This window comes from Pantoea sp. X-Soil-ISGK-355, assembly GCF_059730805.1.
The window spans coordinates 3,386,742-3,617,427 of sequence record NZ_AP035971.1; the positions used below are offsets into that span (position 1 = coordinate 3,386,742).

General features: G+C 55.5%; 202 protein-coding genes, 5 tRNA genes, 1 other RNA gene and 1 riboswitch (2 of these 209 only partly in view). Of the genes, 86 read left to right on the top strand and 122 right to left on the bottom strand.

Annotation, left to right across the window (positions count from 1 at the left end; all coding sequences use genetic code 11):
* From AC6I8J_RS15520 to AC6I8J_RS15545, 6 genes are all read right to left on the bottom strand, one after another.
* On the bottom strand, positions 1–14 hold the 5' end (the start) of the coding sequence (locus tag AC6I8J_RS15520) for a DMT family transporter (RefSeq protein WP_497825544.1). Its footprint begins 949 nt before the window's first position; the window shows 14 of its 963 coding nt (coding positions 1–14); it begins with the start codon at positions 12–14; its stop codon lies beyond the left edge, outside the window.
* Positions 15–21: 7 nt separating this feature from the next.
* Entirely contained in the window at positions 22–1,281 is a 1,260-nt protein-coding gene (locus AC6I8J_RS15525; protein ID WP_497825545.1) for an ATP-grasp domain-containing protein, read from the bottom strand.
* Between the two features lie 68 nt (positions 1,282–1,349).
* Complete coding sequence (locus AC6I8J_RS15530; protein WP_497825546.1) at positions 1,350–1,718, bottom strand: hypothetical protein; 369 nt, start codon at positions 1,716–1,718, stop codon at positions 1,350–1,352.
* Positions 1,719–1,769: 51 nt separating this feature from the next.
* Positions 1,770–2,003, bottom strand: a complete 234-nt coding sequence (locus AC6I8J_RS15535) for a hypothetical protein (RefSeq protein WP_497825547.1) — start codon at positions 2,001–2,003, stop codon at positions 1,770–1,772.
* 27 nt (positions 2,004–2,030) lie between these two features.
* The gene (locus tag AC6I8J_RS15540; protein WP_285087742.1) at positions 2,031–2,843 is read right to left on the bottom strand and encodes a HalD/BesD family halogenase; all 813 of its coding nucleotides are present in this window, start codon (positions 2,841–2,843) and stop codon (positions 2,031–2,033) included.
* A gap of 339 nt (positions 2,844–3,182) precedes the next feature.
* Positions 3,183–3,258, bottom strand: a tRNA-Phe gene (locus tag AC6I8J_RS15545).
* Between the two features lie 222 nt (positions 3,259–3,480).
* Between AC6I8J_RS15545 and AC6I8J_RS15550 the strand changes: the two genes are divergently transcribed.
* On the top strand, positions 3,481–4,800 hold the full coding sequence (locus AC6I8J_RS15550) for a methyl-accepting chemotaxis protein (RefSeq protein WP_440829727.1): 1,320 nt from the start codon (positions 3,481–3,483) through the stop codon (positions 4,798–4,800).
* Between the two features lie 23 nt (positions 4,801–4,823).
* Here AC6I8J_RS15550 and mrdA read toward each other — a convergent pair whose 3' ends face one another.
* The 13 genes from mrdA to AC6I8J_RS15615 all read right to left on the bottom strand — a co-directional run bounded on the left by mrdA (position 4,824) and on the right by AC6I8J_RS15615 (position 18,702).
* Positions 4,824–6,701, bottom strand: a complete 1,878-nt coding sequence (gene mrdA / locus AC6I8J_RS15555; RefSeq protein WP_222924994.1) for a penicillin-binding protein 2 — start codon at positions 6,699–6,701, stop codon at positions 4,824–4,826.
* A 220-nt stretch (positions 6,702–6,921) separates the two neighbouring features.
* The gene (gene deoD / locus AC6I8J_RS15560) at positions 6,922–7,635 is read right to left on the bottom strand and encodes a purine-nucleoside phosphorylase (RefSeq protein ID WP_090965956.1); all 714 of its coding nucleotides are present in this window, start codon (positions 7,633–7,635) and stop codon (positions 6,922–6,924) included.
* Positions 7,636–7,661: 26 nt separating this feature from the next.
* Positions 7,662–8,885: a phosphopentomutase gene (gene deoB / locus AC6I8J_RS15565; protein WP_161732693.1), complete on the bottom strand. Its 1,224-nt coding sequence runs from the start codon at positions 8,883–8,885 to the stop codon at positions 7,662–7,664.
* 95 nt (positions 8,886–8,980) lie between these two features.
* A complete protein-coding gene (deoA, locus tag AC6I8J_RS15570; RefSeq protein WP_161732695.1) occupies positions 8,981–10,309 on the bottom strand; it encodes a thymidine phosphorylase in 1,329 nt (442 codons plus the stop codon).
* 62 nt (positions 10,310–10,371) lie between these two features.
* Positions 10,372–11,151: a deoxyribose-phosphate aldolase gene (deoC, locus tag AC6I8J_RS15575; RefSeq protein WP_161732697.1), complete on the bottom strand. Its 780-nt coding sequence runs from the start codon at positions 11,149–11,151 to the stop codon at positions 10,372–10,374.
* A gap of 234 nt (positions 11,152–11,385) precedes the next feature.
* Complete coding sequence (locus tag AC6I8J_RS15580; protein WP_497825548.1) at positions 11,386–12,183, bottom strand: TatD family hydrolase; 798 nt, start codon at positions 12,181–12,183, stop codon at positions 11,386–11,388.
* A complete protein-coding gene (locus AC6I8J_RS15585) occupies positions 12,180–13,232 on the bottom strand; it encodes a patatin-like phospholipase family protein (protein WP_497825549.1) in 1,053 nt (350 codons plus the stop codon). The genes AC6I8J_RS15580 and AC6I8J_RS15585 overlap by 4 nt, the downstream gene beginning before the upstream one ends.
* 221 nt (positions 13,233–13,453) lie before the next feature.
* Complete coding sequence (locus tag AC6I8J_RS15590) at positions 13,454–13,615, bottom strand: DUF1328 domain-containing protein (protein WP_003848537.1); 162 nt, start codon at positions 13,613–13,615, stop codon at positions 13,454–13,456.
* A 96-nt stretch (positions 13,616–13,711) separates the two neighbouring features.
* Positions 13,712–14,326, bottom strand: coding sequence for a molecular chaperone OsmY (osmY, locus tag AC6I8J_RS15595; RefSeq protein WP_497825550.1), 615 nt, complete (start codon positions 14,324–14,326; stop codon positions 13,712–13,714).
* A 257-nt stretch (positions 14,327–14,583) separates the two neighbouring features.
* Positions 14,584–16,170 carry a peptide chain release factor 3 gene (gene prfC, locus AC6I8J_RS15600; protein ID WP_222925452.1) on the bottom strand — a complete coding sequence of 529 codons (1,587 nt, stop codon included), beginning with the start codon at positions 16,168–16,170 and terminating at the stop codon, positions 14,584–14,586.
* Between the two features lie 292 nt (positions 16,171–16,462).
* The gene (locus AC6I8J_RS15605) at positions 16,463–17,566 is read right to left on the bottom strand and encodes an amidohydrolase (RefSeq protein WP_161732705.1); all 1,104 of its coding nucleotides are present in this window, start codon (positions 17,564–17,566) and stop codon (positions 16,463–16,465) included.
* A 4-nt stretch (positions 17,567–17,570) separates the two neighbouring features.
* Positions 17,571–18,044 carry a YjiG family protein gene (locus AC6I8J_RS15610; RefSeq protein ID WP_161732707.1) on the bottom strand — a complete coding sequence of 158 codons (474 nt, stop codon included), beginning with the start codon at positions 18,042–18,044 and terminating at the stop codon, positions 17,571–17,573.
* On the bottom strand, positions 18,034–18,702 hold the full coding sequence (locus AC6I8J_RS15615; RefSeq protein WP_161732709.1) for a nucleoside recognition domain-containing protein: 669 nt from the start codon (positions 18,700–18,702) through the stop codon (positions 18,034–18,036). The genes AC6I8J_RS15610 and AC6I8J_RS15615 overlap by 11 nt, the downstream gene beginning before the upstream one ends.
* 490 nt (positions 18,703–19,192) lie before the next feature.
* Between AC6I8J_RS15615 and ftnA the strand changes: the two genes are divergently transcribed.
* Positions 19,193–19,699, top strand: coding sequence for a non-heme ferritin (gene ftnA, locus AC6I8J_RS15620; RefSeq protein WP_033733871.1), 507 nt, complete (start codon positions 19,193–19,195; stop codon positions 19,697–19,699).
* Between the two features lie 359 nt (positions 19,700–20,058).
* On the opposite strand, the gene AC6I8J_RS15625 is transcribed toward ftnA, so the two are convergent.
* The gene (locus tag AC6I8J_RS15625) at positions 20,059–22,422 is read right to left on the bottom strand and encodes a glycoside hydrolase family 31 protein (RefSeq protein WP_497825551.1); all 2,364 of its coding nucleotides are present in this window, start codon (positions 22,420–22,422) and stop codon (positions 20,059–20,061) included.
* Positions 22,423–22,432: 10 nt separating this feature from the next.
* Positions 22,433–23,743, bottom strand: coding sequence for an MFS transporter (locus AC6I8J_RS15630; RefSeq protein WP_161732713.1), 1,311 nt, complete (start codon positions 23,741–23,743; stop codon positions 22,433–22,435).
* Between the two features lie 223 nt (positions 23,744–23,966).
* Here AC6I8J_RS15630 and AC6I8J_RS15635 point away from each other — a divergent pair, with 223 nt between their 5' ends.
* Positions 23,967–25,031, top strand: a complete 1,065-nt coding sequence (locus tag AC6I8J_RS15635) for a LacI family DNA-binding transcriptional regulator (RefSeq protein ID WP_222924986.1) — start codon at positions 23,967–23,969, stop codon at positions 25,029–25,031.
* Between the two features lie 11 nt (positions 25,032–25,042).
* On the opposite strand, the gene AC6I8J_RS15640 is transcribed toward AC6I8J_RS15635, so the two are convergent.
* Both AC6I8J_RS15640 and AC6I8J_RS15645 read right to left on the bottom strand, forming a co-directional pair.
* Positions 25,043–27,892, bottom strand: a complete 2,850-nt coding sequence (locus AC6I8J_RS15640; RefSeq protein ID WP_161732717.1) for a bifunctional diguanylate cyclase/phosphodiesterase — start codon at positions 27,890–27,892, stop codon at positions 25,043–25,045.
* A 272-nt stretch (positions 27,893–28,164) separates the two neighbouring features.
* The gene (locus tag AC6I8J_RS15645; RefSeq protein ID WP_497825552.1) at positions 28,165–28,776 is read right to left on the bottom strand and encodes a cupin domain-containing protein; all 612 of its coding nucleotides are present in this window, start codon (positions 28,774–28,776) and stop codon (positions 28,165–28,167) included.
* A gap of 331 nt (positions 28,777–29,107) precedes the next feature.
* Here AC6I8J_RS15645 and AC6I8J_RS15650 point away from each other — a divergent pair, with 331 nt between their 5' ends.
* On the top strand, positions 29,108–29,590 hold the full coding sequence (locus AC6I8J_RS15650; protein ID WP_013359026.1) for a YlaC family protein: 483 nt from the start codon (positions 29,108–29,110) through the stop codon (positions 29,588–29,590).
* Here AC6I8J_RS15650 and AC6I8J_RS15655 read toward each other — a convergent pair.
* From AC6I8J_RS15655 to AC6I8J_RS15665, 3 genes are all read right to left on the bottom strand, one after another.
* Entirely contained in the window at positions 29,587–30,990 is a 1,404-nt protein-coding gene (locus tag AC6I8J_RS15655) for an aminotransferase-like domain-containing protein (protein WP_161732723.1), read from the bottom strand. The genes AC6I8J_RS15650 and AC6I8J_RS15655 overlap by 4 nt on opposite strands.
* 126 nt (positions 30,991–31,116) lie before the next feature.
* Positions 31,117–33,261, bottom strand: coding sequence for a putative bifunctional diguanylate cyclase/phosphodiesterase (locus AC6I8J_RS15660; protein WP_161732725.1), 2,145 nt, complete (start codon positions 33,259–33,261; stop codon positions 31,117–31,119).
* A 144-nt stretch (positions 33,262–33,405) separates the two neighbouring features.
* Positions 33,406–35,487, bottom strand: coding sequence for a putative bifunctional diguanylate cyclase/phosphodiesterase (locus AC6I8J_RS15665; protein ID WP_222924983.1), 2,082 nt, complete (start codon positions 35,485–35,487; stop codon positions 33,406–33,408).
* A gap of 544 nt (positions 35,488–36,031) precedes the next feature.
* Between AC6I8J_RS15665 and AC6I8J_RS15670 the strand changes: the two genes are divergently transcribed.
* From AC6I8J_RS15670 to AC6I8J_RS15690, 5 genes are read left to right on the top strand one after another with little or no spacing between them, the layout of a single operon-like run.
* Positions 36,032–36,601, top strand: a complete 570-nt coding sequence (locus tag AC6I8J_RS15670) for a spore coat protein U domain-containing protein (protein ID WP_161735041.1) — start codon at positions 36,032–36,034, stop codon at positions 36,599–36,601.
* Between the two features lie 22 nt (positions 36,602–36,623).
* A complete protein-coding gene (locus AC6I8J_RS15675; RefSeq protein ID WP_161735038.1) occupies positions 36,624–37,139 on the top strand; it encodes a Csu type fimbrial protein in 516 nt (171 codons plus the stop codon).
* A gap of 25 nt (positions 37,140–37,164) precedes the next feature.
* Positions 37,165–37,863 carry a fimbrial biogenesis chaperone gene (locus tag AC6I8J_RS15680; protein WP_253420052.1) on the top strand — a complete coding sequence of 233 codons (699 nt, stop codon included), beginning with the start codon at positions 37,165–37,167 and terminating at the stop codon, positions 37,861–37,863.
* A 7-nt stretch (positions 37,864–37,870) separates the two neighbouring features.
* Complete coding sequence (locus tag AC6I8J_RS15685; RefSeq protein WP_285087705.1) at positions 37,871–40,318, top strand: fimbria/pilus outer membrane usher protein; 2,448 nt, start codon at positions 37,871–37,873, stop codon at positions 40,316–40,318.
* Positions 40,315–41,292, top strand: a complete 978-nt coding sequence (locus AC6I8J_RS15690) for a Csu type fimbrial protein (protein WP_253420058.1) — start codon at positions 40,315–40,317, stop codon at positions 41,290–41,292. The genes AC6I8J_RS15685 and AC6I8J_RS15690 overlap by 4 nt, the downstream gene beginning before the upstream one ends.
* Here AC6I8J_RS15690 and AC6I8J_RS15695 read toward each other — a convergent pair.
* The 3 genes from AC6I8J_RS15695 to exbB all read right to left on the bottom strand — a co-directional run bounded on the left by AC6I8J_RS15695 (position 41,289) and on the right by exbB (position 43,999).
* Positions 41,289–42,611, bottom strand: a complete 1,323-nt coding sequence (locus AC6I8J_RS15695; protein ID WP_161735020.1) for an MFS transporter — start codon at positions 42,609–42,611, stop codon at positions 41,289–41,291. The two genes, AC6I8J_RS15690 and AC6I8J_RS15695, sit on opposite strands and share 4 nt — an antisense overlap.
* A gap of 236 nt (positions 42,612–42,847) precedes the next feature.
* A complete protein-coding gene (gene exbD, locus AC6I8J_RS15700; RefSeq protein WP_013359036.1) occupies positions 42,848–43,270 on the bottom strand; it encodes a TonB system transport protein ExbD in 423 nt (140 codons plus the stop codon).
* Between the two features lie 6 nt (positions 43,271–43,276).
* Positions 43,277–43,999 carry a tol-pal system-associated acyl-CoA thioesterase gene (exbB, locus tag AC6I8J_RS15705; protein WP_202604995.1) on the bottom strand — a complete coding sequence of 241 codons (723 nt, stop codon included), beginning with the start codon at positions 43,997–43,999 and terminating at the stop codon, positions 43,277–43,279.
* A gap of 349 nt (positions 44,000–44,348) precedes the next feature.
* Between exbB and AC6I8J_RS15710 the strand changes: the two genes are divergently transcribed.
* The 5 genes from AC6I8J_RS15710 to AC6I8J_RS15730 all read left to right on the top strand — a co-directional run bounded on the left by AC6I8J_RS15710 (position 44,349) and on the right by AC6I8J_RS15730 (position 49,614).
* Positions 44,349–45,320, top strand: a complete 972-nt coding sequence (locus AC6I8J_RS15710; protein WP_161735014.1) for a TRAP transporter substrate-binding protein — start codon at positions 44,349–44,351, stop codon at positions 45,318–45,320.
* 49 nt (positions 45,321–45,369) lie between these two features.
* Positions 45,370–45,876: a TRAP transporter small permease gene (locus AC6I8J_RS15715; protein ID WP_161735011.1), complete on the top strand. Its 507-nt coding sequence runs from the start codon at positions 45,370–45,372 to the stop codon at positions 45,874–45,876.
* Between the two features lie 14 nt (positions 45,877–45,890).
* Complete coding sequence (locus tag AC6I8J_RS15720) at positions 45,891–47,177, top strand: TRAP transporter large permease (protein WP_161735008.1); 1,287 nt, start codon at positions 45,891–45,893, stop codon at positions 47,175–47,177.
* A 408-nt stretch (positions 47,178–47,585) separates the two neighbouring features.
* Positions 47,586–48,776: a cystathionine beta-lyase gene (metC, locus tag AC6I8J_RS15725; protein WP_497825553.1), complete on the top strand. Its 1,191-nt coding sequence runs from the start codon at positions 47,586–47,588 to the stop codon at positions 48,774–48,776.
* 175 nt (positions 48,777–48,951) lie between these two features.
* Entirely contained in the window at positions 48,952–49,614 is a 663-nt protein-coding gene (locus tag AC6I8J_RS15730) for a DedA family protein (protein WP_033733897.1), read from the top strand.
* A 30-nt stretch (positions 49,615–49,644) separates the two neighbouring features.
* On the opposite strand, the gene AC6I8J_RS15735 is transcribed toward AC6I8J_RS15730, so the two are convergent.
* Positions 49,645–50,553, bottom strand: a complete 909-nt coding sequence (locus tag AC6I8J_RS15735; protein ID WP_013359043.1) for an AraC family transcriptional regulator — start codon at positions 50,551–50,553, stop codon at positions 49,645–49,647.
* A 203-nt stretch (positions 50,554–50,756) separates the two neighbouring features.
* Here AC6I8J_RS15735 and dkgA point away from each other — a divergent pair, with 203 nt between their 5' ends.
* Entirely contained in the window at positions 50,757–51,581 is an 825-nt protein-coding gene (dkgA, locus tag AC6I8J_RS15740) for a 2,5-didehydrogluconate reductase DkgA (protein WP_161735003.1), read from the top strand.
* 91 nt (positions 51,582–51,672) lie between these two features.
* Here the strand turns inward: dkgA and ftsP are convergent, their stop codons facing one another.
* From ftsP to AC6I8J_RS15760, 4 genes are all read right to left on the bottom strand, one after another.
* The gene (gene ftsP, locus AC6I8J_RS15745) at positions 51,673–53,103 is read right to left on the bottom strand and encodes a cell division protein FtsP (protein ID WP_161734999.1); all 1,431 of its coding nucleotides are present in this window, start codon (positions 53,101–53,103) and stop codon (positions 51,673–51,675) included.
* Positions 53,104–53,245: 142 nt separating this feature from the next.
* Positions 53,246–53,983 carry a 1-acylglycerol-3-phosphate O-acyltransferase gene (locus AC6I8J_RS15750; RefSeq protein ID WP_161734996.1) on the bottom strand — a complete coding sequence of 246 codons (738 nt, stop codon included), beginning with the start codon at positions 53,981–53,983 and terminating at the stop codon, positions 53,246–53,248.
* 45 nt (positions 53,984–54,028) lie between these two features.
* On the bottom strand, positions 54,029–56,302 hold the full coding sequence (parC, locus tag AC6I8J_RS15755; protein ID WP_161734993.1) for a DNA topoisomerase IV subunit A: 2,274 nt from the start codon (positions 56,300–56,302) through the stop codon (positions 54,029–54,031).
* Between the two features lie 192 nt (positions 56,303–56,494).
* Positions 56,495–57,310: a transporter substrate-binding domain-containing protein gene (locus AC6I8J_RS15760; RefSeq protein ID WP_253422070.1), complete on the bottom strand. Its 816-nt coding sequence runs from the start codon at positions 57,308–57,310 to the stop codon at positions 56,495–56,497.
* A 114-nt stretch (positions 57,311–57,424) separates the two neighbouring features.
* On the opposite strand from AC6I8J_RS15760, the gene AC6I8J_RS15765 reads away from it, so the two are divergent.
* Entirely contained in the window at positions 57,425–58,006 is a 582-nt protein-coding gene (locus AC6I8J_RS15765) for an NAD(P)H-dependent oxidoreductase (RefSeq protein ID WP_150014764.1), read from the top strand.
* 48 nt (positions 58,007–58,054) lie between these two features.
* The gene (locus AC6I8J_RS15770) at positions 58,055–58,363 is read left to right on the top strand and encodes a putative quinol monooxygenase (RefSeq protein WP_013359050.1); all 309 of its coding nucleotides are present in this window, start codon (positions 58,055–58,057) and stop codon (positions 58,361–58,363) included.
* Between the two features lie 378 nt (positions 58,364–58,741).
* Here the strand turns inward: AC6I8J_RS15770 and AC6I8J_RS15775 are convergent, their stop codons facing one another.
* The 6 genes from AC6I8J_RS15775 to nudF form a co-directional block, all read right to left on the bottom strand.
* Entirely contained in the window at positions 58,742–59,641 is a 900-nt protein-coding gene (locus tag AC6I8J_RS15775) for a LysR substrate-binding domain-containing protein (RefSeq protein ID WP_161734990.1), read from the bottom strand.
* A gap of 93 nt (positions 59,642–59,734) precedes the next feature.
* Positions 59,735–61,630: a DNA topoisomerase IV subunit B gene (gene parE, locus AC6I8J_RS15780; RefSeq protein ID WP_033733909.1), complete on the bottom strand. Its 1,896-nt coding sequence runs from the start codon at positions 61,628–61,630 to the stop codon at positions 59,735–59,737.
* Between the two features lie 49 nt (positions 61,631–61,679).
* Entirely contained in the window at positions 61,680–62,261 is a 582-nt protein-coding gene (gene yqiA, locus AC6I8J_RS15785; protein WP_497825554.1) for an esterase YqiA, read from the bottom strand.
* A 3-nt stretch (positions 62,262–62,264) separates the two neighbouring features.
* Positions 62,265–63,092, bottom strand: a complete 828-nt coding sequence (cpdA, locus tag AC6I8J_RS15790) for a 3',5'-cyclic-AMP phosphodiesterase (protein WP_013359054.1) — start codon at positions 63,090–63,092, stop codon at positions 62,265–62,267.
* Positions 63,093–63,134: 42 nt separating this feature from the next.
* Complete coding sequence (locus tag AC6I8J_RS15795; protein ID WP_061063379.1) at positions 63,135–63,560, bottom strand: DUF1249 family protein; 426 nt, start codon at positions 63,558–63,560, stop codon at positions 63,135–63,137.
* Positions 63,557–64,192, bottom strand: a complete 636-nt coding sequence (nudF, locus tag AC6I8J_RS15800; protein ID WP_161735044.1) for an ADP-ribose diphosphatase — start codon at positions 64,190–64,192, stop codon at positions 63,557–63,559. The genes AC6I8J_RS15795 and nudF overlap by 4 nt, the downstream gene beginning before the upstream one ends.
* 212 nt (positions 64,193–64,404) lie before the next feature.
* On the opposite strand from nudF, the gene tolC reads away from it, so the two are divergent.
* The 3 genes from tolC (at position 64,405) to AC6I8J_RS15815 (ending at position 67,853) form a co-directional block, all read left to right on the top strand.
* Positions 64,405–65,871, top strand: a complete 1,467-nt coding sequence (tolC, locus tag AC6I8J_RS15805; protein ID WP_222924976.1) for an outer membrane channel protein TolC — start codon at positions 64,405–64,407, stop codon at positions 65,869–65,871.
* 142 nt (positions 65,872–66,013) lie between these two features.
* Positions 66,014–66,685 carry a DUF1190 family protein gene (locus AC6I8J_RS15810; protein ID WP_033733914.1) on the top strand — a complete coding sequence of 224 codons (672 nt, stop codon included), beginning with the start codon at positions 66,014–66,016 and terminating at the stop codon, positions 66,683–66,685.
* A gap of 7 nt (positions 66,686–66,692) precedes the next feature.
* On the top strand, positions 66,693–67,853 hold the full coding sequence (locus tag AC6I8J_RS15815; protein WP_161734981.1) for a glutathionylspermidine synthase family protein: 1,161 nt from the start codon (positions 66,693–66,695) through the stop codon (positions 67,851–67,853).
* 53 nt (positions 67,854–67,906) lie between these two features.
* On the opposite strand, the gene ygiD is transcribed toward AC6I8J_RS15815, so the two are convergent.
* Together ygiD and ribB are read right to left on the bottom strand one after the other, a co-directional pair.
* Positions 67,907–68,692 (bottom strand): 4,5-DOPA-extradiol-dioxygenase, encoded by a 786-nt coding sequence (gene ygiD, locus AC6I8J_RS15820; protein ID WP_497825555.1) that lies wholly within the window; start codon positions 68,690–68,692, stop codon positions 67,907–67,909.
* 235 nt (positions 68,693–68,927) lie between these two features.
* Positions 68,928–69,584: a 3,4-dihydroxy-2-butanone-4-phosphate synthase gene (gene ribB, locus AC6I8J_RS15825; RefSeq protein ID WP_161734976.1), complete on the bottom strand. Its 657-nt coding sequence runs from the start codon at positions 69,582–69,584 to the stop codon at positions 68,928–68,930.
* Positions 69,585–69,694: 110 nt separating this feature from the next.
* Positions 69,695–69,852, bottom strand: a riboswitch (FMN riboswitch).
* Between the two features lie 171 nt (positions 69,853–70,023).
* Here ribB and ubiK point away from each other — a divergent pair.
* On the top strand, positions 70,024–70,419 hold the full coding sequence (ubiK, locus tag AC6I8J_RS15830) for a ubiquinone biosynthesis accessory factor UbiK (protein ID WP_161734973.1): 396 nt from the start codon (positions 70,024–70,026) through the stop codon (positions 70,417–70,419).
* A gap of 38 nt (positions 70,420–70,457) precedes the next feature.
* Here the strand turns inward: ubiK and hldE are convergent, their stop codons facing one another.
* From hldE to AC6I8J_RS15845, 3 genes are all read right to left on the bottom strand, one after another.
* Positions 70,458–71,882 carry a bifunctional D-glycero-beta-D-manno-heptose-7-phosphate kinase/D-glycero-beta-D-manno-heptose 1-phosphate adenylyltransferase HldE gene (hldE, locus tag AC6I8J_RS15835; protein ID WP_161734970.1) on the bottom strand — a complete coding sequence of 475 codons (1,425 nt, stop codon included), beginning with the start codon at positions 71,880–71,882 and terminating at the stop codon, positions 70,458–70,460.
* Between the two features lie 70 nt (positions 71,883–71,952).
* The gene (gene glnE / locus AC6I8J_RS15840) at positions 71,953–74,805 is read right to left on the bottom strand and encodes a bifunctional [glutamate--ammonia ligase]-adenylyl-L-tyrosine phosphorylase/[glutamate--ammonia-ligase] adenylyltransferase (RefSeq protein ID WP_497825556.1); all 2,853 of its coding nucleotides are present in this window, start codon (positions 74,803–74,805) and stop codon (positions 71,953–71,955) included.
* A gap of 33 nt (positions 74,806–74,838) precedes the next feature.
* Positions 74,839–76,149 (bottom strand): CYTH domain-containing protein, encoded by a 1,311-nt coding sequence (locus tag AC6I8J_RS15845; protein ID WP_497825557.1) that lies wholly within the window; start codon positions 76,147–76,149, stop codon positions 74,839–74,841.
* 271 nt (positions 76,150–76,420) lie between these two features.
* Between AC6I8J_RS15845 and AC6I8J_RS15850 the strand changes: the two genes are divergently transcribed.
* Both AC6I8J_RS15850 and AC6I8J_RS15855 read left to right on the top strand, forming a co-directional pair.
* Positions 76,421–77,041: a TIGR04211 family SH3 domain-containing protein gene (locus AC6I8J_RS15850; protein WP_497825558.1), complete on the top strand. Its 621-nt coding sequence runs from the start codon at positions 76,421–76,423 to the stop codon at positions 77,039–77,041.
* Positions 77,042–77,198: 157 nt separating this feature from the next.
* Entirely contained in the window at positions 77,199–78,431 is a 1,233-nt protein-coding gene (locus tag AC6I8J_RS15855) for a multifunctional CCA addition/repair protein (protein ID WP_497825559.1), read from the top strand.
* A gap of 15 nt (positions 78,432–78,446) precedes the next feature.
* Here AC6I8J_RS15855 and bacA read toward each other — a convergent pair whose 3' ends face one another.
* Both bacA and folB read right to left on the bottom strand, forming a co-directional pair.
* Positions 78,447–79,265: an undecaprenyl-diphosphate phosphatase gene (bacA, locus tag AC6I8J_RS15860; protein ID WP_003848438.1), complete on the bottom strand. Its 819-nt coding sequence runs from the start codon at positions 79,263–79,265 to the stop codon at positions 78,447–78,449.
* Positions 79,266–79,456: 191 nt separating this feature from the next.
* Positions 79,457–79,816 (bottom strand): bifunctional dihydroneopterin aldolase/7,8-dihydroneopterin epimerase, encoded by a 360-nt coding sequence (folB, locus tag AC6I8J_RS15865; RefSeq protein WP_013359068.1) that lies wholly within the window; start codon positions 79,814–79,816, stop codon positions 79,457–79,459.
* Between the two features lie 108 nt (positions 79,817–79,924).
* Here folB and plsY point away from each other — a divergent pair, with 108 nt between their 5' ends.
* On the top strand, positions 79,925–80,530 hold the full coding sequence (gene plsY, locus AC6I8J_RS15870) for a glycerol-3-phosphate 1-O-acyltransferase PlsY (RefSeq protein WP_098052336.1): 606 nt from the start codon (positions 79,925–79,927) through the stop codon (positions 80,528–80,530).
* Positions 80,531–80,559: 29 nt separating this feature from the next.
* On the opposite strand, the gene tsaD is transcribed toward plsY, so the two are convergent.
* The gene (gene tsaD / locus AC6I8J_RS15875) at positions 80,560–81,573 is read right to left on the bottom strand and encodes a tRNA (adenosine(37)-N6)-threonylcarbamoyltransferase complex transferase subunit TsaD (protein WP_150014796.1); all 1,014 of its coding nucleotides are present in this window, start codon (positions 81,571–81,573) and stop codon (positions 80,560–80,562) included.
* A gap of 277 nt (positions 81,574–81,850) precedes the next feature.
* On the opposite strand from tsaD, the gene rpsU reads away from it, so the two are divergent.
* From rpsU to rpoD, 3 genes are all read left to right on the top strand, one after another.
* Positions 81,851–82,066 carry a 30S ribosomal protein S21 gene (rpsU, locus tag AC6I8J_RS15880; protein WP_001144069.1) on the top strand — a complete coding sequence of 72 codons (216 nt, stop codon included), beginning with the start codon at positions 81,851–81,853 and terminating at the stop codon, positions 82,064–82,066.
* Between the two features lie 118 nt (positions 82,067–82,184).
* Entirely contained in the window at positions 82,185–83,930 is a 1,746-nt protein-coding gene (dnaG, locus tag AC6I8J_RS15885; protein ID WP_161734958.1) for a DNA primase, read from the top strand.
* A gap of 231 nt (positions 83,931–84,161) precedes the next feature.
* Complete coding sequence (gene rpoD / locus AC6I8J_RS15890) at positions 84,162–86,003, top strand: RNA polymerase sigma factor RpoD (RefSeq protein WP_013359071.1); 1,842 nt, start codon at positions 84,162–84,164, stop codon at positions 86,001–86,003.
* 75 nt (positions 86,004–86,078) lie between these two features.
* On the opposite strand, the gene mug is transcribed toward rpoD, so the two are convergent.
* Both mug and AC6I8J_RS15900 read right to left on the bottom strand, forming a co-directional pair.
* A complete protein-coding gene (gene mug, locus AC6I8J_RS15895) occupies positions 86,079–86,597 on the bottom strand; it encodes a G/U mismatch-specific DNA glycosylase (protein WP_161734955.1) in 519 nt (172 codons plus the stop codon).
* Complete coding sequence (locus AC6I8J_RS15900) at positions 86,594–87,178, bottom strand: TetR/AcrR family transcriptional regulator (RefSeq protein ID WP_497825560.1); 585 nt, start codon at positions 87,176–87,178, stop codon at positions 86,594–86,596. Before AC6I8J_RS15900 ends, mug begins: the two co-directional genes overlap by 4 nt.
* 137 nt (positions 87,179–87,315) lie before the next feature.
* Between AC6I8J_RS15900 and AC6I8J_RS15905 the strand changes: the two genes are divergently transcribed.
* The 3 genes from AC6I8J_RS15905 to AC6I8J_RS15915 all read left to right on the top strand — a co-directional run bounded on the left by AC6I8J_RS15905 (position 87,316) and on the right by AC6I8J_RS15915 (position 89,266).
* Positions 87,316–88,107 carry an SDR family NAD(P)-dependent oxidoreductase gene (locus AC6I8J_RS15905; protein ID WP_222924969.1) on the top strand — a complete coding sequence of 264 codons (792 nt, stop codon included), beginning with the start codon at positions 87,316–87,318 and terminating at the stop codon, positions 88,105–88,107.
* Between the two features lie 202 nt (positions 88,108–88,309).
* Positions 88,310–88,385, top strand: a tRNA-Ile gene (locus tag AC6I8J_RS15910).
* Between the two features lie 608 nt (positions 88,386–88,993).
* A complete protein-coding gene (locus AC6I8J_RS15915; protein ID WP_285087537.1) occupies positions 88,994–89,266 on the top strand; it encodes a hypothetical protein in 273 nt (90 codons plus the stop codon).
* A gap of 118 nt (positions 89,267–89,384) precedes the next feature.
* Here the strand turns inward: AC6I8J_RS15915 and AC6I8J_RS15920 are convergent, their stop codons facing one another.
* Positions 89,385–89,540 (bottom strand): YnfU family zinc-binding protein, encoded by a 156-nt coding sequence (locus AC6I8J_RS15920; RefSeq protein ID WP_216844881.1) that lies wholly within the window; start codon positions 89,538–89,540, stop codon positions 89,385–89,387.
* Positions 89,541–89,848: 308 nt separating this feature from the next.
* Here AC6I8J_RS15920 and AC6I8J_RS15925 point away from each other — a divergent pair, with 308 nt between their 5' ends.
* Entirely contained in the window at positions 89,849–98,434 is an 8,586-nt protein-coding gene (locus tag AC6I8J_RS15925; protein ID WP_497825561.1) for a GH36-type glycosyl hydrolase domain-containing protein, read from the top strand.
* 225 nt (positions 98,435–98,659) lie between these two features.
* Positions 98,660–99,757 carry a D-alanine--D-alanine ligase gene (gene ddlA, locus AC6I8J_RS15930; RefSeq protein WP_222924960.1) on the top strand — a complete coding sequence of 366 codons (1,098 nt, stop codon included), beginning with the start codon at positions 98,660–98,662 and terminating at the stop codon, positions 99,755–99,757.
* Between the two features lie 20 nt (positions 99,758–99,777).
* Here the strand turns inward: ddlA and AC6I8J_RS15935 are convergent, their stop codons facing one another.
* From AC6I8J_RS15935 to AC6I8J_RS15950, 4 genes are all read right to left on the bottom strand, one after another.
* Complete coding sequence (locus AC6I8J_RS15935) at positions 99,778–101,199, bottom strand: GGDEF domain-containing protein (protein ID WP_161735330.1); 1,422 nt, start codon at positions 101,197–101,199, stop codon at positions 99,778–99,780.
* Positions 101,200–101,468: 269 nt separating this feature from the next.
* Entirely contained in the window at positions 101,469–102,944 is a 1,476-nt protein-coding gene (locus tag AC6I8J_RS15940; protein ID WP_161735332.1) for a SulP family inorganic anion transporter, read from the bottom strand.
* On the bottom strand, positions 102,941–103,576 hold the full coding sequence (locus tag AC6I8J_RS15945) for a carbonic anhydrase (protein WP_161735333.1): 636 nt from the start codon (positions 103,574–103,576) through the stop codon (positions 102,941–102,943). The genes AC6I8J_RS15940 and AC6I8J_RS15945 overlap by 4 nt, the downstream gene beginning before the upstream one ends.
* Positions 103,577–104,155: 579 nt before the next feature.
* Positions 104,156–104,965, bottom strand: coding sequence for a 5'-nucleotidase, lipoprotein e(P4) family (locus tag AC6I8J_RS15950; protein ID WP_222925450.1), 810 nt, complete (start codon positions 104,963–104,965; stop codon positions 104,156–104,158).
* Between the two features lie 106 nt (positions 104,966–105,071).
* Between AC6I8J_RS15950 and AC6I8J_RS15955 the strand changes: the two genes are divergently transcribed.
* Together AC6I8J_RS15955 and AC6I8J_RS15960 are read left to right on the top strand one after the other, a co-directional pair.
* Positions 105,072–105,779, top strand: coding sequence for a purine nucleoside phosphorylase YfiH/LACC1 family protein (locus AC6I8J_RS15955; protein WP_497825562.1), 708 nt, complete (start codon positions 105,072–105,074; stop codon positions 105,777–105,779).
* A gap of 193 nt (positions 105,780–105,972) precedes the next feature.
* Positions 105,973–107,991, top strand: a complete 2,019-nt coding sequence (locus AC6I8J_RS15960) for an NADPH-dependent 2,4-dienoyl-CoA reductase (RefSeq protein ID WP_260059323.1) — start codon at positions 105,973–105,975, stop codon at positions 107,989–107,991.
* Here AC6I8J_RS15960 and rlmG read toward each other — a convergent pair whose 3' ends face one another.
* On the bottom strand, positions 107,992–109,110 hold the full coding sequence (gene rlmG, locus AC6I8J_RS15965) for a 23S rRNA (guanine(1835)-N(2))-methyltransferase RlmG (RefSeq protein ID WP_497825563.1): 1,119 nt from the start codon (positions 109,108–109,110) through the stop codon (positions 107,992–107,994).
* A gap of 83 nt (positions 109,111–109,193) precedes the next feature.
* Between rlmG and AC6I8J_RS15970 the strand changes: the two genes are divergently transcribed.
* Positions 109,194–109,697 carry a M48 metallopeptidase family protein gene (locus AC6I8J_RS15970; RefSeq protein WP_161735341.1) on the top strand — a complete coding sequence of 168 codons (504 nt, stop codon included), beginning with the start codon at positions 109,194–109,196 and terminating at the stop codon, positions 109,695–109,697.
* On the opposite strand, the gene AC6I8J_RS15975 is transcribed toward AC6I8J_RS15970, so the two are convergent.
* Positions 109,694–111,382, bottom strand: coding sequence for a chloride channel protein (locus tag AC6I8J_RS15975; RefSeq protein ID WP_161735343.1), 1,689 nt, complete (start codon positions 111,380–111,382; stop codon positions 109,694–109,696). The two genes, AC6I8J_RS15970 and AC6I8J_RS15975, sit on opposite strands and share 4 nt — an antisense overlap.
* Before the next feature lie 146 nt (positions 111,383–111,528).
* Between AC6I8J_RS15975 and AC6I8J_RS15980 the strand changes: the two genes are divergently transcribed.
* From AC6I8J_RS15980 to sstT, 3 genes are all read left to right on the top strand, one after another.
* Positions 111,529–112,515: a Gfo/Idh/MocA family protein gene (locus tag AC6I8J_RS15980; protein ID WP_497825564.1), complete on the top strand. Its 987-nt coding sequence runs from the start codon at positions 111,529–111,531 to the stop codon at positions 112,513–112,515.
* Between the two features lie 255 nt (positions 112,516–112,770).
* On the top strand, positions 112,771–113,739 hold the full coding sequence (locus AC6I8J_RS15985) for a TerC family protein (protein ID WP_161735347.1): 969 nt from the start codon (positions 112,771–112,773) through the stop codon (positions 113,737–113,739).
* Positions 113,740–113,974: 235 nt separating this feature from the next.
* Complete coding sequence (gene sstT / locus AC6I8J_RS15990; protein ID WP_061063447.1) at positions 113,975–115,207, top strand: serine/threonine transporter SstT; 1,233 nt, start codon at positions 113,975–113,977, stop codon at positions 115,205–115,207.
* A 294-nt stretch (positions 115,208–115,501) separates the two neighbouring features.
* Here the strand turns inward: sstT and AC6I8J_RS15995 are convergent, their stop codons facing one another.
* From AC6I8J_RS15995 to uxaC, 3 genes are read right to left on the bottom strand one after another with little or no spacing between them, the layout of a single operon-like run.
* Positions 115,502–116,992, bottom strand: coding sequence for a UxaA family hydrolase (locus AC6I8J_RS15995; RefSeq protein ID WP_497825565.1), 1,491 nt, complete (start codon positions 116,990–116,992; stop codon positions 115,502–115,504).
* A 4-nt stretch (positions 116,993–116,996) separates the two neighbouring features.
* Positions 116,997–118,445: a tagaturonate reductase gene (locus AC6I8J_RS16000; protein WP_161735352.1), complete on the bottom strand. Its 1,449-nt coding sequence runs from the start codon at positions 118,443–118,445 to the stop codon at positions 116,997–116,999.
* 2 nt (positions 118,446–118,447) lie between these two features.
* Complete coding sequence (uxaC, locus tag AC6I8J_RS16005) at positions 118,448–119,863, bottom strand: glucuronate isomerase (protein ID WP_161735354.1); 1,416 nt, start codon at positions 119,861–119,863, stop codon at positions 118,448–118,450.
* A gap of 399 nt (positions 119,864–120,262) precedes the next feature.
* Here uxaC and AC6I8J_RS16010 point away from each other — a divergent pair, with 399 nt between their 5' ends.
* From AC6I8J_RS16010 to AC6I8J_RS16055, 10 genes are all read left to right on the top strand, one after another.
* Positions 120,263–121,567 carry an MFS transporter gene (locus AC6I8J_RS16010; protein WP_497825566.1) on the top strand — a complete coding sequence of 435 codons (1,305 nt, stop codon included), beginning with the start codon at positions 120,263–120,265 and terminating at the stop codon, positions 121,565–121,567.
* 86 nt (positions 121,568–121,653) lie between these two features.
* On the top strand, positions 121,654–122,430 hold the full coding sequence (gene exuR, locus AC6I8J_RS16015; protein ID WP_150013533.1) for a transcriptional regulator ExuR: 777 nt from the start codon (positions 121,654–121,656) through the stop codon (positions 122,428–122,430).
* 323 nt (positions 122,431–122,753) lie between these two features.
* A complete protein-coding gene (locus tag AC6I8J_RS16020) occupies positions 122,754–123,428 on the top strand; it encodes a DedA family protein (RefSeq protein ID WP_098052313.1) in 675 nt (224 codons plus the stop codon).
* On the top strand, positions 123,428–123,775 hold the full coding sequence (gene mzrA, locus AC6I8J_RS16025) for an EnvZ/OmpR regulon moderator MzrA (RefSeq protein ID WP_161735360.1): 348 nt from the start codon (positions 123,428–123,430) through the stop codon (positions 123,773–123,775). The genes AC6I8J_RS16020 and mzrA overlap by 1 nt, the downstream gene beginning before the upstream one ends.
* Positions 123,776–123,965: 190 nt before the next feature.
* The gene (locus AC6I8J_RS16030; protein WP_161735362.1) at positions 123,966–124,340 is read left to right on the top strand and encodes a DUF1090 domain-containing protein; all 375 of its coding nucleotides are present in this window, start codon (positions 123,966–123,968) and stop codon (positions 124,338–124,340) included.
* Between the two features lie 35 nt (positions 124,341–124,375).
* A complete protein-coding gene (locus AC6I8J_RS16035; protein ID WP_089414886.1) occupies positions 124,376–124,681 on the top strand; it encodes an ElaB/YgaM/YqjD family protein in 306 nt (101 codons plus the stop codon).
* 2 nt (positions 124,682–124,683) lie between these two features.
* Positions 124,684–125,079, top strand: coding sequence for a phage holin family protein (locus AC6I8J_RS16040; RefSeq protein ID WP_161735364.1), 396 nt, complete (start codon positions 124,684–124,686; stop codon positions 125,077–125,079).
* Positions 125,079–125,363 (top strand): YqjK-like family protein, encoded by a 285-nt coding sequence (locus tag AC6I8J_RS16045; protein WP_033733988.1) that lies wholly within the window; start codon positions 125,079–125,081, stop codon positions 125,361–125,363. The genes AC6I8J_RS16040 and AC6I8J_RS16045 overlap by 1 nt, the downstream gene beginning before the upstream one ends.
* Before the next feature lie 201 nt (positions 125,364–125,564).
* The gene (locus AC6I8J_RS16050; protein WP_222925449.1) at positions 125,565–125,978 is read left to right on the top strand and encodes a DoxX family protein; all 414 of its coding nucleotides are present in this window, start codon (positions 125,565–125,567) and stop codon (positions 125,976–125,978) included.
* A 76-nt stretch (positions 125,979–126,054) separates the two neighbouring features.
* Positions 126,055–127,029 (top strand): glutathione S-transferase family protein, encoded by a 975-nt coding sequence (locus tag AC6I8J_RS16055; RefSeq protein WP_497825567.1) that lies wholly within the window; start codon positions 126,055–126,057, stop codon positions 127,027–127,029.
* Positions 127,030–127,087: 58 nt separating this feature from the next.
* On the opposite strand, the gene rnpB is transcribed toward AC6I8J_RS16055, so the two are convergent.
* An RNA gene (gene rnpB, locus AC6I8J_RS16060) (RNase P RNA component class A) lies at positions 127,088–127,466 on the bottom strand.
* 33 nt (positions 127,467–127,499) lie between these two features.
* Positions 127,500–128,366 carry a 16S rRNA (cytidine(1402)-2'-O)-methyltransferase gene (rsmI, locus tag AC6I8J_RS16065; RefSeq protein ID WP_497825568.1) on the bottom strand — a complete coding sequence of 289 codons (867 nt, stop codon included), beginning with the start codon at positions 128,364–128,366 and terminating at the stop codon, positions 127,500–127,502.
* Between the two features lie 62 nt (positions 128,367–128,428).
* Here rsmI and AC6I8J_RS16070 point away from each other — a divergent pair, with 62 nt between their 5' ends.
* Genes AC6I8J_RS16070 through dolP form a run of 4 tightly spaced genes read left to right on the top strand, consistent with a single transcriptional unit; the run spans position 128,429 to position 132,016 of the window.
* A complete protein-coding gene (locus AC6I8J_RS16070) occupies positions 128,429–130,474 on the top strand; it encodes a penicillin-binding protein activator (protein WP_497825569.1) in 2,046 nt (681 codons plus the stop codon).
* A complete protein-coding gene (locus tag AC6I8J_RS16075; protein WP_161735370.1) occupies positions 130,432–130,827 on the top strand; it encodes a YraN family protein in 396 nt (131 codons plus the stop codon). Before AC6I8J_RS16070 ends, AC6I8J_RS16075 begins: the two co-directional genes overlap by 43 nt.
* 14 nt (positions 130,828–130,841) lie before the next feature.
* On the top strand, positions 130,842–131,429 hold the full coding sequence (gene diaA, locus AC6I8J_RS16080) for a DnaA initiator-associating protein DiaA (protein WP_003855538.1): 588 nt from the start codon (positions 130,842–130,844) through the stop codon (positions 131,427–131,429).
* 14 nt (positions 131,430–131,443) lie between these two features.
* The gene (dolP, locus tag AC6I8J_RS16085) at positions 131,444–132,016 is read left to right on the top strand and encodes a division/outer membrane stress-associated lipid-binding lipoprotein (RefSeq protein WP_161735372.1); all 573 of its coding nucleotides are present in this window, start codon (positions 131,444–131,446) and stop codon (positions 132,014–132,016) included.
* Positions 132,017–132,068: 52 nt separating this feature from the next.
* On the opposite strand, the gene AC6I8J_RS16090 is transcribed toward dolP, so the two are convergent.
* Positions 132,069–132,773, bottom strand: coding sequence for a pirin family protein (locus AC6I8J_RS16090; protein ID WP_161735374.1), 705 nt, complete (start codon positions 132,771–132,773; stop codon positions 132,069–132,071).
* Positions 132,774–132,902: 129 nt separating this feature from the next.
* Here AC6I8J_RS16090 and AC6I8J_RS16095 point away from each other — a divergent pair, with 129 nt between their 5' ends.
* Positions 132,903–133,802 carry a LysR family transcriptional regulator gene (locus tag AC6I8J_RS16095; protein ID WP_013359142.1) on the top strand — a complete coding sequence of 300 codons (900 nt, stop codon included), beginning with the start codon at positions 132,903–132,905 and terminating at the stop codon, positions 133,800–133,802.
* A 22-nt stretch (positions 133,803–133,824) separates the two neighbouring features.
* Here the strand turns inward: AC6I8J_RS16095 and AC6I8J_RS16100 are convergent, their stop codons facing one another.
* The 11 genes from AC6I8J_RS16100 to pmbA form a co-directional block, all read right to left on the bottom strand.
* Positions 133,825–135,735 carry a BglG family transcription antiterminator gene (locus tag AC6I8J_RS16100; protein ID WP_285087483.1) on the bottom strand — a complete coding sequence of 637 codons (1,911 nt, stop codon included), beginning with the start codon at positions 135,733–135,735 and terminating at the stop codon, positions 133,825–133,827.
* Between the two features lie 107 nt (positions 135,736–135,842).
* Positions 135,843–136,583: a 2-dehydro-3-deoxy-phosphogluconate aldolase gene (gene dagF / locus AC6I8J_RS16105; RefSeq protein ID WP_161735378.1), complete on the bottom strand. Its 741-nt coding sequence runs from the start codon at positions 136,581–136,583 to the stop codon at positions 135,843–135,845.
* A complete protein-coding gene (locus AC6I8J_RS16110) occupies positions 136,580–137,701 on the bottom strand; it encodes a DgaE family pyridoxal phosphate-dependent ammonia lyase (RefSeq protein ID WP_161735379.1) in 1,122 nt (373 codons plus the stop codon). Before AC6I8J_RS16110 ends, dagF begins: the two co-directional genes overlap by 4 nt.
* The gene (locus tag AC6I8J_RS16115; protein WP_497825570.1) at positions 137,685–138,815 is read right to left on the bottom strand and encodes an amidohydrolase/deacetylase family metallohydrolase; all 1,131 of its coding nucleotides are present in this window, start codon (positions 138,813–138,815) and stop codon (positions 137,685–137,687) included. Before AC6I8J_RS16115 ends, AC6I8J_RS16110 begins: the two co-directional genes overlap by 17 nt.
* A 44-nt stretch (positions 138,816–138,859) precedes the next feature.
* Entirely contained in the window at positions 138,860–139,501 is a 642-nt protein-coding gene (locus AC6I8J_RS16120; protein ID WP_010256482.1) for a DUF4310 family protein, read from the bottom strand.
* A gap of 11 nt (positions 139,502–139,512) precedes the next feature.
* Positions 139,513–140,289 carry a DUF4311 domain-containing protein gene (locus tag AC6I8J_RS16125; RefSeq protein WP_161735383.1) on the bottom strand — a complete coding sequence of 259 codons (777 nt, stop codon included), beginning with the start codon at positions 140,287–140,289 and terminating at the stop codon, positions 139,513–139,515.
* 127 nt (positions 140,290–140,416) lie between these two features.
* Positions 140,417–140,716, bottom strand: a complete 300-nt coding sequence (locus AC6I8J_RS16130) for a DUF4312 family protein (protein ID WP_497825571.1) — start codon at positions 140,714–140,716, stop codon at positions 140,417–140,419.
* Between the two features lie 2 nt (positions 140,717–140,718).
* Entirely contained in the window at positions 140,719–141,075 is a 357-nt protein-coding gene (locus AC6I8J_RS16135) for an SFCGS family glycine-rich protein (protein ID WP_010256477.1), read from the bottom strand.
* Between the two features lie 13 nt (positions 141,076–141,088).
* The gene (locus AC6I8J_RS16140; protein WP_285087469.1) at positions 141,089–141,424 is read right to left on the bottom strand and encodes a glycine dehydrogenase; all 336 of its coding nucleotides are present in this window, start codon (positions 141,422–141,424) and stop codon (positions 141,089–141,091) included.
* A 294-nt stretch (positions 141,425–141,718) separates the two neighbouring features.
* A complete protein-coding gene (cybC, locus tag AC6I8J_RS16145; RefSeq protein ID WP_161735395.1) occupies positions 141,719–142,105 on the bottom strand; it encodes a cytochrome b562 in 387 nt (128 codons plus the stop codon).
* Positions 142,106–142,167: 62 nt separating this feature from the next.
* Complete coding sequence (pmbA, locus tag AC6I8J_RS16150; RefSeq protein ID WP_161735387.1) at positions 142,168–143,508, bottom strand: metalloprotease PmbA; 1,341 nt, start codon at positions 143,506–143,508, stop codon at positions 142,168–142,170.
* Between the two features lie 115 nt (positions 143,509–143,623).
* Here pmbA and yjgA point away from each other — a divergent pair, with 115 nt between their 5' ends.
* Complete coding sequence (gene yjgA / locus AC6I8J_RS16155; protein WP_013359154.1) at positions 143,624–144,169, top strand: ribosome biogenesis factor YjgA; 546 nt, start codon at positions 143,624–143,626, stop codon at positions 144,167–144,169.
* A gap of 38 nt (positions 144,170–144,207) precedes the next feature.
* Here the strand turns inward: yjgA and AC6I8J_RS16160 are convergent, their stop codons facing one another.
* Both AC6I8J_RS16160 and mpl read right to left on the bottom strand, forming a co-directional pair.
* Positions 144,208–144,948 (bottom strand): oligogalacturonate-specific porin KdgM family protein, encoded by a 741-nt coding sequence (locus AC6I8J_RS16160; RefSeq protein WP_135907641.1) that lies wholly within the window; start codon positions 144,946–144,948, stop codon positions 144,208–144,210.
* A gap of 583 nt (positions 144,949–145,531) precedes the next feature.
* The gene (gene mpl, locus AC6I8J_RS16165; RefSeq protein ID WP_222924947.1) at positions 145,532–146,884 is read right to left on the bottom strand and encodes a UDP-N-acetylmuramate:L-alanyl-gamma-D-glutamyl-meso-diaminopimelate ligase; all 1,353 of its coding nucleotides are present in this window, start codon (positions 146,882–146,884) and stop codon (positions 145,532–145,534) included.
* A 168-nt stretch (positions 146,885–147,052) separates the two neighbouring features.
* Here mpl and fbp point away from each other — a divergent pair, with 168 nt between their 5' ends.
* On the top strand, positions 147,053–148,060 hold the full coding sequence (gene fbp / locus AC6I8J_RS16170) for a class 1 fructose-bisphosphatase (RefSeq protein WP_010256459.1): 1,008 nt from the start codon (positions 147,053–147,055) through the stop codon (positions 148,058–148,060).
* Positions 148,061–148,127: 67 nt separating this feature from the next.
* Here fbp and AC6I8J_RS16175 read toward each other — a convergent pair whose 3' ends face one another.
* Positions 148,128–148,775: a hypothetical protein gene (locus AC6I8J_RS16175; RefSeq protein WP_497825572.1), complete on the bottom strand. Its 648-nt coding sequence runs from the start codon at positions 148,773–148,775 to the stop codon at positions 148,128–148,130.
* A gap of 156 nt (positions 148,776–148,931) precedes the next feature.
* Positions 148,932–150,491 (bottom strand): methyl-accepting chemotaxis protein, encoded by a 1,560-nt coding sequence (locus AC6I8J_RS16180; RefSeq protein ID WP_497825573.1) that lies wholly within the window; start codon positions 150,489–150,491, stop codon positions 148,932–148,934.
* 169 nt (positions 150,492–150,660) lie between these two features.
* On the opposite strand from AC6I8J_RS16180, the gene AC6I8J_RS16185 reads away from it, so the two are divergent.
* The 3 genes from AC6I8J_RS16185 to ppa all read left to right on the top strand — a co-directional run bounded on the left by AC6I8J_RS16185 (position 150,661) and on the right by ppa (position 152,213).
* Positions 150,661–151,071: a lysozyme inhibitor LprI family protein gene (locus AC6I8J_RS16185; RefSeq protein ID WP_497825574.1), complete on the top strand. Its 411-nt coding sequence runs from the start codon at positions 150,661–150,663 to the stop codon at positions 151,069–151,071.
* A gap of 61 nt (positions 151,072–151,132) precedes the next feature.
* Positions 151,133–151,582, top strand: coding sequence for a DUF441 domain-containing protein (locus AC6I8J_RS16190; RefSeq protein ID WP_253420161.1), 450 nt, complete (start codon positions 151,133–151,135; stop codon positions 151,580–151,582).
* Between the two features lie 100 nt (positions 151,583–151,682).
* Positions 151,683–152,213: an inorganic diphosphatase gene (gene ppa, locus AC6I8J_RS16195; protein ID WP_003855519.1), complete on the top strand. Its 531-nt coding sequence runs from the start codon at positions 151,683–151,685 to the stop codon at positions 152,211–152,213.
* A 59-nt stretch (positions 152,214–152,272) separates the two neighbouring features.
* Here the strand turns inward: ppa and AC6I8J_RS16200 are convergent, their stop codons facing one another.
* The 3 genes from AC6I8J_RS16200 to tamA are packed head-to-tail and all read right to left on the bottom strand — an operon-like array spanning position 152,273 to position 158,108.
* Positions 152,273–152,626: a gamma-glutamylcyclotransferase family protein gene (locus tag AC6I8J_RS16200; RefSeq protein WP_013359161.1), complete on the bottom strand. Its 354-nt coding sequence runs from the start codon at positions 152,624–152,626 to the stop codon at positions 152,273–152,275.
* Positions 152,627–152,628: 2 nt separating this feature from the next.
* Positions 152,629–156,396: an autotransporter assembly complex protein TamB gene (gene tamB, locus AC6I8J_RS16205; RefSeq protein ID WP_480343542.1), complete on the bottom strand. Its 3,768-nt coding sequence runs from the start codon at positions 156,394–156,396 to the stop codon at positions 152,629–152,631.
* A complete protein-coding gene (gene tamA / locus AC6I8J_RS16210; RefSeq protein ID WP_202604986.1) occupies positions 156,393–158,108 on the bottom strand; it encodes an autotransporter assembly complex protein TamA in 1,716 nt (571 codons plus the stop codon). Before tamA ends, tamB begins: the two co-directional genes overlap by 4 nt.
* A 517-nt stretch (positions 158,109–158,625) precedes the next feature.
* On the opposite strand from tamA, the gene paeA reads away from it, so the two are divergent.
* Entirely contained in the window at positions 158,626–159,948 is a 1,323-nt protein-coding gene (gene paeA, locus AC6I8J_RS16215) for a polyamine export protein PaeA (protein ID WP_480343541.1), read from the top strand.
* Between the two features lie 82 nt (positions 159,949–160,030).
* On the opposite strand, the gene AC6I8J_RS16220 is transcribed toward paeA, so the two are convergent.
* Positions 160,031–160,237 (bottom strand): DUF1107 domain-containing protein, encoded by a 207-nt coding sequence (locus tag AC6I8J_RS16220; RefSeq protein WP_003855513.1) that lies wholly within the window; start codon positions 160,235–160,237, stop codon positions 160,031–160,033.
* A gap of 315 nt (positions 160,238–160,552) precedes the next feature.
* Between AC6I8J_RS16220 and AC6I8J_RS16225 the strand changes: the two genes are divergently transcribed.
* Positions 160,553–161,110, top strand: a complete 558-nt coding sequence (locus tag AC6I8J_RS16225; protein WP_161734852.1) for a YtfJ family protein — start codon at positions 160,553–160,555, stop codon at positions 161,108–161,110.
* Positions 161,111–161,176: 66 nt separating this feature from the next.
* On the opposite strand, the gene cysQ is transcribed toward AC6I8J_RS16225, so the two are convergent.
* Positions 161,177–161,920, bottom strand: coding sequence for a 3'(2'),5'-bisphosphate nucleotidase CysQ (gene cysQ / locus AC6I8J_RS16230; RefSeq protein WP_161734855.1), 744 nt, complete (start codon positions 161,918–161,920; stop codon positions 161,177–161,179).
* A gap of 293 nt (positions 161,921–162,213) precedes the next feature.
* On the opposite strand from cysQ, the gene AC6I8J_RS16235 reads away from it, so the two are divergent.
* Entirely contained in the window at positions 162,214–164,157 is a 1,944-nt protein-coding gene (locus tag AC6I8J_RS16235) for a bifunctional 2',3'-cyclic-nucleotide 2'-phosphodiesterase/3'-nucleotidase (protein WP_497825575.1), read from the top strand.
* A gap of 46 nt (positions 164,158–164,203) precedes the next feature.
* Here the strand turns inward: AC6I8J_RS16235 and bamJ are convergent, their stop codons facing one another.
* Positions 164,204–164,824, bottom strand: a complete 621-nt coding sequence (gene bamJ, locus AC6I8J_RS16240; RefSeq protein ID WP_010256433.1) for a BamJ family beta-barrel-assembly machinery protein — start codon at positions 164,822–164,824, stop codon at positions 164,204–164,206.
* Between the two features lie 220 nt (positions 164,825–165,044).
* Here bamJ and AC6I8J_RS16245 point away from each other — a divergent pair, with 220 nt between their 5' ends.
* Positions 165,045–165,722: a LysM-like peptidoglycan-binding domain-containing protein gene (locus AC6I8J_RS16245; protein ID WP_161734861.1), complete on the top strand. Its 678-nt coding sequence runs from the start codon at positions 165,045–165,047 to the stop codon at positions 165,720–165,722.
* Between the two features lie 82 nt (positions 165,723–165,804).
* Here the strand turns inward: AC6I8J_RS16245 and rplI are convergent, their stop codons facing one another.
* The 4 genes from rplI to rpsF are packed head-to-tail and all read right to left on the bottom strand — an operon-like array spanning position 165,805 to position 167,245.
* A complete protein-coding gene (gene rplI / locus AC6I8J_RS16250; RefSeq protein ID WP_161734864.1) occupies positions 165,805–166,254 on the bottom strand; it encodes a 50S ribosomal protein L9 in 450 nt (149 codons plus the stop codon).
* A gap of 39 nt (positions 166,255–166,293) precedes the next feature.
* The gene (gene rpsR, locus AC6I8J_RS16255) at positions 166,294–166,521 is read right to left on the bottom strand and encodes a 30S ribosomal protein S18 (RefSeq protein ID WP_002210155.1); all 228 of its coding nucleotides are present in this window, start codon (positions 166,519–166,521) and stop codon (positions 166,294–166,296) included.
* Positions 166,522–166,525: 4 nt separating this feature from the next.
* Positions 166,526–166,843: a primosomal replication protein N gene (gene priB / locus AC6I8J_RS16260; protein ID WP_013359169.1), complete on the bottom strand. Its 318-nt coding sequence runs from the start codon at positions 166,841–166,843 to the stop codon at positions 166,526–166,528.
* Positions 166,844–166,849: 6 nt separating this feature from the next.
* Complete coding sequence (gene rpsF / locus AC6I8J_RS16265) at positions 166,850–167,245, bottom strand: 30S ribosomal protein S6 (protein WP_003855334.1); 396 nt, start codon at positions 167,243–167,245, stop codon at positions 166,850–166,852.
* A 404-nt stretch (positions 167,246–167,649) separates the two neighbouring features.
* Between rpsF and AC6I8J_RS16270 the strand changes: the two genes are divergently transcribed.
* A complete protein-coding gene (locus tag AC6I8J_RS16270; protein ID WP_013359170.1) occupies positions 167,650–167,856 on the top strand; it encodes a hypothetical protein in 207 nt (68 codons plus the stop codon).
* Positions 167,857–167,905: 49 nt separating this feature from the next.
* On the opposite strand, the gene yjfP is transcribed toward AC6I8J_RS16270, so the two are convergent.
* A complete protein-coding gene (gene yjfP, locus AC6I8J_RS16275) occupies positions 167,906–168,655 on the bottom strand; it encodes an esterase (RefSeq protein ID WP_253420175.1) in 750 nt (249 codons plus the stop codon).
* Between the two features lie 160 nt (positions 168,656–168,815).
* Here yjfP and AC6I8J_RS16280 point away from each other — a divergent pair, with 160 nt between their 5' ends.
* Positions 168,816–170,747, top strand: coding sequence for a methyl-accepting chemotaxis protein (locus AC6I8J_RS16280; protein ID WP_497825576.1), 1,932 nt, complete (start codon positions 168,816–168,818; stop codon positions 170,745–170,747).
* A gap of 56 nt (positions 170,748–170,803) precedes the next feature.
* Positions 170,804–171,130, top strand: a complete 327-nt coding sequence (gene bsmA / locus AC6I8J_RS16285; RefSeq protein WP_033734041.1) for a biofilm peroxide resistance protein BsmA — start codon at positions 170,804–170,806, stop codon at positions 171,128–171,130.
* Here bsmA and AC6I8J_RS16290 read toward each other — a convergent pair.
* The 15 genes from AC6I8J_RS16290 to nnr form a co-directional block, all read right to left on the bottom strand.
* The gene (locus AC6I8J_RS16290) at positions 171,104–172,732 is read right to left on the bottom strand and encodes an isovaleryl-CoA dehydrogenase (protein ID WP_161734877.1); all 1,629 of its coding nucleotides are present in this window, start codon (positions 172,730–172,732) and stop codon (positions 171,104–171,106) included. The two genes, bsmA and AC6I8J_RS16290, sit on opposite strands and share 27 nt — an antisense overlap.
* A 220-nt stretch (positions 172,733–172,952) precedes the next feature.
* Positions 172,953–173,687: a 23S rRNA (guanosine(2251)-2'-O)-methyltransferase RlmB gene (rlmB, locus tag AC6I8J_RS16295; protein ID WP_033734044.1), complete on the bottom strand. Its 735-nt coding sequence runs from the start codon at positions 173,685–173,687 to the stop codon at positions 172,953–172,955.
* A gap of 81 nt (positions 173,688–173,768) precedes the next feature.
* Complete coding sequence (gene rnr / locus AC6I8J_RS16300) at positions 173,769–176,264, bottom strand: ribonuclease R (protein WP_161734883.1); 2,496 nt, start codon at positions 176,262–176,264, stop codon at positions 173,769–173,771.
* 16 nt (positions 176,265–176,280) lie between these two features.
* Positions 176,281–176,724 (bottom strand): nitric oxide-sensing transcriptional repressor NsrR, encoded by a 444-nt coding sequence (gene nsrR, locus AC6I8J_RS16305; RefSeq protein WP_161734886.1) that lies wholly within the window; start codon positions 176,722–176,724, stop codon positions 176,281–176,283.
* A 218-nt stretch (positions 176,725–176,942) separates the two neighbouring features.
* A complete protein-coding gene (locus AC6I8J_RS16310; protein ID WP_031592738.1) occupies positions 176,943–178,241 on the bottom strand; it encodes an adenylosuccinate synthase in 1,299 nt (432 codons plus the stop codon).
* Positions 178,242–178,407: 166 nt separating this feature from the next.
* Positions 178,408–178,608 carry a DUF2065 domain-containing protein gene (locus tag AC6I8J_RS16315; RefSeq protein ID WP_010256126.1) on the bottom strand — a complete coding sequence of 67 codons (201 nt, stop codon included), beginning with the start codon at positions 178,606–178,608 and terminating at the stop codon, positions 178,408–178,410.
* Positions 178,609–178,664: 56 nt separating this feature from the next.
* Entirely contained in the window at positions 178,665–179,669 is a 1,005-nt protein-coding gene (hflC, locus tag AC6I8J_RS16320; protein ID WP_161734908.1) for a protease modulator HflC, read from the bottom strand.
* A gap of 3 nt (positions 179,670–179,672) precedes the next feature.
* Complete coding sequence (hflK, locus tag AC6I8J_RS16325; protein WP_161734911.1) at positions 179,673–180,911, bottom strand: FtsH protease activity modulator HflK; 1,239 nt, start codon at positions 180,909–180,911, stop codon at positions 179,673–179,675.
* A 227-nt stretch (positions 180,912–181,138) separates the two neighbouring features.
* Positions 181,139–182,419: a ribosome rescue GTPase HflX gene (gene hflX, locus AC6I8J_RS16330; RefSeq protein WP_161734914.1), complete on the bottom strand. Its 1,281-nt coding sequence runs from the start codon at positions 182,417–182,419 to the stop codon at positions 181,139–181,141.
* A 72-nt stretch (positions 182,420–182,491) separates the two neighbouring features.
* Complete coding sequence (hfq, locus tag AC6I8J_RS16335) at positions 182,492–182,803, bottom strand: RNA chaperone Hfq (RefSeq protein WP_010256116.1); 312 nt, start codon at positions 182,801–182,803, stop codon at positions 182,492–182,494.
* 103 nt (positions 182,804–182,906) lie between these two features.
* Positions 182,907–183,857, bottom strand: a complete 951-nt coding sequence (gene miaA, locus AC6I8J_RS16340) for a tRNA (adenosine(37)-N6)-dimethylallyltransferase MiaA (RefSeq protein ID WP_161734917.1) — start codon at positions 183,855–183,857, stop codon at positions 182,907–182,909.
* Positions 183,850–185,709, bottom strand: coding sequence for a DNA mismatch repair endonuclease MutL (gene mutL, locus AC6I8J_RS16345; RefSeq protein WP_161734920.1), 1,860 nt, complete (start codon positions 185,707–185,709; stop codon positions 183,850–183,852). Before mutL ends, miaA begins: the two co-directional genes overlap by 8 nt.
* A gap of 46 nt (positions 185,710–185,755) precedes the next feature.
* Positions 185,756–187,426 (bottom strand): N-acetylmuramoyl-L-alanine amidase AmiB, encoded by a 1,671-nt coding sequence (gene amiB, locus AC6I8J_RS16350; protein ID WP_497825577.1) that lies wholly within the window; start codon positions 187,424–187,426, stop codon positions 185,756–185,758.
* The gene (gene tsaE, locus AC6I8J_RS16355; RefSeq protein WP_161734926.1) at positions 187,423–187,899 is read right to left on the bottom strand and encodes a tRNA (adenosine(37)-N6)-threonylcarbamoyltransferase complex ATPase subunit type 1 TsaE; all 477 of its coding nucleotides are present in this window, start codon (positions 187,897–187,899) and stop codon (positions 187,423–187,425) included. Before tsaE ends, amiB begins: the two co-directional genes overlap by 4 nt.
* The gene (gene nnr / locus AC6I8J_RS16360; protein WP_161734929.1) at positions 187,896–189,416 is read right to left on the bottom strand and encodes a bifunctional ADP-dependent NAD(P)H-hydrate dehydratase/NAD(P)H-hydrate epimerase; all 1,521 of its coding nucleotides are present in this window, start codon (positions 189,414–189,416) and stop codon (positions 187,896–187,898) included. The genes tsaE and nnr overlap by 4 nt, the downstream gene beginning before the upstream one ends.
* Here nnr and queG point away from each other — a divergent pair.
* Positions 189,415–190,554: a tRNA epoxyqueuosine(34) reductase QueG gene (gene queG, locus AC6I8J_RS16365; RefSeq protein WP_497825578.1), complete on the top strand. Its 1,140-nt coding sequence runs from the start codon at positions 189,415–189,417 to the stop codon at positions 190,552–190,554. The two genes, nnr and queG, sit on opposite strands and share 2 nt — an antisense overlap.
* A gap of 350 nt (positions 190,555–190,904) precedes the next feature.
* On the opposite strand, the gene AC6I8J_RS16370 is transcribed toward queG, so the two are convergent.
* From AC6I8J_RS16370 to orn, 4 genes are all read right to left on the bottom strand, one after another.
* Positions 190,905–190,980 (bottom strand) — tRNA-Gly (locus AC6I8J_RS16370).
* A 25-nt stretch (positions 190,981–191,005) separates the two neighbouring features.
* Positions 191,006–191,081 (bottom strand) — tRNA-Gly (locus tag AC6I8J_RS16375).
* Between the two features lie 30 nt (positions 191,082–191,111).
* A tRNA-Gly gene (locus AC6I8J_RS16380) sits at positions 191,112–191,187 on the bottom strand.
* Positions 191,188–191,341: 154 nt separating this feature from the next.
* Positions 191,342–191,890: an oligoribonuclease gene (orn, locus tag AC6I8J_RS16385; RefSeq protein ID WP_003855299.1), complete on the bottom strand. Its 549-nt coding sequence runs from the start codon at positions 191,888–191,890 to the stop codon at positions 191,342–191,344.
* A gap of 101 nt (positions 191,891–191,991) precedes the next feature.
* Here orn and rsgA point away from each other — a divergent pair, with 101 nt between their 5' ends.
* The 3 genes from rsgA (at position 191,992) to mscM (ending at position 197,455) form a co-directional block, all read left to right on the top strand.
* Positions 191,992–193,041, top strand: a complete 1,050-nt coding sequence (gene rsgA, locus AC6I8J_RS16390; RefSeq protein WP_161734935.1) for a small ribosomal subunit biogenesis GTPase RsgA — start codon at positions 191,992–191,994, stop codon at positions 193,039–193,041.
* Positions 193,042–193,211: 170 nt separating this feature from the next.
* Complete coding sequence (asd, locus tag AC6I8J_RS16395; RefSeq protein ID WP_161734938.1) at positions 193,212–194,111, top strand: archaetidylserine decarboxylase; 900 nt, start codon at positions 193,212–193,214, stop codon at positions 194,109–194,111.
* A 14-nt stretch (positions 194,112–194,125) separates the two neighbouring features.
* Positions 194,126–197,455, top strand: a complete 3,330-nt coding sequence (mscM, locus tag AC6I8J_RS16400; protein ID WP_161734941.1) for a miniconductance mechanosensitive channel MscM — start codon at positions 194,126–194,128, stop codon at positions 197,453–197,455.
* A 48-nt stretch (positions 197,456–197,503) separates the two neighbouring features.
* Here mscM and mdh read toward each other — a convergent pair whose 3' ends face one another.
* A complete protein-coding gene (gene mdh, locus AC6I8J_RS16405) occupies positions 197,504–198,442 on the bottom strand; it encodes a malate dehydrogenase (RefSeq protein WP_161734944.1) in 939 nt (312 codons plus the stop codon).
* A 440-nt stretch (positions 198,443–198,882) separates the two neighbouring features.
* On the opposite strand from mdh, the gene argR reads away from it, so the two are divergent.
* From argR to yhcN (AC6I8J_RS16425), 4 genes are all read left to right on the top strand, one after another.
* The gene (gene argR, locus AC6I8J_RS16410; RefSeq protein WP_013359192.1) at positions 198,883–199,353 is read left to right on the top strand and encodes a transcriptional regulator ArgR; all 471 of its coding nucleotides are present in this window, start codon (positions 198,883–198,885) and stop codon (positions 199,351–199,353) included.
* Positions 199,354–199,827: 474 nt separating this feature from the next.
* Positions 199,828–200,091, top strand: a complete 264-nt coding sequence (gene yhcN / locus AC6I8J_RS16415; RefSeq protein WP_098052264.1) for a peroxide/acid stress response protein YhcN — start codon at positions 199,828–199,830, stop codon at positions 200,089–200,091.
* An 83-nt stretch (positions 200,092–200,174) separates the two neighbouring features.
* A complete protein-coding gene (locus AC6I8J_RS16420) occupies positions 200,175–200,441 on the top strand; it encodes a YdgH/BhsA/McbA-like domain containing protein (protein WP_161735991.1) in 267 nt (88 codons plus the stop codon).
* Between the two features lie 93 nt (positions 200,442–200,534).
* On the top strand, positions 200,535–200,798 hold the full coding sequence (yhcN, locus tag AC6I8J_RS16425) for a peroxide/acid stress response protein YhcN (protein ID WP_161735990.1): 264 nt from the start codon (positions 200,535–200,537) through the stop codon (positions 200,796–200,798).
* Positions 200,799–200,863: 65 nt separating this feature from the next.
* Here yhcN (AC6I8J_RS16425) and AC6I8J_RS16430 read toward each other — a convergent pair whose 3' ends face one another.
* The 5 genes from AC6I8J_RS16430 to aaeX all read right to left on the bottom strand — a co-directional run bounded on the left by AC6I8J_RS16430 (position 200,864) and on the right by aaeX (position 205,858).
* Entirely contained in the window at positions 200,864–201,133 is a 270-nt protein-coding gene (locus AC6I8J_RS16430; RefSeq protein ID WP_033734738.1) for a barstar family protein, read from the bottom strand.
* Between the two features lie 54 nt (positions 201,134–201,187).
* Positions 201,188–202,639 carry an NAD-dependent succinate-semialdehyde dehydrogenase gene (locus AC6I8J_RS16435; protein ID WP_497825579.1) on the bottom strand — a complete coding sequence of 484 codons (1,452 nt, stop codon included), beginning with the start codon at positions 202,637–202,639 and terminating at the stop codon, positions 201,188–201,190.
* A gap of 113 nt (positions 202,640–202,752) precedes the next feature.
* On the bottom strand, positions 202,753–204,705 hold the full coding sequence (aaeB, locus tag AC6I8J_RS16440) for a p-hydroxybenzoic acid efflux pump subunit AaeB (protein WP_161735988.1): 1,953 nt from the start codon (positions 204,703–204,705) through the stop codon (positions 202,753–202,755).
* A 9-nt stretch (positions 204,706–204,714) separates the two neighbouring features.
* Positions 204,715–205,647 (bottom strand): p-hydroxybenzoic acid efflux pump subunit AaeA, encoded by a 933-nt coding sequence (gene aaeA / locus AC6I8J_RS16445; protein WP_010256061.1) that lies wholly within the window; start codon positions 205,645–205,647, stop codon positions 204,715–204,717.
* Between the two features lie 7 nt (positions 205,648–205,654).
* Positions 205,655–205,858: a p-hydroxybenzoic acid efflux pump operon protein AaeX gene (gene aaeX / locus AC6I8J_RS16450; protein ID WP_003855277.1), complete on the bottom strand. Its 204-nt coding sequence runs from the start codon at positions 205,856–205,858 to the stop codon at positions 205,655–205,657.
* A 232-nt stretch (positions 205,859–206,090) separates the two neighbouring features.
* On the opposite strand from aaeX, the gene aaeR reads away from it, so the two are divergent.
* Positions 206,091–207,008 (top strand): HTH-type transcriptional activator AaeR, encoded by a 918-nt coding sequence (gene aaeR, locus AC6I8J_RS16455; protein ID WP_135907618.1) that lies wholly within the window; start codon positions 206,091–206,093, stop codon positions 207,006–207,008.
* A 33-nt stretch (positions 207,009–207,041) separates the two neighbouring features.
* Here aaeR and tldD read toward each other — a convergent pair whose 3' ends face one another.
* The 8 genes from tldD to csrD all read right to left on the bottom strand — a co-directional run bounded on the left by tldD (position 207,042) and on the right by csrD (position 219,541).
* Positions 207,042–208,487, bottom strand: a complete 1,446-nt coding sequence (gene tldD / locus AC6I8J_RS16460) for a metalloprotease TldD (protein WP_222924936.1) — start codon at positions 208,485–208,487, stop codon at positions 207,042–207,044.
* Positions 208,488–208,551: 64 nt separating this feature from the next.
* Positions 208,552–212,382 carry an AsmA2 domain-containing protein YhdP gene (gene yhdP, locus AC6I8J_RS16465; RefSeq protein WP_497825580.1) on the bottom strand — a complete coding sequence of 1,277 codons (3,831 nt, stop codon included), beginning with the start codon at positions 212,380–212,382 and terminating at the stop codon, positions 208,552–208,554.
* A gap of 131 nt (positions 212,383–212,513) precedes the next feature.
* Positions 212,514–213,983 carry a ribonuclease G gene (rng, locus tag AC6I8J_RS16470; protein ID WP_003855268.1) on the bottom strand — a complete coding sequence of 490 codons (1,470 nt, stop codon included), beginning with the start codon at positions 213,981–213,983 and terminating at the stop codon, positions 212,514–212,516.
* The gene (locus AC6I8J_RS16475) at positions 213,973–214,566 is read right to left on the bottom strand and encodes a Maf family protein (protein ID WP_161735985.1); all 594 of its coding nucleotides are present in this window, start codon (positions 214,564–214,566) and stop codon (positions 213,973–213,975) included. The genes rng and AC6I8J_RS16475 overlap by 11 nt, the downstream gene beginning before the upstream one ends.
* A gap of 8 nt (positions 214,567–214,574) precedes the next feature.
* Entirely contained in the window at positions 214,575–215,063 is a 489-nt protein-coding gene (gene mreD, locus AC6I8J_RS16480) for a rod shape-determining protein MreD (protein WP_013359205.1), read from the bottom strand.
* Positions 215,060–216,088 (bottom strand): rod shape-determining protein MreC, encoded by a 1,029-nt coding sequence (gene mreC, locus AC6I8J_RS16485; protein WP_161735984.1) that lies wholly within the window; start codon positions 216,086–216,088, stop codon positions 215,060–215,062. The genes mreD and mreC overlap by 4 nt, the downstream gene beginning before the upstream one ends.
* 148 nt (positions 216,089–216,236) lie before the next feature.
* Positions 216,237–217,280 carry a rod shape-determining protein MreB gene (gene mreB, locus AC6I8J_RS16490; RefSeq protein WP_003855260.1) on the bottom strand — a complete coding sequence of 348 codons (1,044 nt, stop codon included), beginning with the start codon at positions 217,278–217,280 and terminating at the stop codon, positions 216,237–216,239.
* Between the two features lie 311 nt (positions 217,281–217,591).
* Entirely contained in the window at positions 217,592–219,541 is a 1,950-nt protein-coding gene (csrD, locus tag AC6I8J_RS16495) for an RNase E specificity factor CsrD (protein WP_161735983.1), read from the bottom strand.
* Positions 219,542–219,825: 284 nt separating this feature from the next.
* On the opposite strand from csrD, the gene msrP reads away from it, so the two are divergent.
* The 12 genes from msrP to AC6I8J_RS16555 all read left to right on the top strand — a co-directional run.
* A complete protein-coding gene (msrP, locus tag AC6I8J_RS16500; RefSeq protein WP_253420195.1) occupies positions 219,826–220,830 on the top strand; it encodes a protein-methionine-sulfoxide reductase catalytic subunit MsrP in 1,005 nt (334 codons plus the stop codon).
* Positions 220,831–221,436, top strand: a complete 606-nt coding sequence (msrQ, locus tag AC6I8J_RS16505; RefSeq protein WP_260060207.1) for a protein-methionine-sulfoxide reductase heme-binding subunit MsrQ — start codon at positions 220,831–220,833, stop codon at positions 221,434–221,436.
* Positions 221,437–221,668: 232 nt separating this feature from the next.
* Complete coding sequence (gene aroQ / locus AC6I8J_RS16510; protein ID WP_033734740.1) at positions 221,669–222,121, top strand: type II 3-dehydroquinate dehydratase; 453 nt, start codon at positions 221,669–221,671, stop codon at positions 222,119–222,121.
* 25 nt (positions 222,122–222,146) lie between these two features.
* The gene (gene accB, locus AC6I8J_RS16515; protein WP_013359212.1) at positions 222,147–222,608 is read left to right on the top strand and encodes an acetyl-CoA carboxylase biotin carboxyl carrier protein; all 462 of its coding nucleotides are present in this window, start codon (positions 222,147–222,149) and stop codon (positions 222,606–222,608) included.
* Between the two features lie 11 nt (positions 222,609–222,619).
* On the top strand, positions 222,620–223,969 hold the full coding sequence (gene accC / locus AC6I8J_RS16520; protein WP_013359213.1) for an acetyl-CoA carboxylase biotin carboxylase subunit: 1,350 nt from the start codon (positions 222,620–222,622) through the stop codon (positions 223,967–223,969).
* A gap of 72 nt (positions 223,970–224,041) precedes the next feature.
* Entirely contained in the window at positions 224,042–224,284 is a 243-nt protein-coding gene (locus AC6I8J_RS16525) for a YhdT family protein (RefSeq protein WP_260060208.1), read from the top strand.
* Entirely contained in the window at positions 224,274–225,719 is a 1,446-nt protein-coding gene (panF, locus tag AC6I8J_RS16530; RefSeq protein ID WP_260060209.1) for a sodium/pantothenate symporter, read from the top strand. Before AC6I8J_RS16525 ends, panF begins: the two co-directional genes overlap by 11 nt.
* 16 nt (positions 225,720–225,735) lie before the next feature.
* Positions 225,736–226,617: a 50S ribosomal protein L11 methyltransferase gene (prmA, locus tag AC6I8J_RS16535; RefSeq protein WP_260060210.1), complete on the top strand. Its 882-nt coding sequence runs from the start codon at positions 225,736–225,738 to the stop codon at positions 226,615–226,617.
* Positions 226,618–226,984: 367 nt separating this feature from the next.
* A complete protein-coding gene (gene dusB / locus AC6I8J_RS16540; RefSeq protein WP_031592707.1) occupies positions 226,985–227,950 on the top strand; it encodes a tRNA dihydrouridine synthase DusB in 966 nt (321 codons plus the stop codon).
* 23 nt (positions 227,951–227,973) lie between these two features.
* Complete coding sequence (gene fis, locus AC6I8J_RS16545) at positions 227,974–228,270, top strand: DNA-binding transcriptional regulator Fis (protein WP_003855228.1); 297 nt, start codon at positions 227,974–227,976, stop codon at positions 228,268–228,270.
* A gap of 544 nt (positions 228,271–228,814) precedes the next feature.
* Entirely contained in the window at positions 228,815–229,840 is a 1,026-nt protein-coding gene (locus tag AC6I8J_RS16550) for an amino acid ABC transporter substrate-binding protein (protein ID WP_013359218.1), read from the top strand.
* Positions 229,841–229,908: 68 nt separating this feature from the next.
* Positions 229,909–230,686: the 5' portion of an amino acid ABC transporter permease gene (locus tag AC6I8J_RS16555; protein ID WP_033784127.1), read on the top strand. The gene runs 401 nt beyond the window's last position; 778 of the gene's 1,179 nt are visible here — the first part of the coding sequence; its start codon is at positions 229,909–229,911; its stop codon lies off the right edge, out of view.

Below are 230,686 nucleotides of genomic sequence, written 5' to 3' on the forward strand. Positions count from 1 at the left end.
TTTTTATTATTCATATTATTCTCAGGCTAAATCAAAAAGTTTACCTTTTTTTTCATAAATTCTGATCTTTGCATGATCACTGTCAATTTGCTTTTCATCTTCATGACACAAGTAAATAACACCTGGATTAGTAAAAAGATCCGTCGTCCTGTATATATTCTCGCCTGCATCTGGCGTGTGCATCATGCCGAAATAGGATGGGAGTAACTTAAGCAATTTTTCGCAATTATTAACTTTAACCACACCCTCAAATTCTGAAGCCAGTGTAATACATTGCAGCTGAGTTTTGAGCATATAATTCTTTCCAAGCCTGGCAGAAAAACGTTCAGGTTTCACATAACGTTCGGCAGTAAGTGTGACATGGCTATATCCCAATGCAGACACAACCGCGTTGTGCATGATAGTTCCCTGCATTCGGGCAGCGGTTTCAATAAGCACAGGCCCGGATTCCGTCATCATTACTTCACTATGAGACGGGCCATTGGCGATACCGAGAAGAGTCAGCGCTTTTTCCATATATCTGACAAGCTGATCCTGTACTTCACCCGAGTAAGGCAGAAGAATTTCCCTTTCACAGATCAGCGATGCATTCTCAACTTCCTTTTTGTCATCAGACCATATCTCTGTAATCAGATGCTGTCCATTGATGCTGACCGCATTGACAATATATTGCCTTCCGATAAGGCGTTCCTGCAAAAGAACAGTGCTATTTTTTAAACCTAATTTATTTTTTTTACCATATATTTTATTAAAGGCATTCTGTACTTCATCAACCGTGTTGCAAAAGCGAACACTATCCGCTCCAGCGCTATCCACGGGTTTGACGACGACAGGCCACTTATTCAGCTCACCAGCCCATTTCTTTGCCTGTTCAACAGAGTCGGTTAAAAACTGAGGTATAGAGCTGATTCCCCCTGATTTTAAGGCCTCCTGCATTGCATATTTATTGCGACGCAAAGCACTGGTGTCTATTGAATTCCCGGGGGTACCCACTAACGAAGACAGGAGGTCTGCAATATAAACACCGGTTTCGGTTCCAGGTGTAATATATTCTGGCGACAGTTGCTTAAGTTCTTCGGCTATCCTCAAAAATTCACTGTGAGATTCATCACCCGGCGAAATCAGGAAATCAAAGGTTTCATGTCTGAATGTTTGCTGATATTCCAGTGGAATCTCCGGGGATGATTGAATATGAATGCAAGTCCAGCCATCTTTTTTGAAAACAGGCGCTAACTCAGCACCTGTAGAATACGCATCAACAATACAGATGTATCTTTTCATTTTAATCCTTTACGTGCAACGATAACCAGATTGTCGTCTTTCTCTTTTTTCTTTAAAGAGAAATCACCCTATAACGACACGCTTTCAAAGCCTGCATTTAATAACTCATCTCTGAGCATTTCTTTCTCATAGAGCCTTGTGAGGCAACTCCAGTGCTGGGATTCATTATGATAATCAACCCTAAGCAGTCTCTTATTCCAATCCATATGAAGATATTCCGTAACGCCATTATCTTCCCGGACTAAAACGCCCTCTGCATTAATTCGATTTCTTGCTCTTTCCATATCAGCAAGTTCCATTACAAGAACACCGCCCGGACGTAATAACCCATACCAGTATCTGAAAAGTGACAGGTCTTCTGCCTCAGTGGTGTAGTACCCGAAACTTGTATATATATTAATTAACAGGTCGTAATTTTTACCGGGAATATCTTTCATATCAGCCTGGTAATAACCTGGGCCTGAGGCATCCTTTTTTGCTATTTCAATTTATTCAGAAGATAAATCTATGGCAGTCACTTTATACCCCTGAAGAAATAAAGCATGACTCATTTTTCCTATGCCGCAGCATATATCTAATACAGACGCGTATTCAGATGGAGGGAACAAATTAGCAAATTTTTCTGATGCGAAAGTATAGTCCTGATAGCGACCGAGATTATTGGGCACTTCTGTAAAAAACACAGGAAATCCTGTTTTATCGTTCATGCCAACTGCTGACATTGTACCCTCCATTATTCTTACTATTTTTTATTGAGCTGTATCTTGTGGATAAATCTCTTCCATTGAATCATGTGTCAGCGATGCGTCGTTAAAGTCCAGCTCATTTGCATACGTAAAAACGATAACTGTGCGACGAGATTCCTGTGTTAACGGCGCTATACGATGAAGAGCATCCCTGGCCCTTAGCAGGTAACACTGGCCACGAGCAACATGACGACTAATAACCGGATATTCAGCCAGCGTCTTTTTAATCCACTCTCTTGTATTCTCTTTCTTCCAGGGAATGCGCGGGATAAATTCAACCCGGGCACCTGAAAGCACATCAGGCTCATCAATTACCCATACTAAAGCATACGAATAGTCATCCCAATGCCAGCCATGAGTATCGCCACTTTTATTTTGGGAATTGATGATAAATTCTTCAGGCTCGTAAGGTACGCGATAAATTTCTTCACCGGTAATTCGGGAAAGAAATTTCAGGACACCTGGGCTGTCGAAAAAGGCAGGAATATATTTCCCTTCTTCACGAATAGCATTACGGCCAACACTATCGTATGCCCTTGGTGTGTTACCACTCTGTTTGATAATAACTTCACGACGCAGCGCATTTTTCTCAAGCAGTGAGCGCGCCTCATCTTCCATCTTCTGTTGTAGATCCAGGGGAAGAAGATCCTCAATGACGACCATTAAATCGTCTTCATAGTCGTTTTTAAAATAGTTGATCAGCGACTCTGGTAATCCATTAATGTGCTGAGAAATTTGTGTTTCAATCTGTTCAACAGTTAACTCCCTTATTTTTATAAATACCCTTTTATGCCTTGTCTTAGACGTTTTAAGCATGCCTTAGCAACATTCATAAATCTTGTATCTCATTTCAATAATCGAACAAAAAACGAACAATCAATTAGGTTCTTCCAGGCCGGGCCGTACGAAAAACGGCCCCATAGCGCAGTCGTTCTTTATCTGCTTACGACGAATCTGTTGGCTCGTGAAGTGCAGATTAACGCTGAAATCAGCGCAGAGGCATACATTCGCTGAGTATTGTCTGTAAACGCAAAAACCCCCGCCGAAGCGAGGGTTTCAAATTATGGAGTCACAGGATGTGGCGAGTGAATCGAACCGTCGATAACGGGTTCGCCTCAAAACGCAAAAACCCGCCAGAGGCGGGTTCTTTAAAGATGGTGCCCGAACCCGGAATCGAACCAGGGACACGGGGATTTTCAATCCCCTGCTCTACCGACTGAGCTATTCGGGCAACGGGGCGCATTAAACCAAAGCGGCCCGGCAGCGTCAAACGCTTTTCACCAAAATCACATCGACTGACGGCTTTTCCATCAACTCAAATATCGGGTTTGACCTGATGCAAAAATGTCGTGGCTGACCGGGTAAATTTTAGTCAGCAGAGCGGTAAAGGCTCCATTGTGCCGCGATTTTGCCGATATAGGAGGTGAGACCAACACTAATAATAAGGATCGCCATGTTTTCCACCATTACATCAGGTATCGCTTCACGCCACGGCTGGCAGAAGCGGGCACACTCAGCGGCCACGCTGAGCTCACTCAACGGCTCCATCGCCATGGTTGAGTTCTCCCCCGATGGCACCATTCTCAGCGCCAATGCGCTGTTTCTGGCGCGCATGGGCTACACGCTGACAGAGATTGAAGGCCAGCACCACAGCCTGTTTTGTACGCCGGAACAGCTTCAGTCGCGCAACTATCAGGATTTCTGGCTGCGACTGAACCGGGGTGAAAGTTTCAGCGATAAATTTCTGCGTATGGCGAAAAACAGCCGCCCAATCTGGCTCGAAGCCAACTATGTGCCGGTGCAAAACCGCCATGGCCGGGTAATTAAAATCGTCAAACTGGCCACCGACATTACAGGTCATATCAACGATGCACAGGAGCAGCGCGCCATCACCACCGCCATTGAACGGTCGATGGCGGTGATCGCCTTTAACCTCAAAGGTGAAGTGCTTAAAGCCAACGACAACTTCCTGAAAACCATGGGCTACCGTCGTGAGGAGGTAGAAGGGATCCACCACCGTCACTTCTGTTCACAGGCTGTACGCGACAGCCGCGAATATAGCGAGTTCTGGCAGCAACTGAACCGGGGTGAATTTGTCTCGGGTCAGTTTCCCCGGGTGAATAAACGTGGCGAGACGGTCTGGCTGCGCGCCACCTACAATCCGGTATTTGACGAGCAGGGCCGGCTCTACAAAATCGTCAAATTCGCCACGGATGTGACGGCACAGGTGGAAAAGAATCAGCAGGAGCATGATGCGGCACAGCGGGCTTATCACACCGCGCTGCAAACGGATGAAAGCACAAAGCTGGGTGCCGATGTTATCGCCAGCAGCGTGCAGACTATGAATGCGCTGGCGGGCGAATTGCAGGGGATCTCCGGTGATATTACCGGCCTGAGTGAGTCCTCCGATCGTATCGGCGCAATTGTGGAAGGCATCCGTCGGATCGCCGATCAGACTAACCTGCTGGCGCTGAATGCCGCCATTGAAGCAGCAAGGGCCGGCACCCATGGCCGTAGCTTTGCGGTGGTGGCTAATGAAGTCCGCACGCTGGCAGCCAACATTAACCGCGCCACGACCGACATCGAAAACCGGATTCAGCAAAATCATCTGCTGGCCAGCCGGGCGCTGAAAGGTATTGAGTCGAACCTGAAACGTGCCGATCAGGGCGTACAGCTGGCTCAGGAGGCGGGCGGCGTGATTGCAGAAATCCGTGAAGGCGCAACGGACGTGGTGCGCGCCATCGGCCAGGTGACAAAGACGCTTAAAGTCTGACACTCTGCGGGGGCGCTCGCCCCCTATTTATCAGGTGTGCCCTGCACCGGCGCGTCTGGTACTGGCGGGATAAAGATATGGTCCAGAATATCCCGCATCACGGGCGCAGCCGTTACCCCTTCCCCGCCACCATTCTCCAGAATCAACGCCACAGCCACTTTCGGGTCATCAAACGGCGCAAAAGCGGTATAGAAGATATGGTCACGCAGCCGCACCGGGATCATCTTCGCGTTATAAGTCTGGTTCTGACGCAGGCTGAACACCTGCGACGTCCCGCTTTTCGCGGCGATGCCATAAGGCGCCGTATGGAAATATTTATAACCGGTGCCGTTTGGTGCGTTAGCCATGCCAAACATCGCGTGACGCACCAGCGACCAGTAGGGTGAGTGAGGATCGCCAATCTGTGCCTCGTGCTGCTGTGGATGGTAGTTCTCCACCAGCGTGCCGCGCTGGGTTTTCTCCAGCAGATGCGGTGCGATGACCCGACCGTTATTGATCAGCGCGACCATCGCTTTCACCATCTGAATCGGTGTCGCAATCCAGTAGCCCTGACCAATGCCAACTGAAACCGTATCGCCCTGATACCAGGCCTTTTTGTGCACCTTCAGTTTCCATTCACGGCCTGGCAGCAAACCGTTGTACTCCTCATTGAGGTCGATGCCGGTCGATTTACCATAGCCAAACTGGCTGAGCATGGTGTGAATCCGGTCAATGCCCATCATGAAAGCCACCTGATAAAAGAAGGTGTCGGCCGACTCTTCTATCGCGCGAGTGACATCCAGCATGCCGTGCCCGGTTTTCTTCCAGTCGCGATAGCGCCGGTCCGTCCCCGGCAGCGTCCAGGTCGGCGCACCAAAGAACTGCGACTGTGGCGTAATCACATGAGTCAGCAGCGCCGACATCGCCATATAAGGCTTCACCGTCGAGGCGGGCGGATAGAGTCCCTGCGTGACGCGGTTGATCAGCGGCAGGTCTTTATCCTGCAGCAGCTTTTTGTAAGCCTGATAGCTGATGCCTTTCACAAACGGATTCGGGTCGTAGCTGGGACTGGAGACCATCGCCAGCACGGAGCCGTCGTGCGGATCCTCAATCAGCAGCGCCGCACGCTGCCCTGCCAGCAGGCTCTCCACATACTGTTGCAGATGCAGATCCAGCGTCAGCGTCAGGTTTTTACCCGCGACCGGCGGCACCTCTTTCAGCACTCGCACAATGCGGCCATGGTTATCCACTTCTACTTCCCGATAGCCCGGCTTGCCATGCAGCTGCGCTTCGTAATAGCCCTCAATCCCCTGCTTGCCGATGTTGTGGTCAGCCGCATAGTTTTCGGCGATACCTTCCGCATTCAGTCGTTTGTAGTCGTTATCGTTGATTTTCGAGACATAACCGATCACATGGGCCAGATCGGCTCCATAGGGATATTCACGATCCTGGTAGGTCTCAATGCTGGCACCGGTAAAGCGGAACTGATTGACCGCAAAGCGGGCGACCTGCTCTTCGGTCAGCTCCTCTTTCAGCACGACCGGCTTGTAACGGCTGGTCTGCTTCAGCGCACGGCGGAAAGTGTCAATCTCATCGGGTGTCAGATTTACGATCGGCGTCAGCGCCCGCAGCGTGGCGTCCATATCGTCGATTTTATAAGGCGTTAGCGTGATGGCATACCAGCTGACGTTGCGCACCAGTGGAATACCGTTGCGGTCATAAATCAGCCCGCGCGTCGGGGCAATGGGGATCATCTTGATGTCGTTCTGGTTGGAGCGCGTCTGGTAGTAGGCATGGTCGCGCACCTGTAAGCGGAAAAGGTTTACGCCAAGAAGGGTGAAACAGAGACAGACCAGGGCAAAGGCGATTGCGGCGCGACGGGCAAACAGCTTCTCTTCAGCGTCGAAGTTACGAAAGTTCATCAGGGGACATTATCAGGCGATTAATTATTATCTGTTGTTGCGCACCATGATAAAGCGCGATCGCAGGCGTGCCAGCGCGAAGATGCACAAGCCTCAGCAAAAGTGTGTCATTTGATGTGAATGTTACCGGGAAAGCGAGGCGGGAACTCAGATCCTCCGGTCAGGGAGGATCTGAACAGGCGATTGGCCAGCGGGCGGGAATCGTCACCCGCCGCGTGCATTAATCACCCAGCAGGACAGACTCCAGCGCAATTTTGATCATGTCGTTGAAGGTTGTCTGACGCTCAGCAGCCGTCGTCTGCTCGTGCGTACGGATATGGTCTGATACGGTACAGATGGTCAGCGCTTTTGCACCGAACTCAGCGGCCACACCGTAGATACCTGCAGCTTCCATCTCAACGCCGAGGATGCCATATTTTTCCATTACGTCGAACATCTGCGGATCCGGCGTGTAGAAGAGATCGGCAGAGAAGATGTTACCCACGCGCGCTTCAACACCCAGGTTTTTCGCCGCATCAACCGCGTTACGCACCATGTCGAAGTCAGCAATCGCCGCGAAGTCGTGATCTTTGAAACGCATACGGTTCACTTTGGAATCGGTGCAGGCACCCATACCAATCACGATATCACGCAGTTTTACGTCGGCACGTACGGCACCACAGGAGCCCACACGGATGATTTTTTTCACGCCGAAGTCCGTAATCAGCTCTTTGGTGTAGATGGAGCAGGAAGGGATACCCATTCCGTGACCCATCACAGAGACTTTACGGCCTTTGTAAGTACCGGTGTAGCCCAGCATGCCGCGCACGTTATTCACTTCAACCGCGTTTTCCAGAAAGGTTTCTGCGATGTGTTTTGCGCGCAGCGGATCGCCAGGCATCAGTACAACGTCTGCAAAATCGCCCATTTCAGCATTAATATGTGGAGTTGCCATTGTTTAATCCTTATTAAATTGCTGATTTACAGCATGTTCTTGCCATAGTCCATCTCGGACAGGCCAAAATAGTGTGCAATTGTCTGACCAATATCGGCAAACGTTTCGCGGTATCCGAGTGAACCCGGCTCCACTTTTGGTCCGTAGATCAGAATCGGAATGTGCTCACGCGTGTGCTCCGTGCCTTCCCAGGTCGGATCACAGCCGTGGTCAGCGGTCAGAATCAGGATGTCATCTTCTCCGACCAACTCCATCAGCTCAGGCAGACGACGGTCAAACAGCTCCAGCCCACCCGCATAACCGGCGACATCACGGCGATGTCCCCAGGTGGAGTCGAAATCAACGAAGTTGGTAAAAACAATCGCCTGATCCGGCGCAGTTTTCATCTCCTGAATCGTCGCGTCAAACAGCGCATCCAGACCGGTCGCTTTGACCTTTTTGGTAATGCCCTGCTCAGCATAGATATCGGCGATTTTACCCACGGAGATCACGTGACCGCCCTTCTCATCCACCAGCTTTTTCAGCATGGTGGCGGATGGCGGCTCGACTGCCAGATCGTGACGATTGCCGGTGCGCTCGAACTGACCCGCTTTGTCACCCACAAACGGACGGGCAATAACCCGGCCAATGTTGTAGCCACCTTCAGTCAGCTCTTCACGGGCGATTTCGCACAGCGCATAGAGTCGATCCAGACCAAAGGTCTCTTCGTGACAGGCGATCTGGAACACGGAGTCCGCAGAGGTATAGAAAATCGGCTTGCCGGTTTTCATATGCTCTTCGCCCAGTTGGTCAAGGATCACCGTACCTGAAGAGTGGCAGTTACCGAGATAACCCGGCAGGTCGGCGCGCGCTACCAGCTTGTCCAGCAGTTCCTGCGGGAAGCTGTTCTCTTTGTCGCTGAAGTAGCCCCAGTCAAACAGCACCGGCACACCGGCGATCTCCCAGTGGCCTGACGGCGTATCTTTACCTGACGAAAGCTCACTGGCGTAAGCGTACGCGCCGGTGATTTTTGCCTCAGGATCCAGACCCGCCGGGAAGCGGCCGGTCGACAGCTCGGCGGCTTTACCCAGCCCCAGCGCGGTGAGATTAGGCAGATGCAATGGACCTTTACGTCCCTTGTCTGCTTCACCGTTAAAACAGGCTTCGGCGATATGACCCAGGGTATCTGAACCTGCGTCGCCGAATTTATCGGCATCTTTACTGGAGCCAATTCCAAAGGAATCGAGAACCATAATAAAAGCACGTTTCATGCAAGTCTCCTGCGCATTGGCGCGTGACAAGTCAAAAAAAAGCGATCAGATCAGTATACCCGAATGCATCGTGGCTGGCACCGGTTACTGGTCAGTTAGCTGAGATCGCTCACACGGCGATAGACAACCGGCGTCTCAGCCGGGGCGGAATCCCCGAGCACCAGCGCAGCTTTAACCGCTGCGGCGGCCTGCTGCCATTTGTCTTCGCTGCTGGCGTGAATGACCGCCAGCGGACGTTGTGCATCGGCACGTTCGCCCAGGGTGATCATTTCGCTGAAGCCAACGCTGTAATCGATGCTGTCGCTGGCGCGCTGACGTCCGCCGCCCATCGCCACCACCGCCAGACCCAGCGCACGGGTATCCATGCTGCTGACGATGCCTGGCTGGTCGGCATAGACCGGTTTGCTCAGCATTGGCGCGGGCAGATAAGCGTCGTAGCGTTCAACGAAATCGGCAGGTCCCTGCTGGGCAGCGACCATGCGACCAAACACCTCGGCTGCTTTGCCGTTATCCAGCACTGTCATCAGTTTCTGACGCGCGTCGGTGTCGCTGGCGGCGAGTTTGCCGGAGATCAGCATTTCGCTACAGAGCGCCAGCGTCACGTCCAACAGGCGCGGATTCCGCTGTTCACCGGTCAGGAAGCGGACCGCTTCGCGCACTTCCAGCGCGTTACCGGCTGACGAGGCAAGTACCTGATTCATATCCGTCAGCAGTGCAGTGGTCTGGCAGCCTGCGCCATTGGCGACGCCAACAATCGACTGCGCCAGACTTTCTGATGCTTCATAGGTTGGCATAAATGCGCCGGAACCCACTTTGACATCCATCACCAGTGCATCCAGCCCTTCTGCCAGCTTCTTGGCCAGAATCGAGGCGGTGATTAGCGGAATAGAATCGACGGTGGCGGTGATGTCACGCGTGGCGTAGAAACGCTTATCTGCCGGCGCCAGCGAGCTGGTCTGGCCGATAATCGCCACACCGACCTGCTTGATGATGTCGCGGAAACGGTCATCACTGGGGAAAATATCGAAGCCCGGAATCGCTTCCAGTTTATCCAGCGTACCGCCGGTATGACCCAGGCCACGACCGGAGATCATCGGCACATATCCGCCACAGGCGGCGACCATCGGCCCTAACATCAGCGATGTCACATCACCAACGCCGCCGGTCGAGTGCTTATCCACCACCGGCCCGTTGAGGTTGAGTGATTTCCAGTTAAGTACCGTACCGGAATCACGCATCGCCATCGTCAGCGCAACCCGCTCCGGCAGCGTCATATCATGGAACCAGATGGTCATTGCCAGCGCGGCAATCTGACCTTCCGAGACGGTGTTATCACGCACGCCGTTAATGAAGAAGCGAATCTCCTCTTCAGTCAGCGCCTGGCCGTCACGTTTCTTTCGAATAATTTCTTGTGGCAGGAACAAAGTAGCCCCCTGGTTCAGGGAAATCAGGATGGAGAACAGGCGGTCAGCGACCGCCTGAGGGATCAGTAACCCGCTTTGCTGGTGTCGCTGTCATGACCCAGGGTGTTGAGCAGGCTCGCCAGCAGGCTTGATGCACCAAAGCGGAAATGGCGCGCATCAGCCCAGTCAGCACCCAGCGTCTCTTCTGCCATCTGCAGATAGATCGCGGCATCTTCAGCGGTGCGCACGCCGCCCGCCGGTTTAAAACCAACCTGCTGGCTGACGCCTTTGTCACGGATCACATTCATCATGATCTGCGCCACTTCCGGCGTGGCGTTAACCGGTACTTTACCGGTGGAGGTTTTAATGAAGTCAGCACCTGCATCGATGGCAATCTCAGAAGCCTGACGGATCAGCGCTTCTTCCTTCAGCTCACCGGTTTCGATGATGACTTTCAGCAGCACGTCCGCTTCAGCGCAGGCGGTTTTACAGGCTTTTACCAGATCGAAACCAACCTGGCTGTTACCGGCGATCAGCGCGCGGTACGGGAACACCACATCCACTTCATCCGCACCGTAGGCGATGGCGGCACGGGTTTCTGCCAGTGCAATATCGATGTCGTCATTGCCGTGCGGGAAGTTGGTCACCGTGGCGATGCGGATCTCCGGCGTACCCTGCTCGCGCAGCGTTTTACGCGCAATCGGAATAAAGCGCGGATAGATACAGATGGCGGCGGTGTTGCCTGCCGGGGATTTAGCCTGATGACAGAGAGCGATCACTTTTGCGTCGGTGTCGTCGTCATTCAGGGTGGTTAAATCCATCAGTTTCAGGGCGCGCAGGGCAAGAGGTTTAATATCGGTCATGAGGCTCTCCAAAGGATCGGGGTGCAACCCACCGGCTTGCCGGCGGAATGTTATAATAATAACACTCAGAAGCGGCCTGATATGTGCCAGTAGTCACATAGGGATAAGAAATTGGTGCAATTGCATCACAATCATTGTGACTTAAATCGCAGATAACAGCGTTTGATGGCCATTATACGCTAGCCGGCCCAATGTTACTATTATCACATTTAAGCGCTGATGAGGCAGATCCGGTCAGTTACGCAGCGCCGGGAAAGCAGGATCGAGCCGGAACAGCTGCTGACTGTTGTGCCACAGCGCATCGGCAATCTCTTCGGGTGACTCTTCTCGCAGGCTGCAGAGTACTTCCCACACCTGACGCGCCCGTTCCGGGCGGTTTGGCTGGCCCTGAAAGCCCTGCAGTGGCATATCGGGTGCATCGGTTTCCAGCAGCAGCGAAGAGAGCGGCAGCTGTGCTACGGTCTGACGGGTTTTGCTGGCGCGTTCATAGGTAATGGTCCCGCCAATGCCAATCGCATAACCCAGCTTAATAAAGGCCTGCGCCTGCTGCAGGCTGCCTGCAAAACCGTGCACCACACCACGGCGCGGCAGATCGAGACGACGCAGAATCTGCGCCAGCTTGTCATGGGTGCGCCGCGAATGCAGGATTACCGGCAGCTGATACTGTTTCGCCAGCTTCAGCTGTGCTTCAAGAAAGCGTTGCTGCTTATCAAACTGCGGATTGTCGCGATAGAGATCCAGCCCGATCTCGCCGATCGCCACCAGCTTACGTGGCCGCTGTTGCAGTAAGGTTTCCAGCTGCTCAAGATGCGCCTCAAGGTGATTTTCAATGACGATAGGGTGGAGGCCCAGCGCCGCGTAAAGCGGCGGGTGTTCAGCAGCCAGTGCGCAGACGCGCTCAAACCGGCTGGCATCAATTGCCGGGATGATAATCTTCTCCACGCCCGCTTCCGCGGCGCGCGCCAGGCTGGCGGCAACATCCCCTTCGAAAGGCGGAAAGTCGAAATGACAGTGCGTATCGATAAACGTCATGCCAGCGATCCTTTGTCGTAATCCGCATCATTGTCCGCCAGCGGCGGCGTGATAATCAATCGGGTATCCGGTGCATTGGCGACCGGCGCAGGCGGGGTGACGATGCGCGCTGACATCATCGGTTCAGCATCGCTCAGCCACTGGCCTAGCGTGGCGAGGAAATAGCGACCACAGCGCCGTCCCAGATGATAATCCTGATTCAGCGCGGCTACCCGGCTGCCCAGGGCACTGCTGGCCAGCACGTGCGGCGGAAAAATTTCGATAATGCGCAAATCGTCGGGAGGATTCTCAATAAACTGCTGAATTTCCCGATAGCTCTGCTCATGCTTGTTCAGCACGTTGATCATCGGCTGCAGCGCGCCAGTACTGAGCCAGCGCTCCATGCGTTTAAACCATTTTGGGGTGTAGAACATCTGCGATGGCACTGTGCGGATCACCACAATCGTATCCGCACCGCGACGTGCTGCTTCGCGCACCGGAATCGCATCGCTGATGCCACCATCAAGATAGCTGATCCCTTCCAGATTGACGCCCAGCCGGTAGAAACCGGGAATCGCACTGGAAGCTTTGATCAGATCCAGCCAGTTGTCGGCGGTGGGCGTAAAGTAGCCGGGCGAATAGTCGTCGCTGCGGCAGGCGCACATATAAAACTCGCGACCGCTGGAGAACAGCTGTTCTGCACTGCTCATCGCCAGCGGAAATTCACTGCGGGTGATATCGATCAGCCAGTCGAGGTCGATCAGATTGCCTCCGCGCACAAAACGCAGCGGATCAAAAAAGAGTTTACTGGTGGTATAGCGGGTAATCACGCGACGGGCGTAGCCGGGCTGACCACACACAAAGGCAGAGAGATTTTGTGCACCGGCAGAGGTGCCAAGCATCAGCTGAAAAGGATTGAATCGGGCGCGCTGAAATTCGTCCAGTACCCCTGCGGTGAAAATGCCGCGCTGACCGCCGCCTTCACAGACCAGGGCAATTTTCTGAGCTTTAAAGGGTGTCAGGGCCAGAGGTTCAATGGCGCCGAGTGTGACGGGAATGCGTATACCCACTGTGCGAACCTCAAAAAAGGGTTCCGGGTATGCTGGAGGAGGGATCCGTTAAAGACAGCAGCATTCCGGAGAACCAGTCATCTATTCCTTTAACCGGCAGGCCAGCTGAACTGGCTTGCCATCGCAGCGATGTGAAGGTGTCCCTCTCTTCACGTCAGTCGCTACAGATGACTGGTCTCCGCTCTATGCTTTGCGTTGCATTACGCTGCAGGACTCATCGGCTAAAGCTTTTTACGGCCGGTAAACAGGCTGATGAGGAACAGGATAATACCAACGACGAAGACAACTTTAGCTGCCCATGCTGCTGTGCCCGCTAAACCGCCAAAACCTAACGCTGCAGCGATCAGTGCGATCACCAGAAAAATAATGCCCCAACGAAACATAAGCCTCTCCTTACCCTATTTAAAATCGAACTGCTTATTTAATCCCCGGATGGGTATCTTTTATCCATGCGGTCACCAGAGTGACCGCACGCAAGCTTAAGATTTAACCGTCAGGTCATTCTTAACGCTTTTCACGCCTTCAATGGCTTTCGCGATGCTTTCTGCACGATCTGACTGTGCCTGAGTAGCAACATGCCCTGAAAGCTGAACAACACCGTCGGTGGTCTCAACTTTTACGTTGCGCGACGGAACAATGTCGTCTGCTAATAGCTTAGCTTTAATTTCGCTGGTCGTAGCGGCATCACCGGCATAACCTTTCACTGAAGAGGTTTTGCTGTCTCTGACGTGTAGTTTGTCGCTGACGGATTTAACACCTTCGATTTTCTGCACCACTGCCACAGCCTTTTCAGCCTGATCCTGTGAGGTGACGAAACCGCTTAAGGTCACGACGCCGCTATGCGTTTTTACCGAGATATCCGTGCTTTTAATTGCGTCGTCATCCACCAGTGCCGCTTTGGCTTTAGCGGTGATGCCGCTGTCATCCATATAACCATCGACTTTTTTCATAGAACTATCGATTTTCGAACCCGCGCTGTCGGCTGTCTGTGACGCTTTCTGCGACATAGATTCGTCAGCCAGTGCGCTGCCGCTGATCAGTGCTGAGCCAATCATTGCGGCCATCAGGGTTTTAGCAATCTTAGTCTTGTTCATCGATATCTTCCTTCTATCAGTTAACTCACCCAAAACTGTGGGCGAAACAGAGGCACATATGCCGCTGCGTTACAGGACGTAAGGACAAGAGAAGTCTCTTCCGCCGTCCGATAGAATAATCATAGACGGCATTTTGCGATTTGCCTGGCTAACTGGTTGATCACACGTCAAAACAGAAGAAAAAAGGTTTTTTTAGGAGGAGTCTGGAGCGAGGAAATCAGGGCCATTCCCTGCTGGAATGGCCCGGAAACAGGCGATTAGTGCTCGCGTGTTTTACGGAAACGGACGTCAGGGTAACGTTCCTGGGTAATATTAAGATTCACCATGGTTGGCGCGATATAAGTCAAATTATCACCGCCATCGAGCGCCAGGTTAACTTCGTTTTTACGCTGGAAGTCCTCAAACTTTTTAGCATCGTCACATTCAACCCAGCGCGCCGTTGAGACGTTAATCGCTTCGTAGATCGCTTCGACGTTATATTCGCTTTTCAGACGTGCCACCACCACATCGAACTGCAGTACCCCGACCGCGCCCACGATCAGATCGTTGTTATGCACCGGACGGAACACCTGCACTGCACCCTCTTCCGACAGCTGAACCAGCCCTTTCAGCAGCTGTTTCTGCTTCAGCGGATCGCGCAGACGAATACGACGGAACAGCTCTGGCGCGAAGTTCGGAATACCGGTGAACTTCATGTTTTCACCCTGCGTAAAGGTGTCGCCAATCTGTATGGTGCCGTGGTTATGCAGACCGATGATATCGCCAGGATAAGCTTCTTCAACGTGTGAACGGTCGCCCGCCATAAAGGTCAGGGCATCGGAAATCACCACATCTTTGCCAGTACGTACCTGACGCAGCTTCATCCCTTTTTCATATTTACCGGAGACCACACGCATAAAGGCCACACGGTCGCGATGTTTCGGGTCCATGTTGGCCTGGATCTTAAACACGAAGCCGGTGAACTTCTCTTCTTTCGCTTCTACCGTGCGGGTGTCTGTATCGCGTGGCATCGGACGTGGCGCCCATGCCACCAGGCCATCCAGCATATGGTCTACGCCAAAGTTACCCAGCGCGGTGCCGAAGAAGACCGGCGACAGTTGGCCGTTCAGGAAGGCTTCCTGCTCAAACTCGTGCGATGCACCCTGCACCAGCTCCAGCTCTTCACGCAACTGTGCCGCCAGATCGTCACCGACTGCGGTGTCGAGGTCCGGATTGTTCAGCCCCTTCACGACGCGGACATCCTGAATGGTGTGGCCTTTACCGGTCTGGTAGAGATAGGTCTCATCTTTGTAGAGGTGATAAACCCCTTTGAACAGCTTGCCGCAGCCGATTGGCCAGGTGATCGGTGCGCAGGCAATTTTCAGCTCGCTTTCCACCTCATCCAGCACTTCCATCGGATCACGGATGTCACGGTCAAGTTTGTTCATAAAAGTCAGGATCGGCGTATCGCGCAGGCGGGTAACTTCCATCAGCTTGCGGGTACGATCCTCAACGCCTTTCGCGGCATCGATCACCATCAGACAGCAGTCAACGGCGGTCAGCGTACGGTAGGTATCTTCCGAGAAATCTTCGTGACCTGGGGTATCCAGCAGGTTTACCAGGCTATCGCGGTAAGGAAACTGCATCACCGAGGTGGTAATAGAGATACCACGCTGTTTCTCCATCTCCATCCAGTCCGACTTGGCGTGCTGGTTAGAGCCACGGCCTTTTACGGTACCGGCGGTCTGGATAGCCTGTCCGAACAGCAACACTTTTTCGGTAATGGTGGTTTTACCGGCATCCGGGTGCGAAATGATCGCGAAGGTGCGGCGGCGTGCCACCTCTTCTAAAAAGGGATTAGACATGGAATTCTTCTCAATAGGCAGCGCAACATACTGGCGCTGCTGATAAATCACGGTGGCCGGCAGAACCTTACCGGCGGGTAAACGGTGCCAAAAACGATCTTTCATCGTTGGCGGGTCAGCGCGAAGTTACATTGGCGTGAAGTCCGGTTACCTGGTCAGCTTTAAGGCGGCATAGCATACAATATTTTGCGCGCGCGGCCTACAGGGAAGGGGCAGGATTTCAGGAGCGGAGAATCGGAGAATAGCGGAGGCGGCAACAGCGTCGGGCGGGTCTGCACCCGCCCCCACTCTGTTATCCCAGTACTTTTCTGACGCAGGCTTTGAAGATCTGCACACCAATCTCCAGCGAGCTGAGATCAAAACGCATATCGGGATGATGCAGCCCTGGCGTCAGGTTGGTGCCCAGCCCCCAGAAGCCCGCCTTCACACCCGGACGCTTCACGGGATAGTAGAAAAAGTCCTCGCTGCCTGGCGTGGTGCGGGTCGGCAGTGCGCCCTCTTCACCCAGCACTTCAACGATGGCCGCGCGGATCACCGCCGTCGCGTCATCATCAATCTCGGCAGCCGGCATCTCTTTCAGCACGCGAACCTCGGCGGTGGCTCCCAGTGCCGCGACGCTGTGAGTAATGGCGCGCGTGACCTGCTCTTTCAGCTGCGTCATCGGCCCGTTCTCCTGCGAACGCAGATCCCACACCACGCGGGCTTCATCCGGTACCGAGTTGGTGACACCCGCATCGCACAGGAAGCGGGTCGCTTTGACGCTCCATGTCAGGCCCGGGGACAGATGGAGGGCATTGACGGCCTGAACCGCCTGCGCGGCCGCATCCAGCGCATTGATGCCAAGATGCGGTCGCGCCGCATGGGCGGGCTGGCCTTTGATGGTCGCTTCCAGCGTGCTGCAGGCGGAGTAGAGCACGGCAGGCACTGCCTGGCCGACCACGCACTCCTCCAGCGGACGCAGATGGAAGCCCAGAATCATCTCCACATCATCCAGTGCGCCGCCTTCGATCATTGAGAGCGCACCGGCGCCCAGCTCCTCGGCGGGCTGGAACAGGATCTTCAGCCGGCCACGTTTCACCACGCCCTCCTGCAGCAGAGCCGTCGCCGTCGTCAGCACGACCGAAGAGTGACCGTCGTGACCGCAGGTGTGGCGCGCACACGGCACGCCATCAATGATGTGCCCCAGCGCATCCATATCCGCGCGCAGCGCCAGCACCGGCCCCGGCACCCCGCTGTCGATCTCCGCCACGATGCCGGTGGTGTTATTGATGTTGCGCGTTACCTTCAGGCCCGCTTTCTCCAGCTGATCGGCGATGTAGGCCGAGGTCTTTATCTCCTGAAAGCCCAGCTCCGGAATTTCGTGCAGATAGTGATAATGCTCTAATACCTTAGACACAGCGTTACTCCTGAATAAACAGACGCATAACAGACATCGCGATCAGCGCGTTGATGATGCTCACCAGCATCAGCAGCGGCCAGTATTTTTTGGGCACATCGGCCACACCCAGCAGCCGCCCCATATATTGCAGTTGCGATCCCATCAGGAAAATCGCCGGTGCCAGAATAGTAATATCCGCGCCGGTCAGCAGCCCTTTGGTCAGCAGGCTTACCGCAACGCCAGTGCCCGCCGACGATGAAAGCCAGGCGGTAAGCAGCACGGTAATCGCCTCGCCCGGCAGGCCGAACAGCCCCATCACCGGCGCAAAGGCATGTCCAAGGAACTGCATAATACCGAGCAGGTTCAGCACTTCCGCCAGCACATAGGCCATCACCACATTCGGCATCAGGTTGTGAATGGCGATGTGAAAGCCTTTGCGTGCGCCAGTCACAAACACATCGAACGGATTACTGCAGGTCGCAATTTTATTTTCCATCGGCAAAATCCTTCTTATAAACACTGTTTAACACAGCGCGCGTTATTGCCGCACCGATAAATTTCAGCACGAACATTAATAACAGCGGAATAATAATCGGCAGCGTCATAGAGGCGAACAGCGCTGAACCGATGGCGAAGTAATTATTGATTAATCCCGCACCGGAATATTGCCAGGCACTCATCACCACCAGCTCTTTTTTACCAATCAGTTTCTGATCAGCCATCTCTTTTGTTAATGCCGCGCCCGCGTCGGTGCTTTGCAGGTCAGTGATTAACGCCAGACCGCAACGGCCCGGCAGGCCCATCAGCGGCTTAAGCAGCGGTGTCAGCAAGCGATGTGCCGCGCGAATCGCACCATAGTGGGTAAAGATTTCGAGCACGCCCAGCGCCAGCATTACCGTGGGCGTCAGCGACAGGGCAAACAGGAAGCCCGCTTTAGCACTGAGTCCGCCTGCGCCGACAAAGGTGTTGCTGGCGGGATCTTTCATGGTGCCGAAGCTGCCGCCCAGCGTAGTGAAGTCAAACGCCCCCAGCCATTTAAGGCCCTCGACGTTATAAAACAGCCCTGAGAAAAACAGAATGGCAAAAATTAATGCGATATAACTGCCTCTGGTCGCCGTCATTTTTACCGGATTAACCACACTCTCATCTGACATTACTTTCTCCTGATAACATGGTCTGCCGCCTGTTCCCTGCCGTAGCAAGTTTCAATATATGGAACTCAGTTCTAAGCAGGATTTATGCCAGAGCCGCTAAGAGAGAGATTGTTAACACCTTATTTCCACACGCAGGACATTTAATCCACGCTATACCTCTTATCACGCTCTGAAATTTATTTTTCAGACCACCCGGTGATATTTTCGGGACGGCATCAGATTGCGAATATTTCGTCTGTTACAGCGACTTATTGCACCAGCAAAATAACCATCGCCCGCACTATCATGGTGCTGATTCGCCTGACGTTGTTGCCTGATAGCCGTGATACAGAATGAGAATTGCTCGCATTCAATTTCCGAAATAATTCTATTTAAATCAATCAGATAAATTAGCTTATTTTGCGGAAAAGGCTTCACTTTACTAACATGTATGATGCATAATTCACCGCTTCCACCTGTTTATTTAACATCTTCTTAAAAGGACTCGGCCATGCTGACTGCTGAAATGACTGGGCGTTTAAACGACCAGCTGAACCTGGAATTCTTCTCTGCCAATCTTTATCTGCAAATGAGCGCCTGGTGCAGCGACAAAGGCTTTGAGGGTGCCGCTTCCTTCCTGAAGATGCATTCACGCGAAGAGATGCAGCATATGCAGCGTCTGTTTGATTACCTGAGCGATACCGGCGCGATGCCGGTGCTGGGCACTATCGCTGCGCCACCGGTTTCTTTCACCTCGCTGAATGAAATCCTGCAGCAGGCGCTGGAGCATGAGCAGCTGATCACCAGCAAAATCAATGAGCTGGCTCACGCTGCTATGACGTCACAGGATTACTCTACCTTTAACTTCCTGCAGTGGTATGTTGCCGAGCAGCACGAAGAAGAGAAGCTGTTCAAAACCGTGCTGGATAAACTGGCGCTGGTCAGCAACAGCGGCAACGGTCTGTTCCTGGTCGATAAAGATCTGGGCCGCATGAGCACCGAAAACCACGCAGAATAATATTTTTCGGGCCGCTCAACCGATTAAGACCACTGACAATTCCCTAATCAGTTATCTGGAAGCAATGATAAAGCCAGGATAGCAGGAAATATGGTCAGAGGAGGAAAGCGTCCCGCGCCAGGGACAAAAACGCCCGTAGCCGGAACAACGCAACGCGTTGGTCCGGCTACGGGCGCACCTCAGGGATGAGGTGCGTCATCACGCGGGTAGAGCGCCCGGGGACTGGCTTGAGCGTCTTTCCGATCTGACCGTATTTCCTGTGCAGGCACGGTTTGGCAGCGGACCCGCTTTTGCCAGCTTCCTCGTCGGCCCCTTTCCGGGGCCGAACTTATTTCCGTCTAACGGCCATCACGCCACCGCTATTCCAGCCGGTAACTCGCCGCTTTCTCGCCGTTCACCCACAGCTCACGACGTTCACCCGCAGGCAGTAACAGCGCGATCTCCCGCCAGGCAGGCTGATAGTCGCCGCGTTTTTCCACCGTCAGGTCGATTCGGCTCGCGCTGCTGCACAACGTCCAGCTCAGCCACAACGCATTGCCCTGCTGCCAGCCATGGCTCTCACCATCATCGTCAAACATTTCGCCCTGAGTGGTTACACCTTCCGGTGCGGGCCATAACTGCCACTGCCGCACCCTGTCGCGTCGCGCATCGGTGGTGCTTTCGCATTCGCCCAGCGGGATGATCGCACCGGCTCGCACCAGCAAGGGCAGCCGATCCAGCGGCGCATCCAGCGTAACCGTTTCGCCGCCCGCAAACGCCTTGCCGCTGTGCCAGTCATACCAGCCGCCCTGGTTGCGTGGCAGATAGACTTCACGGCTGCGCGCGCCCTGCTCCACGACGCTGGCGACCAGCAGATCGCGTCCCAGCATGAAGTCATCACACGCCTGATACGTCTGTGGATCCTGCTCATGATCGAGGAAGGTCGGACGCAGCATCGGCTCATCTTCCGCGCTGGCCTGCCACGCGAGGTTATAGAGGTAAGGCATCAGACGATAGCGCAGGCGGATCGCTTCGCGGATCATTGGCGTGACCTCCGGGTACATCCACGGCTCGTTCACGGTGTGATCGTCATTCCACGAATGGATAGTAAAGCGCGGATGCATTACGCCATTCTGAACCCAGCGCACAAATAGTTCGGCATCCGGCTTATCACCCGAGAAGCCACCGACATCGTGTCCGACATTAAACAGCCCGGACAGGCTCATCCCCAGCCCCATGCGGATGTTGTAACGCAGAGTCTGCCAGCTGGTGCGGTTATCGCCGCTCCAGGTCTGCACATAACGCTGCATCCCGGCGCAGCCGGAGCGGGAGATCAGATAAGGACGTTTGTCTGGCGCAAACTGCTGCTGCGCTTCCATCGAGGCGCGCATCATCAGCAGCGGCATCACCGGGCGGATATGCTTGATGGCGATCGGCTGACCAAAACCGTGACAGCGCGCTTCGCCATCCCACACCTCATATTCGTTGTTATCGTTCCAGGTTGAATCAATGCCCTTCTCCAGCAGCTGCTGCGTGACATTTTCCTGCCACCAGCGCACCGCCTGCGGATGGGTGAAATCAAGGTGCGATCCCTCATCATCCCAGAACACCGAACGCTCCGGGCGATCCTGTTCCGAGTCACGAATAAATAGCCCCTGTGACGCCACTTCCTGGTAACGCGGGTGATCCTGCAGCAGACAGGGCTTGATGTTGGCCGCCAGCTTCATTCCGGCACGATGAAAGGCATCACTCAGCGCGTTGGGATTCGGAACTTTGTCGTAGTTCCAGTTGAAGACATAGCGTTTGTTATTGATCGAGGTGTAACCGGAAGAGAGCTGGAACGAGTCGCAGGGAATTTCATGCTCGCGACACAGGCGGATAAAGGATTGCAGCTGCTGCTGTGCGTCCGGCGCGTCGGTGTAGTGCATGGTAGAACCGCTGTAGCCCAGGCTCCACTTTGGCTGAAAAAGCGTGCGACCGGTCAGGCGCACAAAGGCTTTGGTGACATCAAGCAGCGTCGGCCCGAGCATCATGTAGTAATCGAGATCGCCCGCCTCGGCGCGGTAACGGCGATAAGGCAGATGGTAGTTATCCAGCTCATTCCCCAGATCGAGCCAGCTGCTGCTGAGGTTGTCATAAAACAGGCCAAAGCTGACGCCATCGCGCTGCGTCAGGGTTAACGGAATATGTTTATAGAGCGGATCGGTGCTGGCGGCGTTATAGCCCATCGCATCGAGATTACGCATCTCAAACCGCCGGTTAACGCGGTTCAGGTCGCCACTCTTCTCGCCCAGACCATACACCCGATCCTGCGGCTGACGACGCTGATAGTGCTCGACGCCGTCGCCGTGCGCATTGAGCAGATAGGCACCGGTATGACGATCGGCGGTCAGCGGCTGCCAGCTGGCACCATCAAACTGCTCCCAGCTCAGGCAGAGCGGCTGATGCACCGTCACCCGCAACTGTGGTGTGCTGATGCGCAGCTGCTGCGCATCGTGATCCACCTGAAATGCGGGCAGCGTAAAGCCATCCAGCGTCTCGCGGTCACGTCCCTGCCAGGGCACATCATGCTCAGGCGCAATGCTCCAGGTGCGGTTCAGCGCCAGATCACCGTCGCGCTTCAGCAGCACACGCATCAGCTTCTCTTCCAGTACATAAAGTCGCAGGAAATGTCGATCGTCGACCTTGAGTTCAACAAAGTGATCGGCCTGCTGATGCAGCGTCCAGTTCTTCAGGGTTTTCATCGCGATATCCTTATGGGTTAGCAGGGCGCTGGCGGCGTTCGGCGATCAGCATCACCAGGAAAACGGCACCGATCAGGTCAAAGAAGCCCATCGCCACAAACAGCGGATTAAAGCCGATGGTATCGGCGGTCACACCGATAATCAGCGAGAAGATAAAGCTGGCGATCCAGGCGCAGGAGCCGCGCATGCCGTTGACTGTAGCCATCTGGCGGCGATCAAAACGCTCTACTACCAGCGCGCTCAGCATGCAGGAGATCACCTGATGACCGAAGCCGCCGACGGAGATCAGGGCAATAGCCAGCCAGGGATCTTTTACCAGCGTCATCAGCGCCAGTGAGACCATCAGCAGTGCGCCGGTCACCGAACTTGCAACAATGGAATTCACGCGGGTCATGCCAAACCAGCGCACATAGATTCGGGTCAGATAGCCGCTGGCAACGCTGCCGAGGTCGGCGGCCAGAAATGGCAGCCAGGCGAACATCACGATCTGTTTAAGATCCATGCCGCGCTCGTTGGCAAGATAGAGCGGTACCCAGAAGCTCAGCACCGCCCAGGCGGGTTCAGCCAGAAAGGCCGGAATGGCGATGCCGTAGAATTTCTTCTCTTTACCAATCACTTTCAGCGCAGTGAAGAACGGCAGCTTTTCACCGATCGCCTCGTTGTCCTGATTAATAAAAGCGCGTTCATCATCGGAAAGACGGGGATGGCTTTCTGGCGAGTGATAGCCCCACCACCAAAGTCCTACCCACAGCAGGCCCAGGCCGCCGGTCAGCAGAAATGCGCCCTGCCAGCCAAAGGTAATGTGGGCAACGTAGATAATCGGTGGCGCCAGCATCGCACCAATCGAAAAACCGACACCTGCCCAGCCCGCCGCGACCGGACGCTCCTTTTTCGGAAACCAGTCACCGATCGCTTTGGCGTTTGCGGGCGTAGCCGCCGCTTCGGAAGCCCCCATGACAAAACGCAGCAGCGCCAGATGCAGCCAGCTTCCCGCTCCGGCGTGCAGCAGACAGGTTACCGACCAGATCAGCGCGCAGATCAGGAAGCCCATCTTCAGTCCGATTACATCGATCAGCCAGCCGCAAATCGGCTGAAACAGGGTATAGGCGAGCTGAAATGCGGCTACGACCCACGAATACTGTTCGGTGGTCATGTTCAGACTGGTTTTCAGTTCCGGTGCCAGAATGCCGAGGGAATTACGGGTGATGTAGTTGACGGTTACACCCAGCAAAAACATTCCCAGCATCCACCAGCGTAAATTTTTAATCACGCGCACCGTGCGTGACGCACTGATGGGTTTGGTTGTTGATTCGAGGCTCATTGTGCCACTCCTGATTGCCATTGATGACGCACACCGCCTGCTGGCGTACCGCGTGTCCTTTTATCGAACTTAGAAAAGTGCGAAACGTGGGTACAGCCACTTTTTTGCAACAGTTTTCATGGCAGGCTGGATCCCGACAGAAAATGGCACTGAAACGCTTATCTGACGCGATTCAGCAGACTATGAAAAATTTTTCATGAGCAGATTTGAAGGCGATCACAGAATGAAACAAAGGCTGAAAATCGGTGAGATTGCGGCGCTGAGCGGTGTCTCGATCAGTACGGTGTCGCGGGTGCTGGCGGGGAAAGCGAATACCCGACCCGCGACGCGGGACAAAGTGCTGGCCGTGGCGCAGCAGCAGGGCGTGCTGGATAACCTGCACAGCGGTCGCCTGCTGCTGAATAACCTGATGGTCTTCGCCCCGCCGCGCGCCTTTGACGTACGCAGTGACATTTTCTACTACAAGGTGATTCAGGGGATAAGCCAGGCGGTGGAGCCACATGAGGTGCGGCTGCGCTACTGTCCGCTGGAAGAGGTGGAAAGTGATGCCGCGCTGTTTATCGATAAGATGCAGCAGACCGAAGCCGCCCTGCTGATCGGCATTGATGATGAGCATATTCATCAGCTGGCGGCGGAGATGAACAAGCCCTGCGTGCTGATCAACGCCCGCGATCGCCGGATGCGCCTGCCTTCAGTCTCGCCGCATCATCAGCTGATTGGTGAATTCTCCGCGCGCTATCTGTTTGAGCAGGGACACCGCCAGATCCTGTCGCTGCACTGCCTGCGCCGCTATACCATGGAGCAGCGTCTTCAGGGGGTGCGCGACGCCTGGCACGCCATGAATCTGCGCTTCGACAGCCGCCAGCACCTGCTGACCCTGAACAGCTTCAGCAGCAATGAGGCGGCGGAACGGCTGGGTGACTATCTGCGCCATTGCCCTGACGCACTGCGTCCGACGGCGATTCTCGCCAGCGGGGATTACATCGCCGCAGGGGCCGTCACTGCGCTGGAGCAGGCCGGATTACGGGTGCCACAGGATATTTCAGTGATGAGCATGGATGGGTTTAACCTGGCCGCTATCCACGATATTCCGCTGACCTCGGTGCAGGTGCCACGTGATGAGCTGGGCGCAGCGGCAGTGAGAATGCTGCAGGAGATGCGGCTGAATCCCGGCACACCCACCGGCAGCCTGCTGCTGAACGGCAGGCTGGTGGTGCGCGAGTCGGTGCGCCGTATCCGCGATAATCTCAGCCATGCGCCGGTTCAGCAGCATGGCCTTTATGATTAACCCGGCGCGGATTAACCCAGCGTTTTCAGCCGCAGCTCCGACGGCTGAGGTCGTCCGAACAGGAAGCCCTGAAACAGCGTACAGCCCTCATCGCGCAGCTTCGTGAACTGCTCATCGCTCTCCACGCCTTCAGCGGTAATCTGGATATCCAGACTGCGGCTCATGCCGGTAATCGCGCGGATTATCGCCAGCGCCTCGCGGCTGTCGCCCATATCGTTGATAAACGATTTGTCGATTTTGATTTTGTCGAATGGGAAGGAACGCAGATAGCTCAGCGACGAATAGCCGGTGCCGAAATCATCCAGCGCAATCTGTACGCCCAGCGCCTTGAGATTCTGCAGGGTACGGATATTCCCCAGCGAGTCATCCAGCAGCACCGATTCGGTGATCTCGACTTCCAGTCGCGCCGGATCGAGACCCGACTCTTTCAGCGCACCTTCAACCACCGGCACCAGCGAGCTGTTTTTAAACTGCAGCGGTGAGAGGTTGACCGAGACTGACTGCTCCCCTTCCCAGCTCGCCGCTTCACGACAGGCTTCATAGAGCGCAAAGGCTCCCAGCATATGAATCAGGCCGGTCTCTTCCGCAATCGGGATGAAGTCGTTGGGCATAATCAGCCCGCGGATAGGATGATGCCAGCGCATCAGCGCTTCATAGCCAATAATCGTGCGGTGATCGCCATTGGTAATAGGCTGATAGTAGAGCCGCAAATGCCCGCCGCTGATCGCATCGCGCAGATCGTTTTCAATCAGGCGTCGGCTGCGTGCCACATCATCCATCTCCAGCGTAAAGTGCTCATAGCGGTTGCGGCCATTACGTTTGGCTTCATACAGCGCCATATCCGCACAGCGCAACAGCTGCTCCGGGGTATTGGTGATGGTGGTGCTGAGTGCAATACCCACGCTCAGCCCGACCGACAGATTATGACCTTCAACGTTAACCGGCGGACGAATCGCCTCGATCAGACGCTGCGCCACAATGCTCGCCTCCTCACTGTTTGCTACCGAGGGCAGCACGATAGCGAACTCATCGCCACCAATGCGCGCCAGCGTATCCTGATCGCGCAGCGTGTTTCGCAGACGCTTAGCCACGCTGCGCAGCAGCTCATCGCCAATCTGATGGCCCAGCGCATCGTTCACATTTTTGAAGTTATCCAGATCAAGGCACAGCGCGGCGGTCTGGCGCTGCGTCTGGCTCGCAGTGCGCAACGCCTCACTCAGACGCTGGCGGAACAGCATGCGGTTCGGCAGGCTGGTCAGGTTGTCGTGGTGCGCCATATGGTGAATACGGGCATCGGCGGCGCGCTGGTCGGTGACATCTTCCACCAGCAGCATCAGGTAGTTGCGGCGCGCATCCTGGCCATTAATCGCGGTGGCGCGGGTATGCAGAATGCGTTCGCCGCTGGCAGTCATAAGTAACTGCTCACGCTCATGCATGCCCTCACTGCGCAGTGCAACGTCCGCCAGATTGTTAAAATAGTCACTAAGCTCAGGCGACATGCATTCGTGCGGACGCTTGTTGACGATCAGTGCTTTCGACAGGCCAAACAGCTGCTGGGTGCGGTCATTCACCAGCAGGATCTCGCGGGTAATCGCATCTTCAACAATCACGCAGGAGGGAATGTTGGCAATGATGTTGTCCAGAAATTTAGACAAGGCGGTTTTCTGCGTGCTCTGCGCTTCGGCCAGATCACGGGCGCGCAGGATCTGCTGCTCCTGCTCACGGCCTTCCGTGCGGTCGCGGGTGATCTTGGCGAAACCGATCAGCTTACCGTCATCATCATGGATCGCGTCGATAACCACATGCGCCCAGAACGCGCTGCCATCTTTACGGTAGCGCCAGCCCTCATCTTCAAAACGACCGGTTTTCAGCGCGATACCGAGATTAGCTTCCGGTGTCCTGTTCAGCCGCTCCTGAGCACTGTAAAACAGCGAGAAGTGCTGACCGACCACTTCTTCCGCTTTGTAACCTTTGGCGCGCTGTGCGCCGGCATTCCAGTTCACAACCACGCCGTCGGTATCAAGCATATAGATGGCGTAATCCGTTACGCCCTCAACCAGCAGGCGAAAACGCTGCTCCTGCTCGCGCTGCTCGCTGCGGACACGCTGCTGTTCAGTGCAGTCACGGGTGATTTTGGCATAGCCCAGCAGCTTGCCCTGATCGTCACGGATCGTGTCGATCACCACATGTGCCCAGAACGCGCTGCCATCTTTGCGGTAGCGCCAGCCCTCATCTTCAAAACGGCCGGTGCGATAGGCAGTTTGCAGGTTCTGGCTGGGGATATGATTGAGTCGATCCTGTGCGCTGTAGAAACGGGAAAAATGCTGGCCGACAATCTCTTCCGCCACATAGCCTTTGGCCCGTTGTGCGCCGGCGTTCCAGTTCACTACGTTACCGTCCTGATCGAGCATGTAGATGGCGTAATCGGTGACGCCCTCCACCAGCAGGCGGAAACGCATCTCCTGCTCCCGCTCTTTGCGCTGCTGCTCCTGCTGCCGGGTGCAGTCACGGCAGACCGCAGCAAATCCAATCAGCTGAGCGGTCTCGTCGCGGATGGGATAGATGACCACGTGTGCCCAGAAGCTGCTGCCATCTTTACGGCAGCGCCAGCCTTCGTTTTCGTAACGTCCGGTGGTGGCGGCGATATCGAGTTCGCGCTGCGGCTGACCGCGACGGCGATCCTCTTCGTTGTAAAACAGGGCGGCGTGCTGTCCAATAATTTCGTCTGGCCTGTAACCAAGGACGTGCAGACCCCCGCCGTTCCAGCTGGCGACAGTTCCGTCCGGTTTAAGCATGGTGATCGCATAGTCGATCACGCTTTGTACCAGCATGCGATACATGACATCAGAGTTATTATCCATTGTTATTTGCCTGCTGCTCGGGAGCCCGGTAAAGGCTTAGGAATGTTCTTAATCGCGAGCCGGGACTAAAGCGGAAAAGGTCTGCGAAGACAAGCGTATTAAGAAGAATAACTAATCTTATCAGGGGAGTTATCGGCAGCGGCGAGCAAATGTTCAATGGTGTAATGATTGGGATAAGCGCCTGAGCTCAGGCGTTCAGGCAGGTTTTACAGTCAGCAAGGTCAGAGCGCGAGGCTGGCTCGCGCTTAATCATTTCGCGACAGAAACGGCGTTTACAGGTCCATCTGTTGCTGTAAATGCATCGCGGCAATCGGCTGCCAGATTTCGGTTAACGCGCCCTCTTTGCCGGTAAACGGGTCCTGGGTCGGCAACGGCACTTTTTTCACCTGCTCTTGCGCCATCTTCAGCTTCGCGGGTTCGTCGCGCAGCGTCTCAGGCGACATGCCACGCGGATAGGCACCGATCACCATAAAATCGTCGCTGGCACTGACCTGACGATGACCGACACCCGCCGGGATTAGCACCGCATCGCCTGCGCGCAGGGTGACCATCCGGCCACTGTCGCCGCCAAACAGCACTTCCGCCCAGCCTTCCGCAACGCCGAGCAGTTCATGGGTGTTGGGATGGAAGTGGGTATAGGGGAAAATCGGATAGCGCCAGGCGGGTGGCCAGCCGTTTTCGTCGAACGTTTTCTCAAACCACGCTGCGATCTCCTCCTCTTCCGGCACCACGCGCGGCCAGATAATCAGAGGTAACGGGTTATTAGGTACGCCACCCGACGGAATGGCGAGCATCAGATGCTGAGGATTATTAGAGGCCCCGGCCGAAAAAGTACCTGCGGCAAAGGACATCATTAACATCAGACTGGAGGATGAGGCACGCATACAGGTTCTCCGCTTTTTTTATAAGTGTGGCAAACCCGCGGCACAATGCAATGTGCGCCGGACGACACAACTGAGATAATTGACTGATATTGCTGACTAAAGCCAAATGTGTCGCTAACAATAGGGCGAGACCGTGCCTGTACGGCGGCAGATAGCGGTTCTTACTGCGGTAAAGTGTTGCAAAATGTCAGGCGGCCCGGCACGCAGATACGGCAGCCCGATGCCAGTGCAGTCTTTTGATAAACTGTTATACAAAAATCGCACAAATCTGTTTCTGATATGCTTGACTGTTATCTGTTGTAATAGCTAACAGATGACAGTGAGGTAACCAATGGACGCTATTAAACAAATCCTGATTGACGAGATCGCCACGCTTAACCGCGAAGAACGTCGCGACAACCTGCCGCGCTTTAGCCTCTCGTTTCTGAAGAACCATCCCGGCCTCTGGGCAGTTATGTATCTCTGCTACGGCCTGTGCGTGGCGCTGATATTCACCACCGAGATGCTCGGCTGGCCCGCCTTCTGGTTTGCCACCGCATTTGTGCTGGTAATGAGCGTGTTGATGCTGCTCGATATCAACCCGAAATATCGCTTTGAAGATATTGATGCGCTCGATCTGCGTGTCTGCTACAACGGTGAGTGGTATTACGTTCAGCCGGTGCGCGAACAGGCTATCTCACGCATTCTGTCGCTGCCTGAAACACCGGAACGGGTAAAAAGCGGTATCCAGCGTCTGCTGACGCAAAAAGGGGAAGTGGACTTTTATGATGTTTACTACCTGACCTGGGGCCACCAGGAAGCGGCGCGCGTCTAATCCGCCTGCGGTTCCGCCATTAACTGACCCAGCGTCGCTATTGCTGCCTCGGCCCGACTATCCCACGGCCAGGCGGTATTCAGTCTGAAGCAGTGACTGAACTGCTCTCCTGCCGAAAACAACTGCCCCGGTGCAATACTGATCCCCTGAGCCAGCGCCTGCTGGTAGAGCCGGGTAGTGTTGATGCTGTCCGGCAACGTCACCCAGAGAAAATAGCCGCCGCGCGCTTCGCTGACCGTAGCCTGAGGCGGCAGCACCTTCAGCAGTGCCTGACGCACCATCTGCTGTCGCTTCGCCAGTATCTGTCGCAGCCGCTTCAGATGGGTGTCGTAACGCCGCGTGGCAAGAAAATCGGCCAGCGCCAGCTGCATCGGTGCGCTGGTTGAGAGCGTGCTCATCAGCTGCAGGCGCTGAATGCGCTGCGCATGCTGTCCCGCCGCCACCCAGCCGACGCGAAAACCCGCCACCAGCGACTTGGAAAAGGAGCCACAGTGCAACACGTTTCCCTGCCGATCCCAGGCCTTGGCGGGCAGCGGTGCAGCCTCACCCGCCCAGAGTTCAGCATAAACATCATCTTCAATCATCGGCACCTGATAACGTGTCAGCAGCGCCACCAGTTGCTGTTTGCGCTCCGGCGTTAACGTTACGCTCAGCGGATTCTGCAATGTTGTCATCAACCAGCAGGCTTTTACCGGCCAGCGTTGCAGCGCCTCCTCCAGCTGGATGAGATCGATGCCCTGCTTTGCATCGACCGGAATCGCCAGCGCCTTGAGCTTGAGCCGCTCAATCGCCTGTAGCGCGCCATAAAAACTCGGTTGCTCAATCACCACATAGTCGCCCGGCTCGGTCAGGGATTGCAGGCTGAGGTTCAGCGCCTCCAGCGCCCCGCTGGTGATGACAATTTCATCCGGCGACAGGGTGATGCCCTGACGCGCATAGCGCTGCGCCAGCAGCTGTCGCAGCGTGGCGTTGCCGGGCGGCAGATTGTGCAGCGCATCGGTTGGAGTCAGATGATGAGAGACGTTCGCCAGTGAACGCATCAGCTGACGCTGCGGAAAGAGTGCCGGATCGGGGAACGCGGAGCCAAACGGCACGATGGCGGGATCGCGCGTGGCCTGTAGTACATCAAACACAAAGTCGTTGATATCGACCTGCTCGCTGATCGCCACGCTGAGCGGTGCGGGCGCTAAGGCGCGCGGTGCCACATAGTAACCTGACTGTGGACGCGAGACGATCCAGCCCTGACTCTCCAGCAGTTCATAGGCATGCAGCACCGTCATCAGGCTGACACCCTGCTGCGCGACCTGCTGACGCAGCGACGGTAAACGGGTGCCGGGCAGCCAGATGCCGGCCTCGATCTGCTGCTGAATCTCATCCATCAAGCGCTGGTATTTCGCCACGGGTCGCCTCTCCTTGTTTACCGCGAGTAGTCTGACCGCGAGACTTTACCACGCACGGCAGCCAATGACAGGCGGCGCGCATCGCTTATCGTACTGATTACGCTGATTCAGCTCTGATCAGGTGCTTCAGATTACCGCCACCTGCGGCGTCAGTGGCTGATCGGCTTCAGCAATCGGGCTCACGTTTGCCATCGCCTCTTCCGTTTCCGCCACCACAAAGTTAGCCAGATTCGGCACTCGCTCAGGGGGAACCGGCTTGCCCAGCAAATAGCCCTGTAGCGTATTGCAGCCCAGGCTGGTCAGAAAGGCCTGCTGCTCAGCGGTTTCAACACCTTCAGCCACCACTTTCAGCTGCAGCGACTGCGCCAGCGCCACAATCGCCGACACGATGGTGGCATCTTCTTTCTGATGCTGCAGCTCATTAACAAAGGCCCGGTCAATCTTAAGCTCACTGGCCGGCAGGCGTTTCAGATAGAGCAGGCTGGAGTAGCCGGTGCCAAAGTCATCAATTGAAGCTTTCACGCCGAGCTGGGTCAGCTCGGTGAGAATACGCACGCTCTCATCGGGATCGCGCATCGCAGTGGTCTCGGTCACTTCCAGCGTCAGCAGTTCGGCCGGAATCTGATGTTTTGTCAGCGCATCCACCACCGTCTCCACCAGATTCGATTGCTCAAACTGCAGTGCCGACAGGTTCACCGCTACCGACCAGTCCGGATGGCCCTGCAGATGCCACTGGCGCAGCTGACGACAGGCTTCATGGATCACCCAGTTGCCGATGTTGACAATCATGCCGGTCTTTTCCGCCATCGGCAGGAATTTATCGGGCGACAACAGGCCGCGCTTCGGATGTTCCCAGCGCAGTAACGCCTCAAAACCGAGGATCGGGCCGCGCGGCGCACAATATTTTGGCTGATAGAACAGGCGCAGTTCGTCGTTATCCAGCGCATGCCAGAGATCGTTATTCAGCTGAAGCTGGCTCTGCGCCTGGATGTTCATAGAAGGCTGGAAGAAGGTGTAGCCGTTACGGCCATTATTTTTAGTGTGGTACATCGCTGCATCGGCGTTGAACATCAGTTCCCGCTCATCCACGCCATCGCCGGGATAGACGGCGATACCAAGACTCAGTGAGACCACCAGTTCGTAGCGTGAGATATTAAACGGACGCCCTGTTGCTTTAACCAGCTTATCAGCAATGGCCGCGGCATCGTTGGGATCGTCGATCTCCACCAGCAGCACAAACTCATCCCCGCCGAGCCGTGCCAGCGTGTAGTAGCCGGTCATCTGCTGACTCATCCGCTCGGTCACCCCGACCAGCAGACTGTCGCCGATGTGATGTCCGAAGGCGTCGTTAACTGCCTTAAACCCATCGAGATCCATAAACATCAGGGCAAACTGCGCCTGCTCACGGTTCGCTTTATTGATCGCCTGCTCCAGTCGATCTTCCAGCAGGATGCGGTTCGGCAACCGGGTCAGGTTGTCGTGCAGCGCCAGCTGAGCCAGCTCGCGATTCGCATCAGCCAGCGAACTGGCGAGAATCGAGGTACGCGCCTGCATCCGCGCATCCAGCATTGAGACCAGCAGGGTAATGCCCAGGATGGAGATGGTGACTACCGTGACCAGAATCGCCAGCCAGTTGCTGTTAACGCCCTGCCCGACCGGATGGCTGTGGACGGGAAACTCTGCCGCCATCATGCCGGTATAGTGCATGCCTGCAATCGCACAGCCCATGACCACAGAGGCGCCAATACGCAGCAGCGTGACCCGGCTGGTCTGCCCCTCACGCAGGTTAAACGCCAGCCACAGCGCCGCGCCCGAAGCGGCCAGAGCAATCGCCACCGACAGCGCCACCCAGCCCCATTGCCAGACGATACCGGGCGAGAACATCAGCGCCGCCATGCCGGTGTAGTGCATCGCCGCGACACCACTGCCGAGGATCAGCGCGCCGCCCGCCAGACGCGGCAAAGGCATATCCCCATTGCAGACCAGCCACAGTGCAAATATCGACGCGCAGACGGCGATGGCGGCGGAGAAAGCGGTGAGTCCGGCGTTGTAGCTCATGACCATCTCCATGTTCATCGACAGCATGCCAATAAAGTGCATTGCCCAGATGCCAATGCCCATGGAGAAACCACCGCCGAACAGCCAGACCAGCGCCACTTTGCCGGTAGAATGTACGACCCGTCCCGCCATATCTAAAGCGGTAAACGAAGCCAGCATCGCCACAAGAACGGAGACGATGACGATAAAAGTGTCGTATGAGGTCGCTAACATTGTGCATTCCCGCGAAAGCCGTGCTGGTGGTAGGGCAGAGGTTTTTTAAAATGTGTATTAGTTATCGGCATAGACCGGTAGTTAATGAGCCGCGCACCCTGCATCCTTTCCACTCATTGTGAGTGATGAAATCTATCGTCAGCCTCAGCCAGATACCGACACCACTGGCTGTCGCAGTGCAGGAATACTGAACGCCTCAACCCGATCCGGAGGTGTGGGTTTACCCAGCAGATACCCCTGCAATGCATCAAAGCCCAGGCTGGTGAGCAGATGCTGCTGCTCTTCAGTCTCAACCCCTTCAGCCACCATGCGCAGGTTGAGACTCTGCGCCAGTGTCAGCATGGCGCTGACTACGGTCGCATCTTCACTGCCAGGTCGCAGACAGTTGATAAAGCTGCGATCAATCTTGAGTTCACTGGCATCCAGGTCTTTAAGATGTAACAGGTTGGCATAGCCAATGCCAAAGTTATCAATGGCGACGCTGACGCCCGCCTGTTGCAACTCACGAATCCGCTGCTGGCTGAAAGCGGGGTCGCGCATGGCAATCGCTTCGGTAATCTCCAGCATCAGCGCACTGCCTGAAAGCTGGTAACGCGCCAGCGTCTCGTTCAGCGTGCTGAGCAGATCACGCTGATGGAACTGCAATGCCGAGAGGTTCACCGAGACCGTCCACTCGCCGTGGCCCTGGCTGTGCCAGATCCTTAACTGACGGCATGCTTCCCCGATGACCCAGTTTCCCAGCGCTACAATCTGGCCGGTTTTTTCAGCGCGTGGCAGAAACAGCTCAGGCGTCAGCAGACCGCGCTGCGGATGCTGCCAGCGCAGCAGCGCCTCAAACCCCATCAGGCGTGTGCCGCCGGAACGGAATTTGGGCTGATAGAACAGCCGCATCTGCTGGCGATCGATCGCTTCCCATAAATCGTTGGCCAGCTCCAGCTGATGCTGCGTTGCCGCGCTCATAGCAGGTTCAAACAGGCACCAGCCGTTTCGTCCACTGTGTTTGGTGTGGTACATCGCCGCGTCGGCATTAAACAGCAGCTCCTGCCGGTTGCGACCATGCAGTGGAAAGATTGCAATACCTGCACTAAGTGAAACGTGCAGTACATAGCGGTCAAGTTCAAACGGCGTACCGATCACTTTAACCAGTTTTTGCGCCAGCTGCCGGGCCGGGTTGATGTCACACTCCGCCATCAGCACAAACTCATCCCCGCCCAGCCGCACCAGCAGCATAGTGTTACTGAGCTGACTGCGCAGCCGTTCCGCCACCGCCACCAGTAACCGGTCACCGACATGATGCCCCCAGGTGTCATTGACCGCTTTGAAGCCATCCAGATCCATATAAATCACGGCAAAGCGATCTTCATTCAGCAGCGCCTGTTTGATGGCGAGATCAAGCTGCTGCTCCAGCATCACCCGGTTGGGCAGCGCGGTCAGGTTGTCATGCATCGCCAGCTGACGCAGCTCCTGGTTAGCGCGATTGAGCCGGGTTGCCAGCCGCGCGGCACGCATCTGAGCGTCCAGCATCGAACTCAGCAGAGTGATCCCCAGAATAATTAACGTAATCAGCGTGACCCATACCGCCAGTCCCGGATTACTGACGCCATACGGCTGCATTATGCTGCCGTGGCGGAACACCGCCGCCGCCATCCCCACATAGTGCATGCCCGCAATCGCGATCGCCATCACCAGTGAGGCCAGCCCTCGCATCAGCAGCAGATGATGGTCACCCTGCCGCAGATGAAACGCCAGCCACAGCGCCACGCCTGAGGCCGCCAACGCAATCAGCACAGAGAGCGTCACCAGCAGCCTGTTCCACTCAGGTTGGGGATTAATCAGCAGAGCATACATACCGAGATAGTGCATCACTACCACACCCACGCCCAGGATCAGCGTACCGCGCAGCAGCCGCTGACGGGTGAGATGTAAACCGCTCACCGTCTGGCTGAAAGCACATATTGACGCCAGGATCGCCACCAGCAGCGAGAGGATCGTCAGCCGCGTGTCATAGCGCATCGTCATCGGCATCATCATCGCCAGCATCCCGATAAAATGCATTGCCCAGATGCCAATCCCCATTGTCGTGCCGCCCACCAGCAGCCAGAACCGCGCGCTCCAGCCATGGGAGACCGCCACCCGTCCGGCGGTATCCAGCGCTGTAAAAGAGGCAATAAACGCCACGATCAGCGAAACGCAGATCAGAACGCCATTCCAGGTGACAAGCAACATGTGCAACTCCTCACCACCCGCAGAAAAACAGGTGCTGTATAAAGTCAGAAAAGTAATCTTAAAAACACCCAACGGGTGAAAGTTAATAAACTCCGGTATTTCCTGACCCTGAAGACCGGGCAAAAAAGGCCCACGAACGCAGGCCATTAATGACCTGCATCTTATTTCCCGCCTGCTGAGTCTGCGGGTAAATCGTTATTATGTCTGATTGGTACAGGAACATATCACCGAAGCTGAAAGCAGGCCAGAGGCCGAAAAAACAAAGATGTTTGTTTTGCCGCCTCGCTTTTATGCCTTGCTGTAACTGGGTTATCGGCCAGAGAGGCCATTTGATTAACGAAAATTAAACGGCAGCGCTTCGCCTAACGCTTTAACTGATCTATAGTAAGTAAAACTGATATAAATCATAATCCTTAAGTCTAAGATTTTTCTTAAGACTGCGGCGCTGCCCGCCTTATTGTTTTTATTTCCTTACTTTGGGTTGAATCGTTAATAAACACCGGGTGAAAAAGCACTGACTCTCGATAATCCGTAAGGAAATATTATGAAACTCAAGCTTTTTCTGTTTGCCGCTGCAGGATTAACAGTTGCTGTTCCATCATTAACCCAGGCGGCGACGACCTCGGGAACCATCAATGCCACGTTAACGCTAACTACCGGTTGCCTGGTAAATGGTCAGTCAGCCACGGCGGGCGTTAACTTCGGTACCCTGAACTTTGGTAGCAGTGCTGCCACCTTTGATACCCTGAACGCCACCCTGGTCGGTGCAGCCGGTAACGGTATTTTTGTGCGCTGCACCACCGGTCAGGACTACAACGTGGTGGTCACCAGCAGCAATGCTGCGCCAGCCACTATCTATGGCACCGCCTCAACGTCGCCGCGTTATCTGATACTGGGATCGAATAATGCGCAGGGCATCGCCTATACCCTTTACAGTGACGCCTCCTTTACCACGGCGATCGCCAACAATACGCCTATCGCCGCCAGCGGTACCACCGATCCGACGCTGGGGACCAACTACGCCATCTATGGCCGGGTGGTCGGCGGCGGTTTTAACCCCCTGATCCCTGCCGGAACCTATACCGACACGATTAACGTTGCCGTGAACTATTAACTGCTGTCGCAGGTAAATACGGGTGGTTCTCTGGCGATCCTGCCTGACGATCGCATGCGGTCTGCTCCTGCTGACAGGGAGTATCAGCGCCTGGAGTCTGCCTACCAGCACCTTTCAGGTTACCGCGTCGATTGTGGCAGGCTGCGTGATATCCGGTACCAATACCGGCGTCTTTGGCACGCTTAATTTCGGTACGCAGTCTGGCGTGGCGGCGAATACCGTCAACGCCAGCTATCTGCAGAGCACCTCGATTAATCTCGCCTGTACGCCAGGCACCACGCTGAGCATGAGCATTAATCAGGGCAACAATTTCACCACGACCCGTAACCTGAAGCTGCCCAATTTCAGCAATACCGTTCCCTACACGCTCTTTAGCAACGCCAGCCGCACCACGGTGATCCCGGTCAATCAGGCGGTGCCGTTGAGTTATAGCAATGCCAATAACATTACGCTGCCGATCTACGGTCAGCTACAACTGCCCGGCACTGCGCGCGCCGGCGTTTATACCGACACGCTGACCGTCACCCTGAGCTGGTGAGGTGATAGAAAACAAGGATATGATCATGAAGCCACTGCGCGCTCTGTTGCTGCTGCTAAGTTCCACCCTGCTCTCACCGGCCTTCGCCGCGAATTCGGTCATGATCTGGCCCATCGATCCCGCCATTAATCCTGAAGAGAAAGCCAGCGAACTCTGGCTGGAGAATCGCGGTAACAGCACCACCATGATGCAGATCCGCGTCTTCAGCTGGCAGCAGAACAATGGCCAGGAGCAGTATCAGACTCAGCAGCAGGTGGTCGCCAGCCCGCCGATGGTGCGGATGGAACCGGGCCAGAAACAGCTGGTCAGGCTGATTAAACAGACGCCGCCTGCGGCCGGTAAAGAGCTGGCCTATCGGGTGGTGCTGGATGAGATCCCGACCCCGCGTAATCCCGGCGAGAATCAGGCCGGGCTGACCTTCCAGATGCGCTATTCGGTGCCGCTGTTTGTTTATGGCACCGGGCTGAACACAGACAGCGCTCGCCCGGCTCTGCGCTGGCAACAGATTAGCGAGGGCGGCAGGCGCTGGCTCCAGTTAACCAACAGCGGCAGCGGTCACGCCCGGTTGAGCAATGTGGCGATTGGCGGTCGCAAACTGGGCGAAGGATTATACGGGTATGTGCTGGCTGACAGCTATCACCGCTGGCCGCTCTCCTCGCCGGTAAGCGGCGAGCTCACCGCAGAGGTTAACAAGAGCCCGTGGCGCAGCGCCGCCAATAAGTAAGCGCTGAATGAGACCGTTTTCTCTGCATCCCTGCGGGCTGGCCGTGGCCAGCGTGATTTACGCCCTTACGCCGGATCCTGTGCTGGCGGAGACTTACTCATCCCTGCCCCCGCCACCCAGCCTGCAGACCAGCGGCAGCGGTCAGCGTTATATGCTGGAGCTGGTGATTAATCAGCAGGAGAACGGCAATATTGTGCCGGTAGAGCAGCGCGACGGTCATTTCTGGATTCGCAGCGGCGATCTGCAGCGTGCCGGCCTGCCAGCGGATAAGCTGGGCCAGCAGCCGCAGGTCGATGTCAGCAGGCTGCAACCCATCAAAGTGGAGTATGACGCTGCGCGACAGCGTCTGCTGCTGACCGTACCGCCTGAGTGGCTGCCCGGTCAGGTCATTGGCGAGGCGAAGAACGGGCCCCGCTATCCGGGCCGTACCAGCAGCGGCGCGCTGATTAATTATGATCTTTACGCCAGCCGCACGGATAACAGTGGCTCCCGCCTGTCCGCCTGGAACGAACTGCGGCTGTTTGGTGATGCCGGTCATTTCTCCACTAACGGCGTCTGGCAACAGCAGCTGGAAGGCAGTACGACTTATCAGGATGATGGCTATATCCGCTACGACACCTGGTGGAGCAATGAAGATGAGAACACGGCGGTAAGCTGGCGGGTCGGGGATCTGATCACCGATTCGCTGGCCTGGAGCAGCAGTGTGCGGCTCGGCGGCATCCGCGTCGGCCGCGACTTCAGCGTCCGTCCCGATCTGGTAACCTATCCGCTGCCCGCCTTTTCCGGTCAGGCCGCCGTGCCTTCCACCGTCGATCTCTTTATCAACGGCTATCGTTCCAGCCAGGCAAACGTGCAGCCTGGCCCCTGGTCGATGACCAATGTGCCGTTTGTTAACGGCGCGGGTGATGCCGTGATCACCACCACCGATGCGGTTGGTCGCCGCGTCACCACCACCATGCCGTTTTACGTCTCCAGTAACCTGCTGAAATCGGGGCTGTCGGACTACGCCTTCTCTGCCGGGGCAATCCGCGAAAACTACGGCATAAAGAATTTCGATTATGGTGAGGCCGCGGCCAGTGGCTCTTATCGTTACGGTATGACCGACTGGCTGACGCTGGAGAGCCACGCCGAAGGCAGCGAAACGCTGGCAATGGGTGGGCTGGGTGGTCAGCTGCGCGTCGGCAGTTGGGGCGTGGTCAACGGCGCGGTGGCGCAAAGTCAGCTCGATGGGGAGAGCGGCAGGCAATATAGCTGGGGATATCAGTACAACAACCGCTGGTTCAACATCGGCACGCAGCAGACCCAGCGCAGCAGCGACTTCGGCAATCTGGCGCTGGTCGGCAGCCGTGCCGGTAGTCAGGCGGATAGCCGCTACGCACTCTCACGCCGCAGTGCGCAGTACAGCGCCAGCGTCTCGCTGAATCGCTTTGGCAGCGTTGGTGCCGCCTTCATCGACATCACCGACGGTCAGGGCGATCGCACCCGGCTATGGAACCTTTCGTGGAGTAAAAATCTTTGGGGTAACAGCAGTCTGTATGTCTCGGCCAGCCGCGATCAGGAAGAGAAGAGCTGGACCGGTGCCATCTCGCTGGTGATCCCGTTTGGCGAACAGGGCAGCGTTGCCCTCAGCACCGAACGCGATCAGCGTGGCCGCGACAGTCAGCGCGTTTATGCCTCCAGCGCCATGCCCAGCGACGGCGGGTTCGCCTGGGATGCCTCGTGGGCGAATCAGAGCGGAGACAGCGGCGATTATCGTCAGGGCAGTCTGCGCTATCGCAACAACCAGATTGATACCTCAGCGGGCTTCTATGGCGATGATGACAACCTCACGCAATGGGCCGATCTCTCGGGTGCGCTGGTGTTAATGGATAACAGCGTCTTTGCCGCTAACGCCATCAACGACGCCTTTGTGCTGGTGAAAACAAGCTATCCCGACGTGAACGTGCGCTATGAAAATCAGTCGATGGGACGCACCAATCAACAGGGCTATCTGCTGGTGCCCGCCATCAGCAGCTATTACCCGGCCAAATATGATATCGACACCCTCGACCTGCCGGCAGATATGACCACGCCGCGGGTTGAGCAGCGCTTTGCGGTGAAACGCCAGAGCGGCTACCTCCTCAACTTCCCGGTGGAGAAACTGCGCGCCGCCAGCGTAATCCTGGTTGATGCGCAGGGCCAGCCGCTGCCGGTCTCAAGCCTTGTACAGCGGCCTGACCATCCCACCGGATATGTCGGCTGGGATGGTATCGTCTGGATGGAAGATCTTACCGCCAGCAACCCGATCGAAGTGGTGACGCCCGATGGTCGCCGCTGCGAAACCGAACTGCATATCGCCAGCGGTCAGCCGCAGGCGCTGAAAACCTATGGCCCCCTGACCTGCGCGCTGCCGGCTCCAGTTGCAGGTAGCGCCGCCGCGCCTGCTGAACCTTTTACGTCCGGAAACCCACTATGATGAGATCTCTGTTACTGGCTGGTCTGCTGCTGTTACTGCCATCGCTGGGTTACGCAGCCTGTACCCTGCCCGCCTCCACAGCGAGCTTTGGTTCGGTCACCACCTTTGTAGCGAATACCACCGTCAGTTCGGTCACCACCAACGCCAACGTCAACTGTGGCTCCGGCTCGTCGCTGTCGCTGCTAGGCAATAACCAGATAACCTTTCAGCTGACCGGCGCAACCAATAGCAACGGCACGCGTGGTACGCTGAAACGCAGCGGTGATACCGGCAGTGATAATGTGCCGGTGCGGCTCTGCACCGACACGGCCTGCACTACTGAACTGACGATTGGCGGCACGCCGTTTGTCTATGGTTCGCAGACCCTGATCAACCTGGCGGGCTTGCTGGGCAGCCTTAACTTCGCCATCCCGGTCTATCTGCGCACCGTTCCCGGACAGGTGGTCGCCGCCGGAACCTATCAGGTGACGCTGAACATGGCGGTGACCTATCGCATCTGCACCAGCGTCGGGGTGGGCAATCTCTGCTTAAGTGAGCAGACCGGTAGCGGCGTAATTCCGATTAACATCACCGCTATCCTGACCAATGACTGTACGACGATCACCTCGCCCAATATCAGCTTTGGCAGCGCGCCGCTGGTCGGCAGCTTCTCCGCCGTCTCGCAGACCATCAACGTATTGTGCAGCAAAGGCAGTACCTATACCGTCGGGCTGAGCAATGGCAGCTATGCGGCGGGTAGCGTCAGGAATATGGCAAGCGGCGCGAATCGGCTGAGCTATGAAATTTATAAAAGTACCACCAGCAATCGCTGGGGATCGGCAGGCACGGAACGCTGGAGCAGTACCACCTCGACGGCGGTATCCACGGATGGACTGACGCGCGGCTTTAACTACACCGCGCGCATCCTGACCACGCAGAACACGCCCCCTGCCGGTAACTACAGCGACAGCGTGGTGGTCGATTTGTCGTTTTAGAGTGAAGCACTGACCGGCGTAGCGCTGTGACGGGTCTGATACTGCTTCACCATCCGGCCAATCAGCAACGTGCCGATCAACCCACAGACTGCGGCAAAGGTCAGCCAGACGCCCGGCATCGCTTTGTCACCGGTTGCATGGATCAGATAGCTGGAGATGGCAGGCGTGAAACCGCCAAACAGCGCCGTCGCCAGGCTATAGGCCATGGAGAAACCGGCGGCGCGCACCTCAGCAGGCATAATCTCCGCCAGATAGACCACCATCGCACCGTTGTAGCTGGCATAAAGAAACGACAGCCACAGTTCCGCTTCCAGCAGATGAGCGAAGCTGGCCGATCCCACCAGCCAATGCAGTACCGGCCAGGTAGTCACAATCATCAGCAGGGTAAAGATGATCAGCAGCGGGCGACGACCGACGCGATCCGACAGCGCGCCCATCAGCGGTAGCCAGAAGAGGTTTGAAACACCGACGCAGAGGGTGACCAGAAACGCCTGTTTGTCGCTCATCATCAGCACGGTTTTACCAAAGGTCGGGGTAAAGGCAGTGATCATGTAGAACATTACCGTGGTGGTGACCACCATCAGCATGCCCGCCAGCACCAGCGCCCAGTTACTGGCAACTGAGCGCATGATTTCCGTCATGCTCGGGTGATGTTTACGTTTGCTGAACGCTTCGGTCTCCTCCAGCATCCGGCGGATGTAGAACAGGAATGGCACAATCAGACAGCCGACCACAAACGGGATACGCCAGCCCCACTCCGTCACCGCCTCTTTCGCCAGCAGATGATTCAGCATCAGGCCCAGCAGCGCGGCAAAAATAACCGCAATCTGCTGACTGCCCGACTGCCAGCTGACGAAAAAGCCTTTACGACCTTTCGGCGCGACTTCCGCCAGATAGACCGACACGCCACCCAGCTCGACGCCTGCCGAGAAGCCCTGCAACAGGCGTCCCAGCAGGATCAGAATCGGTGCCGCCGCGCCCAGCGTGGCGTAGCCTGGCACCAGCGCAATGGTCAGGGTACCCATCGCCATCAGGCCCAGCGTCAGCAACAAGCCTTTACGACGACCGTGATGGTCGATGTAGGCACCCAGAATGATTGCCCCCAGCGGGCGCATCAGGAAACCGGCACCAAAGGTCATCAGGGTGAGCATCAGGGAAGCAAACGGGTCATCACCGGGAAAGAAAGTTTTGGCAATGGCGGTGGCGTAATAGCCAAACACCATAAAATCGTACATCTCCAGAAAGTTACCACTGGTGACGTTAAAGATGGTTCGGGCCGCACTTTTCGGCGGCTTTTGTAAAGACGGGGTGTGACTCATAACGGCTTCCTGTTGTTTTTTAGCCGTTTTAGCCTGACTAAGGCGAGATTAATGTGACCTGGCTCACCATTGCACTTTACAATTCTGTGTACATGAGTAACAACCAATTAACAATTCAAATCAGGCAGCATAAATGATCCGCCTGGTCGCCGATCTGCCTGATTTTATCTGGCTGAAGCGCCGCCATAAAAAAAGGCGACCTTAACAGTCGCCTTTTCATTGTGCCGGATAACCCGCTATTTCTTCACAGTTTCCATGCCCATCAGACCAATTTTCAGGTAGCCCGCCGTGCGCAGCTTATCCATCACGCTCATCAGCGTTTCATAATCTACCGACTTGTCTGCCTGGAAGAAAATGGTGGTCTCTTTGTTGCCCTGCGTCTGGCTGGTCAGCACGTTAACCAGCGAATCCGGCGTGACCTGATCGTTACCCACGTAAAGCTGCTTATCCGCTTTAATCGACAGATAGACCGGCTTTTCCGGCCGCGGTTGCGGCGCGCTGGTGGACGCGGGCAGATTAACGCGCACATCGACCGTGGCCAGTGGCGCGGCCACCATAAAGATGATCAACAGCACCAGCATGACGTCGATAAACGGCGTCACGTTGATCTCATGCATTTCACCATCGGTTTCCAGATCGTCGTTTAATCGCATGGCCATAACAACTTACCCTAAGCGCAGTTTCTGGGCGGTCGCAGGACGCGGAACTTCTTTGGCAACGGTGCCCAGGTCGATATCACGACTCTGCAGCAGCATCACCTGAGCAGCGACATCCCCCAGCGAGGCTTTGTAGTTGGCGATCATGCGGGCAAAAACGTTATAGATGACGACGGCCGGGATCGCAGCGACCAGGCCAATCGCAGTCGCCAGCAGCGCTTCGGCAATACCCGGTGCCACCACCGCAAGGTTAGTGGTCTGGGTTTTCGCGATGCCGATAAAGCTGTTCATGATGCCCCAGACGGTGCCAAACAGGCCGATAAAGGGTGCGACAGACCCGATAGTCGCCAGGAAGCCATTGCCCCGTCCTGCATGGCGGCTGAAGGTGGCGACACGGCGCTCAAGACGGAAACTGGTGCGATCTTTAATGCCGTTGGTATCTTCCACACCCGCCGACAATTCAAGTTCATTTTGCGCATCGTTCAGCAGCACCACACTGTGGCTGTGCCCGGTAAACGACTGGGCAATGCGGGCGGCGTCATTCAGATTGCGGGCTTCGCCCAGTGCCAGTTGCTCACGCTTAAGGCGACGCTTAGCCGCGCTAAGTTCGGCATATTTGCCGAAGAAGATCGCCCAGGTCACCACTGAGGCCAATAACAGGCCAATCATGACCACCTTTACCACGATATCGGCATGTTGATACATGCCCCAAACGGAGAGGTCCGTTTGCATCAAATCACTGGCTACCACGCTGCTTCTCCAACTTCTGATTCAGGGATGCGAAACAAGCGCAAATAATAGCAAAATGGTGGCGAATTGATAGTAGTTCTCATTAGTATTTACAAAGCTGATCTGCGCTATTGACCTGTTGTTGAGCGGGTTCAGGCACGGCTTGTGAGGATGTTTCGAAAATGTGAAGCTGCATGAAAATTTATTAAAACAACGTTTCAAAATGTGACGGAATTCATTCAATCAGCATTGCTACATTTTACTCAGACGCGTTTTCACTATGCTGGCTCCTCACGGCCCTCTGCAGTTAGCCCAGACTGCAGGCCGTCTTACCTCTGCGGGAGACAATATAATGAGAATGATGAAAACATGCGTAGCCAGTGCCCTGGCGGCGATGATAGCGAGCGCCACCGCCACGGCACAGGTGATTAAAGTGGCTGAAGTACAGCCTGCCGGTTATCCCACCGTGGTCGCCCTGCAACACATGGGCGACAAACTGAAACAGGCCACCGATGGACGGCTGGAGATGAAGCTCTACGCCGGTGGCGTACTGGGCGATGAAGATCAGACGCTGCAACAGGTGCAGCTGGGTGCCATCGATATGATCCGCGTCTCGCTGGCGCCGGTCACCTCGATTGCCCCGGAAACCAGCGTGCTGACCCTGCCCTACGTTTTCCGCGACGTTGATCACATGCACAAAGTGCTGGATGGCGAGATAGGCCGCGAGATCGCCGACAAGTTCGACAACGATCCCAACGCCCGCATGGTGTTCCTGGGCTGGACCGATGCCGGTGAGCGCAACATGATCACTAAGAAGCCGCTGGCGAAGCCGGAGGATCTTAAGGGCATGAAGATCCGGGTGCAGAATAGCGCCATCTCGCTGGCGACGCTGAAAGCGATGGGCGCGAATCCGGTGGCGATGGGCGTCAGTGAAGTGTTCAGTGCGATGCAGACTGGCGTGGTCGATGGCACCGAGAACAACCCACCGACCTTTGTCGCTCATAACTACATGCCGGTTGCGAAGTATTACACCCTCAGCGGCCACTTTATCCAGCCAGAGATGATCCTGTTTTCAAAACGCGCCTGGGATCGCCTGAAACCCGAAGATCAGGCACTGCTGAAAAAGCTCGGCAAAGAAGCACAGGATGAGGAGCGTCAGCTCTGGGCGACCTATACCGAAGAGTCGATCGCCAAAATGAAGGCGGGCGGCGTCACCTTCCAGCAGACTGACCGTGACTATTTCGTCAAAGCGACTCAGCCAGTACGCGATCAGTTTGGCGGCAAATATCAGGATCTGATGACCCGGATTGCTGAGGTGAAATAACCCTTCCCGCGCCACACTGCCGTGTGGCGTGCTTAATCAGGTATCAATTATGTCTGCTTATACGCGTCTGATGGATGGGCTTTATCTGCTCTGCATGCTGGTGGCCGCCGTGGCACTGTTGATCATGGTAACGGTCATCCCGATTGGGATCTTCGCCCGTTACGTGATGAACGGCGCGCTCTCCTGGCCGGAGCCGGTTGCCATTATCTGCATGATTATTTTTACCTTTATCGGCGCGCCGGTGGGTCTGCGCGCCGGAACCCATATCTGTGTATCGATGGTCACTGACCGCCTGTCGCCTGCCCGGCAGCGCCTCATGCTGCGCGTCAGCGATCTGCTGATGATTATCACCTGCCTGGTGATCTTCCAGGCCAGTTACAGCCTGTGCGAAGCGATGTGGGTTCAGACCCTCGCGTCACTTCCAGCGGTGACCTATGGCGAGATGTATCTGCCAATCCCGATTGGCGCGATCTTCACCCTGCTGTTTGTTGTTGAGCGCCTGCTGAGCGGCGATCAGAGCCAGCGGCCGATTGTCACGCTGGGCGGCACCCACTAACGCGGAGCAGAAAAATGGATGCATTGATCTTGATAGGCAGTTTGCTGGTGTTGCTGATGGTGGGCTTTCCGGTCGCCTTTGCGGTGGGACTGAGCGCCTTTATCGGGGCCTGGTGGATCGACCTGCCGCTGGAGGCGGTGGTGATTCAGGTGACCAACGGGATTAACAAATTTTCCCTGCTGACCATTCCGTTCTTTATCCTCGCGGGCGCGATTATGGCCGAGGGCGGCATCGCCCGCCGGCTGGTCAACTTCGCCTATATCTTTGTCGGCTTTATTCGCGGCGGGCTGTCGCTGGTTAATATCGTCGCTTCAACGTTCTTTGGCGCTATCTCCGGTTCGTCGGTGGCGGATACCGCCTCCATTGGTTCGGTAATGATCCCGCAGATGGAGGAGAAAGGCTATCCGCGTGACTTCGCCGCGGCGGTGACCGCCAGCGGTTCGGTACAGGCGGTGCTGACGCCCCCCAGCCACAACTCAGTCATCTACTCGCTGGCGACCGGCGGCATGGTCACCATCTCCTCGCTGTTTGTTGCCGGGATCTTCCCTGGCCTGCTGCTCGGCGGATGCCTGATGGTGATGTGTCTGGGCTTTGCCCATAAACGCGGCTATCCCAAAGGCGAGCGTATTCCGTTTCGTCAGGCGCTGAAGATTTTCTTCGACGCGTTCTGGGGTCTGTTTACGGTCGTTATCATCATGGGGGGGATCCTCTCCGGCATCTTTACCGCCTCGGAATCCGCTGCGATTGCCTGTATCTGGGCCTTCTTTGTCACCATGTTCATCTATCGCGACTTTAAATGGAGCCAGCTGCATATCCTGCTGTTCCGCACCATTAAAACCGTCACCATCGTGATGGTACTGATCGCTTTCGCAGCCGGGTTCGGCGCAGTGATGACCTTTATGCAGCTGCCGACCATTATTACTGAGGCGTTCACCAGCCTCTCCGATAACAAATATGTGATCCTGATGTGCATCAACATCCTGCTGCTGGTCGTAGGCACGCTGATGGATATGGCGCCGCTGATTCTGATCCTGACGCCGGTGCTGCTGCCGGTAGCCACCGCGCTGGGGGTCGATCCGGTTCACTTTGGCATGATCATGCTGACTAATCTGGGCATCGGACTGATTACGCCGCCGGTCGGCACCGTGCTGTTTGTGGCCAGCGCGGTGAGTAAGCAGAAGATTGAGCAGGTCGTCGGGGCGATGCTGCCGTTCTACGGCATGCTGTTCCTGGTGCTGATGCTGATTACTTATATTCCCGCTATTTCACTCTGGTTGCCGCGCCTGATGGGCGTCATGTAAGGCAATGGAAACCGGCTCGCTTGCGGGTCTCAGACTGCTGACAAACTCGAATCAGGGTACAACTGGCAGCGATGGATTAGATCAACAGGCAGGGAACACGGTCAGAGGAGGAAAGCGGCCCGCCGCCCGGAAAAAAACGCCGGAAGCGTTTTTGAACAACGCAACGCGTTGGCCCGGCAACGGGCCGAGCGAGCCAGGGATTGGCGTAAGCGCCTTTCCGGTCTGACCGGGTTTCCTGCACTGGCTCGGTCTCACAGCTAACCGGGCCACACTTAGTCATCAATCTCCGGCCCGCTCGCGGGCCGGTTTTTTTCCTGCGACGCACTCTGATAATCACCATTGAGTCTCAACCCTGCTGGCCGTTTCGTGATAACGTGAGGGCTTAGTCTGAAGCGGTAAAGGCGACTCATGACCACCAGAAAAATTGATACCACGCTCGTCAGTGCGGGACGCAGCAAGCGTTATACCCAGGGCTCGGTGAACAGCGTCATTCAGCGCGCCTCTTCGCTGGTTTTTGATACGGTTGCGGAGAAAAAACGCGCCACCGCAGGTCGGGCAAAAGGCGAACTTTTTTATGGCCGTCGCGGCACCCTGACGCACTTTGCACTGCAGGATGCGATGACCGAGCTGGAAGGCGGCGCAGGCTGTGTGCTCTATCCCTGCGGCGCAGCGGCCGTCGCGAACGCGATTCTGGCATTTGTCGAGGCGGGCGACCACGTACTGATGAGCGGCGCGGTCTATGAACCGACACAGGACTTCTGTACAAAAATTCTCGCTAAGCTGCAGGTTTCCACCGGCTGGTTCGATCACTGCATCGGCAGTGAAATCGGTGAGCGGGTGCAGCCCAACACCCGTGTTGTCTTCCTGGAATCGCCTGCTTCGATAACGATGGAAGTGCAGGATATTCCGGCGATTGTGGCAGCGGTACGCGCTAAAGCGCCCGAGGCGATCATCATGATCGACAACACCTGGGCGGCCGGTATTCTGTTTAACGCGCTGGCGCACGGTATCGACATTTCGATTCAGGCTGGCACCAAATATCTGATTGGTCACAGCGATGCGATGATCGGCACGGCGGTCGCCAATGCGCGCTGTATCGACCAGTTGCGTGAGAACTCTTACCTGATGGGCCAGATGGTGGATGCCGATACCGCCTACATGGCGAGTCGCGGTCTGCGTACGCTGGGTACCCGTCTGCGTCAGCATGAAGAGAGTGCGATTCAGGTGGCAGAGTGGCTGGCGGCGCGCCCGGAAGTGGCACGAGTGAATCACCCGGCACTGGCGCAAAGCAAAGGTCATGCGTTCTGGCAGCGCGATTTTAACGGTAGCAGCGGCCTCTTCTCGTTCATCCTGCAGAAAAAATTAAGCGCGCCCCAACTGGCGGAATATCTCGATCACTTCCATCATTTCAGCATGGCTTACTCCTGGGGCGGTTATGAATCGCTGATCCTGGCGAATCAGCCGGAAGAGCTGGCAGAGATTCGTCCGGCGGGCGGTGTGGATTTCACCGGCACGCTGGTGCGGCTGCATATTGGTCTGGAGCATGTTGATGATCTGCTGGCTGACCTGGAGGCCGGTTTTGCACGCCTGACGCGCTAAGTCAGATAAACAGAAAGTAAACAGAAGATAAACCACGTAGCGGTGGCCCACAGAGTTTGCCGGGCACCGGCTCATTTGTTGTTAAAATTTATCCCGCATCGTTCAGGTTATCAGTGAAATCACTGCGCTGTCTGAACGCAGACGGATTGTTCCTTGTGACGTGATGGAATCGCTAATGGGTGTTTTACACGAGATTGTCCAGGCGCTCTGGCATCAGGATTTTGCCGCGCTGGCAAATCCGGATGTAGTGTGGGTGGTATACGGCGTAATGTTCCTGACGCTGTTTCTGGAAAATGGTCTGTTGCCCGCCTCTTTCCTGCCAGGCGACAGCCTGCTGCTGCTGGCCGGGGCGATGGTGGCCAAAGGGGTGATGGATTTTGTGCCGACAATGGTGATCCTCACGACCGCTGCCAGCCTGGGCTGCTGGCTGAGCTACCTGCAGGGCCGCTGGCTGGGGAATACCCGGCTGGTGAAGAGCTGGCTGATGCATCTGCCGGCACAGTATCACCAGCGCGCCTGGAATATGTTTAACCGTCACGGGCTGATGGCGCTGCTGGTCGGCCGTTTTCTCGCCTTTATCCGCACGATCCTGCCGACTATGGCGGGCATTGCAGGCTTACAGAATGGCCGCTTTCAGCTGTTTAACTGGCTCAGCGGCGTGCTGTGGGTCGGCATTGTCGTTGCCTTTGGCTATGGCATCAGTCAGGTGCCGTTTATCAAGCGTCATGAAGATCAGGTGATGGCGATCCTGATGATACTGCCGATGGTGTTGCTGGTGCTCGGCCTGTCCGGCAGCATTGTGGTGATCTGGAAAAAGCGTCGCCAGAAACGCGCCTGACGCGCATCTGGCTTTCGGATCCGCCGCCACTCAGGCGGACGGATCCGCTACCGTCTGCCTGACACGACTCACCTCTTCCCCCGGCGTCACGCCGAAATAGCGTTTAAACTCCCGCGAAAATTGTGAAGGGCTTTCATAGCCCACCCGCACCGCCGCCGCACTCGCCTTTAGTCCATCGTGCAGCATCAGCAGTCGCGCCTGATGCAGGCGATAGCGCTTGAGATACTGCAACGGCGAGGTCTGCGTCACCGCTTTGAAGTTATGGTGAAAGGCTGAGACGCTCATGTTCACTTCTGCTGCCAGCGCATCAACGCTGAGGTTTTCCGCATAGTGATTCTCAATCCGTCGCAGGGCACGCGCGATCAGGCTGAACTGCGTCTGTCGGCTCACCAGCGAAAGCAGCGCGCCGCCGATCGGACCGGTCAGCACATAGTAAATAATTTCACGCACGATGTGCGGCCCCAGAACGCGCGCATCGCGCGGCTGGGTCATCACATCCAGCAGCCGCTCCGCGGCGCACAGCATCGGTTCCGTCAGCCACGCTGAGTGGATACCCGAAGTCTGCGGCTGAGGCTGAAACTGATCGTCGTCGCCGATTTCAATCAGCAGATCCTGCAGGCTGGCGGTATCAACCCTGAGACACAGCCCGGCAATCGGTATTTCCGGCGAGGCCCAGGTTTCGCACTCCACCGGCAGCGGCACGGTCAGCATCAGGTATTTGCTGGCGTCATACTGAAACACGGTGCTGCCGAGATAGCCGGTTTTGCTGCCCTGAAACAGGATAACAATGCCGGGCTGATACATCATCGGCGTACGGGGACGATATTGATTAGCATAAATCAGTGACACATTTTCGACCGGGCAAAGACGGTCGCGACCATGAGTCATTAAGGTGACTACCTGCTGTGCCAGCCGGTGACAGAGTGCATCGTGCGCCATAGCGACTCCTTTTCGGACAAAAAGCCAGTGTGCCGCGCGAATGCCTGAACCGCCAGCAGCCTGGAGAATCAGGCAAGAAATTTACCGGATCGGGCAGAAGAACAGACCTGCTGTTGTTGCTGACGCTGAGCAGGCTGAAAATTGTTGGCTAGACTTAAGCACAGTGAATTCTCACGGGTTAACCGCAACGGAAAGGAGCAACTATGGCAGACCAACCCATTATCAAACTGCGCGATGGCAATATGATGCCGCAACTCGGACTCGGTGTCTGGCAGGCCAGCATCGAAGATGCGCGTCATGCGGTGCTGAAAGCGCTTGAGGTCGGCTATCGCTCAATCGATACCGCCGCCGCCTATAAGAATGAAGAGGCGATTGGCCAGGCTCTGCAGGAAACCGATGTGCCGCGCGAAGAGATTTTCGTGACCACCAAACTGTGGAACGACGATCAGCAGAATGTTCAGCAGGCGATGGAAACCAGCCTGGAGAAACTCAAACTGGAGCAGGTCGATCTCTATCTGATGCACTGGCCGTGCCCGGAAAAAGACCACTACGTTGATGCCTGGAAGAAGATGATCGAATTGCAGCAGCAGGGGCTGACCAAAAGCATCGGCGTCTGTAACTTCCATGAAGCGCACCTGAAGCGTCTGCTGGATGAAACCGGTGTGACGCCGGTCGTGAACCAGATTGAGCTGCACCCGATGCTACAGCAGCGTACGCTGCATGCGTGGAACGCGCTGCACCAGATCCAGACCGAATCCTGGAGTCCGCTGGCACAGGGCGGCAAAGGCGTTTTTGATCAGGAGATCATCAAGTCGCTGGCGAAGAAATATGGTAAGACCCCGGCGCAGATCGTGATCCGCTGGCATCTGGATAGCGGTCTGGTGGTGATTCCGAAGTCGGTGACGCCAGCACGTATCGAAGAGAACTTTAAGGTATTCGACTTCCGTCTGGATAAGCATGAAGTGAGTGATATTGCGAAACTGGACAGCGGTAATCGTCTGGGGCCGGATCCGGACACTTTTAACTGACGTGAAGGTGACCTTAACCGCTCTGCCCTGCCGTTGACGGGCAGAGGGGGCTTAATGCGGTCAGGCGGGTTCTTCCTGCCTGACCGCGCTGTTATGCAGTGGGCTGCACCACCAGCTGACCCGCCGTACCGCGATCGGCCAGTTCCAGGGTCTGACTGTGGTAGACAAACGGGAAGTGATCTGACGAACTTTGCGGGAAGCTGACCATCAGTTCCACGCTGCCATCGACCCACACCGTATCTTTCCAGCCACGATCTTCGCCCATCGGCTGTGCGCCATTCACACTTTTAATCAGGAACATAACGCCCTGAATATGCAGCGACTGTGGCCGATCGGCGTGCAGGATCCAGCGCTCAAAGGTGCCCTGCTGCGCAGTGGTGTCAATGCGGTTCATATCCCAGAGCGCGCCGTTGATGCCCGGCATGCTGTCACCGATGCGGAATTCGCGGGTGCGCACCGCCACCCCATCCAGAATCTGGTCGGCCAGCAGCCGCATCGGGAGATTATCCGTCACCAGCGGCAGTAAGCCGGTTGGGCGCAGCGTCAGGATCAGGGTGGAGGTCAGAATAGAAGATGGCTCAAAGAAACCGCGCAGCCGATCCATAATGCCTGCCGCCGTTCCCGCCGTAATCGACACTTCATCGCCCTGCGACATATCCACCAGCACTTCGCGACGTTCGCCCGGCGCCAGTGACAGACGCTGCACCGCAACCGGCGCAGGCAGATAGCCCTGATCGCTGGCAATCACCATAAACGGACGATTATCGCTGAGCACCATCTGATAGCGTCGCGCATTCGAGGCGTTCAGCAGACGCAGGCGTACCCAGCCGCGTGACACCTCAACATACGGATTGCGTACCCCATTCACCAGCAGCGTATCACCCAGGAAACCACCATCCTGCGGCGGGTCATAGACCGGCGTGGCAAAGTTATCGAGCCGCTTGTCCTGAATGATGATGGGGAAGTCATCGACGCCGTAATGCTTCGGCAGCGGCAGCTGTTTACCGATGTCATCTTCCACCAGCCACATACCCGCCAGACCGTTATAGATATGCGGCGCCATGCGGTTTGGGGTATTGGCGTGATACCAGCAGGTTGAGGCCGCCTGACGAATCGGCAGCACCGGCGACCAGTCGACACCGGCCGACATCATACGTGGCGCGCCACCCATTAATGCACCCGGCAGCTGTAAACCGCTGACGGTCATGGAGACGGACTCATTCAGCCGGTTGCTGTAGATCAGCTTTACGTCGTCACCGCTGTAAACCCGGACGGTCGGGCCAAGATAGAGGCCATTGATACCCCACACCGGCACTTTGTTATTGTCGCCATTAAATGACCAGTGGCTGCGCTGCATCGTCAGGAACAGCGGCTGGCCGCGACGGGATTCCAGCAACGGCGGAACCGGAAGCGGTGTATCGCCATTGGCTGAAGAGGCGGCATGTGCCGCATGAGGGAGTAAACTGGCGCTAAGCGCCGCTCCGGCAGAAAGCTGGATGAACTGACGTCTGCTGAAAGACATAAAACTTCTGACCCTTTACGCGTGGCGCTAAGCGCCGACCCTGTTTTTATTGATCTGTTTTTGCTGTGCTGCGTTCACGGCGAGCCGGATAAGGCCCGCCGCGCGGCATCCATGCAGGATAGTTCGGCGAATGGCTCGCCGGTCAGATTTTTCCGTTTTTTTCGCGTTCTGCGACTTCGGCGTTGAGTTCTTCCAGCTTCGCCGCCATCAGTTCGCGACAGTGGGTAGCCAGCTTACGCACCGACGAAGACTCGAATGCTTTTACATCAACCGGCGGCAGCATCTCAACAATAACCAGCCCGTTGTTCCAGCGGTTGAGATCGATCTTGCCATGGGTATTGGAGACCACAATCGGAATGATCGGCACGCCCGCCGCCACGGCAGCGTGGAAGGCACCAGTTTTAAACGGCAGCAGGCCACGGCCACGGCTGCGCGTTCCCTCAGGAAACATCCAGATGGAGATGCGCTTGCGGTTAAACTGATCCACCAGCTCACCGATGGTGCCGCGCGCTTTCGCCCGGTCATCGCGGTCAATCAGCAGGTTGCCGGTCAGCCAGTAGAGCAGGCCAAAAAACGGCACCCACAGCAGGCTCTTCTTGCCCACGGTTACCGTATAGGGCTGCACCATTTTAGCCGCGGTGACCATGTCGTAGTTGTTCTGATGGTTGGCGATATAAATCGCATTACCATAATTCTCTGCGCCTTCCGGTTTGCGCAGATCGACTTTAAGACCAAACACCGTCGATAATTTGCCGAACAGACGGCCAAAAGTGGCGACGTGGCGCGGATCGCGTGGTGAAAAAAGACACCAGATACAGCCAAAGATACAGATTAGGATCGAATAAATGACGACGATAATGGCACGCAGAATCAGTAACATAGTTCCCTCATTGAGCCACGGCTGACGCAGGGTCAGCCGGGTAGTTTACGCTTCGCTATCCGGGCTCGCCGGACGCGCAGGTGCATCCAGTTCAACACGATCAATTTTTTGCAGGCCGCGCGGTAACAGCGTGCCGCGACGTCCGCGATCGGCACGGAATTTCTGTAGCTCTTCACTGCGCAGCAGCATTTTACGTTTGCCCACGTGCAGTGTGATCGCACTGCCCGGCGGCAGGATCATCAGCCAGGCCAGTTTGTCCTGACCCGCGGCGGCTTCTGCTGACGGAATAGAGATGATTTTGTTGCCCTTGCCTTTCGACATCTGCGGCAGTTCGCCAACCGGGAACATCAGCATCCGTCCCGCCTGGGTAATCGCCAGCAGCATGTCATCTTCATGATGGACCGCCATTGGCGTCATTACGCGGGCATTGTCCGGCAGCGTCAGCAGCGCTTTACCGGCACGGTTGCGCGACACCAGGTCGCTGAAGGTACAGATGAAACCGTAGCCCGCATCAGAGGCCATCAGCAGACGCTGGTCATCCGGCTCCATCAGCACCTGTTCAACCACCGCACCCGGCGGTGGCGTCAGCTTGCCGGTCAGCGGCTCGCCCTGTCCGCGCGCGGAAGGCAGCGATGTCGGATCCAGCGTATAGCTGCGGCCCGTGGAGTCGATAAAGGCCACCGGCTGATTGCTCTTGCCGCGTGCGGCAGCCAGATAGCTGTCGCCCGCTTTATAGCTCAGTCCGGCTGGATCGATATCGTGGCCTTTGGCGCTGCGCACCCAGCCCATTTGCGACAGCACAATGGTGACCGGTTCAGACGGCACCAGCTCGGTTTCGCTCAGAGCTTTGGCTTCTTCACGCTCACACAGCGGCGAACGACGATCGTCGCCGTAGCTGGCGCTGTCAGCCTGTAACTCTTTTTTCAGCAGGGTATTCATCTTGCGTTCAGACGCCAGCGTCGCCTGCAGCTGATCGCGCTCTTTTTCCAGATCCGCCTGCTCGCCACGGATCTTCATCTCTTCCAGTTTTGCCAGGTGGCGCAACTTCAGTTCGAGGATGGATTCGGCCTGCGTTTCACTGATGCCAAAACGCGACATCAGGACCGGCTTCGGCTCATCCTCAGTACGGATGATCTCGATCACTTCATCAATGTTCAGGAATGCGACCAGCAAACCTTCCAGAATATGCAGGCGGCGCAGCACGCGATCCAGCCGGTAGTTCAGACGGCGTTTGACCGTATCGCGGCGGAACACCAGCCATTCGGTCAGGATTTCATGCAGATTTTTCACCGCCGGGCGGTTATCCAGGCCGATCATATTGAGGTTAACGCGGTAACTCTTCTCCAGATCGGTGGTGGCGAACAGATGGTTCATCACCTGATCGAGATCGACGCGGTTGGAGCGCGGAACGATCACCAGGCGGGTCGGGTTCTCGTGATCCGATTCATCACGCAGATCCTCCACCATCGGCAGCTTTTTATTGCGCATCTGGTTAGCAATCTGCTCCAGCACGCGCGCGCCTGACACCTGATGCGGCAACGCGGTGATGACCACCTCGCCCTCTTCTTTCTTCCATACCGCACGCTGGCGGATGGAACCACGCCCGGTCTGATAAATTTTGCGGATTTCGTCACGCGGCGTAATGATCTCCGCCTCGGTCGGATAATCAGGTCCCTGGACAATATCCAGCAGCTGTTCCAGCGTGGTTTTCGGCGCGTCGATCAATGCGATCGCCGCCTGAGCCACTTCGCGCAGGTTGTGTGGCGGAATATCGGTCGCCATGCCTACGGCGATACCGGTGGTGCCGTTCAGCAGAATATTGGGCAGGCGCGCCGGTAACATCTTCGGCTCCTGCAGCGTGCCATCAAAGTTCGGTTGATAGTCGACCGTGCCCTGACCCAGCTCGCCCAGCAGCAGCTCGGCATATTTTGACAGACGGGATTCGGTGTAACGCATCGCCGCGAACGACTTGGGATCATCCGGCGCCCCCCAGTTGCCCTGACCGTCAACCAGCGGATAACGGTAGGAGAACGGCTGCGCCATCAACACCATCGCTTCATAGCAGGCGCTGTCGCCGTGCGGATGGTATTTACCCAGCACGTCACCCACGGTACGTGCCGATTTTTTGAATTTTGCGCTGGCGCTAAGCCCCAGCTCGGACATGGCGTAGATGATACGTCGCTGAACCGGCTTTAATCCGTCGCCAATGTAAGGCAGTGCGCGGTCCATGATGACGTACATCGAATAGTTTAAGTACGCATTCTCGGTGAATGTGTGCAGGGCGAGACGCTCTGCACCATCCTGAGTCAGTTCACTCATTAATTTCTCATCCTCACATCGTGGCCCACAACGGCGGGACACCCGGCGGTGGTTTGGCGAGGATAGTACCTTATTCCCTGGTGTTAGTCACAGGGGAAGCGCGGGACAATAGGCGTCCCGCCGCGCAATTTCATGTGCCGGAAGCACGCCGGATTCAGACCGGCAAGTGCCTGACCTCTCTGCTGAAGTGAATCAGGGCTTTGACCCTATCCACTGACGGGCAATATCACGATATTCACCCGTGGCGATGCTGAGATGCACCCACTGATCGACATAGAGTTTCCAGCTGATGTCGTCACGCGGGATCATGTAAGCCTTCTCGCCATACTGCAGCGGTGTGTCGGGATTGATCGCGCAGAGCGTCGGGTAATGCTGCTGCTGAAAACGCGCTTCTGAGGCATCGGTGATCATCACATCCGCTTTGTTATCGACCAGCTGCTGGAAGATGGTGACGTTATCGTGAAACAGCGTCAGCGAAGCCTCTGGCAGATGGCTGTGTACAAAGGCTTCGTTAGTACCACCTGCCGGTTCAATCAGCCGTACGTCAGGCCGGTTGAGCTGTTCGAGGGTCTGGAAGCGCTCTTTATCGCTGCAGCGCACCAGCGGGATTTTGCCATCCACGTCCAGCGGCTGCGCGAACCAGGCCGTCTGCTGGCGTTTCAGCGTGACGGAGACGCCGCCGACGGCGATGTCACACTGCTTTGCCAGGAAGTCTGGCATCAGGTTTTTCCAGCTGGTCTGTACCCACTCTACTTTTGCGCCGAGCGAGGTAGCCAGCGCGTTCGCCATGCTGATATCCAGCCCTTCATACTGACCATCGGGTCGCAGATAGCTATAGGGTTTGTAATCGCCGGTGGTGCAGACTTTGAGCGTCTTAGAACGGAGAACGGTGTCGAGATGAGATTGCGCATGGACAGCACCGCTGGCCAGCAACAAAGCGAGGATTAATTTTTTCATTCTGATTTTTTCTATGATTTTTATGGTGAGTTTGCCCACCGATGGTGCCATAAACCGGCGTATTGTTGCTGCTGCAGCAAAAGTGTTGTGATCAACCACGCATTTTTCTGCGGCTGCGGCGCACGTAAGCTGAGCACCATATTCAGGAAACGAGGCAACCTATTCATGAGCAAGATTTTAATTATCGATGGCGGCAAAACTTTTGCCCACTCTAAAGGCGAACTGAACCACACCCTGACCGATGTTGCGGCCAGCCAGCTGCGTGACATGGGACATGAAGTGTCAGTCACCGTGGCTGACAGCGATTACGTGATCGCCGATGAGGTGCAGAAATATGTCGACAGCGATGTGGTGATTTATCAGATGCCGGGCTGGTGGATGGGCGAACCCTGGACAGTGAAGCGTTACATCGATGAAGTCTTTACTGAAGGCCACGGTTCGCTCTACGCCAGCGATGGTCGTACCCGTTCCGATGCAGCAAAAAAATATGGTTCCGGCGGTCTGCTGCAGGGCAAAAAATATATGCTGTCGCTGACCTGGAATGCGCCGCTCCAGGCCTTTACCGACCCTGAACAGTTCTTTGAAGGCGTCGGCGTCGATGGTCTCTATCTACACTTCCACAAGGCCAACCAGTTCCTGGGAATGGAAGCGCTGCCGACCTTTATCTGCAACGACGTGATTAAAGCGCCGGACGTGCCACGCGATATTGCCGCTTATCGGACCCATCTTAGCCGCGTTTTTGCGTAAGATGGTTGGGGGCTATCCCCTATTTTCCCACGAAAGAGGAATTCGCGAATGTTAACAGTCGTTGCTGAAATTTGTGTTAAACCCGGTCGCCGTCAGGCTGTGCTGGATGCAGTGAAAAAGCTGATCCCGCAGGTCTTAGAAGAAGATGGCTGCCATCAGTATGACGCGCTGCTGGATCATCAGGCGCAGGTGCCATGGAAGCAAAACTCGCCAGACTCTATTTTCATGCTGGAGCAGTGGGAAACGCTGCGCCATCTGGAGCAGCATCAGCAGATGCCGCATATGGATGCGCATCGCGCCATCATTAAAGATGATGTGGTGGATGTGAAGATTCTGGTGCTGGAACCGAGTGCCTGATGATTGCTGAAACCTTAACGCCGGTTGTGTAGCGGGGGTTAAGGCTGGTGATGAAGTCTCAGCAGGGTGCCTCTGGCAGCAATAAATTAGCTCAAAGCGCAGGGAACACGGTCAGAAGAGGAAAGCGTCCCGCCGCCCGGATAAAAACGCCGGGAGCGTTTTTGAACAACGCAAAGCGTTGGCCCGGTCAGGGCGCACCTCAGGGATGAGGTGCGTAATCGCGCGGGCCGAGCGTGCCATGGATGGCGGTAGTTGCGTCTTTCCGATCTGACCGTGTTCCTTGTGCAGGCACGTTCTGAAAGCAAATCCGGCCAGACTTTGTCACCTTCCTCAAACCTCTGTCCTGTGACAGAGGTTTTTTGTTTCTGACAGGCCGGATCAGAGCATCTGACGCCGATCAATCTCGGTGCGGAGAAAATCGAGAAAGCAGCCGATACGCGAAGAGAGCGTGGTGTTACGGTAATAAACCGCATGCACCGGCAACCGCAGATCGCGGGTTTCCGCGGGAAGAACCGGCACCAGCCGGCCAGCGGCGCAATCTTCCCGGCTGACAAAGTCGGAGAGCCGTGCGATACCCTGTCCTGCCAGCGCCAGCTGCCGGATGGTTTCACCGCTCGAAGCCGAGAGCGTCGGCTTGACACGCATAAAATCACCATCGGGCTGCCAGATCGGCCAGACGTTGAGGGTGTCAGGATAGCTGAAGCCGATGGTCTGATGGTGCGCGAGATCGGCAACGCTCTGCGGCGTGCCCGCTTTTGCCAGATAGGCCGGACTGGCCATCAGCCGGATTGCACTACTGCCAAGCAGCCGGGCGCGCAGCGTGGAGTCACGCAGTTCGCCAATGCGAATGGCAATGTCGGTCTGCTGCTCCAGCAGATCGATCATGATGTCGTCGGTATTCAGTTCGAGTTGGATCAGCGGATAACGGGCGCGAAAATCTTCAACCAGCGGCACAATCACATGCAGCATAAAGGGCGTGGCGGCATTCACCCGCAGCCGGCCTGACGGTATCTCACGCCGCAGTGCAATCTGCTCTTCCGCCTGCTCAACCGAGGCCAGGATCTGGCGCGCATGCTCCAGAAAAACCTGCCCCTCTTCGGTCAGCGCCAGCCGTCGGGTAGTCCGATGCAACAGCGTGGTCTGCAGCTTACTCTCCAGCCGCGATAGCGCCCGGCTGATGCCGGAACTGGTCTGCGCCAGCTGGGATGCCGCCGCAGTAATGGAACCGCTGTCCACCACCGCCACCCAGGCGCGTAGCTCTTCCAGGGTAATTTTCACAAGGGTTACTGTCTCTGCTCTGAATCTGCCGGATTCTCTGAGGATGTACAGGCTGAAGTACAAAGCAAACAGGACGCTTTCGCGTCCTGTTTTCTACACTTCAATATCGGCCATATCGCCTTTTTCCTGCAACCAGTTACGCCGGTCTTCGGAACGTTTTTTCGCGAGCAGCATATCCATCATGCGCAGCGTCTGGTCAACATCCTCTTCACTGATCGTCAGCTGAACCAGCCGACGGGTATTCGGATCCAGCGTCGTTTCGCGCAGCTGTAACGGGTTCATCTCGCCCAGCCCTTTAAAGCGCTGAACGTTCGGTTTGCCCTTCTTGCGTTTCAGCTGCTCCAGCACGCCCTCTTTCTCATCTTCGTCCAGCGCGTAGTAAACCTCTTTACCGAGATCGATACGGTAGAGCGGCGGCATGGCGACGTAGACGTGACCATTTCTGACCAGTGAGCGGAAATGCTTCACGAACAGCGCACAGAGCAGTGTAGCAATGTGCAGACCATCGGAGTCCGCATCCGCCAGAATACAGATCTTGCCGTAACGCAGCTGCGAAAGATCTTCGCTGTCAGGATCAATGCCGATCGCCACGGAAATATCATGCACTTCCTGCGACGCCAGCACCTCATCGGAAGAGACTTCCCAGGTGTTCAGGATCTTGCCTTTCAGCGGCATGATCGCCTGATATTCACGATCGCGCGCCTGCTTGGCCGATCCACCTGCCGAGTCCCCCTCGACCAGGAACAGTTCTGTTTTATTCAGGTCCTGCGCGGTGCAGTCCGCCAGTTTGCCCGGCAGAGCCGGTCCGCTGGTGAGCTTTTTACGCACCACTTTTTTGGCTGCCCGCATACGACGCTGGGCGCTGGAGATCGCCAGCTCAGCCAGCATTTCCGCCGTCTGAATATTCTGGTTCAGCCACAGGCTGAAGGCATCTTTTACAACGCCAGAGACAAAGGCAGCACACTGACGTGAGGAGAGACGCTCTTTGGTCTGCCCGGCGAACTGCGGATCCTGCATCTTGACCGACAGCACATAGGCACAGCGATCCCAGATATCTTCCGCTGAGAGCTTCACGCCACGCGGCAGGATGTTGCGGTATTCGCAGAACTCGCGCATGGCATCCAGCAGCCCCTGACGCAGGCCGTTGACGTGCGTTCCGCCCTGCATGGTCGGGATCAGGTTAACGTAGCTTTCCGTTAACAGCTCACCGCCTTCCGGCAGCCACAACAGCGCCCAGTCCACCGCTTCCACATCACCGGCAAAGCTGCCGACAAAAGGTTTTTCCGGCAGCGTCGGTAAGCCATTCACCGCTTCACACAGGTAGTCGGTCAGGCCATCTTCGTAGCACCAGCGCTGTTCGGTATTGTTCAGCTTGTCTTTGAAGACAATCTCAACGCCAGGGCAGAGCACCGCTTTGGCTTTCAGCAGATGGGAAAGACGCGATACCGAGAAACGCGGGCTGTCGAAGAAGCTTTCATCGGGCCAGAAATGGACGCGCGTGCCGGTGTTACGTTTAGCCACCGTGCCGGTGACGGTGAGATCCTGCACTTTGTCGCCATTTTCAAACGCCATGTCATAGATTTCGCCATTACGGCGCACCGTGACTTCGACCCGTTTTGACAGGGCGTTAACTACCGAGATACCGACGCCGTGCAGGCCGCCCGAAAACTGATAGTTTTTGTTGGAGAACTTGCCGCCCGCATGCAGACGACACAGAATCAGCTCGACGGCTGGCACGCCCTCTTCCGGATGGATATCCACCGGCATGCCGCGGCCATCATCAATCACTTCCAGCGACTGGTCAGCGTGCAGAATCACTTCAACCCGCTTCGCATGGCCGCCCAGCGCCTCATCGACGCTGTTATCAATCACTTCCTGACCCAAATGGTTGGGCCGCGTCGTATCGGTATACATGCCCGGACGACGGCGAACAGGCTCAAGGCCAGTCAGGACCTCAATGGCATCCGCGTTATAGTTAGATTGACTCATCGTAAATGTCTGATTAGAAGGGTGAAATGGGGTGCGATTTCCGCATTACTCAGGGATGATTCAGACCGAGAAAGTCCAGAATCTGCGGGAAATGGCGCTCGAATCCAGTAAATGCATGATTTCCGCCCTCTTCTACCGTATGACGGCACGCGCTGTAATAATCGAGCGCCTGGCGGTAATCGAGAACTTCATCGCCGGTCTGTTGCAGCAGCCAGAGTAAATCGGGCGCTTCCAGCGGTTCAATCTGCATTACTTTGAGATCGTAAATGTGGCGTGACTCTAACACATATTGCTGGCCGGTGTAGGGATTCTGATTTTCGCCCAGGAAATCCGCCAGCAGCTCAAAAGGTCGCACCGCAGGATTGACGACTACGGCGGGCAGCATAAAGCATTGCGACAGCCAGGTGGCGTAATAACCGCCCAGCGAAGAGCCCACCAGCCCCAGCGTTTCGCCACTGCGGCTCAGCACCAGATCTTCCAGCATGGCCGCGGTATCGGCCGGAAAAGTCGGCAACTGAGGCACGATCATCTCGATGCCGGGGTGCTGCGCCTCTAACCATTGCCGGAACTGCGTTGCCTTCGCCGACTGCGGCGAGCTGTTAAAACCGTGCAGATAAAGCAATGCCGCCACGCGTTAATATCCTTCTGAGTCTAAATCGGGACGAAAAGCGTCGGTGTCAAGCCGGTTGACCTCGGTCTCAAGGCCGCCATCCGGATGCAGGGTAAACCAGCGCCAGCCAGGCGCCACGGTGTCAATCGTAAAGCTGGTACAGTGCGGTTTGAACTGGACGCAGGTTGACGGCGTCGCCAGCACGCGGCGGCCATGCCACTCCAGATCCAGCTCCTGATGAATATGACCACAGACCAGCGTCCGGGCTAACGGGTAGCGCTGTAATACCGCATCGAGCTGATGGGAATTGCGCAGGCTGTGCTGATCGAGCCAGGTACAGCCCGAGGCCAGCGGATGGTGATGCAGCAGGACCAGCGTATGGCGTTGCGGAAAGCGGGACAGCGCGTTGTCGAGCCACTCCAGCTGATAGTCGCTCAGCATCCCATGCGGGACACCGTAGACCTGGCTATCGAGCAACACAATCTGCCACTGCTCACCCACCAGCACCTGTTTATGGGCATTAATGTGCGCTGCCGCCAGCGTGTCAACCATCGCGGGCTGAAAGTCGTGATTACCGGGCAGCCAGACACAGGGTCGCGGTAAACGTGAGATGCCCTCAGCAAAATGCTGATAGGCTTCGACAGAGTGATCCTGGGCGAGATCGCCGGTAGCGATGATCAGGTCATAGTCGCGCTGTTGCGCAATAATCGCATCCAGCACCGCGTCATAACTCGACCAGGTGTTCACGCCAAGCAGCGATTCATGTTTTCCCGCGAAGAGGTGGGTATCCGTGATTTGCAAAATCCTGATTTCGGAACCGTTCGCTGCAGGAAGAGTTAGCAGGCTATCCAAAGCGTTTCCTTCGTCTCCACGCCATTTACTGCATTATACGCATCAGCAGACCGGAACTGCCATCGCGCCATGCGCCAGGCAGTAGCGCAGCCAGTCTGCAAGAAACTGGTTTATCTGATGCTTTTCATCGCGCTGATGCAATTTTTTATTAGGATAATCATAGCGCGCTTTGAAGCGATAGATCTGTTGAGTTGAACACACTTCGGCGACCATCGCATCGTGATAGAGCCGAACCGACATTGAGGGCAGGCTCCAGTAACTCACAGCAGGCGCGACCTGGCGGATCTCCACCAGCGTGGTGTAGCGCGTCGACTCCTGAATCGTCAGCTGATAACGGGCGCCATTTACCTGATAAATCACCGATTCTCCCGCCTCATCGTTGCGCGGCAGCAGGCGGCGTAACTGGGCGAAGTTGGTTTCGCAGAGCCGCATCATTTCGGGAAAGTCAGGGGTATAGCGCTGTTTCATTTTTGTATCCACTCTTCGCGTAGTTTTTCATGGTGCAACGCCAGCCATTGCAGGGCGATGACAGACGCCGCATTGTCGATTATCCCCTCTTCCACCCAGCGATAAGCCTGTTCGCGGCTTACCACATGCACAAGAATATCCTCATTCTCTTCCTCCAGACCATGGCATCCCTCTGCCTGGCTGGCATCCACTTCCCCAATCAGCACCGACAGACGTTCGCTGGTGCCACCAGGGCTGGCCAGATAGCTAAGCACAGGCTTAACCCGGCCAACGTCCAGACCTGCTTCTTCAACGGCTTCACGGCGCGCAACCTGCTCAACAGATTCGCCGGGTTCAATAATGCCGGCGACCATCTCCAGCAGCCAGGGTGAAGCACTGCTGTCATAAGCCGGGATGCGGATCTGCTCAATCAGCACCACTTCATCGCGTAAGGGATCATAAGGTAGCAGCACGGCGGCATGTCCGCGCTCAAAAACTTCACGCTGCACTTCCCCACTCATTTCGCCATTAAACTGGCGATGGCGGAAGCGGTAACGTTCGATGGAAAAAAAACCATCATAGACGGTTTCGCGTGCAATAATTTCTACATCGTTTTTTGTGAAAGTCACAGGGGATTTTTTTTCTTCCGGCATCATCAGGTTCCTTGTGCAGATTGGGGTGGAGCGAAAAAAGCCTGTAACTGTGCTCCATGTAAGTAGTTCTTTCTGAATTATTTACGTAAATTAGAGGGAGAAGGCACGTTCAGCCAACTTATCTCACAGTTGCCCTCTGCTAGAATCGGCGATAATTTTTGGCTTACCCGGCAGCGCACCCACTGCAATTTGCTGCAACAAAAGGAATGCAAATGAAAAAACTGCTCCCATTTTTTATTGGGCTGAGCCTGGGCGGTTTCAGCTTCGCCAGCCAGGCCGAAGACCTGCTTCAGGTTTACCAGCAAGCGCGTCTGAGCAACCCGGATCTGCGCAGCGCCGCTGCCGATCGCGATTCTGCTTTTGAGAAAATCAACGAAGCGCGCAGCCCATTATTACCCCAGCTCGGCCTGGGTGCAGACTACACCTATAACAACGGCTATCGCGACAGCAGCGGTCTCCATTCCAACACGACCAGCGGCACGCTGCAATTGACCCAGACTATTTTCGACATGTCGAAATGGCGCGCGCTGACCCTGCAGGAAAAAGCTGCCGGTATTCAGGATGTCACCTATCAGGTCGCACAGCAGGATCTGATTCTGAACACCGCGACCGCCTACTTCAACGTGCTGAAAGCGATTGATACGCTTTCTTACACTGAAGCGCAGAAACAGTCGATCTATCGCGAGCTGGATCAGACCACTCAGCGCTTTAACGTTGGCCTGGTTGCCATCACTGACGTACAGAACGCCCGCGCCCAGTATGACAGCGTGCTGGCCAACGAAGTCACCGCGCGTAACAACCTTGATAATAACGTAGAAACGCTGCGTCAGATCACCGGCATGGATTACATGTCGCTTGCTTCGCTGAGCATCGATCGCTTCAGAACCGATAAGCCGGAACCCGTGAGCGCACTGCTTAAGCAGGCGGAAGCCCGTAACCTGTCGCTGCTCTCTGCGCGTCTGAACCAGGATTTAGCCCGTGAGCAGATCCGCCAGATGGAAGCGGGTCATATGCCTACTATTGGTCTGACTGCCTCTACCGGCCTGTCAAACAGCAAGTATGGCGGCAGCCGTGCGAACCAGAGCCAGGGTTCAACTGACTCCATTACCGGTTCTAACCAGGTTGGCCTGAGCTTCTCACTGCCACTCTATAGCGGCGGCAGCGTCACCTCTCAGGTGAAACAGGCGCAGTACAGCTTCGTCAGCGCCAGTGAATCACTGGAAAGCGCGCACCGCTCTGCGGTTCAGACCGTACGTTCATCGTTTAACAACGTGAATGCGTCTATCAGCAGCATCAACGCCTACAAACAGGCCGTGGTCTCTGCGCAAAGCTCTCTCGATGCGTCAGAAGCAGGCTATCAGGTGGGTACACGTACTATCGTCGATGTGCTCGATGCAACTACCGTGCTCTACAACGCGAAGCAGCAGCTCTCTGATGCGCGCTATAGCTACCTGATTAACCAGCTGAATATCAGTTATGCGCTGGGTACGCTCAATGAGCAGAGCCTGCAGAAACTGAACAGCCAGCTTGGTAAAGAGATCCCGACGTCACCGGAAACCGTGGCACCGGAAAATGCCCAGCAGACCGCACGTGTGGATAGCGGTCCGGTGGCAACCGGCTCTTCTGAGGCCGCACGTCCTGCGGCTCGCCACAGTAGCGGTAATCCTTTCGGTAATTAATCAGCAGGTGGGCTGCTTTGCGGCCCGCCTCTCTGTTGAACGTATAACTAAGTAAAGATCCCTGTTGCATCAGGCCTCCAGCTTCAATTTTACCCCCCCATCCCCTATTCTATGCGCTACCTTTGGGCACAGGATAATCATAATGAAACGCACAAAATCTATTCGCTATGCCGCTTTTCGTAAGAGCTGGCAGGCACGCCATTTAACGCCTGTTGCTATCGCCGTTTCGGCGGTATTTATGCTGGCTGGCTGTGAACAGAACGATGAAACGGTTTCGATGTACCAGAACGCCGATGACTGTTCGAAAGCCAATCCGGGCCAGAGTGCGCAATGTACCACCGCATTCAATGAGGCCAAAAAAGAGGCGGAACGCACCGCGCCAAAATATGCCACCCGTGAAGATTGTGTCGCTGAATTTGGCGAAAACCAGTGTCAGCAGACACCGGCTCAGGCAGGCGTGGGCACCACCAATGCGGAATCACAGCAGAGCGGCGGCAGCTTCTGGATGCCACTGATGGCGGGTTACATGATGGGCCGCATGATGGGCGGTGGTTCGGGCTTTGCGCAGCAACCGCTGTTCTCTCCGAAAAATGCCCGCAGCCCGGCCAATGGTCAGTTTGTTGATGCATCGGGCCGTAACTATGGCGCAGCTACCTCTGGCAAAACCATGACTGTGCCGAAAACGGCGCTGGCACCAAAACCGGCGACCACGTCGACCATTACCCGTGGTGGCTTTGGTGAAACCGTCGCGAAGCAGAACAGCATGCAGCGCAGCAGCGCCACCGGCACCTCCAGCCGCTCAATGGGAGGCTAACGCCCCAATGGAACGCATTGCCATTTCAGAGCGCCCGGGCTGGCGCGAAAAAGCCACCGAATTCGGTTTTCGTTTTCACACCATGCATGGCGAGCCCTACTGGTGTGAAGATGCTTATTATCAGTTCACGCTGGCGCAAATTGAGCATCTGGAAGATGTTACCGCTGAGTTGCATCAGATGTGCCTGCAGGTGGTGGAAAAAGTGGTCAACAGCGAAGCGCTGCTGACTAAATTCCGCATTCCTAAGCATACCTGGGATTTCGTGCGCGATTCATGGCATCAGCGTCAGCCATCGCTGTACTCTCGTCTGGATCTCGCCTGGGATGGCAAGGATGATGTTAAACTGCTGGAGAACAATGCCGATACGCCGACCTCGCTGTATGAAGCGGCATTTTTCCAGTGGCTCTGGCTGGAAGACCAGCTTAACGCCGGTCAACTCCCCGCCGGCAGCGATCAGTTTAATAGCCTGCAGGAAAAGCTGATTGAACGCTTTGCCGCGTTACACCAGCAGCACGGCTTTAACTGGCTGCACTTCGCCTGCTGCCGCGACACCGACGAAGATCGTGGCACCGTGCAGTATCTTCAGGATTGCGCCACCGAAGCGGGTCTGCCGAGTGAATTTCTCTATATTGATGAGATTGGCCTGGGCGAAAAAGGTGAATTCACCGACGCTCATGATCAGGTGATTAGTAACCTGTTCAAGCTCTATCCGTGGGAGTTCATGCTGCGTGAAATGTTCTCTACCAAGCTGGGCGATGCTGGCGTGCGCTGGCTGGAACCGGCATGGAAAAGCATCATTTCGAACAAAGCTCTGCTGCCGCTGCTGTGGGAGATGTTCCCAAATCATCCTAACCTGCTGCCCGCCTGGTTCGCAGAAGATGACGTGCCACACATGGAAAAATATGTGGTGAAGCCACTGTTTTCACGTGAAGGCGCTAACATCCGGATCGTGGAAAATGGTCAGGAGATTGCCCGCGTTGATGGGCCGTACGGCGAAGAAGGAATGATCGTCCAGCAGTTCCATCCGCTGCCAAAATTTGGCGACAGTTATACGCTGATTGGAAGCTGGCTGATCGACGATCAACCGGCCGGAATCGGCCTGCGTGAAGATCGTGACCTGATCACTCAGGATCTTTCCCGTTTCTATCCGCACGCCTTTATCGGTTAACGCACCGCGATAATAACAGGCCAGCTTCTGGCCTGTTTTCTCTCCGCTTCGCCCTAACCTACCTGAACCGACAACATGCTGATGGCACCCATCTCCATGCCATCAACCGGAATGCTGATTGTCTCATCCGGCTGACGTGCGCCCAGTACATAGAGCAGCGGCAGATAGTGCTCAGGTGTTGGGTTAGAAAGCGCCGCGCCAGGATGGTCCATAAAATTAACCAGCGGATGAGAAGCGGCATCGCTCTGCACCGCCAGGTTATCGCGGACAAACTGCTCAAAACTGCTGGCCCACGGATAGACTTCGCTGTTGCCATCCCAGCGCACTTTACGCAGGTTATGCACCACGTTGCCGCTGGCGACAATCATTACGCCCTGATCGCGCAGTGCTGCCAGTTTCTGGCCCATCTCAAAGTGCCATGCCATAGGTCTGGTGCCGTCAATACTGAGCTGTACCACCGGAATATCGGCATCCGGGTACATCTTAATCAGGACACCCCAGGAGCCATGGTCCAGTCCCCAATCCTGATCCAGCTTCACCTCGACGGGCGCTAACTGCTCTGCCAGCTGCCGAGCCAGTTCAGGCGATCCCGGTGCCGGATAGCGCGTATCAAACAGCGCCTGTGGGAAGCCACCAAAATCATGAATGGTCTTCGGCTGTGCCATTGCCGTCACGGCGGTGCCACGCGTATACCAGTGCGCCGAAACCGCAATAATTGCGCGTGGACGTGGCAGCGTATCGCCAGCGTGACGCCACGCGGCGGTATAGCGGTTCTCTTCAAGGGCATTCATCGGGCTGCCATGGCCTAAAAACAGGGCTGGCATGCGTAACTGGCTCATTCGTCATCTCCGGGATCCGGTTGTTTAATAGCCACTACGATACGCGCATTCGCCAGGTTATCACGCGGATAACCGTGATGATGATCACCAGGAAATTTGAATGAAATTTGACGTATCAGATTAAAACGAATTCAGCAGGGAGAAGTGAGGAAAAGCGAGAGTTCAGCCCGCGCCATGGCGGTGCGACAGGAATAAAACAGGCCCCGCTCGGGGCCTGTTTATCGCATCAAAGAGATTAGCTGGCGTAGCGCGTTTCGTGCGCGCGACGCCAGGCGATCAGATCTTCGATGGTGACTACCGGCATGTTGTGCTGACGGGCAAACGCAATCGCTTCAGGCGCATGAGCCATAGTGCCGTCGTCGTTCGTCAGTTCACACAGCACACCAGCGGGCTTAAAGCCGGCCAGCGTCACTAAATCGATAGTCGCTTCAGTATGTCCGCCACGGGTCAATACGCCGCCTTCGCTGGCACGCAACGGAAAGACATGACCAGGGCGATGCAGATCGGTAGGTTTGGCATTGTCGGCAATGGCGGCGCGGATGGTGGTGATGCGATCCTGCGCGGAGACGCCAGTGGTGACGCCTTCAGCCGCTTCAATGGTCACGGTGAAGCCGGTGCCAAAGGAGCTGGTGTTGTTTTCCACCATCATGGGCAGGTCAAGCTGCTGCCGACGCGCTTCGGTCAGGCAGAGACAGACGATGCCGCTGCCGTGACGAATAGTCAGCGCCATCTGTTCAACAGTCATGGTTTCTGCGGCGAAGATCATATCGCCTTCGTTTTCACGATTTTCATCGTCGAGTACCATCACACCGCGTCCCTCACGCAGGGCGGCGATAGCACGTTCTACACGCTGTTCAGGCGTGCCAAATTCAGAAAGTAGCGTCTGATTCATGGTAATAAAAACCTTAAAATGTATGGGTTACCAGAATCAGGGCGTGCTTAGGAGTGACGTCAAAAAGACGTGGCAATAACGTGATGCAGACACAACTGTCCGACAGATGTCGTTACCCTCTCCCATCCGGACTGTAACCGTCGGCTCCGGAATTACACCGGATCTGCTGACCTTTACCTCTCTTTTCATCGAGATAAAGCGCTCGCGGGCTTTCAGCCGAAGCTGATTTACCGCCGGTGGGGAATTGCGCCCCGCCCTGAGAATAAGCCTTTCAACTATAACGCCGATCGTTTGAGGCGGCAATCATCAATAGCGCAATTGCTTTTGCATTTCCTGCGTTACCGATTTGAGGTTTATCCTTTTCATTTCTGGCATTACACTTAACACTTATTACGTTGGTAAACACGCTGACACAGCTCTCCGTAACCAGGAAATCATCATGATCGACACGAAAAAAATTGAACAACTTGCCCGTCAGGTTCACGAAGCGATGCCTAAAGGTGTTCGTGAGTTTGGTGATGATGTCGAAAAGAAAATTCGTCAGGTTCTTCAGGCGCAGCTGACCCGGATGGATCTGGTCAACCGTGAAGAGTTTGATGTGCAGACGCAGGTATTACTGCGTACGCGGGAGAAACTGGCGGCCCTGGAGCAACGTCTGGCCCAACTGGAAAGTCAGGGGTCATCAGCGGGTACGCCTCCGACTGCAACGGTAACCGCACCGGCAACACCTGTTGCAGCGGCGACACCATCCGCTTCAGTAGCCACTTCACCTGCCGTCTCTCCGCCACCGGTTGCCGATGTCGTGAAACCTGTTCCGGACAACAAGTCAGAATAAGTGTTAAGCGGGAGCCAGGCTCCCGCTTACTTTCTGCTTTAGCTGCCGCGAATAGTTTTGATGATGTTGGTGGTGGAGATACCATCTTCGAAGTTCAGCACCTGCACGTCGCCGCCATTTGCCCACACTTCTTTGCTGCCCGCGATTTCTTCCGGCTTATAATCACCGCCTTTGACCAGCAGGTCGGGCAGAATCCCTGCGATCAGCCGCTGCGGCGTATCCTCTTCAAAGACGACTACCCAGTCGACTGCTTCAAGCGCGCCGAGCACGATCATCCGGTTTTCCTGCGGATTGACCGGACGGCTTTCACCTTTCAGACGTTTAGTGGATGCATCGCTGTTCACCGCGACAATCAGTCTATCGCCAAGCTTGCGTGCATTGGCCAGATAAGAGACATGTCCCGCGTGCAGAATGTCGAACACGCCGTTAGTCATCACCACTTTTTCGCCACGACGACGGGCCATCTCAACGGCGGCTTTTAACTGCGCTTCCGTCATGATGCCGAACCCCTGTTCCGGGCGGGCGTGAATCGCATTTTCCAGCTCAACAGTGCTGACGGTCGAGGTACCGAGTTTACCCACCACGACACCCGCCGCCGCGTTCGCCAGGAAACAGGCCTCTTCCAGCGAGTCGCCCGCAGCCAGTGCTGCCGCCAGCACGCCAATCACCGTGTCACCGGCACCAGTCACATCATAGACTTCCTGCGCCTGGGTCGGCAGATGCAGAGGCGCTTTGCCCGGCTGCAGCAGCGTCATACCGTTTTCGGAACGGGTCACCAGCAGCGCGGAGAGGTCAAAATCCGCGATCAGCTGCGTGCCGCGCGCCACGATCTCCTCTTCGTTTTTGCATTTGCCAACCACGGCTTCAAATTCGGAGAGGTTCGGCGTCAGCAGCGTTGCGCCACGATAGCGCGCAAAATCAGTGCCTTTCGGGTCGATCAATACCGGCACGCCCGCTTCGCGGGCCAGGGTAATCATGGTCTGCACGCTGGAGAGCGCGCCTTTGGCATAATCGGACAGCACCAGCGCACCCGCAGCAGCCAGTGACTCACGCATCTTCTGGTGAATCGGCTCCGGATCGACCTGTTCAAAGCCCTCTTCAAAATCGAGGCGGATCAGCTGCTGATTGCGGGAAAGTACGCGCAGTTTGGTAATGGTCGGATGGCTTTTGACCGCCACGAAGTCACAATGAACGTTGACGTCTTTGAGCGTATTACTTAACACGCGCGCCGCATCATCTTCACCGGTCAGGCCAATTAGCCGGGACGCGGCACCGAGTGCTGCAATGTTCATCGCCACGTTTGCCGCGCCGCCAGGGCGCTCTTCAACCGTGTCCACTTTCACCACCGGAACCGGGGCTTCAGGGGAGATACGGCTGGTTGGGCCATACCAGTAACGATCCAACATTACATCGCCAACAACCAGCACTGAGGCTTGGCCGAACGCGGGCAGAGTCACTTTCATTCCAGACACTCCAGACTGCATTAAAAATAGTGCGCGGATGATAGCACAGTTGCGATTTGTGCTATCAGCATCACGCCAGGATAGACGCAGGCGTTATCAGCCAGCGTTGCCAGCTGTTCAGAACCGTCTGCCGCTCCGCTGCGTAAGCCTCTGGCTCAACGTGGCCCGGCAGCGCCTGCAGGGCGCGATGATGCAGGGCGTCGCGCAGCGTGACATAAGCCTGCGTCAGCGCCTGCGCTTCATCGGCGGGCATTTTATGGTACTTCGCCATCAGCTCAAAAATGCGCACATTGTCAGACCAGCGCGTCAGCTCGGGCTGCTCAGCGGCGTAGCGTAAGACAAGATATTGGGCGATGAATTCAATATCGGTGATGCCACCCGCATCGGCCTTGATATCCCACCGACCTTTATGTTTGTTACTGAGGTGAGCACGCATCTTTTCACGCATCTCACGCACTTCGGTTTGCAGCGCGTCTGCAGGACGTGGCAGCGACAGAATCGTCTGACGAATCGCGTTGAAACGATCACCCAGCGCGGCTTCGCCAAACACCACGCGCGCCCGGACCAGCGCCTGATGCTCCCAGGTCCAGGCTTCACTACGCTGATACTCTTCAAACGCTTCAAAAGTACTGACCAGCATGCCTGCCGCGCCGGAAGGACGCAGACGCGCGTCCACTTCGTAGAGAATGCCGGAGGCGGTACGGGTACTGAAGAGATGCATAATGCGTTGAGCAAGGCGCAGATAGAACTGACGGCCATCAATGCTGCGCTCCCCTTCTGTCACTGCGTCTGCCGGACAGTCATGCAGGAAGACTAAATCGAGGTCAGAACTGTAACCCAGCTCCCAGCCGCCCAGCTTGCCATAGCCCAGTACGGCAAAACCGCGTTCATGTTCATTGTTCAGGTGAGAGGGACGACCATAGCGCTGCACCATCATGTTCCACGCCTGACGTACCACAGAGTCGATGATTGCTTCAGCCAGCCAGGTGAGATGATCGCTGACTTTCATCACCGGCAGCGTGCCTGCGATGTCAGCGGCGGCAATACGCAGATGTTGCGCCTGCTTAAACTGCCGCACCGCTTCCAGCTGCTGCTCCTCATCCTCAGTGGGTATGCGCAGCAGATATTGTCGCAGCTCATCGCGATAGGCGTCAGTGGCGGTCGGCTGATAGAGCGTGGCCGGATCGAGCAGTTCATCCAGCAATAAAGGGTGACGCGCCAGCTGGCTGGCCACCATCGGTGAGGCCGCGCACAGGCGAATCAGGTGACGCAGGGCACCGTGATATTCGGTCAGCAGCTCCAGATAGGTGCTACGGGTCAGCACGCCGAGCAGCAGCGGCGTCAGACGACTCAGCGTGACCGCCGCATCTTCACGCGGGCAGACCTCGCTCAGCAGACGCGGCATCAGTTGATCCAGCGCCTGACGGCCACGCGGACCGATAGTGCGCCGGCTGATGTCCTGACGAAACGCCTCCAGCGTCTGATGCAGTGTAAGCCGCTGATCGTCACTGAGCTGCGGTACCAGCGGCGCCAGCTCATTATTCTCCAGCTGGTCCTGCCACAGCACCTGAAACTCCGCCAGCTCACGCTGATCGCCAATCTCAGGCGTATCTTCCCCAATCAGCTCGTCAAAGATTGTCCGTACCGCTGCCATCTGAGCCTCAAGCTGGGTCATCAGCGCAGGCCAGTCGGCACAATCCATCGCCCACGCCAGCCGGGCGCGATGCAGCTCATCTTCCGGCAGCGTCTGGGTCTGCTCGTCGCCCAGGCTTTGCAGCAGATTCTCCAGCCGCCGCAGGAACAGATAGGCGTCACGCAGCGTATCCACCTGTTCAGCAGGCAGCAGAGCCAGGGTTTTGATCGCCTCCAGCGTCGGCAACAGGGCACGTAACTGAAGCGAGCGCTCACGCCCGCCCCGAATCAGCTGGAACACCTGTACGATAAACTCGGTTTCACGGATGCCGCCCGCCCCCAGTTTGATATTGTTTTTCAGTCCGCGACGCCGTACCTCGCGGCTGATCATCCCTTTCATGTTACGCAGTGACTGGATCACGCTGAAGTCGATGTAGCGGCGATACACGAACGGCCGCAACATCTGCTGCAGCTCCAGGCTCCATCGGTCGTGGTCATCGCCCATCAGGCGCGCCTTGACCATGGCGTAACGCTCCCAGTCGCGTCCCTGCTCCTGGTAGTAATCCTCCAGCGCGGCAAAACTCATCACCAGCGGACCGCTGTCGCCAAATGGCCGCAGCCGCATATCCACACGGTAGACAAAGCCATCCATGGTGGGTTGATCCAGGACTTTGATCAGCCGCTGGCCCATACGGGTAAAGAACTGAGCATTGTCGAGCTCACGCCGTCCGCCACGCGTGGTGCCGTTTTCCGGCCAGGCGAAAATAAGGTCGATGTCAGAGGAGAAATTGAGTTCGCCGCCGCCCAGCTTGCCCATGCCCAGAATCAGCAGCGGCTGTGCGTCGCCGTCGGCATTACAGGGCGTACCAAAATCACGGCAGCAATCCTGATATACCCAGTCACGCGCCCTGCTGATCAGCACTTCGGCTAAAACGCTGAGCTGGTGCAGGCTCTGTTCGGTCGTGGCGTGTTGCAGCGCCTGCATCCAGGCAATACGCACCAGCATACGGCGGCGAAACAGCCGCAGTTCGCGCATCAGGCTCGCTTCACTGTCGATGCTGCTGAGCACCTCGTTTAGCCATACAGCGTAGTGCTGCCACTCTTCAGGCTGCGGCGGCTGGTCGAGCATCATCTGCCACCAGTCGGGATGTTGTTGCAGATTTTCCAGCACAAAGTCGCTGAAAGCCAGCCCGGCGGCCTGCTCCGGGCTGAGCGAAGCCAGCGGAACCCCAAGCTGTCGGGCGGCCTCTTCGGCCTGATCGCGTAGCAACGCGGGAAGTGCTGCCAACATAACGCCCTCCTTGATGGCGGTACGAATTACCCGTTAGCGGCCAGCGCCGCTGGTGAGCCAGAATGGCTGCTGTTTCAGAGCCTGCGACGTCAGCCAGGCTAAGCCGGATGACTGCTTTTCATGAATCGCCGACAGCAGTTGCTGCCAAGGTTCCAGCCAGGCCATTACCGTTTCTGCAGGATAAGATCCGGCCAGCAAATGCACCGTAAGCAGCTGACGCGCCAGACGCGTGGCTTTGTCCTGATACTCGTTAGGTTGTTTGACCGTGACGAACGTCTCTCTCAGGTCAGCATTGACGCGACTCAGCATGATGTCGCTGAAGCGCTTAAATGAACCCTGCAGCTTGGCCTCCCCTTTGGCATCAATCCACTGACGCCACTGAGACTCAGCCAGCCAGTGGGTCAGCGCCCGCTGCGTTTCAACCGAGAGAGAAGATAAGCAGAACGTCGCCGCCTCCTGCTCTTCGTTCACCAGCATCTCTTCCAGCGTGGTCAGTTGCTGACGCAGGGCGCTGCTGGCTTTGCGTGGCACCAGCGCACCGAACAGGCTGAATGCCTGACGCAGCAGATCCAGCGCTTCGCGCACCGCATCCTGCGCCGCCGCGTTGCCGCGCAGCCAGACTTCTTCATGATATTGCCAGTGACGCAAGCCAGCCGACATCGCAGCGACCATGCCCTGCTCAACTGTCGCTTTAACGCCGGCTTTCAGCAGCGGGAAAGCCTCAATCTGGCGTGACGAATTACCCTGCGCCAGTTGATAACCGCGGGCGGCTTTGCTCAGGCTGCCCATACGCAGACCACCCAGCGCCACCAGCTGCTGTGCGAAGGCCAGCAGATCCTGGCGTTCGCCACGTTTCAGCTCCAGCTCGATTTCGCACAGCGGTTCGCTGAGATCACCTGCCGTGACCTCGCCCTGATCAAACGCCACTTCAATTTCACTGTTGCCTGTGGTGATCAGCCAGATCTCGCGCTGAAAATGGGTGGTAAACAGGGGCTGCAAGCGCGGCTGCAGCGCTGCGACATCGGTGCTCTGCGGCCAGATTTCTGCAGGCAGGCGGGCAATATCCAGCACCGGCTCGCTGAGTTCAACGTTGTATTCCGGGCGCTGATGCAGCCCGCCGAGCGTCTGGCCCGCCGCTTTCAGCGTCATTTCGTACCGCTGGTCGATGCCACGGATACGCAATCCCATATCCCAGCGTCGAAGCTGGTTGTCGTCGGTTTCGAAGTAGATGTTGGTCAGCTCGCGAGCAGCCTGATGCTGATGCGGCAGAGTGGAGAGCAGTTCAGCCAGTTTCCCGGCCGCTTGTGGAGTTGCAATGAACTTTAGTTCGATTTCGATGGTCATAATTTTTTATTCACTACGCCGCTGGCACTTAAGAGAGTTTTTCCTGCATATTTCAGGCGATTATCAGCAGGTTACTCACGCTGTCGCCTGGAGGGCAAGGGGGTATCAGGCGAAGATTAATGCACAGAAGCCGCGCTGTCTCTGCTTTCTTTGCTCTTTCGCAGACCTTTTCGCACTCCCATGAGACCAGGATAGTTCTCATTCAGATTTATGCGAGGCCTCTCCAGACTGTGCCGGTAAATTTTAGTCAGACTAAGCCAAACGAAATCGAATGAAAAAAATCACACTCGCTGGACTCACTTTGCTGGCCCTCAGCACCCTTGCAACTGCCCATGCCGACGAAAAACGCTATGTTTCTGATGAACTCTCAACCTGGGTACGCAGCGGGCCGGGCGATCAGTTTCGCCTGCTCGGTAAGCTGAACGCCGGAGAAGAGGTGCAGCTGTTACAGACCAACAATGACACCCATTACGGCCAGATCCGTGATTCGGAAGGCCGCACTACTTGGATCCCCCTGTCGCAGCTTAGCGCGAATCCGAGCCTGCGTACCCGTGTGCCGCAGCTTGAGCAGCAGGTGAAAGATTTGACAGCCAAGCTGGATAACATCGACAACAGCTGGAACCAGCGTACCGCTGAGATGCAGAACAAAGTCGCCAGTAGCGACGGCGTGATCAACGGGCTGAAAGGCGAGAATCAGAAGCTGAAAAATGAGCTGATCGTCGCTCAGAAGAAAGTCAGCGCCGCTAACGTTCAGCTGGATGACAAGCAGCGCACCATTATCATGCAGTGGTTTATGTATGGCGGTGGCGTGCTGGGTGTTGGCCTGCTGCTGGGACTCTTACTGCCGCACATGCTGCCGCGTCGTAAGAAAAGCGACCGCTGGATGAACTGACCCCCTTCTGTCGGTCTGATCAGGGGATCACAGGATCCCCCTTTTGGCATGTCTGCAATCCGGGGAATCTGTGCAACAATAAAATGAGATGCACCGCCGATTTCTGGCGCGGGATACGCCCGGCGTGCAGGTCATTTCTTTTTCTCTGGAGTGTTGCGTGAAGACGTTTCTTGTTGGCGGTGCGGTGCGTGATGCGCTGCTGAATCTGCCGGTTACAGATAAAGATTGGGTGGTAACAGGTTCCACGCCCGAAGCCATGCTTGAGCAGGGTTATCAACAGGTCGGTCGCGATTTTCCCGTTTTCCTGCATCCCGTCAGTCGCGAAGAGTATGCGCTGGCCCGGACCGAGCGGAAAAACGGGAAAGGCTACACCGGTTTTGTCACCTGGTCTGCGCCCGACGTGACGCTGGAGCAGGACTTACAGCGCCGCGATCTGACCATCAATGCCATCGCACAGGATGAAAGCGGCGAGCTGGTTGATCCCTACAACGGCCAGCGTGATATTGCCCTGCGCCTGCTGCGTCACGTCTCGGAAGCCTTCAGTGAAGACCCGCTGCGGGTATTGCGTGTCGCGCGCTTTGCTGCGCGTTTTGCCCATCTCAACTTTCGTATTGCCCCCGAAACCCAGCAGCTGATGCAGCAGATGGCTGCAAGCGGTGAGCTGTCGAATCTCACTGCCGAACGGGTGTGGAAAGAGACAGAAAAAGCACTGGGCACCCGTAATCCGCAGGTCTACTTTCAGGTGCTGCGCGACTGCGGTGCGTTGCAGGTGCTGTTTCCTGAGCTGGATAATCTGTTTGGTATTCCTGCACCGATTAAGTGGCACCCGGAGATCGACACCGGTGTGCATACGCTGATGACGCTGGCGATAGCCGCCGCGCTCTCCGGCGAGATCGATGTGCGCTTTGCTACGCTGTTCCATGACGTCGGCAAGGCGCTGACACCGCCTGAATTGTGGCCAAGCCACCACGGTCATGGACTGGCAGGCGTTCCGCTGGTCGAGGCGCTGTGCCAGCGGCTGCGGGTGCCCAACACAATTCGCGATCTGGCGCTGATCGTGACCGAATTTCACGACATTGTGCACACCATTGAGCGGCAATCTGCGGCGTCACTGGTAGCGCTGTTTGATCGCATCGATGCCTGGCGTAAGCCGCAGCGCGTTGAGCAGATGGCGCTGACCAGCGAAGCAGATGCGCGCGGACGTGCCGGGCTGGAGAGTATGCCTTATCCGCAGGGCGACTATCTGCGTCGTGCTTTTGCGCTGGCGCAGACGGTGCCGACTAAAGCGGTCGTCGAAGCGGGATTCAAAGGGATGGAAGTACGAAAAGAGATGACGCGACGACGCATTGCCGCTGTCGCGCAAGGTCTGGCGATTGGGCAGCCTGACTAGCAGGCTGCCACAGGTTTACATGAAGACCATGTAAACCGCTGCCGCCACGATGAAGCGGTAAATGGCGAACGAGACAAAAGAGATGCGTTTGATCAGCTCAAGGAAGGCTTTAATCGCAATCAGCGCCACGATAAACGCCGTGACAAAGCCCACGGCGAACATCGGGAAGTCCGCCATCGTCAGGAAGCCGATGCTCTTGTACATGTCCAGTACAGTCGCACCCATCATCATTGGCACGGCCAGGATGAAGGAGAATTCTGACGCGGCATAGCGGCTCACACCCATCAGCATCCCGCCGGAGATGGTTGCTCCAGAACGTGAGAAGCCCGGCCACAGCGCTAAGCACTGGAAACAGCCAATCATAAACGCCTGACGATAGGTAATATCATCGACACCTACGGCTTTCGGCTGTTTTGGCTTGAGATACTCTGCGGCCAGCAGCAGCACACCCCCCACGACCAGCGCGTACATCACGTTGATCGGATTGAACAGCGTTTTGATCTGATCGTGCAGCACCAGACCCACCACCACAGCCGGAACCATACCCAGCAGGATATGGATCAGCGACAGACGACCGGTGCCGACACCTTCATGTTTGACTTCGCCAAAGTGAATGCCGATCAGGCCAAACAGACGGCGCCAGAACATCACTACTACAGCCAGAATCGATCCTAACTGGATCACAACTTCAAAGGTCTCGGCTTTTTCACCTTCAAAGCCCAGCAGGTGACCCACTATAATCATGTGCCCTGTGGAAGAGACCGGTAAAAATTCGGTCAGCCCTTCCACAACGCCCAGGATTGCAGCTACCCAAAGCTGATGAATATCTGCCATCAAATGTTCCCTCTATCCGTTTCAAAACCATTAAAAAGGCGGTAGCGCGTTGCTATCGCCTGAAATCATGCCGCAATTAGCCTGAATTAAACCTTAAGCTCCGCTCCGTTTCGCCTGCTGTAACGAAACGGTCCACGCTATGACAGACAGTAATTTGGTTTGGTTTCATTGTGATGGCAATCACATCGTATTTATTTAGGAATAGTCCCGCGCTCAATTCGCACGCCAACCTGCGCCGCCTGGGCTACAGCGCCCGGTTTGCTTACCTTTATGCGTACGCCAGGCGAATTGAAACGGTTCATCAACAGATCCGCGATTTCTTCAGCTACCCGCTCAACCAGGGCAAAACGCCCCCCATTCAGATGGGTCAGAATCGCAGAGGAGACATCGGCATAGCTGAGACAATCTTTCACATCGTCGCTGCTGGCCGCCAGACGGTTATCCCAGGCCATTTCGACATCGAGCACCAGCTTCTGCTGTATACCCTGTTCCCAGTCGTAAACGCCAATGGTGGTGAACACCGTGAGTTGTTCTATAAATACGATATCCATGATGAGGGTCTCTGTTTTTGGCTAAGCCGGATACCACTTCCGGCGGATTATGCGTATTATCCACGGTTGATGAGATCAAAACGACCCTAAAGGGAACGGTACGGTGTTATGAGTGCTTTCGCGCTTGGTATGATTATTTTCGCGTATCTTTGCGGTTCGATTTCCAGTGCGATTCTGGTTTGCAAACTCGCTGGCCTGCCCGATCCCCGCACACACGGTTCCGGTAATCCGGGTGCCACCAACGTACTGCGTCTGGGCGGTAAAGCCGCTGCAGCCAGCGTATTAGTGTTTGATGTGCTGAAAGGGATGGTACCGGTCTGGCTGGCTTATCTGATGCACGTGACGCCGCTCTATCTTGGCCTGACCGCCATTGCCGCCTGTCTCGGTCATATTTATCCGGTGTTCTTTCACTTTCGCGGTGGCAAAGGCGTAGCAACGGCATTTGGCGCGATTGCGCCGATTGGCTGGGACTTAACCGGGCTGGTTACCGGCACATGGCTGCTCACGGTGCTACTCAGTGGCTATTCTTCGCTGGGGGCGATTGTCAGTGCACTGATCGCGCCATTCTATGTCTGGTGGTTCAAACCGCAGTTTACCTTTCCGGTTTCCATGCTCTCCTGTCTGATCCTGCTGCGTCATCACGATAATATTCAGCGGCTGTGGCGCGGTCAGGAAGGTAAAATCTGGAAGCGCAAAAAGAAATCTCAGCCATAAAAAAAGCCGGCAAGCCGGCTTTTTTCACATCAGATCGCGGGCAACTCCGCCAGCGGCCATCGCGGCCGCACGCTGACGCTTAACTCGCCCCGTGTTCCGCCTTTTAACCGCACCATGCCCGCATACGCGATCATTGCACCGTTGTCGGTACAGAACTCCGGGCGGGCGTAAAACACTTCGCCGCCGCGCTTTTGCATCATAATTGCCATCTGCTCGCGCAATGTGCGGTTAGCGCTGACGCCCCCGGCAATCACCAGACGCTTAAAGCCGGTCTGATCCAGCGCGCGTTTACATTTGATCGACAGCGTATCCACCACCGCATCTTCAAAGGCGCGGGCGATGTCAGCACGGGTCTGCGCATCATCAGGATTGGCGCGAATCGTATTAGCAGCAAAGGTTTTCAGGCCGGAGAAGCTGAAATCCAGGCCCGGACGATCGGTCATCGGACGCGGGAAGGTGAAACGCCCCGCCGTGCCCTGCTGCGCCATCTTCGACAGCATCGGCCCGCCCGGATAATCCAGGCCGAGCAGCTTCGCCGTCTTATCAAAGGCTTCGCCCGCGGCATCATCGATCGATTCACCCAGCAATTCATATTCACCGACGCCGGTGACGCTAATCAGCTGGGTATGCCCGCCGGACACCAGCAGTGCGACAAACGGAAACTCCGGTGGATTCTCTTCCAGCATTGGTGCCAGCAGGTGCCCTTCCATATGATGAACCGGCACGGCAGGCACTTTCCATGCAAACGCCAGCGCGCGGCCAATGGTGGCGCCGACCAGTAGCGCACCGACCAGTCCGGGACCGGCAGTGTAAGCGACTGCATCAATCTGCTGCGGCTCCAGACCCGCTTCTTTCAGCGCCGCCTGAATCAGCGGCACGGTTTTACGCACGTGATCGCGTGAGGCCAGTTCCGGCACCACACCACCATAGTCGGCGTGCAGTTTTACCTGGCTGTAGAGCTGGTTAGCCAGTAATCCAGCCTCGTCATCATAGATTGCGATGCCGGTTTCATCGCACGACGTTTCAATACCCAGAATTCGCATTGCATCACCTCATTCTTGCGGCGCGCAGTTTATCACAGCAATGTGATGTGCAGCGCGGGCATCCCGCGTAAAAAGTCATTTTCTGTCGGCTAAAGAGTGCGCTATACTCCCGCCCCTGGAAAAACCGGCAGCCGCACAGGCAAACGCTCCTGTTGGTTTCAAATTATCCATGGTGCTTTACAAACCAACATGAGTTGGAGTAAAATGCTGCACCATTTTGAAATGTGCTGGCGCCGCAGTCAGCAGCAAAACCGAATTTTATCGAGGTGAGAGTTACATGCCGGTAATTAAAGTACGTGAAAACGAGCCATTTGACGTAGCACTGCGTCGCTTCAAGCGTTCATGCGAGAAAGCAGGCGTTCTGGCTGAAGTTCGTCGTCGTGAGTTCTATGAAAAACCGACTACCGAACGTAAGCGCGCTAAAGCGTCAGCAGTTAAGCGTCATGCCAAGAAACTGGCTCGCGAAAACGCACGCCGCACTCGTCTGTACTAAGTCGTTCCGGAGGTTCGCCTCCACCGCGTGATTCACGCAGACAGAGTCAAGTAAAAGGCCGTGCTTTCCGAAAGGAAGCGCGGCTTGTTGCCGTTTATGAGCTGAAAATCTGGGGCGTATGGCTGGACGAATTCCACGCGTATTTATCAACGATTTACTTGCCCGCACGGATATCGTGGATCTTATCGATGCCCGCGTTAAGCTGAAAAAGCAGGGTAAGAATTTCCATGCGTGCTGTCCTTTCCATAATGAAAAAACGCCCTCTTTCACCGTAAACGGCGAAAAGCAGTTCTATCACTGTTTCGGCTGTGGTGCACACGGCAACGCTATCGACTTTTTGATGAACTTTGATCGTCTGGAGTTTGTTGAAAGCATTGAAGAGTTAGCCACTTCCCACGGTTTAGACGTGCCTTACGAAGCAGGCAGCGGGCCCAGCCAGATGGAACGCCATCAGCGCCAGAGCCTGTATCAGCTGATGGAGAACCTGAACGGTTTTTATCAGCAGGGTCTGCAGCAATCCAGTGCGCAGCCAGCACGCGACTATCTTGATCGTCGTGGTCTGAGCGCCGACATCATCAATCATTTCGCCATAGGTTACGCGCCAGCCGGCTGGGATAATGTTCTCAAGCGTTTTGGCAAGCAATCGGAAGACCGCGAATCGTTGATGGAGGCGGGCATGCTGGTCAGCAATGACAAAGGCCGTACCTATGACCGGTTTCGCGACCGCGTCATGTTTCCGATCCGCGATAAACGTGGACGCGTCATCGGTTTTGGTGGCCGCGTACTGGGTAACGATACGCCGAAGTATCTGAACTCACCGGAAACCCCTATTTTCCATAAAGGCCGCCAGCTTTATGGCCTGTATGAAGCAGTTAAGAACCATCCTGAACCCGCCCGCCTGTTAGTGGTCGAGGGATACATGGACGTGGTTGCGCTGGCGCAGTACGGGATCGATTATGCCGTCGCGTCCTTAGGCACCTCAACCACGGCTGAACACATTCAGTTGCTGTTTCGCAGTACCGACACCGTGATCTGCTGTTACGACGGCGACAGGGCGGGTCGTGAAGCGGCATGGCGTGCGCTTGAGACCGCATTGCCTTACATGAATGATGGTCGTCAGCTACGCTTTATGTTTTTACCTGAGGGTGAAGACCCGGATACGCTGGTACGCAAAGAGGGTAAAGCCGCCTTCGAAGCGAGGATGGAGCAGGCCATGCCGCTCTCTTCGTTTTTGTTTGATAGCCTGCTGCCGCAGGTAGATCTGAGCTCACGCGACGGAAAAGCGCGTCTGAGCACGCTGGCTTTACCGCTGATTACCCAGATCCCCGGTGAGACCTTGCGTATTTATATGCGTCAGGAGTTGGGGAACAAACTGGGTATTCTTGACGACAATCAACTTGAAAAGCTGATGCCGAAGCTGGCTGCAAGTGGAACGGCGCCAGTTGCGCCACCGCTGAAACGGACCACCATGCGTGTGCTGATCGCCTTGCTGATTCAGAACCCGCAGCTGGCTACCCTGGTGCCTTCGCTTGATGGGCTGTCTGAGTCAAAAATGCCGGGTTTACCACTATTTATTGAGTTAGTGGGTCGTTGCACTGAGAATCCTGGATTGACCACCGGACAGCTACTAGAGTTATATCGCGGAACAAATTTTAGTCAGACGCTTGAAACGCTGGCGATCTGGAACCACATGATAGTAGATGAAGAAGCCGAAGCGGTATTTCAGGACTCGCTGGCCAGCATCTACGATTCTGCTCTTGAAGAGCGTTTGGAATTTTTGATTGCGCGTGAGCGCACCCAGGGACTGAGCGCCGATGAGCGCCGTGAACTCTGGACACTCAGTCAGGCTTTTGCCAGGAAATAATTTAGCACGCTGCCCGTTCTGACGAAGGGCAGCGTGGCTGTTTTAAGGCCGGGAGCGTTAAGCCAGGCCTGTACCACCAAAATTTATACAAGCGGCTTAAGTGCCGATTACTGTTGGGCAAAGCCCACGCCGCGACGAAGGCAGCGGCAAGAATTAAACGCCTTTACTGCTATTGTTGGCTCGCTGCCGACCGACACCAATCTAATTTAACAGAAGTGTGGATACCGTCTTATGGAGCAAAACCCGCAGTCACAGCTCAAGCTTCTTGTCACCCGTGGTAAGGAGCAAGGCTATCTGACCTATGCTGAGGTCAATGACCATCTGCCGGAAGATATCGTCGACTCAGATCAGATCGAAGACATCATCCAGATGATTAACGACATGGGTATTCAGGTGGTTGAAGAAGCCCCGGATGCTGACGATCTGATGCTGAATGAAAACAGCTCCGATACTGACGAAGATGCCGCGGAAGCTGCCGCTCAGGTGTTATCCAGCGTTGAATCTGAAATCGGGCGCACCACTGACCCGGTTCGCATGTATATGCGTGAAATGGGTACCGTTGAACTGCTGACGCGCGAAGGCGAAATCGACATCGCCAAGCGTATTGAAGACGGTATCAACCAGGTTCAGTGTTCCGTAGCCGAATACCCTGAAGCGATTACTTATCTTCTGGACCAGTACGACAAAGTTGAAGCAGGTGAATCACGCCTCTCCGATCTGATCACGGGTTTCGTCGATCCTAACGCAGAAGAAGATCTGGCCCCGACGGCAACGCACGTGGGCTCCGAACTTTCTGAAGCCGATCGTAACGACGACGATGAAGAAGATGAAGAGGATGATGACAGCTCCGACGACGATAATTCTATCGACCCGGAACTGGCACGCGAGAAGTTTTCTGACCTGCGTAAGCAGTATGAAACCACCCGCGACGTGATTAAAAGCAAAGGTCGCAGTCATGCTGCTGCCGTTGCCGAAATCCAGAACCTTTCCGACGTCTTCAAGCAGTTCCGCCTGGTACCGAAGCAGTTCGATTACCTGGTAGGCAGCATGCGCACCATGATGGAACGTGTCCGTACCCAGGAACGTCTGATCATGAAGCTCTGTATTGAGCTGTGCAAAATGCCGAAGAAAAACTTCATCACGCTGTTTACCGGCAACGAAACCAATGAAAGCTGGTTCAAAGCCGCACTGGCAATGAACAAGCCATGGTCTGAGAAGCTGCTGGAAGTGCAGGATGACGTAATGCGTTCCCTGCAGAAACTGGCACAGGTTGAAGAAGAGACCGGCCTGACTATTGAACAGGTTAAAGATATTAACCGTCGCATGTCGATCGGTGAAGCTAAAGCCCGTCGCGCCAAGAAAGAGATGGTGGAAGCGAACCTGCGTCTGGTTATTTCGATTGCCAAGAAATACACCAACCGCGGTCTGCAGTTCCTCGACCTGATTCAGGAAGGTAATATCGGCCTGATGAAAGCGGTAGATAAGTTTGAATATCGCCGTGGTTACAAGTTCTCGACCTATGCGACCTGGTGGATCCGTCAGGCTATCACCCGCTCTATCGCTGACCAGGCACGTACCATCCGTATTCCGGTGCACATGATTGAGACCATCAACAAGCTCAACCGTATTTCGCGCCAGATGCTGCAGGAGATGGGCCGCGAACCGACGCCGGAAGAGCTGGCTGAGCGTATGCTGATGCCGGAAGATAAAATCCGCAAAGTGCTGAAAATCGCTAAAGAGCCGATCTCGATGGAGACGCCGATTGGTGATGATGAAGATTCACATCTGGGCGATTTTATCGAAGACACCACGCTGGAGCTGCCGCTGGATTCTGCTACCTCAGAGAGCCTGCGTTCTGCCACCCACGATGTGCTGGCTGGCCTGACCGCGCGTGAAGCGAAAGTACTGCGCATGCGTTTCGGTATCGATATGAATACCGACCATACGCTGGAAGAAGTGGGCAAACAGTTTGACGTTACGCGTGAGCGTATTCGTCAGATTGAAGCGAAAGCCCTGCGTAAACTGCGCCATCCGAGCCGTTCGGAAGTGCTGCGTAGCTTCCTCGACGATTAAGTCCGACAAAAACCCCGGTTTGCCGGGGTTTTTTATGCCTGTCTGCTACCCGCCTCTCCCCTGCCCTGCGCAGGTTCAGCTGCTCTCCGGATGCAGTTCCAGCCAGAGCTGACGATACGCCTCAACCATTTCGTCCAGTGATGCGCGATTCAGGCCACTGGGATTCGGCAACACCCACACCTGCGTTTTCCCCATACAGATCGGCTGTTTCCCCCATTCGACTTTGCTCTGCTTAAAGGCACGACGAAACGCATCTTTACCCAGAATCGCCAGCGCGGCGGGCTGATAATTCAGCACCTTTTCCATCAGCCGCTTGCCGCCGTCCCGCAGCTCATCAGGCGCTAACTCATTCGCCTGCACCGTGGGCCGCTCGACCAGCATCGTGATGCCGCAGCCGGTTTCCTCCAGGCGCTGCTCCTCTTCGGGTTTCAGCTGTTCCCGGGTGAATCCCGCCAGATGGATCACCTTCCAGAAGCGATTACCGGGATGTGCAAAGTGGAACCCCTGATGGGCCGTTGACTGGCCTGGGTTAATGCCGCAGAACAGTACATCCAGACCGGAACTGATGATGTCGCGGATAGCGTGTTCACTCATGCGGTGACCTCCAGCGTGCGCTGCTTCAGCGCTGTGCGACTGCGTTGCAGCAGCAGGCTGGCCTGCTCCGCATCCGGACAGGCTCGCGCCAGCGCCAGCGCGCCAATCATCTCTGCCATCATGCTTGAAGCAAGCGTATCCGCTTCCGTCCACCCCAGCTCACTCAGCAACTGCGTCAGGCTGGCATGCATCGTACTGAAGCCCTGAGCGAAGATCTGTCGCGTCGGTTGGGGAAGATGCGCCACTTCGCTCACCAGCGCTGCCATCGGACAGCCCTGCGCCGGTGCATTACGATGCGCCTCGGATAGATAGCTATCAATAAAGTCTGCTACCTGCTGCGCTGGCTGGGTCACGGACTCAGCGGGCTTAAAGGTATCGGCTTCAGCGAACATATGCTTTAGCACCTCCTCAACCAGCTCCTCACGTGACGCAAAATGTGCATAAAAACCGCCGTGTGTCAGCCCGACCCGCTTCATCAGCGCCGCTACACCGATTCCTTCGGTGCCGGTTTCACGCATCACACGCGCCGCCTCATCAAGGATACGCTGCCGCGTCTGTGCTTTGCTGCTCTGCTTCTCCATCTTATTTCCTTCGGTTTCTGCCCGGTAGCTTCTGGCTATTATAGTAATTATTACGGTCATCATATTCCAGCTTGACGGCAGATATGATGATCGTCATATTTATAGCGATTATGACGATCATCATACGAGGAAAAAAGATGTCAAAATCAGGCACAGCATTAATCACCGGCGCATCCAGCGGTATCGGCGCGACTTATGCAAAACGACTGGCAGCACGCGGTTATGATCTGATCCTGGTCGCCCGGGATCAGGCGCGACTCACCACCCTGGCGGACACACTGGCAAAGCTGCACGCTGTTCAGGTAACCGTGATGAAGGCTGACTTAACGCAGGAGCAGGACCTGCAGCGTGTGGAGTCGGAGCTCGCGAACAACGCACAGATTACGCTGCTGCTGAACAACGCGGGCATGAACGTTGAGGGTGAGTTTCTGGAGGCGGACATCACACGCATTAACAGCATGCTGGCGTTAAATATTCTGGCCCCAACCCGTCTGGCACAGGCGGCTGGCCGGGCATTCAAAGCACGCGGTCACGGCATCATTATCAATATCGCGTCGGTGCTGTCGCTGGTGCACGAGATGTTCAATGGTGCCTACAACGCCACCAAGTCTTACGTGCTGACACTGACGCGTGCGATGCAGCGCGAACTCGCAGAGAGCGGCGTGCAGGTACAGGCGGTGTTACCCGGTGCGACCCGTACGGAGATTTTCGACCGCGCAGGCCAGTCTATCAATGAAATCCCGGCTGAAATGCTGATGGACGTTGATGAGATGGTGGACGCCGCGCTTGCCGGACTCGACAGCAAGGAGACGGTAACTATTCCGGCGCTGGAAGATCTGCAGATGTGGCACGATTACGATCGGGCGCGTGGTGCAATGGTTCCTCACCTTTCACGGGACAAATCGGCATCCCGCTATCGTCAGAAGTGAGTCAGTCTTAATTCTTTCCGCCTGAAGTACAGTTCTGTTAAAGGCACGGTAAAGCATTATCCGTGCCGTTTTGCGACTACAGCTTCAGGCGTTGCCAGATTTGTTATAGAAATCAGCAGCTAAATCGCTGCTGCTTATTTCAGCAACCGATGGCGGAGTGCTGGATCGCCCTGAAGAGATACTTTATAATCCCCGCTCCGCTGGCCCCTTAGCTCAGTGGTTAGAGCAGGCGACTCATAATCGCTTGGTCGCTGGTTCAAACCCAGCAGGGGCCACCAAATTTTAGCTGTAAAATCAGCAGATTAAAGCCACCTTTCACAGTGATTTTTTTTATCCTTCAAATCTCACTTCCTTGTTTCTCTCTTCCTATAAAAATCTGAAATTTTTCTGTTAAGCCACCGACAGCTAACCCGGCAGGCCGGAAATCTGCTGATTGATGTCCGACTTCATCAGATGGAAAGTTCGGCCTTTCGCGAACTCAACAGGCGGCGTGGTGATGCCTTAGTGCGCATAGCCCAACTGGTCGGGGCCGTGCCAGGTAAGCTACGTCAGGGAGATGAAGGCTTCAGTATATTGCCGCGTCAGCCGTTTCACCTCTCCCTCACACTTTCCCTGATTAACCTCACACTCTCATATCCACTATTTTCCCTGTAAAAGACGCCACTCATGCTCACTCTGATAACCCGACGGATACCCCGGAGTCACTTTTTAACTCTGCAGAGGGTATATCAGATTATTTTCATAAACCCGCTATATTTACGGATATGAACAAATGCAGTCAAAACGGGCCAATTGAAATCTGCACAACGTGTGCGCTGAGCTCAGATTAACAATGCTGCAGATTAATTTATTGAACAGAAGATTATGAATAGATTAGAGGTTTATCATGAAAAGTTCATCGAGTGCTGAACTCTGCTGCCGGGTAATTCGTGGAAGAACCATCATGCCGCTGGAGAAAGTTGCGTTGTATCAAGTCGAATTTGAAAATGGCAGATTTGCTGTGTTACGCATTAACAATCTCCTGTCGCTTCAGGAAGGCGATATTATTTCAAGAGTTAATGACGTGTGGTCTGCAGGATCAGATATTATTCAACTTTCACCATTCGAATTTCTCGACCAGGGTGAATCAAAGCGTTATTTCACCGAGTATGAAAGATAATGCAGAGTTATCAGCACATTGAAATACATGTTACGAAGATATTGCCTCAATGAGGGATAAGGTTAAACAGTATAACTTGCTGATGCCTGGTGATCACAACATAAAAAGACGACGGACTTTATATAACATACAATGACTTACAGTGAGGGCATAAAACTGCCTGTCCTTTATTCTTTTTAGCTACAGACTGTCTGGAAAACTTTTTACACACCGGACACTGTGTATTGGTTTCGCTGCTGTGTAGCGCGTCGAAGAGAAAGCTCAACCAGGTCATGTCGTTATCCTCTGAAATGTTGCCATCAGCGTAACACAGTGGAGGTAAATTAATTTTTTTATCTGTCGGCTATGATGTTAAAAAGGGCTAAGGTGAGGAGAAGGCAGCTGTTTATTTTTTTTAACGTTATTTAATCGTCATAAAAGAACGTCAGCCGGATAATCAGGATAGCTACGAATAACGCAAACAGGACTATAATCAATACCATCTACACCTTTTTATCACCTCCAGCCCTTCTTTTGGCTCCTTTTTTGTCATCCTTTCTTTTTTTCCGGATCCAGCTGCTGCGCAAGCGCAAGGAAATGAGTGTGAAAATAAAACTGACGACGTGGTTCAGCCGGGAAAGTGAATTATCCGATGAGCATTTTCCTTTGTTCCCGACAGAAGGTATTTATCAGGCCCATCGGCCAGATGTTTTTTCGGCTGAACAAATGGATAACTACGGCGAAAAATTAGCGAAAACGCATAATCTGTCGGGTGGGAAATGGTCCTACCGACTGTTGCAGCAGCTGGCAGATAATGAACAGTCATTGACGCGCAGCGCAGAAATCCTGAGTGAAGGCGATAAGCGCAGCCAGACACCAGCGGCCGTCTGGATACTCGATAATTTTTACATCATTGAAGAGCAGATCCGCCTGGTCCGGCACCTGTTACCGGCCAAATTCGGTAAAGGATTGCCCATGCTGGAGGAGTCGGCCCATTACCTTCGCATCCAGGCTATCGCCGAGGAGATGATTAAGCACAGTGATGGCCGCCTGGAAACCAGCGTTCTACATCCTTTTATCGCTGCCTACCAGCGTGTTACGCCCCTGCTGCTCGGCGAACTGTGGGCCCTGCCTGCCATGTTACGTTTTGCGCTTATCAACAATCTGTCCCGGATTGCGGATGACGTGGCCAGGGTACATCAGGAACGTAATAAAGCGGAGCAGTGGATCAGCGATATCCTATCCACTGCCGCCGAAGATGCGTCAAAAGTTATTCTGGTCATCGCTGATATGGCCCGCCAGAACCCGCAGGTTTCCGGCGCTTTCGTCGCTGAACTTGAACGGCGATTAAGTGGCCAGAACAATACCCTGGCGTTAACCTGGGTTGAACAACAGCTGGAAATTACCGGCCGGAAAACCTCGGAAGTCATTGAGCAGTTCAACCGGCAGCTGGCCCTGAGTCAGCTCTCTGTCAGCAACACTATTACCGGCCTGCGGCAACTCGGCGAAATTGACTGGCAGGCCTTTGTCGAATCCGTCAGCCTGGTTGAGAAAGTCCTGCAGCAGGATCCCACCGGGACATACCCGCTGATGCATTTTGACAGTCGTGATGACTACCGCCATGTGATTGAACGTCTGGCACGACACAGTCGGTTTGATGAACGTGAAGTCGCCCAGGCTGTGCTGACGCTGGCCAGCCAGCCTGATCTTCCCCTGCGTCAGCAGCATGTCGGCTATTACCTGCTGGATAAAGGATTTCAGCAACTGGAACAGCAGCTTGACGTTAAGGTGACGTGGCTGAACAAGAGCCGGCAGCATCTGAGCCAGACTCCTTTACTCTCCTGGTTAGGCAGCCTTTTACTGCTGACAACCGCGTTTACCGCCGAGATGCTCTACAGCACCCATCAGGCGGGCATGGCATCTTTACTGTGGTTGCTGGTGCTGCCCGCCATCATTGTCAGCAGCCAGTTAGCCTTACAGTTGCTGAGTGAGTTAACCACCCGCAGCCGCCATCCCCTTCCCCTGCCACGACTCGATTATGCTCAGGCGATACCAGAGCATGACCGTACACTGGTGGTTATCCCCTGTTTGCTCAGCAGCAATGAGGGCACAGACGCCCTGTTACGCTCTCTGGAAATCTGCTATCTCGGTAACGCCCTGGCGAATATCAGTTTTGCGTTACTGACCGACTTTACCGATAGCGCCGAACAGGACCATCATCATGACGCCGCGCTTATCCGTTACGCCGTGCTGAAAACGGAAGCCCTGAATCGGCGCTACAGCGGGGGTAAATCGGACATTGCGCTATTCTCCCTGTTACACCGTGACCGCACCCATAATATTTCTCAGGGCGTCTGGATGGGGTATGAACGCAAGCGCGGTAAGATCCATGCCCTGAATCGCTGGCTTCAGGGTGAAGAAAACGCCTTCAGCGTCACGGTAGGTGCCACGCAGACGCAACTGCACAGCGTTAAATATGTGATTACTCTCGACAGCGACACAATACTGCCGCGTGAGACAGCGCATAAGCTGATTGGCGTCATGGCCCACCCGCTCAATGCGCCGGTGTTCGACGATGTCAAAAATCGGGTAGTTGAAGGCTATGCCATCCTGCAGCCTCGTCTGGCTGAAGAGATACCAGTTAACGGTCAGAGCCGCTATGCCCGGCTGTGCAGCAGCATTCCGGGGAATGATGCTTACTCCTCACTCTCATCCGATATTTATCAGGATCTGTTTGGTGAAGGCTCATTTGTCGGCAAGGGTATTTACGATGTCGCTGTCTTTAGCCGGGCGATACGCAATACCTGTCCGGAAAATCTGGTGCTGAGCCATGACCTGCTGGAGGGATGCTATGCCCGCTCCGGTGTGGTCAGTAACGTCGTCCTGTATGAACAATATCCGGATAGTTACCTGAGTGATGTTGCCCGACGATTTCGCTGGGTGCGGGGCGACTGGCAGCTCCTGAACTGGCTACGGCTGCAGGTGCGGCAGGAAGATTGCAGCCGTCAAAAAAACCCACTCAGTGCGCTTTCCCGCTGGAAATTAACAGACAATCTGCGCCGCAGCCTGGTAGCACCTGCCCTGCTGATGCTGGTGTTTATGCTGTGCACGATAGTACCAAACCCGATATTCTGGGTCGGATGCATCATGCTCTTTCTGCTGCTTCCGGGACTGCCAGCGTTGGTGATCGATGGGGTGACGAAAAGTAAAACGCGTACATGGCGACAGCATTTATCCATGCTGGTCACCGATGCCTTTAACCGCCTCTCCCGCGCTGGCCTGGCGCTGGCCATCCTGCCTCACGAGAGTTACTGGTCGCTGAAGGCGATTATCGTGACCTTATGGCGCCTGACTATCAGCCATCGCTACCTGAACGAGTGGAAAAGCGCTTCATCACAGAAACCTGTCGAGCCTGATGTGCGCCACTTCTACCGCTGCATGTGGATTAATCCGGTAGCAGGCGCGGTTCTGGTATTCCTGACCAGCCTGAGCATGTCGTCGATGACGCATGTTGCACTGGCGCTCGCTTTATTGTGGGCGGTCGCCCCCGCGTTACTGAGCCGCATGAGCCAGCCTAAACGCGCTCAGCCAGGCAGCCTTTCAGCGGAACAGCGCATCTTTTTGCGTCGCACCGCGCGTAAAACCTGGGCCTGGTTTAACGAATTTGCCAGCAGTGACAACAACCATTTGCCGCCGGATAATCTGCAGGAGATTCCGGAGTCGCGGGTGGCCCACCGGACGTCACCGACCAACATTGGCCTGTCGCTGCTGGCAAACCTGACGGCCTGGGATTTTGGTTATATCAGCCAGAATCGGGTCATCAGCCGGACGCTCGACACCCTCGATACTCTTGACCGAATGGAGCATTTCAGAGGACATCTTTATAACTGGTATGACACCCAGACGTTAAAACCGCTGAACCCACGCTACGTCTCAACGGTAGACAGCGGTAATATGGCGGCTCACCTTGTAACCCTTCAGGCTGGCCTGGCGCAGTGGAAATACCAGCCGGTGGTGTCTCTTCCTTGTATCCAGGAAGGTCTCTCCGATACCTTCTCACTGCTTAAAGACCAACTGAGCGACACCCGCAGCGACATTGTGGAAAAAATCGATGCGCAATTAAGCCTGATGCAGCACGCTTCGCCCGCCGATTTTCACGCCGGGATGCAGGCTCTGCTGGCGTTAAGCGTGGTGGCAGAACAGACTTATCTTCCGACAACACGGGTAAACTGGCCGGCGCTTTTCCACCAGCAGCTGGTCGATTTTACTCAGGAGTGGTCCCTCCTTTTCAGCTGGGTTAGCCCGGATGCGCCACTGCCTGCCGACATTCCGTCATTGCTGTGGCTCGCTGAGTTGAACCTGAACCGCCCCGGACTCCCGGAAAAACAGGCAGAGGCGGTGATATGGGCCGCCCGCGAACGTATGGCTGCCCTGCTGGAGCTGGACAGCCGCCTTAACGATCACGCCAGTATGGACTTCCGCTTTCTCTATTATCCAGCCACGTCTTTACTCAGCGTGGGCTATAACATGGACAGCAGTCTGCTGGACGCCAGCAAATATGACCTTTTCCCTTCAGAAGTCCGCCTGACGCACTACTTTGCTATCTCCACCAGTCAGCTTCCGGCTAAGAGCTGGTTTGTGCTGGGTCGCTTATTTACTCAGCTGAATAACCAGCCCGCCGTGATGTCATGGAGCGGCTCAATGTTTGAATACCTGATGCCGCACCTGGTCATGCCGGTTTACCCCGACACGCTACTGGAAAAGATGGCGTTATCGGCGGTCAGGCAACAGATTGCCTCGGGTAACAGCACCGATACGCCCTGGGGCGTTTCGGAATCGGGTTACGCTGCGTTTGACGTCAATCATAACTACCAGTATCGGGCATTTGGCACGCCAGAACTGGGTCTGAAACGCGGCCTGAATGACAATCATGTTGTTGCGCCCTATGCGACGCTGCTGGCGCTGATGGTGCTGCCGCAGGAGGCGACGGCTAATCTGATAAGACTTAAAAAAATGGGTGCCAGCGGTGACTACGGTTATTACGAAGCGCTGGATTTCACCGCGGACCGACTGGCTCCCGGTCAGCCATTTTCGATCGTCAAATCGTATATGGCACATCATCAGGCGATGGGATTGCTTGCACTCTCTCACCAGCTGCTGGATGCGCCAATGGTCGCGCGCTTTATGTCCAGCGCACTGTTTCAGTCTTCGCGTTTGCTGCTTCAGGAAAAAGTGCCTGATGATATTGAGCTCTATACCCCACGCCGCAGTTTTGTCGAAAACAGTGACCCTAAACAGCAGCGCAGCATTACCGACCAGCGAGAATTCAGTGGTTCAGATCCGCACCAGCCACAACTGCAGCTGCTTTCAAACGCAGATTATCACCTGATGGTGACGCACGCGGGGACGGGCTACAGCCAGTGGAAGGGGCTGGCACTCACCCGCTGGCGTGCGGATAGCACCAGCAACAACTACGGAACGTTCTGCTACGTTACCGATCAGCAATCCGCCGAAGTGATTGCTCACAGCTATCAGCCGACCTGCTGCGAGCGTCCGCATTATAAAACCCGTTTTACTGATGCCGGGATTGAGTTTGACGCTTCAGGCACCACCTTCAGCATTCACACGCATATCGTGGTCTCCCCGGAAGATGATGTGGAGATCAGACGCATCACGGTCACTAACCGTTCCCGTCAGACCCGCCCGTTCGATATCACCAGCTACACCGAAGTGGTACTGGCACCAGCAGCCAGCGATATGGCCCACCCTGCGTTCAGTAATCTGTTCGTCCAGACTGAGATCGTTGACAGGCTGGAAGCGATCCTGGCTCACCGACGGCCACGTGAAGAGAAAGAAGTGACGGCATGGATGTTTCACGCGATGGCGATACATGGCAATACCGGCCGCCAGACCTCTTTTGAAACCGACCGGGCTGGTTTTCTCGGGCGTGGCAGGATACCAGCCGATGCTCAGGCGCTGATGCCGGGCAGTGAATTAACGGGTCAGCAGGGAGCGGTGTTAGATCCCGTGTTATCAATTCGCCAGTCAGTGACGTTAAAAGCGGGAGAGGCCGTCACCATCGATATGCTTTACGGTGTGACACTTCAGCGTGAAACAACTATTGCGCTGATTGAGAAGTACCGTAACCACATTAGCGCCGATCGGGTGTTTGAACTGGCGTGGTCCCACAGTCAGGTCGCCTTGCGTCAGTTGAATATCCGCACCGAAGATACCAGTCTGTTTAATCAGCTGGCCAGTGCCGTACTGTTTTCCAGCGCCGAAATGCGTGGCGAATCAGACGCGCTGATGCAGAACCGGCTGGGCCAGGAGTCATTGTGGCGTCATGCGATTTCGGGTGATCTGCCGATTCTTCTGGTTCGGATAGAAAACATTAATCAGCTCGACCTGGTCACCACCCTCATTCAGGCGCATCAGTACTGGCGACAAAAAGGGCTGATGGTCGATCTGCTCATCCTGAACAGCGACCAGGGCGGCTACCAGCAGAATCTGTTCAATCAGCTCACGACTCTGATCCCTGCCGGAGACGAACGACAGCAGGCAGACAAACCTGGCGGCATCTTTATCCGCAAAAGCGAAAGTTTTTCCGCTGACGATCTGCAATTGTTGCTGAGCGTCGCGGCGGTCGTGCTGGAAGGCCGAAACGGCAGCCTCGCCGATCAACTCAGCACGCTGTTAAAACCGGTGCGCACCCCGCCTGCTTTTGCGTTTCCATCGGTCAGTAAGACGCCGCAGCCTGCAGCCGTCACCTTTTCGCCGGAGCGGTTGCAGTTTTTTAATGGCACCGGTGGCTTCAACGAGGACGGCAGCGAATATCACATCATTCTTTCCGGCCAGCAACAGACACCTGCGCCGTGGTGCAATGTGCTGGCCAACAGCCAGTTGGGCACCGTCATTTCCGAGAGTGGCCAGGGCTATAGCTGGTATGAAAACGCGCATGAATATCGCCTGACGCCCTGGCATAATGACCCCGTCAGTGACAGCTCTGGCGAAGCGCTTTATCTGCGTGATGAAGAGACGGGTGATGTCTGGTCGCCCACGCCGCTTCCGGTTCGCGGCAAGGGGGATTATCTGACCCGTCATGGCTTCGGTTACAGCACGTTTGAACACACGGAGTATGGCATCAGCAGCACGCTGACGGTGTTCGTGGCAGAGGAGGCGCCGGTCAGACTTTCCCTGCTGACGCTGAGTAACCTCTCTGGCAAAACGCGTAATCTGTCGATTACCGGATACGTCGAATGGGTTCTGGGTGAGCTGGCGAGCCGCTCCGCAAGGCATGTGGTGACGTCCCCTGCCGCTATTGCCACAGGCAGCGCGGTTCTGGCCAGAAACTTTTATAACAGCACGGGCTCTGCGCGGACCGCTTTTTTTGCCGTCACAGGAACCCGGATTGCGCACAGCGGCAACCGGCTTGAGTGTCTGGGTCGTAACGGCACCACACGGCAGCCCGCGATGATGAATGTTCGTGGTCTGTCAGGTAACACCGGGGCAGGAATGGATCCCTGCGCCGCGCTGCAAACGCTGACGACACTGATTGACGGCGACAGCCGCAGTTTTGTTTTTGCCCTCGGCGTCGGGGAAGATGAGGGTGCAGTGACCGCGCTGATGCAGCAGTTCCTCTCCACCGGGGAGGCTCAGAACGAGCTGACCAGGATTAAACAGCACTGGCACCAGCTACTGACTAAAGTGCAAATCCAGACACCGGCAACGGAGGTCGATTTACTGGCAAACGGCTGGCTGCTGTACCAGACGCTGGCCAGCCGTTTGCTGGCGCGCAGCGGATATTACCAATCCGGTGGTGCCTTTGGCTTCCGCGATCAGTTGCAGGATACGCTGGCGCTGACCCACGCAGCCCCGCAGCGCCTGCGCGATCAGCTGTTGTTGTGTGCATCCCGCCAGTTTATCGAGGGAGATGTACAGCACTGGTGGCATCCGCCTGCTGGCCGTGGCGTCAGAACCCGCTGCTCCGACGACTACCTGTGGTTGCCCTATGCGCTGTGCCGCTATGTGCAGGCAACCGATGATATTGCGCTGCTGTCACAGCCCGTCAGCTACCTTGAAGGTCGCCTGCTGGCAGAGGACGAAGAGTCTGTCTATGAGCTTCCGGGCGTCAGTAAGATTAATGAAACGCTATGGCAGCACTGCGTTCGCGCGATTAACCACGCCCTTAATTTCGGTCAGCACGGCCTCCCGCTGATGGGCTCCGGGGACTGGAACGATGGTATGAGTACCGTCGGGATTGCCGGCAAGGGTGAAAGCGTCTGGCTCGGCTTCTTCCTCTATACGGTTCTGGACCGCTTTGCCGCGCTGGCTGTGCGGTTCGGCGATACCGATACCGCCCGGCACTGTCAGGACAATGCGCAGGCGCTCAAAACCGCGCTTAACCATGCGGCCTGGGATGGGGAATGGTATCTGCGCGGCTTTTTTGACAGTGGTCAGACGCTCGGTTCACATGCTGACAGTGAGTGCCGGATAGACGCCATTGCCCAGAGCTGGTCGGTACTCTCTGGCGCAGGCGAGGACGCCAGATGCCGGTCAGCGATGGCGGCACTTTATCAGCATCTGGTTAATAAGGATAACCGGCTGATTAAATTGCTTACTCCGCCTTTCGATGGCGCAGGGCCAAATCCGGGCTACATTCGCGGTTATTTACCGGGCGTCAGGGAAAATGGCGGTCAGTACACCCATGGGGCTCTGTGGGCGATTATGGCCTTTGCGGCGATGGGTGAAACAGAGCGCGCCTGGTCCCTACTCTCAATGATTAATCCGGTTAATCATAGTGGCAATCAACAGGATATGGCGATCTACAAAGCGGAACCTTATGTGATGGCTGCGGATGTGTATGCAGCCGAAGGCCACAGCGGGCGAGGCGGCTGGACCTGGTATACCGGTTCATCAGGCTGGGCCTATCAGCTTATCAGTGAGAGTCTGCTTGGGATAATCCGGCGCGGCAACGCGCTGTCTGTCCGGCCACAGCTTCCCGCTGAATGGTCAGAGATAAAAATTGTCTACCGTGAGGGGGAAGGGATCTACAACATCCGGGTTACTCGCGGTGGCAGCACCTATCAGCTGTGGCTGGATGGCAAACGGTGTGACGGCGACGAAATAGCGCTGGAAAGCCATAGCCAGGAACATCAGGTTGAAGTCTGGCTGGGCTCTGCGTCAGATTAAGTTAAACCAGACACCCCGCCTGCATCAGGTTAAAGAGGAGATTAAGTGGCCTTTGCGAGCGGGCCGTTGAGCTGCCACCCGCGCCGCTACGGGCAGCTCAACGACAGCGATCGGGTGAATGGCGAGGGTTAATCGCCTGCTCACAATTATCTCTCGCCCCACCCTGTTTTCCCGCGCAAACCCCATGCTATCTTGTGGTTTTGATTTTTTCAGTGGGCAAAATTGATGACAAAGTTGCGGGTAGGGATCGTGTTTGGCGGCAAATCGGCTGAGCATGAGGTGTCGTTGCAGTCGGCCAAAAATATCCTTGAGGCGATCGACAAAACCAGGTTTGACGTGGTGTTGCTGGGCATCGATAAGCAGGGACACTGGCGTCTTAACGATGCGTCAAACTTCTTACTTAACGCAGAAAATCCGGCGCTAATCGCGCTGAATCACGCCGCTGAAGATGTGGCGCTGGTGCCCGGCACGACTCAGCAGCAGATCATCACCCGCCACAACGCCCATCCGCTGTCGCAGATCGACGTTATCTTCCCTATCGTGCACGGTACGCTGGGTGAAGATGGCTCTCTGCAGGGCCTGCTGCGCATGGCCTCGTTACCCTTCGTCGGTTCCGACGTGCTGGGTTCTGCGGTCAGCATGGACAAGGATTTTACCAAACGCCTGCTGCGTGATGCCGGCCTCAACGTCGCGCCATGGCTGAGCATTACTCAGGCACAACGCGCCCTCCTGGATGCAGAGGCAGTCATTGCCCGCTTTGGCCTGCCGCTGTTTATCAAACCCGCCAACCAGGGGTCATCAGTCGGCGTCAGCAAAGTGGATAGCATGGAAGAATTTGATGCGGCGCTGGCGCTGGCCTTCTCTTTTGACCGCAAGGTGCTGATTGAACAGGGTATCAAAGGCCGGGAGATCGAGTGCGCGGTGCTCGGTAACGATGCGCCGGAAGCCAGCCCGTGTGGCGAAGTGGTGGTGCATGACGCTTTCTACTCTTATGACACTAAATATATCTCTGAAAGTGGTGCGCAGACGGTGGTTCCGGCAGCCATTGCAGCGGAAACCAGCGATGCAATCCGTGACGTCGCCATCAAAGCCTTCTCCGCGCTGGAGTGCTTTGGCATGGCGCGCGTCGATGTGTTCCTGACCGATGACGGCGAGATTATCGTCAATGAAGTGAATACCCTGCCCGGCTTCACCAATATCAGCATGTATCCGAAACTGTGGCAGGCGGCCGGACTCAGTTATCAGGATTTGATCAGCCGTCTGATCGACCTGGCGATTGAACGCCATCAGCAGGCCAGCACCCTGAAAAGCAGCGTCAGTTGATCGAACCCGGTGACGTGGCGTTATGCCACGTCGCTGGTAATCGTGCGGTAGTTAACCGGCGAAGTCTGATTACGGCCATTGCGCTTCGACAGATAGAGATTTTTATCCGCCGCAGAGATTAGCCGGTTGATCACGCGGTGCCATTCCGTCGCCTCATCGGCACTGCCATGGGCCAGCCCCAGGCTGACGGTCACCGTAGCCGTGCTACCCTGCAACCAGAACTTCTCTTTCGCCATCTTCTGCCGGATTGCCTCCGCCAGAAAATAGAGCTTTTCCGCATTCTGGTCGAACAGCACTACCACAAACTCCTCTCCGCCAAAGCGACAGATGCGCCCCGCTTTACCCACCACGCACTGCATCCGGCGGGCGATCTCTTCCAGCACGCTGTCACCCGCATCGTGACCAAAATTGTCATTGATGGCTTTGAAGTAATCAACATCAAGCAGGATCACGCCCACTTTGCGATCCGGAAAAATCGGCTCCGCACGCAGGCTTTCATATAAACCGGAACGTGACAGCAGGCGGGTCAGGAAATCGTAATTCGCGCGCAGCGCCAGACGCTGATTAAGCTGGCGGATTGCATCCATGCTTGCAGCCACGATCAGCGGACTAATTGCGATGGTTGCCACACCCAGTCGCGCAGAGGTCAGATGGCTGAGCGGCAACAGATTATCGTCGCCCTGAATGTTCATCACACCATGAGAGACCAGAATGATTTCAGTAATACCGGTCAGCAGGATCACCAGGCTGGTCAGCGGCATCGGCAACACAATAGCGCACCAGACCAGCGCCGGAACCGGCAGCGTCAGGCTGCCCGCGCCCCCCATCATTGCGCCGATCATCAGCGAAACCATCACGGCGATGACCGGTGCCAGCTTGCGGAACTGCAGAAACTGGCGGGGCGACAGCGACGACCAGTCGCGCGTCAGCAAAAAGGGCAGCAGCATCAGCCCGGTTGATAACTGCTCACTGAACCAGTCACCCCATGCCACCGCCAGTCCGGCATCAAAATCAGCCTGCTGTGCCAGCGCTCCCCAGCTGGCACAGGCCAGCGCGGCCAGCAGACAGGCAGGAAAAATACGCAGCACACTGGTAATACGCTCGCTGCCGGAGTCATGCTGAAGATGCTTTACCAGCAGCGTGGCGGCCACCAGCACAAACAGAATATTCGCCAGGTTGAGGGTAAATGCAGAAAGCGCCCAGCCGGAAAATACGGTGTCGTTAAACACCATCGCGGCAAAGATGGCCAGGTAAGAGCGGGTCTGATGCAGAAAAGGATTACGGACGATAACGCCAGTGACGATCGCGTTGACCGGCCAGAAAAGAGACAGCTCCTGGGGGAAACGCAGGTGTCCGCCGATAAAGCAAAACAGCAGCGTGATTAAAAACAGCAAAAATGCGTTCTTCTTAGCGTTGTGCTCTTCAAACAGCTGTATGCGCATACATCCGGACCTTGTCGCAGAGAGGCTGGCTGTCCACGCCAGCCTGAACAGGCGCGTGGTGTCAGAATGATTAAATCCTGAATACCCTCAATCTCATCCGGCGATAAAGCCTCATTTCGTGGGATGATTCAGGAAAGTTATCCTGCAGTGGCTAACCCCATCCGATGACAGCAGAAATTGGGAACTTATTATGCCTCGCAAATAAAAAAATCGGATATCCGAGATATCCGATTTTTTCCTTTTAAACCCCTTTACCGTTGCGCTAAGCGCTATTTTACCGCAACCGGCCACTGACTCAGGCGAATGCCGCGTTTATCGGCGTTATCACCAAAATCTTTCAGCACCGCTTTAACGTCCGGATCGATATATTCCGCATTGTCGTTATCGACGATAACCACGCTGTTCTCCGGGATCTCATCCAGCAATCCCTGCAACTTTGGATTGTGCATAAAGGTCAGGTTCTGCTGGAAGCGCAGCACGTAATGGTCATCATAACGGGTAAGCTGCAACGCGTTGCGATGGCTCTTATAGATGCTGTAGAGGATTTGTGTGGCGATACCGATGCCAATACCAACCAGCATACCCAGCGTGATAATGCCGACGATGGTGGCCAGAAACGGCACGTACTGCTGTGCGCCCATCCGGAACTGCTCAACAAACAGTTTAGGTGTCGCCAGCTTATAACCGGTATAGAGCAGTACGGCAGCCAGGCTGGCCAGCGGAATGGCATTCAGCATCTCACTGAACCACATGCCACAAATCAGCAGCAGCACGCCGTGAATGAAGATCGAGAGCTTCGTCTGCGCGCCCGCACTGACGTTGACCGAGCTACGTACAATCACTGCCGTTATCGGCATCGCCCCAAGAAAACCCGCCGCCAGGTTACCGATACCCTGCGCGAACATCTCTTTATTGGGCGACGGCGCGGGCGTCTGAGGGCGCAGTTTTTTCAGCGCCTCCTGACTCAGCAGCGTTTCCAGACTGGCAACCAGTGCCAGAGTCACCGCCACTACCCAGACCTGCGGATTCTGCCAGGCCATCCAGTCGGGCGTTTCCAGTTCAGCCATCAGTGCGGAAACGCTGTCAAACGCAGGCAACGAAATGCGCGCCAGCCCCTGCGTCATTTCAGGGAAGAGCCGCCCTCCTGCTACCGTCGCCAGACAGCCGATCAGTACCGCAATCAGCGGGCCAGGGATCCAGGCGAGCGCTTTGATCCGTTTCACCGGCGCGGTCGTCCAGAGACAGAGAATGGCCAGGCCGACACCCGCCACCGCTATCGCTGGCAGCGAGAAAGTCATCTGGCCGGTCACCAGTGACACCAGCTCTGCATCACCAGCGGCGCCCAGCGCCACCGGAATCTGCTGCATAATCAGCAGCAGGCCAATCGCCGCCAGCATTCCTTTGATGACACTACCCGGCACCAGCGAAATAAACCGTCCGGCGCGCAGCAGGCCAAACAGGCATTGCAGTGCCCCGGCGATAATCAGCGCAGTGAGAAAAGCAGAGAAGCTGCCCAGTGAAGCCATCGAGGCGACGACAATAGTGACAAGCCCCGCCGCCGGGCCACTCACGGCAAACCGGGATGGGCTTAGTGACGTCACCACCAGACCGCCAATCACACCGGTCAGCAGACCGGCAAACGGAGGTAATCCGCTGGCCTGTGCGATGCCAAGGCAGAGCGGCAAGGCGACCAGGAAAACCACCAGACCCGCAGGAATATCGCGACGCAGGGTATCGAGGTTCATAATGAAGGCTCCTCTGCAGATTGATGAATCAGCTCTTTGAGATGGCCGGAGCGCAGGTCATAAACACAACCAAACACCTCCAGTTCCTGGCCCGATTGCCAGATTTGCCGGACCGGTTCAGATTTCACCAGCCGGGCGAATTGCGCCTTAACGTTGGCCTCAACCAGCCGATCGAGCTGTTCACCCGGCGGCGCGTCTGAGAGGGGAATGTCTGTCAGACCCGCCTGAATATCATCACGCAGGGTCTGAATGCGTCTCGCCAGTGCGCTCTCCTGACCGTCCAGCACACTGCCCGGCAGATTTTGCGCGGCTTCTACGCCGCCGCAGCCATAGTGACCACTTAATACAATGCGTTTAACGCCGAGAAAGAAGAGTGCGTATTGCAGCACGCTCAGTAAATTGTCATCGTCCTCAATCACCATGTTGGCGATATTGCGATGCACAAAGAGTTCGCCGGGATGGGAGCCGGTTAAGACTTCTGCCGGAACGCGACTATCAGAGCAGCCAATCCAGAGTGAGTGTGGCTTTTGCTGATGAAGGAATTTGTTAAAATAATCCGGATTACGCTGGCGGCGCTGTAAGGCCCAACTGCGATTTTTCGCTAATAAGGGTTTAAGTGTCGTCACAATCATCTTCTCTCTACTACCGGGATGTCGCATCCTGGCTAACCACAAAGTGTATCGGCTCACAAATAAAGCGTGAGCCGCCAGGTTAATAAGAACTGAGTCACAGAAAAAGGTTATAGACGCTAACTAATTTCAATGCACGCGTAATATTTCACAGCGATTTAACAATGCCGCTATTGTCAACTAACAGTCAGTAAAGGTCAGGGTTAAGTAAATTTAATTCAGCAGCAGAAATGTGGGCAAATAAATCAACCGCCTTATTAAGTCAATAAAATCAAACAGATAAAATAGTAATAAAAATAAACTAAAGTTACTGATGACAAATAAATACAATTAATAAATGAGGGGATATTCACTGCCATACCAACCGGTGGGCTTTTTTCCAGGAATACTCTTAATTAAAAAACTAACCATTAGCACAATCCACCGGCTTAATTGCTGACAGCCAGTTAAATATGCCTGTAATAAGAGAAGAATGAAGCAAGAGATGATTAATTTAATTTGCAGCAGAATAGTGACGGCAGTAAGTAAATCAGGACCAGTTCTGAACAGAGCCTGAACGAGCAGGCTCTTTTTCTTGACGAATTATTTACCGTTCCAGCTTTGCAGCCGTGATTCCCGCACCGACAACTGCTGCTCCGGTGTCAGTTTATTGTAGTTTTCCGCCATTCCGCTCTCCCAGTCGCCATAAAGTGGATTCGGCAGAACGATGAACTGCGTACCAAACTGCTGGTGATTTAGACTCACAAAATCGCGACGCGTCTGATTACCCTTATGCCAGGTCGACCCACCAAAATCGTTGAGGTTGTCGCCGACATAGAGCACCACGTTGTAACCCGCGTTTTTGATGGCATCGAAACGCGCCTGCTTGTTGGAGCTGTCGGTATTCAGACGTACCGTTTTATCACTGACGTTCGGGAAGCCGAGCTGCTGCATATTGGCGACCGTGGCGGCGTAATCTTTCTGATCGCGGTTCGACACATAGAACAGCGTGCCGCCCTTCTCTGTCACATGACGCGCGAACTCGACCGCACCCGGCACTGCTTTCGCCTGACGCGCCTGCGTCCAGGCTGACCAGGTTTTGCTGCTGAACGGCTGGCCGTTCTTCGCCTGCCATGCACTGTAGGCGCTGTTATCCAGCATGGTTTCATCCAGATCGACAATCACCGCTTTGGGTTTGCCGGTCAGCGACGGTGCCTGATCAAACGCCATGCGCGCGGTATTGAACGCCTGCCAGGTCAGTGCCTGATATTCGCCTGACTGCTGGAACCAGTTTACCGCCAGCACCGATTGCTGCCCGAGCTGCTGTTGCGCGGTCTGATGTGTTGACGAGGCGCAGCCGGTCAGCAGCAGCGCGACCAGTCCGGATGCAGCGAGTTTTGCGGAGGTTTTCATCATTTCATCCTTAAGGTGAGAAAGGTCTGAGGAGAAGCTTCAAAAATGTAGCAGTTAACGTAAGCTGTGGGCAGCCTAACGCACGCTGTTATAACAGGAGATTCTTATGGCCGTGATCCCGCGCTCGCCGTTGCTCGATTCACTGGAGTGGCTCGATTATGCGTTTCAGCCCGCCGGTGAGCCGCCTCCCGCCGATGCCGCCTGGGGACATCAGCGCCACAGCGCGACTGTGGTCACCGACATTGAGAACACCCCGCCGAAAAGCTGCGAGTCGGATGGCGTGATCGGTAGCGGAACACGCCCGGTGGCGGTTTATACCGCCGACTGCCTGCCGGTGCTGTTCGCCGACCGCAATAAACGAATCGTGGCGGCAGTTCATGCCGGACTTAAGGGAACACTGGCGGGCGTGCTGACCCGCGCCGTGGAAAAACTGGGCGAGCAGGGCTGCAACCCGCAGGACCTGGTGGTGGCGATTGGCCCGGCAATGGGGCCCTGCTGCTATGAGCTGGCTGAACCGCAGCTTGCAGAGATTGCGCAGAACCCGGCGTTTGCCAGCGGGCTGCGCTGGCACCGGAACCCGCCGGTCAATCCGCTGGCGCAACGTCCACAGGCTGCTGCCCGCCAGCTGGGCGTCTGGTTCGATCTGCCTGCGCTGGCAACGCATTTGCTGGTGCAGGCGGGTGTGCCGGTCGCGCAGATCGATAACGTGAACGTCTGCACCTACTGCATGGCGGAGAGCGGATCAAGCTACCGCTTTAATACTCATCATGGCAGCGGCTATCGCTCACGCTATTCGTGGATCCGACGGCGCTAAGCGTTTCAGAGTCAGAAACATTAAAGGCCACGGATAGTTGTGCTGCGTAAGGCACAACCTCCCTGCTCCCGCTCATCAGCACTTCCCCACCGATGTTTATGATTTCACTCACACCCTGACATTCTTTCACTTTTTTTTAACGCAGAAGTGGCTAGAGTGAACTCATCCGACCACTTAACTGTGAGTGACTATCATGCCCGTCAATCCTGATTATCCTGCGCTGTTTACGCCGCTGAATCTTGGCTTTACCCAATTGAAAAACCGCTTTCTGATGGGGTCAATGCACACCGGTCTGGAGGAGCATCCGGATGGCGCAGCGCGGCTGGCGGCGTTCTACGGCGAGCGGGCGCGTGAAGGCGTTGCACTGATTGTCACCGGCGGCATTGCGCCTAATGCTCAGGGTGTCACCACCGCGCATGGCGCGATGCTTATCGACGAAGCGCAGTGCAGCTGGCATCGGCAGATCACGGAGGCGGTACATCAGCATCAGGGCAAAATCGCCCTGCAGATCCTGCATACTGGCCGTTACAGCTATCAGCCCGATCTGGTTGCGCCTTCGGCACGTCAGGCCCCAATTAACCCGTTCACGCCACAGGCGATGAGCGAGGCGGCGATTGAACAGACCATTGATGACTTTGCCCGCTGCGCCCGTCTGGCGCAGCGGGCGGGCTACGATGGCGTGGAGATTATGGGTTCCGAAGGCTACCTGATTAATCAGTTTCTGGTGAAGCACACCAATCAGCGAACCGACCGCTGGGGCGGCGACTTCCGCCAGCGGATGCAGTTCGCGCTGGCGATTACCCGCGCGGTTCGCGCCGCAACCGGCGATGCCTTTATCATCATCTTCCGGCTGTCGATGCTCGACCTGATCGAAGAAGGCAGCACGCTGGAGGAGACGCTGCTGCTGGCGGGCGAGCTGGAGCAGTGCGGCGTCACGCTGTTCAATACCGGCATTGGCTGGCACGAAGCGCGCATCCCGACCATCGCCACCTGCGTGCCGCGCGCGGCCTTTGCCTGGGTGACGCAGCGCCTGCGCGCCCATGTGTCAGTGCCGGTGATCGCCACCAATCGCATCAACCACCCCGCCGTTGCCGAAGAGCTGTTGCAGTCGGGCTGCGCCGATATGGTCTCGATGGCGCGCCCTTTCCTCGCCGACCCCGCCTTTGTCAGCAAAGCGCAGCGCGGCGAACCGGACAGCATCAACACCTGCATTGCCTGTAACCAGGCCTGTCTCGACCAGGTGTTTGCCGGGAAGATCACCTCCTGTCTGGTCAATCCGCGCGCCTGCCATGAGTCGCTGATGCCGGTTATCGTCAGCACCGCACCGCGCAGGCTGGCAGTAGTGGGTGCCGGTCCCGCCGGGATGGCGTTTGCGCTGCAGGCGGCACAGCGCGGCCATCAGGTGACACTCTATGAGGCCGCGCCGGAGATAGGCGGCCAGTTCAATATTGCCCGGCTGATCCCCGGCAAATCGGAGTTCAGCGAAACGCTGCGCTATTTCCGCAATCAGCTGGCGGCAGCGGGCGTGATGGTCAAAACCGGCTGTCGGGTCACGGCGGATCAGTTGAGTGACGCCGATGAAGTGGTGCTGGCGACCGGCATTCAGCCCCGTACGCCTGATATTCCAGGCATCGATCACCCCAGCGTGCTGAGCTACCTTGAGGTGCTGCGTGATAAGCGCCCGGTGGGTAAACGGGTGGCGATTATCGGCGCGGGCGGGATTGGCTTTGATGTGGCGGAGTATCTGTCACAGCCTTCACATGATGAGGATCGGGCGGCGTTTTACGCCGAATGGGGCATCGACCACAGCCTGACGCAGCGCGGCGGCATCGTGAAACCTGAGCCGCCTGCCGCGTTACGGCAAATCTGGCTGCTGCAGCGCCGGACAGGGAAACCCGGCGCCGGGCTGGCAAAAACCACCGGCTGGATCCATCGCGCCAGCCTGCAGGCGCGCGGCGTGGAGATGTGGGGCGGCGCGGAGTATCTGGCGATTGATGATAGCGGCCTGCACTTGCGGCGTAACGGCGAAACGCTGCTGCTGGCGATCGATAACGTGATTATCTGTGCCGGACAGGAGCCACAACGCGAACTGGAAGCCGCGCTGCGTGCAAAAGGACAGGTAGTGACGGTAATAGGCGGTGCAGACGTAGCGCAGGAACTGGATGCGCGCCGCGCGATTGCGCAGGCAACGCAGCTGGCTTTAACGGTCTGACTAGCGCATTTTCACCGCGCGCAGCACCACAAACTTCTGGTTAGAGGCGATCAGCGTGCAGTTGCCGAACAGCTTCTTCAGTTTGTGGTGATAATCAAGGTGGCGGTTGCCGACAATACGCAACTCACCGCCATACTGAAGGCAGCGTTTCGCATCGCGGAACATCTGCCACGCCAGATGATCGGTGACAGCGTGCTGCTGATGGAACGGCGGGTTGCACAGCACCGCGTGCAGCCGATCTGACGGATAGCCGCTCAGCACGTTGTTCACCAGGAACTGACAGCGCGACAGATCGTCAGGACGGTTCACTTCCACATTAAGCTGGCTGGAGGCGACCGCCATATAAGACTCATCAAGGAAATGCACTTCGGCCTGCGGATTCTGCTCCAGCGCCACCAGCCCTACCACGCCGTTGCCACAGCCCAGATCGACAATCTCACCTTCAATGTTTTCCGGCAGATGCTGCACGAACAGCCGTGCGCCGATATCCAGCGACGAGCGCGAGAAAACGTTGGCATAGTTGTGGATCTGATAAGAGGTGCCATCCAGCGGCCAGACCAGCGTCGGCGTCGCCTCACGCAGTGCAGGCTTGCTGAACTGGCTGAAAATCAGACGCGCTTTTTTCCACGCCAGTGAGGTTTTGGTTTCCCCGATGATCTGTTCGAACAGCTGAAGGGTAGAGTTATGGATCTCTTTGGCGCGCGCCGCCGCCAGAATCACCGTATCGGGTGTGACCACTTCGCGAATGGCACGCAGCTGATGCTCCAGCAGCGCCAGCGTTTTCGGCACCTTAATCAGCACTGCCGCCGGAGCCGCCGGCAATTCCGCGAGGCTATCAACAAAGTGTACGTCGCTGTCATCCAGCCCATTAAAGGAAAGGTTCTGACGGGCGGCCTGCTGGCTGAGCCAGGAGTCGCTGACATGCCAGACGGTGCGTGGACTCAGGGCGCAGGTTAATGCCCCGAAACTGTCGTTGAAGACCAGCACCGGTCCTGCCGGCAGCGCCTGCTGTAAGAGATATTCATCAGCCGCATCCCAGGCTTGTAATGGACTTTCGTCACGCATCTGCGGGAAGCGATGCAGGATCAGTGTGCGATCGTTCAGTTCAAGTTGGCTCATGAATTCTCCGGCGTGGTACACTTTGGTTGATTTTCGCCCCAAAAACGGGGGCGCAGTATACTGTCTTTCGCCTGGAATCCCTAATGTCCTCACTGATCTACCTTCAGGGTTATCCTGCCCCCCTTCTTGAGCAGGTTCAGACGCTGATTACCCACCAGCGCTTAGGTGCGTTTCTGCAGGAACGTTATCCGGACACTCACGACGTGATGAGTGATAAAGCGCTATATGACTACACCCAGGCGCTGAAAAATCGCTATATGCGCAACGCGCCACCCATCAGCAAAGTGATGTGGGATAACAGGATTAAGGTGATGAAGCACGCACTTGGCCTGCATACGGCCATCTCACGGATTCAGGGCGGCAAACTCAAGGCGAAAGCGGAGATCCGCATCTCGACCTTTTTCCGCCTTGCGCCAGAGCCGTTTCTGCGAATGATCGTGGTGCATGAACTGGCACACCTGAAAGAGAAAGACCACGATAAGGCGTTCTACCAGCTCTGCTGCCATATGGAGCCGGATTACCACCAGCTCGAATTTGATGCGCGGCTCTGGATGACTGATCAGGCGATGCGCGGTAACGCGGCTTAAAGAAACTCCTGTGCTTTCTGAATCAGGCTGGTTTTGGTCAGCGCGCCCAGAAAGCGTCGTTCCTGGGGATTGTTAAGCACCGGCAGTCGCTCCAGCGTGACCGCCGCAAACGCCTCCCACCCTTCACGCATACTCTGATTCTCAAACACCACCGGAAAATCCTGATTCATCACGCACTGCACCGGTGAATCAAGGGTGATCTCCTGCGCCAGCACCCGGCGCGAAATCTCATGAATTGAGACCACGCCGAGGAAAGCGCCTGCGGCATTAATGACATAGACGTAGCGTTCACGCTTAAGCGAGCTGACCGCCAGCGCCTGCCCTACCGACTCTTCCGGCTGCAGCGCCGCGCCGGGAATAATCAACTCGGCAATGCGCATATTATCGAAATCATATTTCGCCTCTGAACGGCTGAAGTGATGACTCACCACCGGATAGGTACTGACTGATTGCAGGCGATAAACCACCATCGACGCCAGCACGGTAGCGATCATCAGCGGGAACAATAGGCTGCTGTTGAGCGTCATCTCCAGCACCATCAGCATCGCCATCAACGGCGCCTGACTGACCGCCGCCAGCACTGCCGCCATGCCAATGGCGGCATAGAGCAGCACATTGCCGAGCGGCAGATGCAGCGCCGCACCCACCGTCGCGATGATGACGCCAAGCAGTGCGCCAATCAGCAGCGAAGGCGTGAAGAGTCCGCCGACCGCGTTCGATCCTACCGACAGGCTGGTGGCGAGGGTTTTCAGCACCAGTAGCAGCAACAGGCCCGGCAGCAGATAGTCGCCCGCCATCACTTTGACGATGACCTCGTAGCCGTTGCCGAGGATATCGGTGGAGATCAGCGCCAGTAAGCCTACGGCGACTCCGCCCGCGCCCAGACGCACGGGCAGCGAGGCGACCCGGCTGAACAGCATTTTGCTGCGAGCGATACACTTAATCAGCATCCAGCCCGCCAGACCGGCGCTCAGACCGATCACCACCGTCATCAGCAGGCTGCTCAGATCCATAGCGAAATTCGCGTCCGCCAGCGGATAGAGCGCGCTGCGGAAGCCCAGCGTCCACATAGTCATCACCGCCGTCGCCGAGGCGATAATAAGCGGGATCAGCCGCTGCAACGCGGAAATACCGAAGGCAATCTCCGCGACGAAAATCGCCGACGCCAGCGGCGCATGGTAGACCGACGAGAGGCCCGCCGCGGCCGCCATCGCCACGACGTCACTGTTTTTCAGGTTAAGCGAGGACGGTAACAGGCGGCCAATCGCGCTGCCGCACAGTGCTGAGAGCTGCACCATCGGCCCCTCTTTACCGATCGACGCGCCGCTGCCGATACTGGCAATCGACGACAGGGCGCGGAACAGCGAGGTTTTGGTCGGCACCGCATCGAGCCGGGCGTTGATCACTTCAAGGTAATCCGTTTTCACCGTCTGCTGCTGCTCAATGGCAACCGCATAACGCAGGAAAAAGCCCGCCAGCACGCCGCCCGCGCCCACCAGCAGCGGCCAGAAAATCCACGGCCAGAGATGCAGGGATTCGGTAATGTCGCCACTGCGCGCAAACAGCAGATGGTTGATCAGTTCAATGACGCCGCGAAAAGCCAGCGTCACCAGCGACGCCGCACACCCGACCGGAATGGCAATCAGCAATGTGGTCCAGTTTAATGCGTGCTTACTTGCTTTCACCTGTGCTCCCTGGTTGATGCCTGTTTATTATTGCTTCCGCATAGTATTGGAATGCGGATCGCAGGATCAATCCCTGCCTGCCCGGCGCGCTTGCACCGCGTCGGTGAGATGTTACTCTGCCGCTTTACCGCTGCCGGAGAGATGACGTGATTCGTTTTGCCATTGTGGGAACAAACTGGATTACACGCCAGTTTATTGATGCCGCTCATGAAACCGGAGCGATGAAGCTCTGCGCGGTCTATTCACGCAGTCAGCAGCAGGCCGACGCCTTTATCGCCGATTATCCCTGCAAACAGACCTTTACCTCACTGGACGCCCTGGCCGCCAGCCCGGCGATCGATGCGGTCTATCTGGCCAGCCCCAACGCCCTGCACTGCCAGCAGGCGCTGCTGTTTATGTCGCACGGCAAGCATGTCATTTGCGAAAAACCGCTGGCCTCAAATCTGGCCGAAGCAGAGAAGATGATCGCCTGCGCTCGTGAGCATCAGGTGGTGCTGTTTGAGTCATTTAAAACCGCCAGCCTGCCGAATTTCCTGCGTCTACAGCAGGCGCTGCCTGACGTGGGTAAACTGCGAAAAGCGCTGCTGAATTACTGTCAGTACTCTTCACGCTACCCGCGCTATCTCAACGGCGAGAACCCCAATACTTTTGATCCGCGCTGGTCGAATGGCTCGGTGATGGATATCGGGTATTACTGTCTGGCCTCGGCGGTGACGCTGTGGGGCGAGCCAGATAGTGTGCAGGCCACTGCGACATTGCTGACGAGCGGCGTGGATGCACATGGCGTGGTGGTGCTGAGCTACGGTGATTTCGACGTGACGATTCTGCATTCGAAGGTGAGTGATTCCAGCCTGCCCAGCGAGATTCAGGGTGAAGCGGGCGCGCTGGTGATTGAAAAGCTATCGGAGTGCCAGCAGCTGACCTTTGTGCCGCGGGGCGCGGAAAAGCAGGCGCTGAGCCAGCCGCAACATATCAACACCATGCTGTACGAAGCGGCCGTTTTTGCCCGGCTGGTTGAGCAGCGCCAGGTGGACCATCCGGGGCTTGAGGTTTCGCGCATTACCGCCGCGTTGCTGACCGAAATCCGGCGTCAGACCGGCGTGATCTTCCCTGCCGATCATGCTGCTGTGTAAATATTTCTAAATATGTCTGTGAGGAGTTGCTTCCTGTGCGGCTAAACCGTAACTTACCCTCCTGCAAAGGGGAGTAACTTGTAAGCTGATTGATCGTCACTACGATGCGCAGGCATCCGGTCATCAGGCAACCCGGAATCCATTTCTGTGTTGTAAGTGAGACCTTGCCGGAAGGCGAGGTTTGCTTACACAAAAATAAGCGGCTGACGTCTTCTGACTTCAGCCGTTTTTTTATTTTTAAGACAGGATACGAATATGCAAACTGTGGGTACGCCTTTACTGTGGGGCAGCTTTGCGGTTGTGGTGCTGATCATGCTGGCTATCGACCTGCTGTTGCAGGGACGTCGCGGCGCGCAGACCATGTCTTTCAAACAGGCGGCTGTCTGGTCGCTGATCTGGGTTTCCGTCTCACTGCTGTTCAGCGCCGCTTTCTGGTGGTATCTGGAGGGCAGCGCGGGACGTGAAGTGGCTAATACGCAGACGCTCGCCTTCCTGACCGGTTACGTGCTGGAAAAAGCGCTGGCGGTGGATAACGTCTTCGTCTGGCTGATGCTGTTCAGCTACTTCTCTATTCCGGCCAACCTGCAGCGACGGGTGCTGATCTATGGCGTATTAGGCGCTATCGTGCTGCGTACCATCATGATCTTCGCAGGTAGCTGGCTGGTCACGCAGTTCAGCTGGATCCTCTATGTGTTTGGTGCGTTCCTGCTGTTTACCGGCGTGAAAATGGCGCTGGCGAAAGAGGATGACGGTGCGGTGGGCGACAAGCCAGTGGTGCGCTGGCTGCGTAAGCATTTACGCATGACCGATGATCTCGACGGCGAGAAGTTCTTCACCCGCAAAAACGGTGTGCTGTTTGCGACGCCGCTGCTGCTGGTGCTGATTATGGTGGAGCTCAGCGACGTGATCTTTGCCGTCGACAGTATCCCGGCGATCTTCGCCGTCACGACCGACCCGTTTATCGTGCTGACCTCAAACCTGTTCGCGATTCTGGGATTACGTGCCATGTACTTCCTGCTGGCGAACGTGGCAGAGCGCTTCTCAATGCTGAAGTATGGCCTGGCGATTGTGCTGGTGTTCATCGGCTTCAAAATGCTGATTGTCGACCTCTACCATATTCCGGTCGGGATCTCACTGGGCGTAGTCGGTGCCATTCTGGCGTCTACCCTGCTGATCAACGCCTGGGTTAACCGCAAAAGAGACCAGAAAAAGCTCACACCATAATTACCTGCAGGGGCAGCGGATGCCCCTGTTTTATTTTGCGGCAGCCTGCCACGCCATTTCATCTCTCTGTCACACTTCCACTATTCAGCATAATAAAAATCCGACATACCCCACAGCAACAGAACTTTCTCTTTTCTCGTCCGATCTTTTCCTTATACTCCGCCGGGCAAACCGTTTTAGCCGATGCAAAACATCGCGTCTGAAACTACATCCGCGACAAAATATAGAAAATATTATGCAGAAAACTCTCTCCGCACGTCTGGGCACGCTGCTCGCCGGAAGCCTGGTGAAGCAAATCATGATTGGGCTGATCGCCGGTGTGGCGCTCGCCTGGATTTCACACGATGCCGCGCTGGCGGTCGGTCTGCTGGGTGAACTGTTTGTCAGTGCGCTGAAAGCGGTCGCGCCCTTGCTGGTTCTGATGCTGGTCATCGCCTCAATCGCCAACCACCAGCAAGGCCAGAAAACCAATATCCGGCCAATTATTATGCTCTATCTGCTGAGCACCTTCTTCGCGGCAGTCGTCGCGGTGGTCTTCAGCCATCTGATCCCGCAAACGCTGACGCTGGCGGTGGGCAGCACGGAAATCGTTCCCCCTTCCGGCATCACCGAAGTGTTACGTGGACTGCTGATGAGCATGGTTTCGAATCCGATCACTGCATTGATGCAGGCTAACTATATCGGCATTCTGGTATGGGCCATTGGCCTGGGGCTGGCGTTCCGTCACAGCAGTGACAGCACCCGTGCCTTTCTCAACGATGCCTCTGAGGCGGTAACCTGGCTGGTGCGCTGCGTCATCCGCTGCGCCCCGATCGGTATTTTCGGTCTGGTGGCGTCGATTCTGGCCTCAACCGGCTTTGGCGCGCTGTGGCAATATGCCCATCTGCTGGCGCTGCTGCTGGGCTGCATGGTGCTGATGGCGCTGGTGGTGAACCCGCTGCTGGTCTTCTGGAAAATCCGTCGCAACCCTTATCCGCTGGTCTTCACCTGCCTGCGTGAAAGCGGCGTGACCGCCTTCTTTACCCGCAGTTCTGCCGCCAATATTCCGGTGAATATGGCACTGGCGAAACGTCTGGATCTCGATGAGGATACCTATTCGGTGTCGATTCCGCTGGGCGCGACTATCAGTATGGCGGGTGCGTCGATCACCATTACCGTGCTGACGCTGGCGGCGGTGCATACGCTGGGGATCAGCATTGATGTGCCGACCGCGATTCTGCTGAGTCTGGTGGCGTCACTCTGTGCCTGTGGTGCATCGGGCGTAGCGGGCGGTTCGCTGCTGCTGATCCCGGTGGCCTGCAATATGTTCGGCATTCCGAATGATCTGGCGATGCAGGTGGTGGCCGTGGGCTTTATTATCGGCGTCCTGCAGGATTCGGCGGAAACCGCACTGAACTCCTCAACCGATATTCTGTTTACTGCCGCTGTCTGTCAGGCAGAAGCGGAGCGCGAAACAAGCCGGGCCTGATTCAGTTAACATAAAAAAGGCGACCCGTATGAATAATTACGGATCGCTTAAGGCTGCTGCCATGCCCACATCAGGGTTAATCCAGCCGCAACGGATAAACTCAACGCGCAGGGAACACGGGCAGAAGAGGAAAGCGTCCCGCGCCAAGGATGGCGCGGGCCGAGCGTGTCATGGATGACGGCCTTTGCGACTTTCCGATCTGACTGTGTTCCCTTCGCAGGCTCGGTCTCACCGCCACAGAGCCGGACTTTATCAACGATCTCAAGCGACCCGCACTTTAGCGGGTCGTTTTGTTTAAAGCGTCACACCGCTTTTAAAAATCGCCAGCTCGCGGAAATCGTTTTTCTCATTGTTGGTCTGCTGACCACTGGCAATCGCCACAATGCTGTCGACAAAATCTTCCAGCATCGCATCCATGCTCATCCCTTCGATCAACCGTCCGGCATTAAAGTCGATCCAGTGCGGTTTTTTCTCCGCCAGCGGCGTGTTGGTCGCCAGCTTCACCGTCGGCACAAATCCTCCATACGGCGTGCCGCGTCCGGTACTGAACAGCACCATGTGGCAACCGGCGCCGGCCAGCGCACTGGTGGCGACCGCATCATTGCCCGGCGCACTCAGCAGATTCAGCCCCGGCGTTTTTAACCGCTCGCCATACTTCAGCACATCGACCACCTGACTCTGCCCCGCTTTCTGCGTACAGCCCAGCGACTTCTCCTCCAGCGTGGTGATACCGCCCGCTTTGTTGCCCGGTGACGGATTCTCATAGATCGGCTGCTGGTGATCGATAAAGTACTGTTTAAAGTCGTTGATCATCGCCACCGTTTTGCCGAAGGTCTCTTCGTCGCGACAGCGGCTCATCAGGATGCGTTCTGCGCCAAACATTTCCGGCACTTCGGTCAGTACGGTGGTGCCGCCATTAGCGATCATCTGGTCTGAGAAACGCCCCAGCAACGGGTTGGCGGTGATACCAGACAAACCATCCGAACCGCCGCACTCCAGACCAAACTTCAGCTCGCTAAGCTTGCCCGGTTCACGCCGGTCATGGCGCATTTTTTTATACAACGCATGCAGACGCTCCAGCCCGGCTTCCACTTCGTCGTCATGCTGCTGGCAGACCATAAACTCGACCCGGTCGCTTTCAAACGCGCCGAGGGTGTCTCTGAAGGCATCGACCTGATTGTTTTCACAGCCAAGACCAATCACCAGCACCGCGCCCGCGTTGGGATGGCGCACCATATTCTGCAGCATGGTGCGGGTGTTTTCATGGTCCTGCCCCAGCTGCGAGCAGCCGAAGGTGTGGCTGAACAGGAATGCGCCGTCAATGCCTTCTGCGTCCCGGGTCTCTTTCAGGAAACGCTGCAGGATCTGACGTGCAATCCCGTTGACGCAGCCAACGGTCGGCAGGATCCACAGCTCATTGCGGATGCCGACTTCGCCACCGGCACGACGGTAGATCTGCACCTCCCGGTCACCCGGCTGCGGTGAAAGCGTTACAAACTCGGGCTGATACGCATACTCATCCAGATCGCTGAGATTGGTGCGGGCATTCTGCGAATGGATGACCTCACCGGCGGCCACAGGCTGTGTGGCATGGGCAATCGGCAGCCCATATTTGATCACCAGCTCATCCTGCGCGATGGGCTGCAGGGCGAATTTATGCCCGCGTCCCACGGCCTGTTGCAGCGCCACGCTCAGTGGCGGCAGTTCAATCGTGGCGCCCCCCTCTAAGTCACGTAACGCCACGGCGACGTTGTCGCGGGGATCAATTTTAATTGCGTCTTGCATAGCGTTATCTCAGTTGGCTCAGCGCCTCACGCATTCCGTGGGCGATGATATTTTGCAGGTGTTGGGTGACCACCGCAGCCAGTCCGGGCTGACGGGTTAAATCTTTGCCCCAGTGTTGCGCGTCGCTGAGCACAGCATGCACCAGCTGTTGTGGCGACATCTGGTCCGCATTAACCGCTTTCCAGGCATCGGCGTAGCGCTGTAACCACTGCGGCTCATCCTGTAACGGCCAGCTTTTGCCGGCTGACTCACCGCGATAAAAGGCGATCAGCGCCGCCAGCGCAAAGGTGATGTGTGTCGGCCATTCGCCAGTTTGCTGATGCGCGGCAAGCAGTGGCGTCAGCAGACGGGTACGGAACTTGGTCATGCCGTTGAGAGCAATCGACAGCAGCGCGTGGCGAATGAACGGATTGCGGAAACGGCGCTGAACCGCATCGGCAAAGGCGTGAAGTTCATCGGCGGGCAGATCGAGCGTCGGGATCACTTCGTGACGCAGCAGGTTATCGACAAATCCGGCAATGGCCGGATCGGCCATTGCCTCGCCGACGCTTTCAATCCCGGCAAGATACGCCACCGGTACCATCGCGGTATGCGCACCATTGAGGATCGCCACTTTTTGCGCTTTATAGGGCGCAATATCATCCACATGCCGGACCTGCGGCGACAGCGTCGCCAGCTTCAGCTCACTGAACAGCGCCGACGGCCCCTGAATCACAAACTGGTAGTAGACTTCGCCCGCCACCAGATAGCGATCTTCATAACCCAGCTCACGTTGCAGCTGCTCGCTTTCCGCCGGGAAGCCAGTGACGATGCGGTCCACTAACGTGTTGTAAAATGCACAGTGCTGATGAATCCAGGTTTTAAATTCGGATGGCAGATGCCAGTGGTCGGCATAGCGCAGCACCAGCTCGCGCAGCGTGTCGCCGTTATGGTCAATCAGCTCGCACGGCACCACCAGCCAGCCCCGATCGCTGGCACCACTGAAGTGCGAATAGCGCGCCCACAGCAGCTGCGTCAGTTTGCCAGGGAAACTGCTGGCGGGCTGATCGGTGAGCTGGTCCGTGCCGACAAAGGCGATGCCCGCTTCAGTGGTGTTGGAAAAGACCATACGCAGATCGGGATTACGGGCCAGCGCCATAAACTCGCCAATCTGCTGATAAGGCTGAATTTCACGATTCAGGCTGCGGATCAGCCGGGTTTCGCTGACCTGTTCGCCCTGATCGTTTAACCCGCGGATCAGCGTGGTGTAGAGGCCATCCTGCTGATTCAGGCTGTCGCTGACTTCACGGTTGCGCGGCCGCACCACCACAACCCCCGCATCGGTGCCCTGATGTTCGTTCAGCCAGTCAATCTGCCAGTCAATAAAGGCGCGCAGGAAGTTGCCTTCGCCAAACTGGATCACCCGTTCGCGATAGACCGCGCCCGGAAAGTCGTGGCGGTTTAGCCTTTTCATTATCAGGCTCCCAGCTCAATGCCAAAGTAGTCGCGGGCATTGTTGAAGCAGATGTTCTGTACCATCTGACCTAACAGCGCTTCATCGGCTGGCGCTTCACCCTGCTCTACCCAGCGGCCAATCATCTGGCACAGCAGACGGCGGAAATATTCGTGGCGGGTGTAGGAGAGGAAGCTGCGGCTGTCGGTCAGCATCCCGACGAAGCGGCTCAGCAGGCCAATCTGCGCCAGCTGCGTCATCTGACGCTGCATGCCATCCAGCTGATCGTTGAACCACCAGGCTGAACCAAACTGCATCTTGCCCGCCTGGCCTTCGCCCTGGAAGTTACCCGCCATCGTCGCCAGTACTTCGTTGTCGCGCGGGTTCAGGCAGTAAAGAATGGTTTTTGGCAACGCGTTATTGAGATTCTGTGCGCCCAGCAGTCGCGCCAGCGGTTCCGCCAGCGGCTGATCGTTGATGGAATCAAAGCCCACATCCGGCCCCAGCAGCTGATACTGGCGCGGATTGGTGTTGCGCAGTGCGCCAATATGATACTGCTGCACCCAGCCACGGCGGGCATATTCGCTGCCCAGCCAGACCAGTACCGCCGTTTTAAACTGGGCCGTTTCCTGCGGGTTGGGCGCGGCACCGCTGCGACGACGCGCCAGGATTGCATCCAGCGTGGCGTCATCCGCCTCGGCATAACAGACGACATCCAGCGCGTGATCGGAGACTTTACAGCCGTGAGCCGCAAAGTGATCCAGCCGCTGATGCAGTGCGCGGCGCAGATCGTCAAAACGCTGCACGCTGATATCAGTCAGCTGCTCCAGCGTCGCGATCCACGGCAGAAAGGTTTCGGCTTCGATATTAAAGGCTTTATCCGGACGCCAGCTCGGCAGCACTTTGACGCTGAAGCTGGCATCGTCTGCCAGCGCGCGGTGATGGCGCAGATCATCCAGCGGATCGTCGGTGGTGCCGACCATCTTCACCTTCATCTGCTGCATGATGCCGCGCGTGGTAAAGCTATCCTGCGCCAGCAGTTCATTGCAGCGATGCCAGATGGTGTCGGCGGTTTTCTCAGAAAGCAGCGTATCGGTGATGCCGAAAGGCCGGCGTAACTCCAGGTGGGTCCAGTGATAGAGCGGGTTGCCGATGGTGTGAGGCACGGTGCGCGCCCAGGCGTCAAATTTTTCACGATCGCTGGCGTTGCCGGTACAGAACGCCTCAGCCACACCGTTAGCGCGCATTGCCCGCCATTTGTAGTGATCGCCCTTCAGCCAGATGTCATAAAGGTTGGCGAAGCGATAATTTTCGGCAATCTGCTGCGGCGGCAAGTGGCAGTGATAGTCGAAAATCGGCTGATCCTTTGCATAGTCGTGATAGAGACGACGGGCGAATTCGGTATCCAGCAAAAAATCTTCGGTCATGAAACGTGACATACATCCTTCCTCATCGACTGAACCACTGATGGTCCAAAGTTATCATACCAATTTTAGTTCGTTACGGATTTATTTGAGATCCTGCTCACATAAACGGCGGTGCCTGACTGCCGTTATGGACGTTTCTGTCGTCCGCAGCGCGCTAAATGGCTGTCATTTCGCAGGTTTCCAGTATCCCACAGTGCAGAAAGGGTTTTTGTGATGGCTCTCAACTTTTAAAGTTGTATAACAAGTTAGGCTCTGGCCCCATCGTGAGGTCGTTAGCGACTCACAAAGGGCAAGGTCATAACAGGGTTGCTCATACAGAACCTGCGGGCGTGAGCAGAGCTGCATCACGTGCTGTCCCGCTCCAGATAACAACAGCGGCAAGACCGCATACAGAACTGGAAGAGGTAGAGGATGCATAAGATCAAAGGGTTACGCTGGTACATGATTGGACTGGTGACGCTCGGTACGGTATTAGGGTATCTGACCCGTAACACCATTGCCGTGGCGGCCCCGACATTAATGTCAGAGCTGCATATCACCACGCAGCAGTACTCCTACATCATTGCGGCCTATTCAGCCTGCTACACGCTGATGCAACCGGTGGCAGGTTATGTACTGGATCTGCTTGGCACCAAAGTTGGCTACGCGGTGTTTGCTATTATGTGGGCGATTTTCTGTGCCGCTACGGCGATGGCGGGCAGCTGGGGCGGCCTTGCTCTGGCGCGTGGTGCCGTCGGTGCGGCTGAAGCGGCGATGATCCCGGCCGGACTGAAGGCGAGCAGTGAGTGGTTTCCGGCCAAAGAGCGTTCGGTTGCGGTAGGCTACTTTAACGTCGGTTCGTCTATCGGTGCGATGCTGGCTCCGCCGCTGGTCGTCTGGGCAATCGTGGCGCATAGCTGGCAGATGGCCTTTGTCATGACCGGTGTGCTGAGCATGGCGTGGGCACTCTGCTGGCTGGTGTTCTATAAGCACCCCAAACAGCAAAAGAAGCTGAGCGATGAAGAGCGTGACTATATTATCTCTGGCCAGGAAGCGCAGCATCAGACCAACAACACCCACAAAATGTCGGCCCTGCAGATTATCCGTAACCGTCAGTTCTGGGGCATCGCGCTGCCGCGTTTTCTGGCAGAACCGGCGTGGGGAACGTTCAACGCCTGGATACCGCTGTTTATGTTCAAGGTGTACGGCTTCAATCTGAAAGAGATTGCAATGTTCGCCTGGATGCCGATGCTGTTTGCGGATTTTGGCTGCATCCTGGGTGGCTATCTGCCGCCGCTGTTTCAGCGCTGGTTTGGCGTTAACCTGATCGTCTCCCGCAAGATGGTGGTGACAATGGGTGCGGTATTAATGATTGCGCCAGGCACCATCGGGCTATTTACCAACCCTTACGTCGCCATTGGCCTGCTGTGCGTCGGCGGCTTTGCGCATCAGGCCCTCTCTGGCGCACTGATCACCCTGTCGTCAGACGTTTTCGGCCGCAACGAAGTTGCGACAGCGAACGGCTTAACCGGCATGGCCGCCTGGACCGCCAGTACCATGTTTGCGCTGGTTGTTGGCGCCCTGGCCGATACGCTGGGCTTCAGCCCGCTCTTTGCCGCGCTGGCAGTGTTCGATCTGCTGGGTGCTGTCGTTATCTGGACGGTCCTGAAAAATAAACCTGTTTCAGAGCTGAATACTGAAGCGGTTATTCCGTCAGCCAGCGCCGTTCGCAGTTAACCCGCCGGGCTGGCTTGCGCCAGCCCATTTCCTCGCACGCCCTGAAGTGGTATAACAACTTATCTGTCTGCTACCAGGATTGTGCAATGGACATCACTGAATCCCGTCGACTCTATCAACAGCTGGCCAGCGAGCTGAAAAGCCGCATTGAAACCGGGATCTACCCGGTGGGTGAAAAACTGCCTGCCGAGCGCCTGATTGCTGAAGAGATGGAAGTGAGCCGCACCGTCGTCCGCGAAGCGATCATCATGCTGGAAGTTGAAGGCTATGTTGAGGTTCGCAAAGGATCGGGTATTCATGTTATCGCCAGCCAGCAGCAGAACCGCATCGCCGCTACCAGCAGCCAGCTTGAGTTTGCCACTTTTGGTCCGTTTGAATTACTGCAGGCGCGCCAGCTGATTGAGAGTAACGTGGCGGAATTCGCTGCCACCCAGGTAACGCGTCAGGACATTATCGATCTGATGGCGATCCAGGAAAAAGCCCGCCAGGAGGATCACTTCCGTGACTCCGAGTGGGACATGCAGTTTCATGTGCGAATTGCACAATCCACCCAAAACAGTGCCCTGGCCGCCATCGTTGAAAAAATGTGGCTGCATCGTCTGCACAATCCCTACTGGCTTAAACTTCACGAACATATCGACCAGCGCAGCATTCTCAGCTGGTGCGACGACCACGATCAGATTCTCAAAGCCCTGATGCGTAAAGATCCCGCCGCCAGCAAACTGGCGATGTGGCAACATCTGGAAAATACTAAACAGATGCTGTTCAACGCGACGGCGGATGATTTTGAATTTAACGTGGATCGTTACATGTTTGGTGAAAATCCGGTCATCCTGCCTGATGGATCCAACAACGCCCGCTAAAAGTGCCTGAAAACACCCTGAGATGGTCAGTTAATCTGCAATAGTGTCAGGTCATGTAAAGCTCCTTTTTACACGCCGTTTCACAAGGTAAAACTCCTGTTTGCCAGAGAGTTTTCCTGTCTCAGACAGGCGATTTTTGTTACAGTTATCGCCCTTTTATTACCCTTTGCGACAGGGTTTTATAAAGTCGCTGATTTAACAATCAATTCTGGAAGGATCCGGAAAACCCCGCCCAGGCTGCGCTCCTAAAATTTATAACGAAATGCCGGTCTGCGTTTAAGTCCCTGTGGGACATGTTTAACAATGATGTTCAGGAATGATTGATGGATATTTTGCAAGCGTTGCTGCATGCCCTGTGGCAACAGGACTACGAAACTCTCTCCGACCCCACGCTGGTATGGGCCATTTACGGCGTGCTGTTTATGATTTTGTTTTTAGAAAATGGTCTTCTTCCTGCCGCATTTCTGCCGGGTGACAGTCTGCTGATTCTGGTTGGTGTTCTGATTGCCAAAGGCACCATGAGTTTCCCGTTAACGATTCTGGTTCTCACTACTGGGGCCAGCCTTGGCTGCTGGGTGAGCTACATTCAGGGCCGCTGGCTGGGCAATACGCCTACGGTACAGAAATGGCTCTCTCACCTTCCCGCCCAGTATCATCTACGCGCGCACAGTCTGTTCCATCGCCATGGTCTGTCTGCCCTGTTGATTGGCCGCTTTATCGCATTTGTGCGAACGCTGCTGCCGACCATCGCCGGATTGTCAGGCCTCAGCAATGCCCGCTTTCAGTTCTTCAACTGGGTGAGCGCCTTCCTCTGGGTAGTCATTCTGACCGTTATCGGCTTTGCGCTGGGTAAAACCCCGATTTTCCGTCGTTATGAAGATGAGATGATGTTCTTCCTGATGATGCTGCCACTGGCGCTGCTGGTCTTTGGCCTGGTGGGATCGCTGGTCGTGTTATGGCGTAAGCGTCAGGCGAATCAGAACGGGAAAGCCGAGTAATGAAACTGCTGCAGGCTATTCCTAAACGGTGGATACCGTGGTTGATCGCTGGCGCACTTGCGCTGACCGCGCTTTGTGTGGTTCCTCCTCTGATGCAGCACGAGACGGTAGTGAAAATTCGGGTTTCTCATGCTGGTGCAACGCTGCCTGATGGCTTTTATCTCTATCAGCAATTAAGTGCGCAGGGTATTCGTATCAAAAGCATCACGCCTGCGGGTGACGCACTGATTATCCATTTTGACAGCGAAGAGCAGAGTCTGGCCGCACAGAAGGTATTGCGCCGACTGTTGCCACAGGGTTTTATCGTGGCCCAGCACGATCACGCTCAGCACCTCTCTCTGGCGTAATAAGCTCCTCTCTTTGCTTTCAGGCCGCCGCGGCAGGGTGTGGCGGTCTGAAAGGCGCCCTATCTCCCGGTCTTCTTTGAACTTTTTACTATCGATGTCTATGCTTAACCGAGAGTCGATTCTCAGCACGCGCAGGCATAACATTACGCGTGTGATGAGGAATCAGATCGCAATGGAAGGTTCAGGACCGATGAAATATCAAGTATTACTGGGCGTCGCGCTGCTTTCGTTGTCGGGTTCGCTGCTGGCAGCAGAATCGCTTTGTGAACAGAAAGAACAGGATATTCAGCGTGAAATCGGGATGGCACAGAAGCATAACAACCAGCGCCGGGTTAACGGCCTGGAGCGCGCGCTGACCGAAGTCCGGGCTGATTGCAGTGATAAAAAGCTGGAAGCGGCCCATCTGGAAAGAATTAATGCTCAGAAGCAGAAAGTGGCTGAGCGTGAGCACGCACTCAGGGAAGAGCGTGAAGAGGGCCATGACAGGGAGAAGATTGCCAGGCGACAACAAAAACTGGATGAAGCGCGCCGGGAGCTGAAAAAGTTACAGGCGGAGCCCTATTAATCGGAATTAACCAACTGATGTTAAAGGAGTATTTTATGTCTAAAGACACATCATCGGAACATTTACGTGCTGAACTGAAAAACCTTGCTGATACGCTGGAAGAAGTGCTGAGCAGCAGCACCGAAAAATCCAAAGGTGAGCTGGATAAACTTCGCAATAAAGCGCGTGTGGCGCTGGATAGCTCTCGTGAGCGACTGGGCGAATCAGGCGAGCGCATCGCTGCGACTACGCGCGAAGCGGCGCAGAAAGCTGAAGGCTACGTGCGTGAAAATCCATGGCATGGTGTGGGTATCGGTGCAGCGATTGGCGTCGCACTCGGCATGCTCATTTCGCGTCGCTAACCATGGCAGACTCACAGCAGAACCACGGCCCGGCTAAAGGGGTCATTAACATCGGCCAGCGTATCGTTACCACGCTGGTTGGCATAGTTGAGACACGCGTTCGTCTGGCAGTGGTGGAACTTGAGCATGAGAAAGCGAATCTGATACAGATGCTGTTGATGACTGGCCTGACAATGTTGTTCACTGCATTTGGTCTGATGAGCCTGATGGTCCTGATCATCTGGGCAGTGGATGCACAATATCGTCTGATGGCGATTGGCATCACGACCGGTACGCTGTTTTTGCTGGCGGTTATTTTCGGACTCTGGACGCTTCACAAATCACGTCAGTCCACGCTGTTGCGCCACACGCGCAAAGAGCTGGAAACAGATCGTGATTTGCTTGAGGACCAGCGCTGATGAGTCGCCGCGAGCGTGAAGAACGCATCCATGAACTGCTTAAGCATGTGCAGCAGCAGCGGCTGGATTTAAGCGCTGCGCGGCGTGACTGGCTGGAAGGCACCGCCCACTACGATCGCGGCTGGTTTACTTTCCTCAGCTTACGTCGCTATCTGGCCATTGGCAGCAGCGCGCTGGCCGTTTACTCCATTCGCAGTCCCAGCAAGCTGTTGCGCTGGGCAAAGCGGGGATTCGGTGCATGGAGCACCTGGCGCATGATCAAGTCTGCTCTGCCCCCGCGTTAATTCTGCTTAAAGCCGGTCCTGAAAAGGCCGGCTTTCTTCATCAGAATTTCTGAAGAACACTGACAGTATATCTCGCTTACAACCTTTCCACGCCGCGATTATCATCTCCAGCTATCAACCCAATGAATGCAGAACTGCTTTCAGCGGGCATAAACCCTGCGGGCAGCTTGCCCTGCATTCCTGATAGCGCTGGAGTAAATGATGAAAAAATTCGAAGACGTTGGTTTGTTACTGGCTCGCATCCTGATGCCAATCCTGTTCATTACGGCTGGCTGGGGCAAAATCACCGGTTATGCTGGCACTCAGCAATATATGGAAGCAATGGGCGTCCCGGGCTTTATGCTGCCGCTGGTTATCCTGCTGGAGTTTGGCGGCGGTCTGGCCATCCTGTTTGGTTTCCTGACCCGTTTCACTGCCCTGTTCACTGCAGGCTTCACCATCCTGACCGCGTTTCTGTTTCACAGTAACTTTGCCGAAGGCGTGAACCAGCTGATGTTCATGAAGAACCTCTCTATCGCCGGGGGTTTCCTGGTGTTAGGTCTGGTGGGTCCGGGTGCATATAGCCTTGATCGCCTGATCAGCAAAAGAAAAACACAGCCAGCGATTGCGCGCTAATCTCACATAAAGCGTATTGCCACATATACTTAGCAGGGCGGGGACATTTCCCCGCCCTGTTTGCATTGGAGCCATTATGGGACAGTTAATTGACGGTGTCTGGCATGACACCTGGTACGACACTAAATCTACCGGCGGACGCTTCAAGCGTTCAGAGTCGGCTTTCCGCAACTGGGTTACCGCGGATGGCAGTGCTGGCCCGGCAGGTAAAGCGGGATTTGTCGCCGAACGCGACCGCTATCATCTTTATGTCTCGCTGGCCTGCCCCTGGGCGCACCGCACGCTGCTGATGCGCCAGCTGAAGGGCCTGGATAGCATGATCGATGTCTCCGTGGTGCATCCGCTGATGCTGGAGAATGGCTGGACCTTCGATGATAGTTTTCAGGATGCGACCGGCGATAAGCTTTACCAGAATGAGTTCCTCTATCAACTCTATCTGCATGCCGACCCGCAATACAGTGGCCGCGTAACCGTGCCGGTATTGTGGGACAAACACCAGAATACCATCGTCAGCAATGAGTCGTCGGATATCATCCGCATGTTCAACAGTGCGTTTGATGCGGTGGGCGCCCGTGCCGGTGACTACTATCCCGTTGCGCTGCGCGAGAAGATTGATGAGCTGAATGGCTGGATCTACGACACGGTGAACAACGGCGTCTATAAGTCAGGCTTCGCCACGTCGCAATCCGCGTACGATGAGGCCGTCACGGCGCTGTTCCATTCGTTGTCGCGGCTGGAGCAGATCCTGGGCCAGCATCGCTACCTCAATGGCGATCAGCTGACCGAAGCAGATCTTCGGTTGTGGACCACGCTGGTGCGCTTTGATCCGGTCTATGTGACCCACTTTAAATGCGATCGCCATCGCATCAGTGACTACAGAAACCTCAGCGGTTTCCTGCGTGATATCTATCAGATGCCGGGTATCGCAGAGACGGTTAATCTGCCACATATCCGCCATCATTATTACTGCAGCCATAAGACCATCAACCCGAACGGCGTCATTTCGCTGGGCCCGGCGTTTGACTGGGATGAGCCGCACGGCCGCGGTTAAGCTGCCAGCACATATCCCACAAAGCAAAAACCCCGCCGAAGCGGGGTTTTTGATAAAAAGTCGAAGCTGACCGTTAAGCCGGGTTCTGTCGTGGACAGTCATTCATCTAGGCCAGCAATCGCTCACTGGCTCAAGCAGCCTACCCGGGTTCAGTACGGGCCGTACCTTGTGAACCCCTATTTGGCCTTGCTCCGGGTGGAGTTTACCGTGCCACGAACTGTTGCCAGTCGCGCGGTGCGCTCTTACCGCACCCTTTCACCCTTACCTGATCCCATTTCTGGGCCATCGGCGGTTTGCTCTCTGTTGCACTGGTCGTAGGCTTGCGCCTCCCAGGCGTTACCTGGCACCCTGCCCTATGGAGCCCGGACTTTCCTCCCCTCTGCCCGTCTCCCCACAAGTGAGGACGACGACAAAGCGGCGACTGTCTGGTCAGCTTCGGCGCGGGATAATAGGACATTCGCCAGCGTTTGTCACGCCTCTTGCTGCTCCAGCGCATACTTATAAAGGGCATTTTTCTTCACGCTGTGGATCTCAGCGGTCAGCGCAGCCGCGCGTTTCAGTGGCAGCTCTTTCTGCAGCAGCGCCAGCGTACGTAGCGCATCAGCCGGTAGCGCATCTTCATCATCGACTTTATACCCTTCAACAATCAGCACCATTTCGCCTTTGCGACGATTCTCATCTTCTTTCACCCAGGCCAGCAGCTCGCCAACCGGTGCACCGTAGATCGACTCCCAGGTTTTAGTCAGCTCGCGCGCCAGCACCACGTAGCGTTCGGCACCCAGCTCACTCACCATATCCTGCAGGCTGTCGATCAGACGATGAGTCGACTCATAGAAAATCAGCGTACGTGGCTCCTGCACCAGCGCCCGCAGCGCATCGCAGCGGCCTTTGGTTTTAGCGGGCAGAAACCCTTCGTAACAGAAACGATCGGATGGCAGTCCTGCAGCACTTAACGCGGCAATGGCAGCACAGGCACCGGGCAGCGGCACCACACGAATACCCGCTTCACGGCAGCGACGCACCAGATGGTAGCCCGGATCGTTGATTAGCGGCGTGCCAGCATCGGAAACTAAGGCTATGCTTTGACCCTCCTGCAGCTTCGTTAACAGCAGTTCAGCCTTATGCTGCTCGTTGTGGTCATGAAGTGAGAAGAGTCGCGCATTGATGGCGAAATGTTGTAGCAACAGCCCGGTATGACGTGTATCTTCCGCAGCGACCAGATCGACGCTCGAAAGCACCGTCAGCGCCCGCTGGGTGATATCACCCAAATTACCAATCGGGGTTGGAACGATGTAGAGCGTGCTGGCAGAAATCTCTGCCCAATCGAGTTGTTTCATTGTTTCATCCGAATTGCCGATTTAATATTGAGCATCTTGAAAAAAACATCACTGGATACAGTATGCTTCCTTCAAAAGTCGTTCGTCATAAAGCAGGACGCTTTCTGCCTGTCATTCTTGCTGGGCTGATTTTAGCCGCGTGTAGCGGTCAGGGGCCGCAAACCTCAACCGTCAATATTCAGGGGCCAGTCACCGCCAGCTCCGCTTACTATCTGCAGCAAGCGCAGCAAAGCAGCGATGATAGCAAGACCGACTGGCAATTACTCGCAATCCGCGCCCTGTTGAAGGAAGGAAAGTATCCTGAAGCGACCCAGCAACTGAGCCAGTTGCCGCAGCAGCTCTCAGAGACGCAGCAACAGGAATCCCTGCTGCTGAGAGCGCAATTGCTGATTTCACAGCAGAAAACCAAAGAGGCTGAACCCCTGTTAGCACAGGTGAAAACCGGTTCGCTGTCGCAGGATCAGCTGGCACGTTATTACAGTCTGCAGATCGCCAGCGCCCAGGGTCGCCCTTCACTCTCACTGCTGCGCACCTATATTGCGCAGGAGCCGCTGCTGAAAGGCACCGATCATCAGGCCAACATTGACGCCACCTGGCAGACCCTGACGCAGATGTCACCACAGGAGGCCAGCAACCTGGTGATTAATGCCGACGAAAATGTGCTGCAGGGCTGGCTCGATCTGCTCGCGGTCTGGCGTGCCAACGCCCAGGATGCGGAGATGCTCAAGTCCGGCATCAAAGACTGGCAGACCCGCTATCCGCAGAACCCGGCGGCTAAAACGCTGCCGACGCAGCTGAGCCAGATGCAGAACTACACCAAAGCCTCTACCAGCATCATCGCCCTGCTGCTGCCGCTGAATGGCCAGGCGCAGGTGTTTGCGAATGCGATTCAGAAAGGCTTTAACGACGCGAAGAATGGCGTAACCGCGCCGGTCGCCCAGCCAGCGGCTGCCCAGCCTGCTTCTGCAGATGCGACGGCCAGCACGCAACCTGCCGCCGCGGGATCGGCTGCCGATCCCATCAGCGCGCCGCAGCAGTCTGCTGACACCACAACACAACCTCAGTCACAGCCCCAGTCTCAGTCACAGCCCCAGTCTCAGCCTGCTGCAGCCGCACCGGCCAGCAACGCCCAGATCAAGGTTTATGACACCAGCAGCCAGCCTATTGAGCAGGTCATGCAGCAGGCCCAGCAGGATGGTGCGACTATCGTGGTCGGCCCGCTGCTGAAGAGCAACGTTGAGAAGGTCGCCAACAGCCAGACGCCACTGAATGTGCTGGCGCTTAATGAGCCGGAAAAGATCCAGAACCATCCGAATATTTGTTACTTTGCGCTTTCTCCTGAAGACGAAGCGCGCGATGCCGCGCACCATATCTGGGATCAGGGCAAACGCCAGCCGCTGTTGCTGGTGCCGCGCAGCGGACTGGGCGATCGCGTCACCAACGCTTTTGCTCAGGAGTGGCAGACGCTGGGGGGCAGCACCGTCATGCAGCAACGCTTTGGCTCGACATCTGAGCTGAAACAGGGCATCAACAGCGGTGCGGGCATCAGCTTATCGGGTACGCCTGTGAACGCTGCACCTGCCGAGCCGCAGGGCGTTTCGATTGCAGGCCTGACCATTCCGGCACCGCAACAGAGCACGCCAGATGTGGTCAGCACCAGCAGCGGTGGCGGCGTCGATGCGGTCTACATCGTCTCCACGCAGGATGAACTGCAGCTGATCAAACCTATGATTGCCATGCGCACTGGCAGTCGCAGCAACATTTCGCTCTATGCCAGCTCGCGCAGCGCGCAGGCAGGTGCAGGACCGGACTTCCGTCTGGAAATGGATGGCCTGCAGTTCAGCGATATTCCGCTGCTCTCCGGCAGCAACCCTGGCCTGATGCAGCAGACCTCGAAGTCATTCAATAATGACTACTCGCTGGTGCGTCTCTATGCCATGGGAATGGATGCCTGGACGCTGGCGAACCACTTTAACCAGATGCGTCAGTCTCCTGGCTTTACGCTGGATGGTAATACCGGCAAGCTGAGCGCCGACACGGATTGTGTGATCAACAGGAAGTTGACATGGAACCAGTATCGTCGGGGCGAAATCGCACCGGCCAACTAAATCGCCGTCAGATTGGTGCCGGGCATGAAGAAAATGCCCGACACTATCTGGAGCAGGCAGGCCTGATATGGGTCGCCAGCAATGTTCACTTTCGCAACGGTGAACTTGACCTGATTATGCGTGACGGGCACTGTTGGGTGTTTGTTGAAGTCCGCTACCGGCGCGATGCGCGTTATGGTGGCGCACTCGCCAGCATTACCCGGAATAAACAACAAAAGCTGCTGCGCGCCGCTGCTCTCTGGCTGGCGCAACGCGGCGGCAGTTTTGAAACAGTGAATTGCCGTTTCGACATCATCGCCATTACCGGCACGGCGCTCGAGTGGCTGCCGAATGCCTTTAATGCAGACGTTTAGAACCAGGTGGTCGTGTGCAGGAAAGAATTAAAGCGTGTTTTACCGAAAGTATTCAGACTCAGATTGCCGCAGCCGAGGCGTTGCCCGACGCTATTTCCCGCGCAGCCATGACGCTGGTGCAGTCGCTTCTGAATGGCAATAAAATCCTCAGCTGTGGCAACGGTGCCTCATCCGCCAATGCACAGCACTTCGCCGCCAGCATGATCAACCGTTTTGAGACTGAGCGTCCCAGCTTACCGGCGCTGGCATTAAGTGCAGACAACGTGATGCTGACCGCGATTGGTAATGATCGTCTGCACGATGAGATCTATGCCAAGCAGGTACGCGCGCTGGGACACGCAGGCGATGTACTACTGGCTATCTCAACCCGGGGCAACACCCGCGATATCGTTAAGGCCGTCGAAGCAGCGGTAACACGCGATATGACTATCGTTGCGCTTACCGGGTATGATGGCGGAGAGCTCGCCGGACTGCTGGGGCCGCAGGATGTGGAAATCCGCATTCCATCGCACCGTAGCGCCCGTATCCAGGAGATGCATATGCTGACCGTGAATTGCTTATGCGATCTGATCGATAACACTCTCTTTCCCCATCAGGAATGACCGAAGGAGCACGAATGAAAGCATTGAATGCTATAGCTATTCTGTTAACCGCCATGCTGCTTCAGGGCTGCGTTGCGGTTGTGGCTGGCGGCGCAGCGGTTGCCACCAAAACGGCGACCGATCCACGCTCGGTAGGTACACAGGTTGATGACGGCACTCTGGAGCTGCGCGTCACTAACGCGCTGGCGAAAGATCAGCAGATTAAAACCGATGCACGCGTCATCGCCACGGCTTATCAGGGCAAAGTGCTGCTGACCGGTCAGGCACCTTCGCAGGATATCGCCAATCGTGCCAAACAGATCACCATGGGCGTCGATGGCGCAACCGAAGTCTATAACGAGATCCGCATCGGCCAGAAAGTGACGTTAGGCACTACGTCGTCCGACACCTGGATTACCACCAAAATCCGATCGCAGCTGTTGGGCAGCGATCAGGTGAAATCCTCCAACGTGAAAGTGACGACCGAGAATGGCGAAGTATTCCTGCTGGGTCTCGTGACACAACAGGAAGCGCAGGCTGCGGCCGATGTTGCCAGCCGCGTCAGTGGCGTGAAGCACGTCACTACGGCCTTCACCATGCTGAAGTAACTCCTGAAACGCAAAAAAGGCGGCCATGGCCGCCTTTTTTATGGTCCGATTTTCAGACCGGAATGTCGATGACCAGCGCGCGGGTCGCGGTTTTTGCTGTCAGCTGCAACTGTTTCTCTTCCTGTAAAAACGCACCATCGCCACAGCCCAGCTTCTCCTGATGATCCGTGCCGGACATCGCCTCCAGCGAGCCATGAATCGACTGCAGATAGGCGCGCGGGCCCTGTATCGGCAGCGAGTAATGTTCGCCCGGTGCCAGCTCGACCTGGTGGATCCACACCTGCTGACGCAGTTGCAGACTATCGTCCACGCCATCCGGCGAGGCGATAAGCTGAGACAAGCGACCTTCCGTGAGGGCTATTTTCTGCATCCGCAGATTTTCGCGCTCCGGACAGGCAGCCAGCCAGAGCTGCATGCGTGTCAGCGGGCGATCTTTGCTCAGATTAATTTCGGTGTAACTCACACCGGGTTGAGCAGAGAGCAGCAGCGCTTCCCCTTCCCGCACGCTGATCGTATTGCCTTCGCTGTCGCGATATTCGGCTTCACCCTGCAGCACGATGTTCAGCACATCGACCTGCGGATAGGTGCGCGGCTGAAAAGCGGCACCCGGCGCCAGCACTTCCTGGTTCAGTACGCGCAGCGATGCGTACCCCATCAGTTTGGGATCAAAGTAGTGGCCAAAAGAGAAACTGTAGCGGCCCTGCAACCAGCCGAAATCAGCCTGACCACAGGCGGACGCACTGCGTGTCGTTATCATTATTTACCTCCGGCATCCGGTGACGAGGATCGGCCACGGACTTTATGCACCCATGGTAAAAGTCTGGACGCCGGATTGTTAGCCAGTTAATCTGCCCGGCATGTTCAAATTTCCTGACAGAGAACCGGGATGGCTAAAGAGCGTGCGTTAACCCTTGAATCGTTACGCGTTATGGATGCGATCGATCGCCGTGGCAGTTTTGCAGCAGCAGCGGATGAACTGGGGCGTGTACCGTCTGCCCTCAGCTACACTATGCAAAAGCTGGAAGAAGAACTGGATGTGGTGCTGTTTGACCGCTCCGGTCACCGCACCAAATTTACCAACGTGGGGCGCATGCTGCTGGAGCGTGGCCGGGTACTGCTGGAAGCGGCCGACAAGCTCACCACCGATGCGGAAGCGCTGGCGCGTGGCTGGGAAACCCATCTGACTATCGTTACCGAAGCGCTGGTGCCCATTGATGCACTCTTTCCGCTGGTGACCCGTCTGGCCGACAAAGCTAACACGCAGTTTTCGCTGGTCACAGAAGTACTGGCGGGCGCATGGGAACGACTGGAACAGGGCCGCGCCGATATCGTGATTGCCCCCGATATGCATTTCCGCGCCTCCACCGAGATCAATACCCGCAAGCTCTACACCATGATGAGCGTCTACGTCGCCAGTGCGGATCACCCGATTCATAACGAGCCGGAACCGCAGTCTGAAGTGACGCGGGTGAAATACCGTGGCATTGCAGTCGCGGATACTGCGCGCGAACGGCCGGTGCTGACCGTGCAGTTGCTGGATAAGCAGCAGCGCCTGACCGTGAGCAGCATGGACGATAAGCGCCGTGCGCTGCTGGCGGGTCTGGGCGTGGCAACCATGCCCTATTCATTAGTCGAGCAGGATATTGCTGAAGGTCGTCTGCGGGTAGTGAGCCCGGAATATACCCGCGAGGTCGATATTATTATGGCGTGGCGACGTGACAGCATGGGCGAAGCCAAATCCTGGTGCCTGCGCGAGATCCCGCGCCTGCTGGCGAAGAAAAACTAAGTATCGTGGTTTCAGGGCGAAGCTAAGACCGGCTCAGGCAATCCATCGCCACCGCCCTGAAGCTGTTAAAATCGCTGCTGTCCCGCAGGCGGGTCATCGCCCGTTCACGCAGGAACGTCACAAACAGATCGTAAATTGCCATTGCTTCTTCATATTCACTTTTGCTGATCGCCAACAGGAAGATGACATAGGCGGTATCGTCGCCCCACGCGATGCCGTGCGGTGCCAGCACGGTATAGACCACGGTTTTCTTTGCCAGCAGTCCCAGCGAATGCGGCAGCGCAATCCCTTCGCCGAGCATGGTGCTGACAATCGCTTCACGCTCTTCAACCGACGGATAGAACGCCGCATCTACAAAGCCCTCAGTCTGTAGCTGATCGCACAGCTGACGGAACAGTTCAGACTGGGTCATCGGCCTGTCAACGATATGAAAGTGCTGGGCATCAAAAAATTTCGCCAACATGTAGGGCCGGGTCCGGTCAACCAGCACCAGCTTACCAATCTGCTCCAGCTGAAAACCGGTGGGAAACGGTGACATCACTACCACCGGTTTCTCTTTTTCACTGAGCCGGATGGTCGAGATAACAAAATCCTCGTCAATACGACTTCGCGCTTCATATTCGCGCTGTGACAGGCGCGCCGTGATCTGTAACTGCGGGTATTTGCGCAGCAGCATCGCCTCTATCATGCGCAGCGTAGAGTTACCACTGTCGCACACCAGCAACACCTGCGGATGACGCTGATAGCCCACGTCATAGTGGCGCTCCAGCCCGACGCCAATATGCAGCACCAGAAAGCCGATCTCATTCTCGGAGATAACATACGGAGTATATTTCCCCCAGCTGGTCACCGCCGCTAAGGTGACATCGTAGGCCATCGGATAGTGCTGCTTGATGTTGCTGAGCAGCGGGTTGGGAATGTGGATCTGATAACGCACCCGGGTAATCATAGTTTTGATGTGGGTGAGCAGGTCAGCACGCAGCTGCTGATCGTTTTGCAGATTGAAGTTGTAGTGCGTGTTGATAAAGCTGAGCAGATAATCCACCAGCGCGTCGGCATCATCCGCATTGATGGCGCTGGGCGCGATCGCCTGAATGCGTCGCGCCGCAATATTGACCCGCAGCCAGTTCTCTTCCGCCGGTGAAATCGGTTTGCTGACCAGCGGGCGCATCAGATTAATCAACTGATGCGCTGCTTCCCGCACTTCATCGCCAATCTCCTCGGCACCCGGATCGTTAAGCGGATAGCCCTCGCTGATGCGACGCACCGCCACGGCGCAGTAAAGCCGCAGATAGCGTTCACCTTCATCGCTGAGGCGAATGTTGTGTTGAGCAAAACAGCTTTGCAGCAGCGGGCGCAGCGTCTCCAGCATGCCGCTGTTCAGCGCTTCAATCGTCAGCAGCGGACTCTCTGGCTGCGCCTGATCGATTTGCCATAACAGGTCGGTCAGGCAGGTACGAATTGCCACTTCGCTGCCAAACAGCTTCATGCCGTAGTGTGGCTTGCTCTCAATGGTGAGGTGATAGCGACCCAGCCATTCGCGCACCTCCGCCATATCATTCTGCAGGGTGGCGCGGCTGACAAACCACTCTTCGGCCAGCTCTTCAAGTTTCAGCGAATAAGCCGCAGTGAGAAAGCGGGTCAGCAGGTAACGAACCCGGTCTGGCGAGGTGCGTGGCACTCGTAGCGGCGACGCAGTGTGCTGCTGCAGATGCTGAAAGCGCTGAACATCCTCAATCTTCAGCTGATAGCCCGCGCCACGGCTCAGGATAAACTGCGCGCCATGCTCTGCCAGCAGCGCATTCAGCGCCGTGATATCGGTGCGCACGGTGCGGGTCGAGACGGCAAAACGCCGCGCCAGCTCATCCTGAGGCAGCGTTTCGTTTTGCAGGGCATCGAACAGTTGCGCAAGGCGCTGATTGGGAAATCTCACAAGCGTTACCTGTTTGCAGACAGAAAGTGGGAAGATCAGCCTACGGCGATCGTCACGCAACGTCCATGTCGCGCGATCGGCCTGCCGCAGGCTGATCGTGTCGATCTTCAGGCCAGCAGCGTTTTACAGATGGCCAGTAGCTGCTGCACATCTTCAATGCGGGTCTCTCCGCTGGCTTTGTCAATGATCGAACTGTAGACGTGCGGGATCACTTTGCTGACGCCCGACTCCAGCGCAATGCGCACGATCTCGCCGAAATTGTCCAGATCGATGCCGCCGGTGGGCTCCAGCCAGAAATCCTGTTTTGCACAGGCTTCCGCCACAGCGCGGTACTCATCCACCGCCTGCAGGCCGCCCATCGGGAAATATTTCACCGAGCTGCCGCCCATATCCTGCAGCATCGCAATCGCCGTTTCGATGGGCACGATCCCGTCCTGCTCTTTTGCGCTGCGCGGTCCGGTAGAGATTTTGACCCGGCCCGGCGTGCCGGTGGGCGAGATCAGACCGTTCACGATGGTCTGTGACTGGCCCAGCAGCGCACGACTGGTGGCAACGCCGGTAAAGACCTGGTTCACATGCTGTGGTTGCAGCACCGCCGAAATCTCACTCACCATCAGTGACTGATTAGGATCGCCCGCGCCCAGCCCCACCGAGAGTGCATTATCGATCAGCGCGGCATACTCACGCATATCCGCGATAGCAGCGTCATTGCTGGCGTAGTTTTTTGACAGCACGCCGACCAGCACGTGCCCTTCTGCTGCCTGCCAGATGGCGCGGGCGTTCTCCTTTGATCCCGCCAGGACGTTAAGGCAGATGCGATCCTGATAAAAGTTGGGGGTCAGCGTCATGCGTGTTTCTCTCCGTTTAACAGTGCCTGAATGCGGGTGAAAATCGTGTGCAGTTGATCGGCGCTGACGCTGCGCACGTCCGCCTCAATGATCCCCTCGTTGGCTTTGTAGCCACGGAAGTAGATCGCGACGTCGCCCTTTTTCAGCGCCTGCACCAGATCGCCGGTGCGCTGCTGGATCGCGGCTTCGTCAAATGCGATCTCAGCGCGGGCGATATCGCGTCCGGCTGCATCCCACACGATGCGGGCCGTCACGCCATTCAGGCTGTTGAGCCGCTCAATAAACGGCGTCATTTTTTCCACCATCTGCGCGCCGCTGATTTTTGGCTGAGACAGATAGTTTTCAATCGCCTGGGTCAGCCCGAGAATCCCCTCTTTGCCCACTTTCATCGCGCGGCCTATACCGTTAGTCTGGCGTTTGACCCACTCAACGTAGTGGTGTCTGCCAATGACCAGTCCGCTGGTCGGCCCTTCAATCGCTTTTGCGCCGCTGTAGATCACCAGATCGGCACCCGCCTGGTAGTAGCATTGCAGATCCTCTTCCGCTGCCGCATCGACGATTAGCGGCACACCATGCTCACGCGCAACCGCCGCGGCCTGTGCCACATCGAGATGGCTTTTCTGCACGCAGTGGTGAGATTTCACATAGAGGATCGCTGCGGTCTGTGGCGTGATCGCCGCCGCCAACTGGGCGGGTGAGCACTCGTTGCTATATCCTGCTTCCACAAGTTGCCCGCCACCCAGCGCCACCATGCTGCCGACCGGTGCGCCATAGTTCACGTTGTGCCCTTTCGGCACGACAATCTGGTGCGGGATGGTCAGCGGTGCGGCGTGCAGGTTGTCCACCAGCCAGTCGTTGTCTTTCACAATCACCGCCGCCACGCTCTGGGCAATACCGGCCGAGGCGCAGGAGACCACCAGCGCGTTCTCTACCTTCAGCAGACCGGCGATATAAGTACCCGTCTTATCCACCAGATCTTTCATTTCAAAGTAGTGGTCGAGGCCGTACTTCACCGTATCGATCACGTCACTGGACGGCGTTGAAACGCCGAGGATCGTCATACGGCCAGAGGCGTTTATTACCGGCTTCAGGCCATACTTTTCATATACCGAGTTCATGCGCTATTCCTTCTTTTGTCGCGAACCACGTACCAGCGACGACGGCCGCCAGCGGAACAAGATGCTTCTCACCGGCGATCTGTTCACCTTCTGAATCGATAAAGGGCCGGGTTTCCTCTTTGACGCTAAAAACCGTCAGGTCGGCGTCGTAGCCAATTTTCAGCTGGCCCTTGCGCAGCAGGCGCAGTCCTGCCGCCGCATTGACCGTCACACAGTCAATCACCTGCGGCAGCGTCATGCCGACGCTGAAGAATTTCGACATCACATGCGCCAGGCTGTGAACCGGTCCGGCCAGACGATTGCGGCAGTAGATGTCAGAGCTGATGGTGTCGGGCAGAATGCCCTGCGCAATCGCCACGCGGGCAACCTCAAAGCTGAAACTGGCGCTACCGTGGCCGACATCGAGTTTTACGCCACGTGCAATGGCATGTTTTACCGCCGCTTTGAGTTCACCCTGCGGCGTCAGAATGCGGTTGGGTTTGCCATTAAAACAGTGCGTGATGATGTCGCCCGTGGTGAGCAGATCCGCAATCTGGTCGAGATTGGGTGGATTATTGCCGATGTGAACCATCAGCGGCAGACCGCCACTTTCCTGCTGAATTGCCTTAGCTTTTATCAGCGGCTGGACGCCGTTCTGACCCACCACGCTGCTGCTGATGCGCGCCTTAAGGCCGACAATAAAATCGGGCAGTCGTGCTACGGCCTGCTGCACCGCTTCGCCGTCGATCTGCGTCATATCGGCCAGCTCATTCTGTGTGACGATGCCGGTGCGGGCGATATTGATCAGCGCATAGACCTGAGTCTGCGCCGCACGCGTCAGCTGGTAGAAATCGTCAATGTGTTCTGCGCCGGTGCTGCCCGCATCGACTACCGTGGTGACGCCATGCGCCACACCAATCGCGTCCGCTTCATCATGGTAAATCGGTGATTTGGGATAGCAGTGAACGTGTGAGTCTATCCAGCCAGCGCTGACGTAGTAGCGGCCCGCCAGATCGCGCTCGTGCCGGGCCTTGCCCTGCACGTTGCCGATAGCGGCAATGCGGCCATCCTGCAGCGCAATGTCGACCACCTGCTCATCGCAGAGTCTTGCTGCGCGGATAATCAAGTCGTACATGGTTTCTCCTTAACGGCAGCCCGCTGCCGGGCTGCCGGTGAGATTCAGAGAGCAATCGGGAACAGCGCACCCAGAATCATCGCGCCGAGGATGGCACCGCCGGTAATCGGTTTGTTCCAGAGGTAGAACAGCAGCGCACCCAGCAGTGAGCCCAGGCCAATCGGAATGGAGGCTGCCATAGCGGACAGGATGATCAGCGGACCCAGGAAGCGGCCCGAAGCATTACCCGCACCCATCATCACGTCTGCGCCGTAGGTGGAGTCGCTCTGATTGATGGTGAATTTACGCGCCAGAATAATCAGGTAGCCAATCGCCACGCCGATCACCAGGCCGGTCGCCAGCGAAGCCGCGAAGTTTGCCACCGGAAAGACGATGCCCGCCCCCAGCAGCAGTGCCGGAACACCCAGCCCGACGCCGGTCTGGATCGCGCCGCCGATATCCAGAATGCCCACCAGCGAACCTTCAATGATGCGGGCAAACAGGAAACTGGCACCGAAGGCGGCGACTGCACCGTAGACGCCGGTCTCCATGCCCGCGCGCAGCATCGAAACAAACGCCACTTCGTTAAACGCGCCGATGCCATAGAGGTAATACATGTGGGTTCCGGCAAAAACGCCCGAGGAGAGCAGGCCAACAAAGATTGGGAAAGACCAGTCGGCGTACCAGAAGCCTTTATTTTCGTTCATCGCATCGCCTCTTATTTGCCGCTGACTGCGTTATGGATCATGTCGAGCCAGCCGGGAATGCCGAGCTGGAAGGACTGCAGCAGCTTCATGTCGAAACCACGGAAGAAACCGCTGAGCACAAACAGCAGCACGATGGCGGTCATCATCACTTTAGTGACCCGGTTCCAGCCGCTTTCTTCCACGCCTTTACCGATCAGGATACCCAGCACCAGACCTGGCACGGCGTTGCCCATAATCAGCTGCGCCAGACCGCCAAAAATGGTGGCCCAGAAGCCTGATTTTTTGCCTGCATCAATCGCCGCCAGCCAGAAGATCACCGGCATGACGGTATTCACCAGCAGGTTAGCGGCGGGCACCAGTACTTTGACCGCGGTCACCTGCAGTGCAGCCGGCACAGCAGAGGCAGTGGAGTTGAGGAAGGCGACCACGATCATGCCGATGATGCCGCAGGCGATGGCCATTTTTTTCGGATCGTGCAGCGTCTCCGCCACATTACGGTTCTTCACCATCAAAGCGGCCGCGCCCCAGTTTGGAATGATGCGGTGATCCACATCCTGCGTGAATGAACCGGCTGCGACAGACGATGCCCAGGCATTGAAAAAGAAGCCAAGACCAAAGGAGAAGTGGGATGCCGGATCGCCCTCGCACGAATTCAGCTCGCCCAGCGTACGAAAGGCGCCCATGCCCTGGGTGGTGGGCGCATGGAACATGCGCGCAGCACCCGCACCGACGCCGACCCCGACCAGCCCGCCAATGATCAACGACTTAAACAAAATGATTAAAAACATGTTGTTGTACCTTGTTGTCGTTTTTACCCGCCCTATCCGCGACGCCGCATTGACCTGGCCTGACCGCCGCGCTATCGCAACAGCAGTGGAACGGACAAACGGCGGGCTGATGTGAACAGGTTCTGTTTTATGATGCCGCCGTGAACGTCACCTGTTCGGTGTCGAAAACGGTGACGCTGACGGTGATCTCCAGCGTGACGCTGAAGCTCCTCCGCTGGCGCGCCAGAAAGAAGAAGAGAAACTTCTCGGTTCTGACGATCTCCTGCGCGCGCAGCACCCGGACATCCTGAGGTTCAATGCGCAGCAGAATTTTTTGCGTCGCGCGCAGGACCTGGTTCTGCACCCGACTCAGGGCATCGGCAAAGGCTTTCGCTTTGGTGTCGCCTTTGCCCTCGACCGTCACCTGGGTAACGTAGTGTTCTTTCATAATCAGCTGCCGTGCTTCTTGTTCCAGGCCTGCACCAGCCGCTCGCCTAACTCTTCTTTATCCATAAAGCCGAAGCCCAGCACCGTGGCACCTTCATTGATGGCAGTGACGCCTTCGTCGACAGAACGCATGCCATGTTTTGCTTTGTAGCCATATTTGTTCTGCGCGGTAATAGCACCCGCGCCACCGCTGCCGCAGAACGAGATGCCGAAATCAGCGTTCTCTGCCTTCATCACGTCACCCAGCTTCATGTCAGCGGCCACGCCTGGCACCACGACGGCACGACCACCCGCTTTCTCGATGCCCGCGGCCACTTTCTGGCCCTTACCTAAACGATCGCCAATCACTACTGTTACCATGGTGTGTTCCTCTCTATTTGTTTGATCGCGCGACTTCAATATGCACTGACAGCAGCCAGGCCTCTTCGCGGGGGAGATTGCCAAACAGGTCGACAACCTGCTGCGCCAGCGCGACCGTTTCCGGCGGAATATCCTCAAACAACTCCGCTTCCACTTCCGGTAACGGCTCGCCGCTCAGCGAGCGTGACGCCATGGCTCCGACATGCGATTGCAGCATCTGCTGCTGGACCGCATTGGGCTGAATGCCATGCTGCTGATAGATCGCCGCAATCTGCGTCATTACGCTGCCAGCCAGCTGCTGCACTTTCTCCGGTGGCGCTTCATACACCGGGACGCCGTTATTGCTCACCTTGCTACTCCTGTTAAACCGGATAATTCGCGTTAGAAATAAATTAGCGGTCATCACCCCGGCTGTGGAGAGGCAACATTTCCAGCAGCAAGTGGAAATTGAAGTGAAGGTTGTGCGTCAGATCGCAGGCTGCACGCTTAGTGCGACACGCGTCGCAGAATGCGTAATTTGATGGATTTAACCGAGAAAAGCGGTGATATTGTGCGGCGACCAGACTGCCAGACGGTAGTTTACGGCGCGGTAATAAGCAGAAGTGATGGTAAAAACTGCCGGTCGGGCTGACCGGCGGTCGGATTAGCGGAATTTCTTATGGTTAGTATTACGGATGTCATCAAATTTAGCGGCTTCGCGTTTTGCGCCGTCCACGTTGTTAGCTTTCGCCAGCGTGCTGACCACATCAATCTGTGCGATGAGTGAGTCCAGGCCAGCGTGATAGTCTTTGATCTGCGCACTGTCAGCAGGCTGACCTTCCAGCTTATCGGGCGTCGACTTTTTGGCATCCTGCGCCGCGGCACGCATTTTGGTTAACGCCTGCTGCATCTCCTGCGCACTGTCCGTTTTCTTAACGATTTTCAGGTTCGCATTCAGCGTGTCCATATCCTGCTCCAGATCTGCCGCATAGAGACTGACGCTGGAGAACAACAGAGAAGCCGACAACATTGCAATCACATGCTTACGCATCATTACTTCCTTTTTATTGTGATGAAAAAAAGCAGCCAACAGGCTGCTTCAGGAATTCATCTTTATTGTCCCGCTATCTTCATCTCAGGCAGTAACACCGAACCGCACTGGATATTACTGCGGGTTTCAATATCGTCACCGATGGTCACCATGTTGTGCCACATCTCTTTAAGATTGCCGGCAATAGTGACTTCGCTGACCGGGTACTGAATGACGCCATTCTCAACCCAGAAACCGGCTGCACCGCGTGAGTAGTCACCGGTAATGGCGCTGACGCCCTGGCCCATCAGTTCGGTCACCACTAACCCGGTACCCATCTGCTTCAGCAGGTCGTCAAAGCTGTGGCCCTGACCCGCAATGCGCCAGTTATGAATACCACCAGCATGGCCGGTGCTGGTCAGACCCAGTTTACGGGCGGAATAGCTGGTCAACAGCCAGGTCTGCAATACGCCATCTTTGATGATGTCGCGCGCCTGAGTCCGCACCCCTTCACTGTCAAACGGCGTAGAGGCGAGCCCTTTCAGCAGGTGTGGCTGTTCACTGATAGTGAGCCACTCCGGCAGAATCTCCTGACCCATTGAATCCAGCAGGAAAGTCGATTTACGGTAAACGCTGCTGCCACTGATCGCACCAACCAGATGGCCAAACAAGCCAGTCGCCACTTCAGCGGCAAAAATCACCGGGGCTTTCATGGTCGGAAGTTTACGCGGGGCCAGACGGGAGAGCGTACGGCGCGCGCACTCTGCACCTACCCAATCCGGGCTTTTCAAATCTTCAAATGCACGGCCAATGGTATAGGCGTAGTCGCGCTCCATGTTGCCATCCTGCTCAGCGATAACGCAGCTGGAGAGCGAATGGCGGCTTGAGCAGTAGCTCTGCAACATTCCGTGGCTGTTGCCAAAGACTTTGATGCCGACGTGGCTGTTGAAACTACCGCCTTCGGTGTTGGTAATACGCTTGTCGGCACGCAGTGACGCCTGTTCCGCCTGCGCGGCCAGTTCAATGGCACGATCAGCGTCAATTTCCCACGGATGGTAGAGATCCAGATCCGGCGCATCATAGGCCAGCAGTTCTGCGTCGGCCAGACCGGCAAAGGGATCGGGTGAGGTGTAGCGGGCAATATCAATCGCCGCCTGCACGGTACGCTTGATCGCATCCGGGCTGAGGTCGGTCGATGAGGCACTGCCTTTACGATTCTGATGATAAACGGTGATGCCCAGCGCACCGTCGCTGTTAAATTCAACGTTTTCCACTTCGCCATAGCGGGTGCTGACCCCGATGCCGGTGGTCTTACTGACAGCCACTTCCGCGCTGTCAGTGCTTGCTTTAGCCAGTTCAAGTGCCTGCGCAATGGCCTGCTCCAGTACTTTTCGCTGTTCTGCAACCTGAGTAGATACGTTCATCGACCTGCCGTCTAATCTTATGTGTGAATGATTTGAGTCTATCAGAGTCAGAGAACAATTTCGCAGTCACCCGATAAACTGGTAGGATTAGCCTCTTTTTTTTGGGAGCCCGGAAATGACCAGACAGCCCGATGAGTGGCTCGACGATGTGCCAGATAATGACGAAGAAGAAGATGAAGAGATTATCTGGGTCAGTAAGAGTGAAATTAAACGCGATGCAGAAGAGCTAAAGCGCCTGGGAGCCGAACTGGTTGATCTGGGTAAAAACTCGCTGGATAAAATCCCGCTGGATGAACGCCTGCGCACCGAGATCGAACTGGCACAGCGCATCAAGAAAGAGGGTCGCCGCCGTCAGCTGCAGCTGATCGGTAAACTGCTGCGCAGTATTGATGTGGAGCCGATCCGCATTGCGCTGGATAAGCTAAAGAATCGCCACAACCAGCAGGTTGCGCTGTTCCACAAACTGGAAATGCTGCGCGATCGTCTGATTGAGCAAGGCGATGAGGCGATGAGCGACGTCATTGCGCTTTATCCCGATGCCGATCGTCAGCAGTTACGCAGCATGATCCGTAACGCGCAGAAAGAGAAAGCGGGCAACAAGCCGCCGAAGTCTGCCCGTCAGATTTTCCAGTATCTGCGCGAGCTGGCCGAAGCGCAGTAATGCCATGGCGGGCAGTTTCGCCCGCCTCCCGGCAGCCCTTACCGATAGATATAGAGAATACCGGTGCGCAGCCGCAACTGGCGTTCGCTCGATGTCGCAGAACGTCCGATATCGCCAAAGGTGACGTAAGGCACCCAGACGCGATCGTTGCCAAGCGCATAATCGAACTGTAATTCCTGTTCATAGTCATCATGCTTATTAGCAAACAGTTTCGCATCCGCGTGCTTATATACCAGCTTATAGGTGGTGGTGAGACGATCGGTTTTATTGCGCAGATAGAGGTCAAAACGGTTAGCCGTGCGATGCCGGTCAGTATCGCAATAATCAATCCCCCCGGTGCGGCATTGATCGTCATGGGCATAATCGGTCAGTTCAAGGCGATATAATCCGCCAACAGACCAGCGGTCATTAATTTTATACCAGGGCGCCACACCAAACTTCCATTCGGTGCGCGAGGAGTTAAATTCCGGCTGGATAAAAGGTGACAGCGTCCAGTTACCCCAGTAATAGGACTTCAGAAAGGTGACTTCCACCACATTTAACACGGTGTCGTTATAATATTTATCTTTTGGATCGGCGCCACCGGTTTTAAATTTGGTTTCGACGCCAAGAAACATATTATCCGGCAGCGTGGTACTCAGCCCCAGCTTGTCATAGTGCGTGCGGTCGCGAAGACGGTATTCGTGCCGGTAATCCACCGTGGCCGTTGCCAGTGCTGCTGCGGAAGTGCATAACAGCGTAACGCCCAGAGCCAATGATCGTGTTGTACTTTTTCCCATAAAAAAACATCCTTATTCTCAGTCATCAGGGCAATGAATTATCCGAACTCATTTAACCCAAAGTTAACTTATATTTAAAAACCGTATTAATATAAGATGCCACATAAATAAAACCTGTTATTTTTTAACCTGAATCCTTCTGGTTATTATTTATTTCCCGGCTACAACAGAGACGATGCTAAAAATAACCGACAGGTGTGGCCTTTCTGTTTCAGACACTAATAGAGAAAATATGGCAACTGAAGGAAGAGTGAGCAGATCAAATTCAAAAATATGTGGTATTTGTTGAGAAGATAATATTATGGGGAATACTACGTTTAAAAAAACGCCCGATATGGGCGTCGGAGATTGTTGATAAAGTTCGGCCCTGTAGCGGTAAGACCGAGCCTGCAAAGAGAACGCGGTCAGATCGGAAAGACGCAAAAGCTGTCATCGATGACACGCCCGGCCCGCGTCATCCGTAGCGCGGGACGCTTTCCTCTTCTGACCGAATTCCCTTCGCCTTGGGCAACTGCGTTGCTGCCAGATTCACCCTGATTAGGGTTTGTCATCAGTCTGAAACGCCCGAAACGGGTGCCTGTTTTTAGGCCAGCCTGTCCAACAGCTTCTGATGAATGCCGCCAAACCCACCGTTGCTCATCACCAGAATCGTGTCACCTGGCTGAGCGGCTTTTGCCACCATTTCTACCAGGGTATCGATATCCGCGCTCCAGTGTGCAGGCGGAATGCACGCTTCTGCGACATCTGAAACCTGCCACGGAATATGGTGCGGCTGGAACAGGAAGACCTCATCAGCACGCGCCAGCGACGGTGCCAGGTCGTTTTTGCTGACGCCCATCTTCATGGTATTGGAGCGAGGCTCCAGCACGGCCAGGATGCGTGCTCTGCCGCCCACTTTGCTGCGCAGGGCAGCCAGCGTCGCCAGAATTGCCGTCGGATGGTGAGCGAAGTCATCATAGACTTTGATGTTATTTACTTCGCCACGCAGCTCCAGCCGGCGACGTGCATTGATAAAGGTGTTCAGCGCCTGGCCTGCATCTTCCGGCTTCACACCGACATGCCGCGCGGCTGCAATCGCCATCAGCCCGTTGTGCATATTGTGTTCACCCACCAGCGCCCAGTTCACTTCCCCGACTTTTTCGCCGTCGAGCCAGATTTCCCAGTGAGACGCATCGTTGGTCAGCTTCTTCGCCTGCCAGCGCCCGTGCTCGCCAATGCTCTCCTGCTCGCTCCAGCAACCCATCGCCATCACCTGTTTGAGGTTAGGATCATGTTCCGGCAGCAGGATCTTGCCCTGCCCCGGCACGATCCGCACCAGATGGTGGAACTGCTTCTGGATCGCCCGCAGATCGTCAAAGATATCGGCGTGATCAAATTCAAGGTTGTTGAGTATCAGGGTTCGTGGAGAGTAATGGACAAACTTGGAACGCTTATCAAAAAACGCGCAGTCATACTCATCCGCTTCAATCACGAAGAATGGACTTTTTCCTAATTTTGCCGAGACATCGAAGTTTCCAGGCACACCACCAATAATGAAGCCGGGTTCCAGGCCGCAGGCCTCGAGAATCCACGCTGCCATGCCGGCTGTGGTGGTTTTACCGTGGGTTCCGGCCACGGCCAGCACCCAGCGATCGCGCAGCACGAAATCGTGCAGCCACTGCGGGCCAGAGAGGTAGGGAATGTTGCGTTCCAGCACCGCTTCCACACAAGGATTACCCCGCGTCATCGCATTGCCGATAATGACTAAGTCAGGCACCGGATCAAGCTGACTGGCATCATAACCTTCTGTTAATTCAATACCTTGCTGTTCGAGCAGTGTACTCATTGGCGGATAAACGTTGGCGTCTGAACCGGTCACCTGATGACCCAGTGAACGAGCCAGCACCGCCAGACCACCCATAAAAGTGCCACAAATCCCGAGGATGTGAATGCGCATAACATGATCCATTACTCAAAAGTTCGGCGCACAGTGTAACGCCGCTCGCAGACGGAAGAAACGGATTAGGACTATGGTTTTTGAAGTTCAATCGGCTAAACTGCGTACGCATCCGTTGGCAGACTGTTACGCGTGCTGCCACTCCATCGAAGATTCAGGGAATGTGTTATGAAAACGTTGGGCGAATTTATCGTCGAGAAGCAGCATGACTTTCCGCACGCTACAGGTGAACTGACAGCGCTGATTTCCGCTATTAAGCTGGGTGCCAAAATCATCCACCGCGACATCAACAAAGCCGGTTTAGTGGATATTCTGGGTGCCAGCGGCGTCGAGAATATTCAGGGTGAGCAGCAGATGAAACTGGATCTGTTTGCCAACGAGAAACTGAAGGCAGCACTGAAAGCACGCGGCATCGTCGCCGGTATCGCTTCTGAGGAAGAAGACGAGTTTGTGATCTTTGAAGGTGAAGAAAACGGTAAGTACGTGGTGTTAATGGATCCACTGGATGGTTCTTCTAACATCGACGTTAACGTTTCTGTCGGCACCATTTTCTCTATCTACCGCCGCGTCAGCGAACCGGGTACGCCGGTTGTTGAAGCGGACTTCATGCAGCCAGGCAACAAGCAGGTCGCTGCGGGTTACGTGGTTTACGGCTCCTCCACCATGATGGTTTATACCACCGGTGCAGGCGTGCATGCGTTTACTTACGATCCGTCTCTGGGTGTATTCTGCCTCAGCCACGAACGTATGACCTATCCACCAACGGGTTACACCTACTCCATTAACGAAGGTAACTACATTCGTTTCCCGCAGGGTGTGAAGAAATATCTGAAGTTCTGTCAGGAAGAGGATCTGCCAACGCACCGTCCTTATACCTCACGTTACATCGGATCGCTGGTCGCGGATTTCCATCGTAACCTGCTGAAAGGCGGTATCTACCTCTATCCAAGCACCGCCAGCCACCCACAGGGCAAGCTGCGTCTGCTGTATGAGTGCAATCCGATGGCCTTCCTGGCCGAGCAGGCGGGCGGTAAAGCCAGCGACGGTCAGAAGCGTATTCTGGATATTCCACCGGTCACGCTGCACCAGCGCTGCCCGTTCTACTGCGGTAACGAGGCGATGGTGAACGACGTTGAGCGTTTCCTGGCCGAGTTCCCGGATTGCCGTCAGGGTTAATCCGGCTCAGGTAAGGTAAAATTTTGAAAGCCTGCTCAATGCAGGCTTTTTTATTGTTTCGCTAATATCACGTCTCTGACGTATCGCGATGCTGGTAATAATGGGCTATCTCTTTTTCAGCTCGTTTGCGCATACCTGAATTAGCGGGAAAATGAACTAATCCGGCAAAATATAAAAGCAGCCCCAGGAAACTGATGAATAAGCCAAAAAAGGAGCCAGCAGATATTATGAATATCCCCAATGCCAATGCTGCCAGACCTGTAACTAAAAGCATAAAAGCAGTGCAAATTCTGGATTTTATCTTAGATTTATTGAAATATAGCTTACCACCATTATCGATACTCAAAACATATTGATGGACAGCAAAATACTTAAAATCTGTTATTTCACTCGAATGGTTAATGATGCCAATAACTTCCTGCTGAATTATCATGTTTTTTATACCATAAATCTGCTGATTCGATAGTGTCACATAACGATTCTTAAGATGCGTTGACTCTTCCTTTTCGATAATTCCATCATTAATTTTATTTTTCAAAATTTTAATTTTATTGCTAAGTGTATGCTGAAAAACATGTTCGATCTTAATATTTTTAGCAATCCGCCGACATAAATAAAATAAAGTAAGCAATATCACAGCCAACATGACATCAAGAGGCGAACGCTCCAACAGGGAGGTTAGCCTTTCAAGGGTTTCAACGAATACAGTATCCATATTCTCAGTCCTGATTATTTACAATAATGATTTATTATCCATGCTAACTAAAAAAACATTAGATAAAAATAACTTAGGCTCAAAGAACAGTTAACATATCGACTTTAGTAAAGATGAGAAAAAAGAATGAGCGCATCATAAATGCGCTCACCATTTTTACGCCGTCTGCAATCTGAACTGCGCCATCGTCGCCTGAAGCTGGCCGGACTGCGCTTCCAGCGACTGGGTCGCGGCGGTGGCCTGCTCTACCAGTGCCGCATTCTGCTGCGCCGTTGCATCCATCTGCGTGACCGCCAGATTGACCTGCTCAATGCCACGGCTCTGCTCGTCGGAGGCCATCGAGATCTCTTTCATCAGTGCCGTTACGCGCATCACTTCACCAGAAATTTCATCCATGGTTTCCCCGGCGCGCGTCGCCATCTCGCTGCCCTCTTTGACCCGCGACTGTGAATCGCTAATCAGCGTACGGATCTCTTTAGCCGCATTAGCACTGCGCTGTGCCAGCGTACGCACCTCATTCGCCACCACCGCAAAGCCACGCCCCTGTTCGCCGGCTCGCGCCGCTTCGACGGCGGCGTTAAGCGCCAGAATGTTGGTCTGGAAGGCGATGCCGTCAATCACGCTGAGAATGTCGCCGATACGATTGGCGCTATCGGTAATCTCATGCATTTTTTCCATCACGTAGCAGACCACTTCAGCGCCGCGATCGGCGGTATCAGAGACCGCGTTAGCCAGCTGATGCGCCTGCTGAGCGTTGCTGGCGTTAAGACGGACCGTGGCCGTAAGCTGCTCCATGCTGGCCGCCGTCTGCTCCAGCGAGGCAGCGGACTCTTCGGTGCGCTGCGACAGATTGACGTTACCCGCCGCCAGTTCACGGCTGCCGATGTCGATCTGCATACTCGCTTCACGCACCTGACTCACCGAGGTGCGCAGTGACTGCTGCATCCCGCTCAGTGCATGATTAAGCCTGCCCAGCTCGTTGTTGCTGGACGGCGGCAGCGCCTGCGACAGGTCGCCAGCCGCGATCTGTTCAAGATGGACAATCGCCAGATTCAGCGGCTGCAGCAGCATCCGGCGCAGCAGTTGCCAGGCGAGCACCAGCAGCAGTAGTGTTAATACGCCTGCCACAGCGATCAGAATTTTCATTTTGGTTTCATTGTAGGCCGCCTGTGCGAGCTGGGCCTCGGTGACCTGTCCGGCGAACTGGCTGAAGTCTGTGACAGCGTTGTTGTAGCTTGCCGCCAGCGTCGCCAGGTTGCCTTCCAGCAGCTGGTAATATTCGTCAGTGTATTGCTTATCAAGCGCGTCCATCATCGGTTTGATGCCCTGGTCGAGATAGGCTTTGTAACTGGCTGAAATCGCGTCCGCCAGCATTTTCCCGTGCGCCGTCACCGTTCCGGCATCCACAAAGCGCTTCAGGTTTCGCTGTGATGACACCACATCCGCCTGCGACAGCTTTGTCACTGCCGCGCCCTCTTCCAGCATACCGATTTCAATTTTACGCACCGCCAGCGCTGCATTAGCGCGGGCCCGCATCAGATCTGAATTACTCTGGTAAAGACTGTTCAGCTCGATCCCCTGAATACGGTTGATCACATCCAGCGAGCGATTCCCTTTATTAATTGCCACGATACCCATAAAACTCACCGCCAACAGCAGCAGTGTCATAAATGCCAGCAATGCCAGCAACCCCGTGCGAAGTGATATCTGTTTCATCCTGATAATTTCCGTGTAAGAGAAAAGGCGAATTTTCCAGCGGCCCTAAAACGGATGAAGTATCGGCAGTAACGGCGCGAAACTTTAACTCTGATTAGTGTTAACAACTTGATCATCACGGGAACATCCATCAAGCTAATCGCCGCTTATCCGTTATCCGGAGAAAAGAATGAAACCAGGATTACTTCTGATGCTGCTGTGCCTCAGCACGGCGGCGCTGGCAGGGGATCTGCCGACAGACGCCTCGCCCGACCGCTGCCTCAATGACGCCTCGACTACCCTTGCCATGAACCAGTGCTACGCTGCGGCCAATCGGGCCTGGGATCAGGAGATGAATAAGCAGTACAACACACTGATGAAAACCCTCTCCGGTGAACCTAAAAACAAACTGCGTGCCGCGCAGCGCGCCTGGCTGAGCTACCGCGACAGCTGGCTTGAGACGAGCCGCAGCCAGCTCACTACACAAGGCTCGCTGGGCAGCGTGGCGCTGAGCGCTCAGAGCCTGAGCCTGGTGCGCAATCAGGCACTGATGTTGCAGTCACTTGGTAAAGGCAGCTGTGCTAACCCCGATGACTGCTGATCGATAACCGGCTTTTGCGCTGGCTGAAGTCAGCGCGCTCATTCACCTTCAGGGAGAAACCATGGCTGCTTACGCCTCGACCATCATTCTGATTTGCCTTGCCGTGCTGAGTTATTTCGTTCACAACAACGCGGTCACGATTTCGATTCTGGTGCTGCTGGCGATTAAAATTACCCCACTGGCGCAGTTCTTTCCCTATGTGGAGAAACAGGGCATTACTTTAGGCATCATTATTCTTACCGTGGCGGTGATGGCCCCGCTGGCCAGCGGCTCACTGCCCGCCTCCGCGCTGCTCAAATCGTTTGCCAACTGGAAGTCGATTGTGGCGATTGTGGTGGGGATTTTTGTCGCCTGGCTGGGCGGTCGTGGCGTGAACTTTATGAGCGTGCAGCCGTCGGTCATCGGGGGACTGCTGATTGGCACGGTGATCGGCGTAGCGTTCTTCCGCGGCGTGCCGGTAGGGCCACTGATTGCCGCAGGCATTGTTTCGCTGTTTGTGGCGGCGAAGTAGCGTTTGGGCGCATTCCGAAACGCCAAAAAGAGGGCATACTTTCAGAGTCAGTTGGCTATAATAGCCGACACTCAACATACGACTACTGAAGGAATGCCAGATGAGTTTGAACCAGGTGCCAGCAGGTAAAGACCTGCCAGAAGATATCTACGTTGTCATTGAGATCCCAGCGAATGCTGATCCGATCAAATATGAAGTTGATAAAGAGTCTGGTGCCCTGTTTGTAGACCGTTTCATGTCTACCGCCATGTTCTATCCGTGCAACTACGGCTACATCAACCACACCCTTTCTCTGGATGGTGATCCGGTTGACGTACTGGTTCCGACCCCGTATCCACTGGTCCCAGGCTCAGTGATTCGCTGCCGTCCGGTTGGCGTGCTGAAAATGACCGACGAGTCTGGCGAAGATGCCAAACTGGTTGCCGTTCCGCACACCAAGCTCTCTAAAGAGTACGATCACATTAAAGATGTGAACGACCTGCCAGAACTGCTGCGTGCACAGATCACCCATTTCTTTGAGCACTACAAAGATCTGGAAAAAGGCAAATGGGTGAAAGTGGATGGCTGGGATAACGCCGAAGCCGCTAAAGCCGAAATCATCTCCTCTTACGAGCGCGCACAGAAGAAGTAATCCTGCTGCCGGTTTGTGAGTCGAAAAAAAAACACCGTCCAACTGGACGGTGTTTTTGTTCAGGCCTCTGGCTCCTCATCGCGCTTCAGCCAGTCACCACTCATAATGCGCTGGCGTCCTGCCACTGAGCGTTGATAGACATAAAGCCATGCACTGCCAAACGGCGTCTGAGTCAGATAACGTTTGTACTCTCCCCCTTTGGTGCGAAGCGCATCCAGCTCCGCAAGGGTTGAGGCATCAATGCGGTACACTTCACATTGTACCGCTCCATTGCCCTCTATGACGCCGGGATAATGCCCCAGACTGTAAAGCTCAAAGCCTTCAATCTGGTGATCACCCAGCCACTGCGCATTCGTCATCCAGTGACTGTTTCCCTGTTTGCGCCGTAAACTGCCGTAGACAATTATTCGCATTGCTAAAACTCAAACTGATAGAGCAAATCGAGAGCCTGATCCACACCGGACACGGCTTCCAGATAGAGTTTAGGCATCAGGCGGTAACGCAAGGTTAACGTCGCCAGTGAATCAAATATGCCAACACCGTATTTTACCTGCAGACCCGGTAGTACATAGCCACTGACCTGCACCTGCTGGCTGTCGCCAACACCCGCAGTATCAACGGCCAGATTACTGACACCGAATGTCTCCCCGATTTTACCCACAACCTGCCCACTTTGTGCAACCCCTAAGCCAACAAGAGCCGAAGTCAGGGCGTTACTGTCGCCGTCACTGCCCAGTCCCTGACCGCGCAGCAGGTAGGAAAGCGCTTCCTGTTGCGACATCGCCGGATCGGAGAAGACCTCTGCTTTCGGCTCATCGGCAAGGCCGGTGACGCGCAGACCGGCAGTGACGCCATCTTCAGTCGCATCCGGGTTACGGATGGCTTCCAGGTTGATGTAAGGCTGGTCCGGCGGGCCAGCAAACTGCAGTTCGCCTTTACGCACAATCAGATCCTGACCGTAGGCGTGGAAGCGACCTGATGGGATATTGATCTGACCGTTTAAGCCCAGTCCTGACCGATCCTGCACCATTTTCAGATCGCCATTCAGTTTCGCTTTCAGGCCAAATGCTGAGAGCCGCACATCGTTACCGACATGGATCACCAGATTACTGTTAATCGGAATCGCGGCGGTTTGCGGTGCGATTGGCTTCAGCTGTTTATCCAGCATCACTTCATCCGACGAGACGCCAGTGGCGCTTTCCGGCACTTCCTGCACCGTGATGCGCGCCCACGGAATGTCGACCCGGCCATCAAGGTTAAAGGCGGCTGGCGTCGCTTCAAATACCAGATCCGGCGAGACGTCCATACGCACCATCGGCGGCACGGTCACGCGAACCCGGCTGCCCTGCGCCGCAATGCGCGCACGCCAGTTATCAAGCTGACTCCAGTCCGCGTTACCGCTAAGGTTGATGTTGCCCTGCCCGGTCTGCACCAGCCCGTTCAGGGTCGAACTCATTCCGTTGAACACCAGATTCAGGTTAGCGGCAGTGAGATCGACCGGCATAAAGTTGCCATCCACATCGACACCCGTCAGACCAAGCTGACCAAACACCTGTGGCTGCTGGATGCTGCCACCCAGACGCAGGCTGCTGTTCAGGCTGCCTTTGATTTTCTCACCCTGCATCAGGGCCGGATTGAGCATCGCCAGCGAGATATTGCGGATGTTAACGTTGCCACCCAGCGTGCGGCGGTTTTGCGGATCGTCGATCTGCACACTGCCATCCAGCTGCCCGTTATTAGCGATGCGGATCAGCCAGTCGAGCTGGGCGCGTCCATTACGCAGCGCGGCATTGAGGTTCAGCGTATCAAAGGCGATGGGCAGGTTATTGCCCTGCACATCCTGCACCACTTTCACGCCATTGCCTTTCAGCGCCACGGTTCCGGTCGGCAGCGCGCCGTCGGCCGTCCAGTTGACGCGCACATCACCGCTGAACAGGCCGCTGAGTTGGGTCGCATCCGGCATAAACGGCTTCACCATCGCCAGGTCAAAGCGATTCAGCACGACATGCGCCTTGCCTTCCGGCCCGGCTTCTACCGGCTCTGGTACACAAATCTGTGCATTCGGGTTCTGCCAGCAGTGCGGCCCAATGGTCGCCGTCTGGCGGCTGTTGAGATAGTCGATGGCCATCGCGCGGGTCAGACGCCACTCGCCGACAGGCGTATCAAAGCGGGTATCGTTCAGCGAGCCTCTCCAGCGTTCGGTCTGGCGATCAAAGCTGCCATTGAGCGCCAGCTGGCCAGAGACCGGTTTGCCCTGCACATTCAGCTTCAGCTGATGCTGACGCTCGTTGCCATCCGCATTCAGCGTCAGCAGGCTGATGTTCAGCGCATCCTGCTTCAGTTGCTCGACGCGCAGTTGCAGTTTACCCGCCACCTGTTCGCCGGAACGCACATCGCCATTCAGCGTAACGCGATTAATTTGCATCTGCTGCCAGCGCAGACCACGACCGTTGAGATCGGCCAGCAGCTGCGGCGCCTTCAGGGTGCCGCGCGCTTTGAGGGTGCCGTTGACGACACCGCCCAGACCGGGCAGTGCATTATCGAGCTGCGGTGCGTCGATGCTGGCATCGAGATCCAGACTGTCACCCAACGCCCCTTTGACATCCAGATGGTTGCGTCCCAGCGCCAGCTTAATGCCCGGCACTGTCCACTGGTTGTAGCTGTTACCGGTCAGTGAGCCGTCAGCGGTCACGGCGTTCTGCTTCACGTTTCCTTTCAGCTGAAGCTGCGGCACACTCAACTGCCAGCTGCCGCCATAAAGGCTGCCGCGGGTGGTAATTTTTCCATCCAGCCGCGCCGGCCAGTCAGGATACTGTTTCGCGGTGTTGATCCCGGCCAGCGTCAGCTCACTGCGCCAGCTGATCGCCTTGCTCCAGTCCACCAGCGCGGTGAGATCGATGTTGCCCTGCAATGCAGCCACGCGCAGGCGATCCAGGCTGAACTGCTCAACATTGCCTTTACCCGTCAGCGAGATAGTGGCTGGTGGTACGGACTCGCCCTTCACGGCGGTTTGCAGTGACATCACATAGTCAGTGGCTTTGCCTTTGAACTGATAGTCCAGGTTATCCGCCTGGTACTGTACCGGGCCGGTTAACGGCCAGCGAAGCTGCGGGCTGGTCAGCTTCAGTGACAGCGGCAGTCCCGCCACCGCCAGCTGGGTCGTGGCGTCCAGCTGCGCATTCACCGGACCGGAGAGGTTCAGCCCCATCTTCAGCTCGTCGCGCATCGCGCCATTCAGTTTCAGCGCCAGCTTTTCGCCTTTAATCGGATCGGTGTTAACTGTACCGTTAAGGGAGAAATCGACCGGCCAGTTATCCGCCAGCGTCGCCTGACCACTACCCTTCAGGTTGCCGAGGTTCGAGTCCACCTCCAGCGTGCTGAGTTGCATCTGACGATCGGCGGTTTTAGCTTTCAGCAGCAACCGGCTGACGGAGATATCGGTATCGCCGGTAATGCGCAGCTGTTCGCCCAGAATCTGCTGAACCTCAATATCCAGCGGCAGACGGAAATCGGGCAGCGCAGGCAGCAGCGGTTGGGCAAACATCGCCTGCAGCGTTTCACCCAGCGGTTTCTCGGCAGGATGGGGCTCCTGGACTTTCGGTTCTACTACCTCGTCATTGACCACTTTCGCCGCTTTCGGCAGCGCAATCAGCAGGCTTTGAATATGGGTCGGATTCAGCGTCAGCGCGCGATCCTGCCATTGCAGGCCGGTAGTGAAGTCGAGCAGCGAGATCGCCGTGTCATCCACTTTGACATTGATGTTGTGCAGGCCAAGATGACGCAGCGTAATCGGGTATGGCGTGCTGAGGTTAGTGCTGCCACTCTCCTCTTCCGGCGCAGGTGCAGCAGGTGTCATCTTCTTGCTGTCAACGACCACGCTGATATCGTGCAGGGAGACGTCGTTAACGCACACGGAGGAGTGCAGCAGGCAGTTGAGATCCACCGCCAGATGAATCTGCCCGGCATCCACGCTGACGCCTGGCATTTCATAGCGCAGACCGTTGAGCGTCAGGTTACGCCAGCCGCCATCGACCTGTTTGATTGACAGGCCGGGCACCCAGCGCGATGCCCCTTTCAGCACTAAATGCAGCCCAGGCGTGGTACCGATTAAAAATGCCGCGCCGCCCAACAGCAGTACCAGAAAGATCAGAATACCGATCAGGACCTTTTTCCACAGCTTCATAGTTCTGGCCCCAGCCCTACGTAAAATTGTAATCCATGTGCCTCGTCATCCCCGATAGGTCTGGCGATATCAAATTTGATGGGGCCAACCGGTGAAGACCATCGTACGCCGACGCCCGCACCGGTTTTGACGTTACTTTGCTTGATGTCGTTAACCGCTTCGCCCGAGTCGACAAACACCGCGCCCCACCATTTCCCGGTGACGTTGTACTGATATTCCAACGATCCGGTGGCGAGTTTGGATGCACCGGTGAGTTTGCCGTCGTCATCACGCGGGGAAATGTTTTTGTATTTGTAGCCACGAATACTGCGGTCACCCCCGGCAAAGAAGCGCAGATCCGGCGGCACTTTGTCAAAGTCGTTGGTTTCGATCCAGCCAAGATTGCCGCGCGCCACAAAGCGATGGCTGTCGCCCAGCGTGCGGATCCAGACGTTTTGCGCCTGCAGGATCAGAAAGTCAACGTCCGAACCCCAGGTCGTATCAGAGACGTCCACCGAGTAGCGCTGTGAATCGCCCCAGGTCGGCATCAGACCGCCACGCGAACGGGTGCGGTTTACGCTGACGCCGGGATAGAGCAGCATCGTGGTGTTGGTCACGCTGCCCTGCGTAAAGTGGTCCAGGCTCCAGCGCAGGTTAACGGCCTTCTGCCAGCCGCTGCTGCTGTCCCAGTTGCGCGACATCGCCAGCGTCGTGGTATCGGCTTTCGTGTCGTTGAGGTCGGTGCGCTTCAGACCGCCAGAGAAGGTGTAATACTGCTCCAGCGGGCTTTTCAGCAGCGGCACTTTGTAGCTGAGATCGACCTGCTGTTCCGGCGCAGAAACGTAGGCGCTGGCCGCCAGGCTGTGGCCGCTGTCGTTGATCCACGGTTTTTTCCAGGTGCCTTTCAGGCGCGGACCGACATCTGTAGAGTAGCCGACACCGGTTTCAATAGTGTTTTCGGTGCGGGGCGACATCACGGCATTCAGCGGCAGGACTTTGGTCTGGCGTCCCTTGCTGAATTCCGGCGCGACCACCACCGAATTAAACCAGCCGGTGGCGGAAAGGCGGCGATTCAGTTCGGCTAAATCGCGGGAACTGTAGTAATCCCCCTCTTTGAACGGCACCAGATTCTGCAGGTACTCTTCGCGAATCTGCGACCCCTGGAACGTGACGTCGCCAAAGCGATAGCGCTCGCCGCTGTCGTAATCAATATCCCAGAAGGCTTCACGCCGCTCTACCGAGACGCCGAGCTGGCTTTTTTTAAACGTACCGTCGAAGTAGCCGTTACGCAGCGCAAGATTTGAGAAACCGCTTTTGAATTTGTCATATTGCCCGTGGTTAAGCTGCGCGCCCACTTTGGGCCGTCCCTGCTTCACCCAGGCTTTGTAATCGGGATCATTGCGCGCATCGCCTTCAACGACGATGGTGCTGCCGCCGATTTTGACAGGCTCGCCAGGGGTGACATGGGCCACTAATACCGGGCGTCCGCCCTGCGCAGGCGCGGGGCGGGATTCAAAATCGATGGTGGGCTCATAATAACCGAGTGCACGTAGCCCCTCTTTTATCGCAACAGAAACACGCGCGCGAAAACGGCCATCGTTAGAGACCTCATCGCTGCCGATGGTCGACAGGCGCGCCCTGACATTTCTCTGAAGATCCCCGGTTAAGCCGTCTACCTGTAATCGCACTGTCGCCGCCTCAAGGGCGGGCGCGGCAAGCAGCAGGCCAGCCATGCAATAAACATAAAATCGTGGCACCTGTACTCCTGTTAATCATGCCGGCCCCTTTTCCGCGGGGCACTTATTAATCATCTTTGCCCGCACTACCGCAACGGCAACACCCTCATCATAGCCGCACTTTATGGTAAACGGCGGCGCAACGCTGACATCTAAGTCAAATAACAGGGTATTGTCGGTAAATGAGGATCGCGATACAACTCCTGAGGAGTGGAATGATCAATTTCAGATGACTCAGCCAGATAAATCCGAGCCGATAACCGGCTGCTCTGGACGCTAATGCTGTCCGATGCGGCGGTTTGCCCTCTGGCGGCACAATGAGCGCTCCTGCTATAATCTGCCACCACAGGCATTCCGCCTGTTTTCATTTCTGCCCCGACATCTTTTTTCCTGTCGAACAGGCGCAGACATTTTTGGCACGGATAGCTGTGTTTCACGGATAAACCAACTCTGTTTGCGCTTACCCACGCTGCCCAGGCCAAAAATGACAAGTGGATAACCCTTTGGATCTCATATGTTAGATAGCTTACTTGTCATTCTGTTGCTGATCGTAATCAGTGCCTTTTTTTCTCTGTCAGAGATATCGCTGGCGGCCGCCCGTAAGATCAAACTCAAACTGCTGGCCGATGAAGGCAATGTTAATGCGCAGCGTGTGCTTAAAATGCAGGAAACGCCGGGCATGTTCTTCACCGTGGTGCAGATTGGCCTTAACGCCGTCGCCATCCTGGGCGGTATTGTCGGCGACGCCGCCTTTTCACCGGTTTTCAGCGGCCTGTTTAACCGCTTTGTCTCGCCAGAACTGGCAGAGCAGCTCAGCTTTATCTGCTCTTTCACCATCGTCACCAGCCTCTTTATCCTGTTCGCCGACTTAACGCCGAAACGGGTCGGCATGGTCGCCCCGGAAACCATCGCGCTGCGCATCATCAACCCAATGCGTTTCTGCCTGCTGGTGATGCGTCCGCTGGTGTTTCTGTTTAACGGCCTGGCCAACGTCTTCTTCCGTATATTCAAACTGCCGATGGTGCGCAAAGATGACATCACCTCTGACGACATCTATGCCGTCGTTGAAGCGGGTGCCCTGGCGGGCGTGCTGCGTAAGCAGGAGCATGAACTGATTGAAAACGTGTTTGAGCTGGAATCACGTACCGTTCCCTCTTCCATGACCTCGCGTGAGAATATCGTCTGGTTTGATCTGCATGAAGATGAAACCAGCCTCAAGACCAAAATCGCTGAGCATCCGCATTCTAAATTTCTGGTCTGCAGCGGTGATATCGATCATATCGTCGGTTATGTCGACTCTAAAGAGCTGCTGCTGCGTGTGCTGGGCAATCAGAGTATGGCGCTGAACAGCGGCCTGCAGATTCGCTCTGCGCTGATTGTGCCGGACACGCTGACCCTCTCCGAAGCGCTGGAAAGTTTTAAAACCGCTGGCGAAGATTTTGCGGTGATCATGAACGAGTATGCGCTGGTCGTGGGCATCATTACCCTGAATGACGTGATGACCACGCTGATGGGTGACCTGGTGGGCCAGGGCATGGAAGAGCAGATTGTGGCGCGCGATGAAAATTCATGGCTGGTTGAGGGCGGCACACCCATTGATGACGTAATGCGCGTGCTGGACATTGATGATTTCCCGCAGTCAGGCAACTACGAAACCATCGGCGGCTTTATGATGTATATGCTGCGTAAGATTCCGAAGCGTACTGATTTTGTGAAGTTTGCTGGCTACAAGTTCGAGGTGGTGGATATTGATAGCTATCGCATCGACCAGCTGCTGGTGACCCGCATCGACGAACGACCGCCGGTACTGAGCATGACGAAAAACGAAGAAGAGTAGAATGACTCAGGGCCAGGTTCAGACTGTCAAATAAAATAGTCTGACGGGCCAGACACTAAGGGCGCCATCGGCGCCCTTGATATTAGTTGAACTCAAGCTTGAGACGAACGACCTGGCGGTTAATTTCTGACATCACGCTCAGATGCTGTTTGTCTTTAACGCGCGGGATTAAGACTTTCCCTTTATCGAACTCGAACGCGCCAACGTCCTTGATATACAACCTTCCTTTGAACAGCGTTTTTACATATTTCGCTATTTGTAGCGGATTATAGCGCTGGAAGATCTTCATACTGACTAACTCCTGTACATTTTTAAAGCACGCTTCGCCGTTTCCAAATTTGGTTCCAGCCCATGAAGCGCGAATTCGCGATAACTATAGAACACTAAAATCGACTGGTGTTCCGAAAAGTGAATTTTTTTACTGAATTGACACATCATTACAGAACACTCTGTTATCAGCGTCATACAAGACAGTATAAACCTTCATTGGTTAAGGAATTGTGGTGTCCATAACAAACCTGACACCTTTCCATGACAGGCGCATCATCCCTGCTTACTATTGCAGTAAAATGACTAACTGGTCCGATCACTCAAGGAAATAGCAATGCGAAACATTCTGACCGCGGTGGCGCTGTCTTTGCTGATACCAGCAAGCGTGATGGCCCATGACCTCAGGCTGGGATCACGAGTCCCCGCCATTGGCGTCAACGATAAGGGCGAACTGTTATTACAGCAGAAGAAGTTTAGCTACAAAAACTGGAATAGCGCGCAGCTTAGTGGAAAAGTTCGCGTGGTCCAGCATATTGCTGGCCGCTCCTCCGCTAAAGAGATGAATGCGGCACTGATAGAGGCGATCAAGGCCGCGAAGTTGCCGCACGAGCGCTATCAGACCACCACTATCGTAAATACCGATGACGCCATTCCCGGCACCGGCATGTTTGTGCGCAGCAGCGTTGAGACCAACAAGCAGCAATATCCCTGGTCGCAGTTTGTCATCGACAGCAAGGGCAATGTGCAGCATGCCTGGCAGTTACAGTCGGGCGGTTCCGCCATTGTGGTACTGGATAAACAGGGCAAGGTGAGATTTGTGAAGGATGGATCGCTGACGCAGGATGAAGTGACAAAAGTGATGGCGCTGCTGGCCTCACTGCTGAAAGAGTAATCGCTGAAATCCCGGCGGTCACAGAGCGACCGTCGGCATTTCATAAGCCTGCAAATTCAGACAGCATTAAAACAGTGAGACGCGGAAGCCAGGATTAAGAAAGGATTCGCGCGGCGCGTAGTCCAGGGTTTTACCCTGCCAGTCATGAACATGGGCGCCAGCGGCCATCGCCACGGCATGACCCGCGCCGGTATCCCAGATGTTGGTTGGCCCGAAACGGGGATAGAGCTGGGCTTTCCCTTCCGCCACCAGGCAGAATTTCAGAGAAGAGCCGGTGGCGACGGTCTGATGTTCACCCAGCTGTTTCAGGTACTCTTTCATCTCGGCGTCATCGCCATGTGAGCGGCTTACCACCACCAGCGGAGGACGCGCGTCACGGGCATGAATCTGCTCACGCTGACCGCCCTCCTCTTTCCACGCTTTGCCATCTGCTGCGGAGTACATTACGCCCAGCACCGGCGCGTAAACCACGCCCATCACTGGCTTGCCCGCTTCGATCAGCGCAATATTGACGGTAAATTCGCCGTTACGCTTGATGAACTCTTTGGTGCCATCCAGCGGATCGACCAGCCAGTAACGCTGCCAGTGCTGACGCACCTCCCAGGCAGGGGGATCTTCTTCTGACAGCACCGGGATTTCAGGCGATAACTGCTTCAGGCCCTGCATGATAACGTGGTGCGCCGCGATATCTGCGGCGGTCACCGGTGAATCGTCCGATTTGTGAGAAACGTCAAGCGGCGCGGCATCGTTATAGACCTGCATAATCGCGTCGCCCGCTTCGCGTGCCAGTTGGCAGATTTGCTCTAACATTTTTCACCTCGTTGTGTCTGTCTGCTGCGGGATAGGTTCACCCCAGCTAGTGACATTTTAGCAGTTCAGCCTGCGGTGCTCATGCACAGGCAGGCTGACCCATCAATTTATAGATATATCAATACCATAGTTACACGCTTATCGCTACGCCTGCGCCGATGCGCCTCCGTCGTATAAGAATCCGCCGCTGGCTGATGCACCAAAACGTTATATCCATCACGATTTAAAATGACTATCTGTCATGCTTTTACATTATTTTGAGAGCCTTAATTTAATTTGCAGCAGGAGCAAGCATGTTTAAGCCCGGAATGATGTTACTGGCCCTGAGCGTTTCCGTCGCCACCCAGGCCGCAACGGTGGATTTGCGGATACTTGAAACCACCGATCTGCACAGCAATATGATGGATTTCGACTATTACAAAGACACGCCAACCGCGAAGTTTGGGCTGGTGCGAACCGCCACGCTGATTCACACTGCGCGCCAGGAGGTGAAGAACAGTCTGCTGGTCGATAATGGTGACATCATCCAGGGCAGCCCGCTGGGTGACTATATGGCGGCCAAAGGGTTACGTGATGGCGAGATTCATCCGGTCTATAAGGCGCTCAACACCCTGGATTACAGCGTCGGTAACCTCGGTAATCATGAATTCAATTATGGCTTGCCCTACCTGAAAAAAGCGCTGGCAGGCGCCCGCTTTCCTTATGTGAACGCCAACGTGATTGATGTGAAGAGCGGCAAGCCGCTGTTTACCCCATATATCATCAAATCCACCACGGTGGTTGATCGTGAGGGGAAAACACAGACCCTGAAGGTTGGCTATATCGGCTTTGTGCCGCCGCAGATCATGGTGTGGGATAAAGCCAACCTGCAGGGCAAGGTACGGGTCGATGACATCACCGAAACGGCACGCCGCTACGTGCCTGAGATGCGTGCGCAGGGTGCCGATCTGATTATTGCTATCCCTCACTCCGGCCTGAGCAGCGAGCCGTATCACACGATGGCGGAAAACTCGGTTTACTATCTCAGCCAGGTAGAAGGCATCAATGCCATCCTGTTTGGTCATGCACATGCAGTCTTCCCCAGTGAGGAGTTCGCCGCCATTAAGGGTGCAGACATCGCTAACGGCACGCTGAACGGGATTCCGGCAGTGATGCCAGGCATGTGGGGCGATCATCTGGGTGTGGTCGATCTGGTGCTGAGCAATAAAGATGGACACTGGCAGGTAAGCAGCGGCAAAGCACAGGCGCGGCCAATTTATGACATCGCCGCAAAGAAATCACTGGCCGCAGAGGATCCGACGCTGGTAAAAGTGCTCGCTGACGATCACCGCGCGACACGGGAGTTTGTGGCGAAACCCATCGGCAAGTCCGCCGATGTGATGTACAGCTATCTGTCGCTGGTTCAGGACGACCCAACCGTGCAGATCGTCAATAATGCTCAACGCGCCTATGTGGAGCACTTTATTCAGGGCGATCCGGATCTGGGCCGACTGCCGGTACTCTCCGCTGCTGCGCCGTTTAAAGCGGGCGGACGTAAAAACGACCCATCAAGCTACACCGAAGTGGAGAAAGGCGCGCTGACCTTCCGTAACGCCGCCGACCTTTATCTCTATCCCAATACGCTGGTGGTGATGAAAGTCACAGGCGCACAGGTCAAAGAGTGGCTGGAGTGTTCTGCGGGCCAGTTTAACCAGATCGATCCACACAGCAGCAAAACGCAGTCGCTGATCAACTGGGATTTCCGCACCTATAACTTCGATGTGATCGATGGGGTAAATTACCAGATCGATGTGACTCAACCCGCGCGCTACGACGCGGAGTGTAAACTGATCCACCCGGATGCTTCACGTATCCGCCAGCTTACCTGGCAGGGTAAGCCCGTCGATCCGCAGGCCACTTTCCTGGTCGCGACCAATAACTATCGCGCTTACGGCGGCAAGTTTGCTGGCACCGGGGATAAGTACATTGCCTTTGCTTCGCCGGACGAGAACCGGGCAGTGGTTGCGGCTTATATCAGCGCGGAAACCAAAGCACACGGTGAAGTGCAGCCGAAGGCGGACAATAACTGGCGTCTGGCACCGATTACCGCATCCACCCCGCTCAATATTCAGTTTGAAACGGCACCGGGTGATAAGGCGACCAACTTTATTCAGCAGCATGCGCAATATCCGCTTCAGCCCAAAGGCACAGATGCGATTGGCTTTGCGCTGTGGCAGGTGAATTTACAGCAAAAATAAGGCGGGAGAAAAACGCTGCAACCGGATTGGTTGCAGCGTCCGGGTATTACAGAATTTCCAGCAGTTCGACTTCGAAGATCAGGGTGCTGAATGGTGGGATAGAGGCACCCGCACCGCGCTCGCCATACGCGAGGTTCTGTGGGATCACCAGTTCCCATTTTGAGCCAACCGGCATCAGGGTCAGTGCTTCGATCCAGCCAGGGATAACACCACTTACCGGGAATTCAGCCGGTTCGCCACGGGCAACCGAGCTGTCGAATACGCTGCCGTCGATCAGTTTGCCGGTGTAATGAACGCGTACGCGATCCTGACGTGATGGGATTGGACCTTCGCCCTGAGTAATCACGCTGAACTGCAGGCCTGATTCGGTGCTGCTCACGCCTTCACGCTGCGCATGTTCCTGCAGGAACGCCTGACCTTCTGCTGCCATGGCTTCGGTGCGCTCACGGCGCACGCCTTCTGCACGTTCGTGTACTTCACGCAGTGCGCGATGAACCACGTCAACCGGTACGGCCGGTGAGTTCCCTTCCAGCGCGTCGCGCAGACCCGCGAGCAGTGCTTCTGGTTGCAGACCCTGCAGACCAGATTCCAGCAACTGCTGGCCAACCTGTAAACCAATACCGTAACTTGCTTGTGCTTCGACGCTGTCGAAAGAAGGGGTAGTCATCTTCGTTCCTTTCACTCTCGGATAAATTCGAACCGGCAGCATAGCAGTGCAGGCCGCTGGCGTAAAATGCCCTGCGTCGCAGATGACTTTTACTGATGAAAGAGAAACAATAGAGCCGTCAAATTTATCAATGCTGGCAGGCACTTCGCGCCGGTATTGCCCATACTATAACTATCGATGGGGATCAACCCGTCTGTAGCACCTGAATAAGAGAGTAAACATGGGCCAGATTGCCCCACGCCGCCGCAGGATGCGTGCACAACATATTGTAACCCGGCTACAGACCTGGCTGGCCGCACGCAGGCCGCAGCAGCCTGCCGGAGAGGAGGAACCCCGAATGGCTTCAGACGCGTCATCCCGCCTGCCGAGCTGGCTACAGCGTATCTGGCATTTTACCGACCACATTCGCTGGATGGATCCGCTGCCAGCGCCGCACCGCCGGGGCATCGTAGCTGCCCTGCTGGTGATACTGGTGGCGTTTCTCTGGCCCGCCAGTACATTGCGCTATCCGGTTGAGCAGCCTGTTACACCCTCGGCTGAGAAGGAGGTACCGATGCAGGCGGATATTTATGAAAACAACGGTACCCGCCAGCCTTCATCCTCACAATCTCAGCAGACGCCAAAAGCCGATTCTCAGGGGGAATGGCGTAACCTCACCATCGCTTCCGGTCAGACGCTGGCGCAGCTGTTCCGTGACAACAGTCTGCCGGTCAATGATGTGTTTGCGATGGCGCGGGTAGAGGGTAGCGATCAGCCGCTCAGCACACTGAAAAGTGGTCAGCAGGTAAAAATCCGTCAGGATGCGCAGGGTGCAGTAACAGGTCTGACGGTGGAGGGCGCTAACGGCCCGGTGCTGTTTACCCGTCAGCCCGATGGCAGCTTTATTCGCGCGCAGTAATGCGAACAGCGGATAAACAAAGGTATAAAAACAAAAACGCCGGCACAGGGCCGGCGTTGATGTCGTGCTTAGTTAATCAGGATTAACCAGCAACAACTTTCACGTTCAGTTTAGCGAAGACTTCGCTGTGAACCTGGAAGCTTACTTCATGCTCACCGGTAGTGCGCAGAACGCCGTTCGGCAGACGAACTTCGCTCTTAGCAACTTCAACGCCTGCTGCAGTCACTGCATCAGCGATGTCGCGGGTACCGATTGAACCGAACAGTTTACCTTCATCGCCTGCTTTAGACGTGATGGTTACCGTGCCCAGTGCATTGATTTTCTCAGCGCGTGCAGTTGCTGCAGACTGAACGTCAGCCAGTTTGGCTTCCAGTTCAGCACGGCGTGCTTCGAAGAACTCAACGTTTTTCCTGGTGGCAGGAACAGCTTTGCCCTGTGGTACCAGGAAGTTACGAGCGTAGCCCGCTTTAACGTTAACCTGATCACCCAGGGTGCCAAGGTTTGCTACTTTATCAAGCAGAATAACTTGCATTACCTTATCCTCTTAAAGTCGTTAATGGACAGTTGCCGATTACTGATGACGATCAGTGTACGGCAGCAGAGACAGGTAACGCGCACGCTTGATGCAGCGAGCCAACTGACGCTGGTATTTTGCACGAGTACCGGTGATACGGCTCGGGACAATTTTACCGCTTTCGGTAATGTAGTTTTTCAACGTTGCGATGTCTTTGTAATCGATCTCAACAACGCCTTCCGCGGTGAAACGGCAGAACTTGCGACGACGGAAATAACGTGCCATTAGGCTAGTCTCCAGAATCTATCAATTCAATCTGCTCGGCATGGAACACCACTTTGCTCTGGCCATTTCGTGCCTGATGGCAACTAATGAAGCCGTCGAGTGTGAGTTGCGTGCCGACCGTTATATGTTGAGTAATCACCTGATGGGCGCTGCCGCTAATAATAACAGGCATACGACACCAGGCTTGCCGGTGAAACCCGGCCTCCTCCTGCACTGAGCGGTGCTCAAGCACGAACTGACAGTGAGGAATTCCTGACGGGCTAACTCTTCGAACCGGTGTCCTGCACACAGTGCCTGACAGGCGAAGTCGATTGACCGTCACGATGGATTACTCTTCAGAATCCCCAGCATCTGACTCATCAGCGGATTCGTTAGCAAAATCTTCGCGACGATCACGACGCTCATCTTTCGCTTTAACCATCGGCGATGCTTCAGTTACCGCGTTTTTAACGCGCATAACCATGCTACGGATAACGGCGTCGTTGAAGCGGAAGTTCGTTTCCAGCTCATCGATCGCTTCCTGCGGCGCTTCAACGTTCATCAGAACGTAATGCGCTTTGTGCAGTTTGTTGATCGGGTAAGCCAGCTGACGGCGGCCCCAGTCTTCCAGACGGTGAATCGTGCCTTCTGCACCAGTGATAGCACCAGTGTAACGCTCGATCATGCCAGGAACCTGTTCGCTCTGGTCAGGATGAACCATAAATACGATTTCGTAATGACGCATCGAAATTGCTCCTTACGGATTATTCAGCCTCCTGTCGGGGTCAACCGCGGCCCATGGAAGCAAGGAACGTTATAGGCTGTGTCCCACAAAGGTTCGCTGTGACGAGCGTTTGTGGGACACAGCCTGAGAATGCGGCTGAAAAATTGACGCGTAATCATACTGGTGACGGCCCGTGAACTCAAGCGCACATTTAAACAAATTGCCGGTAGCGTGCCAGATACCGTGGCTTTTTGTGCTAATGGCGTGAATACAGCGGGTTAAGGCCGCTTTGTTCAAAAACGCTGACGAAGAGGTTCAGAGGAACGATCTGGCGATACTATGCTCAGTCGCTAAACTGAATAAAGACGCGACGATTCGCTTCGTGGCGTCATTCAGAGTGTGTTCCCTGAAGTGAGGAGTCGGGCATGAAAACGTTCGTCATCGCCACTTTACTGGGTCTCTTCCTGTCTCCACCCGCTCTTGCCAGCTATGCTGACTGTGCGCAGCAGATGAGAAGTCACAGCAGCGAAGCGGCATCGGGTTATGTCTACGTTAACCGTCTGGATACGCCGGAAAGAAACCCGGTCAATGCGCCTGCCAGAACAGCAGAAAAATCGTCTGCACACTGGTAAGTGCCGGTAAGTTTACGGGCGGCAGAGTTCTTCTACGCCCGTTCATTGTTCAAAGCTGATCTTTAAAAAAGCTGACCAGCGCCGTCAATGCGGATGGGGTGATCTTATGCCCAATCTGCTTTTCCGATAGCGTGGTCAGATGCTGCGCCAGCCCGTTTTCACGCAGTGCGCGCTCCAGTCGGACGCTCTCCGCCCAGGGCACCACCTCATCCGCCTCGCCGTGCCATAACAGCAGCGGTCGGTTTGCCAGTGCCTGCAGACGATTGCAGGGATCATAGTCCGCCAGCGGTGCCATGCGGGCCGCAAACTGCGCCTTCTGCTCTGGCGTGTCGGCCACCAGCGGCGGAAAGAGCGACTCGCTGAGCTGCATAAAATAGCCCGATCCCATCATGCAGGCGACACTTTGAATCTGTGGATAACGCGCCATCGCACCCAGCGCCGTCATCCCGCCCATCGACGCACCTGCCACGGCGAAATGCCCGTCAGCGATCAGATTCTTATTACGCAGCGCAGTCTCCAGCAGCGGCAGCTCATCAATGTTCTGCTTCAGTATTTCCCAGAAGTGGCCCAGGCGTGCTTCGGCGTCACCGTGAAAACGCGCGCCGTGCAGCTCGGCATCCGGCATGACTGCACGAAATCCCGCCTGCGCCAGCGCAACGGCGAAGTAGGCGTAGACCTCTTTTGATGAGGTGAAGCCGTGATAAAACAGTACGGTCGGCAGCGGCTGATTCCGCTGTCCGGCAGGCGTGGCGTGCAGGCATTCGATACCGGCCAGCGTTTCTGTGGTGAGTTCAATCATGGTCTCTCCTGAGCGGGGGCAAGGCGTGCCGTTCAAGTGTACGTTTCTGCGGGTTAATTTGCGAAATTCCCCGCTGCGCTTAGTTATGCTTTTCCACGCTAAACTTTTTCCACAGCGTGCCGTTGATCGTGTATTCCCCTAACTTGATCAAAGGTAATTTATGAAGCGTCTCTCTCTCAGCGGACTGAGTCTCGGAGTTAAGCTGTCTGTACTGACGTCTCTCAGCGTAGCGCTGCTGTTGCTGGTACTGACCCTGACTCAAAGCCACAACGCCTCGCGCCAGCTGGAAAATCTCGCCATTGATGACATGCACTACCAGGTGCAGGGCATCTATGAAATGACTACCATGTTTAACGCCACCCTCACCGAAGAGGTGGCTCACTACACCGATTTATTTACCAGTTTCCTGCCCAGGCGCTTTAGCCTGGATGAAAGCTCGCGGGTGCAGGTGGGTACCATTTCGACGCCGGTGCTGCGTGCCGGATTAAAAACGCTGAACCTCGATCAGACCGCGGTTGACGATTTCACCGACCGCACTGCCGCTGTGGCGACCATTTTCGTGCGCGATGGTGATGATTTTGTCCGTGTTTCAACCTCGCTGAAAAAAGAAGATGGCAGTCGCGCCATCGGTACGCAGTTGGACCGCAGCGGTGCCGCCTGGAAGAGTGTTCACCAGGGCGAAGTCTACCGCGGCCTGGCCACGCTGTTCGGCCATCGCTACATCACGCAGTATCAGCCGGTAAAAGATGAGAGTGGCAAAGTCGTCGCCATCCTGTTTGTCGGTGTTGGCATTGATAAGCAGTATGCCCTGATGCGCGAGAAAATCCTGGCGCGACGGCTGGGCGACAGCGGCCATTTCTATGTGCTCAACGGCACGCCAGGCAAGAATCAGGGCGAGTATCTGTTCGATCAGCAAAATGAAGGGAAACGGCCAGACTGGGATGACGCGACACTTCAGCCCTTGTTGACGCAGCCGCAGGGTATGCAGCAGGTGGAGATCAACGGTAAACAGCAGATGCTGGCATGGCAGCAGCTGCCGGGCTGGAACTGGGTGATTACCGGTGAAGTTAACCGTGCCAGCCTGCTCGCCCCGATTACCCACAGCCGTAACCTGTTCCTGATTACCGGACTGATTCTGGTGGTGATCTTCGCACTGGGGTTTGTCTGGTACAGCCGCCGGGCGATTACCCGTCCGCTACAGCAGGTGATCCATCTGGCGGAGCAGTATGCCGCCGGAAATCTGCAGGTCCATATGGATACCCGCCGTCGTGATGAAGTCGGTCAGTTGATTATTGCGATTAACGGCATTGGCGATGGGCTGGAAAAAATCGTCGGCCAGGTGCGCGGCGCGGCGCAGGAGATCAGCGACGGCACGGACACCATCGCGGCCAGCAGCCATAACATCAGCGAGCAGATCGGGCGTCAGGCCAGCAGCGTGGAGCAGACCTCTGCCAGCATGGAGCAGTTTGGTGCCACGGTCGAACACACCGCTGACAGCCTGCGTCAGGCGATGTCACTGGTGGCCGAAGCCAGCGATATCGTCAGTCATGGCAGCCAGACGGTGGTGCACTCGGTTAACACCATGTCGGCCATTAAGGTGTCATCGCAAAGCATTGCGGATATCACCCATGTGATTGAGTCGATCGCCTTCCAGACCAATATTCTGGCACTGAATGCGGCCGTTGAAGCGGCACGAGCCGGTGAACAGGGCCGTGGCTTTGCTGTGGTGGCTGCAGAAGTGCGTGCGCTGGCACAGCGTTCCGCGCAGGCCGCCAAAGAGATTGATGGATTGATTGCCACCTCTATCAGCAACGTGGCGGAGGGACACCAGCTCTCTGAGCAGACGCGTGATGCGATGACCAACATTGTGACCCACATCGAACAGGTGCAGGCGCTGATGGGCGAGATCAACGTGGCAGCGCAGGAGCAGGCGGCGGGTATCGGCCAGGTGAATCTGGCGATGAACCAGATCAGCCAGGCAACCCATCAGAACAGTGAACTGGTGGCACAGGCAGAACACAGCGCACAGAACCTGAGTGATAAAGGGCATCACCTGACTCAGCTGGTCAGCGTTTTCAGCCTTAAATCCTGACGTCATTCAGGACGATGACATACACTTATTGTTTCGTCCTGAACAGGGGTTTGGCTATGCGTTCCGCTTACTTACTGATCATCAGTCTGTTGCTGGCAGGCTGTTCCGCGCTTGAAACCACGCCAAAAGCCCCGCCTGCGCCAACCCAACAGGCGCAGGAAATTTCACGGGCACAGAGTGGCGGTTTGCCGAAGCTGGGTAACATTACTGTTAACGTGCATGGCTCACCGGATGATGCCCAGCGGGCCATCGCCGCCCAGGCTAATCAGGCTGGCGCGGCTTACTATCAGATCGTGATGCTAAGCGAAACCGTGATGCCCGGTTTATGGTACGCCAGCGCAATTCTGTATGGTGCCTCACCGGCCACAGGCGCGGGCCAGTAACCGGTCAGTCACTGCAGCCTCAGACGGGTGTGAACCCCGCTGGTCGAGCCACTGCTGGCACCACGCATCCGCCAGCGGTGGCTCACTGTATTTCAGTAGCTGAGCGCCTGTCGCCAGCTGCAGCAGCGCGTGGGTGACGTCGCGCGCCTGCTCTTCGGGAACGTTCTTAAGCCTCAGTCGCAGCTGACGCCAGCGCGTATCGAAATGACGATTACTCCCTTTTACCGCCTCAAACTCCTGACTCAGCATCTCAGTCACCTCTGCGTGACGGGCGAGTACGCGCAGAACGTCAAGACACATCACATTGCCCGATCCTTCCCAGATGCTGTTGACAGGCATGTCACGATAGAGGCGCGGCAGCTCACTCGCTTCGCAGTAGCCGATGCCCCCCAGCACTTCCATCGATTCCGCCACAAACGGCGCACCCGCTTTGCAAATCACATATTTTGCCGCTGGCGTAAATAAACGGGCAAAGGCGACCTCATGCGGTTTGGCCGGTTGTGACCAGGCACGAGCCAGCCGCATCAGCAAGGCGGTTTGCCCCTCAAGCTGCAGCGCCTGCTGTGCCAGAACCTGACGCATCAGTGGCTGATCCACCAGATTTTTTCCCATGACCTGACGCTGATGGGCATGCCAGATCGCCACTGAGAAGGCACGCCGCATCTGGCCATGACTGCCGAGCGCGCAGTCAAAGCGCGTCATACCGGCCATTTTCAGGATCAGTCGTACGCCTTCGCCCTCCTCACCCAGCAGCCAGCCGGTCGCGTCGCGAAATTCCACTTCGCAGCTGGCATTTGAGCGATTGCCCAGCTTATCTTTGAGCTGCTCAAGCTGGATGGCGTTGCGTGACCCATCGGGCAACAGACGCGGCAGGAAAAAACAGCTTAATCCCTCGGGCGTCTGGGCCAGGACCAGATGCGCATCGCTCTGCGGCACTGAGAAGAACCACTTGTGACCGGTCAGTCGGTAGGCTTCTCCCGCGCCGCGCGCCCCCAGCGGCTCGGCACGGGTGGTGCTGGTAAGCAGATCGCTGCCGCCCTGCTTTTCTGTCATGCCCATCCCGATCAGCAATCCGCGTTTCTGGTCGCCAGGCTGTGTATGCGTGTCGTAGCGGTCGCTGAGCAGCGGATCGAGCCAGCTTTCAAACGCGGCGGGCAGATAAGTCTGCAGCAGCGGAATGGCGGCGTGCGTCATGGTCACCGGGCAGAGCGTACCCGCATCTACCTGTGCGTGCAGAATAAAGCGTGCAGCGCGCGCTACGCTGGCCTGTTCACGCACCGTCGGTTGCCAGCTGAGATTGTGCAGACGACTGGCGCAGACGCCCTGCATCAGCAGATGCCAGGCAGGATGAAAGCGAATCTCATCCAGGCGCACGCCACGGGCATCGTAGCGCAGCAGTTCAGGCGGTTCAGCGTTGGCGAGTCGGCCCAGCTCCAGCGACTCGGCGCTGCCCAGCTGGCGGCCGACTGACGCCAGCCATTCCCCATCCCATCCGGCGCCTTCGCGTGACAGTGCCTCGCCAAGCGGCGTGTCGGACAGGAACAGGTTACTGTTGCTCAGAGGATGGGGCTGATTAAAAACGGTGTGTGTTGTCCAGGTCATAACCACTCCTCGCGGATGTCACTCAGTAAGTATACCCGTCGTCTTTCAAGCTGCATTTTTGTTGGCTGCGTTCACTCACCCGGATCACTTACTCATGTAAGCTCATCGGGATGCGTTCTCTTGCCGCCTCAATGCAACCCGAAATCCTTTGGGTATATACGAATGACGCGCAGTTATGCCTGGTACAGAAACTAATTTGTGGCGAGGATCACATCGGGGATCAGGCGTTGCGCTGACGCACCGCTTCAAACAGGCAGACACCGGTTGCAACCGAGACGTTGAGTGAAGAAACACTGCCCGCCATCGGGATGCTGATCAGCTCATCGCAATGCTCGCGGGTCAGACGACGCATGCCTTCGCCTTCCGCGCCCATTACCAGCGCCATCGGACCGGTCATTTTGCTCTGGAAGACGGTATGGTCCGCTTCACCTGCGGTGCCGACCACCCAGATGTTGTACTCCTGCAGCAGGCGCAGTGTACGCGCAAGATTAGTGACGCGAATCAACGGCACATTCTCTGCCGCACCGCTGGCCACTTTTTTGGCCGTGGCATTCAGGGGAGCAGAACGATCTTTGGGCACGATAATCGCATGAACACCGGCCGCATCGGCGCTGCGCAGGCAGGCACCCAGGTTGTGCGGATCGGTAACCCCATCCAGCACCAGCAGGAAAGGCTTCTCCAGGCTCTGCAGCAGATCCGGCAGGTCGCCTTCCTGATACTGACGACCCGGTTTTACCCGTGCCACGATGCCCTGATGCACACCGCCTTCAACCTGGCTATCGAGCCACTTACGCTCGGCCAGTTGAATCACGATCCCCTGAGCTTCCAGCGCGGCGACCACGGGTTGCAGGCGACGATCGTCGCGGCCTTTGAGGATAAAGACTTCCTGGAAACGTTGTGGATCACGTTCCAGCAGCGCCTGCACGGCATGGATACCAAAAATAATTTCGCTCATCGATCTGCTCAGTGGTTGGAAATGAATAAATGACCGCCCTTTCTGCGGAAAGAAAGGGCGGGTATGCGCACTCTATTACGCTCAGCCTTCAGGCTCCGCTTTTTTTCTGGCGCGCTTCGCCCGGGTGGCGGCGGCGATTTTACGGGTTTTTTCCGAGACGTTTTTACTTTTTTTCTCGGTATTCGCCACGGCTGGTTTGCCCTTGTCACCCCGGAATGCAGCATCCGGCTCGAAGTTGGACTTTTTGTTCACGTTACGACGACGCTTCGCTGGCGCGTTGTCTTCACGCTTCGCCCGATCACGCGCGGTTTTACCCTCACCACGCACCTGACGCTGGCTGGAGATAAGAGCGAAGTCGATTTTACGCTCGTCCATATGGACCGCTTCGACACGTACTTCAACGGTGTCACCCAGACGATAGGTACGGCCGCCCGATTCACCAATCAGACGCTGACCTACCGGGTCAAAACGGTAGTAATCGTTGTCGAGGGTTGAAACGTGGACCAGTCCGTCGATGAACAGATCGCTCAGGCGGACAAAGAAGCCAAATCCGGTCACGCTGGAGATAACGCCGTTGAAGACGTTGCCAACCTGGTCCTGCATGAAGTCACACTTGAGCCAGTCCGCGACGTCGCGGGTTGCTTCATCGGCGCGACGTTCGGTCAGGGAACAGTGCAGACCCAGTTGCAGCATCTCCGGCATCTCGTAGTGATAGCCGCCGGTTGCTGTCGTCATATCTTTGGCGACGCTGCGCTCTCTCGGCATCAGGTATTTGATGGCGCGTTGTACCAGGCCTTTACCTTCATCCTGCTCTTTTGCCAGCAGATATTTGATGGCGCGGTGCAGCGTCAGATCCGGGTAGCGGCGAATTGGCGAAGTAAAGTGCGCATACGATGAGAGTGCCAGACCAAAGTGACCGCGGTTTTCCGGATCGTAAACCGCCTGCTTCATCGAACGCAGCAGCATGGTTTGGAGCATCTCTGCATCAGGACGATCGGCAACCTGCTTCAGCAGCGCCGCATAGTCGACAGGCTGCGGTTTGTTGCCGCCTGGCAGAGTCAGTCCCAGCTCGTTTAGCACGGTACGGAAGCTCTTGATGCTCTCATCGGTCGGGCGATCGTGATCGCGGAACAGTGCCGGTTCCTGATTTTTCTCAACGAAGCGTGCTGAGGCGATGTTCGCCAGGATCATGCACTCTTCGATCAGCTTGTGGGCATCATTACGTGACGCGCGCTCAACACGTTCAATACGACGCTCGGCGTTGAAGATGAACTTCGCTTCTTCCGTTTCAAACGAGATACCGCCGCGCTCTTCACGTGCAGCATCCAGTACCTGGTAGAGGTTGTGCAGCTCTTCAAGATCTTTGACCAGCGGTGCATACTGCTGACGCAACTCTTTGTCGCCCTGCAGGATGTTCCAGACTTTGTTATAGGTCAGACGCGCATGGGAGTTCATCACCGCTTCGTAATGCTTAAAGCCGGTGAGCTTACCTTTAGTCGAAATGGTCATCTCGCACACCATACAGAGTCGATCGACCTGCGGGTTAAGCGAGCATAAGCCATTCGACAAAACTTCCGGCAGCATCGGCACAACCTGCGACGGGAAGTAGACTGAGGTGCCGCGCTGATGCGCTTCGTCATCCAGTGGCGTACCCGGACGGACGTAATAGCTCACATCGGCGATAGCGACCCACAGACGCCATCCGCCACCGCGTTTTTTCTCGCAGTAGACCGCATCATCAAAGTCACGGGCATCTTCACCATCTATGGTGACCAGCGGCAGTTTGCGCAGATCGACGCGGCCTTTTTTGGCCTCTTCCGGGACGTCTTCTTTCAGCTTGCTGACCTGAGCTTCCACTTCTGGCGGCCAGGTGTGCGGAATTTCATGGGTACGCAGCGCCATATCAACGGCCAGGCTGGTGCCCATATCATCGCCCAGTATCTCAGCCACTTTACCGATCGCTTTGGTGCGACGGTTCGGACGCTGGACCAGCTCAACCACCACCACAGAACCCATGCGGGCATTCATCGTCTCTTCAGGCGGGATGAGGATGTCAAAACTCAGGCGACTGTCGTCAGGCACCACAAAGCCGGCACCCGCATCGGTAAAGTAGCGGCCAACGATCTGATTGTTGCGCGGTTCCTGCACGCGGACCACGCGCGCTTCGCGGCGGCCTTTGCGATCGGCACCCAGCGGCTGCGCCAGGATTACGTCACCGTGCATACAGAATTTCATCTGCTCTGCGGAGAGGTAGAGGTCATCTTTCTGACCTTCTGCCCGCAGGAAGCCGTAGCCATCACGATGGCCAATGACTTTACCCCGCAGGAGATCAAGACGTTCTGGCAGCGCATAGCATTGACGGCGGGTGAACACCAGCTGACCATCACGTTCCATGGCGCGAAGACGGCGACGTAGCGCCTCAAGGTGCTCTTCTTCGTGCAGATTCATCTCTTCAGCCAGCTCTTCACGGCTGGCTGGTTTTTCACGTTTTTCTAACAGAGCCAGAATAAATTCACGGCTTGGAATAGGATTTTCGTATTTTTCAGCTTCTCTATCCTGAAAAGGATCTTTTGACATAGCGGTTCCTCCGATGTCATTTAATATTTATTTCCGGCGGCGATTTGGACAGGATGATTTCATAAAGTGGTGTATTACCTTCGACCAAATCTGCCAGCGTATAGCTATCCAGCTCCTGCAAAAAGCGCTGCACTGCATCGTGCAGTGCCTGCTTCAGACGGCAGGCTGGTGTGATGGAACAGGAGGCGCAGTCCACTAATTGTAGCGGTTCCATCTTGCGTACCACGTCGCCAATGACAATCTGACGAGGCGGCATACCCAGGCGAATGCCCCCATTTTTACCACGCGTTGCGGCAACGTAGCCCGCACGGCTCAGCTGATTGATGATTTTGACCATATGATTACGGGACAAACCATAGGTGTTTGTCACTTCCGTAATATTGGTCTGCTGATCTTCAGGCAACGCTGCCAGATAAATCAGCGCCCGTAAGCCATAATCAGTAAAACTCGTGAGCTGCACAGTAACCTCAGTGAACCTTCAGGCGTGGCATTGCATTATTCGCCCTGTGATTGATGTCAGGATTAAATCGGATTGCCATTCGATTAACTACGATGATAAACCAGAGTCTGATTTGCCGTGCGTTTTTTTAAGCCAGCACAAGGTTTGACAAGCGAAGGGAGGTAAAGTGGCATCAAATAGTGGGAAAACAAGGGCCGGACAGCGTCCGGCCTGAGTGATTATGCGTCGAACGGATCGCGCAGAATCATCGTTTCACTGCGATCGGGACCGGTTGAGATGATATCAATCGGCACACCCGTTACCTCTTCTACACGCTTAATGTAGTCGCGTGCGGCCTGAGGCAAACCTTCCAGCGTCTTCACGCCAAACGTGGTCTCGCTCCAGCCTGGCAGGGTTTCGTAGATCGGCTCAATGCCTTCCCAGTTCTCTGCCGCCAGTGGCGTCGTAGTCACTTCGCGGCCATCAGGCATACGGTAAGCAACACAGATTTTCACTTCTTTCAGGCCATCCAGCACGTCCAGCTTGGTCATGCAGAAACCTGACAGGGAGTTAATCTGAACCGCACGGCGAACCGCGACCGCATCCAGCCAGCCGGTACGACGGCGACGTCCGGTGGTCGCACCAAACTCATTGCCCTGCGCACAGAGGAATTCGCCAGTTTCATCGAACAGCTCGGTCGGGAACGGGCCTGCGCCCACGCGGGTTGAGTACGCTTTCACAATACCCAGCACGTAGTCGACATAACGCGGACCAATGCCTGAACCGGTTGCCACGCCACCTGCGGTCGTGTTGGACGACGTCACGTACGGATAGGTTCCGTGATCGATATCCAGCAGCGTACCCTGCGCGCCTTCAAACATAATCAGATCGCCACGCTTACGCGCAACGTCCAGCAGTTCAGAGACGTCAACCACCATGCCCGTGAGGATGTCAGCGACTTCCATCACATCGCTCAGCACTTTGTCGAAGTCCACTGCCGGCTCTTTGTAGTACTCAACCAGCTGGAAGTTGTAGAAATCGACCACTTCTTTCAGCTTGGCAGCAAAGGTTTCTTTGTTGAACAGGTCGCTAACGCGCAGTGCACGTCGAGCGACTTTATCTTCATAAGCAGGGCCGATGCCACGGCCGGTAGTACCAATCGCTTTGGCACCACGGGCACGTTCACGCGCCATATCCATCGCAACGTGATATTGCAGGATCAGCGGACAGGCTTCAGAAATCAGCAGACGTTCACGTACCGGGATCCCGCGCGCTTCCAGGCCTTTCATCTCTTTCATTAAGGCTTCAGGAGAAAGCACTACGCCGTTACCAATAATGCTGGTTACGTTATCGCGCAGAATGCCAGAAGGGATCAGGTGGAGGACGGTTTTTTCACCGTTGATGACAAGCGTGTGGCCCGCATTGTGGCCGCCTTGATAACGCACAACGTAATTCGCGCGCTCAGTCAGAAGGTCTACAATCTTACCTTTACCTTCGTCACCCCATTGGGTGCCCAGTACGACGACGTTCTTACCCATTTCTCAAAATCACCGATTGCTTAAAAAAGGATTCTACCATCTGATCCCATGGCTTTCAGCACTTTTAGCATACGATTGCGCGCTTTTTTGCCTGAGTTTTGATCACTACAACATGTTGGGGATAATGGCGCGAAGAGGCACAATTTAGCCGGTGTGAACTCGGGTACTAGAGGTTGCCGTGCAGGCTGAGCATGCAGTAAATCACCATGCCAGCAACGACCAGTCCTCCCCCAAAGCGGTGCAGCAGACGATCGGGCAACCGCGTCATCGTCAGGATCATGCGTCGCCAGGCGCGCGGCATAAACATCGGTCCCAACCCTTCCAGCACTAACACCAGCGCCAGCGCCATCCAGATGCTTGTTTTCATTCTGAATCCTAAAAAAAAGGCCGACAACATTGTCGGCCCACAGGTTATATCAGTTCTTAGCGTGTTGCGTTAGAGGGCGCCTTCATATATCGGAAGAAGTCGCTATCCGGGCTTAACACCATCACATCCTGATCGCTATTGAAGCTGTTTTCATAGGCACGCAGGCTACGAATAAAGGCGTAGAAGTCAGGATCTTTACTGAACGAATCGGCAAACAGCCGCGCCGTTTCCGCATCACCATCACCGCGCGTGATCAGGGCTTCACGCTGGGCTTCAGCCAGCGTACGCGTCACCTGATAATCGGCCTGGGCGCGCAGTTTTTCCGCCTCTTCCTGACCCTGTGAACGCTGACTACGCGCTACGGCTTCACGCTCAGCACGCATACGGTTGAAGATGGCATCGGAGACTTCTGTCGGCAGGTTGATCTGCTTGATGCGCACATCCACAACCTGAATACCCAGTGCTGCCATACTGTTCGGATTCGGTGCCGGCTCGCTGCTGTTGGTTTCGCGCTCGACACGGGCTGCTGCGCTGGCAATCGCATCATCAGCCGCAGGCGTGGCGATTTCATCATCGCTGCCCGCAGAACCAGTATTCAGCGCGTCACGCACATCGGTGGTCAGGCGACCACGGGAGTCTGTGACGATATCCTTCACATCCAGACGACCCATTTCAGAACGCAAACGGTCACTGAACTTACGTTTCAGCAGCACTTCTGCCTGAGAAACATCACCGCCACCGGTAGCCAGGTAGTAGCGACTGAAATCGCTGATACGCCATTTGATGTAGGAGTCCACGATCAAATCTTTCTTCTCTTTGGTGACGAAGCGATCGGCCTGGTTATCCATCGTCTGAATTCGCGCATCCAGCGTTTTAACCGTTTCCAGGAATGGAATCTTAAAATGCAGACCCGGCTCAAATACCTGCGGTTTGTTTTCGCCGTCGCGCAGGACTTTACCGAAGCGCAGAACAATGCCTCGCTGCCCTTCCTGCACCACAAACAGCGACGCATAGAGCGCCACCAGCACGACAATGATTAAAAATACTATTGGCTTACGCATCGATTACTCTCTCCCTTCGCGCTGGCTGTCGCTGCGCTGAGCATTCGCCCGACGCTGATCCATGATATTGTCCGGACTGTATGACGACGTGTCATTGCGGCTGGCGTTGCGATCGGAGATGGCTGGCAGCGAAGAACTGTTACCGCCTTTCTGACCATTCTGGCCTGGTGCAGACTGACCACCACGCATCAGTTGATCCAGCGGCAGTACCATCAGGTTGTTACCCCGATCGTTAACCAGTACTTTGCGGGTATGGCTCAGCACGCGTTCCATTGTCTCAATATAGAGACGCTCTTTGGTAATTTCAGGCGCGGCTTTATACTCCGGCAAAATCTTGGCGAAACGCGCCACTTCACCCTGCGCTTCCAGCACGGTACGCTCTTTGTAAGCGCGCGCCTCTTCCAGAATACGTTGCGCCTGGCCATTAGCTCGAGGCTGAACTTCATTGGCGTAAGCTTCTGCTTCACGGACATACTGTTCGCGGTTTTCACGTGCGGCAATCGCATCATCAAACGCAGACTTCACCTCTTCCGGCGGACGGGCAGCCTGGAAGTTGACGTCCAGTACCGCGATCCCCATGTTGTAAGGGCGAATTGTTTCATCGATTTCACGCTGGGTATCGCTACGCACCACGGTACGACCTTCAGTCAGAATGCGGTCCATGGTAGAACGACCAATCACGCCGCGCAGCGCACTGTCAGTCGCCTGACGCAGACTGTCATCCGCGCTGGTCACGGCATAAAGATAACGTTCCGGATCGGTCACGCGATACTGCACGTTCATCTCCACGCGTACCACGTTCTCATCTGAGGTCAGCATCACGCCAGAAGCCGCCAGTTCACGCACCGATTCAACGTTAACCGCACGTACCTGATCAACAAATGTCGGTTTCCAGTTCAGGCCGGGCTCAACCAGGTGACTGAACTTACCGAAGCGCGTTACCACGCCGCGTTCCGCTTCTTTGATGGTGTAGAAACCGCTTGCAGCCCAGATGACTACAGCAGCAACAGCCACGATGCCAACGATTTTGCCTCCGCTGCCGGAGCCGCGTTGACCGTTATCGCTCTGTTTGCCACCACCCAGTCCACCAAGCTTCTTGCTCAGCTTACGGAAGATATCATCCAGATCAGGAGGCCCGGATTCCCGTCCTCCCTTATTTCCCCCAGAGTTGCCGCCTTGATTATTGCTGCTTCCCCACGGGTCGCGGTCCTGTCCGTTATTTCCGGGCTGATTCCACGCCATGTCTCTACTCCATTTATTGTAATTACGGTTTTTACCCTTCATCTTTCGGATTGCAGCGGTGTTGGCTGCCTTCGCTCACCCCGCTCACTCATCTGCGTAAGCGCCCGGGGATTCACTCAGTTGCCGCCTTGCTGAAATCCGAAATACCCGGGTAAATCCTGCGTATTCAGGCCTGCAACGAAAGTGCGACAATCTTCAATTTTTAAGGTAAATGCGTTTGGGCAATATCAAACAATGTAACTGGTCAGCGACGGTTCCTGCTTACATAAACGCATCCACTCAATGATGGGCATACGTATCTGCAATCCTACACTGCCGTCGTCTTCATTCCACTCTTTCTCAATCGCCTGCAACTGATAGAAACGGCTGCGAAGTCGCCCCGCCTCCGGTGGCAGACGTAACGCGTGCTGGGCAATTTCACCTGACAGGCGCTCGGACAGGGCCTGCCACAGCAACGGAATGCCTGCACCAGTCTGGGCGGAAAGCCAGACGCGGATGGGCAGGTTCTCTTCGTTGCGATCGATACGCGGTTCGAATCCGTCGAGCATATCGATTTTATTCATGACCAGTAAGGTCGGAATTTCGTCCGCTTCGATCTCTTCCAGTACGGTATCGACGGCGGCGATATTTTCCGTAACGCGAAGATCGGCACCATCAATCACGTGCAGTAACAGCGTCGCCTGACGTGTCTCCTGCAGCGTAGCTTTAAATGCGGCAACCAGATCGTGAGGAAGATGGCGGATAAAGCCCACCGTGTCCGCCAGAACGACATCTCCGACATCGGCAACATTCAGACGGCGCAGTGTAGGGTCAAGTGTCGCAAACAGCTGGTCTGCGGCAAAGACGTTGGCAGAGGTCATGGCGTTAAAGAGGGTCGACTTGCCGGCATTGGTGTAACCCACCAGCGAAACCGTTGGCACATCCGCTTTAGCACGAGACTGTCGTCCCTGCTCACGCTGTTTTTCAACCCGCTCAAGACGTGACAGGATCTGACTTATACGTCCGCGCAGCAGACGACGGTCGGTTTCTAACTGTGTTTCACCCGGGCCACGCAAGCCTATCCCGCCTTTCTGACGTTCAAGGTGCGTCCAGCCGCGTACCAGACGTGTCGCAAGATGGCGCAGCTGTGCCAGCTCAACCTGCAATTTACCTTCGTGGGTACGTGCGCGTTGGGCAAAGATATCCAGAATCAGACCGGTGCGATCAATGACACGGCATTCGCACAGGCGCTCGAGGTTTCTTTCCTGAGCGGGCGTAAGGGCATGATCGAATAATACGACCGATGCTCCTGTTGTTTTTACCGCATCGGCAATTTCAACGGCTTTTCCTTCACCGACAAAATACTTGGGGTGTGGCGCTTTGCGGCTGCCAGTAACCACTTGCAGCGCCTCAACGCCAGCAGAAGAGACCAGGGTTTCAAACTCCTGCAAATCTTCTACTTCTTTGTCTTGGGAGAACCAGATGTGTACCAGTACGGCCTGCTCACCGGCTTCATAACGGTCAAACAAGCTATAACCTCGCTAAATAAAAGACCAGGACGGAAAACCGCTGTTCTCCGTTCCTGGCTGTACGGTGACGCGTTATTCTGCGTTATCACCGTCTTGTTGTGGCTGTGGCTGCGCAGTTGTGTTGCTGCCGCCATGATGGTAATTGTTGCTGCCGCCACCGGTATTATTGCTATGGTGAGAAACCGGGCGTGAAGGAACAACGGTAGAAATGGCGTGCTTATACACCATCTGACTCACCGTGTTTTTCAACAAAATGACGAACTGATCAAATGACTCAATCTGACCCTGCAGCTTAATACCGTTAACCAGATAAATCGAAACCGGAACACGTTCACGACGCAGTGCGTTCAAAAACGGGTCTTGTAATGATTGCCCCTTAGCCATTCTATCTTTTCCTTATATGCTTGTTGTTTGTTGCAAGTAGAACCTATGGTTCTGAAAAAACTGCGTAAAAATTTGCGCACGATAACCCATCAATTGTACACAATCACCCATGCTTCGCACTAAGAACCTGTAACACTGTATCACGCGCCAGCCGGGGCTCGTCACTGTCAAGCCAGTGAACATTTTCCCAACCGCGTAACCAGGTCATCTGTCGCTTAGCAAGCTGCCGGGTTGCGCAAATTCCCCGATAAACCATCTCGCTGTAATCGATTTCGCCCGACAAATAAGACCACATCTGACGATAACCAACACAACGAATGGAAGGCATGTCCGTATGCAAATCACCTCGTGCAAACAGGGCCCGAGACTCCGCTTCAAATCCTGACGCCAACATCTGCTCAAAACGCAACGCGATGCGCTGGTGCAGCAATTCGCGGCTCGCGGGGGCGATGGCAAACTGTTGCACGTCGTAGGGTAACGCTTCACCGGATGTTTTTGTCAGTTCCGTTAAAGTTTTACCCGAAATAAAAAAAACTTCCAGTGCTCGCGAAAGTCTCTGCGGATCATTCGGATGAATACGACTGCCGGCAACCGGGTCGATTTCACACAGCTGGCGGTGTAAAGCTTCCCAGCCTTTTTCACGCGCCGTTTGCTCTATCCGCTGACGAACGTCGGGATCGGCCGAGGGCAACGGCGACAATCCTTCAAGTAACGCCTTGAAGTAGAGCATGGTTCCACCAACAAGCAACGGTATTCGTCCGGCTTCAACGATATCCGCCATTTCTGCTAAAGCATCCCGCCGGAACTCCGCTGCCGAATAGGTTTCTGCGGGGTCGCGGATGTCGAGCAGACGATGGGGCGCCACTGCTAACTCCTCAGCCGACGGTTTCGCCGTGCCAATATCCATCTGACGATAGATTAAGGCAGAATCTACGCTGATTAGTTCCACTGGTAACTGCTTACGCAATTCAATTGCTAAAGCCGTTTTGCCAGACGCCGTGGGTCCCATCAAAAAAATAGCCTTTGGCCGGCCAGCCTGGTTTAATTCACTCATGCTTCAACGCGTTGATCGCGCTCTCAATCTCTATGGGCTGTAATAAGCCTGAAGGCGGCGATTTCAGCAGCTGTGGGCAAAGCCGTTCAAGCTCTGCCAGCAGGTTGATCGCCTGTGAGTGATTCCAGTCGGAGGACTCTGTATCCTGACGCCGCGCCAGCCACTGGGCCAGTTGCGTCGCAGAGATCTCCTGCTGCCGGGCGAGATAGCCTAACAGCTCAGGAATCAAGATTTGTAAATTTTGTGTTCGTAACGGTAAAGGCACCGCGCGCAATGTCACGTGGTCTCCTTCGGGCTGAAGTTCAATGCCCATCTGATTGAGCAGGCTGCTCTTTTCTTTTGCTGCCTGTCGTTCTTCCTGGGCGATTTTCAGGCGCACCGGGATCAATAGTGGCTGCGGTTTAAGCCCCTCTTCGCCCGGTTCAAGCTGCGCCTGTTTCAGCCAGCGCGCCGCCACCGGCAACGCCATCAGCATTAATGTCTGATCCTGCTCCAGCAGTGCAAAGTGATTGTGTAACACGGTCAGTACACGGCCAAAACTTTGAGCATGCGCGGCCAGTGGCGAGGGTCTTTCGGGCTGACGCGCTATCGGCTCGCGGGCTTTTGGCGGTGATGACGTGCTGACAGGCGTTTTCAGCAACTGCTGATAAACCGCCCCTTCACGTTGACGATACCCATTCTCTTTGTTCTGCCAGGCCGGAGCAGGCTGTGTTTCACGCCCGGATGCTGCTGATTTCTTCTCACTGACGGATGCCGATGGCTGCGCAAAATGATTACCGCCTGCTGCCTGACGGTTTTCCGGCTGCCAGCGCGGTGCGGGCTCTTCTGCCTGGAGCGCAGGTAAGGTCGGTGTCGCCATCGCCTGTAATGCGCTGACCACACCCTGATAGATAAAGTCATGCACCAGGCGTGATTGATGAAACCGTACTTCGTGCTTGGCCGGATGGACGTTGACATCAACCTGATGCGGGTCGATCTCCAGATAGAGCACATAAGCGGGCTGCTGGTCATCCTGGAGCTGAGTCTGGAACGCCTGGCGAATAGCATGGTTAATCAGTTTATCGCGCATCATTCGGCCATTCACATAGCAATACTGCAGATCGGTGACCTGGCGCGAACCGGCAGGGTCGGCAACCCAGCCGCGCAGCGAGAGGTCGTCATGCTGCCAGTCGATGCGCAGCGCATGCTGCATAAACGTGGTGCCGCAGATAGAAGCCAGCCGCCGTTCGCGCTGGCTCTCCTCGCTGACGGCCCGATACTGACGCATCATTTTACCGTTGTGGCTTAGCGAAAGGGCGACATCAAAACGTGCCAGGGCAATACGGCGAATGACCTCGTCGATATGACCGAACTCGGTTTTCTCGGTGCGCATAAATTTGCGGCGTGCCGGCGTGTTATAAAACAGGTCCAGCACTTCCAGTGTGGTACCACAGGGATGCGCCGCCGGTTTAACCGTTACCGCCATATCACGCCCTTCTGCATAGGCCTGCCAGGCTTCAGTTTGGTCGGCGGTGCGTGAGGTGAGTGTCAGGCGGGAGACAGAACTGATACTGGCCAACGCTTCACCACGAAAACCCAGGCTCATGATCGCTTCCAGGTCATCCAGTGAGGTTATTTTACTGGTAGCGTGACGGGCGAGTGCCATCGACAGCTCGCTTTTCACGATGCCGCACCCGTTGTCACGAATGCGAATCAGCTTTGCGCCGCCCTTTTCAATATCAACGTCAATGCGCGTCGCGCCGGCATCCAGGCTATTCTCCACCAGCTCTTTAACCACGGAGGCAGGACGCTCAACCACTTCACCCGCCGCAATCTGGTTAGCCAGCTGGGGTGGTAAAATTTGAATCGGCATGGTTTTCCTTTTAGCTGGCAGCCCGGCGCAGGGGCCGGGCAAACAATCAGGATGCAGGAATTTTCAGGTTCTGCCCCAACATGACGTTGGTCGACTTCAGATTATTGGTCTGCATTATCGCTTTCGGACTGACGCCGTAGTGTGCGGCAATGCCGGTTAATGAATCGCCCACCACAACTTTGTGGCGCACAACGCCGCGTGGCGTAGCGCGCGTGGTGCGACTGGCGACTGCACTGGCCGGCACTTTGAGCCGCTGTCCGACCCACACCACATCCCGCTTCAGGGTGTTCATCTCACGCAGGGTGTTCATGCTGACGCCATACTTCGCGGCAATACCGGAAAGTGTCTCACCACGCGTTACCGTATGGCGCTGCGTTGCTCCGGTATATTGTGTCACACCTGTCGCCGGGTTGCTGGCGACGCTAACCGCTGGCGACGAGCCCAGCGGCCGGTTTTCCTCCTTTGGGATGGATTGCAGCGGGTGCGCCAGGAAATAAGTGCGCAGACCCTTATAGATCGACTGCGCAATCTTATCCTGGTGTGCGCTACTGCCAAGCAGTCGCTCCTCCGAGGAATTACTGATAAAGCCGGTTTCCACCAGCAAAGAAGGAATATCAGGTGAACGCAGCACGCCAAGACTGGCATGCTCAGGCAGACGTTTATGCAGCGACGTCACGCTGCGCATCTGCTGCAACACTTTCTGGGCGATGTCATAACCGACCCGCTGCGAGTGGCCGAATTGCAGGTCAAGTACCGCCTGGCTGAGGTAGGGGTCGGCCTGACTGTTAGCCAGCAGGTCACCTGCGCCGCCCAGCAGCTCAGACTGTTTCTCTTTCTGCTCCAGCCAGTTAGCCATCTCGTTATTGGCCCGGCGGTTTGATAATACCCAGACCGATGCACCGGTCGCCGCATGGCTCGGCGCGGCGTCAGCATGAATTGAAACCAGCACGTTGGCGTTGGCTTTACGCGCCACGTCGGAGCGGCCCATAACCGAGATAAAATAGTCGCCATCACGCGTCAGGACGCCTTTAAACATCGGATCGTTATTCAGCAACACCCGCAGTTTACGTGCAATCGCGATCGTGACGTTCTTCTCTTTCAGTCCACGCTGCCCGATGGCACCGGGATCCTGACCGCCATGTCCGGCATCAATCGCCACAATCACGGTATCGTTCTGGCTGATGGCCCGGCCAGGACTCACGGTGCTGGCTGTGCTGGTCACGGACGTCACCGGATTCGAATTAAAGGGGTTAGCCGCTGCGGCACTCTGGGTGGGTACGCGCGTCGGGGCCGTTACCGGCGCAGGCACACTGCGCGTAACAGCAGGTGGCTTACCGGTAATGGTGAAGACTACGCTGTAGCTGTTGCCATTGCGCTGGGTGACCGCCCGGGTTTTACCCGCCTGCGTCAGCTCAAACACCAGCCGCACGCTCTGTTTATCTTTAGGGGTGCTGGTGCGAATTCGCTTTACGATGTTTTCGCCGCTGAAATTTAACGGCAGCCCCTGAACCACGCCGCTCTGGCGCACATCCAGCACTACACGATTCGGGTTGTGCAGAGAGAAAAAGGCATAGACCGGCTGTCCGGCAAAGTTCAGCGTAACGGTAGCCTGACTATCGCCATTGGCCACTTTGATATCAGACAGCGTGGCGGCAAACAGGGGCGTACAGACCAGCAGCAGCAGTGATACCAGTGCTATTTTCATCCGTGACATCATGCCTCATCCCTGTTCTGACCAACGTGTTCAAGCCACTGCTGGCCGGACGCGGATTGTGCCGTCAGTTCTGCTTCACGCGCCTCACCCGCATAACGTAGCGTTAAGGTGAGATCGGGCTGTGGCAGAAAACCGGCACCCTGCTGAGGCCATTCCACCAGACAGATAGCATCACCGTTGAAGTAGTCGCGGATGCCCATAAACTCAAGCTCTTCGGGATCGGCAAGGCGATAGAGATCGAAGTGGTAGAGCGTACGGTCATCCAGCGTGTAAGGTTCAACGAGGGTGTAAGTAGGACTTTTGACATTGCCCTGATGGCCCAGCGCCTGCAGAAAGCCGCGGCTGAAGGTGGTTTTACCCGCCCCCAGATCGCCATAGAGATAAATCACTGCCGCGCTGCCACAGGCGCGCGCCAGCTGAGTGCCCAAACTGAGCGTAGCCGCCTCATCGGGCAAAGAAATAACACAGGTCTTCATGCTTCTTTATTCATCTCAGGATTAACAAACTGCCACAGCAGATCCAGTAAATCAGTGGCCAGCATACCGCGAGTACCGCGTTCTGCCGCAACCGCATCGGCCGCCGCACCATGTGCAACGCAGCCCGCGCAGGCCGCATCGAACAGCGTCAGTTTCTGACCCACCAGCGAGGCGATAATTCCACTCAGGAGATCGCCCATACCGCCGGACGCCATACCGGCATTGCCTACATCCGCAAAGGCCATTTCGCCCTGCTCGCTGGCAATCAGCGTGCCGGCACCTTTCAGTACCACTACGCCACCATAACGCTGCGCCAATGTCTGCGCTGCATGTAAGCGGTCACTCTCAATTTCACTGGTCTCGATATTCAGCAAACGCGCCGCTTCGCCAGGATGCGGCGTAATAATGCGATTCTGACGTTTCTCAGGACTGATTGCCAGCAGGTTAAGTGCATCCGCGTCCCAAAGCATCGGCTTTTCACTGCCTGCTACCCGCTTCAATGCCTGCTTTCCCCATTCGCGCTGACCCAGACCGGGTCCAATCGCGATGACATCAGCCCACTCCAGCGCCTCCGTCAGGCGTTCATCAGTCAGTTCATCGACCATAATTTCAGGCCGTGCGGTCAGAATAGGAATAATATTATCTTTGTGAGTGAGTACTCGCACCAACCCACTGCCGCTGCGTAACGCGGCTTCTGCCGTCATTCGAACGGCACCCGCGGTGCCCGCATCGCCTCCCACGACCAGCAGCCGGCCGTGACTGCCCTTGTGCGAGGTCGGTTTACGTGGCTTAAGCCAGCGGGTTAATGCGCTGGCATCATAACGGGCGATAGGTGCCTCTTCTCCGGCCAGAAAAGCAGCCAGACCAAGATCGGCATACCAGAGCTTTCCGATGTAGTCTCGCGCCTTGCCGGTGATCTGGCCCGGTTTCAGTGCGACCATACTCAGCGTATGACTGGCATTCATCACCTCGCCGGGCGCAGTGCCGTTGCGCGCGGATAAGCCAGAAGGCATATCAATGGCGACTATCGGTGCCGCATGGGCGTTCGCCTGCTGGATCAGCGTGGCATAGGGTTCTTCGGGCGCACGATTGCTGCCCGTTCCCAGCAGGGCATCGACAATCATATCAACCTGATCTGGCCAGGCCGCATCGGCCGCATGAATTTCACCGCCCGCATCCAGCCATGCGTCCCGCGCACGCTGTGCCTCTTCCGGCAGCGCTTTTTCACTTTCGCACGCCAGCAACGTGATGGTTTTGCCCGCCGCCTGCCCCAGACGCGCCAGCACATAGCCATCACCGCCGTTATTGCCATGACCGCACAGGATCAGCCAGTGGCTGGCTTCGGGCCAGTGCGCTGTCAGATGCTCGTAAGCGGCCTGCCCGGCACGCTGCATCAGCTCATACAGAGTAATCCCGAGCGCATCGGCTCCCTGTTGCTCAAGCTGTGCCACAGCCTGCGCAGGCCAGACAGAATATGGTAAACTGCGGCTGTTTTTCTTCGAATCCTGGTCACTCATGTCATACCCTCTCGATCTTCATGAACTCGCACAACAGATTAAACAGTGGGGATTGGATCTCGGCTTTCAGCAGGTCGGCATCACCGATACCGATCTCAGTGCAGAAGAGCCGCGCCTGCAGGAATGGCTCGATAAGCAGTATCATGGTGAGATGGCATGGATGGCGCGACACGGCATGATGCGGGCGCGTCCTCATGAGTTGCTGCCCGGCACGCTGCGCGTCATCAGCGTTCGTATGAACTACCTTCCGGCCAAAGCTGCCTTTGCCAGCACGCTGAAAAATCCCCGACTGGGCTATGTCAGCCGTTATGCACTCGGTCGTGATTACCACAAAGTATTGCGCAATCGACTGAAAAAGCTCGGAGAAATGATCCAGCAGCACTGTGGCGAGCTGAATTTCCGGCCGTTTGTGGATTCGGCACCGCTGCTGGAGCGCCCGCTGGCGGCCAAAGCCGGACTCGGCTGGACCGGCAAACATTCGCTGATACTGAATCGGGAAGCCGGCTCGTGGTTTTTCCTCGGCGAGCTGTTGATCGACATTCCGCTGCCGGTCGACACTCCGCAGCAGGAGCAGTGTGGCCGCTGCGTTGCCTGCATGACCATCTGCCCCACCAGCGCAATCGTTGAGCCTTACGTCGTGGATGCCCGGCGCTGTATCTCCTATCTCACCATTGAGCTGGAAGGGGCTATCCCGGAAGAATTTCGTCCGCTGATGGGTAACCGCATTTATGGCTGCGATGACTGCCAGCTGATCTGTCCGTGGAATCGCTATGGACAACTCAGTGACGAAAGCGACTTTTCACCGCGCGCGGCTTTACATGCACCGGAGCTGCTCGATTTGTTTCAGTGGGATGAAGCGAAATTTTTACGCATCACGGAAGGCTCAGCCATTCGCCGTATTGGCCATTTACGCTGGCTGCGCAATATTGCCGTGGCGCTGGGTAATGCACCCTGGTCGCCCCACATCATTCAGGTGCTGGAACAACGACTTGGTGAGAGTGAACTGCTGGATGAACATATTCAGTGGGCAGTGATACAACAGCAGCAGAAACGTGAGCAGCTGGTAGTTGAAGTGCAGCCCGCCCAGCAGAAACGGCTGGTTCGTGCAGTTGAGAAGGGTTTACCGCGTGATGCATGATTGAACAGCGAGCCGCTGGATATCGTTTTCCACATGCTGTGAATAAAAATAAAAAGCCGTTGTCATTCAACTGCAACAACGCTGATTTCACTGTGAAATAACAAATTGAAATATCTTCATAAACATAAATATCAACCACTTATGAAAAATTTGTGTTTATTTAATAATGAGACTACCGCTGCGGTTAAATCATAAAGCTGTGGATAACTCTGTTCAGAAGATATTTACAGATCGCCCTGACAGGCATGAAAGATGGGGGGTGGTGCTGTGGATAACCTTCAGGAGACAACTAAAATCACGCGACCAAAAACAGCCATATAACGAACTGAAACAGGGGGTGATGTAAAATCTGGAGCGGGAAACGAGACTCGAACTCGCGACCCCGACCTTGGCAAGGTCGTGCTCTACCAACTGAGCTATTCCCGCATAGAAGGGTACTGCTTTATAAAACTGGAGCGGGAAACGAGACTCGAACTCGCGACCCCGACCTTGGCAAGGTCGTGCTCTACCAACTGAGCTATTCCCGCAAAGAGGTTACTGCTTACATTTTAAAAATCTGGAGCGGGAAACGAGACTCGAACTCGCGACCCCGACCTTGGCAAGGTCGTGCTCTACCAACTGAGCTATTCCCGCGCTTTGTACCGATACTAAATTCTTCACCGGTACGGGGTGCGCATTATACGAGAAATCGTTGCTGCTGCAAGCGTCTGAAAGCAAAATTTTTCGCTTTCAGCGCGTTTGCTGATTAAATCAGCAACCTGGTGATTTCATGCGCACCCGTCGTCGATTAAAGCTGCAAAAAGTGTTCGCGGTAGTAGGCCAGCTCCGCCACCGACTCGCGGATATCATCCAGCGCCTGGTGCGTTCCGCCTTTTTTGAAGCCAGGCAGGATCTCCGGTTTCCAGCGGCGAGCCAGCTCTTTCAGGGTACTGACATCCAGATAACGATAGTGGAAGTACGCTTCCAGCTCAGGCATATACTTAAACAGGAAGCGGCGATCCTGCCCGATACTGTTGCCACAGATTGGCGACGTGTTAGCCGGCACCCACTGTTTCAGGAATTCAATGGTCGCCAGTTCGGCTGCGCGATCGTCAATCTGACTTTCCTTCACTCGCGCAACCAGACCACTGTTGGTGTGGGTGCGGACATTCCACTCATCCATCAGCGCCAGCTGCGCATCGGACTGATGGACGGCCATGACCGGCCCTTCCGCCAGAATGTTCAGGTTGGCGTCCGTCACCAGGGTCGCAATCTCAATAATACGATCGTGCGTCGGATCCAGTCCGGTCATCTCAAGATCAATCCAGATCAGATTCTGTTCATTTCCAGTAGCCATGCTGTTTCCTGCGGTTGCGGTAGTCGTCATTCACGATGAATAAGGTGTATCATAGACGTTTTGCCCAGCCGGGCGAAATCTGGCTAACGCTGTGAGGGTGAGTGAGTAAAAATAAACTGTCGAAGGGCCAACAACGCCGCGTAAGCGCTAACCACGATCGCCGTCTCAACCAGCGCAAAGAGCGTCCGGAAGCGGATGACAACCTGTTTGGTGAAGCTGCAGATGGGGTCGTTGTCAGTCGTTTTGGCATGCATGCTGATGTTGAAGATAGTGCAGGCGTCGCCCACCGCTGCAATATCCGCCGGACTATCCGTTCGCTGGTCACAGGCGATCGCGTGCTGTGGCGTCCGGCGACCAGCGGCGGCAAAGGCATAGTTGAAGCGGTGCACGAACGCACCAGCGTATTAACCCGCCCCGATTTTTATGACGGCGTGAAGCCGATGGCGGCGAATATCGACCAGATCATCATCGTCTCTGCAATCCTGCCGGAACTGTCACTGAACATCATCGATCGCTATCTGGTGGCCAGCGAAACGCTGGACATTGAACCCTTACTGGTCCTGAACAAAACCGATTTGCTGGATGACGAAGCGCGCGTCTTAGTCGATCAGCAGATGGATATCTATCGTGATATTGGCTATCGCGTGGTGATGGTCTCCAGCCGGGCGAAAAATGGCCTGGACGATCTGAAAGCGGCCTTAACCGACCGCGTGAGTATCTTTGCCGGTCAGTCTGGCGTCGGCAAATCGAGCCTGCTGAACGCCCTGCTCGGCTTCGATAAAGAAGAGCAGGTCGCGATTCTCACTAAAGAAGTGTCGGATGGCTCAGGCTTAGGCCAGCACACTACAACCGCATCGCGCCTGTATCATTTCCCGCACGGCGGCGACGTGATTGATTCTCCTGGTGTGCGTGAGTTTGGTTTATGGCATCTGGAACCGGAACAGGTTACCCGAGGATTTGTTGAATTCCGCCCTTTCCTGGGCTCTTGCAAATTCCGTGACTGTAAACATGGCAGCGATCCCGGCTGTGCGATTCGTGAAGCGGTCGAACAGGGAAAAATCAACCGATCCCGTTTCGATAACTACCACCGTATTCTGGAGAGCATGGCACAGGTAAAAACGCGTAAAAATTTCCCTGAGGGTGAAAGTTAATCGGTATAACCGCGTCTGAGCGGATAAGTCGCTGCATTTTGCGAAGCAGATTCCGATCACGCGTCCGGACCGTGCAGCGTGCCGGAAATCAGGTATAGTCGCCATCTGAACGGGGCACTGCTACAATCCGCCCCCTTTTTACCATGTCCTGAAATAGCCAGGAGGCTAAGGTGTTTGATCGTTTAAAACTCGGCTTGAATCATATTCTCCCGAAGAAATGGCTGACTGAACTTGCCGGTTGGGGCGCCAGTCGCCGCGGTGGTTGGTTGACCAAACTGGTCATTGACATCTTTGTCTGGTTTTACAAAGTCGACATGGCGGAGGCGCGCAAGCCCGATACCGCCAGTTATCGGACGTTTAATGACTTTTTCGTCCGTCCGCTGAAAGACGATGCGCGTCCGGTGGATGCCGATGCCAGCCTGATCGCCCTGCCCGCAGATGGTGCTATCAGCCAGCTCGGCCATATTCATGGCGATCAGATTTTCCAGGCTAAAGGTCATCACTACACCATCGATGCTCTGCTGGCGGGAGATGAGCGGATGGCCGCTCAATTTGTGGATGGTGAGTTCGTCACCACCTATCTGGCTCCGCGCGATTATCACCGCGTGCATATGCCGTGCAACGGTATCCTGCGTGAGATGATTTATGTGCCTGGCGATCTCTATTCAGTCAACCCGCTGACCGCGCGTAATATTCCCAATCTGTTTGCCCGTAACGAGCGCGTCATCTGCTATTTCGAAACGGATATCGGACCGATGGTGCAGATTCTGGTGGGGGCGACGATTGTCGGCAGCATTGAAACCGTCTGGGCGGGCACCATCACCCCACCGCGTGAAGGTGTGATCAAACGCTGGCACTATCCGGCAGCGGATGATGAAGGTGCGGTAGTACTGCTGAAAGGACAGGAAATGGGTCGCTTTAAACTCGGTTCGACGGTCATCAACCTGTTCGCGCCTGGTCGCGTCAAACTGGCTGAAAGTCTGGAAGCAGAAAGCAAAACCCGTCTGGGTCAACCGCTGGCGATTGTGCTGCCGGTTGCAACAGACATTTCCGACGTCATCATCGACTAAATTGAGTGTCCTCTGTGCGTTCGATTCTCCTCCTGCTGCTGAGCCTGTGGCTCAGCAGCCCGGCCTTCGCGGCCAGCCTTCCTGATGCCAGCCAGCTCAAACAGCAGCTGGAAGAGATAAAATCGGCCAAAAGTTCTCCATCCCAGGCGGAACAGATCCAGACGATTGAAGCTGCCTTAAACTTCCTCTCCGAACGCGATGACTCGCTGGAGCGCGCGGCGCAATATCAGCAGGTGATTGATGACTTTCCGCGTCTGGCGCGCGAACTGCGTCAGCAGATCGCCACACTAAGCGACAGCGGAAAAACCGTACGCAGCAACATGAGCAGCGCCGAGCTGGATCAGGAGATTCTGCAGGTCAGCAGCCAGTTGCTGGAAGAGGGTCGTCAGGCACGCCAGGAGCAGGATCGGGCGCGGGAAATCAGCGATTCGTTGTCGCAATTGCCGCAGCAGCAGACTGAAGCGCGCCGGGCGATGACGGAGAGTGAACGCCGGCTGCAGGGCGTCAGCACCAGTTCACCACAGGGCCAGCTGCAACTGGCCGCTCGCCAGGCGGAAAGCGCCGCAAATAAAGCGCTCGTTGATGAACTTGAGCTGGCCCAGCTCTCCGCCAATAACCGTCAGGAACTGGCGCGGATGCGGGCTGAAGTTCACCAGCGTAAAGCGACGCAGCTTGATAACTATCTGCAGGCACTGCGCAACCAGCTCAATGATCAGCGGCAACGTGAAGCGGAAGTCGCTCTCGCCCGCACCGAGCAACTGGCGGAAAATAGCGGCGATCTGCCGCCGGCGATTAGCGATCAGTTTCGGGTTAACCGCGAACTCTCTGTTGCGCTGAATCAGCAGGCGCAGCGTATGGATCTGGTGGCATCGCAGCAGCGGCTGGCCACCAACCAGATTATTCAGGTCCGTCAGGCGCTCTCTACGTTGAGAGAACAGTCGCAGTGGCTGGGCGCCTCTAATCTGCTGGGCGAAGCGCTTCGGGCGCAGGTCGCGCGTCTGCCGGAGATGCCTAAGTCTCAGCAGATTGATAATGAGATGGCACAGCTTCGCGTACAGCGTCTCTATTACGAAGATCTGCTGGAGCGTCAGGAGACGCTGCGCAAAGGACGGCAGGCAGATGGTCAGCCCTTCACTGCAGAACAGAAGCGTATTCTTGATGCGCAGCTACGCACCCAGCGTGAACTGCTCAACTCCCTGATCTCCGGCTGTGACACCCTGATCCTGGAGATCACTAAGCTCAAGGTCGGCAACACCCAGCTGCAGGATGCGCTGACGGAAGTCAAAGACGCGACGCACCGCTATCTGTTCTGGACCGCTGACGTCAGTCCGATCGGTCTGAGTTATCCGCTGGATCTGGCTAAAGATCTTTCCCGCCTGCTGTCGCTGGATACGCTGGGCCAGCTTGGCAAAGCCATGGCGATGATGTTTACCAGCCGCAACTCGGTGCTGCCGATTATTGGTGCCCTGCTGCTGGTCGGTTTCAGCATCAGTTCGCGCCGCCACTTCAATGCCTTTCTTGAACGTTCTGCCAGCAAAGTCGGCAAGGTCACCCAGGATCGTTTCCGCCTGACTATTCGTACCGTGTTCTGGTCGATTCTGGTGGCGCTGCCGCTGCCGGTGTTATGGGGCGCACTGGGTTACGGCTTGCAGAACGCCTGGCCCTACCCTATCGCCGTGGCGATTGGCGATGGCATTACCGCCACGCTGCCGCTGCTGTGGGCATTTATGATCAGTGCCGCCTTTGCCCGCCCGAATGGTCTGTTCATTGTGCATTTCCGCTGGCCGCAGAACCGGGTAGCGCGCGCCATGCGCTACTACTCGCTGAGCATCGGCCTGATTGTGCCGCTGATTATGCTGCTGATCGCCTTTGGCAACCTGGAAGATCGGCAGTTCTCCTCGTCGCTGGGTCGCCTCTGTTTCATCCTGATCTGCGGAGCAATCAGCATTGTTACGGTAAGCCTGAAGCGATCCGGTATTCCGCTCTATCTCGATAAAGAGGGGAATGGCGAGAATATGGTGAACCGGATGCTGTGGAACCTGATGATCGCCATGCCGCTGATGGCTGCCCTCGCCTCCGCAGTGGGATATCTGGCGACCGCGCAGGCGCTGCTGGCGCGACTGGAAACCTCAGTCGCCATCTGGTTCCTGCTGCTGGTTATCTATCACATTATCCGGCGCTGGATGCTGATTCAGCGTCGCCGTCTTGGTTTTGACCGCGCCCGTCAGCGCCGTGCCGATATGCTGGCTAACCGGGCGCGTAGTGAAGAAGAGAAAGAGCAAAGCGCGCTGAATACCGACGCGATTGAAATCGAAGAACCGGTGATTGATCTCGATGCGATCAGTGCGCAGTCGCTGCGGCTGGTGCGTTCTATCCTGACGCTGATTGCCCTGGTCTCGGTGATCGTGCTGTGGTCAGAAATTCACTCGGCTTTCGGCTTCCTGGAGAATATTCAGCTGTGGGATGTCAGTACGTCCGTACAGGGCGTGGAGTCGATTCAGCCAATCACCCTTGGTTCAGTACTGATTGCTATTCTGGTGTTTATCATCACCACTCAGCTGGTGCGCAATATGCCCGCGCTGCTTGAGCTGGCACTGTTGCAGCATCTTAATCTGACGCCGGGTACCGGTTACGCCATTACCACACTGACCAAATATCTGCTGCTGTTGATTGGCGGGCTGATTGGTTTCTCCATGATTGGTATTGAATGGTCGAAGCTACAGTGGCTGGTGGCCGCACTGGGTGTGGGACTCGGGTTTGGTTTGCAGGAGATTTTTGCCAACTTTATCTCCGGTCTGATTATCCTGTTCGAAAAGCCCATTCGTATCGGCGATACTGTGACGATCCGCGACCTGACCGGCAGCATCACTCGTATTAATACGCGTGCTACCACCATTACCGACTGGGACCGCAAAGAGATCATCGTGCCAAACAAGGCCTTTATCACCGAGCAGTTTATTAACTGGTCGCTGTCCGATTCCGTAACGCGTGTGGTGCTCACCATCCCGGCCCCGGCCAAAGTCAGCAGTGAACAGGTAACCACCATTCTGGTTCAGGCGGCTGAGCGCTGCAGTTATGTGCTTGATACGCCACAGCCGGAAGCCTTCCTCGTCGATTTGCAGCAGGGGATTCAGTTGTTTGAGATCAGGGTACATGCTGCAGAGATGGGGCACCGTATGCCGCTGCGTCATGAACTGCACCAGCTGATTCTGCTCGGATTTGAACAACACGGTATTGAAATGCCGTTCCCACCATTCCAGATGCGCATGGAAACCCTGGGCAAGAAGCTCCCTGCCAGCAACGGTACGCCCGCAGCCCGCGCCTTCAAATCTGGCGGCCTGTAATGAAAACGCCCGGCAAAGCCGGGCGTTATTGCAAGTCTGATCCGTCAGTTACGGCTTAACGAACTCTTCACCCTGAGCAATATCTTTCTTCAGCGTATCGAGCATGCCTGACAGCGCCTGTTGTTCGAAAGCGCTGAGTGTGCCAATTGGTCTGCGTTCAGCAATCCCGTTTTTACCGAGCAGCAGCGGCTGAGAGAAGAAGCGGGCATATTCGCCCTCGCCTTCCACGTAAGCACACTCTATAACATTCGCCTCGCCCTTCAGCGCACGTACCAGTGATAAACCGAAACGTGCAGCCGCCTGGCCCATCGACAGCGTGGCCGATCCGCCACCCGCTTTAGCTTCCACCACTTCTGTGCCGGCGTTCTGAATGCGTTTGGTTAAATCAGCCACTTCCTGATCGCTGAAGCTGACGCCTTTGACCTGTGACAGCAGCGGCAGAATGGTTACGCCAGAGTGGCCGCCAATCACCGGCACTTCCACCTGATCCGGCTGCTTACCTTTCAGCGCGGCCACAAAGGTGTTAGCACGAATAATGTCCAGCGTGGTTACACCGAACAGACGGTTTTTGTCGTAAACGCCGTGCTTTTTCAGCACTTCTGCCGCGATAGCAACAGTGGTATTGACCGGATTGGTAATCACGCCAATCAGCGCTTTAGGGGCCGTGGTGGCAACCTGCTCAATCAGGTTACGAACAATGCCTGCGTTTACATTAAACAGGTCCGCGCGATCCATACCGGGTTTACGTGCGACGCCAGCAGAAATCAGTACCACATCGGCACCCTGTAAGGCAGGCGTGGCGTCTTCTCCACTAAAACCTTCAATAGCTACAGCAGTAGGAATATGGCTGAGATCAACGGCAACGCCAGGCGTAACCGGCGCAATGTCATACAGTGAGAGTTCTGAACCTGCGGGAAGCTGGGTTTTGAGCAGAAGTGCGAGCGCCTGGCCTATGCCGCCAGCGGCACCGAGAACGGCAACTTTCATTCTTAACTCCTTATTAAGGTGGGGCAGAGATGGGCCGAAATTCTATCTGTGTCAGACCTTAATCAACTGCTCAGGCGATGATAAATATCCGCTGTTAATTCTACGTGTTTTCACACTTGCTCGCCGGATTCAAAAGTTACTTATCATTGCGCCTGAATGACCGACAACTTTGCCGTCGTCAGACAGAGAACGGCTGTGTGCGTTTTCTGTTACTACTTTTGATACTACACCACCAATAATATAACAACTTTGCAACCTTCGCCTTTCGGGGCTGTGACGGGGGTTTTGGTCTGAGCGAATTTATTTGCTATTATCGCCGCCCGCTAGCCGCCCGAACTCTGCTCACCAATCGACCGATTGCATAAAAATGCATTTAAATGCATAATCACCACTCTGCCGCGGGCGGATGCGCGGTTATTCTCTCTATTTATTGGTAACCTATGCGAAACCCATCGAAACAAGACGATCTGATCAAGGCTTTCAAGGCCTTATTAAAAGAAGAAAAATTCAGTTCCCAGGGCGAAATTGTTCAGGCGCTTCAGGATGAGGGCTTTGAAAATATCAATCAGTCCAAAGTCTCGCGGATGCTGACCAAGTTTGGCGCAGTACGCACCCGTAATGCCAGGATGGAAATGGTCTATTGCCTGCCCGCTGAACTGGGCGTGCCGACCACCACCAGCCCGTTAAAAAACCTGGTACTGGATATCGACTACAACGATGCGCTGGTGGTGATTCATACCAGTCCGGGCGCAGCACAGCTGATTGCACGTATGCTGGATTCGCTGGGCAAAGCGCATGGGATTCTTGGCACGATCGCTGGCGATGACACAATCTTTATTACCCGTGCGCGCGACTTTACGGTTAAGCAGCTGCACAGCGCGATCCTCAACCTGTTTGAACAGGAACTCTGACCGCTGACTGACGGCCTGCTATCCTGCCCCAGGTCGTCAGTTTGTTCTCTCTGCCCATAGTTTTGCGTCACACTGCTCCGCTGTTTAATACTGATAAGCCTGATTCAATACACCTGACTCTTGGTCAGATCGTTTACTCTGCTTAACCTTCTGCGCTATTTTACACTGCTTTACATCACTGATCCGGCACCATTGCCCGGATCCAGATCAAACTCCAGCCCAATACGCTTCATAGTTTCGCACTAAACGTCAAAGTGATCTATCTCACTGTTTTTGTAATTAAAATCGTCTTAAAGGCTATTTTTTATGCTGTTTTTATAACGTTAAGTTATTAAAAGTAGGCATAAAGATAAAGAATCACAAAAAAACATTATTAGCCGGGTATTAATTTCTATCGTTATTAGTTCTATACTTCTTTTCGTGATGCAAATCACACTAACTAGAAAGATAAAAATAGACGACGAGGAAATATCTATGAACGTAAAAACTACCATCGCTACCCTGAGCATTCTCTCTGCACTCTCATTTGGTGCAGTAGCAGCAGAATCTATTGATGCCGCGCAGGCACAGGATCTGCAGGCTGTCGGCACCATCAGTGTCAGCGGCGTCGCGGGTTCACCGATGGATATCAAACAGAAGCTCAGTGACAAAGCGGATCAGCAGGGCGCAAAAGCCTATCGCGTGATCGAGGCTTACAACAACGGCAATTATCACGCTACCGCCGCGTTGTATAACTAAACCCAATAATGCCAGCAGCTTTCTGTCTGACGCGCCTTTTTGCGCTCCGGAGAGCTGAAGCAAAATCTTCAGGAGAGTTGACCATGAAAACTAAATTAGCAATTGCTGCTCTTAGTCTGGCGTCCCTGTTCTCAGTGGGTGCCAGCGCCGCCAGCCTGGTATCGAATGAACAGGCGCAGGGTTTGCAGCCCATGAATCAGACCATCAGCATCGGTGGACGTAACGGCGACCAGACGCATATCCGTCAGGTGCTGTCAGAGAAAGCAGATGCACAGGGCGCAAGCCACTATCGCATCATTGAAAACAACCAGGACAACACCTGGCATGTCACCGCTGAGCTTTATAAATAATTAACTGTGATGACGTCTGAAGGCGCATAACAAATATCGACGACCCGCCCTTACGAGTAACCGCAGGTTGTTGAATGTAATGAGGAGATAATCATGAATATCAAAACAACCATTGCTACAGTCAGTCTGCTTTCCGTTATTGCGTTCGGCGCTTCTGCCGCACAGCTGGTAACCGGCGATCAGGCGCAGAATCTGCAGCCTGCGGGTACCGTGACCATCAGTGGAACCGCGGGATCACCGATGGATTACCGCGCAGAGCTTTCACAGAAAGCGGATGAGCAGGGTGCCAGCGCCTATAAAGTGATCGAGGCGCGTACCGGTGATAACTATCACATCACCGCACAGCTTTATAAGTAATTCCTCGTCAGATTAATGACGAACCCTTTGGCCCCGCTCGCCGGGGCCTTTTTTCATCTGATGTATTATCTGACATTAAAGTGCAGCCGGCCTTCCAGCTCCTCTTCCGCTTCATCAAATAACAGAATCAGCGCGCCATAACGCCGTCGCTGTCCTCTACCCAGATTGACAAACTCAATCTCCAGCGGCATCGGTAACAGATCCCCTGTCACAACATCCCACAATCCATCCAGATCGCAGATGCGGCGCTCCTCCAGCGCAAATCGCTCGCTGAACTGGCGAAAGAAATGGGCCTGGTCGACTATTTCATTAAAATCAAAACGCTCGATTTTCATGCTGACGGCTCCCATGCTCCGTCTGCGGGCGACCTCTGCCGCCCGTTCATGCCGTTAGCTCAAACCGCCCAGGTGCAGCGCTTTGACCTCCAGATACTCTTCCATACCCAGTACCGAACCTTCGCGGCCCAGACCCGACTCTTTCACCCCACCAAACGGCGCCAGCTCGGTGGAAACGGCACATTCGTTAATGCCGATCATGCCGCTTTCCAGCGCCGCTGAAACGCGAAACACCCGTTGCAGATTCTGGGTATAAAAGTAAGCAGCAAGGCCGAATGGCGTATCATTAGCGCGGCGGATGACGTCATCTTCATCATCAAAGCGGAAACAGGCAGCCACCGGACCAAAGGTCTCTTCCTGCGCAAGCTGCATGCCTTCATGCGCCTCGGTAATGACCGTAGGCTGCCAGAAGTTGCCACCCAGCGCATGGCGCTCACCACCTGCCAGTAGTTTGCCGCCTTTTGCTACCGCGTCTTTAACGTGCTGCTCAACTTTTTCCACCGCCGACGCTTCAATCAATGGTCCGACAATCACGCCTTCATCCATGCCATTACCGACTTTGAGCTTGCTGACTTCGGCTGCCAGCTGCTCAGTAAACGCATCATAGACAGCGTTATGAATATAGAAGCGGTTAACACTGACGCACACCTGACCCGCATTACGGAATTTGTTGGCAATGGCACCCTGTATGGCGGCATCAAGGTCGGCATCGTCGAATACGATGTACGGCGCATTGCCTCCCAGTTCCATCGACACTTTCTTCATGGTTTCGGCGGCATTACGCATCAGCAGCTTGCCCACCTGCGTTGAGCCGGTGAACGAGATTTTACGCACCGCTTTGCTGGCCATGATCGCATCGCTGATAGCATGAGTATCACCCGCCACCGCATTCAGCACGCCATCCGGCACGCCCGCCTGCTTCGCCAGTGCCAGCAGGGCAAAAGCAGAGAGTGGCGTGTTATTAGCAGGTTTAATGATGCCGGTGCAGCCCGCAGCAAGCGCGGGCCCCAGTTTGCGGGTCAGCATCGCCATCGGGAAATTCCACGGCGTAATGGCAGCCACTACGCCAATCGGTTCGCGGGTCGCCAGAATGCGGGATCCGGGTTTTGCGGGCGGAATGATCTCGCCGTTCGCCCGTTTCGCCTGCTCGGCGAACCACTGAATAAAGCTGGCGGCGTACTCCACTTCTCCTTCGGCCTCTTTCAGGGGTTTGCCCTGTTCAGTGGTCATCAGTTGTCCCAGCCAGCGCTTGTTCTCAATGATCAGCTGGTACCAGCGATTGAGAATTTCAGCGCGCGCTTTTGCGGTCTGCGCCCGCCAGGCGGGAAAGGCACGTTCCGCTGCGGCGATAGCCTGTTCCGTTTCCGCCTTACCGGCTTTTGCCACCTGCGCAATCACCTCGCCGGTTGCCGGATTAGTCACGTCAAACGTGGACGCCGCCTGATGCCACTGACCGTCCGCTAAATAGCCGGTCCGGAACAGTTCGTTCTCTTGCAGTGATTTCATTGATTCGCTCCTGTCAGTTTTGCTCTTCCGTCTGGAGAGTATAGTTGGCAAAAGCGACAGATTTTGTGATGGGTGGGGATTGCACTGGCCGCTGCAGGTCGCAGCGGCCAGATTCAGATTTGGATGAGTGTGTTCTGGTACTTATCCAGCATCGTCGCCAGTCGTTTGACCGGTTCCGTTACGCTGACGGGTGCCTCGTAATGGACCAGTTTTTCCTGATAGACATCCAGCTCTTTAAGCAGACGTTCAAAGTAGTAACGGCGCTTGTCGTCGCTGCTGGCGGAGATCACCCGATCGGCGGTGTAACGCAGCTGTCGGTGATACGCAGAGAGATCGGCATTAACTGGCACTTCTGCGTCGCGTAATCGCTGATGACCGATGATCAGCGTCAGAGCGATGCGATATTTATTGATATCACCCGGAAACAGGTTCAGCAGCAAAAACAGTTGCTGATAGAGCGCTGGCAGATGATTTTCACGCCGACGCGCCTGATTGGTTGTCATGGCCGAGACCGCTGCATACATAAAGCGGTTCAGCAGTTTGCGGCCGGTGCGCGCCTTCGATTTATCCCGAATCAGCAGAATGACCATCATCGCGACAAAGCAGCCGATAACCTGACCGAGCACATTATCGAGGAAGACGTTAATGTGAAATTCCATCGGATTATCGAGAACCAGCACGTTGAGCGTACCAATCAACGCGCCCAGCGTGCCGAGCTGACGCCGCTGAATAAAGATGCCGCCGATAAAACCCAGTATGCCGATAGCGATGCAAAGCAGTAGTGCGCTCTGCTGTGTCGCGGGCAGAACATACATAAAATAGAGCGCCCCCAGCGGAACCGCGACCGTCATGCCGTAGAGAAAATCCTTGGCCATCATCAGCGGGTTAGGCATACGCATCGCCAGCGCGGTAATTACGGCCAGCATTACCATACAGCCACTGCCAGAGGTCCAGCCCGTATAGAGCCAGAACAGTGAACCCAATGCGGTTGCAACGAAGGTGCGGATGCCGTTAATCATCGCATGATGTGTTTCAGCCGAACGCGCCTGAATCACCACTTCGCGCTGCAGAATCTCCTCTTCCAGCGAGGTGATCCGGCTATTACTTTTGATTCCTTTCAGCAGCAACAGATATTCGGTAGCAGTGCCTACCCAGCTGGCCAGCGTGACCGGCGTTGATTTGCCGCTGGCACCAATCACCCGGCGCATCACTTTCATCCGCTTATGCACCTCTTCAACCGTCGAGGCCGGTTTTTCAACCATCAACCGATACTGGGGCGGAATGTAGTCCGGGCGGGAATTCTGAATGAGGAAGGTTTCGGCAGCCTGCGTTATCAGCGTCAGTGACAGGGTATTGAGCATCTGCAAGCGGCGGTTGCTGTTCTTCCAGCGTGATGACTCCATCATCAGCTGGCTGCGCATGCTATTCAGCGCCGTGGTGCGCCGCACCAGCGCGCTCCAGGCTTTGTCGACCTCTTCCTTATCACCGTGTGCGACGCAGAGTTGCAGCAGCTGGTAGTGGGCCACCAGCAGCGAATCAACTTCCGCGTCGATCACTTTTTTAATCGAACGGGGTGAGAAAATCATGTCGGCCAGAATAGCGCAAAGAATACCGAGTACGATTTCACTGCAGCGCTCTACCGCATATTGGGGCACCAGCGTCAGACCGCCGCTGGCGTTCGCCGTTACTACAATAATCAGCGCGGTGTAGCCGGCCAGACCCAGTGCGTAGGAGTTCTCGACTTTAATTAGCGAAGAGAGCCAGACGCAGAGTCCTGCCCAGATGCAGCACAGCAGCAGCATCACGACCGGTGCACGCACGGTGGCAATCATGATGGTCAGCGCGGCGATACAGCCAATAAATGTCCCGATAATACGCAAAACACCGCGATAGCGTAGTGCCCCGGAATAGGGATCGCCGCCTGCCGCAAATGCCGTACCACCTGCCACGATCCCGGCGGTCATCACCGCCCAGCGCGGCGTTTCAAGGTTAAAGTGAAAACCCACCATCAGCGCTAACACCAGCGCAAAGGTGAGCTTTACCGGGAACCGCAGGAACTCGATCATATCGCCCTCTTAACCAAACTCACGCAGGCGATTAAACAGTCGGACCATCGGTGAAACCTGTTCAGGCTGACGATCGGCCTGACCGGTGATCACCACTGTCGCTGTTGTGCCCGCCGGGAAGCGATTGCCGGGCTGCTGATCAAGCCGGATGCGCACCGGCACACGCTGCGCCAGACGGACCCACTCCAGATTGGAATCTACCGTTGCCATGCCTTTACTGTCGACCGAGCTGCTGCTGTTGGTGACACCCGCCGCGACGCTGTCCACGGTGCCACGCAACACGATGTTGCTGCCAAGTGGAGTCACTTCCGCGCGGAAGCCCTTCTCCACGCCGTGAAGTTTGGTCTCTTCCAGGTAAGCCAGCACATAGAAAGAGTGCTGCTGAACCAGCGCCACCGCCACAGAACCCCGGGTAATAAATTCGCCCTGGTAGACGTTGAGGTTGGTGACCCAGCCATCGGAGGGTGCTTTCACGGTGGTGCGCTCAAGATCGATCTTCGCCAGATCGCGCGTCGCCACCGATTTTGCCAGCTGATGCTCACTGGTTTGCAGGTCGTTATTGGATTGTTCGATCGCCTCGCGCGACATCGCAGAGGTGCCAAGCTGGTTGCGGCGGCCGGCTTCGCGACGTTTTTCACTCACCAGGGCCTGGTAATATTCAACATCCGCCTGTGCCTGATCGAGTGCCTTCTGATAGCGAGGGCGGTCAACCACAAACAGTGTATCGCCCTTCTTCACCAGCTGGTTGTCATGTACCGGAACCTCAGTAATCAGGCCAGTGACGTCAGGCGAAATCGCCACCACGTCAGCCGCAAAACGTGCATCACGGGTCCAGGGTGATTCGGTATAGAACACCCAGGCGCGGAAGATGATAACCACTGCGATGATGACCAGCAGAATAGTGATCGCGTAGCGCGCGATTTTTCTTATGAGTGCTTTCACTTCAACCTCAGACTAATAAACGGGAGACAAGGTAAAACACACAGCAGTAAAGCGCTGTATTAAAAAGTGCCGGATGCCAGACAAGATCGTAGATGCCGCTCGGCGTCAGCACGCGTTTCACTAACCAGAACAGCATCAGTGAAATAATCAATTCGATGAAAACGGGCGGAAAAGAGAGCCCAAACATGACAAATACCGGAAGCACACTCATCACAAATCCTTAGTTCGACCTTGCCGGGATACTTCGTTGCCTTTTCAGATGTCGCAGGAAACCCCTCTGGCAGCGTTATCCGAACCGCAGCTGGCTTAATAATAGCGTATCATCGAAGGGTATCAGGCAATGAAGAATCACCGGGAAATACCCCGGCGCGCTTATAATAACGCGCCTGACTATACGTTTTCTACTGAATGTGATCTAAATCACTTTTAAGCCAGAGTAAATAATGGAACGACTGAAAGGTATGTCTGTCTTCGCCAGAGTGGTCGAACTCGGTTCGTTTACCGCGGCGGCTCGTCAGCTCCATCTGAGCGTCTCATCCATCAGCCAGATCGTCGCGAAACTGGAGGATGCATTGCAGGTTAAGTTGCTGAATCGCAGTACCCGCAGTATCGGACTGACCGAAGCGGGTAAAATCTATTATCAGGGCTGCCGCCGTATGCTGGCGGAGGCGACGCAGGTGCATGAACAGCTTTACGCGTTTAACAATACGCCGATTGGCGTGTTGCGGATCGGCAGTTCCTCGACCATGGCGCAGAATGTGTTAGCCGGTATGACCAGCGATATGCTGCGGGAGTATCCGGGGCTGAGTGTGAATCTGGTTACTGGCGTTCCGGCCCCGGATTTGATTGCGGATGGTCTGGATCTGGTGATTCGGGTGGGCGCATTAAAAGACTCCAGTCTCTTTTCGCGTCGCCTTGGCGCGATGCCGATGGTGGTGTGTGCCGCAAAAAGCTATCTTGCCCAGCACGGCACGCCGGAGAAGCCGGGCGATATCGATAATTTTTCCTGGCTGGAATATAGCGTACGGCCCGACAACAATTTTGAGCTGATTGCGCCGGAAGGCCTGGTGACCCGCCTGGCACCACAGGGACGTTTCGTAACAAATGATTCGCTGACGCTGATCCGATGGCTGAAGTCGGGCAATGGTATCGCTTATGTGCCAATGATGTGGGTGATTGATGAGATCACCGCAGGCGAGATCGATATTCTGTTTCCGCACTATCAGTCCGATCCGCGTCCGGTGTATGCGCTCTATACCGAGAAGGATAAACTGCCGCTGAAGGTGCAGGTCTGCATCGATTATCTGACCGGCTATTTTGAACAGGTGGCTGAACAGTATCAGCAACACCGTAAAAGCTGACAACCCGCCGGGCGGCGGGTTGTTGAGGTCACATCAGGCGGTGCCGCCGATGGTCAGTTTATCCAGCTTCAGGGTGGGCTGACCGACACCGACCGGCAGGCTCTGGCCCTCTTTACCGCAGACGCCCACGCCTTTATCCAGCGCCAGGTCATTACCTACCATCGAGATTTGCTGCATCGCTTCAATGCCGGAGCCAATCAGCGTGGCACCTTTGACCGGTTTGGTGATTTTGCCGTTTTCAATCAGATAAGCCTCTGAGGTTGAGAAGACAAATTTGCCGGAGGTGATATCCACCTGACCGCCACCAAAGTTCGGCGCATAGATGCCGTACTCAACGCTTTCAATAATATCCTGCGGCGATGATTTGCCTGCCAGCATATAGGTGTTAGTCATGCGCGGCATCGGCAGATGTGCATAAGATTCACGACGTCCATTCCCGGTCGGGCTGACGCCCATCAGTCGCGCATTCAGCTTGTCCTGCATGTAGCCTTTCAGCACCCCGTTCTCAATCAGCATGTTGTACTGACCGGGAACGCCTTCATCATCCACCGCAAGTGAGCCGCGCAGCCCTTCAAGGGTGCCGTCATCTACCACGGTACACAGCTCAGACGCGACCTGCTGACCGATTTTACCGCTGAACACCGAGGTGCCACGGCGGTTGAAGTCACCTTCCAGACCGTGACCGACCGCCTCATGCAGCAGCACGCCCGGCCAGCCCGCACCCAGCACTACCGGCAATGCGCCAGCAGGAGCCGCCACCGCAGAGAGATTAACCAGCGCCATGCGCACCGCTTCACGCGCCCAGGCGTCAGCGCGCACGTCGCCATTTTCATCTTCAAGGAAGAACGCATAACCGGTGCGTGCACCGCCGCCGCTTGCGCCGCGCTCACGCTTGCCCTGGTCTTCAACCTGAACGCTGATAGAGAGGCGAACCAGCGGACGAACGTCTGCCGCCAGCGTGCCATCAGTGGCCGCCACCAGCACCTGCTCGTAAACACCGGTCAGGCTGGCATTGACTTCCTGCACACGTGGGTCAGCCGCGCGGGCGACTTTATCGACGCGATGCAGAAGGGCAATTTTGTCTTCACGCGTCAGGCTGCTCAGCGGATCGACCGCCGAATAGAGTGAACGGTTCATCACGGCAGAAAGCGTATGGGCCTTGCCGTTTCCCTGTTCGCGTACAATGCTGCGAGCCGCTTCAGAGGAGAGACGCAGCGCATTCAGCGTAATCTGGTCGGCATAGGCAAAGCCGGTTTTCTCACCGCTGACCGCGCGCACGCCGACGCCCTGATCGATATGGTATGAGCCATCTTTAATGATTTTGTCTTCCAGCACCCAGGATTCGTGAAAGCTGGACTGAAAATAGAGATCGGCATAATCCAGACGACGTTCTGAAAGCTGCCCTAACAGGGAAAATAGGTCCTGCTGATTAATGCCGTTAGCAGTCAGTAACTGCTCACTTACCAGGTTCAGAGTCATCGTTTCTCACTCATTATGTGCTCAGATAATCATAGCCTGCGGTAATTCCGGTACGGCGTCAAATTCACTTGTTGTCTGTTTCACGCGGTTTACGCAGTACTTCATTGATTTCCGGTTTATCCAGTGGGCCACTGATGTGATAACGCAGCAGCGATATCTTGTTCCACAGGGGGCCCAGGACTTTACTGGCAGCAAATACCGCCGCGCCAATCACCGGATTAATCGCAAAGGCGGTCGCTACGCCGACAGAGGCAGAAATCTCAGGCGCAACCACCGCTTCCATATCGATCTGACGTTTCACCAGGTCGAGATTGCCCTGCATGGCGATGTCTGCTTCCAGTCCATCTACCAGCAGGTTATCGGTGCGCATGACGCCGTTTTCGATCCAGGCCGTGCCGTTAATCGAATCGAAATAGAACGCGTTGGTGAAGGTGTCGCTGAAGTCGAAGCGCAGCTTGCGCAGCAGCGCATCGAAGCTCACCAGACGCAGGATTTTTCCCGCCGTGCCGGTATTCACATCTGCAATCTGGCCTTTGCCAAAGTGGGTCTTCAGGGTGCCACTCAGTGTCTCTGCAGAGGGCTGCCAGGGTGCAGAGCGCCAGTGCAGGTCATAAGCAATATCAAAGGGCGCATCGCGCAGCGGCGTGTTGACGCCAAACCAGTTGGTCGCGTTATTAATATTCGGTCCCTTAAGCGTGCCCTTCAGCGAGGTGCGCTGGTCGTCCGGGCGATTAACCCACTCACCGTTAATTTTAAGCTGGGAGCTGCCGGTATCCACTTTTCCGTTAGTAAGCGCTAACGTATCTCCTTTAGGCTGCATCACCGCGGAGACCTGGCCATATTTCTGGCCCAGTACCCAGCACTCTTTACAGCGCAGCTGTAAGGCGGGCCACTGGCTGAAGTTAATGTTTGTGGTTTGCTGAGAAGGCGCTTTGCCGCCCTTGCCTGTCTCGTTTTCCCATTGCGGATTGTAGTAGAGGTAATCCAGGTTCACCTGCCATGGCGCTTTGGGGGCCATCGCCAGTTCACCGCGCAGCTCTTTCGCACTGACGCTGACCTGGCCATTGCCGCCTGAACGCTGTGCCAGTGTCGCTTCAACGTCATGCCATTGCTGCCCCGCCAGCGTGACCGCCGGACTGCGTAGCGTGATGTTACCCGGCAGCGTGACGCCACCCGTCTGGAAGTCGCTGCCGCCGCCTGACGTCCCCGCACCTGCAGAACCGCCGGCAGCCATCATCGCTACCCAGGCCTCGCCATCCAGCACGGGCAGATTCAGTACCATGCCCTTATGGTCGGGTAGCGCAGGCGTTTTCTGTGCATCATTCAGCCAGATGCCACGATCGACGCGCAGCGTCGGTTCCAGCAACCAGCGGCTGTTAAAACGATGGTTTGCATTGACGCTGCCGCTGAGATCGAAATGGTTCAGGTCACCACTGGCCTGAATGGCAACTGGCATCGCCTCACCGGCTTTCTTATTGAGCGGCGCAGGTAAGTGACTACTTACTTCTTTAGCATTACCGTTCAGCGTCACGTCATAACGCGCCCCGCCATGATGCGGTAACGTAATATTGACGTCGCCCTGCCACGGCAGATGCCCGCCGAGCTGCTTGCTGACGGCTGCCGGAATCTGGCTGATTTTCGCGGGTTGCCAGTCGCCCTGAAGTTTGACGTTAACGCCAAAGTCATCCGGGTTCTCGTGGGTGCTGAAACGAACGCCCATCGGCTGCCCGAACCAGTTCGCCCGCAGATCCTCACTGGCCAGATTGCCGTTGTCATAACGGAAGCGACCAGAAAGATTGTTGATGGTGGTTTTTAACGGTTTGATAAACAGCGCGTTGTTGTTCAGATCGACATTACCGCGGGCGTGCACCTGCTCTCCATCCAGTGGGATGTTCAGATTCAGATGGCCACCGACACGGCCTTTAATTTTCAGCTGCTCCAGTGCGGCACCCAGTGACGGTTTAAGCGGCGTCTGATCGAAATAGTCAGCGATCTGCTGGCCTTCACCACTGATATCCCCGTCGATGATCAGTTTTTCTTTCAGGTAGTCAGGGATCACCGCCGTGACGTTGTGAGCGTCTACTTCACCCAGGTGCGCCATTGGCGCTTTCATCCACAGACCATCGTTCAGGAAGTTGAGGTCGACATCGAGATTGCTCAACGCCGGCCATTTGGGCTGAAACGCATAGGTCGCCTGGCGAAGCGGCACCCAGACCTGGAACATGCCATCATTGTGCTTGAACGGGAACAGCGCCGGATTACCGGCAAACAGCAGCGTGGCGTTGTCCACTCTGCCACCCTTCACCGCCCCACTCAGATAGTGCGTCAGGCTGTTACCCATCAGCGGCACCGGGAAGTAGCGCCAGGCATCGCCCGCATCAGTAAGTCGGATACCCGCCAGAATATCCAGACGGGGCTCGCCGCCGCTATTCTGCTGGTAGCTGAAGTCGCCACGCGCCCAGAGTGAGCGCGCTTCGAGGTTAAGCTTTTCACCCGCCAGCGTCAGGCCATGTTCATCTTTAAGCCAGCGCAGTGCCCCGGTCACCCGCTTAATCTCTAACGGAGCCTGGAACATATCGCCATAGGGAACGGTTGCCGCGCCCATATCCACACTGACCTGACCATGGCTCAGGCTGCCGCGTGCTTCTCCGCTCAGGTGACTGATGCCCGGCAACAGTTTCCAGTGCTGCCAGCTGAAATCACGCCACTTCACCTGTAAACGGGTTTTTTCAGGCTGCTGTAATGGAATATCCAGCGCCAGGCCATCGATGGTGCCCTGTGGCTGCAGCGTCTGCCAGTTTTCAAACAGGGCCGGAGAGAGCGGCGCAAATAACGGAACGATCGGCGCAATATGACTCAGCACCAGCTGTGTGGCGCGCACCCGCACCTCCTGCTGACCATCCGGCCCCAGCAACTGCTTATCTTCAGGACGCCATAACAGCGAGAAGTGACCGGCGGGCCAGGCCTGACCGTCAGTGCTGAGCCGGGTCTGCGGCACATTGACCACCCAGCCATTCTGGAAGCGTGACAGATGCGCGGTCAGCCCATCGACCTCTATGCGGTGTCGTCCGGTTTCGCCCTGCCAGCTGGCACCGCCCTTGCGCAGCAGCAGATCGCCAGCATAGATGTCACCATTGCGCAGGTTAACCCAGGCCGCCAGGCTGAAGCGGGCACTGTCCAGCCGGGTATTGTCGCGCACCCAGCGGCCCAGCCATGGACGCATGTCGACGTCATCGGCCTGCATCCAGATGCGGCCGTCATTAAGTAAACCGTTACTGTCGTTAAGGTCGAGCCGCACCTGAACCACGCCGTGCTGACCGGTAAAGCTCGACAGACTGACTTCGCCTTCGGCGCGATGGCGGTTATCTTCATTGACCCAGGTGAGTCGGGGGATCGCCAGCTCAGCATGCTGGCCGGAAGGAGTACGGAAACGAATGGTGCTGTCGCGCAGATCAAAGTGGTCAAACTGACGCAGGAAAAGTTCGTTAATCTGCGCCGGACGGAAGCTGTTTTTCTCTTTGTCGTTGTCGAGTAAGGGGCGATTCGTGTCGAGATGCAGCTGCCAGAAGGTCAGATCGCGAAACTGCCAGCGCCAGTGCAGCAGAGACTGCCAGACGTCGAGCGCCAGATTGATACGTTTAATCGTGAGTTTGCCGTTTTCATGCAGATCGACGCTGAGGTCATGAACCTGCAGGGTTGGGCCGAAATTCTCCCATTTACCCTGTAACTGGCTGGCGTTGACCGGCACATCCGTTTTGTCGGAGATGAATTGCAGAAGGTTGTTGCGATAGCTGTCGAGATGCGGCATTACCAGACGCAATCCGCTGACCAGCAGCGCGACAATCACGATGATTGCCGCGACCAGCAGTAACAAAATCCTCGGCAACTGCCTCACTCACGCCTCTCCTTGTGTTCCGTAAACGACGGATAGTTGGTTCTCATACCCGACCGTCTTCAGATAAAAGCGTTAAAACGCGCATTTTATCCCAAACAAGGGCGTTTATTCAGCCTGATAACGGGCTGACGTTACATCATTACCACGTCGAACTGCTCCTGAGTGTAGAGCGCTTCAACATGAACTTTAACCTGCTTACCGACAAAGATTTCCACTTCAGCCAGCGCATGAGACTCGTCGGTTTTTAACGCCTCACCCACCGTCGGTGAAACATACACCAGGAAACGATCAGAATCATAGGCGTGGTGAACCCGCACAATCTCACGCATGATTTCATAGCAGACCGTTTCAACTGTTTTCAGGGTGCCGCGCCCTTTACAGACCGGGCAATCCTGGCACAGGACATGCTCAATGCTTTCACGGGTACGCTTACGCGTCATCTCTACCAGACCCAGCGCCGAAAAACCATTAATCCCGGTTTTGACCCGATCTTTACTGAGCGCGCTTTCCAGTGAATGCAGTACCCGGCGTCGATGATCTTCATTGCTCATGTCGATGAAGTCGATAATGATGATGCCGCCCAGATTCCGCAGGCGCAGCTGACGCGCAATCGCCTGAGTGGCTTCAACATTGGTGTTGAATATCGTCTCATCGAGATTGCGATGACCAACAAATGCACCGGTATTAATATCGATGGTCGTCATCGCTTCGGTCTGATCGATGATCAGATATCCGCCTGACTTTAGTTCAACTTTGCGATCCAGCGAGCGCTGAATCTCATTTTCGACGTCAAACAGGTCGAAAATAGGCTGTTTACCATTGTAGAGCTCCAGCTTACCGGCCATTTCCGGGATATATTCACCGGTAAATTCCACCAGCATATCGCAGGTCAGGCGGGAGTCGACCCGGATGCGATCCAGCGCTGCGCCCGCAAAATCACGCAGAATACGCTGGGCCAGAGCCAGCTCACCGTAGAGCAGGCAGCGGGTCTGATTGCGCTTTTTACGCTCGCTAACTTTGGTCCAGAGACGTTTGAGAAAAGCCGCGTCCTGCGCCAGCTCCTCTTCGCCAATCCCTTCTGCAGCGGTGCGGATAATAAAGCCACCCAGATCGTCACAGTAGTCAGCGACTACCGCTTTAAGCCGATCGCGCTCTTTCTCACTCTCGATACGCTGAGAGACACCGACATGCGATGCGCCTGGCATAAAGACCAGATAACGCGAAGGCAGGGTAATGTCCGTGGTCAGCCGGGCGCCTTTGGTGCCAAGCGGATCCTTGACCACCTGAACCACCAGATCCTGTCCCTGACGCACCAGCTCGGCAATATCGCGCACGATGAAATTTTTCTTTTCGTCGCCCGCCACACATTCCGTATGCGGCATGATATCTGAGGCGTGCAAAAAGGCGGCTTTTTCCAGGCCTATATCAACAAAGGCCGCCTGCATGCCGGGCAGAACACGGCTTACCCGTCCTTTATAAATATTGCCAACAATGCCGCGCCGCGCTTCACGCTCAATATGGATTTCCTGAAGGATGCCGCCATCAATGTAGGCAACGCGTGTTTCAGAAGGCGTGACGTTAACCAGTAATTCAGCCGTCATGTTGACCCCTTACGGCACGCAGTGAGTGAAAATGGCTGAGCAACTCCGCTGTCTCAACCAACGGTAATCCGACCACTGCATGGTAACTTCCGTTAATTTTGCGGACAAAGTTTCCTCCCCTGCCCTGAATGCCGTATGCACCCGCTTTATCCATCGGCTCACCGGTAGCGATATAGTCGTCGATGTCGCTCTCCGTTAAGGTGCGGAATGTCACATCAGTCGTCACGATGCAATCCAGCGCCTGCTGGCTGTCGGCCAGCGCCACTGCCGTCATGACCTGATGCGTATGACCGGAGAGTCTACGCAGCATCGCGTGGGCATCGGCGGCATCGCGCGGTTTTTCCAGCACGTCACCATTCAGCACGACAATCGTATCCGCGCCCAGCACCGGCAGATCCTGCGCGGCCAGTTTTACACCCGCCTGCGCTTTGTCATTGGCCAGACGGCGGACATAGCTCTCCGCCGCTTCATTCGGCTGACGCTGTTCTTCAACGTCAGTCACAATGCGCTCGAATGTCAGGCCAAGTTGAGTTAACAGCTCACGACGACGCGGTGAACCGGAAGCAAGATAGAGGGTTACCATAAATTTCCTTATTGAACAGCGAACTGACGACGAATTTTTCTCATAAGTAAGAATAGCCAGGGCCAGAGAATACCGTCGACGACACTGCTCCAGAAAATTTCAGGTCGGAATGAAACATTGATTACCAGGAATTCTGCCCAGAAGACAATCACATCCATCGCCAGAGACAGCACCATAACCATTAACGCTTGCTGCCACAACGCTAAGTTGCGGAATAACTGGAACTTAAAGGCTATCAGGTAGGCGATGATACTGAGTGCCAGCGCACGTACGCCAAGCGTGGACCCGGCAATCAGATCCATGATGGCACCCAGCATAAATCCGCTGCCGACGTTGACCCGATGCGGCAGTGCAAGAACCCAGTAGATAAGGATGAGCAGCAGCCATGAAGGCCGGAACATATAAATTTCATCCGGCCATGGCATGATCTGCAGAACTAACGCGACCAGGAAAGAGAGCCAGATGACCCAACGTCCCTGGCTGCGATATCGACTCAAGGCTGCCCCCCGCGTGAACGCGAGGAGTTGTTCTGTCCGCTACTGCCACTGCTGCCTGTTGATGGAGCAGGCGGCCCCATCTGTGCGGCAGGCGCAGGCGGGCCCATTTCACCCGCAGGCGGTAAGACCTGCGGCATCATCTGCATCAGACGCTCATTCGCAACGCGATGAACTTCATCCTGCGGCAGCGGCATATCGCCATTACGATCCGCGCCCCACAGCAGCAGCAGATAACGCAGACGCTGCAGACCCGCGGTCGGATGCGCCTGAATCACCGTATAAGCGCGCTGCGTATCCACTTTCACTGAGGAGACCACGCCCACCGGATACCCCTCAGGGAAACGACCACCGATACCTGACGTCACCAGCACATCGCCGACCCGAATGTCCGTATTACCCGGCAGATGCTCAAGCTGGAGATCTTCAGTACAGCCGTTACCAGCGGCAATCACACGAATGTCATTACGCAACACCTGAATAGGCAGCGCATGTGACGCATCGCAGATCAGCAGAACACGGCTGGTGAGCTGTCCGACGGCGATAACCTGACCGACCACGCCTTTATCACTGATGACCGGTTGACCTTCATAGACACCGTTAACGCTGCCTTTGTCGATCACCACCTGGTCGGTGTAAGGATCGGTGCCGGTAGAGATCACCTGCGTCACCATCTTTTGCTCATCCTGACGCAGCGGTGAACCCAGCAGTTCACGCAGGCGTGCGTTTTCCTGCTTATATTGCCCCAGCATTAGCAGGTTACTGTTTTTCAGGAAGAGCTCACGACGTAACGCTTTGTTTTCCTGCTCCAGCTGCTGACGCGACGCCAGCGACTCTGACACGCCATCCAGCAGCTGACGTGGTCCATTAGCCAGGAAGTAAAACGGACTGACCGACGTATCCAGATAGTTGCGTATTTGGGTGAAAGAGCTCACACGGCTGTCGGCAACGATAATGGCAATTGCCACGATGACCGCCAGGAAAAGACGCAACTGCAGGGAAGGTCCCCTGCTAAAAATCGGCTTCATATAATCTGCGTGATCCTCGACAACAGGAGAGGAAGCGACGGCCAAACACCGTGCTTCCCTGGGCTGAACGCACTGTACCGGCACACATTTCGCCGGTTCACATGTCACTCCCTCGCATGATCATTGCGTTCTCAGCCGGTTGAGGCAATTATTCTTCGCTGAACAAATCGCCGCCATGCATGTCGATCATTTCCAGCGCCTTGCCGCCACCGCGAGCCACACAGGTCAGCGGATCTTCAGCAACAACAACCGGAATACCCGTCTCTTCCATCAGCAGGCGATCCAGGTTGCGCAGTAACGCACCACCACCGGTCAGCACCATGCCGCGCTCTGAGATATCGGAGGCCAGCTCAGGCGGACACTGCTCAAGAGCAACCATCACCGCGCTGACAATGCCGGTTAACGGCTCCTGCAGCGCTTCCAGAATTTCGTTGGAGTTCAGCGTGAAGCCGCGCGGTACACCCTCTGCCAGGTTACGGCCACGAACTTCAATTTCACGGACTTCATCACCCGGATAAGCTGAACCAATCTCATGCTTAATGCGTTCTGCGGTCGCTTCACCAATCAGTGAACCGTAGTTACGACGCACATAATTAATAATAGCTTCATCGAAACGATCGCCACCAATACGTACGGATGAGGAGTAGACCACACCGTTCAGGGAGATCACCGCCACTTCGGTAGTACCACCACCGATATCAACGACCATTGAACCGGTCGCTTCAGAAACGGGCAGACCTGCACCAATAGCTGCAGCCATCGGCTCTTCAATCAGAAAGACTTCACGCGCGCCGGCGCCCTGAGCGGATTCACGAATCGCACGACGTTCTACCTGCGTGGCCCCGACGGGTACGCAGACCAGCACACGTGGGCTGGGACGCATAAAGCTGTTGCTGTGAACCTGCTTGATGAAGTGTTGCAGCATCTTTTCGGTCACGAAGAAGTCAGCGATAACGCCATCTTTCATCGGACGGATAGCGGCAATATTGCCTGGCGTACGACCGAGCATCTGTTTGGCGTCATGACCCACGGCCGCGACACTTTTCGGTGAACCGGCACGGTCCTGACGAATAGCAACCACAGAAGGCTCGTTCAGCACGATGCCTTGTCCTTTTACGTAAATCAGGGTATTCGCGGTACCCAGGTCAATGGACAAGTCGTTGGAAAACATGCCACGAAATTTTTTAAACATACTAAGGGATAATCCTGCAAGCTGGGGGCGGAAAATAAAATCCGCTTACTTTACCAACCACACGAAGCTGCCACAAGGCGCAAAAACGTTCTGCTTCGGTGAAAAAAGACGCCTGATTGCGTTTAAGTCATCTGAACCCGCGATCCGTAGCAGCAGAATGGCGACCAGACGCCATCAGTGCTGCATTTCACGTGATTTCCGCTTGCCATGCCCGACATAAAATTTAACATTTCCGGCACGATGGTTATGGGTTCAGATGCGGTTTAACATTAAAAAAAACCGTCAATTTCTGTCATTACGACAGCAAATCATTAAATACGGTAACGTTGGGAATACTTCTTCACGTTACTGTTAACCGGAAGCGAAGGGGCAAAAAAGTCGCCCTGCCCGCCTGCCACACCCAGCGCCACTAATGTCTGCCACTCCGCTTTGGTGCGGACACCGGTGGCAAACACCTGAATACCCGTGGACTTACAGACCTCCAGCAGACTCTGTACAAACAGCTGATTGGCGGTCCGTCGTTCAATGTTGCGCACCAGACCTGCATCAAGCTTGATCAGTTCCAGCGGCAGCTGTCGTATATAGGCACTGCTGACGACGGTTAAACCCGCCTGATTCACCGCTACACGGCAGCCAAAAGCCTTAAGTGCACGGAATACTGGTGTTAAATGGTCGATGTGTTGACAGACATCTGCCTCGGCAAGTTCAAATAAAAATCGTTTTCTTTGTGATTTGGGGCACTGCAGCAGCATATTCTGTAGCCAGAGGACAAATGAACGTTGCAGGAGCGAGGTCATCGTCACCGGCATCACCAGCGTCTCTTCCGGCCACAGTTCAGAGAGTGCCGCGATGCGCGTGACCAGCTGACGATCCCAGCCATCAGCCATACCGAGCTGCTGTACCAGCGGCATATATTCAGCGGCCAGTACCTCTTTATCGCCGTCAAAGATACGGGTCAGCATGACCCGATGCTGTACTTTGCCTTCGATATTAACGGTGGGTTTATGGTACAGCCGCGGACCACCGCGGCTTAACGTATTCTCCAGCAGGGTTCGCCAGCGCACGCTGCCCCGCCCGGCGTCCTGAGGGTTTCCTTCACCATTAATCCAGTTATTACCACCCAGCAGTGCTGCACGTCGCGTGGCCATTTCGGCATTTTCTATCACCTGCAGGACGGTCTGCCCGCTGTGCCAGGCGGTGATTCCGATGTGGATCAGATCATCGCGATTGACCAGGCGCATCGGTGGCAAAGAATCAACAGCATTGATCAGTTGATCGGCAATACTGTTTGCCTCTTTAAGACTGCGATGCGGCAGTAATACGGCAAAATCACTGCGAAAATAGCGTGCCAGCAAAGCGCCGGGATAGCGCAGCACAAAGGTAGAGAGCATGTTGACGAAATTGAACAGGTACTCCTCAACCAGCGCTGGCTCCAGTGAATCTTTCAGCGCGTCCAGATCGGGCAGGCGCACCATCATCACCACACCATGGGTGCCGACAGCTTCCTGATCTTCCAGAAGGGTCGCGAGCTGGTTATCAAAGAACAGTCGGTTGTTAAGGCCAGTGCGTCCATCCTGCGCGGCAAAGGTGCGGATCAGCGTGTCGATACGCAGGCGCTGTTCGCCCGCTTCCTGCAGATCCGCCAGCAGTATATCCATCGCGCGACTCGCCCTGGGTGGCCACTCATCCACATCCCGTTTCGGCACAACCCCACGTTCGCCGTTGATAATCGCCTGTGCCCGTCCTTCAAGATGCTCCATGCCACGCCACTGACGACTAAGCCAGCGATGCATCATCAGCAGCAGCAGACTCATCACCAGCATGACCGTAAACAGAATGCCCAGCGTAGAGGTGCCGGTGATGGAGCGCAGCCAGGTTTTGGCAGGATCAAGGGTCACAACCCGCAGCTGTAAGCCGGTCTGGTGCATCAAAGGCACATCGACCTGGATAAAACGATTGGGTTCGTCTTCCAGCATCTGGTTTTCGTGTCGGGAGAGTGTGAGGAAAGTCTGCCTGCCGTTATGAAGGGAAATCTGCTCGGCATTCATTATTGGCATCATGCGCGTAAGCCAGTTATGAAGCTGTTCTGGCGTCTCGGAGAACATCGCCTGATCGACCTCGGTCGCCAGCACCTGCGCCCGATGTTCAACCCGCTGATGACTGAACCAGAAAACACTGAATGCGCAGCCTGCCAGCATCAATGACATCGCCAGCAGGCTTAAAAAGGTAATAAACGCAGATAATTTTGTGGTTAATCGCATCCCTGTGCCTGTATTGCTGCGGTGATAACCGGATCACCCCACCTTGTACCGTCAGCCTGACGAAAACGCGAGCAAAATAGCATAATTTGCCGCTGCCGACAGCGCCGAGTCGCATGAAGCCGAAGTATATCGTCGGGATAGGATTGCTGACGTTGATCCCGACACTTTTCAGCGCATTCTCATCGCACAGGCCAGCCAGGAAATTTCACATTTTCAGGGCGAAACTGGCTGATATCAGCGATAGTCATCATGCTGGTTGATGACATCCTGTCTGGAGAAGCCCCATGAAACGCATACCCTGTCTGACCGAAGCCGACGTAACGCCGGAAAGCATATTTAATATGAAGCGCCGCCAGGTGCTGAAAACGCTGGGACTAAGCGCTGCGGCGATGGGTATGCCGGGCGTGGCTAATGCCGATATTCTCAGCTGGTTCAAAGGCAACGATCGCCCACCTGCTCCAGCAGGCCGACCGCTCGACTTCACCAAACCGGCGCAATATCAGGCCGATCTGACGCTGACGCCTGCGGATAAAGTTTCCGGCTACAACAATTTCTATGAGTTCGGGCTGGATAAGGCCGATCCGGCTGCCAATGCCGGAACACTGAAAACAGAGCCCTGGAAACTGACCATTGATGGCGAAGTGGCGAAACCCCTAACCCTTGATATGGATGACATCTTCAAACGCTTTGCTATGGAGCAGCGAATCTATCGCATGCGCTGCGTAGAGGCCTGGTCGATGGTGGTGCCCTGGGTAGGCTTTGAGCTGAATAAACTTCTCTCGCTGGCGGAACCCACCAGCAAAGCGCGCTTTGTTGCCTTTCAGACGCTCTACGATCCTGAGCAGATGCCGGGCCAGAAAGATCGCTTTATTGGCGGTGGCCTCAATTATCCCTATGTCGAAGGTTTGCGTCTGGATGAAGCGATGCATCCGCTGACAATACTGACCACTGGCGTCTATGGCAAAGCGCTGCCGCCGCAGAATGGCGCGCCGATTCGTCTGACGGTGCCGTGGAAATATGGCTTTAAAGGCATTAAGTCGATCGTCAAAATTACGCTGACCGACAAACAGCCGCCGACCACCTGGAACCAGATTGCCGCCGACGAGTATGGTTTTTATGCCAATGTGAACCCCCACGTCAATCATCCACGCTGGTCACAGGCGACAGAGCGGTTTATTGGCCCGGGCGGCAGTCTGAAGGTCGAACGTCAGCCAACGCTGCTGTTTAACGGCTATGCCGAACAGGTGGCGTCGCTCTACCGCGGCATGGATTTACGGGAGAATTACTAAGTGGTCCGCCTGTCGATAAAACAGATCATGTGGCTCAAGGTGATCCTGCACCTGGCAGCCCTGTTGCCGCTGGTTTATCTGGTGCTTGCTGTGATGCAGGGTGGACTGAGTGCGGACCCGGCAAAAGATATTCAGCATTTTACCGGCCGCATGGCGCTGAAACTGCTGCTGGGTACGCTGCTGGTTTCACCCCTGGCACGCTACGGCAGGCAGCCGCTGTTAATCCGCACCCGGCGCCTGCTTGGCGTCTGGACATTTGTCTGGGCTTCTCTCCACCTGCTGAGCTACTACCTGCTGGAATTGGGCGTGGATAATCTGCGTCTGCTGGGCAGCGAACTCATCTCCCGTCCCTATCTGACGCTGGGAATTATCAGCTGGCTGATATTACTGGTCCTGGCGGTAACGTCATTTCAGCGCGCTCAGCGCAGGCTCGGTAAACGCTGGCAAACCCTGCACAATGCGGTCTATCTTGTGGCGATTCTGGTGCCGATTCACTATATCTGGTCGGTGAAAACCGTGTCCCCACAGCCACTTATCTATGCCCTCATTGCTGCACTGCTGTTAGCCTGGCGTTACAAAAAATTTCTCAAATGGTGGCCCCGCTAGCACTTCACCCGTTGTTTTCCTCTGCTGTTTTCTGATAAAAGATGTGGCCCGCAGGCCACATCCGATCATCTTCGCAGATAAGACCAGTATTTTGCTGCGAAATGACACGAAACGGATATAATGCCCGGCTTTATTGCTCGTCGGGTCTTCTTTTTCAGCCTGAAAGGTGACAAATGAAGATTCGCAAGGTATTTTACGCGATGCCTCAATGATTGCGGGAGATGGCAGCACGATGGCGCATAAATTACATATTCTGCTTTTAAACGGGCCCAACCTGAATCTGTTGGGAACACGTGAACCTGAGAAGTATGGTCATACCACGCTGAGTCAGATCGTTGACGATTTGACGCGTCAGGCAGACCAGTTGAATGTGGAGTTGAGCCACCTGCAAACCAATGCTGAATTTCAGCTGATTGATCGCATTCATGAGGCCAAAGGCAATGTGGATTACATCATCATTAATCCTGCCGCGTTTACCCATACCAGTGTCGCACTGCGTGATGCCCTGCTGGCGGTAGAAATACCGTTTATCGAGGTTCATCTCTCAAATGTGCATGCCCGCGAGCCCTTCCGTCATCACTCCTATCTTTCTGATGTTTCTGCTGGCGTGATCTGTGGGCTTGGCGCTGACGGCTACACATGGGCTTTACAAACGGCAGTAAAACGCCTGTCTCAAACTAATTAATCAAACTGAGTACGGAACCCCACTCATGGATATTCGTAAAATTAAAAAACTGATCGAACTGGTTGAAGAGTCTGGCATTTCTGAGCTGGAAATCTCTGAAGGTGAAGAGTCCGTTCGCATCAGTCGTGCACCTGCAAACGTGGGTTACCCGATGATGCAGCAGGCTTACGCTGCGCCGGTTCAACAGCCTGCTCTGGCGACAGCCGTTGCCCCTGTTGCAGCCGTTGCCGAAGCGGCACCGGCTGAAATCAGCGGTCACATCGTGCGTTCACCAATGGTAGGTACCTTCTACCGTACGCCGAGCCCGGATGCGAAAGCCTTTGTGGAAGTTGGCCAGAAAGTGAATGCCGGCGATACCCTGTGCATCGTCGAAGCTATGAAAATGATGAACCAGATCGAAGCTGACAAATCAGGCGTGGTGAAAGCTATCCTGGTTGAAAGCGGTCAGCCGGTCGAATTTGACGAGCCACTGGTTATCATCGAGTAACGGGGCAGATCATGCTGGATAAAATTGTTATTGCTAACCGTGGTGAGATCGCACTGCGCATTCTGCGTGCCTGTAAAGAACTGGGCATCAAGACTGTTGCGGTACACTCAAGCGCGGATCGTGACCTGAAGCATGTGCTGCTGGCAGACGAAACCGTCTGCATCGGCCCGGCGCAGTCAGTCAAAAGTTACCTCAACATCCCGGCGCTGATCTCTGCAGCAGAGATCACCGGCGCGGTGGCGATTCACCCCGGCTACGGCTTCCTCTCTGAGAATGCCGATTTTGCTGAGCAGGTTGAGCGCTCCGGCTTTATCTTTATCGGCCCGAAAGCAGACACCATTCGCCTGATGGGTGACAAAGTTTCTGCAATCAATGCGATGAAGAAAGCCGGCGTCCCGACCGTACCCGGTTCTGACGGTTCGCTGACGGATGATATGGAAAAAAACCGTGCCTTTGCCAAGCGCATCGGTTATCCGGTCATCATCAAAGCGTCTGGCGGCGGCGGCGGTCGTGGTATGCGCGTAGTGCGCGGCGACAAAGATCTGGAAGAATCCATCAACATGACAAAAGCGGAAGCCAAAGCGGCTTTTAACAACGACATGGTTTACATGGAGAAGTATCTGGAGAACCCGCGCCACATCGAGATTCAGGTACTGGCTGACGGTCAGGGCAACGCGATCTATCTGGGCGAACGTGACTGCTCCATGCAGCGTCGTCATCAGAAAGTTGTCGAAGAAGCGCCAGGCCCAGGCATCACAGAAGAACAGCGTCGCTTTATCGGCAACCGCTGTTCCCAGGCCTGTATTGAGATTGGCTATCGCGGCGCAGGTACCTTTGAGTTCCTGTACGAAAACGGTGAGTTCTACTTCATTGAGATGAACACCCGTATTCAGGTAGAACATCCGGTAACCGAGATGATCACCGGTGTGGACCTGATCAAAGAGCAACTGCGTATTGCTGCCGGTCAGCCACTGTCAATTAAACAGGAAGATGTGATCATTCGCGGACATGCGGTCGAGTGCCGTATCAACGCTGAAGATCCAGTCACCTTCCTGCCAAGCCCGGGTAAAATCACCCGCTTCCACGCGCCAGGCGGTTTTGGCGTGCGCTGGGAGTCGCATATTTACTCAGGCTACACCGTACCGCCTTATTACGACTCCATGATCGGCAAGCTGATCACCTATGGCGAAACGCGTGACGTGGCTATCGCTCGCATGAAAAATGCGCTGGCGGAACTGATTATCGACGGTATCAAAACCAACGTTGAACTGCAGATGAAAATCATGTCCGACGAAAACTTCCAGCACGGTGGAACCAATATCCACTATCTGGAGAAAAAACTCGGCTTGCACGAGAAATAATCGCAACGCTGAGTCAGTCTGAGGCCGGTTAATCCGGCCTTTTTCTTTTGCCGCTGGCGTTAAGGTTGAATCATGGATGCTCGTTTTATACAGGCACATAAAGAGGCGCGCTGGTCGCTTTACCTCACCCTGCTCTGGCTCGCTGCCTGGGGGCTCTCTGCCTGGTTGGGTGGCAATGCAATCGGTGTTACCGGCCTGCCGCGCTGGTTTGAACTCTCCTGCCTGTTTGCTCCCCTGTTGTTCATTTTTCTGTGCTGGATGATGGTGCGGGTGATTTTCCGCGACATGCCGCTGGAGGATAAAAGTGAACAATGAAATTATCCTGCCGTTACTGATTTATCTGGTGTTGATTGCCGCGCTGTCGGTGTTTGCCGTCCGTAAAAAGCGCGAAGGCAGCTTCCTCACTGAATACTTCCTTGGCAGCCGCTCCATGGGCGGGTTTGTGCTGGCGATGACGCTCACTACCACCTATATCAGCGCCAGCTCATTTATTGGGGGTCCCGGTGCCGCCTACAAATATGGACTGGGCTGGGTATTGCTGGCAATGGTGCAGGTGCCCGCCGTCTGGCTATCGCTGGGTGTGCTGGGGAAAAAGTTTGCCATTCTGGCACGTAAGCACAATGCGGTGACGCTGAATGATATGCTCTATGCCCGCTATCAAAGCCCGCTGCTGATCTGGCTGGCGAGTCTGAGTCTGCTGATTGCCTTTATCGGTGCCATGACGGTGCAGTTTATTGGCGGTGCGCGGCTGCTCGAAACCGCCGCTGGCATTCCTTATGACACCGGCCTGCTGATTTTTGGTGGCACAATCGCGCTCTATACCGCGTTCGGTGGATTCCGTGCCAGCGTGCTCAACGACGCCATGCAGGGCATTGTGATGCTGATTGGCACCTTTCTGCTGCTATTCGCAGTGATTCATCAGGCAGGTGGCCTGAGTACGGCGGTGCAGAAACTGCACGACATCGATCCGGCTCTGCTGTCCCCTCAGGGGCCGGGCGAGATTATTACGCCAACCTTCCTCAGTTCGTTCGTCGTGCTGGTCTGCTTTGGGGTGATTGGCCTGCCGCATACGGCGGTGCGCTGTATCTCTTATAAAGACAGTAAGGCCGTCCATCGGGCCATTATTCTGGGCACCATTGTCGTAGTGGTATTGATGCTGGGCATGCATCTGGCCGGTGCGCTGGGCCGCGCGGTACTGCCGAATCTGGCCGTGCCGGATAGCGTTATTCCGACACTGATGATTACTGTTCTGCCACCGTTAGCGGCCGGGCTGTTCCTGGCGGCCCCGATGGCCGCAATTATGTCGACCATCAATGCCCAGCTGTTACAGGCTTCAGCCACGCTGATTAAAGATCTCTACCTGCGTATCGCCCCGCAGCAGCTGGAAAATGAGACGCGACTGCGGCTGTTATCTGGCACCATTACCTTCGCACTGGGTATCCTGCTGCTGATTGCGGCCTGGAATCCGCCCGATATGATTATCTGGCTCAACCTGCTGGCATTTGGCGGCCTGGAGGCGGTTTTCCTCTGGCCGCTGGTTCTCGGCCTCTACTGGGAACGTGCCAATGCCGCAGGCGCCATCACCGGCATGGTAGTGGGTGGAGGCTGCTACGCTTTTATGGCGAGCCTTAACCTGCAGATTCTGGGTTTTCACCCTATCGTGCCCTCCCTGCTTTTAAGCCTGCTGGCATTTCTGGTGGGTAACCTGTTTGGACGCGCGCCGCACGTGGCGGACGCGCCGCAACATTGACGGAAAGAGAGACGTTATGCCGTGGATTCAAATCAAAATTAACAGCTCAGGTGAACATGCGGAAACGCTGAGCGATGCGCTGATGGAGATCGGTGCGGTTTCAGTCACCTTTCAGGATACCAACGACACGCCGGTGTATGAGCCGCTGCCAGGCGAAACGCGCCTGTGGGGCGATACCGACGTTATCGGCCTGTTCGATGCAGAAACGGATATGGTCCTGATTACTACCGAACTGACACAACATCCGCTGCTGGGAGACGGTTTTCGTCACCGGATCGAGCAGATCGAGGATAAAGACTGGGAGCGCGAATGGATGGAGAACTTCCACCCGATGCGCTTCGGCGAACGTCTCTGGATCTGTCCGAGCTGGCGTGATGTGCCGGATCCTGATGCCGTCAACGTCATGCTGGATCCCGGCCTGGCGTTTGGCACCGGCACCCATCCCACCACCTCGCTCTGCCTGACCTGGCTCGATGGGCTGGATCTGGAAGGCAAAACGGTGATCGATTTCGGCTGTGGTTCGGGGATCCTGGCGATCGCCGCACTGAAGCTGGGCGCGGCTCAGGCGATCGGGATTGATATCGATCCGCAGGCTATTCAGGCCAGCCGGGATAATGCTGAGCGCAACGGCGTCTCCGATCGCCTGTCGCTCTATCTGCCCCACCAGCAACCCGAAAATCTGCAGGCTGATGTGGTGGTGGCCAATATCCTGGCCGGCCCGCTACGTGAACTGGCCCCGCTGATCGGTGTACTGCCGAAGTCTGGCGGTCATCTGGGCCTCTCGGGCGTGTTAGAGAGCCAGGCAGAGAGCGTCTGCGAAGCGTATGTCAGCGCGTTCACGCTCGACCCGGTTGCGGTTAAAGAGGAATGGTGCCGGATTACCGGGATTAAATCCTGATTTTTGCGTTTGTCCGTTTGCACTGATATCGCCGTCGTCGTAACAAAGCGGCTTAACAGAATATTCAGCCAACCCGTAGCGTAAGTTGCGGGCTTTCCCGATTTGAAATGGATGCTTGTATCGTTAATCACGGCATGTGACGTTTTTTATCTGGCGAATTGACGTACTTTTCTGGAAAAACTTTTGCTCACAATTTCAGCATAAATAGCTAAATCATTGTTATTTAATAATAATAATGAATAGCATCGATCATCATCCGGATTTCATTGATCTTTCTTGCTGATTGTTCAAAGTTTGGCCTTTCATCTTCCTGCAAAAATGCGTAATATACGCCGCCTTGCAGACACAGTATGGCCATTCTGACTTCATGCGTATTGGAAACCTCCAGCTGAGAAATCGACTGATTGCAGCACCGATGGCCGGTATTACCGACAGGCCGTTCAGGACGCTGTGTCACGAAATGGGTGCAGGCATGGCAGTTTCTGAGATGCTGTCTTCTAACCCGGAAGTCTGGGCTAGCGACAAATCTCGATTACGTATGGTTCACAGTGATGAGCCAGGCATTCGCGCCGTGCAAATTGCCGGTTGCGATCCCAGTGAAATGGCGCAAGCTGCACGCATTAATGTCGAGGCTGGTGCACAGGTCATCGACATTAATATGGGATGCCCTGCCAAGAAGGTTAACCGCAAAATGGCGGGTTCAGCCTTATTGCAATATCCCACCGTGGTGGAGTCCATTCTCTCCGCAGTGGTTAATGCAGTGAACGTGCCGGTCACGCTGAAAATTCGTACTGGCTGGGATCCTGAAAACAGGAACTGTGTCGCGATTGCCCAATTGGCTGAACGCTGCGGTATACAGGCTCTGACGATACATGGTCGCACTCGTGCCTGCCTGTTCAACGGAGAAGCTGAGTATGACAGCATTCGGACAGTTAAGCAGAGTGTCTCCATTCCGATTATCGCGAATGGAGACATAACTGACCCGCATAAAGCCAGAGCGGTGCTCGACTATACAGGGGCCGATGCTCTGATGATAGGACGCGCTGCTCAGGGAAGACCGTGGATCTTCCGGGAAATCCAGCATTATCTGGACACTGGGGAGTTGCTTGCCCCGCTGCCGATGGCAGAGGTCAAGCGCTTGCTTGTTTCGCATATACGTGAGCTGCACGACTTTTACGGTTCAGGCAAGGGATACCGTATAGCGCGAAAGCACGTCTCCTGGTACCTGCAGGAGCACGCCCCGAATGACCAGTTTCGGCGCACATTCAACGCCATAGAGGATGCCAGCGAACAGCTGGAGGCGTTGGAGGCATACTTCGAAAATCTTGCGTAACGAAATAAAGAGCTGAAAGAACTATGTTCGAACAACGCGTAAATTCTGACGTACTGACCGTTTCTACCGTTAACTCACAGGATCAGGTAACTCAAAAACCTTTGCGTGATTCGGTTAAACAGGCACTGAAGAACTATTTTGCTCAACTGAATGGTCAGGATGTGAGCGACCTGTATGAGCTGGTTTTGGCTGAAGTCGAGCAGCCTCTGTTGGACATGGTGATGCAGTATACCCGTGGCAACCAGACCCGTGCTGCCCTGATGATGGGTATCAACCGCGGTACGCTGCGTAAGAAATTGAAAAAATACGGCATGAACTGATTTTTAGTTCTGTCTGTTAATCACGCCAGCCTTCGGGCTGGCGTTTTTATTTGTGCGTCATCGCACAAAGTAACGGCAGGAAGCGTGAAACAGTTGCCTGCCGTATGGTAACTATAGTTGCAATCGCTGGTGTGATATTTCACCTTCTCGCTTTTGTCCGCCTGGATTTGATTTAAGTAATGTTCTGTCGCCCGTCTTGCTGCCTGTGCCCGCCACTGCTGGGCATGTGACTTCCTGCGCATAAAAAAGTAACGCCTTCCTTTCATACATTTCTGCCTGAGCGAGCGCTCACACTGCTCTCATCTAGTGAAACTATTTGCACTAAATGTGATCGGGTCGACTCGCATTGCTTCCTTTTGGTGCGCCATATTAGCGAAACTTTCCAGGTGCTTCTGATTATTAACCGTTCTTTCATACGAATTCAGGATCCTGCAAACCTGGCATCAGCTTTGCAGAGTCGTGAATGGCTGACCGCCACAGACAGGAAAAACGCACACTAAAGTGCGCAAACATAACAACATGATCCCGCCACACAGGATGCTTTATGAAAAAGATGATGCTCTCTACGCTGATCGCTGCCGCCTCGCTGGTTGCCATTGCTCAGCAGGCACACGCAGGCACCACACTGGATGCGATTAAGAAAAAAGGTTTTGTTCAATGTGGTATCAGTGACGGCCTGCCGGGCTTCTCCTATGCAGATGCTGGCGGCAAGTTTACCGGTATCGATGTGGATGTGTGTCGTGCTGCTGCTGCCGCGGTATTCGGCGATGCGACCAAAGTGAAATACACCCCGCTGACCGCGAAAGAGCGTTTTACCGCGCTGCAGTCAGGCGAAGTGGATGTACTTTCACGTAACACCACCTGGACCTCATCGCGTGATGGCGGCATGGGCTTCCTGTTTGCGGGCGTGAACTATTACGACGGCATCGGCTTCCTGACTCACCAGAAAGCCGGACTTAAAAGTGCGAAAGAGCTGGATGGTGCCACCGTCTGTATTCAGGCTGGAACCGACACCGAGCTGAACGTGGCAGACTTCTTCAAAGCCAACAAAATGCAATATACGCCGGTGACCTTTGATCGCTCTGACGAATCTGCTAAGGCGCTGGACAGCGGTCGCTGCGATACGCTGGCGTCCGATCAGTCTCAGCTTTATGCCTTGCGTATTAAGCTCGGCAAACCTGACGAGTTTATCGTCCTGCCAGAAGTGATCTCCAAAGAGCCGCTGGGACCGCTGGTGCGTCGTGGCGATGATGACTGGTTCACCATCGTCAAATGGTCGCTTTACGCCATGCTGAATGCCGAAGAGATGGGCATCAACTCGAAGAACGTTGATCAGATGACAGCTAAGCCGACCACGCCAGATATGGCGCATCTGCTGGGTGCTGAGGGTGATTTTGGTAAAGATCTGAAGCTGGATAATAAGTGGGCCTACAACATCATCAAACAGGTCGGCAACTATCAGGAAAGCTTTGACCGCAACGTCGGTAAAGACAGTGCACTGAAGATCGCGCGCGGTCAGAATGCGTTGTGGAACCAGGGCGGGATTCAATACGCACCACCGGTACGTTAACAGACCTCACCAATCGGGCACCGTATTCTGCGGTGCCCTACCCCGGCTTTCGTTACTGAGGTTTCAACATGTCACAACGCCCAACCGTGAAAAGGGATTTTTCATTTGGTAATCCCACGGTTCGCGCCTGGATTTATCAGTTCATCGCCGTCGTCGCGGTGCTTGGTGTGGTGGGTTATCTGGTACATAACACCATCATTAACCTCGCCAATCGCGGCATTACATCAGGGTTTGGATTTCTTGAGCGCACTGCCGGCTTCGGCATCGTTCAGCATCTGATAGAGTACACGGAGGGAGATACCTACGCACGCGTGTTTCTGGTCGGATTAACCAACACGCTGTTGGTTTCTGCACTCTGTATTGTTTTTGCGTCAATTCTCGGCTTTGCGGTCGGTCTTGCCCGTCTTTCTGACAACTGGCTGCTGCGGAAACTCTCGAATATCTATATCGAAACCTTCCGTAATATCCCCCCTCTGCTGCAAATCTTCTTCTGGTACTTCGCGGTATTACGCAATCTGCCAGGCCCACGTCAGGCGCTGAATGCGTTCGACCTGGCCTATGTCAGCAATCGCGGACTCTACGTCCCGTGGCCAACCTATGCACCAGGCAGCTGGCCGTTTGTTATCGCACTGCTGCTGGCCGTGGCTGTCAGCTATGGCCTGTACCGCTTTAACCGTCAGCATCAGCTGAAAACCGGTGAGTTACGTCGTACATGGCCCGCAGCCGTTGCAATGCTCATCCTCTTTCCTTTGCTTGCACACCTTGGGTTTGGAGCAGCGACGCACTGGGATGTGCCGCAACTACGCGGGTTCAATTTCCGTGGCGGCTCGGTGATGATTCCGGAAC

Bases quoted from the DNA above. Each gene is read 5' to 3' on its own strand.
- AC6I8J_RS15720 (WP_161735008.1), top strand. From the start codon at position 45,891: ATGGATGCATTGATCTTGATAGGCAGTTTGCTGGTGTTGCTGATGGTG.
- yjfP (WP_253420175.1), bottom strand. From the start codon at position 168,655: ATGATTGAACTCACCACAGAAACGCTGGCCGGTATCGAATGCCTGCAC.
- AC6I8J_RS16245 (WP_161734861.1), top strand. From the start codon at position 165,045: ATGGGCCAGATTGCCCCACGCCGCCGCAGGATGCGTGCACAACATATT.
- AC6I8J_RS15940 (WP_161735332.1), bottom strand. From the start codon at position 102,944: ATGAACCTCGATACCCTGCGTCGCGATATTCCTGCGGGTCTGGTGGTT.
- hldE (WP_161734970.1), bottom strand. From the start codon at position 71,882: ATGAAAGTGACTCTGCCCGCGTTCGGCCAAGCCTCAGTGCTGGTTGTT.
- sstT (WP_061063447.1), top strand. From the start codon at position 113,975: ATGCAGAAAACTCTCTCCGCACGTCTGGGCACGCTGCTCGCCGGAAGC.
- AC6I8J_RS16290 (WP_161734877.1), bottom strand. From the start codon at position 172,732: ATGACCTGGACAACACACACCGTTTTTAATCAGCCCCATCCTCTGAGC.
- aroQ (WP_033734740.1), top strand. From the start codon at position 221,669: ATGGCGCATAAATTACATATTCTGCTTTTAAACGGGCCCAACCTGAAT.
- ribB (WP_161734976.1), bottom strand. From the start codon at position 69,584: ATGAATCAGACGCTACTTTCTGAATTTGGCACGCCTGAACAGCGTGTA.
- AC6I8J_RS16010 (WP_497825566.1), top strand. From the start codon at position 120,263: ATGCATAAGATCAAAGGGTTACGCTGGTACATGATTGGACTGGTGACG.
- AC6I8J_RS15630 (WP_161732713.1), bottom strand. From the start codon at position 23,743: ATGAGCCTCGAATCAACAACCAAACCCATCAGTGCGTCACGCACGGTG.
- AC6I8J_RS15660 (WP_161732725.1), bottom strand. From the start codon at position 33,261: ATGTTAGCGACCTCATACGACACTTTTATCGTCATCGTCTCCGTTCTT.
- AC6I8J_RS16435 (WP_497825579.1), bottom strand. From the start codon at position 202,639: ATGAAATCACTGCAAGAGAACGAACTGTTCCGGACCGGCTATTTAGCG.
- AC6I8J_RS16280 (WP_497825576.1), top strand. From the start codon at position 168,816: ATGAAGCGTCTCTCTCTCAGCGGACTGAGTCTCGGAGTTAAGCTGTCT.
- AC6I8J_RS15645 (WP_497825552.1), bottom strand. From the start codon at position 28,776: ATGCGTGCCTCATCCTCCAGTCTGATGTTAATGATGTCCTTTGCCGCA.
- AC6I8J_RS16475 (WP_161735985.1), bottom strand. From the start codon at position 214,566: ATGGTAACCCTCTATCTTGCTTCCGGTTCACCGCGTCGTCGTGAGCTG.
- ddlA (WP_222924960.1), top strand. From the start codon at position 98,660: ATGACAAAGTTGCGGGTAGGGATCGTGTTTGGCGGCAAATCGGCTGAG.
- hfq (WP_010256116.1), bottom strand. From the start codon at position 182,803: ATGGCTAAGGGGCAATCATTACAAGACCCGTTTTTGAACGCACTGCGT.
- cybC (WP_161735395.1), bottom strand. From the start codon at position 142,105: ATGCGTAAGCATGTGATTGCAATGTTGTCGGCTTCTCTGTTGTTCTCC.
- bamJ (WP_010256433.1), bottom strand. From the start codon at position 164,824: ATGACTACCCCTTCTTTCGACAGCGTCGAAGCACAAGCAAGTTACGGT.
- AC6I8J_RS15945 (WP_161735333.1), bottom strand. From the start codon at position 103,576: ATGATTGTGACGACACTTAAACCCTTATTAGCGAAAAATCGCAGTTGG.
- dnaG (WP_161734958.1), top strand. From the start codon at position 82,185: ATGGCTGGACGAATTCCACGCGTATTTATCAACGATTTACTTGCCCGC.
- AC6I8J_RS16095 (WP_013359142.1), top strand. From the start codon at position 132,903: ATGGCTAAAGAGCGTGCGTTAACCCTTGAATCGTTACGCGTTATGGAT.
- AC6I8J_RS16050 (WP_222925449.1), top strand. From the start codon at position 125,565: ATGAAAAAATTCGAAGACGTTGGTTTGTTACTGGCTCGCATCCTGATG.
- AC6I8J_RS15905 (WP_222924969.1), top strand. From the start codon at position 87,316: ATGTCAAAATCAGGCACAGCATTAATCACCGGCGCATCCAGCGGTATC.
- AC6I8J_RS15815 (WP_161734981.1), top strand. From the start codon at position 66,693: ATGGAACGCATTGCCATTTCAGAGCGCCCGGGCTGGCGCGAAAAAGCC.
- AC6I8J_RS15850 (WP_497825558.1), top strand. From the start codon at position 76,421: ATGAAAAAAATCACACTCGCTGGACTCACTTTGCTGGCCCTCAGCACC.
- AC6I8J_RS15610 (WP_161732707.1), bottom strand. From the start codon at position 18,044: ATGGAAAATAAAATTGCGACCTGCAGTAATCCGTTCGATGTGTTTGTG.
- bacA (WP_003848438.1), bottom strand. From the start codon at position 79,265: ATGGCAGATATTCATCAGCTTTGGGTAGCTGCAATCCTGGGCGTTGTG.
- prmA (WP_260060210.1), top strand. From the start codon at position 225,736: ATGCCGTGGATTCAAATCAAAATTAACAGCTCAGGTGAACATGCGGAA.
- AC6I8J_RS15550 (WP_440829727.1), top strand. From the start codon at position 3,481: ATGTTTTCCACCATTACATCAGGTATCGCTTCACGCCACGGCTGGCAG.
- mpl (WP_222924947.1), bottom strand. From the start codon at position 146,884: ATGCGCATTCACATCCTCGGGATTTGTGGCACTTTTATGGGTGGTCTG.
- ppa (WP_003855519.1), top strand. From the start codon at position 151,683: ATGAGTTTGAACCAGGTGCCAGCAGGTAAAGACCTGCCAGAAGATATC.
- hflK (WP_161734911.1), bottom strand. From the start codon at position 180,911: ATGGCGTGGAATCAGCCCGGAAATAACGGACAGGACCGCGACCCGTGG.
- mzrA (WP_161735360.1), top strand. From the start codon at position 123,428: ATGAAACTGCTGCAGGCTATTCCTAAACGGTGGATACCGTGGTTGATC.
- AC6I8J_RS15590 (WP_003848537.1), bottom strand. From the start codon at position 13,615: ATGTTTCGTTGGGGCATTATTTTTCTGGTGATCGCACTGATCGCTGCA.
- aaeR (WP_135907618.1), top strand. From the start codon at position 206,091: ATGGAACGACTGAAAGGTATGTCTGTCTTCGCCAGAGTGGTCGAACTC.
- AC6I8J_RS15525 (WP_497825545.1), bottom strand. From the start codon at position 1,281: ATGAAAAGATACATCTGTATTGTTGATGCGTATTCTACAGGTGCTGAG.
- pmbA (WP_161735387.1), bottom strand. From the start codon at position 143,508: ATGAACGTATCTACTCAGGTTGCAGAACAGCGAAAAGTACTGGAGCAG.
- deoC (WP_161732697.1), bottom strand. From the start codon at position 11,151: ATGACCGATATTAAACCTCTTGCCCTGCGCGCCCTGAAACTGATGGAT.
- AC6I8J_RS16030 (WP_161735362.1), top strand. From the start codon at position 123,966: ATGAAATATCAAGTATTACTGGGCGTCGCGCTGCTTTCGTTGTCGGGT.
- yhcN (WP_161735990.1), top strand. From the start codon at position 200,535: ATGAATATCAAAACAACCATTGCTACAGTCAGTCTGCTTTCCGTTATT.
- AC6I8J_RS15960 (WP_260059323.1), top strand. From the start codon at position 105,973: ATGCCCGTCAATCCTGATTATCCTGCGCTGTTTACGCCGCTGAATCTT.
- tsaD (WP_150014796.1), bottom strand. From the start codon at position 81,573: ATGCGAATTCTGGGTATTGAAACGTCGTGCGATGAAACCGGCATCGCA.
- mreC (WP_161735984.1), bottom strand. From the start codon at position 216,088: ATGAAGCCGATTTTTAGCAGGGGACCTTCCCTGCAGTTGCGTCTTTTC.
- rlmB (WP_033734044.1), bottom strand. From the start codon at position 173,687: ATGAGCGAAATTATTTTTGGTATCCATGCCGTGCAGGCGCTGCTGGAA.
- AC6I8J_RS16180 (WP_497825573.1), bottom strand. From the start codon at position 150,491: ATGAAACAGATATCACTTCGCACGGGGTTGCTGGCATTGCTGGCATTT.
- yhcN (WP_098052264.1), top strand. From the start codon at position 199,828: ATGAACGTAAAAACTACCATCGCTACCCTGAGCATTCTCTCTGCACTC.
- AC6I8J_RS15935 (WP_161735330.1), bottom strand. From the start codon at position 101,199: ATGCGCATACAGCTGTTTGAAGAGCACAACGCTAAGAAGAACGCATTT.
- AC6I8J_RS15665 (WP_222924983.1), bottom strand. From the start codon at position 35,487: ATGTTGCTTGTCACCTGGAATGGCGTTCTGATCTGCGTTTCGCTGATC.
- AC6I8J_RS15795 (WP_061063379.1), bottom strand. From the start codon at position 63,560: ATGAAACAGCGCTATACCCCTGACTTTCCCGAAATGATGCGGCTCTGC.
- AC6I8J_RS16000 (WP_161735352.1), bottom strand. From the start codon at position 118,445: ATGAAAAGGCTAAACCGCCACGACTTTCCGGGCGCGGTCTATCGCGAA.
- ftsP (WP_161734999.1), bottom strand. From the start codon at position 53,103: ATGTCTTTCAGCAGACGTCAGTTCATCCAGCTTTCTGCCGGAGCGGCG.
- AC6I8J_RS16220 (WP_003855513.1), bottom strand. From the start codon at position 160,237: ATGAAGATCTTCCAGCGCTATAATCCGCTACAAATAGCGAAATATGTA.
- rpsR (WP_002210155.1), bottom strand. From the start codon at position 166,521: ATGGCACGTTATTTCCGTCGTCGCAAGTTCTGCCGTTTCACCGCGGAA.
- cysQ (WP_161734855.1), bottom strand. From the start codon at position 161,920: ATGTTAGAGCAAATCTGCCAACTGGCACGCGAAGCGGGCGACGCGATT.
- AC6I8J_RS15950 (WP_222925450.1), bottom strand. From the start codon at position 104,965: ATGAAAACCTCCGCAAAACTCGCTGCATCCGGACTGGTCGCGCTGCTG.
- AC6I8J_RS16160 (WP_135907641.1), bottom strand. From the start codon at position 144,948: ATGGGAAAAAGTACAACACGATCATTGGCTCTGGGCGTTACGCTGTTA.
- AC6I8J_RS15680 (WP_253420052.1), top strand. From the start codon at position 37,165: ATGAAGCCACTGCGCGCTCTGTTGCTGCTGCTAAGTTCCACCCTGCTC.
- metC (WP_497825553.1), top strand. From the start codon at position 47,586: ATGACCACCAGAAAAATTGATACCACGCTCGTCAGTGCGGGACGCAGC.
- AC6I8J_RS15615 (WP_161732709.1), bottom strand. From the start codon at position 18,702: ATGTCAGATGAGAGTGTGGTTAATCCGGTAAAAATGACGGCGACCAGA.
- accB (WP_013359212.1), top strand. From the start codon at position 222,147: ATGGATATTCGTAAAATTAAAAAACTGATCGAACTGGTTGAAGAGTCT.
- AC6I8J_RS15715 (WP_161735011.1), top strand. From the start codon at position 45,370: ATGTCTGCTTATACGCGTCTGATGGATGGGCTTTATCTGCTCTGCATG.
- mrdA (WP_222924994.1), bottom strand. From the start codon at position 6,701: ATGAACTTTCGTAACTTCGACGCTGAAGAGAAGCTGTTTGCCCGTCGC.
- AC6I8J_RS16315 (WP_010256126.1), bottom strand. From the start codon at position 178,608: ATGAAAACAAGCATCTGGATGGCGCTGGCGCTGGTGTTAGTGCTGGAA.
- AC6I8J_RS15530 (WP_497825546.1), bottom strand. From the start codon at position 1,718: ATGAAAGATATTCCCGGTAAAAATTACGACCTGTTAATTAATATATAT.
- AC6I8J_RS16175 (WP_497825572.1), bottom strand. From the start codon at position 148,775: ATGGATACTGTATTCGTTGAAACCCTTGAAAGGCTAACCTCCCTGTTG.
- AC6I8J_RS15750 (WP_161734996.1), bottom strand. From the start codon at position 53,983: ATGTTACTGATTCTGCGTGCCATTATCGTCGTCATTTATTCGATCCTA.
- uxaC (WP_161735354.1), bottom strand. From the start codon at position 119,863: ATGTCACGTTTCATGACCGAAGATTTTTTGCTGGATACCGAATTCGCC.
- AC6I8J_RS15650 (WP_013359026.1), top strand. From the start codon at position 29,108: ATGGACGCTATTAAACAAATCCTGATTGACGAGATCGCCACGCTTAAC.
- AC6I8J_RS16120 (WP_010256482.1), bottom strand. From the start codon at position 139,501: ATGAACGAAAATAAAGGCTTCTGGTACGCCGACTGGTCTTTCCCAATC.
- AC6I8J_RS15955 (WP_497825562.1), top strand. From the start codon at position 105,072: ATGGCCGTGATCCCGCGCTCGCCGTTGCTCGATTCACTGGAGTGGCTC.
- ubiK (WP_161734973.1), top strand. From the start codon at position 70,024: ATGATCGACACGAAAAAAATTGAACAACTTGCCCGTCAGGTTCACGAA.
- tamA (WP_202604986.1), bottom strand. From the start codon at position 158,108: ATGGCTGGCCTGCTGCTTGCCGCGCCCGCCCTTGAGGCGGCGACAGTG.
- queG (WP_497825578.1), top strand. From the start codon at position 189,415: ATGTCATACCCTCTCGATCTTCATGAACTCGCACAACAGATTAAACAG.
- exuR (WP_150013533.1), top strand. From the start codon at position 121,654: ATGGACATCACTGAATCCCGTCGACTCTATCAACAGCTGGCCAGCGAG.
- AC6I8J_RS16130 (WP_497825571.1), bottom strand. From the start codon at position 140,716: ATGAAAGAACACTACGTTACCCAGGTGACGGTCGAGGGCAAAGGCGAC.
- tamB (WP_480343542.1), bottom strand. From the start codon at position 156,396: ATGAAGCTGTGGAAAAAGGTCCTGATCGGTATTCTGATCTTTCTGGTA.
- exbD (WP_013359036.1), bottom strand. From the start codon at position 43,270: ATGGCCATGCGATTAAACGACGATCTGGAAACCGATGGTGAAATGCAT.
- rsmI (WP_497825568.1), bottom strand. From the start codon at position 128,366: ATGAAACAACTCGATTGGGCAGAGATTTCTGCCAGCACGCTCTACATC.
- AC6I8J_RS15695 (WP_161735020.1), bottom strand. From the start codon at position 42,611: ATGAGTCACACCCCGTCTTTACAAAAGCCGCCGAAAAGTGCGGCCCGA.
- yjgA (WP_013359154.1), top strand. From the start codon at position 143,624: ATGACCAGACAGCCCGATGAGTGGCTCGACGATGTGCCAGATAATGAC.
- aaeB (WP_161735988.1), bottom strand. From the start codon at position 204,705: ATGATCGAGTTCCTGCGGTTCCCGGTAAAGCTCACCTTTGCGCTGGTG.
- AC6I8J_RS15900 (WP_497825560.1), bottom strand. From the start codon at position 87,178: ATGGAGAAGCAGAGCAGCAAAGCACAGACGCGGCAGCGTATCCTTGAT.
- rlmG (WP_497825563.1), bottom strand. From the start codon at position 109,110: ATGAGCCAACTTGAACTGAACGATCGCACACTGATCCTGCATCGCTTC.
- AC6I8J_RS16190 (WP_253420161.1), top strand. From the start codon at position 151,133: ATGGCTGCTTACGCCTCGACCATCATTCTGATTTGCCTTGCCGTGCTG.
- dusB (WP_031592707.1), top strand. From the start codon at position 226,985: ATGCGTATTGGAAACCTCCAGCTGAGAAATCGACTGATTGCAGCACCG.
- nnr (WP_161734929.1), bottom strand. From the start codon at position 189,416: ATGAGTGACCAGGATTCGAAGAAAAACAGCCGCAGTTTACCATATTCT.
- AC6I8J_RS15770 (WP_013359050.1), top strand. From the start codon at position 58,055: ATGTTAACAGTCGTTGCTGAAATTTGTGTTAAACCCGGTCGCCGTCAG.
- AC6I8J_RS15985 (WP_161735347.1), top strand. From the start codon at position 112,771: ATGCAAACTGTGGGTACGCCTTTACTGTGGGGCAGCTTTGCGGTTGTG.
- rpoD (WP_013359071.1), top strand. From the start codon at position 84,162: ATGGAGCAAAACCCGCAGTCACAGCTCAAGCTTCTTGTCACCCGTGGT.
- orn (WP_003855299.1), bottom strand. From the start codon at position 191,890: ATGGCTACTGGAAATGAACAGAATCTGATCTGGATTGATCTTGAGATG.
- AC6I8J_RS15735 (WP_013359043.1), bottom strand. From the start codon at position 50,553: ATGGCGCACGATGCACTCTGTCACCGGCTGGCACAGCAGGTAGTCACC.
- dkgA (WP_161735003.1), top strand. From the start codon at position 50,757: ATGGCAGACCAACCCATTATCAAACTGCGCGATGGCAATATGATGCCG.
- miaA (WP_161734917.1), bottom strand. From the start codon at position 183,857: ATGAGTGAATTAAACCAGGCTGGCCGGCCAAAGGCTATTTTTTTGATG.
- AC6I8J_RS16070 (WP_497825569.1), top strand. From the start codon at position 128,429: ATGCTTCCTTCAAAAGTCGTTCGTCATAAAGCAGGACGCTTTCTGCCT.
- AC6I8J_RS16125 (WP_161735383.1), bottom strand. From the start codon at position 140,289: ATGTTTTTAATCATTTTGTTTAAGTCGTTGATCATTGGCGGGCTGGTC.
- hflC (WP_161734908.1), bottom strand. From the start codon at position 179,669: ATGCGTAAGCCAATAGTATTTTTAATCATTGTCGTGCTGGTGGCGCTC.
- AC6I8J_RS15810 (WP_033733914.1), top strand. From the start codon at position 66,014: ATGAAACGCACAAAATCTATTCGCTATGCCGCTTTTCGTAAGAGCTGG.
- AC6I8J_RS15765 (WP_150014764.1), top strand. From the start codon at position 57,425: ATGAGCAAGATTTTAATTATCGATGGCGGCAAAACTTTTGCCCACTCT.
- deoD (WP_090965956.1), bottom strand. From the start codon at position 7,635: ATGGCAACTCCACATATTAATGCTGAAATGGGCGATTTTGCAGACGTT.
- AC6I8J_RS15580 (WP_497825548.1), bottom strand. From the start codon at position 12,183: ATGACGTTTATCGATACGCACTGTCATTTCGACTTTCCGCCTTTCGAA.
- ftnA (WP_033733871.1), top strand. From the start codon at position 19,193: ATGCTGACTGCTGAAATGACTGGGCGTTTAAACGACCAGCTGAACCTG.
- AC6I8J_RS16040 (WP_161735364.1), top strand. From the start codon at position 124,684: ATGGCAGACTCACAGCAGAACCACGGCCCGGCTAAAGGGGTCATTAAC.
- AC6I8J_RS15970 (WP_161735341.1), top strand. From the start codon at position 109,194: ATGTCCTCACTGATCTACCTTCAGGGTTATCCTGCCCCCCTTCTTGAG.
- AC6I8J_RS15535 (WP_497825547.1), bottom strand. From the start codon at position 2,003: ATGTCAGCAGTTGGCATGAACGATAAAACAGGATTTCCTGTGTTTTTT.
- aaeX (WP_003855277.1), bottom strand. From the start codon at position 205,858: ATGAGTGTGCTTCCGGTATTTGTCATGTTTGGGCTCTCTTTTCCGCCC.
- fbp (WP_010256459.1), top strand. From the start codon at position 147,053: ATGAAAACGTTGGGCGAATTTATCGTCGAGAAGCAGCATGACTTTCCG.
- AC6I8J_RS15685 (WP_285087705.1), top strand. From the start codon at position 37,871: ATGAGACCGTTTTCTCTGCATCCCTGCGGGCTGGCCGTGGCCAGCGTG.
- deoB (WP_161732693.1), bottom strand. From the start codon at position 8,885: ATGAAACGTGCTTTTATTATGGTTCTCGATTCCTTTGGAATTGGCTCC.
- AC6I8J_RS16200 (WP_013359161.1), bottom strand. From the start codon at position 152,626: ATGCGAATAATTGTCTACGGCAGTTTACGGCGCAAACAGGGAAACAGT.
- rnr (WP_161734883.1), bottom strand. From the start codon at position 176,264: ATGTCAAAAGATCCTTTTCAGGATAGAGAAGCTGAAAAATACGAAAAT.
- rpsU (WP_001144069.1), top strand. From the start codon at position 81,851: ATGCCGGTAATTAAAGTACGTGAAAACGAGCCATTTGACGTAGCACTG.
- ygiD (WP_497825555.1), bottom strand. From the start codon at position 68,692: ATGAGCCAGTTACGCATGCCAGCCCTGTTTTTAGGCCATGGCAGCCCG.
- fis (WP_003855228.1), top strand. From the start codon at position 227,974: ATGTTCGAACAACGCGTAAATTCTGACGTACTGACCGTTTCTACCGTT.
- AC6I8J_RS16550 (WP_013359218.1), top strand. From the start codon at position 228,815: ATGAAAAAGATGATGCTCTCTACGCTGATCGCTGCCGCCTCGCTGGTT.
- mug (WP_161734955.1), bottom strand. From the start codon at position 86,597: ATGAGTGAACACGCTATCCGCGACATCATCAGTTCCGGTCTGGATGTA.
- AC6I8J_RS16035 (WP_089414886.1), top strand. From the start codon at position 124,376: ATGTCTAAAGACACATCATCGGAACATTTACGTGCTGAACTGAAAAAC.
- AC6I8J_RS16045 (WP_033733988.1), top strand. From the start codon at position 125,079: ATGAGTCGCCGCGAGCGTGAAGAACGCATCCATGAACTGCTTAAGCAT.
- AC6I8J_RS16020 (WP_098052313.1), top strand. From the start codon at position 122,754: ATGGATATTTTGCAAGCGTTGCTGCATGCCCTGTGGCAACAGGACTAC.
- rng (WP_003855268.1), bottom strand. From the start codon at position 213,983: ATGACGGCTGAATTACTGGTTAACGTCACGCCTTCTGAAACACGCGTT.
- csrD (WP_161735983.1), bottom strand. From the start codon at position 219,541: ATGCGATTAACCACAAAATTATCTGCGTTTATTACCTTTTTAAGCCTG.
- AC6I8J_RS15540 (WP_285087742.1), bottom strand. From the start codon at position 2,843: ATGCTTAAAACGTCTAAGACAAGGCATAAAAGGGTATTTATAAAAATA.
- AC6I8J_RS16075 (WP_161735370.1), top strand. From the start codon at position 130,432: ATGGAACCAGTATCGTCGGGGCGAAATCGCACCGGCCAACTAAATCGC.
- AC6I8J_RS15995 (WP_497825565.1), bottom strand. From the start codon at position 116,992: ATGCAAGACGCAATTAAAATTGATCCCCGCGACAACGTCGCCGTGGCG.
- AC6I8J_RS16055 (WP_497825567.1), top strand. From the start codon at position 126,055: ATGGGACAGTTAATTGACGGTGTCTGGCATGACACCTGGTACGACACT.
- AC6I8J_RS16525 (WP_260060208.1), top strand. From the start codon at position 224,042: ATGGATGCTCGTTTTATACAGGCACATAAAGAGGCGCGCTGGTCGCTT.
- exbB (WP_202604995.1), bottom strand. From the start codon at position 43,999: ATGCAAACGGACCTCTCCGTTTGGGGCATGTATCAACATGCCGATATC.
- glnE (WP_497825556.1), bottom strand. From the start codon at position 74,805: ATGTTGGCAGCACTTCCCGCGTTGCTACGCGATCAGGCCGAAGAGGCC.
- AC6I8J_RS15920 (WP_216844881.1), bottom strand. From the start codon at position 89,540: ATGACCTGGTTGAGCTTTCTCTTCGACGCGCTACACAGCAGCGAAACC.
- dolP (WP_161735372.1), top strand. From the start codon at position 131,444: ATGAAAGCATTGAATGCTATAGCTATTCTGTTAACCGCCATGCTGCTT.
- AC6I8J_RS16090 (WP_161735374.1), bottom strand. From the start codon at position 132,773: ATGATAACGACACGCAGTGCGTCCGCCTGTGGTCAGGCTGATTTCGGC.
- paeA (WP_480343541.1), top strand. From the start codon at position 158,626: ATGTTAGATAGCTTACTTGTCATTCTGTTGCTGATCGTAATCAGTGCC.
- AC6I8J_RS16430 (WP_033734738.1), bottom strand. From the start codon at position 201,133: ATGAAAATCGAGCGTTTTGATTTTAATGAAATAGTCGACCAGGCCCAT.
- parC (WP_161734993.1), bottom strand. From the start codon at position 56,302: ATGAGTGAACTGACTCAGGATGGTGCAGAGCGTCTCGCCCTGCACACA.
- plsY (WP_098052336.1), top strand. From the start codon at position 79,925: ATGAGTGCTTTCGCGCTTGGTATGATTATTTTCGCGTATCTTTGCGGT.
- amiB (WP_497825577.1), bottom strand. From the start codon at position 187,426: ATGATGTCACGGATGAAAATAGCACTGGTATCACTGCTGCTGCTGGTC.
- AC6I8J_RS15845 (WP_497825557.1), bottom strand. From the start codon at position 76,149: ATGACCATCGAAATCGAACTAAAGTTCATTGCAACTCCACAAGCGGCC.
- tldD (WP_222924936.1), bottom strand. From the start codon at position 208,487: ATGACTCTGAACCTGGTAAGTGAGCAGTTACTGACTGCTAACGGCATT.
- tolC (WP_222924976.1), top strand. From the start codon at position 64,405: ATGAAAAAACTGCTCCCATTTTTTATTGGGCTGAGCCTGGGCGGTTTC.
- AC6I8J_RS16135 (WP_010256477.1), bottom strand. From the start codon at position 141,075: ATGGTAACAGTAGTGATTGGCGATCGTTTAGGTAAGGGCCAGAAAGTG.
- AC6I8J_RS15635 (WP_222924986.1), top strand. From the start codon at position 23,967: ATGAAACAAAGGCTGAAAATCGGTGAGATTGCGGCGCTGAGCGGTGTC.
- parE (WP_033733909.1), bottom strand. From the start codon at position 61,630: ATGAGTCAATCTAACTATAACGCGGATGCCATTGAGGTCCTGACTGGC.
- AC6I8J_RS16235 (WP_497825575.1), top strand. From the start codon at position 162,214: ATGTTTAAGCCCGGAATGATGTTACTGGCCCTGAGCGTTTCCGTCGCC.
- AC6I8J_RS15625 (WP_497825551.1), bottom strand. From the start codon at position 22,422: ATGAAAACCCTGAAGAACTGGACGCTGCATCAGCAGGCCGATCACTTT.
- tsaE (WP_161734926.1), bottom strand. From the start codon at position 187,899: ATGAAGACCTGTGTTATTTCTTTGCCCGATGAGGCGGCTACGCTCAGT.
- folB (WP_013359068.1), bottom strand. From the start codon at position 79,816: ATGGATATCGTATTTATAGAACAACTCACGGTGTTCACCACCATTGGC.
- AC6I8J_RS16185 (WP_497825574.1), top strand. From the start codon at position 150,661: ATGAAACCAGGATTACTTCTGATGCTGCTGTGCCTCAGCACGGCGGCG.
- AC6I8J_RS15670 (WP_161735041.1), top strand. From the start codon at position 36,032: ATGAAACTCAAGCTTTTTCTGTTTGCCGCTGCAGGATTAACAGTTGCT.
- bsmA (WP_033734041.1), top strand. From the start codon at position 170,804: ATGCGTTCCGCTTACTTACTGATCATCAGTCTGTTGCTGGCAGGCTGT.
- rpsF (WP_003855334.1), bottom strand. From the start codon at position 167,245: ATGCGTCATTACGAAATCGTATTTATGGTTCATCCTGACCAGAGCGAA.
- AC6I8J_RS15640 (WP_161732717.1), bottom strand. From the start codon at position 27,892: ATGGATAATAACTCTGATGTCATGTATCGCATGCTGGTACAAAGCGTG.
- mreB (WP_003855260.1), bottom strand. From the start codon at position 217,280: ATGTTTAAAAAATTTCGTGGCATGTTTTCCAACGACTTGTCCATTGAC.
- accC (WP_013359213.1), top strand. From the start codon at position 222,620: ATGCTGGATAAAATTGTTATTGCTAACCGTGGTGAGATCGCACTGCGC.
- AC6I8J_RS16115 (WP_497825570.1), bottom strand. From the start codon at position 138,815: ATGTACGACTTGATTATCCGCGCAGCAAGACTCTGCGATGAGCAGGTG.
- dagF (WP_161735378.1), bottom strand. From the start codon at position 136,583: ATGACGCTGACCCCCAACTTTTATCAGGATCGCATCTGCCTTAACGTC.
- mdh (WP_161734944.1), bottom strand. From the start codon at position 198,442: ATGAAAGTTGCCGTTCTCGGTGCCGCTGGCGGCATAGGCCAGGCGCTC.
- mutL (WP_161734920.1), bottom strand. From the start codon at position 185,709: ATGCCGATTCAAATTTTACCACCCCAGCTGGCTAACCAGATTGCGGCG.
- rplI (WP_161734864.1), bottom strand. From the start codon at position 166,254: ATGCAAGTTATTCTGCTTGATAAAGTAGCAAACCTTGGCACCCTGGGT.
- argR (WP_013359192.1), top strand. From the start codon at position 198,883: ATGCGAAACCCATCGAAACAAGACGATCTGATCAAGGCTTTCAAGGCC.
- AC6I8J_RS16310 (WP_031592738.1), bottom strand. From the start codon at position 178,241: ATGGGTAAGAACGTCGTCGTACTGGGCACCCAATGGGGTGACGAAGGT.
- AC6I8J_RS15730 (WP_033733897.1), top strand. From the start codon at position 48,952: ATGGGTGTTTTACACGAGATTGTCCAGGCGCTCTGGCATCAGGATTTT.
- AC6I8J_RS16110 (WP_161735379.1), bottom strand. From the start codon at position 137,701: ATGAACTCGGTATATGAAAAGTATGGCCTGAAGCCGGTAATAAACGCC.
- AC6I8J_RS16420 (WP_161735991.1), top strand. From the start codon at position 200,175: ATGAAAACTAAATTAGCAATTGCTGCTCTTAGTCTGGCGTCCCTGTTC.
- osmY (WP_497825550.1), bottom strand. From the start codon at position 14,326: ATGAACAAGACTAAGATTGCTAAAACCCTGATGGCCGCAATGATTGGC.
- AC6I8J_RS15690 (WP_253420058.1), top strand. From the start codon at position 40,315: ATGATGAGATCTCTGTTACTGGCTGGTCTGCTGCTGTTACTGCCATCG.
- msrP (WP_253420195.1), top strand. From the start codon at position 219,826: ATGAAACGCATACCCTGTCTGACCGAAGCCGACGTAACGCCGGAAAGC.
- AC6I8J_RS15915 (WP_285087537.1), top strand. From the start codon at position 88,994: ATGAAAAGTTCATCGAGTGCTGAACTCTGCTGCCGGGTAATTCGTGGA.
- prfC (WP_222925452.1), bottom strand. From the start codon at position 16,170: ATGTCTAATCCCTTTTTAGAAGAGGTGGCACGCCGCCGCACCTTCGCG.
- AC6I8J_RS15710 (WP_161735014.1), top strand. From the start codon at position 44,349: ATGAGAATGATGAAAACATGCGTAGCCAGTGCCCTGGCGGCGATGATA.
- AC6I8J_RS15760 (WP_253422070.1), bottom strand. From the start codon at position 57,310: ATGGCACCATCGGTGGGCAAACTCACCATAAAAATCATAGAAAAAATC.
- AC6I8J_RS16225 (WP_161734852.1), top strand. From the start codon at position 160,553: ATGCGAAACATTCTGACCGCGGTGGCGCTGTCTTTGCTGATACCAGCA.
- AC6I8J_RS16270 (WP_013359170.1), top strand. From the start codon at position 167,650: ATGAAAACGTTCGTCATCGCCACTTTACTGGGTCTCTTCCTGTCTCCA.
- nudF (WP_161735044.1), bottom strand. From the start codon at position 64,192: ATGCCGGAAGAAAAAAAATCCCCTGTGACTTTCACAAAAAACGATGTA.